General features: G+C 54.7%; 209 protein-coding genes and 16 tRNA genes (2 of these 225 cut by a window edge). 107 read left to right on the forward strand and 118 right to left on the reverse strand.

Features of this window, described 5'->3' with window-relative positions:
* On the reverse strand, window positions 1-943 hold the 5' portion of the coding sequence (locus IPM28_10445; GenBank protein MBK9173409.1) for an FAD-binding protein. 482 nt of this gene lie to the left of the window's left edge; the window shows 943 of its 1,425 coding nt (coding positions 1-943); the start codon lies at window positions 941-943; the stop codon falls past the left edge of the window.
* A 4-nt stretch (window positions 944-947) separates the two neighbouring features.
* Window positions 948-2,222 carry a CHRD domain-containing protein gene (locus IPM28_10450; protein MBK9173410.1) on the reverse strand — a complete coding sequence of 425 codons (1,275 nt, stop codon included), beginning with the start codon at window positions 2,220-2,222 and terminating at the stop codon, window positions 948-950.
* A gap of 98 nt (window positions 2,223-2,320) precedes the next feature.
* On the opposite strand from IPM28_10450, the gene IPM28_10455 reads away from it, so the two are divergent.
* The 3 genes from IPM28_10455 (at window position 2,321) to IPM28_10465 (ending at window position 5,494) form a co-directional block, all read left to right on the forward strand.
* Complete coding sequence (locus IPM28_10455; GenBank protein MBK9173411.1) at window positions 2,321-3,733, forward strand: dicarboxylate/amino acid:cation symporter; 1,413 nt, start codon at window positions 2,321-2,323, stop codon at window positions 3,731-3,733.
* 62 nt (window positions 3,734-3,795) lie between these two features.
* Window positions 3,796-4,503 (forward strand): rhomboid family intramembrane serine protease, encoded by a 708-nt coding sequence (locus tag IPM28_10460; GenBank protein MBK9173412.1) that lies wholly within the window; start codon window positions 3,796-3,798, stop codon window positions 4,501-4,503.
* An 82-nt stretch (window positions 4,504-4,585) separates the two neighbouring features.
* The gene (locus IPM28_10465) at window positions 4,586-5,494 is read left to right on the forward strand and encodes a class I SAM-dependent methyltransferase (GenBank protein ID MBK9173413.1); all 909 of its coding nucleotides are present in this window, start codon (window positions 4,586-4,588) and stop codon (window positions 5,492-5,494) included.
* A gap of 7 nt (window positions 5,495-5,501) precedes the next feature.
* On the opposite strand, the gene IPM28_10470 is transcribed toward IPM28_10465, so the two are convergent.
* Together IPM28_10470 and IPM28_10475 are read right to left on the reverse strand one after the other, a co-directional pair.
* On the reverse strand, window positions 5,502-6,587 hold the full coding sequence (locus tag IPM28_10470) for a serine hydrolase (GenBank protein MBK9173414.1): 1,086 nt from the start codon (window positions 6,585-6,587) through the stop codon (window positions 5,502-5,504).
* A 66-nt stretch (window positions 6,588-6,653) separates the two neighbouring features.
* Entirely contained in the window at window positions 6,654-8,663 is a 2,010-nt protein-coding gene (locus IPM28_10475) for a DUF1800 domain-containing protein (GenBank protein MBK9173415.1), read from the reverse strand.
* A gap of 219 nt (window positions 8,664-8,882) precedes the next feature.
* Here IPM28_10475 and IPM28_10480 point away from each other — a divergent pair, with 219 nt between their 5' ends.
* Window positions 8,883-9,398: a hypothetical protein gene (locus IPM28_10480; protein MBK9173416.1), complete on the forward strand. Its 516-nt coding sequence runs from the start codon at window positions 8,883-8,885 to the stop codon at window positions 9,396-9,398.
* 23 nt (window positions 9,399-9,421) lie between these two features.
* On the opposite strand, the gene larA is transcribed toward IPM28_10480, so the two are convergent.
* The 5 genes from larA to IPM28_10505 form a co-directional block, all read right to left on the reverse strand.
* A complete protein-coding gene (larA, locus tag IPM28_10485) occupies window positions 9,422-10,654 on the reverse strand; it encodes a nickel-dependent lactate racemase (GenBank protein ID MBK9173417.1) in 1,233 nt (410 codons plus the stop codon).
* Window positions 10,655-10,739: 85 nt separating this feature from the next.
* Entirely contained in the window at window positions 10,740-11,642 is a 903-nt protein-coding gene (locus tag IPM28_10490; protein MBK9173418.1) for a cation transporter, read from the reverse strand.
* A gap of 63 nt (window positions 11,643-11,705) precedes the next feature.
* Window positions 11,706-12,938: a FecR domain-containing protein gene (locus IPM28_10495; GenBank protein MBK9173419.1), complete on the reverse strand. Its 1,233-nt coding sequence runs from the start codon at window positions 12,936-12,938 to the stop codon at window positions 11,706-11,708.
* A 13-nt stretch (window positions 12,939-12,951) separates the two neighbouring features.
* On the reverse strand, window positions 12,952-14,025 hold the full coding sequence (locus IPM28_10500; protein MBK9173420.1) for a TerC family protein: 1,074 nt from the start codon (window positions 14,023-14,025) through the stop codon (window positions 12,952-12,954).
* A 221-nt stretch (window positions 14,026-14,246) separates the two neighbouring features.
* A complete protein-coding gene (locus IPM28_10505) occupies window positions 14,247-14,741 on the reverse strand; it encodes a GAF domain-containing protein (protein MBK9173421.1) in 495 nt (164 codons plus the stop codon).
* 63 nt (window positions 14,742-14,804) lie between these two features.
* Here IPM28_10505 and crcB point away from each other — a divergent pair, with 63 nt between their 5' ends.
* Genes crcB through IPM28_10520 form a run of 3 tightly spaced genes read left to right on the forward strand, consistent with a single transcriptional unit; the run spans window position 14,805 to window position 16,254 of the window.
* Window positions 14,805-15,188: a fluoride efflux transporter CrcB gene (gene crcB / locus IPM28_10510; GenBank protein MBK9173422.1), complete on the forward strand. Its 384-nt coding sequence runs from the start codon at window positions 14,805-14,807 to the stop codon at window positions 15,186-15,188.
* Window positions 15,189-15,240: 52 nt separating this feature from the next.
* Complete coding sequence (locus IPM28_10515; protein ID MBK9173423.1) at window positions 15,241-15,648, forward strand: PepSY domain-containing protein; 408 nt, start codon at window positions 15,241-15,243, stop codon at window positions 15,646-15,648.
* A gap of 33 nt (window positions 15,649-15,681) precedes the next feature.
* Window positions 15,682-16,254: a hypothetical protein gene (locus IPM28_10520; GenBank protein ID MBK9173424.1), complete on the forward strand. Its 573-nt coding sequence runs from the start codon at window positions 15,682-15,684 to the stop codon at window positions 16,252-16,254.
* 3 nt (window positions 16,255-16,257) lie between these two features.
* On the opposite strand, the gene IPM28_10525 is transcribed toward IPM28_10520, so the two are convergent.
* From IPM28_10525 to IPM28_10555, 7 genes are all read right to left on the reverse strand, one after another.
* A complete protein-coding gene (locus tag IPM28_10525) occupies window positions 16,258-17,385 on the reverse strand; it encodes a 5-(carboxyamino)imidazole ribonucleotide synthase (GenBank protein ID MBK9173425.1) in 1,128 nt (375 codons plus the stop codon).
* Between the two features lie 20 nt (window positions 17,386-17,405).
* Complete coding sequence (locus IPM28_10530) at window positions 17,406-18,131, reverse strand: DNA alkylation repair protein (protein ID MBK9173426.1); 726 nt, start codon at window positions 18,129-18,131, stop codon at window positions 17,406-17,408.
* On the reverse strand, window positions 18,132-18,590 hold the full coding sequence (gene purE / locus IPM28_10535) for a 5-(carboxyamino)imidazole ribonucleotide mutase (GenBank protein ID MBK9173427.1): 459 nt from the start codon (window positions 18,588-18,590) through the stop codon (window positions 18,132-18,134). It abuts the gene before it with no gap.
* A gap of 45 nt (window positions 18,591-18,635) precedes the next feature.
* A complete protein-coding gene (locus IPM28_10540) occupies window positions 18,636-19,310 on the reverse strand; it encodes a DUF3592 domain-containing protein (GenBank protein MBK9173428.1) in 675 nt (224 codons plus the stop codon).
* 19 nt (window positions 19,311-19,329) lie between these two features.
* Window positions 19,330-20,004: a TlpA family protein disulfide reductase gene (locus IPM28_10545; GenBank protein ID MBK9173429.1), complete on the reverse strand. Its 675-nt coding sequence runs from the start codon at window positions 20,002-20,004 to the stop codon at window positions 19,330-19,332.
* Window positions 20,005-20,051: 47 nt separating this feature from the next.
* Window positions 20,052-22,253, reverse strand: a complete 2,202-nt coding sequence (locus IPM28_10550; GenBank protein MBK9173430.1) for a protein kinase — start codon at window positions 22,251-22,253, stop codon at window positions 20,052-20,054.
* Between the two features lie 154 nt (window positions 22,254-22,407).
* The gene (locus tag IPM28_10555) at window positions 22,408-23,862 is read right to left on the reverse strand and encodes an NADP-dependent isocitrate dehydrogenase (protein MBK9173431.1); all 1,455 of its coding nucleotides are present in this window, start codon (window positions 23,860-23,862) and stop codon (window positions 22,408-22,410) included.
* 241 nt (window positions 23,863-24,103) lie between these two features.
* Here IPM28_10555 and IPM28_10560 point away from each other — a divergent pair, with 241 nt between their 5' ends.
* On the forward strand, window positions 24,104-25,138 hold the full coding sequence (locus IPM28_10560) for a hypothetical protein (GenBank protein MBK9173432.1): 1,035 nt from the start codon (window positions 24,104-24,106) through the stop codon (window positions 25,136-25,138).
* 12 nt (window positions 25,139-25,150) lie between these two features.
* On the opposite strand, the gene IPM28_10565 is transcribed toward IPM28_10560, so the two are convergent.
* Window positions 25,151-25,435 (reverse strand): 4a-hydroxytetrahydrobiopterin dehydratase, encoded by a 285-nt coding sequence (locus IPM28_10565; GenBank protein MBK9173433.1) that lies wholly within the window; start codon window positions 25,433-25,435, stop codon window positions 25,151-25,153.
* Window positions 25,436-25,511: 76 nt separating this feature from the next.
* On the opposite strand from IPM28_10565, the gene IPM28_10570 reads away from it, so the two are divergent.
* Together IPM28_10570 and IPM28_10575 are read left to right on the forward strand one after the other, a co-directional pair.
* The gene (locus tag IPM28_10570; GenBank protein ID MBK9173434.1) at window positions 25,512-26,120 is read left to right on the forward strand and encodes a hypothetical protein; all 609 of its coding nucleotides are present in this window, start codon (window positions 25,512-25,514) and stop codon (window positions 26,118-26,120) included.
* Between the two features lie 18 nt (window positions 26,121-26,138).
* Window positions 26,139-27,353 carry a DUF1015 domain-containing protein gene (locus IPM28_10575; GenBank protein MBK9173435.1) on the forward strand — a complete coding sequence of 405 codons (1,215 nt, stop codon included), beginning with the start codon at window positions 26,139-26,141 and terminating at the stop codon, window positions 27,351-27,353.
* A 5-nt stretch (window positions 27,354-27,358) separates the two neighbouring features.
* Here IPM28_10575 and IPM28_10580 read toward each other — a convergent pair whose 3' ends face one another.
* Window positions 27,359-28,024: a hypothetical protein gene (locus IPM28_10580; protein ID MBK9173436.1), complete on the reverse strand. Its 666-nt coding sequence runs from the start codon at window positions 28,022-28,024 to the stop codon at window positions 27,359-27,361.
* A 362-nt stretch (window positions 28,025-28,386) separates the two neighbouring features.
* Here IPM28_10580 and IPM28_10585 point away from each other — a divergent pair, with 362 nt between their 5' ends.
* Genes IPM28_10585 through IPM28_10605 form a run of 5 tightly spaced genes read left to right on the forward strand, consistent with a single transcriptional unit; the run spans window position 28,387 to window position 31,921 of the window.
* Window positions 28,387-28,905 (forward strand): GNAT family N-acetyltransferase, encoded by a 519-nt coding sequence (locus tag IPM28_10585; protein ID MBK9173437.1) that lies wholly within the window; start codon window positions 28,387-28,389, stop codon window positions 28,903-28,905.
* The gene (locus IPM28_10590; protein MBK9173438.1) at window positions 28,902-29,756 is read left to right on the forward strand and encodes an alpha/beta hydrolase; all 855 of its coding nucleotides are present in this window, start codon (window positions 28,902-28,904) and stop codon (window positions 29,754-29,756) included. Before IPM28_10585 ends, IPM28_10590 begins: the two co-directional genes overlap by 4 nt.
* Window positions 29,757-29,784: 28 nt before the next feature.
* Window positions 29,785-30,309: a hypothetical protein gene (locus IPM28_10595; GenBank protein MBK9173439.1), complete on the forward strand. Its 525-nt coding sequence runs from the start codon at window positions 29,785-29,787 to the stop codon at window positions 30,307-30,309.
* Complete coding sequence (locus IPM28_10600; GenBank protein MBK9173440.1) at window positions 30,306-31,091, forward strand: SDR family oxidoreductase; 786 nt, start codon at window positions 30,306-30,308, stop codon at window positions 31,089-31,091. Before IPM28_10595 ends, IPM28_10600 begins: the two co-directional genes overlap by 4 nt.
* Window positions 31,088-31,921 (forward strand): MBL fold metallo-hydrolase, encoded by an 834-nt coding sequence (locus tag IPM28_10605; protein MBK9173441.1) that lies wholly within the window; start codon window positions 31,088-31,090, stop codon window positions 31,919-31,921. The genes IPM28_10600 and IPM28_10605 overlap by 4 nt, the downstream gene beginning before the upstream one ends.
* 94 nt (window positions 31,922-32,015) lie before the next feature.
* Here the strand turns inward: IPM28_10605 and IPM28_10610 are convergent, their stop codons facing one another.
* Window positions 32,016-32,267: a hypothetical protein gene (locus IPM28_10610; GenBank protein ID MBK9173442.1), complete on the reverse strand. Its 252-nt coding sequence runs from the start codon at window positions 32,265-32,267 to the stop codon at window positions 32,016-32,018.
* A gap of 247 nt (window positions 32,268-32,514) precedes the next feature.
* Between IPM28_10610 and IPM28_10615 the strand changes: the two genes are divergently transcribed.
* Window positions 32,515-35,397 carry a hypothetical protein gene (locus tag IPM28_10615; GenBank protein ID MBK9173443.1) on the forward strand — a complete coding sequence of 961 codons (2,883 nt, stop codon included), beginning with the start codon at window positions 32,515-32,517 and terminating at the stop codon, window positions 35,395-35,397.
* Between the two features lie 24 nt (window positions 35,398-35,421).
* Here the strand turns inward: IPM28_10615 and IPM28_10620 are convergent, their stop codons facing one another.
* Window positions 35,422-36,495, reverse strand: coding sequence for a rod shape-determining protein (locus IPM28_10620; GenBank protein ID MBK9173444.1), 1,074 nt, complete (start codon window positions 36,493-36,495; stop codon window positions 35,422-35,424).
* A 78-nt stretch (window positions 36,496-36,573) separates the two neighbouring features.
* Window positions 36,574-38,298 carry an FHA domain-containing protein gene (locus IPM28_10625; GenBank protein ID MBK9173445.1) on the reverse strand — a complete coding sequence of 575 codons (1,725 nt, stop codon included), beginning with the start codon at window positions 38,296-38,298 and terminating at the stop codon, window positions 36,574-36,576.
* 84 nt (window positions 38,299-38,382) lie between these two features.
* On the opposite strand from IPM28_10625, the gene IPM28_10630 reads away from it, so the two are divergent.
* Window positions 38,383-39,528 carry an aminotransferase class V-fold PLP-dependent enzyme gene (locus tag IPM28_10630; protein MBK9173446.1) on the forward strand — a complete coding sequence of 382 codons (1,146 nt, stop codon included), beginning with the start codon at window positions 38,383-38,385 and terminating at the stop codon, window positions 39,526-39,528.
* Here the strand turns inward: IPM28_10630 and IPM28_10635 are convergent, their stop codons facing one another.
* The gene (locus IPM28_10635) at window positions 39,529-42,630 is read right to left on the reverse strand and encodes a sigma 54-interacting transcriptional regulator (protein MBK9173447.1); all 3,102 of its coding nucleotides are present in this window, start codon (window positions 42,628-42,630) and stop codon (window positions 39,529-39,531) included.
* A gap of 251 nt (window positions 42,631-42,881) precedes the next feature.
* Here IPM28_10635 and IPM28_10640 point away from each other — a divergent pair, with 251 nt between their 5' ends.
* The 7 genes from IPM28_10640 to IPM28_10670 all read left to right on the forward strand — a co-directional run bounded on the left by IPM28_10640 (window position 42,882) and on the right by IPM28_10670 (window position 49,490).
* The gene (locus IPM28_10640; GenBank protein MBK9173448.1) at window positions 42,882-43,193 is read left to right on the forward strand and encodes an ATP-dependent Clp protease adaptor ClpS; all 312 of its coding nucleotides are present in this window, start codon (window positions 42,882-42,884) and stop codon (window positions 43,191-43,193) included.
* A 116-nt stretch (window positions 43,194-43,309) separates the two neighbouring features.
* On the forward strand, window positions 43,310-46,165 hold the full coding sequence (ileS, locus tag IPM28_10645) for an isoleucine--tRNA ligase (protein MBK9173449.1): 2,856 nt from the start codon (window positions 43,310-43,312) through the stop codon (window positions 46,163-46,165).
* A gap of 13 nt (window positions 46,166-46,178) precedes the next feature.
* Window positions 46,179-46,610 (forward strand): hypothetical protein, encoded by a 432-nt coding sequence (locus IPM28_10650; protein MBK9173450.1) that lies wholly within the window; start codon window positions 46,179-46,181, stop codon window positions 46,608-46,610.
* Window positions 46,611-46,708: 98 nt separating this feature from the next.
* Window positions 46,709-47,122, forward strand: a complete 414-nt coding sequence (locus IPM28_10655; protein MBK9173451.1) for a nuclear transport factor 2 family protein — start codon at window positions 46,709-46,711, stop codon at window positions 47,120-47,122.
* Window positions 47,119-47,628 carry a signal peptidase II gene (gene lspA / locus IPM28_10660; GenBank protein ID MBK9173452.1) on the forward strand — a complete coding sequence of 170 codons (510 nt, stop codon included), beginning with the start codon at window positions 47,119-47,121 and terminating at the stop codon, window positions 47,626-47,628. The genes IPM28_10655 and lspA overlap by 4 nt, the downstream gene beginning before the upstream one ends.
* Window positions 47,629-47,689: 61 nt before the next feature.
* Entirely contained in the window at window positions 47,690-48,490 is an 801-nt protein-coding gene (gene lgt, locus IPM28_10665) for a prolipoprotein diacylglyceryl transferase (GenBank protein MBK9173453.1), read from the forward strand.
* A 19-nt stretch (window positions 48,491-48,509) separates the two neighbouring features.
* Entirely contained in the window at window positions 48,510-49,490 is a 981-nt protein-coding gene (locus IPM28_10670) for an RluA family pseudouridine synthase (GenBank protein ID MBK9173454.1), read from the forward strand.
* Window positions 49,491-49,542: 52 nt separating this feature from the next.
* On the opposite strand, the gene IPM28_10675 is transcribed toward IPM28_10670, so the two are convergent.
* Window positions 49,543-50,406 (reverse strand): hypothetical protein, encoded by an 864-nt coding sequence (locus tag IPM28_10675; protein MBK9173455.1) that lies wholly within the window; start codon window positions 50,404-50,406, stop codon window positions 49,543-49,545.
* Window positions 50,407-50,543: 137 nt separating this feature from the next.
* On the opposite strand from IPM28_10675, the gene IPM28_10680 reads away from it, so the two are divergent.
* A complete protein-coding gene (locus tag IPM28_10680; GenBank protein ID MBK9173456.1) occupies window positions 50,544-52,898 on the forward strand; it encodes a family 20 glycosylhydrolase in 2,355 nt (784 codons plus the stop codon).
* Here IPM28_10680 and IPM28_10685 read toward each other — a convergent pair.
* Window positions 52,895-53,095, reverse strand: a complete 201-nt coding sequence (locus tag IPM28_10685) for a helix-turn-helix transcriptional regulator (protein ID MBK9173457.1) — start codon at window positions 53,093-53,095, stop codon at window positions 52,895-52,897. The genes IPM28_10680 and IPM28_10685 overlap by 4 nt on opposite strands.
* A complete protein-coding gene (locus IPM28_10690) occupies window positions 53,092-53,484 on the reverse strand; it encodes a hypothetical protein (protein ID MBK9173458.1) in 393 nt (130 codons plus the stop codon). Before IPM28_10690 ends, IPM28_10685 begins: the two co-directional genes overlap by 4 nt.
* Window positions 53,485-53,632: 148 nt before the next feature.
* Between IPM28_10690 and IPM28_10695 the strand changes: the two genes are divergently transcribed.
* Complete coding sequence (locus IPM28_10695) at window positions 53,633-56,752, forward strand: GH92 family glycosyl hydrolase (protein MBK9173459.1); 3,120 nt, start codon at window positions 53,633-53,635, stop codon at window positions 56,750-56,752.
* Between the two features lie 55 nt (window positions 56,753-56,807).
* Here IPM28_10695 and IPM28_10700 read toward each other — a convergent pair whose 3' ends face one another.
* Complete coding sequence (locus tag IPM28_10700; protein ID MBK9173460.1) at window positions 56,808-57,623, reverse strand: 2OG-Fe(II) oxygenase; 816 nt, start codon at window positions 57,621-57,623, stop codon at window positions 56,808-56,810.
* 168 nt (window positions 57,624-57,791) lie between these two features.
* Here IPM28_10700 and IPM28_10705 point away from each other — a divergent pair, with 168 nt between their 5' ends.
* The gene (locus IPM28_10705) at window positions 57,792-59,051 is read left to right on the forward strand and encodes a DUF1501 domain-containing protein (protein MBK9173461.1); all 1,260 of its coding nucleotides are present in this window, start codon (window positions 57,792-57,794) and stop codon (window positions 59,049-59,051) included.
* 62 nt (window positions 59,052-59,113) lie between these two features.
* Here the strand turns inward: IPM28_10705 and IPM28_10710 are convergent, their stop codons facing one another.
* Window positions 59,114-59,416 (reverse strand): DUF4157 domain-containing protein, encoded by a 303-nt coding sequence (locus IPM28_10710; protein ID MBK9173462.1) that lies wholly within the window; start codon window positions 59,414-59,416, stop codon window positions 59,114-59,116.
* A gap of 84 nt (window positions 59,417-59,500) precedes the next feature.
* Here IPM28_10710 and IPM28_10715 point away from each other — a divergent pair, with 84 nt between their 5' ends.
* Entirely contained in the window at window positions 59,501-60,193 is a 693-nt protein-coding gene (locus tag IPM28_10715; protein MBK9173463.1) for a methyltransferase domain-containing protein, read from the forward strand.
* Window positions 60,194-60,201: 8 nt separating this feature from the next.
* Here IPM28_10715 and IPM28_10720 read toward each other — a convergent pair whose 3' ends face one another.
* The 6 genes from IPM28_10720 to IPM28_10745 all read right to left on the reverse strand — a co-directional run bounded on the left by IPM28_10720 (window position 60,202) and on the right by IPM28_10745 (window position 65,009).
* Window positions 60,202-61,755: a class I SAM-dependent methyltransferase gene (locus IPM28_10720; protein MBK9173464.1), complete on the reverse strand. Its 1,554-nt coding sequence runs from the start codon at window positions 61,753-61,755 to the stop codon at window positions 60,202-60,204.
* 70 nt (window positions 61,756-61,825) lie between these two features.
* Window positions 61,826-62,227, reverse strand: coding sequence for a nuclear transport factor 2 family protein (locus IPM28_10725; GenBank protein ID MBK9173465.1), 402 nt, complete (start codon window positions 62,225-62,227; stop codon window positions 61,826-61,828).
* A 658-nt stretch (window positions 62,228-62,885) separates the two neighbouring features.
* Window positions 62,886-63,167 carry a hypothetical protein gene (locus tag IPM28_10730; GenBank protein ID MBK9173466.1) on the reverse strand — a complete coding sequence of 94 codons (282 nt, stop codon included), beginning with the start codon at window positions 63,165-63,167 and terminating at the stop codon, window positions 62,886-62,888.
* Between the two features lie 26 nt (window positions 63,168-63,193).
* On the reverse strand, window positions 63,194-63,508 hold the full coding sequence (locus IPM28_10735) for a type II toxin-antitoxin system RelE/ParE family toxin (GenBank protein ID MBK9173467.1): 315 nt from the start codon (window positions 63,506-63,508) through the stop codon (window positions 63,194-63,196).
* Entirely contained in the window at window positions 63,505-63,756 is a 252-nt protein-coding gene (locus IPM28_10740) for a type II toxin-antitoxin system ParD family antitoxin (protein MBK9173468.1), read from the reverse strand. Before IPM28_10740 ends, IPM28_10735 begins: the two co-directional genes overlap by 4 nt.
* Window positions 63,757-63,809: 53 nt before the next feature.
* Entirely contained in the window at window positions 63,810-65,009 is a 1,200-nt protein-coding gene (locus IPM28_10745; GenBank protein MBK9173469.1) for an argininosuccinate synthase, read from the reverse strand.
* A gap of 88 nt (window positions 65,010-65,097) precedes the next feature.
* Here IPM28_10745 and argH point away from each other — a divergent pair, with 88 nt between their 5' ends.
* The 5 genes from argH to folP all read left to right on the forward strand — a co-directional run bounded on the left by argH (window position 65,098) and on the right by folP (window position 70,864).
* The gene (argH, locus tag IPM28_10750; protein ID MBK9173470.1) at window positions 65,098-66,483 is read left to right on the forward strand and encodes an argininosuccinate lyase; all 1,386 of its coding nucleotides are present in this window, start codon (window positions 65,098-65,100) and stop codon (window positions 66,481-66,483) included.
* Complete coding sequence (locus tag IPM28_10755; GenBank protein ID MBK9173471.1) at window positions 66,476-66,910, forward strand: PaaI family thioesterase; 435 nt, start codon at window positions 66,476-66,478, stop codon at window positions 66,908-66,910. Before argH ends, IPM28_10755 begins: the two co-directional genes overlap by 8 nt.
* Window positions 66,900-67,871: a tRNA lysidine(34) synthetase TilS gene (tilS, locus tag IPM28_10760; protein MBK9173472.1), complete on the forward strand. Its 972-nt coding sequence runs from the start codon at window positions 66,900-66,902 to the stop codon at window positions 67,869-67,871. The genes IPM28_10755 and tilS overlap by 11 nt, the downstream gene beginning before the upstream one ends.
* Before the next feature lie 174 nt (window positions 67,872-68,045).
* Window positions 68,046-69,941 (forward strand): ATP-dependent zinc metalloprotease FtsH, encoded by a 1,896-nt coding sequence (gene ftsH, locus IPM28_10765; protein MBK9173473.1) that lies wholly within the window; start codon window positions 68,046-68,048, stop codon window positions 69,939-69,941.
* Window positions 69,942-70,015: 74 nt separating this feature from the next.
* On the forward strand, window positions 70,016-70,864 hold the full coding sequence (gene folP / locus IPM28_10770; GenBank protein ID MBK9173474.1) for a dihydropteroate synthase: 849 nt from the start codon (window positions 70,016-70,018) through the stop codon (window positions 70,862-70,864).
* Here the strand turns inward: folP and IPM28_10775 are convergent.
* Entirely contained in the window at window positions 70,861-71,367 is a 507-nt protein-coding gene (locus IPM28_10775; GenBank protein ID MBK9173475.1) for a CHAP domain-containing protein, read from the reverse strand. The two genes, folP and IPM28_10775, sit on opposite strands and share 4 nt — an antisense overlap.
* A 122-nt stretch (window positions 71,368-71,489) precedes the next feature.
* Here IPM28_10775 and IPM28_10780 point away from each other — a divergent pair, with 122 nt between their 5' ends.
* Both IPM28_10780 and holA read left to right on the forward strand, forming a co-directional pair.
* Entirely contained in the window at window positions 71,490-72,065 is a 576-nt protein-coding gene (locus tag IPM28_10780; protein ID MBK9173476.1) for an LptE family protein, read from the forward strand.
* Between the two features lie 18 nt (window positions 72,066-72,083).
* Window positions 72,084-73,139 carry a DNA polymerase III subunit delta gene (holA, locus tag IPM28_10785; GenBank protein ID MBK9173477.1) on the forward strand — a complete coding sequence of 352 codons (1,056 nt, stop codon included), beginning with the start codon at window positions 72,084-72,086 and terminating at the stop codon, window positions 73,137-73,139.
* A gap of 166 nt (window positions 73,140-73,305) precedes the next feature.
* Here the strand turns inward: holA and IPM28_10790 are convergent, their stop codons facing one another.
* From IPM28_10790 to queA, 5 genes are all read right to left on the reverse strand, one after another.
* Window positions 73,306-74,037 carry a zinc-ribbon domain-containing protein gene (locus IPM28_10790; protein ID MBK9173478.1) on the reverse strand — a complete coding sequence of 244 codons (732 nt, stop codon included), beginning with the start codon at window positions 74,035-74,037 and terminating at the stop codon, window positions 73,306-73,308.
* Window positions 74,038-74,083: 46 nt separating this feature from the next.
* A complete protein-coding gene (locus IPM28_10795) occupies window positions 74,084-75,289 on the reverse strand; it encodes a PilT/PilU family type 4a pilus ATPase (protein ID MBK9173479.1) in 1,206 nt (401 codons plus the stop codon).
* A 202-nt stretch (window positions 75,290-75,491) separates the two neighbouring features.
* A complete protein-coding gene (thiE, locus tag IPM28_10800) occupies window positions 75,492-76,142 on the reverse strand; it encodes a thiamine phosphate synthase (protein MBK9173480.1) in 651 nt (216 codons plus the stop codon).
* A gap of 45 nt (window positions 76,143-76,187) precedes the next feature.
* Entirely contained in the window at window positions 76,188-76,721 is a 534-nt protein-coding gene (rimI, locus tag IPM28_10805) for a ribosomal protein S18-alanine N-acetyltransferase (protein MBK9173481.1), read from the reverse strand.
* A gap of 19 nt (window positions 76,722-76,740) precedes the next feature.
* Complete coding sequence (gene queA / locus IPM28_10810) at window positions 76,741-77,772, reverse strand: tRNA preQ1(34) S-adenosylmethionine ribosyltransferase-isomerase QueA (GenBank protein ID MBK9173482.1); 1,032 nt, start codon at window positions 77,770-77,772, stop codon at window positions 76,741-76,743.
* A gap of 281 nt (window positions 77,773-78,053) precedes the next feature.
* Between queA and IPM28_10815 the strand changes: the two genes are divergently transcribed.
* Entirely contained in the window at window positions 78,054-78,983 is a 930-nt protein-coding gene (locus tag IPM28_10815) for a beta/gamma crystallin family protein (protein MBK9173483.1), read from the forward strand.
* Between the two features lie 228 nt (window positions 78,984-79,211).
* On the opposite strand, the gene IPM28_10820 is transcribed toward IPM28_10815, so the two are convergent.
* From IPM28_10820 to IPM28_10830, 3 genes are all read right to left on the reverse strand, one after another.
* Window positions 79,212-79,298: transfer RNA gene (locus tag IPM28_10820), tRNA-Leu, on the reverse strand.
* A 36-nt stretch (window positions 79,299-79,334) separates the two neighbouring features.
* The gene (locus tag IPM28_10825; protein MBK9173484.1) at window positions 79,335-83,081 is read right to left on the reverse strand and encodes a VCBS repeat-containing protein; all 3,747 of its coding nucleotides are present in this window, start codon (window positions 83,079-83,081) and stop codon (window positions 79,335-79,337) included.
* Window positions 83,082-83,127: 46 nt separating this feature from the next.
* Complete coding sequence (locus tag IPM28_10830) at window positions 83,128-83,775, reverse strand: hypothetical protein (GenBank protein MBK9173485.1); 648 nt, start codon at window positions 83,773-83,775, stop codon at window positions 83,128-83,130.
* 237 nt (window positions 83,776-84,012) lie between these two features.
* On the opposite strand from IPM28_10830, the gene IPM28_10835 reads away from it, so the two are divergent.
* Together IPM28_10835 and IPM28_10840 are read left to right on the forward strand one after the other, a co-directional pair.
* A complete protein-coding gene (locus IPM28_10835; GenBank protein MBK9173486.1) occupies window positions 84,013-85,659 on the forward strand; it encodes a PAS domain-containing protein in 1,647 nt (548 codons plus the stop codon).
* 54 nt (window positions 85,660-85,713) lie between these two features.
* On the forward strand, window positions 85,714-87,105 hold the full coding sequence (locus IPM28_10840; protein ID MBK9173487.1) for a sigma-54-dependent Fis family transcriptional regulator: 1,392 nt from the start codon (window positions 85,714-85,716) through the stop codon (window positions 87,103-87,105).
* A gap of 45 nt (window positions 87,106-87,150) precedes the next feature.
* Here the strand turns inward: IPM28_10840 and IPM28_10845 are convergent, their stop codons facing one another.
* The 3 genes from IPM28_10845 to IPM28_10855 form a co-directional block, all read right to left on the reverse strand.
* The gene (locus tag IPM28_10845) at window positions 87,151-87,942 is read right to left on the reverse strand and encodes a ZIP family metal transporter (protein ID MBK9173488.1); all 792 of its coding nucleotides are present in this window, start codon (window positions 87,940-87,942) and stop codon (window positions 87,151-87,153) included.
* Window positions 87,943-87,993: 51 nt separating this feature from the next.
* On the reverse strand, window positions 87,994-89,193 hold the full coding sequence (locus IPM28_10850) for a tetratricopeptide repeat protein (protein MBK9173489.1): 1,200 nt from the start codon (window positions 89,191-89,193) through the stop codon (window positions 87,994-87,996).
* Window positions 89,194-89,274: 81 nt separating this feature from the next.
* On the reverse strand, window positions 89,275-89,889 hold the full coding sequence (locus IPM28_10855) for a class I SAM-dependent methyltransferase (protein MBK9173490.1): 615 nt from the start codon (window positions 89,887-89,889) through the stop codon (window positions 89,275-89,277).
* A 322-nt stretch (window positions 89,890-90,211) separates the two neighbouring features.
* Here IPM28_10855 and IPM28_10860 point away from each other — a divergent pair, with 322 nt between their 5' ends.
* Window positions 90,212-91,432 (forward strand): hypothetical protein, encoded by a 1,221-nt coding sequence (locus IPM28_10860; GenBank protein ID MBK9173491.1) that lies wholly within the window; start codon window positions 90,212-90,214, stop codon window positions 91,430-91,432.
* 101 nt (window positions 91,433-91,533) lie between these two features.
* Here IPM28_10860 and IPM28_10865 read toward each other — a convergent pair whose 3' ends face one another.
* Window positions 91,534-91,791, reverse strand: a complete 258-nt coding sequence (locus IPM28_10865; protein ID MBK9173492.1) for a hypothetical protein — start codon at window positions 91,789-91,791, stop codon at window positions 91,534-91,536.
* Between the two features lie 69 nt (window positions 91,792-91,860).
* Here IPM28_10865 and IPM28_10870 point away from each other — a divergent pair, with 69 nt between their 5' ends.
* Both IPM28_10870 and xrtK read left to right on the forward strand, forming a co-directional pair.
* Window positions 91,861-93,858: a VWA domain-containing protein gene (locus IPM28_10870; protein MBK9173493.1), complete on the forward strand. Its 1,998-nt coding sequence runs from the start codon at window positions 91,861-91,863 to the stop codon at window positions 93,856-93,858.
* Complete coding sequence (xrtK, locus tag IPM28_10875) at window positions 93,855-94,595, forward strand: exosortase K (protein MBK9173494.1); 741 nt, start codon at window positions 93,855-93,857, stop codon at window positions 94,593-94,595. Before IPM28_10870 ends, xrtK begins: the two co-directional genes overlap by 4 nt.
* On the opposite strand, the gene IPM28_10880 is transcribed toward xrtK, so the two are convergent.
* Together IPM28_10880 and IPM28_10885 are read right to left on the reverse strand one after the other, a co-directional pair.
* The gene (locus tag IPM28_10880) at window positions 94,596-97,577 is read right to left on the reverse strand and encodes a hypothetical protein (GenBank protein ID MBK9173495.1); all 2,982 of its coding nucleotides are present in this window, start codon (window positions 97,575-97,577) and stop codon (window positions 94,596-94,598) included.
* A gap of 5 nt (window positions 97,578-97,582) precedes the next feature.
* On the reverse strand, window positions 97,583-98,335 hold the full coding sequence (locus tag IPM28_10885) for a response regulator transcription factor (protein MBK9173496.1): 753 nt from the start codon (window positions 98,333-98,335) through the stop codon (window positions 97,583-97,585).
* Between the two features lie 211 nt (window positions 98,336-98,546).
* Between IPM28_10885 and IPM28_10890 the strand changes: the two genes are divergently transcribed.
* The 18 genes from IPM28_10890 to IPM28_10975 all read left to right on the forward strand — a co-directional run bounded on the left by IPM28_10890 (window position 98,547) and on the right by IPM28_10975 (window position 111,337).
* On the forward strand, window positions 98,547-99,134 hold the full coding sequence (locus IPM28_10890) for a hypothetical protein (GenBank protein MBK9173497.1): 588 nt from the start codon (window positions 98,547-98,549) through the stop codon (window positions 99,132-99,134).
* Window positions 99,135-99,429: 295 nt separating this feature from the next.
* Window positions 99,430-105,309, forward strand: a complete 5,880-nt coding sequence (locus IPM28_10895) for a carboxypeptidase regulatory-like domain-containing protein (protein MBK9173498.1) — start codon at window positions 99,430-99,432, stop codon at window positions 105,307-105,309.
* Window positions 105,310-105,826: 517 nt separating this feature from the next.
* Window positions 105,827-105,911, forward strand: a tRNA-Tyr gene (locus tag IPM28_10900).
* Window positions 105,912-105,932: 21 nt separating this feature from the next.
* Window positions 105,933-106,010, forward strand: a tRNA-Arg gene (locus IPM28_10905).
* A 9-nt stretch (window positions 106,011-106,019) separates the two neighbouring features.
* Window positions 106,020-106,095, forward strand: a tRNA-Glu gene (locus IPM28_10910).
* A 12-nt stretch (window positions 106,096-106,107) separates the two neighbouring features.
* A tRNA-Gln gene (locus IPM28_10915) sits at window positions 106,108-106,182 on the forward strand.
* Window positions 106,183-106,193: 11 nt separating this feature from the next.
* A tRNA-Pro gene (locus IPM28_10920) sits at window positions 106,194-106,271 on the forward strand.
* Window positions 106,272-106,286: 15 nt separating this feature from the next.
* Window positions 106,287-106,363: transfer RNA gene (locus IPM28_10925), tRNA-Leu, on the forward strand.
* Between the two features lie 8 nt (window positions 106,364-106,371).
* Window positions 106,372-106,447, forward strand: a tRNA-Cys gene (locus tag IPM28_10930).
* A 175-nt stretch (window positions 106,448-106,622) separates the two neighbouring features.
* Window positions 106,623-106,698 (forward strand) — tRNA-His (locus IPM28_10935).
* A gap of 10 nt (window positions 106,699-106,708) precedes the next feature.
* Window positions 106,709-106,784: transfer RNA gene (locus tag IPM28_10940), tRNA-Asp, on the forward strand.
* A gap of 7 nt (window positions 106,785-106,791) precedes the next feature.
* Window positions 106,792-106,866: transfer RNA gene (locus tag IPM28_10945), tRNA-Phe, on the forward strand.
* 214 nt (window positions 106,867-107,080) lie between these two features.
* Complete coding sequence (locus tag IPM28_10950) at window positions 107,081-107,434, forward strand: hypothetical protein (protein MBK9173499.1); 354 nt, start codon at window positions 107,081-107,083, stop codon at window positions 107,432-107,434.
* Window positions 107,435-107,658: 224 nt separating this feature from the next.
* A tRNA-Lys gene (locus tag IPM28_10955) sits at window positions 107,659-107,736 on the forward strand.
* Between the two features lie 6 nt (window positions 107,737-107,742).
* Window positions 107,743-107,818, forward strand: a tRNA-Met gene (locus IPM28_10960).
* A gap of 148 nt (window positions 107,819-107,966) precedes the next feature.
* Window positions 107,967-108,043 (forward strand) — tRNA-Asn (locus IPM28_10965).
* A gap of 278 nt (window positions 108,044-108,321) precedes the next feature.
* Complete coding sequence (locus tag IPM28_10970; protein MBK9173500.1) at window positions 108,322-109,896, forward strand: TROVE domain-containing protein; 1,575 nt, start codon at window positions 108,322-108,324, stop codon at window positions 109,894-109,896.
* A 262-nt stretch (window positions 109,897-110,158) separates the two neighbouring features.
* Window positions 110,159-111,337: an RtcB family protein gene (locus tag IPM28_10975; protein ID MBK9173501.1), complete on the forward strand. Its 1,179-nt coding sequence runs from the start codon at window positions 110,159-110,161 to the stop codon at window positions 111,335-111,337.
* 366 nt (window positions 111,338-111,703) lie between these two features.
* On the opposite strand, the gene IPM28_10980 is transcribed toward IPM28_10975, so the two are convergent.
* On the reverse strand, window positions 111,704-112,027 hold the full coding sequence (locus tag IPM28_10980) for a DUF2130 domain-containing protein (protein ID MBK9173502.1): 324 nt from the start codon (window positions 112,025-112,027) through the stop codon (window positions 111,704-111,706).
* Here IPM28_10980 and IPM28_10985 point away from each other — a divergent pair.
* Entirely contained in the window at window positions 111,949-112,308 is a 360-nt protein-coding gene (locus IPM28_10985) for a sigma 54-interacting transcriptional regulator (protein MBK9173503.1), read from the forward strand. The genes IPM28_10980 and IPM28_10985 overlap by 79 nt on opposite strands.
* Window positions 112,309-112,411: 103 nt before the next feature.
* Entirely contained in the window at window positions 112,412-112,555 is a 144-nt protein-coding gene (locus IPM28_10990) for a hypothetical protein (protein ID MBK9173504.1), read from the forward strand.
* Between the two features lie 117 nt (window positions 112,556-112,672).
* Here the strand turns inward: IPM28_10990 and IPM28_10995 are convergent, their stop codons facing one another.
* A complete protein-coding gene (locus tag IPM28_10995; GenBank protein MBK9173505.1) occupies window positions 112,673-114,091 on the reverse strand; it encodes a Fic family protein in 1,419 nt (472 codons plus the stop codon).
* Window positions 114,092-114,775: 684 nt separating this feature from the next.
* Here IPM28_10995 and IPM28_11000 point away from each other — a divergent pair.
* Both IPM28_11000 and IPM28_11005 read left to right on the forward strand, forming a co-directional pair.
* Complete coding sequence (locus IPM28_11000) at window positions 114,776-114,970, forward strand: DUF2997 domain-containing protein (protein ID MBK9173506.1); 195 nt, start codon at window positions 114,776-114,778, stop codon at window positions 114,968-114,970.
* A complete protein-coding gene (locus tag IPM28_11005) occupies window positions 114,963-115,631 on the forward strand; it encodes a radical SAM protein (protein MBK9173507.1) in 669 nt (222 codons plus the stop codon). The genes IPM28_11000 and IPM28_11005 overlap by 8 nt, the downstream gene beginning before the upstream one ends.
* 138 nt (window positions 115,632-115,769) lie before the next feature.
* Here the strand turns inward: IPM28_11005 and IPM28_11010 are convergent, their stop codons facing one another.
* Window positions 115,770-115,982 carry a hypothetical protein gene (locus IPM28_11010; protein ID MBK9173508.1) on the reverse strand — a complete coding sequence of 71 codons (213 nt, stop codon included), beginning with the start codon at window positions 115,980-115,982 and terminating at the stop codon, window positions 115,770-115,772.
* Window positions 115,983-116,336: 354 nt separating this feature from the next.
* Window positions 116,337-116,423: transfer RNA gene (locus IPM28_11015), tRNA-Leu, on the reverse strand.
* Between the two features lie 112 nt (window positions 116,424-116,535).
* Between IPM28_11015 and IPM28_11020 the strand changes: the two genes are divergently transcribed.
* The 4 genes from IPM28_11020 (at window position 116,536) to IPM28_11035 (ending at window position 119,308) form a co-directional block, all read left to right on the forward strand.
* A complete protein-coding gene (locus IPM28_11020; protein MBK9173509.1) occupies window positions 116,536-117,207 on the forward strand; it encodes a YggS family pyridoxal phosphate-dependent enzyme in 672 nt (223 codons plus the stop codon).
* Window positions 117,208-117,293: 86 nt separating this feature from the next.
* Window positions 117,294-117,887, forward strand: a complete 594-nt coding sequence (locus tag IPM28_11025) for a YggT family protein (GenBank protein MBK9173510.1) — start codon at window positions 117,294-117,296, stop codon at window positions 117,885-117,887.
* Window positions 117,884-118,168 carry a DUF167 domain-containing protein gene (locus IPM28_11030; GenBank protein MBK9173511.1) on the forward strand — a complete coding sequence of 95 codons (285 nt, stop codon included), beginning with the start codon at window positions 117,884-117,886 and terminating at the stop codon, window positions 118,166-118,168. The genes IPM28_11025 and IPM28_11030 overlap by 4 nt, the downstream gene beginning before the upstream one ends.
* 399 nt (window positions 118,169-118,567) lie before the next feature.
* A complete protein-coding gene (locus tag IPM28_11035) occupies window positions 118,568-119,308 on the forward strand; it encodes a YebC/PmpR family DNA-binding transcriptional regulator (protein ID MBK9173512.1) in 741 nt (246 codons plus the stop codon).
* Window positions 119,309-119,372: 64 nt separating this feature from the next.
* Here IPM28_11035 and IPM28_11040 read toward each other — a convergent pair whose 3' ends face one another.
* The 23 genes from IPM28_11040 to IPM28_11150 form a co-directional block, all read right to left on the reverse strand.
* Window positions 119,373-120,596, reverse strand: coding sequence for a DUF1624 domain-containing protein (locus IPM28_11040; protein MBK9173513.1), 1,224 nt, complete (start codon window positions 120,594-120,596; stop codon window positions 119,373-119,375).
* 7 nt (window positions 120,597-120,603) lie between these two features.
* On the reverse strand, window positions 120,604-120,978 hold the full coding sequence (locus IPM28_11045) for a VOC family protein (protein ID MBK9173514.1): 375 nt from the start codon (window positions 120,976-120,978) through the stop codon (window positions 120,604-120,606).
* A gap of 20 nt (window positions 120,979-120,998) precedes the next feature.
* Window positions 120,999-122,816, reverse strand: a complete 1,818-nt coding sequence (locus tag IPM28_11050) for a tetratricopeptide repeat protein (protein MBK9173515.1) — start codon at window positions 122,814-122,816, stop codon at window positions 120,999-121,001.
* A 56-nt stretch (window positions 122,817-122,872) separates the two neighbouring features.
* Complete coding sequence (locus tag IPM28_11055; GenBank protein ID MBK9173516.1) at window positions 122,873-123,271, reverse strand: VOC family protein; 399 nt, start codon at window positions 123,269-123,271, stop codon at window positions 122,873-122,875.
* Window positions 123,272-123,283: 12 nt separating this feature from the next.
* Window positions 123,284-124,882 carry a M20/M25/M40 family metallo-hydrolase gene (locus tag IPM28_11060; protein MBK9173517.1) on the reverse strand — a complete coding sequence of 533 codons (1,599 nt, stop codon included), beginning with the start codon at window positions 124,880-124,882 and terminating at the stop codon, window positions 123,284-123,286.
* A 37-nt stretch (window positions 124,883-124,919) separates the two neighbouring features.
* Window positions 124,920-125,663 carry an ankyrin repeat domain-containing protein gene (locus IPM28_11065; GenBank protein MBK9173518.1) on the reverse strand — a complete coding sequence of 248 codons (744 nt, stop codon included), beginning with the start codon at window positions 125,661-125,663 and terminating at the stop codon, window positions 124,920-124,922.
* Window positions 125,664-125,724: 61 nt separating this feature from the next.
* Entirely contained in the window at window positions 125,725-125,997 is a 273-nt protein-coding gene (locus tag IPM28_11070) for a DUF2277 domain-containing protein (protein ID MBK9173519.1), read from the reverse strand.
* 1 nt (window position 125,998) lies between these two features.
* Window positions 125,999-127,531 carry a hypothetical protein gene (locus IPM28_11075; protein ID MBK9173520.1) on the reverse strand — a complete coding sequence of 511 codons (1,533 nt, stop codon included), beginning with the start codon at window positions 127,529-127,531 and terminating at the stop codon, window positions 125,999-126,001.
* Window positions 127,532-127,693: 162 nt separating this feature from the next.
* Window positions 127,694-128,368 carry a dienelactone hydrolase family protein gene (locus IPM28_11080; GenBank protein ID MBK9173521.1) on the reverse strand — a complete coding sequence of 225 codons (675 nt, stop codon included), beginning with the start codon at window positions 128,366-128,368 and terminating at the stop codon, window positions 127,694-127,696.
* A gap of 6 nt (window positions 128,369-128,374) precedes the next feature.
* Window positions 128,375-128,959 (reverse strand): DUF1211 domain-containing protein, encoded by a 585-nt coding sequence (locus IPM28_11085; GenBank protein ID MBK9173522.1) that lies wholly within the window; start codon window positions 128,957-128,959, stop codon window positions 128,375-128,377.
* 30 nt (window positions 128,960-128,989) lie between these two features.
* A complete protein-coding gene (locus IPM28_11090) occupies window positions 128,990-130,279 on the reverse strand; it encodes a homogentisate 1,2-dioxygenase (GenBank protein ID MBK9173523.1) in 1,290 nt (429 codons plus the stop codon).
* Between the two features lie 32 nt (window positions 130,280-130,311).
* Complete coding sequence (locus IPM28_11095; GenBank protein ID MBK9173524.1) at window positions 130,312-131,451, reverse strand: hypothetical protein; 1,140 nt, start codon at window positions 131,449-131,451, stop codon at window positions 130,312-130,314.
* Between the two features lie 136 nt (window positions 131,452-131,587).
* Complete coding sequence (locus IPM28_11100) at window positions 131,588-132,031, reverse strand: GNAT family N-acetyltransferase (protein ID MBK9173525.1); 444 nt, start codon at window positions 132,029-132,031, stop codon at window positions 131,588-131,590.
* Entirely contained in the window at window positions 132,031-132,483 is a 453-nt protein-coding gene (gene aac(3)-I / locus IPM28_11105) for an AAC(3)-I family aminoglycoside N-acetyltransferase (protein MBK9173526.1), read from the reverse strand. The genes IPM28_11100 and aac(3)-I overlap by 1 nt, the downstream gene beginning before the upstream one ends.
* A 12-nt stretch (window positions 132,484-132,495) precedes the next feature.
* A complete protein-coding gene (locus IPM28_11110; GenBank protein MBK9173527.1) occupies window positions 132,496-132,990 on the reverse strand; it encodes a GNAT family N-acetyltransferase in 495 nt (164 codons plus the stop codon).
* 18 nt (window positions 132,991-133,008) lie between these two features.
* Window positions 133,009-134,121 carry a 4-hydroxyphenylpyruvate dioxygenase gene (hppD, locus tag IPM28_11115; protein MBK9173528.1) on the reverse strand — a complete coding sequence of 371 codons (1,113 nt, stop codon included), beginning with the start codon at window positions 134,119-134,121 and terminating at the stop codon, window positions 133,009-133,011.
* Between the two features lie 13 nt (window positions 134,122-134,134).
* Window positions 134,135-134,341, reverse strand: a complete 207-nt coding sequence (locus IPM28_11120; protein ID MBK9173529.1) for a hypothetical protein — start codon at window positions 134,339-134,341, stop codon at window positions 134,135-134,137.
* On the reverse strand, window positions 134,334-134,516 hold the full coding sequence (locus IPM28_11125) for a hypothetical protein (GenBank protein ID MBK9173530.1): 183 nt from the start codon (window positions 134,514-134,516) through the stop codon (window positions 134,334-134,336). The genes IPM28_11120 and IPM28_11125 overlap by 8 nt, the downstream gene beginning before the upstream one ends.
* A 52-nt stretch (window positions 134,517-134,568) precedes the next feature.
* Window positions 134,569-135,642: a WG repeat-containing protein gene (locus IPM28_11130; GenBank protein MBK9173531.1), complete on the reverse strand. Its 1,074-nt coding sequence runs from the start codon at window positions 135,640-135,642 to the stop codon at window positions 134,569-134,571.
* Window positions 135,643-135,929: 287 nt separating this feature from the next.
* On the reverse strand, window positions 135,930-136,097 hold the full coding sequence (locus IPM28_11135; protein ID MBK9173532.1) for a hypothetical protein: 168 nt from the start codon (window positions 136,095-136,097) through the stop codon (window positions 135,930-135,932).
* Between the two features lie 14 nt (window positions 136,098-136,111).
* Window positions 136,112-136,411: a helix-turn-helix transcriptional regulator gene (locus tag IPM28_11140; protein ID MBK9173533.1), complete on the reverse strand. Its 300-nt coding sequence runs from the start codon at window positions 136,409-136,411 to the stop codon at window positions 136,112-136,114.
* A 62-nt stretch (window positions 136,412-136,473) separates the two neighbouring features.
* A complete protein-coding gene (locus IPM28_11145; protein MBK9173534.1) occupies window positions 136,474-136,869 on the reverse strand; it encodes a GNAT family N-acetyltransferase in 396 nt (131 codons plus the stop codon).
* Complete coding sequence (locus tag IPM28_11150; protein MBK9173535.1) at window positions 136,870-137,784, reverse strand: phenylalanine 4-monooxygenase; 915 nt, start codon at window positions 137,782-137,784, stop codon at window positions 136,870-136,872.
* Window positions 137,785-137,994: 210 nt separating this feature from the next.
* On the opposite strand from IPM28_11150, the gene IPM28_11155 reads away from it, so the two are divergent.
* Together IPM28_11155 and IPM28_11160 are read left to right on the forward strand one after the other, a co-directional pair.
* Window positions 137,995-138,432, forward strand: coding sequence for an Lrp/AsnC family transcriptional regulator (locus tag IPM28_11155; protein ID MBK9173536.1), 438 nt, complete (start codon window positions 137,995-137,997; stop codon window positions 138,430-138,432).
* Window positions 138,433-138,449: 17 nt separating this feature from the next.
* Complete coding sequence (locus IPM28_11160; GenBank protein MBK9173537.1) at window positions 138,450-138,950, forward strand: SgcJ/EcaC family oxidoreductase; 501 nt, start codon at window positions 138,450-138,452, stop codon at window positions 138,948-138,950.
* A gap of 18 nt (window positions 138,951-138,968) precedes the next feature.
* On the opposite strand, the gene IPM28_11165 is transcribed toward IPM28_11160, so the two are convergent.
* The 7 genes from IPM28_11165 to IPM28_11195 form a co-directional block, all read right to left on the reverse strand.
* Entirely contained in the window at window positions 138,969-139,370 is a 402-nt protein-coding gene (locus tag IPM28_11165) for a DUF1801 domain-containing protein (protein MBK9173538.1), read from the reverse strand.
* Between the two features lie 3 nt (window positions 139,371-139,373).
* Window positions 139,374-139,790 (reverse strand): cupin domain-containing protein, encoded by a 417-nt coding sequence (locus tag IPM28_11170; protein MBK9173539.1) that lies wholly within the window; start codon window positions 139,788-139,790, stop codon window positions 139,374-139,376.
* Entirely contained in the window at window positions 139,787-140,287 is a 501-nt protein-coding gene (locus tag IPM28_11175) for a hypothetical protein (protein ID MBK9173540.1), read from the reverse strand. The genes IPM28_11170 and IPM28_11175 overlap by 4 nt, the downstream gene beginning before the upstream one ends.
* The gene (locus IPM28_11180; protein MBK9173541.1) at window positions 140,287-141,840 is read right to left on the reverse strand and encodes a glutamate--tRNA ligase; all 1,554 of its coding nucleotides are present in this window, start codon (window positions 141,838-141,840) and stop codon (window positions 140,287-140,289) included. The genes IPM28_11175 and IPM28_11180 overlap by 1 nt, the downstream gene beginning before the upstream one ends.
* 73 nt (window positions 141,841-141,913) lie before the next feature.
* A complete protein-coding gene (locus IPM28_11185; protein MBK9173542.1) occupies window positions 141,914-142,291 on the reverse strand; it encodes a VOC family protein in 378 nt (125 codons plus the stop codon).
* Window positions 142,292-142,307: 16 nt separating this feature from the next.
* Complete coding sequence (locus tag IPM28_11190; GenBank protein MBK9173543.1) at window positions 142,308-142,685, reverse strand: VOC family protein; 378 nt, start codon at window positions 142,683-142,685, stop codon at window positions 142,308-142,310.
* 91 nt (window positions 142,686-142,776) lie between these two features.
* Window positions 142,777-142,867 (reverse strand) — tRNA-Ser (locus IPM28_11195).
* Between the two features lie 235 nt (window positions 142,868-143,102).
* Between IPM28_11195 and IPM28_11200 the strand changes: the two genes are divergently transcribed.
* Window positions 143,103-144,836 carry a carboxypeptidase regulatory-like domain-containing protein gene (locus IPM28_11200; GenBank protein ID MBK9173544.1) on the forward strand — a complete coding sequence of 578 codons (1,734 nt, stop codon included), beginning with the start codon at window positions 143,103-143,105 and terminating at the stop codon, window positions 144,834-144,836.
* A 251-nt stretch (window positions 144,837-145,087) separates the two neighbouring features.
* Window positions 145,088-148,042: a PAS domain S-box protein gene (locus tag IPM28_11205; protein ID MBK9173545.1), complete on the forward strand. Its 2,955-nt coding sequence runs from the start codon at window positions 145,088-145,090 to the stop codon at window positions 148,040-148,042.
* A gap of 5 nt (window positions 148,043-148,047) precedes the next feature.
* On the opposite strand, the gene IPM28_11210 is transcribed toward IPM28_11205, so the two are convergent.
* Window positions 148,048-149,295: an MFS transporter gene (locus tag IPM28_11210; GenBank protein ID MBK9173546.1), complete on the reverse strand. Its 1,248-nt coding sequence runs from the start codon at window positions 149,293-149,295 to the stop codon at window positions 148,048-148,050.
* A 161-nt stretch (window positions 149,296-149,456) separates the two neighbouring features.
* Between IPM28_11210 and IPM28_11215 the strand changes: the two genes are divergently transcribed.
* Genes IPM28_11215 through IPM28_11225 form a run of 3 tightly spaced genes read left to right on the forward strand, consistent with a single transcriptional unit; the run spans window position 149,457 to window position 153,234 of the window.
* A complete protein-coding gene (locus IPM28_11215) occupies window positions 149,457-151,322 on the forward strand; it encodes a M61 family metallopeptidase (protein ID MBK9173547.1) in 1,866 nt (621 codons plus the stop codon).
* A 7-nt stretch (window positions 151,323-151,329) separates the two neighbouring features.
* Window positions 151,330-152,691 carry a hypothetical protein gene (locus tag IPM28_11220; protein MBK9173548.1) on the forward strand — a complete coding sequence of 454 codons (1,362 nt, stop codon included), beginning with the start codon at window positions 151,330-151,332 and terminating at the stop codon, window positions 152,689-152,691.
* A 3-nt stretch (window positions 152,692-152,694) separates the two neighbouring features.
* Window positions 152,695-153,234: a DinB family protein gene (locus IPM28_11225; protein MBK9173549.1), complete on the forward strand. Its 540-nt coding sequence runs from the start codon at window positions 152,695-152,697 to the stop codon at window positions 153,232-153,234.
* Window positions 153,235-153,380: 146 nt separating this feature from the next.
* Here IPM28_11225 and IPM28_11230 read toward each other — a convergent pair whose 3' ends face one another.
* The 5 genes from IPM28_11230 to IPM28_11250 form a co-directional block, all read right to left on the reverse strand.
* A complete protein-coding gene (locus tag IPM28_11230) occupies window positions 153,381-155,546 on the reverse strand; it encodes a VCBS repeat-containing protein (GenBank protein ID MBK9173550.1) in 2,166 nt (721 codons plus the stop codon).
* 163 nt (window positions 155,547-155,709) lie between these two features.
* Window positions 155,710-157,080 carry a S8 family serine peptidase gene (locus tag IPM28_11235; GenBank protein ID MBK9173551.1) on the reverse strand — a complete coding sequence of 457 codons (1,371 nt, stop codon included), beginning with the start codon at window positions 157,078-157,080 and terminating at the stop codon, window positions 155,710-155,712.
* A 105-nt stretch (window positions 157,081-157,185) separates the two neighbouring features.
* Window positions 157,186-159,999: a CHAT domain-containing protein gene (locus tag IPM28_11240; protein MBK9173552.1), complete on the reverse strand. Its 2,814-nt coding sequence runs from the start codon at window positions 159,997-159,999 to the stop codon at window positions 157,186-157,188.
* 119 nt (window positions 160,000-160,118) lie between these two features.
* Window positions 160,119-160,601 (reverse strand): hypothetical protein, encoded by a 483-nt coding sequence (locus tag IPM28_11245; protein MBK9173553.1) that lies wholly within the window; start codon window positions 160,599-160,601, stop codon window positions 160,119-160,121.
* Between the two features lie 68 nt (window positions 160,602-160,669).
* Window positions 160,670-161,278 carry a sigma-70 family RNA polymerase sigma factor gene (locus IPM28_11250; protein ID MBK9173554.1) on the reverse strand — a complete coding sequence of 203 codons (609 nt, stop codon included), beginning with the start codon at window positions 161,276-161,278 and terminating at the stop codon, window positions 160,670-160,672.
* 156 nt (window positions 161,279-161,434) lie between these two features.
* On the opposite strand from IPM28_11250, the gene murA reads away from it, so the two are divergent.
* The 13 genes from murA (at window position 161,435) to IPM28_11315 (ending at window position 176,248) form a co-directional block, all read left to right on the forward strand.
* Window positions 161,435-162,724, forward strand: coding sequence for a UDP-N-acetylglucosamine 1-carboxyvinyltransferase (gene murA, locus IPM28_11255; GenBank protein ID MBK9173555.1), 1,290 nt, complete (start codon window positions 161,435-161,437; stop codon window positions 162,722-162,724).
* A 66-nt stretch (window positions 162,725-162,790) separates the two neighbouring features.
* Complete coding sequence (locus tag IPM28_11260; protein MBK9173556.1) at window positions 162,791-163,141, forward strand: histidine triad nucleotide-binding protein; 351 nt, start codon at window positions 162,791-162,793, stop codon at window positions 163,139-163,141.
* Between the two features lie 35 nt (window positions 163,142-163,176).
* A complete protein-coding gene (locus IPM28_11265) occupies window positions 163,177-164,025 on the forward strand; it encodes a tetratricopeptide repeat protein (protein MBK9173557.1) in 849 nt (282 codons plus the stop codon).
* Between the two features lie 106 nt (window positions 164,026-164,131).
* The gene (locus IPM28_11270) at window positions 164,132-166,270 is read left to right on the forward strand and encodes a sigma 54-interacting transcriptional regulator (protein ID MBK9173558.1); all 2,139 of its coding nucleotides are present in this window, start codon (window positions 164,132-164,134) and stop codon (window positions 166,268-166,270) included.
* A 95-nt stretch (window positions 166,271-166,365) separates the two neighbouring features.
* Window positions 166,366-166,608, forward strand: a complete 243-nt coding sequence (locus tag IPM28_11275; protein ID MBK9173559.1) for a DUF2442 domain-containing protein — start codon at window positions 166,366-166,368, stop codon at window positions 166,606-166,608.
* Between the two features lie 72 nt (window positions 166,609-166,680).
* Window positions 166,681-168,591: a selenocysteine-specific translation elongation factor gene (selB, locus tag IPM28_11280; protein MBK9173560.1), complete on the forward strand. Its 1,911-nt coding sequence runs from the start codon at window positions 166,681-166,683 to the stop codon at window positions 168,589-168,591.
* On the forward strand, window positions 168,588-169,292 hold the full coding sequence (locus tag IPM28_11285; protein ID MBK9173561.1) for a DUF2071 domain-containing protein: 705 nt from the start codon (window positions 168,588-168,590) through the stop codon (window positions 169,290-169,292). The genes selB and IPM28_11285 overlap by 4 nt, the downstream gene beginning before the upstream one ends.
* Window positions 169,289-169,768 (forward strand): dihydrofolate reductase, encoded by a 480-nt coding sequence (locus IPM28_11290; protein MBK9173562.1) that lies wholly within the window; start codon window positions 169,289-169,291, stop codon window positions 169,766-169,768. Before IPM28_11285 ends, IPM28_11290 begins: the two co-directional genes overlap by 4 nt.
* A gap of 42 nt (window positions 169,769-169,810) precedes the next feature.
* The gene (locus tag IPM28_11295) at window positions 169,811-170,113 is read left to right on the forward strand and encodes a DUF962 domain-containing protein (GenBank protein MBK9173563.1); all 303 of its coding nucleotides are present in this window, start codon (window positions 169,811-169,813) and stop codon (window positions 170,111-170,113) included.
* Between the two features lie 82 nt (window positions 170,114-170,195).
* Window positions 170,196-171,680 (forward strand): gluconokinase, encoded by a 1,485-nt coding sequence (locus tag IPM28_11300; protein ID MBK9173564.1) that lies wholly within the window; start codon window positions 170,196-170,198, stop codon window positions 171,678-171,680.
* A complete protein-coding gene (gene tkt / locus IPM28_11305) occupies window positions 171,677-173,710 on the forward strand; it encodes a transketolase (GenBank protein ID MBK9173565.1) in 2,034 nt (677 codons plus the stop codon). Before IPM28_11300 ends, tkt begins: the two co-directional genes overlap by 4 nt.
* Window positions 173,711-173,714: 4 nt before the next feature.
* Window positions 173,715-175,085, forward strand: coding sequence for a hypothetical protein (locus tag IPM28_11310; protein ID MBK9173566.1), 1,371 nt, complete (start codon window positions 173,715-173,717; stop codon window positions 175,083-175,085).
* 35 nt (window positions 175,086-175,120) lie between these two features.
* Window positions 175,121-176,248 carry an alanine racemase gene (locus IPM28_11315; protein MBK9173567.1) on the forward strand — a complete coding sequence of 376 codons (1,128 nt, stop codon included), beginning with the start codon at window positions 175,121-175,123 and terminating at the stop codon, window positions 176,246-176,248.
* Between the two features lie 13 nt (window positions 176,249-176,261).
* Here the strand turns inward: IPM28_11315 and IPM28_11320 are convergent, their stop codons facing one another.
* A complete protein-coding gene (locus tag IPM28_11320; protein ID MBK9173568.1) occupies window positions 176,262-177,434 on the reverse strand; it encodes a beta-lactamase family protein in 1,173 nt (390 codons plus the stop codon).
* 71 nt (window positions 177,435-177,505) lie between these two features.
* Here IPM28_11320 and IPM28_11325 point away from each other — a divergent pair, with 71 nt between their 5' ends.
* From IPM28_11325 to IPM28_11335, 3 genes are all read left to right on the forward strand, one after another.
* Window positions 177,506-177,895, forward strand: coding sequence for a hypothetical protein (locus tag IPM28_11325; GenBank protein ID MBK9173569.1), 390 nt, complete (start codon window positions 177,506-177,508; stop codon window positions 177,893-177,895).
* Between the two features lie 80 nt (window positions 177,896-177,975).
* Window positions 177,976-180,063 (forward strand): hypothetical protein, encoded by a 2,088-nt coding sequence (locus IPM28_11330; protein ID MBK9173570.1) that lies wholly within the window; start codon window positions 177,976-177,978, stop codon window positions 180,061-180,063.
* Window positions 180,064-180,299: 236 nt separating this feature from the next.
* Complete coding sequence (locus tag IPM28_11335; protein ID MBK9173571.1) at window positions 180,300-183,146, forward strand: serine/threonine-protein kinase; 2,847 nt, start codon at window positions 180,300-180,302, stop codon at window positions 183,144-183,146.
* On the opposite strand, the gene IPM28_11340 is transcribed toward IPM28_11335, so the two are convergent.
* Window positions 183,141-184,391, reverse strand: coding sequence for a cysteine desulfurase-like protein (locus IPM28_11340; protein MBK9173572.1), 1,251 nt, complete (start codon window positions 184,389-184,391; stop codon window positions 183,141-183,143). The genes IPM28_11335 and IPM28_11340 overlap by 6 nt on opposite strands.
* A 124-nt stretch (window positions 184,392-184,515) precedes the next feature.
* Between IPM28_11340 and IPM28_11345 the strand changes: the two genes are divergently transcribed.
* From IPM28_11345 to IPM28_11360, 4 genes are all read left to right on the forward strand, one after another.
* Window positions 184,516-186,105 carry an aldehyde dehydrogenase family protein gene (locus tag IPM28_11345; protein ID MBK9173573.1) on the forward strand — a complete coding sequence of 530 codons (1,590 nt, stop codon included), beginning with the start codon at window positions 184,516-184,518 and terminating at the stop codon, window positions 186,103-186,105.
* Window positions 186,106-186,130: 25 nt separating this feature from the next.
* On the forward strand, window positions 186,131-186,913 hold the full coding sequence (locus IPM28_11350) for a hypothetical protein (protein ID MBK9173574.1): 783 nt from the start codon (window positions 186,131-186,133) through the stop codon (window positions 186,911-186,913).
* A gap of 22 nt (window positions 186,914-186,935) precedes the next feature.
* A complete protein-coding gene (ygiD, locus tag IPM28_11355) occupies window positions 186,936-187,709 on the forward strand; it encodes a 4,5-DOPA dioxygenase extradiol (GenBank protein ID MBK9173575.1) in 774 nt (257 codons plus the stop codon).
* A gap of 69 nt (window positions 187,710-187,778) precedes the next feature.
* Window positions 187,779-188,327 (forward strand): NAD(P)H-dependent oxidoreductase, encoded by a 549-nt coding sequence (locus IPM28_11360; protein MBK9173576.1) that lies wholly within the window; start codon window positions 187,779-187,781, stop codon window positions 188,325-188,327.
* Window positions 188,328-188,568: 241 nt separating this feature from the next.
* On the opposite strand, the gene IPM28_11365 is transcribed toward IPM28_11360, so the two are convergent.
* Both IPM28_11365 and IPM28_11370 read right to left on the reverse strand, forming a co-directional pair.
* A complete protein-coding gene (locus IPM28_11365) occupies window positions 188,569-189,222 on the reverse strand; it encodes a hypothetical protein (GenBank protein MBK9173577.1) in 654 nt (217 codons plus the stop codon).
* A 161-nt stretch (window positions 189,223-189,383) separates the two neighbouring features.
* Window positions 189,384-189,758 (reverse strand): hypothetical protein, encoded by a 375-nt coding sequence (locus IPM28_11370; protein MBK9173578.1) that lies wholly within the window; start codon window positions 189,756-189,758, stop codon window positions 189,384-189,386.
* Between the two features lie 253 nt (window positions 189,759-190,011).
* On the opposite strand from IPM28_11370, the gene IPM28_11375 reads away from it, so the two are divergent.
* Complete coding sequence (locus tag IPM28_11375; GenBank protein MBK9173579.1) at window positions 190,012-190,680, forward strand: nitroreductase family protein; 669 nt, start codon at window positions 190,012-190,014, stop codon at window positions 190,678-190,680.
* Between the two features lie 70 nt (window positions 190,681-190,750).
* Here the strand turns inward: IPM28_11375 and IPM28_11380 are convergent, their stop codons facing one another.
* From IPM28_11380 to IPM28_11485, 22 genes are all read right to left on the reverse strand, one after another.
* The gene (locus IPM28_11380; protein MBK9173580.1) at window positions 190,751-191,353 is read right to left on the reverse strand and encodes an alpha/beta hydrolase; all 603 of its coding nucleotides are present in this window, start codon (window positions 191,351-191,353) and stop codon (window positions 190,751-190,753) included.
* The gene (locus IPM28_11385) at window positions 191,322-191,567 is read right to left on the reverse strand and encodes a hypothetical protein (protein MBK9173581.1); all 246 of its coding nucleotides are present in this window, start codon (window positions 191,565-191,567) and stop codon (window positions 191,322-191,324) included. Before IPM28_11385 ends, IPM28_11380 begins: the two co-directional genes overlap by 32 nt.
* Before the next feature lie 87 nt (window positions 191,568-191,654).
* Window positions 191,655-192,242: a VOC family protein gene (locus tag IPM28_11390; GenBank protein ID MBK9173582.1), complete on the reverse strand. Its 588-nt coding sequence runs from the start codon at window positions 192,240-192,242 to the stop codon at window positions 191,655-191,657.
* 50 nt (window positions 192,243-192,292) lie between these two features.
* The gene (locus IPM28_11395) at window positions 192,293-193,054 is read right to left on the reverse strand and encodes a glucose 1-dehydrogenase (GenBank protein MBK9173583.1); all 762 of its coding nucleotides are present in this window, start codon (window positions 193,052-193,054) and stop codon (window positions 192,293-192,295) included.
* A 33-nt stretch (window positions 193,055-193,087) separates the two neighbouring features.
* Window positions 193,088-194,575, reverse strand: a complete 1,488-nt coding sequence (locus tag IPM28_11400) for an amidohydrolase family protein (protein ID MBK9173584.1) — start codon at window positions 194,573-194,575, stop codon at window positions 193,088-193,090.
* Between the two features lie 39 nt (window positions 194,576-194,614).
* On the reverse strand, window positions 194,615-196,414 hold the full coding sequence (locus IPM28_11405) for a hypothetical protein (protein ID MBK9173585.1): 1,800 nt from the start codon (window positions 196,412-196,414) through the stop codon (window positions 194,615-194,617).
* A gap of 6 nt (window positions 196,415-196,420) precedes the next feature.
* Window positions 196,421-198,121 carry a tetratricopeptide repeat protein gene (locus IPM28_11410; protein MBK9173586.1) on the reverse strand — a complete coding sequence of 567 codons (1,701 nt, stop codon included), beginning with the start codon at window positions 198,119-198,121 and terminating at the stop codon, window positions 196,421-196,423.
* 2 nt (window positions 198,122-198,123) lie between these two features.
* Entirely contained in the window at window positions 198,124-200,118 is a 1,995-nt protein-coding gene (locus IPM28_11415) for a PD40 domain-containing protein (GenBank protein MBK9173587.1), read from the reverse strand.
* 51 nt (window positions 200,119-200,169) lie between these two features.
* Window positions 200,170-201,381: an aminotransferase class V-fold PLP-dependent enzyme gene (locus IPM28_11420; GenBank protein MBK9173588.1), complete on the reverse strand. Its 1,212-nt coding sequence runs from the start codon at window positions 201,379-201,381 to the stop codon at window positions 200,170-200,172.
* Between the two features lie 9 nt (window positions 201,382-201,390).
* The gene (locus IPM28_11425) at window positions 201,391-201,771 is read right to left on the reverse strand and encodes a nuclear transport factor 2 family protein (GenBank protein ID MBK9173589.1); all 381 of its coding nucleotides are present in this window, start codon (window positions 201,769-201,771) and stop codon (window positions 201,391-201,393) included.
* A gap of 49 nt (window positions 201,772-201,820) precedes the next feature.
* Window positions 201,821-202,381 carry an MOSC domain-containing protein gene (locus tag IPM28_11430; protein ID MBK9173590.1) on the reverse strand — a complete coding sequence of 187 codons (561 nt, stop codon included), beginning with the start codon at window positions 202,379-202,381 and terminating at the stop codon, window positions 201,821-201,823.
* Window positions 202,382-202,563: 182 nt separating this feature from the next.
* Window positions 202,564-202,911 carry a hypothetical protein gene (locus tag IPM28_11435; GenBank protein ID MBK9173591.1) on the reverse strand — a complete coding sequence of 116 codons (348 nt, stop codon included), beginning with the start codon at window positions 202,909-202,911 and terminating at the stop codon, window positions 202,564-202,566.
* Between the two features lie 19 nt (window positions 202,912-202,930).
* Window positions 202,931-203,482, reverse strand: a complete 552-nt coding sequence (locus IPM28_11440; protein ID MBK9173592.1) for a hypothetical protein — start codon at window positions 203,480-203,482, stop codon at window positions 202,931-202,933.
* Between the two features lie 91 nt (window positions 203,483-203,573).
* The gene (locus IPM28_11445; GenBank protein MBK9173593.1) at window positions 203,574-204,233 is read right to left on the reverse strand and encodes a rubrerythrin; all 660 of its coding nucleotides are present in this window, start codon (window positions 204,231-204,233) and stop codon (window positions 203,574-203,576) included.
* A 186-nt stretch (window positions 204,234-204,419) separates the two neighbouring features.
* On the reverse strand, window positions 204,420-205,805 hold the full coding sequence (locus IPM28_11450; GenBank protein MBK9173594.1) for a sigma-54-dependent Fis family transcriptional regulator: 1,386 nt from the start codon (window positions 205,803-205,805) through the stop codon (window positions 204,420-204,422).
* Complete coding sequence (locus IPM28_11455) at window positions 205,802-207,046, reverse strand: HAMP domain-containing histidine kinase (protein MBK9173595.1); 1,245 nt, start codon at window positions 207,044-207,046, stop codon at window positions 205,802-205,804. The genes IPM28_11450 and IPM28_11455 overlap by 4 nt, the downstream gene beginning before the upstream one ends.
* A gap of 178 nt (window positions 207,047-207,224) precedes the next feature.
* On the reverse strand, window positions 207,225-209,849 hold the full coding sequence (locus IPM28_11460; GenBank protein MBK9173596.1) for a zinc-dependent metalloprotease: 2,625 nt from the start codon (window positions 209,847-209,849) through the stop codon (window positions 207,225-207,227).
* Between the two features lie 211 nt (window positions 209,850-210,060).
* A complete protein-coding gene (locus IPM28_11465; protein MBK9173597.1) occupies window positions 210,061-211,323 on the reverse strand; it encodes a M20/M25/M40 family metallo-hydrolase in 1,263 nt (420 codons plus the stop codon).
* 118 nt (window positions 211,324-211,441) lie between these two features.
* The gene (locus tag IPM28_11470) at window positions 211,442-213,190 is read right to left on the reverse strand and encodes a tetratricopeptide repeat protein (protein ID MBK9173598.1); all 1,749 of its coding nucleotides are present in this window, start codon (window positions 213,188-213,190) and stop codon (window positions 211,442-211,444) included.
* A 6-nt stretch (window positions 213,191-213,196) separates the two neighbouring features.
* Window positions 213,197-214,939 carry a tetratricopeptide repeat protein gene (locus IPM28_11475; GenBank protein ID MBK9173599.1) on the reverse strand — a complete coding sequence of 581 codons (1,743 nt, stop codon included), beginning with the start codon at window positions 214,937-214,939 and terminating at the stop codon, window positions 213,197-213,199.
* Between the two features lie 58 nt (window positions 214,940-214,997).
* Window positions 214,998-215,768: an exodeoxyribonuclease III gene (xth, locus tag IPM28_11480; GenBank protein ID MBK9173600.1), complete on the reverse strand. Its 771-nt coding sequence runs from the start codon at window positions 215,766-215,768 to the stop codon at window positions 214,998-215,000.
* Between the two features lie 40 nt (window positions 215,769-215,808).
* A complete protein-coding gene (locus IPM28_11485) occupies window positions 215,809-216,735 on the reverse strand; it encodes a site-specific DNA-methyltransferase (protein ID MBK9173601.1) in 927 nt (308 codons plus the stop codon).
* Between the two features lie 196 nt (window positions 216,736-216,931).
* Between IPM28_11485 and IPM28_11490 the strand changes: the two genes are divergently transcribed.
* The 12 genes from IPM28_11490 to IPM28_11545 all read left to right on the forward strand — a co-directional run bounded on the left by IPM28_11490 (window position 216,932) and on the right by IPM28_11545 (window position 228,088).
* Window positions 216,932-217,381, forward strand: coding sequence for an ATP synthase F0 subunit B (locus IPM28_11490; protein MBK9173602.1), 450 nt, complete (start codon window positions 216,932-216,934; stop codon window positions 217,379-217,381).
* Window position 217,382: 1 nt separating this feature from the next.
* Window positions 217,383-217,952 carry a hypothetical protein gene (locus tag IPM28_11495; protein MBK9173603.1) on the forward strand — a complete coding sequence of 190 codons (570 nt, stop codon included), beginning with the start codon at window positions 217,383-217,385 and terminating at the stop codon, window positions 217,950-217,952.
* A 1-nt stretch (window position 217,953) separates the two neighbouring features.
* Complete coding sequence (gene atpH, locus IPM28_11500; GenBank protein MBK9173604.1) at window positions 217,954-218,496, forward strand: ATP synthase F1 subunit delta; 543 nt, start codon at window positions 217,954-217,956, stop codon at window positions 218,494-218,496.
* A 39-nt stretch (window positions 218,497-218,535) separates the two neighbouring features.
* Window positions 218,536-220,068, forward strand: a complete 1,533-nt coding sequence (locus IPM28_11505) for a F0F1 ATP synthase subunit alpha (GenBank protein MBK9173605.1) — start codon at window positions 218,536-218,538, stop codon at window positions 220,066-220,068.
* A gap of 81 nt (window positions 220,069-220,149) precedes the next feature.
* Window positions 220,150-221,025, forward strand: a complete 876-nt coding sequence (gene atpG / locus IPM28_11510) for an ATP synthase F1 subunit gamma (GenBank protein MBK9173606.1) — start codon at window positions 220,150-220,152, stop codon at window positions 221,023-221,025.
* Window positions 221,026-221,238: 213 nt separating this feature from the next.
* On the forward strand, window positions 221,239-222,636 hold the full coding sequence (locus IPM28_11515) for a hypothetical protein (GenBank protein MBK9173607.1): 1,398 nt from the start codon (window positions 221,239-221,241) through the stop codon (window positions 222,634-222,636).
* A gap of 99 nt (window positions 222,637-222,735) precedes the next feature.
* On the forward strand, window positions 222,736-224,397 hold the full coding sequence (locus IPM28_11520; GenBank protein ID MBK9173608.1) for a hypothetical protein: 1,662 nt from the start codon (window positions 222,736-222,738) through the stop codon (window positions 224,395-224,397).
* Window positions 224,398-224,751: 354 nt separating this feature from the next.
* A complete protein-coding gene (locus IPM28_11525) occupies window positions 224,752-225,015 on the forward strand; it encodes a hypothetical protein (GenBank protein MBK9173609.1) in 264 nt (87 codons plus the stop codon).
* Window positions 225,015-225,518: a VanZ family protein gene (gene vanZ, locus IPM28_11530; protein MBK9173610.1), complete on the forward strand. Its 504-nt coding sequence runs from the start codon at window positions 225,015-225,017 to the stop codon at window positions 225,516-225,518. Before IPM28_11525 ends, vanZ begins: the two co-directional genes overlap by 1 nt.
* Before the next feature lie 65 nt (window positions 225,519-225,583).
* Window positions 225,584-226,735 (forward strand): SPFH domain-containing protein, encoded by a 1,152-nt coding sequence (locus tag IPM28_11535; protein ID MBK9173611.1) that lies wholly within the window; start codon window positions 225,584-225,586, stop codon window positions 226,733-226,735.
* Window positions 226,736-226,843: 108 nt separating this feature from the next.
* Window positions 226,844-227,020, forward strand: coding sequence for a Trm112 family protein (locus IPM28_11540; protein ID MBK9173612.1), 177 nt, complete (start codon window positions 226,844-226,846; stop codon window positions 227,018-227,020).
* Between the two features lie 18 nt (window positions 227,021-227,038).
* Window positions 227,039-228,088 carry a glycosyltransferase family 9 protein gene (locus tag IPM28_11545; protein MBK9173613.1) on the forward strand — a complete coding sequence of 350 codons (1,050 nt, stop codon included), beginning with the start codon at window positions 227,039-227,041 and terminating at the stop codon, window positions 228,086-228,088.
* Here IPM28_11545 and IPM28_11550 read toward each other — a convergent pair.
* From IPM28_11550 to IPM28_11565, 4 genes are all read right to left on the reverse strand, one after another.
* Window positions 228,085-228,522, reverse strand: a complete 438-nt coding sequence (locus IPM28_11550; protein MBK9173614.1) for a hypothetical protein — start codon at window positions 228,520-228,522, stop codon at window positions 228,085-228,087. The two genes, IPM28_11545 and IPM28_11550, sit on opposite strands and share 4 nt — an antisense overlap.
* Before the next feature lie 282 nt (window positions 228,523-228,804).
* Window positions 228,805-229,248 carry an IS200/IS605 family transposase gene (gene tnpA, locus IPM28_11555; protein MBK9173615.1) on the reverse strand — a complete coding sequence of 148 codons (444 nt, stop codon included), beginning with the start codon at window positions 229,246-229,248 and terminating at the stop codon, window positions 228,805-228,807.
* 153 nt (window positions 229,249-229,401) lie between these two features.
* A complete protein-coding gene (locus tag IPM28_11560; protein MBK9173616.1) occupies window positions 229,402-230,016 on the reverse strand; it encodes a hypothetical protein in 615 nt (204 codons plus the stop codon).
* A gap of 67 nt (window positions 230,017-230,083) precedes the next feature.
* Window positions 230,084-230,686, reverse strand: the 3' portion of a protein-coding gene (locus tag IPM28_11565; protein ID MBK9173617.1) for a macro domain-containing protein. The gene runs 474 nt beyond the window's last position; only the last 603 of its 1,077 coding nucleotides appear in the window; the start codon falls outside the window, past its right edge — the gene reads right to left on this strand; its stop codon occupies window positions 230,084-230,086.

A 230,686-nucleotide genomic window follows, 5' to 3' on the forward strand; every position in this document is an offset into this window, starting at 1 on the left:
CGATGATCTGCTCGATCAACGCTGTCTGCCGCTCGACCTCTTCCGTGGAACCGTCGACCGCAACAAGCAGTATCGCCTCGGCCTCTCTCGAAAGGCCGAACGCAAAATTTGCCTCGACCGCGGCGACGCAAAACTTGTCGAGGACCTCCATCGCCATTGGAAGCAATCCGTAAGGCGTGAATTTCGTCAGCACCTTGCAAGCGGCCTCCATCGACCTGAAATTTGCCCGGACGGTCGAGGTCGCCTCTGGCATTGGCAGGAGCTTGAGTGTCGCCTCGGTGATGATCCCGAGCATCCCTTCGCTGCCGCACATCAGTCCGGTCAGGTCGAAACCGACGACGTTCTTCACCGTCTTGCCCCCGGTGCGGATCACCTCGCCGGTCGCTGTGACGACCTCGAGCCCGAGCACGTGGTGCTTCGTCACGCCGTACTTCGGTGTCCGCATTCCTCCCGCGTTCTCGGCGATGTTCCCTCCGATGAACGAGTCTTTATACGATGCCGGATCGGGCGCAAACATCAGGCCCTGTTCCGCCACCGCCTGCTGAACCTGATAGGTCGTCAGTCCCGGCTGGCAGACGACGTATAGGTCGTTCGCATTGATCTCGATTATCCGCTTCATCCGGTCGGTCCCGATAACGATGCCGCCATCGACCGGAACGGCACCGCCCGTGTAGCCTACGCCGCCGCCGCGGGCAGTCACCGGAAAAACGACCTCGTTCGCGAGCTTCAAGATCTTGACCATCTCAGCCGTCGATTCCGGAAAGACGACTGCCTCGGGCGGGAATTTCTCCTTTACGGCATCGGCACCGTAGGGTTCTACCCGTGTTGGGTCGACAACCACATTTTCCTCGCCGACGATCGCCCGCAGGCGGTCAAGAACCTCTGGGTTCGACGCATTGGTCGTCTTCCGGCCGGTTGATTCGAAATGGATGGACTCGAACATAAATTCAGAAATCGCCCTGCAGGCCGAAGGTCTCGTATCGCGGCTGGCCGGTCGTGCTTTGAAGGATGAAAAAGACGCGCTGGCCGCCGATCGCGCGGGTTACGGCCGGATCTGTTCGGCCGTCGCCATCGTAGTCGCCGAGCTTTACGACATCCGATGATAAGCCCCACGGCACGACCTGCAGGGAGCCGTCAGAACTGCGGAGAACATAAAAGACGCGTTGTCCGCCGGCATTTCTGATGACAAGCAGATCGGCGAGGCTGTCACCGTCGAAATCCGAACGGCCAGTGAAAAAAGCATCGCTGCTAAGTCCCCAAGAAACAGCTCGACTTTGCCCATTCGAGCTAAATCGCGTGTACCAAACGCGTTGGCCGCCTTCGCTACGTGCTATGGTTAGGTCGGCTTTGCCATCGCCATCAAAATCATTCGGCGCCGGAGCGTCGCCGCTCGTGCCCCAGAAATCGTATCGAACGGTGCCGGTTGAGCTTTCAATTATGTACCAAACGCCTGCTCGAAATACGGCAATATCAAACTTTCCATCGCCGTCGTAATCCGCCGCGGCAAAAAAATCGCCGAGAGAAGAACTGCCCCATCGCGTCTCCTGCAAAACGTTGGTGGACGAAGGTAAAATTCGCCACAGAACCTCAGCATTATATCGAGCTGTCGAGAGATCAGAGCGCCCGTCGCCGTCCCAATCGACGGTCAGCGAAACCGAATCACCAGGTTGCCCAAGCTGCCGTTCGATATAGCCGCCGTCAATGCTGCGAAGCGCGAAGAACGTATTGTTAGAATTACGATAGACCTGAAGATCTGTCCTGCCGTCGCCATCGTAATCGTTATACGTCCCGTTCGACAGCTTGACCTGTCCGCGCAACTCCCCGCCCGGAAATGCCGAGTTGGTCACGTTCACATACCAGCGGTTTGCCCGGAGGTTCGCCACCAACTGCGGCGTTACAACAATACCTGGAATGGTTAACGTGCTATTAATTTGATACGAGCGGTAAGGTGTGGTGCCGGTCTGTCCTACCGGCGCGTCAGTATAAATGTGCAAAGTGCTGGTATTACTGAGAAACGCAACGGTGCATTGAAGCAAGATCAGGGTTTCCGACTGAGACAGACTCACGTTGCAGGTTCCGAATGCCGAAGAAGCGACAGGCGGAACTGTCTGCGAGCCCGATAGGACCGCATTAAAACGTTGGCTCCAAGGATCCTGCTGTGCCACTGCCACCGATACGAAAATTAAAAACACCACGGGAAGAAGAACGAGGTTCTTTGTCATAGTTCTTGCAATGATACCCAAATCACAAAACATTTGCTAAACTCTCCGAAATCAAGCTTTCAATCCAAGTCTTTCCGGCAAGGTTAACCGAATAAATTATGGCTGAAAACGAAAAGGATCAGATCCCGCCCGACGATTACGAACGCGAGCTTACAACTGACCTCGATGACGACACACCCGACAAGCCGAAAGGGATGCCGCTGCACACAAAGATCCTGATAGGTCTGCTCGTCGGCGTGCTCGGCGGGCTCGCGATCAACTGGACACTTGGCGGCACGCACCCGAACGTTGTTTGGCTTGTCTCGAACATCACGCAGCCGGTCGGGACCGTTTTCCTCAACCTGCTGTTGATGATCGTCGTCCCGTTGGTTTTCGCCTCGCTCGTGGTCGGCGTTGCCGGCATCGGTGACATCAGAAAGCTCGGGCGTATCGGCCTCAAATCATTCGCGTATTGTCTGATCATCTCTGCTATCTCAGTGGTCATCGGTCTCGGGCTTGCGAATACCATCCGGCCCGGCGAGCGCATCAGCCCCGAGATCGCGACCCAATTAAAGGAAAAGTTCAGCAAGGGCGCGGTAACGGCTACCGAGGCTCAGAAGCAAGCGGCCGAATCGGCAAAGTCCGACTCGCCGCTGATGCAGGCCGTAAAGACGATCGTGCCGAGCAACGTCTTTAACTCGATCTCAGGCGCAAGCCCGAATATGTTGCACATCATGTTCTTTGCGTTGATCGTCGGCATCGCGATCACCCTGCTTCCGTCGCCGGTCTCGGCTCCCTTTGTTGGGTTGATGGAGTCGGTCTTTGCGATCACGTCAAAGATCATCGACATCATCATGAAGTTTGCCCCGTATGCCGTCGCTTGCCTGATCTTCAACAACATCGCGCAATTCGGGCTTGATCTGCTGCAGTCGCTTGCATGGTTCGTGGTAACGGTGCTGCTCGGTTTGGGGCTTCACTTTTTCGGCGTCTATTCTCTTTCGGTTTACTTCCTTTCCAGGATCAATCCGCTCGAGTTCTTCAAACGCATACGGACCGTTATCGTTACGGCTTTTTCGACGAGTTCGTCCAATGCAACGCTGCCGACCGCACTTCGAATTTCGCATGAGAATCTGGGCGTACCGAAAGAGATCAACAGTTTTGTGCTAACGGTCGGAGCAACGGCCAATCAAAATGGCACGGCTCTCTATGAGGGCGTGACGGTGCTGTTTCTTGCCCAACTGGCTGGCGTCGACCTTTCGTTCAGTGTGCAGTTGATGGTCGTATATCTGGCGATCCTCGGCGGCATTGGTACGGCAGGTGTACCCAGCGGTTCGATACCGTTCATCATCGGCATTCTGGCGATGATCGGCATCGATCCGGCGTTGATCGCGATAATTCTGGGCGTCGACCGAATTCTCGATATGTGCCGGACGACGCTCAACGTCGTCGGCGATCTCACCGCCGCGACCTTCGTCGCACGAAGCGAGGGTTTTGAGCTGCTGAAGGTTCGCGAGGATAGCGGCATCGGTTAGTTCGGCAAAGTATAGATTTGCAGGGTCAGGTGAGTTCTTCAGATCGAGGAGGTTGATGCACGATGTTTCCGATCGGCGACGACAATTCAGACTTAAAGATCGTTCCTTACGTCAACTATCTTTTTATCGCGCTCAACGTCCTTGTCTTCGTTTTTCTTCAGCAGATCGGCAGTAACGAGGCGTTCTCTTACGCTTTCTCTCTGGTTCCGAAAGAGATAACTACGGGCGTGGATATTTCCGGTGTACAGGTGATCAGAGACTCGTTCGGAAACACCGGACAGATCCCGCATTACGAAACGCCTCTTCCAGTATATTTCAACTTCCTGAGTTCGATGTTCATGCATGGCGATGTCATGCATATTGTCGGCAACATGCTGTTCCTTTGGATCTTCGGCGACAACCTCGAGAATCTCTTGGGCCATATCCGGTTCGCTGCATTCTACATCGTATGCGGTATTGCCGCCGCATTGGCTCAGATCGTGATGGACGCAGGTTCGGTGATCCCGATGCTTGGAGCCTCTGGTGCGATATCTGGCGTGCTCGGTGGTTATGTCCTTTTGTTTCCGCAGCGGCGGGTCCGTGCCGTGATATTCAATTTCTTGACGACCGTGCCTGCGATCGTCGCCGTCGGTATTTGGATCGGCTATCAGTTACTGCTCGGGTTTCTCACGCCCTCGGGCACAGGCGGCGTGGCATACGCGGCGCATATCGGCGGTTTTTTTGCGGGCCTCCTCCTGATCAAGATCTTCGCCTTAGGAAGGCAGGTCTGATGCAGTTTAATTCCGGATGAGCACAACAGTCTGCCGCATTTGCGAAAACTCAGAGAACAATCGTTTACACCGCGCTCGCGAAATGATGTTTGGAACTCGGGACGAGTTCGACTACGCTGAGTGCGGAAAATGCGGCACGATCCAGATCGTCAATATTCCCGAACTCGGGCCGTATTACCCGCCCGATTACCTTGCGTTTCATGGCGAGGACCCGCTCAGAAAGAACTTTCTGCTCCGCATGGCGGCACGTCGGGCAGGGCGATTTATTGTTTACGGGGATGACCTTATAGGTCGGCTCATCGTCAAGGCCCTCCCGCAGATCGCCGTCGCCTTTGAACCATCTGTCCGTCAGCCTCCGCTTTCTCTCAACTTTGACTCGAGGATCCTCGATTTTGGCGGAGGCTCCGGAAGGCTTCTTTTAGCACTTCGGGCATTCGGTTTTCGGGATCTGACCGGAGCCGATGCGTTCATTTCGGGCGATATTCATTATCCGTCGGGCGTAAGTGTTTATAAGAAAGGGCTGCGCGAATTCGAATCGGAATTCGACCTGATAATGCTCCATCATTCCTTCGAACATCTTCCGGATCCGAATGAAACACTCTCTGAGATCCGCCGGCTGCTCTCACCGGGAGGCTATTGCCTAATTCGGATTCCGGTCGTCAATTTTGCATGGGAGAAGTACGGTGTGGACTGGGTTCAAATGGATCCGCCACGGCATCTCTTCCTCTATACCGAAGAAGCGCTGCGCTCGCTCGTCACAGCGGCTGGTTTCGAGGTAGTTAAGGTCCAATACGATTCGACAAGCTTCCAGTTTTGGGGAAGCGAGCAATATCGGTTGGACATTCCGCTATTCGGCGAAAAGGAATCGAACGGATTTGCGCCGATCGAGCGGTTCACCGCCGCCCGGTTGCGCAGCTGGGACGCCGAAGCCGCCGCTCTGAACAAGACTGGAAGAGGCGATGCGGCATGCTTCTATATTCGTCCTGTATAAGCAGGAACTATTTTGATCCGTTGGCCCCGGGCACGGTATCCTTCCCGAGCATGCGCAACAAAAACTCACGATCATCGAATTGAGTCAGTCTTCCTTGACGAACGATGATAAGATCCAGAGACGGTATGATGTAAAGCCTTTGATTACCGGCGCCGGCGGCCATGTAGGCGTCGGACGGGACGTCCGGCCCAAACCCGCGTCGGCTCATCTCGGTCGTGTTGCTTGGTCTATCACCAAGGATCTGTCTTAGGCGGCCCTCGTTTTCAGCCACATCAGCCCGGCCGCTGTTCGATCGGTTCAGCCAGAATGTCAGACCGTAGTTCGGGTTTGCTTTCGAACCGTTTGTCAGCTCGGCGAGCAATTTTGCGCTGACTACCTGCTTGCCGTTCCAACGGCCTCCGTTTTTCAGAAACTGCCCAAACTTCGCCCATTCCCGAGCTGTCAGAAAAGCACCTGAGGGCATATTCGGCTGACCTTCCTGCATGGTCCAACGTCCGACCTTGAGTCCGATAGGTTCAAAGATCCGACGTTCGAGATAGTCCATTACTGATTCCTTCTTGACGGAGAGCTTTCTCCGCATCGCTTCGCCGAATGCTTGAAACGGTACGGGGCCGTATTGAAACCTATCGCCCGGTTCGAAACGGCTCTTGAACATCACCGCTGCTGAATACGCCGGCGGACGCGCGTTCTGGCCAACATCGATTCCGCTAGTTAGAGTGAGCAGCTGCCTGTAGGTCACCTTTGATAACCGCGCGTCTGATCTCCATTCAGTGAGCGTCTTTGATACCGGTTCATCAAAGTCACTGATCAGTTTGTCTTCGATCGCGGCAGCAAGAATCACTCCGGAAAACGACTTGGTCCCGCTCGCGAGCATCCAAGGCGTATTCTCGCTGTGACCGTTATGATACTCTTCGAAAACGATCTTCTCGCCTTTGATAACAAGAACCGACAGACCACGAGCCTCACGTGAGTAATCGGCGGCATGGCGGTATGCCTTCGAACCTGCGACGATCGTCTTCGTCTGAGCCGAGACCCCGCACCCTGCTATCGCGCTTGCTATGGCCAGGATCGGTACGTAGAAAAAAAGGCGCATAAAACCTCCGGAAAAATTCGGCAGCCGGAGTAATGCATCGGCTGCCGGTTCAGGTTGAAATCGATTCTATTGTCGTTGAAATTCCGGTGTTCCGATGACGAGGCTGACGACCTTAAAGACGTCGGCGTTGCCGCTCGGGGCCAGCAATCGTGCCTGCCGGTTCATATTTCCGCCCTGTTGGCCGGGCTGCCGCATGTTCGTATCCCCGGAGATACTTTCATCGGTCTCGTTCCCTGGCTTTACCTCGGGCAAAGGCTGATCTATCTGCTTAAGCAAAGACGAACGTGTGGCGGCAGATATCTCACCCGAGAGTATCCCATCGATCGCCCTATCAAGGATCTGATGTTTATCGGAGGCTGAATATGCTCTCAGATCGACACGCGTTCCGGGTATCCGGTTGCTCGCGATCGCTACGGCATAATTCAACCTTTCCAAAAGTGCGCCGGTATTTACCCAATCCTCGGCCGTATCTGGGTAGCCTGTAGGAGCCTGGTAACCATAAGGAACCTCACCGAGTTTATTCAGCATTGCAACAAAAGCGGGCCCAGCGTTCGTGTTGCCTCCCAGTGCACGGATCGAGCTGATCGCCAGTTCAAAAGGGGTCTTGATCTTAGCCCTATAGTTCTCGGGTGCAAAAAATTCCTTGTCCGAAAACAATGCTCGAAGAGTTGATCGAATGTCGCCCCTTGTCTTCATAAATTCGTCGGCAACGCGTTTGACCATAGCTTCAGACGGCCTATCATTGACGAACTTGACCGCGAGTTTGCGGGCGATGAACTTTGCAGTTGCCGGGTGGCTGACCAAAATGTCGATCACTTTCAGACCGTCCTCTATCCCGCCTTCGTTGACCCTATTGCCAAGCACGGTCTTTGGTTCCTTGTCATGCCAGCGTTCATTGAAATAGAATTCGCCGCTTTCGACATCGTCCGGAATACCCATTTGTCGCTGGAGGCGATTCAACCGCTGTTCCTCCGTTCCGTCGATCATGGCGGCCGCCGCCCTTCGGTAACCGCGCGGGTCGGCGATGGTCCAGCCAGTAAATGCCCTGGCGACCTCGACGATATCTTTCTGAGTGTAACCGCTATCGACCCCGAGAGTGTGAAGCTCCATCAGCTCACGAGCATAATTTTCATTCAACCCGCGACGCTGCCGCTGCTGAGCTTGCTGCTGCGTCTGCATTTGCTTGATGCGCTGATCTAGCTCGGCATCCGAAAGTCCCTGCCGCTGTTTTATCTGTTCGCGCATCCGCGGTGTAAGGCTCCCGCTGCGGATGGCTTGCTGCAGCCTGTTGTTGCCGCTAACGTTCGTTTGACCGCTGGGTGAAACCGATTCGAAATTGTCGAGGTAAAAGAGCATCGCGGGATGCTGCGCGGTACCGACCAAAAGGTCTTTGAAATTACCTAATGCGTTCTTTCTCAGCACGTCGCGTTCGTAGCTGGGGATATACCATCTGACGGCTGCCTTTCCGGCAAAGACATTAAAGTGATTCTGCCAAAAATCGACCATCACTTCTTGGAGTTGACGATCCGAATAGGCGGCGCGGAGAACGCGGTTCGAGGCGATCTGCGGCATTAGCTGTCCGGCCGGCCTAAGGTCATACTTTCGATAATATTCCTGCAGTTTTGCCCGTCGCTCGCGCTGTTCTGCTTCTGACATCGCTTGATCTTGCTCCGGCGTCTGCATTGCCGTGGTATTCCGGTTCCGGGCGTTTGCCTGCGCCTGACGTCCGCCTTCCAGTTGTCTCAGCAGTGCGCCCGGATTCGGGTACTTTGCAAAGACCTCTGAAGTGGACATATTGAAAACCTCGAGGTGCTTGACACGGTTATCCGCGGCGGCATCATCTATCGCCGCAGGGTTCAACTGCTGTTCGATGAACTTCTGAAGCCCCATAGCCTTGACCCGCTCGACATCGCCCGGGCGCGGACCATAGGTGATCCGATTGAGAACGTGCAGTATCTTCTGCTCTTCGCTCAGCGGTTTCGGTGTCGCCGAATTTCCGAACGAGACCGTCGGCACGACTACTGCAAACAATGAAAGAACAGACAATATCCTGGTCAGAAAATATCGCTTACGCATAAATTACCTCAATGAAATGGTCGCGCCAGACTCGTCCGAGTCGTGGTCTCAACACATTCTTAGACGCCTCGAAAGCAGTCATGGGCGAAAAAGAATCTGCAGGGACGTCTTCATCTATGGCCAAACCCGGACAACAATTAAAGGGTTCCGGACATCATAACAGTCGCTTTTCTGCGATTTTTTGGATAAAATCGACGAGTTCTGCAGGTTAAAAGAAAGATGAAACGGTCTATTTCACTCCTCGTCTTAACGATAGCGGTAATTTCGTTCGCCTTCGGCGCGATATCCGCTCAAAACGGCACTTCATTCAGTGACCCCAGCGTTGACTATACTTTCGAATTGCCCGACGCTAAATGGAAAATGACCGTAAAACCGTCTGCGGCCAATCCGAATGTAGAATTTGTTTATGTAGATCGTCTGGACGGCCATCTCGAAGTCAGGAAACAGGCCGTAAGCCGGAACACGCTGATGTCTGACGTCATAAAGGACGAAGAACAGAAACTTCAGTTTCGACCGGGCTTCGTCGCCGGAAAGGAAGAGAACTTTGTCGGCAAACTGAACGGCTCTATCTTCAATTACGAATTCGTACGGGCGGGACGCCCGATGAGCGGAAGGGTGTATTTTCTTCGCTCGGGCGATTCGGTCTACATCCTTCGTTTCACTGGATTCACTGATAAACTTCGTTCGATCCGTCATCAGACAGATTCGATCGCCCGGACATTTGCCGTCAGATAGAGTTGATCGAACCGCTCGATTTTTCACTCGGCCTGATACAGGTATTTGGCGCCAAACGGCAGCACATATCCGAGCCCGTGGCCTGAGGTCCGCCGCATCTCGCTTTCAAGATCGTCTATCTTCGTCATTCCCATCTTTTTGACTGCCACAGCGTCGAGCGATGTGAGCATCCGAACGTCGAACCTATCGGTCTTCGACTTCAGGCTCCAGGCCGTTTGTCCGTTCACGGCGTAATTCTCACACAGCTTTTTTGCTATTTCGTTAACATCGCCGGCGTCGAACCAGGATAGAAAATCGTCACGTCCCAACCCATCGCGGCAGTCCGCGATCAGCAAGATCGTTCCGCCATCGGCGCATACCGCCGCGGCAGCTTCGAGAGCCTTGTGAGCCTGGATCATATTTATGTCGTGCGGAGTGCCGCCGCAGCTTACGATCACAAGTTCTCGCTTGCGATCAACGGCGATCGTTCGTTCTGCGGCATATCTCTCACACGCCGCAGTGTGTGAGGTGATCCAATCGCCGCAGTAAACGTCTGCGGCCGAGCCGCTATCAGTAACGATCGTATTTACCGCGAAGGAAACGTTGACTTTTGATGCGGCCTCTACGAACGCCTCGTGAACGGCGTTGTCCGTAAGCAGCCCCGGGCCAACGCCGTTTCGTCGGTTCAGGGAAGCGCGATCAAATGCCAGTTGATGAGTCGCCGTTATCGTCCGCTTTGATGCCAGGCCCGGACAGATCAACTTTCGGCCGCCGGTAAACCCAGCAAAATAGTGAAACGTTACGCCGCCGACCAGAACGACATGATCGAACTCGGTAAGAGCCCAATTCAGATCGACCGGGATACCGTTCGCGGTTTGCCCAAAGCTAAAGAGCTTCACCGGATTGTGAGCGTCGTGCTGGATAGACCTGATCCGCTGCGCAATGAATGGCGTTAGTATCTCGCTGATCTCGTTGGCAGAGACAGGGCGATGAATACCGGTCGCAAAGATCGCCGCGATCTCGTTCGGCGCGGTACCGTTGGCTATCAGACGACGGACCAGTAGATTAACGATCTGGCCGGTCGCGGTCTGACGTGTCGCATCCGGAACGACGAGCAGGACCGTCTCACCCGGGCTTACGATATCTTCGATCGGCGGAGAATCGATCGGATGATCAAATCGGCGGCCGATCTCGATATCTGACATCGGCTGCCATTGCGTTCCGGCACCCAAGATCTCAAATCGATCTCCATCAAAAGCGATTTGAACGGTGCCCATACCATATCGAAGGTCAAATCGCGTCATAGATTAACTGGATCAGTTCCGCACACGAGAAATTTAGCCGGGCGTCCTGTCAGGTGGGCTAATGTGCACCCGAACGGATCGCCGGCTCAAAGCACTTTGTCCCCGTCTCGCAGATATATACTGCTTCGGTCTCGCGGCCCGGCGTTTCCATTTGTATCGTTAAATGGTCGATCCCAAAACGCTCGTGCAGCCGTGTCCTGACCTCGACAAGAAGTTCTGAATGAGCGATCGATTCGTCGTGAGTAATGTGCGCTGACAAAGCGTGTATTCCCGATGAAATGGTCCAAACATGGAGATCATGAACGCCGCCAACACCGGGCGTTTCGATGATCGCCCGCTCGACCGACTCTAGATCAATGTGACGGGGCGTTCCCTCAAGCAGAACGTTCACGGATTCGAGGATAAGCCGCCACGCGCCTGCAACGATGATCATGCTGATAACGATGCTCATCGCCGAATCGGCCCAAACCCATCCGAAACCGATGATCAGAAGACCCGCTGCGATCGCGGCTAAAGAACCGAGCATGTCGCCCATTACATGCAGCCACGCGCCCCGCATGTTCAGATCGTGCTTGTGACCGGAGTGAAGAAGGAATGCCGCGGCAACGTTCACGGCTAAACCGCCGACAGCGATCACCGTCATCTCGCCGGCGAGCACGCCTTGCGGCTGCTGCCATCTCTCGATCGCTTCCCAAATTATCCAAATTGAAAGCAAAACGAGAGCGATACCGTTGACGAAAGCGGCAAGTATCTCGAGACGATAATATCCGTAGGTCTTTTTCGAAGTTGCCGGGCGGGCGGCGAACCAGATAGCAAAAAGAGTAAGCGAGAGTGCGGCCACATCCGTCAGCATGTGGCCCGCGTCGGCCATCAAGGCGAGCGAATTGGTCCACCAGCCGCCTACTGCTTCCACGACCATGAAGCCGGCCGTGATCGCGAGAGCGATCTTGAGGCGCGTCAAGCTTTCTGCCGAACGGCGTTGATCAATATGTGGGTGTTCCGAGCCCAAACTTCCTCCGGCGATCTAAAAACGGCGCAACACCTTCGCCGTTCGAAGCGACAGTATAAAACCTGCACGATTGCCCCGCACATCGCCCATCTCGACGGCGATCTCAGACCCCGGCGTCGACACCTGAAGTCGGAACGCACCGTCTCCGCCTGCAAAGATCTCGCGGCCTTGCGCCCTGACCAATAGCCCCGGCAGTGTTCTGCCGGAAATGATATATATGTCGCCGCCAAGCCGCTCGACGTTCAACTCGGTTACTTCGATCGCCGGACTTGAGCCCCCGCGGACCACGTTGAAACGTGCCGGTTCGCTCCATTCGCTGACCTGGCCCGATCGTGCAGCCGATTTCAGCCGCCAATAGTATGTTCCCGGAACGAGGCCTGCAAGGCGAAACTCGCGACCCGTAAGCGACCCGCGATCGACGAGCATGTCGGACGAAAAGCCCGCCGACCTTGCAACCTGAAGATGATATGAAGAAACGCCGGATGCAGTGTCTTGCCAAGTAAACGAAACTGAGAGGCTCCCGACAGATCCGACGACCAATTGGACCGCGTTCCCCGGCTGTAACGGTTTCGGGGGCGTCAGCAGCTTTTCGCGGGCCGAGAGCTTGCCGCTGTCAACTGCTGCGAACTCGTTCTCCGAGATCGTGGCTTTTTCGCCGCCGACGGTCGTCTCGACGCTGCCGCGGCTGATCCGGATCTCTCCGCCGTTCGATCGTGGGTCTGCGTTAAAGCTCGCATCGGTTTCTGATCGAAGCCGTGTCTCTGAATCGAGCATCTCGACAACGTTCTCGGTATTCTCAGGCTGCTGCTCGGTCCTGACGTTCAACTGACCATCGTCAAGCGAGACCCGAACGTTGCGGCTACCGAAGATCGATGTACTGTCACGGATAACGACCGTACTGTTCGGGCGGACCGAATATACCGATCCATCGATCATCTGAACGACGGCCCGGCCATCGCCCTGGGTCTGGATCGTATCGCCGGCAGCGGCGTAGGTCTGGCGTGTCACGACGAACGTCTCACGTGTCGCGGCCCTGATGATACGCACATCGCCTTCGAAAGATATTATCCTGGCCGCGTCCTTTGGAATTTCTGAAACGTCCTTAGGTGCGAACCAGTCGTTCCTGATCGCCCACCAACCGGCGGTAGTAAGCACGGCCGAGATCAATACGAACGCGACGATCCCGTAGATCGTGCTTCGCTGGATCCGCCACCATTCCAAATAAAATTTTCGGATCTTGTTCGGCATCCGTGAGGTCAGGTCAATCTTCCGGTTGTGCGGCCGAGGCCGTTTCAGCATCGGACGGTTTTGTTGGGAAGATAAGCGAAAGGATAATTGACAGCGTTATCGCTGCGACGACAACGCCCAACGAGATATTGATGATCTCTTGCTTGAACTCATTGCGAAGCAGCCTTTCTGCAAAACCAGCAACGATATTGCCGCTGCCCGCACCGGTTATCATTATCAGCCCCTCAGCGATAAGTGGCAAGAGCATTTTTACGCCGATGAATGTAAGAATGAACGCAAGCCCGATCTTGAGATAGTGAAATCGGTCCGCTATATCGGCAAGAAGAAAGAAAAACGTGCGTAGCCCGAGGATCGCAAATATATTGGATGTGTAAATAATGAAGCGGTCGGTCGTGATGCCGAATATTGCAGGGATCGAGTCTACGGCGAAGATAAGATCGGTAAATTCGACAACGATCAGGACAAGAAATAATAGGGTTCCGGTTCGGACGCCGTCCTTGACCACGAAAAACTTATCGCCGTCATACTCTTTTGAAATGCGGATATACCGCGTCGTTAGTTTGACTATACCGCTTTCGGTCGGGTCGAAGTCGTCATCGGTGTCCTTGAACATTTTCAGTCCGGTGTACAAAAGGAACGCGCCGAAAACGTAAATGATCCAATGAAAGCGCTCAACGAGTTCGGCGCCGGCAAAGATCATGATCATTCGCATGATCAATGCGCCCATTATCCCCCAAAAAAGCACTCGGTGCTGAAACTCTTTTGGAACCTTGAAATAGCCGAATATCAGCAGAAACACAAATAGGTTGTCTACCGAAAGCGAAAGCTCGATGAGATAGCCTGTAAGGAACAGCTTTGCCTGGGCCGCCGCCAGATCCCAATCCTGATAGTGATTTCCGACCTGCCAGTAAAGAAAGATGTTGAAACCGATAGCCAGTGATACCCAGACGGTTGCCCAGCCAAAAGTCTCGCGTCGGGTCGGGACATGCGAATGACGATTGACGATGCCGATATCAACAAAAAGCGCCGTCAATACGATCGCAAAGAAAAGTATCCAAACCCAATACGGATGTTCAACTGGTGTCATAAACGCTACTTGAATTAACTTAAGACGATGGACGGTAAATAGATCGGCCCGTTTTCCGATTTTAACCGAATTCGGCCTTCCTTACTATTTCACAACCAATTATTGAACGTGTTGACGATAGGTCAGCACGTAGACAAACACCCTATTACGTTGCGTCCAGTTGTATAGAGGTGGGCTGCGAAGAGCAGTGTTCGGATGCCGCAGCGAGGTCTCGCGAGACGCTACGGATGAAGAAAGCCGGCTCGTTCGATGGCGTTAACTATCGCCCCAAGGCCTTCGGCATCGATCTCGCTGAAATCATTGAGTCGGTCGCTATCGACGTCAAGTACGGCCGCTACCCGATCGCCCGAGAATATGGGAACGACGATCTCTGACCTCGCCGACGAGCTGCAGGCAATGTGGCCCGGAAACGCATCGACGTCCGGCACTATGACGGTCTCGCGGACTGTGTACGCGTGGCCGCAAACACCGCTGTCGAATGCGATCCGAGTACATGCAAGCGGTCCTTGAAATGGCCCTAACACCAGTTGGCTCTCTTTGACCAGGTAGAATCCGACCCAATAGAATCCAAATGCCTCTTTCAACACCGCTGCTACATTTGCAAGGTTTGCTACCAAGTCGCTCTCGCCAGAAATAAGAGCCTCGATCTGCGGCAGCAGTTCGCCGTAGATCGTTTTGCGGTCAGCAGATTTTGAATAAGCGATGCTTTCGGCCATTATTGTCTAGTTTAGACTTGCGAGTAGCGGCCAGGCAATTGCCAGGCAGCAGATCGAGACACAATGGAGTTTACGTCAAAGATCGTATTCATCGCTTTCGGAGGAGCATTCGGCGCCGTTTCGCGTTATCTGCTCAATATTTCGCCGCTTGCCAATATTTTCGATAAATTCCCGTTCCCGACCTTTTTCATCAATGTTTCAGGGTCGTTTCTGATCGGATTCTTGCTTATCGTCCTGACTGACAAGGTCGAGATCAGCGATAATCTCCGGATGGGCGTCATCGTCGGATTTCTCGGGGCATTCACGACATTCTCGACATTTGAGATGGAGATCTACGGGCTCATCAAAGATCGGTTTTTCACTACTGCGTTTCTTTACCTTGTCCTTAGCGTGGTCGTAGGATTCGCGGGCCTTTTGGCGGGCGTTTGGCTTGCAAGGAAATTTTAACGGGATGTCTTTCCTGAAGCTTTCGTGCGACTGTTTTCTTCGGAGAGCAATTATGAAAAAGACAGTCACCCTTTTGGTTTCGTTGTTATTCACATCGTCGATCATTCTGGCCTCAGCGCCGACCGATCGACCTGATTCTAATTCTGCTGCGGCCCAGCATCAGAACGACAACAAGAAGCGTCGCCGGGGGCGCAGCAGCGATGATTCCAATGCGAACAATAACTCGAACTCGAACAGCTCAAACGCAAATGACTCCGGGTCAACCTTATCACGCTCAGACGCACGGCGTGCCGCGCTGAACGCAGTGCCGGGAACGGTTGTAAAAGAAGAATACGAGCGAAAGGACGGCATTGCTGTCTATGAGTTCTATATTCGTAAACAAAGCGGCGAAACCTACGAGGTCTATGTTGACGCAGGGTCGGGCCGCGTATCAAAAGTAGAGCGGCGGGACCGAAACTGACGCTTCCGCTAAGGTGGGTTCGAAGGAGGGCGCATGGAAATTGCTTATTTGCATCTGATCACAAATCACATTCCGATCATCGGAGTTCCGTTCGCGTTGTTCATTTTGGCGATCGGACTTATCCGAAAGAATGACGCTGTCAAGCAGCTTGGTTATCTGATGTTCTCGCTATTGGCGGTTGCAACCATCGCCGTATATTTCCTCGGCCAGGGCGGCGAGGATTTTATCGAGGAGTTGCCGGGAGTTGCGCACGATGCGATCGAAGACCACGAAGAATTTGCGGTATTTGCGCTTGCGTCGGTGGTAATTACAGGCTTGGTAGCTCTTTTTGGTTTTATCAGGTATGGCGGGATCAGTTTCCTTTTTGGCAAGCCGGAATCGGAAAGGCAAAGTGCTCCGGGTTGGCTGGGCGTCGTTGTTCTCTTGCTCGGGCTGTTATCAGCCGCGACACTCGGTTACACCGGCCGTCTTGGCGGTGTGATACGCCATCCGGAATTTCACGGCGGCGTTCAGCCCTCGGCTTCGAAAGAGATCGAGAAGACCGAAAGTGCCGATCGTGATGACGAAGATGAGAAGGGCCGCGGCCGAAACCGCGGAGGCCGATAGATCCTAGAGCTTCGACCGTGCATCGCGCACCGCGTTTCCCGCTTCTGCGACATCGACGGCGACCGCGGTCAGATGGCCCATTTTGCGCCCCGGCCGCGGTTCGATCTTTCCATAAAGGTGCAAGCTAACGTTCGGCACCGCAAGTGCAGCCGGCCAATTCGGTTCGCCATTCGCCCAAATATCCCCCAAGAGGTTTGCCATCGCGGCAGGTCGGAAGAATTCAGTAGAGCCGAGCGGCAGGCCGCAAACGGCTCGAACCTGTTGTTCGAATTGTGAGGTAACGCAAGGGCCAAACGTAAGGTGACCCGAATTATGTGGCCGAGGTGCGATCTCGTTCACGAGTAATCTGCCGTCACGTGCCAGAAAGAATTCGACACACATCGTACCGACGTAGCCAAAGGCCTCTGCGATGCTTCGTGCGATCTCGACCGCGCTCTTATAAACGGCCTCAGAGATGAGAGCCGGGGCAAACGAAATGTCAAGGATGTGGTTGACGTGCTCGTTCTCGATGACGCCATAGTGTGTAAGATCGCCGTTCTGACCGCGCGAACAAACGACAGAGATCTCCTTTTCGAAATCCACGAACGCTTCGACGATCGCGGGTTGACCGGCGATCGCATCGAACGCCTTATCAATGTCGCTTTCCGTTCGGATCTTTGCCTGACCCTTTCCGTCATATCCAAAACCCGCGGTCTTTAGGATAGCCGGCAACCCTATCTCAACTACGGCCCGGCGGAGGTCGAAAATGTCTGTTACGTAACGATAGTCCCCGACCGGAAAGCCGTTGGCTGAGAGAAACGTTTTTTCGCGATGACGGTTTTGAGTCGTGTGAAGTATCTCGCCCTTCGGATGTACATCGACGAACTCGGCCGCGGCATCGACGGTCGCAGACGGCACGTTCTCAAATTCGAAAGTGACGACATCTATCGCCTTTGCAAACCTGCGTACTGCATCAAGATCATCGTAGGCAGCGGTCGTCTCGACATCCGAAATGTGGCCCGTCGGCGTATCCGCGTCCGGCGAAAACGTATGGACACGATATCCCATTTTGCGCGCCTCGATCGCGAACATACGCCCGAGCTGCCCGCTGCCAAAAACGCCTATCGTTGAATTGGGTTGAATGGTCTTCACGACAAAAATGCGATTTTAGATCATTTTGCCGACTTTTGCTTTTCAGCTCTGTCCGATTTTTCTTTGAGGCGGGTTTGAACGCCATTGCTCGTGAGTTCGCGGATCGCGTCAGATGCTATCCAACGAGCAGGTCTCGTGTTCTGTTGTTTGATGCGTTCGGCGGTTTCGATCGCCAGCCCGTTAAGGTTCAGATTTCGTTTCCCGATCTGCCTCAGCGACCAATTCACCGCTTTCTTTACGAAGTTGCGCTCATCACCTGCATGCTGTTCCAATATCGGCAGAAACTCGGCGATCTGTGCGTCTGCGGCTTTCTTATCGTGGACGGCAAGCCAGGCCATGAGTACGATGCCGGCCCGCTTTACAAACTCAGCATCACGGCTGCTCCATTCGACGGCTTTTTTGTATGCGAAGTGTGACCGGCAAAACAGATGTCCGCAGGTTCCGTCGACGATCGCCCAATTGTCGAAATCAGCCGCCCACGATTCCATTTGATCTTCTGTGACCTTCTTCGGATCATCGATCAGGTACGCGACCGCCCGCGCATCATGTATACCCGTCTTCCATAGCCCGAGTGCGAGAGCATGCCGGTCATTTGTGCCTTTCTTTATCTCTTTTGCGATCTGTTTAAGATCAGAGGCAGCGACGCCAAATGCACGTCTCGTGACGATCCCAAAGCGGGCCATCCCGGCAACGTTCTCGGGCGAGCCCATGGCCTCGAGCCGTTTGACTATTTCCTTGATCATCATTCAGATCAGCTTTGTCTTTAGCACGGTCTTTGTTTGCCTTGTCCGAAAAGCATGCAGCTTCTTTCGTAGCTCAGGGCGGGAATTCGAGAGGATCGAGATGGCCAAAAGAGCAGCATTCTTTGCTCCGGGCTGACCGATAGCGAGCGTACCAACTGGGACGCCGGCCGGCATTTGTGCGATCGACAGCAGCGAATCGAGTCCTTTCAAGGCCTTGCTTTCGATAGGAACGCCGAGAACCGGAAGAACGGTTTGCGAAGCACACATTCCGGGCAAATGGGCCGCACCGCCGGCACCGGCAATGATCACCTCGATACCGCGCTCCTCGGCAGTCCGGGCAAATTCGAAAAGCAGGTCGGGCGTTCTGTGCGCTGAAACGATCTTTGTCTCGTGCCTCACGCCAAATTCATCAAGGATATGCGACGCCAATTCCATCGTCGGCCAGTCAGACTTACTGCCCATGATGATCGAAACCAGATTTGTTTGAGGCTTTCCTTTCATCTCAGATCAATTTGGCAGCCGAGAACCTGTCGGCTTTTCATACGTTTTGTTTTTGATATACGCGATCCAAGTTCTGACACTAAAGATCCAAATAATTACGATAAGACAGCATAAAGGAATAAGCAGCAAATTTATCCAGAGTCTATCACTCTTGTAAAATTCTCGCCGCAGCGTGGAGTTTTCAGGCGCCGACGGATCGAAGAAGATGTTCACGGTCCGTTCCGCGGTCTGACGCAGTTTCAACTCTGCGAGGCCGTCTTTTGAAAGTACGGCGTCCAAGATCGCGAGCTTCTGTTCCGCCTTAAGCTCGCCGAACGGCTCCAGGAGTTCGAGGGCTTCCTCCTTCGTCTGAAATCGCGGAGGATCGGCAGAAAAGGCGACCCTTGCGCCTTCGAAAGATATCCCTTCGACCTCGTACGTGTAAGACGCGAGAGGCTGAAAACGACCTGAATCCGGCCGAACCCACGATGATGTGATCTGAGCCGTCGTCGCCGGCCAATGTTGGCTCGATCGCGACTGCAAATAAACTTCGACATCCGAATAGATCATCGTAGCCGAAAACGCACCGCCGAGGACCAACACGACGAGGAACCCAAAATAGACGGCGATCGAACCTGCCAAATAAAGCGGCCAAAGCTTAGCGTGATTCGCTGGCGGTGGGAAAGGAAAAAATCCGGCCATGTGCTTGTCCTTCTATCTCCTATTTGGCCAGCTCGGCCCTGACCACTGCTTCGAACTTATCCCAGGCCGATATCGTACTTCGCCAGTAAACTATCTCGCCGTTCCTACCGATCACGATATTTTTTGGATACCCTGAAAACTTAAACAAATCCAAGACAGATCCCGCCTCGGCGGCCTGCTCATAGTCGAACCGCTCCTTTGCAAGGAATCTCTTGACGTTTGCGGCCGGATCGCGTGTCAAAGCCAGAAAGACCAGATCTTCGGTCTGGCCGAACTTCGCTTTCAGATCGTTCAGCCCTGGTTTGTGCGCAAGACAAACCGGGCATCCGATGAACCAGAAATTCAGCACCACGACCTTGCCTTTCAGATCAGCGGACGAGATCTTCTTGCCGTTGATGGTCAAGACCGTAAACTCGGGGACCATCATCCCCTCCTGTGGTATCTTTTGAAGCCGGAATTCGGTCGAACCGTCGCCGAGCGTTCTCACAACGGTTCCGTCGGGATAGTGGAAATTCGCCATTCTGATATCGACGAACTCGTTGTTGCTTATCACATTACCGTCGGAATCGCGGAAAATGGTCTTGGTTTCTGATCGTACGGTGGATTGCGCCGGAGAATTTTGAGCACCTGCAAAACCAGCCACAAGCATGAATGGAAGCAGGATCGTGCGAAAAACGCGGTGTGAAAAGATCATCGTCACGAGTTTATTGTCGATCGGCCGATAGGTGAACGGCTATCTCCTCAATCGGTCGGCGGGTACAAGCGTTCGAACTCGGGATCGCCGTGGAGTATCGCGAGATCGGGATCTTTGCGCGTCCACGCCGAGTTTCGATTGCCGCCTTCCCACGCTTTCTTAAGAGCCACCATCGCATCGGCCGGTTTGTTCATGGCGCAGAAGACACAAGCCGTATTGTAGAGGATCATCGTATCATCCGGGCGCAAGGCCATCGCCATTTCGGCCTCTCGCTTCGCCTCATCCATCCGGCCCTGCATCGCATAATCGCTGGCAAGCAAGACCCTCGCCCGGGCATCCTCGGGAACCTTTTTCAGATGCTCTTCAAAGACCGCTATCTCGCGGTGAAGAAAATTTGTCAAAGCCTCTTTTTTTCCTAACGCACCCAGCGCGTTGTGTATGGGAATTGTCGTATTATAGTTTTCGCCCGCATGAGCAAGTGCCTCTTCCATCACTTCGGCGATCTCCTGGTATCGCCCGGCCTCAAAAAGCGCTCGGCCTAATAGATAGTATCCGCCGTCGAGATCCGGATCGCGGTTCAGCGCCGCCCGCACCTTGCCGACCGCATCGTCATAACGGCCTTCAGCAAAATCGACCCAGGCCTCAGCAAGCCTGATCTCAGGTGCATCGTTTCCGCCCGAACTTGCCTTCTTGGTCGCGGCTATCGCCCGGTCGATCCATTGCTGCTGGCGGTCAAAATGATAGTAATACTGGGCACAGACGTTGGCCACGGCGGCATGAGCCAAGGCAAAGCCCAGGTCCAGGGCAACCGCGTTCTCGTACATCTGGAGCGCGACCTGAAGGTCCTGCCGGCCGACGCGCCGCGCGTAGTTTCTTCCTCTCAGATATAGGTCGTACGCCTGTAGATTTTCGGTCGGTTTTGCGGCGAGAGCCTCTTGTTCCTGCGGCGACAGCGTGATCCGCAAGGCAGCAGCGATCTTTGACGCGATCTCATCCTGCACCTCGAACACATCCGCCATCTCGCGGTCGTACCGCTCTGACCATAATGGGAAATCAGTTGCCGCATCGACCAATTGCGCGTTGATCCGAAGCCGATTGCCCGCACGCCGCAAACTACCGACAAGAACGTATGACGCACCAAGTTCTTTTCCGACCTGACCCGCAGTCACCGACTTGTCGCGGTAATTGAGGACCATAGCGCGCGAAAACGTCTTCAATCGCCGTATCTTCGAAAGCTCTGTCGTTATGTCTTCTGTAATGCCGTCACGCAGATACTCATCCTCTTTCATACCGCTCAGATTCTCGAAATACAGAACGGCGATCGAGTGTTCGTGAACGGCCTGCGGTGAACGCGTACTGTGGATCGCGGCGGATTCGCCCGAATGACGGCCCGAATCAAGATCGCGTTTTAATCTCTTAAGTGCAGTTTTCAGGTCGGTCGCACTTTGATACCTCAGATCGCGGTCCTTTTCGAGGGCCTGTCCGATTATTCGGCCGAGTTCCGGCGGCAGCGACGGGTTCACCTGTGTCACGGGTGTCGGATCACGGTTAAGTATCGAATCGAATACGACGGCAGATGTATCGCCCTGAAACGGAAGAACTCCGGTCGCCATCTGGTACAAAACGGTTCCGACCGAGAACAGGTCGGTTCGAGCATCGGTGATCTCGCCGCGCGCCTGCTCGGGCGACATATAGGCGATAGTGCCCATTGTTGCTCCGGCCGAGGTTAGTTCGTCGGCGATCGCCGTCGGGATATTGGACGAAGCATCGGGCTTCTGGCGGTCGATCTTGGCCAAACCGAAATCCAGGATCTTTGCCTGGCCGCGCGACGTGACAAACATGTTCGCGGGCTTCAGATCGCGATGGACTATACCCTTGGAATGTGCTGATTCAAGCGCGTCGACGATCTGAACTCCAAGAGTCAAAAGCGAATCGATGTCCAAAGGGCCGCGTCGGATACGCTCAGCAAGCGGCTCGCCGTCGAGCAGTTCCATCACGATGAAGTGATCGTTCTCATGCTGTTCGATACCATGGATAGTACAAATATTCGGATGGTTAAGGGCCGAGGCCGCCCGGGCCTCGCGTTGAAATCGCTGGAGCAGGTTCTCGTCACCAGCCATAGCAGGCGTGAGAAATTTTAGGGCGACCCGGCGGCCTAGATTCGTATCCTCAGCTTCGTAAACCACTCCCATTCCGCCCTCGCCAAGCTGAGAGGTGATCTGATAGTGCGAGATCGTCTTACCGAGCATATAGCCTCCATTTCTCCGAAAACCAAATCGGTCGTCCGCGAATCACCGCCAGTGCAACGCCTCACCGCCAATGCGCGGAAGCGACGCCAACGTTCGAATTTCGGTCGACAAAAGCTCTAAGCCAGAGACATTCGCGCGAACATGGCCGGGCCGATCAGGCAGAGTATCCCTTCGCCCCATCGAAGTTGTATAGATTCTCGGTTTTGATAACATCCAGCCCGGCGTCGTTGAATCGGCCGAGAAGCGAGATGATCTGCTCGTGTGTTACGGCAGAACCTTCGCCGTTCTCAGCAGTAAAGCGGCAACGCCAATGATCGACGGTAAAAGTGTCTGAAAAACCGCCGGGATATACCTTTACCCCGCGATTTGCGATCGACTGCAGAACAAGGCCGTCGCCATTAACGCCCTCGACCAAGCCGCCGAGTTCGTTCGCGACTCCGTAAAACGAACCCTTCCACCAATCTAGAAAGACGTCGACGCCAACAAGGTCTTTTTTCTGCGGTTCCGGGGTCGAATAGATCGGCTTTGGATCGGTATCCACGACATTTGCCGAATACGTGACGGGTTTGAGGGTCTCAGGCTTTTGCCCGATCCGATCGACGACCGCCTGTGCAAACTCCCTGGTCCCGACCTTCTCTTTCGAGATGCCGTCTTTGAACATGTCGTACGTGTGAATACCGTCCTCGATCGTGCGAAGCCACGCATTATGGGCAAGCTCGGCAACATCCGGCTGATTGATGTGTACGAGCATCAATATCGAACCAAGGAACAGTCCCGACGGGTTGGCAAGGTTTTGCCCGGCTCGCCGCGGTGCCGAACCATGTATCGCCTCGAACATTGCCACCTGTTCGCCAATGTTCGACGAACCCGCAAGACCGACCGAGCCGGCGATCTGTGCTGCCACATCCGACAAAACGTCGCCGTAAAGGTTCGGCATTACGATCACGTCGAAATTTTCGGGCGTGTCGGCGAGTTTTGCGGAGCCGATATCGACGATCCAATGGTCGGCCTCAATGCCCGGATATTCAGGTGCGATCTCGTCAAATACGCGGTGAAAGAGACCGTCGGTCCGCTTCATTATGTTGTCCTTAATGAAGCAGGTGACCTTTTTTCGGTTGAATTTTTTTGCGTACTCAAAAGCGTACCGAACTATCTTTTCACTGCCGGGCCGCGAAATAAGCTTGAGACATTCTTCGACCTGCCCGGTCTGCCGGTACTCGATCCCCGCGTACGTATCCTCTTCGTTCTCACGCACAATGACAACATCCATCACCGGGTGTTTCGTCTGCACGAACGGATGATATGAGACGCACGGCCTGACGTTCGCATAAAGTCCTAGCGTTTTACGGACCGCCACGTTCAAAGAGCTGTAACCGCCGCCCTGCGGCGTGGTTATCGGCGCCTTCAGAAAGACCTTGGTTCGGCGAAGGCTTTCCCACGATTCCGGTGCGATCCCGGCCGCATTTCCGCTCAAATACACTTTCTCGCCGATCTCGATGGTCTCGATGTCGATGCGGGCTCCGGCTTCTTTCAGAATGTGAAGCGTCGCCTCCATTATCTCAGGCCCGATGCCGTCGCCATGAGCGACGGTAATAGGAACGTTGGACATATTTATCTCTTAAATCCTCGATTTTGTTTACTGTTAACGAAAACGAGATTTTATAGGATATAGGAACATTAGGCAACGGCCGCCTGGTTTCGGCGCAGTACCAAAGGCATACGGGAGATTATTAGATTGGCGTCGGCGACAACTATCGATATAATTTACAAACGGCATCGTAATAAATTGCATCAGAGTCTAAATGTTGAGCAGGTATACGCGGATCCGGATGGGTCGGGAGCAAGATTTGTTGAAAAGAGCATTACTACTGGTTTCGTTCCTATTTCTGATCAGCGGCGAGATCACGGCCCAATTCCCTCAGATGCGCCGTACTGAAGAGAGGCGTCAGCGGGCGATCGAGGCGGACGAAAAACGTCAACGCGAACTTGAAGAATCGCGATCGTCTACCGCTTTGCCGAAACCAAAGCCGGCGGTCCTTAATCAGGATGTTCGGATCGTTCTCGCAAACCGCGACGTGAGATCGTTTGCTGAAGCGTCAAACAATCAGGTCAAAAAGATAGCCGATGGCGAAGCACTTTGGCTGTATGTGAAATTCAAGACCAAGCTTGGCGATTACGTTCTCACGCTCCCCGATCCTGAGAATCAACCGGGCCTGATGTATCGTCTGTACGCTGAGATCGCTCCTCAGAACGACCCGACGGCGTTAGGCCAGTACGTCCTGCAATTCTCGAAAGAGGATCTCGAAAAGACCGAATTAAAGATCAATCTTTCGCCAGGAATGCCCGGCCGAAACGCAGCGATCCCGATATTTCTCGATGTCGCGGCAACTCGCCGTCCGGGTGTTTGGAGCAACGACTTTCGATTGACGAACACGACCCTCATCCCCAGGGCGGCCACCGAAAATCTGGCAATAGCGAATGTCGTCTTCGAGTTTCCGGGACGAGTGACGAAATACCCCGGGTTGCGCGACGACTTTGAATCGATGGTACTTCGCGGGACGACCGACCTTGCGGCCCTGCCGATCATAGGCTCGTTCTACAGCCTTCCGATCAAGACGACGATAGTGGCGAGACTAAAGGCCGTTGGAATTACGCCGGTTAGATTCTATTTCGCCAGTGACAACTGGTCTGAGCATGGCGCATCGATGCTGTTTCCCGAGAAACGACGTACGGTTTACGCGGCCTACACTTACAGAAAAAGCGAAGATTGCTTTTACGGGGTTGCTGAGTTCAAGCAAAAATTTGACAGTTCGGCGGGACAATTCGTTGATGATTCGATCAAATTCGCGAATGACCTTGCGATTGAATGCTCGAAGCTCGAATAGCATCGGTTCGCATTACGTGATCGCATCGATCTTTGCCGCAAGGTCAAAATCCAAAGGTGTGATGCCGCCTCGATCGTGCGTTGTGATCTCAAATTCGGCATAGCCCCAGCCGAGCCGAATGTCAGGGTGATGATCGGCCGCATCAGCGATCTTTCCGGCCTTGTTGACAAAGTCCAGGCTGGACGAAAAGTCAGGAAACTCAAATCTCCTGAACAACTTGCCGTGCTGGACGCCCCATGCTGGCCGCTCGGCCAACCATTTACCGATCTCTTCTGCCTCTAGTTTTCTGCGTTCCATCAATTTTTCGTTCCGGTGTTTTCGGTTATACTTGCCATTTACACTATCTTACTACATTCATTTTTCATACATCGCAATGAAGGCATTTATCCGAAAAGGATCACTATTCCTGCTTTTTGCATTATTGTCCGCCGCGTGTTCGTCTGAAAAAGAACCGTCATCGCCTAAAGAGACCTTTCGCACCTATTCCCGTGCGGTCAAACAGAAAGACATCACCACAATGAAGCTCCTGCTTTCTGCGGAATCGATAAAAATGCACGAGCAGGAGGCGAAGGCCCAGGGCGTAACTCTTGACGATATCGTTAAGCGTGAAACTCTACTCAACGAGAGCCAGACGGTCGTGAAAGTCCGAAACGAAAAGATCGAAGGCGAAAAAGCAACGCTTGAGGTCGAAAATTCGATGGGTATATGGGAGACGATCCCATTCGTCTTTGAGGGCGGGGAGTGGAAGATCGATAAGAAAGGATACCAAGAACGGCTGATGCGTGACATCGAAGAGATAAATCAGCAGCAGTTGGACGACGTGATCAATAAGGGACGAATAGATCCCTCCAATTCGCAATCGACGGAAGGCGGAAATTCGAACACGCCCATCAACTCGAACACGCCAACCATTACGGACGCGAACTCCGATACGAATACCAATGCCAACACCGGCGCCAAACGACCGTCGCCCGAAGATTGAACCCCTCAAGGAGAATCTGTGTCATTGATCAGACCATTTTGTGCTTTGCGTCCGGTTCCGGCGAAGGCAAAGCAGGTTTCAAGCGTGCCGTACGACGTTGTTCATGAATCGGAAGTTCGCGGCTTCATCGCTGCAAACCCGCTTAGTTTTCTCAGGATCACGCGGCCTGAGGGCGAGGCATTCGACAAGGGCGTATCGCCGGCCGCGATCGCAAAGCAGAACCTCGATGACTTGATCACTGCAGGCGTACTTGTTGCCGACGATGAGCCGGCATATTTCGTTTATCGCCTCGAGACACCGTCGCATGCGCAAACAGGAATCGTCGCTTGCTGTTCGCTTGATGAATACGAGAAAGGCAGGATAAAAAAACACGAAAAGACCCGTCCCGACAAGGTCAACGAACGTACGGAGCACATGCTTGGCCTGCGTGCACAAACAGGGCTTATCTTCCTCGCATATCGCGAGACCGAACGAATAAAGGCGATCGTCGACAAAGAATCGTCGTTAGATCCGCTCTACGATTTCGAGGGCGCGGATACCGTTCGTCAGACCGTCTGGAAAGTGCACGATACGCAGGCTTTGACCGACGCATTTGGCGAGGTCGATGCGCTCTACATTGCCGATGGCCATCATCGTGCCGAGAGTGCGCTGCTGGCCAGAAACGCACTTCGAGACCGCGATCCGGATCACACCGGAAACGAAGACTACAACTTCGTTATGGCCGGCATATTTCCGGCTGACCGGCTGCAAATATTGGCTTATAACCGAGTGGTCAAGGGGATCGACAGCCTCACCGACGACGAGATAATCACCCGGATCAGCGAGAGCTTCATCGTCACGGCCGTTGACGATTGCACGCCCAAGGCACACGGTGAAATATGTATGTACCTGGCCGGCAAATGGTACGACCTTCAGTTTTCGGTGAATTATTTTCGTGCTCCCGATCCCATTGAACGGCTTGATGTGAGTATTCTGCAGCAGTTTGTCCTCGGGCCTGCTCTCGGCATTACCGACCCGCAAACCGATGAACGGATCGGGTTCGTAGGCGGCATTCACGGTACTGAAGAGCTTAAAAGGATCGTCGATTCGGGCGAGGCGCGAATTGCCTTCTCGCTCTTCCCGACGACGATCGACGATCTGCTGGCCGTGTCCGACATGGGCGAGATAATGCCGCCGAAATCGACCTGGTTCGAACCAAAGCTGAAAGACGGCCTATTCGTCCATTTGATCTGACCTGCTCACGTCAGCATTATATCGCGAACTCCGGAAAGCACTCCGTTCCGGTCCTTTGCCAGGCTTAGGATCGGATTAAAACCACCTTTCGTTATAACCCGCTCACGTGCTGTTATGAACCGGTCACCTTCGAACAGGATCGAATCGATCCAATCCTCTTTTCGCTCGACGGTCGTAACCGTCATATGAATGTGTTTTGCGATCGTCGAATTAGGGTACGACGCCGGCAGGATCGTCTCGAAAGAGTACTGTCCGTTCGTGTCCGTGAGCATCCATCCCCGAAATCGCCCGTGTTTGTGTTCGTTTCCTCTGCCGTAAATGCCGTGAATGTCGGTGTGGTAGGCATAGATCAGAGCATTTGCATAGGGAGTCTTGCCGTCTTTGCCGTAGACCGTTCCGCGGATCGCGATCCGCTCACCGGCTTCAGGTTTGGGCGCGATCAACGCTGCCGGTCCTACGGTGGCCGGCATATCCCTCGCACCGCACCAACTGCATGACGGGTCAGTGATCGCATTGCGCAGCAATCCCTGACGAAGATCATGAACGGCACCTTGCGCGAACATATCTGACCTGCAGCCGAACAATAACGGAAGCGAAAGGGCGATCGAGGCTGCACGAACGAATTCCCGCCTACTTGTTTGATCTGACAGTTTTGGTTCATCAAGCATCATTCCGGTTACCTCGCTTTTGAATTCTCTGCATTGAATACACCGCAAAGCGCTGATTTGTAACTAATTTGTCACCAAACGAAAAAAAGCCGTGACCGGGAGTTCCGCTTACGGGACGTTGCCACAGGAAATGCGGGTTTTGAAACCATAACTGAAGCCGACCTGCGCCCGACATAGGCGGACTATGATCGACGCGCCGGTCCAGGTCGGCGATTCCTATTTGAAAGGGCTTGCACTGTCGTGTTGATCCGGTTTCAACTGTTTGATCAGTTCACGGGTGATAATGGCCCGATCAACTGACTTTCGGCCGCTTTGTCTGTGTTAGAATCTCATCATCGCGGAGGCCGTATACACGAGATCGGAACATGATAGAGACAGCAAGGCTTCAATTTCGAAGGTTCACCCTTGACGACTTGCCATTATTGATCGAACAGCGCTCGGACCCCGAGGTGAACAAGTACCTCGGCGGGGTGCGACTTCAAAACCCGACGGCCCTGGCAACGCGGATCAGGTTCTACATCGGTTGTTACGAAAGCCACGGCGTCGGTATGTGTGCGATGATCTGGAAGGAAACGGGCGAGATAATAGGATCGGCAGGCCTACAACCGCTTGAGGGAACCGACGAGATCGAGGTCGGGTACAGTATGGTAAAGCCGTTTTGGGGCCGCGGCATCGGGACCGAGGCGGCACGCGGCTGGCTGGAATACGGTTTCGGTACTATGGGTCTCGACCGGATCGTTGCCGTTGCACAGCTTGAAAATTCTGCTTCGAGACGCATAATGGAAAAGCTGGGAATGCAGCACGAGAAGACCGAAGACCACTACGGAGCGGCGTGCGCTTTCTATGTGATCTCTAAGGCAGATTTTGAAAGGAGTTCCGGATGAAAAAATTTCTCCTCATATCGTTGTTCGCCATTCTTGTGTCCTTTTCATCGGCGCAGGAAAAAATGCCCGAAAGCCGCTGGGCATCAATGGATAAGACCCGCATTCACTATTACGACATCGGAAGCCAGAAGAATAAGAACGCGATCGTCTTCATCCACGGGTGGACCTGCAGTGCCGACTTCTGGCGAGGGAGCTACAACGAATTTCCGCAGAATCGAGTGATCGCGATCGATCTTGTCGGGCATGGTCAAAGCGATCGCCCGAACGCGATATACTCGATGGATCTTTTTGCGAAGTCGGTCGACGCAGTGCTCACCAAAGCAAAGGTCGATAAAGCGGTATTGGTCGGCCATAGCATGGGCACACCGGTCGCCCGCCAATTTTATCGGCTATTTCCTCAGAAGGTCGCCGGCGTCGTGATAGTCGACGGTGCGCTTCGACCCTTCGCGAGCAGCGAGATATTCGAACAGTACTTCGCTCCGGTTCGCTCTAATTACGCAAAGAATGCGCCGGGTTTCATGGACGGAATGCTCAACGACATTAAAGATGTTGAACTGAGAACCTGGATCCGTGAGCGAATGCTGGCCACGCGTGCTCCGGTCGCCTTGAGCGCAATGGACGCCATGCTTGACCCTTCGATCTGGGGTTCAGACAAGATAAACGTCCCGGTTTTGGCCGTGATGGCCGAATCGCAATCGTGGAAACCCGACGAAGAGGAATTTTTCCGCTCGGTCGCCCCGAATCTTGAATTCAGGATGTGGAAGAGCATCAGCCACTTCCTGATGATGGAGAAACCGGCCGAGTTCAATAACGAGATCAAGGCATTCGTCGCAAAGAACAAACTGCTTTGATCCGCTTTGAGCTTTTCTCATTGCCAAAATGAAAGTTAGTTATCCTAAGCTGCTTTTTGCTGTTGTAATGGCGCTCTATTTTTTGTGGATCGCCTACGACCCGATGCAGGGCAGCTTTCTGGATATGGTCGATCTGCCGATACATGAGACCGGCCACCTTTTGTTTACGCCGTTCGGCGAGTTCATGATGATCGCCGGAGGCTCGCTTTTTCAGGTGATATTGCCGGCGGTTTTCGTCGGGTACTTCGTATGGAAAAGGCAGCTCTATTCGGCGTCGATCGTGCTTTTGTGGGTCGGCCAGAGCATTTTGAATGTCTGGATGTACGCGGCCGATGCGGTCGTAATGCAGCTAGTACTGACAAGTGGAATGACAGGCAGCGAAGGAAGCTTTCACGATTGGAACTATATGCTGTCGCGGATGGGCCTTCTCGAATCGACCAAAACCGTCGCCGGCATTATCCGCGCCGCCGGTACATTGGCTATAATCGCTGCAGTCGCCCTCTCGGTCTATTACTCGTTCGTCCCAAGCGACGATACCGGCCATGATCTATGAAAGCTGCCTTGATCACAGGTGCATCCAGCGGCATTGGCGAGGCCTTTGCCCGGCGGCTTGCTGAGGAAGGGAGCAACCTCGTTCTGGTTGCCCGTTCCGAAGACAAGCTGCGTTCACTTTGTGACGAGCTGAAAGCAAAGTTCGCGATCACCGCGCATTACATAGCCATTGATCTTGTCGATTTCGAGGCGGACAGGCGCCTTTTTGAGGAGACCGAACGCCACGGCCTGGAGATAGACCTGCTGATAAACAATGCCGGATTCGGCTCGATGGGCGACTTTGCCGACCTTGATCTCGAACGCGAACTTGAGATGATCAGCCTGAATGTGATGTCTTTGGTTGCTCTCACACATCGATACTTGACAAAGATGCGCGAAAGGAACGATGGAGCGATCGTCAATGTATCGTCTGCGGCCGGCTTTCAACCAATACCGTTCATGGCAACATACGCAGCGACGAAGTCGTTCGTTACATCTTTCTCAGAGGCCATCGCGGAAGAGAACCGGCCGTTTGGGATCCAGGTACTTGCCTTATGTCCCGGTTCAACGAAGACCAATTTCTTTAACGCTTCGAACATCGAACGTGCGATAAAGGTCAAGGGCCAGCAGACGGCTGATGACGTGGTCGAGACGGCATTGAATGCGCTCAATGGACGCAAAGCGAAAGTAGTTTCAGGTTGGGCGAATTTTCTCGTGGCTACAGCGACCAACTTCGTCCCCAACTCGCTGATCATCCGCGCGATCGGCCGCGGTCTGCGTTCGAAGTATCAAGGCAAGAAATGAAATTTACTGTGATCGGCAGCGGCTCGACCGGGAACGCGGTCCTGATCGCCAGCGAAACGACCAAAGTGTTGGTCGATGCGGGCCTCAGCGCCCGCGAAACGCTCAGGCGGCTTGCATCTGTCGGTGTAGATCCGGAGGATCTAGACGCCGTGCTCATCACCCACGAACACAGCGATCATGCCGGCGGTTTACGGGTCCTGATGCGGTCGCTAAGCTGTCCGGTCTTCATTTCGCGGCCAACCGAAGATGCGTTTTATTCGACGCGTCGGGGCGAATCGAACGGCGACAGCGAAGGCCTCAAACGGCACGAAGCGCTCAAGGACAGAACCGTCGAGATCGAATCTGATGCCGAGTTCCGCATTGGTGATATCGACTTCGAACCGTTCACCGTTCCCCATGATGCCGCGGATAATTTCGGCTTCGTCGCCCGTCGCGACGGCGTTCGGGTCGCGACGCTGATGGATTTCGGGCACATCACCGAACTGATAAAGGAAAAGCTGCGCAATTGCGACGCGATCGTCATCGAATCGAACCACAGCCGCGATATGCTTCGCGCCTGCCACGTCTACAACTGGGAACTGAAGCAGCGGATAGCGTCGCAGACCGGCCACCTCTCGAACGAGGACCTGGCCGATTGGCTCACCAACGACTTTGACGGTACGGCCCGCCACATCATCCTCGCCCATCTATCGCAGCGCTCCAACGAGCCCAATCTCGCACGCATCACGGCGGAATCCGCGCTGCAGATGCGTTCGCCGCTTTTCCGCGCCGAAGCAGAGATCACTATCTCGGAACCTAAGCGGCCGACCGATTGGATCGCTATTCAATGAACGAGATGTTTCTGATCATTCGCACGCCATGCAGGATCTTTGGACGATCGTGAGTGAACAATAGCCCTTTTCAGGGTCACGCGTGCATGCCGATCTACTGATCTGGGTTTAGGCCTTCGTCGGCGACGTGGTTCATGCTCGGCTCGACCTCGGGCACGCAGATCATCCCGTTCGGTGCCGCAACAGACCGCCCCATCCCGAATGCGTTCGTCAGATAGCTGGTCGGAAACTGTCGGTCGCGACCGTTGTTCTTTACAAGCAGAAGCGGCGAGGTTCCACGGTCGGACCTGGCCAGCCGCTTTTGCTTTTTTGCTTTTGGCGGCGGGCAAAAGTTTTTCTTTGCCAACTAATCGCCAACTGGGCTACTGTAATTAAGTACTGTCTTTGAGTTGTGCGCGTTCCCTCGCCCTTTCAGGCTTACCGCACCACATATCGCTCAAAATTTGAAAGACCAAATGGCACCTTTCCGCAGCGCTTTCTCCGCGTGTTTGTTGCGGTGCCTTGTGCAGGAGATTTAAATGTTGGATCCCCGACCGTTAATTAATTGCTTTTTGCGATCGTTGTTTGCCGCGGCGTTAGTCCAGATCCTTTTTTTGTCAGGACAAACAGATGGTCAGACGTCAATAGACGAAAGCACTTCACCTTGGAAGCCGGTCTCCGAATCTGCTATCGCGAACCGCGGCCGGCGTTTGTTGTTGCCGGAGAAGTATGTGGTTGCCGGACTTGACCGGAATGCTCTGAAAAAGATCTTCGACGCAGCACCTCTCGAATTTTCAGAACAAGCCCGATCCGAGCAAGTGATTTTCTGGGTTCCGCGTCCCGATGGCACATTTATCCGATTTCGGATAGAAGAATCGCCGATCCTCTCGCCGGAGATCGCGGCCAAACATCCGCAGTGGAAGACATTTCAGGGCTATGCTGTCGACCTTCCCGGAGTTACCGCCCGATTCGATTGGACCGCCGATGGCTTTCACGGCTATGTTCTGGCAGCTGAAGGCACATTTTCGATCGATCCTTATCAAACGAACGACACTGAGAATTATATTGTCTTCTACAAAGGCCGGTTTGGAGCCCGTCAAGGCGTTTTCCACTGCAAACTCGATGAACTGCTCAGTGAAGAACGAGAAATGTTCAAGGCCCGCACGCCCGAACAGATCGACTTTTCGGATTTCGTACACGGTTCACAGATCCGCACTTATCGCCTAGCGGTAGCAACGACCGTCGAATATACCAACTTTTTTCGCCAAGCAGGCGATAACGACGAAGCGGCCAAAACGCGGGCGCTCAGCCGTGTTGTGACCAGCATCAATCGTATCGACGCCGTTTATCGAAAAGAGTTGGCGGTCAGCTTCGTTCTGGTCTCCGGAACAAATCTGATCTATGCCGTCGACCCTGAGATTCCTGCAAACTACAACAATAACGGATCATCCTCTGATCTGAACGCAAATCAGATCAACGTCGACTCGGTGATCGGCAGTGCGAATTACGATGTCGCCCACCTTTTTGAGACCGGCGACGGCGGCATTGCATCGCTTGCGTCGGTCTGCGGTTCGTCAAAGGCCCGCGGGCTGTCGGGGTTGCCGGAACCTCTCGGCGATCCGTTTGACGTAGATTACGTCGCGCACGAACTTGGGCACCAATTCGCCGCAAATCATACCTTCAATGCGACGAGCGATTGCGGTTCTTCGCCGGCCGCGGCGCGCAAAGAACCCGGAAGTGCCGTCACGATCATGGGTTACGCGGGCATTTGTTCGAGCACGGCGAATATTCAACGAAACTCGATCGATACGTTTCATATCCACAACCTGACCGAATCCATCAATTTCATTACCACCGGCAACGGTTCGACTTGCGGCACGCTGAACGGTACAAACGCACCGCCGGTGATAGCATCGCTCCAGAATTACACCATCCCGTTCAATACACCGTTCGCACTCACAGCGTCGGCGACCGACGCTGACGGCGATCCGCTGACCTACTCGTGGGAACAGAACGACGCGGCGGCATCGACATCCAACTATCCCTCGACGACCGACGACGACGATTTGAGCCTCGTGTTTCGCCCCGGATTCCGGTCCTATCTACCGACGACCGATGGTACGCGGACGTTCCCGAGCCTGACCTATGTCCTTAATGATTCGAACGAACCGCCCGTGACCTATTCCGGCCTATCGGCGACCGGATCGATTTGCGAGACGACCTGCATCACCGGCGAAGATCTGCCGTCGGCGGCGCGAACGATGAATTTCAGGGTGTCGGTCCGCGACGGACGCGGCGGCATCAGCGATGCCGGAACAGCGGTCACTGTTGTAAACACGACAACGCCTTTCAGAGTGACGTCGCAGAACACGAACCCTGCCGTTTGGGCCGCCAACTCGCTCCAGACCGTTACGTGGGACGTCAGCGGGACAACGGCGAACGGCATCGATACGGCAAATGTAAAGATCTCGTTCTCGGTCGACGGCGGCCAGACATTTCCATTCGTCGCTGCGGCATCGACGCCAAATGACGGCTCTCAATCGGTGGTCGTGCCGAAGGTGGCGACCGACCAGGCGCGGATCAAGATCGAGGGCGTCGGGAATATCTTCTTCGATGTCAACGATGTCGGCTTTCAGATCGCCGACAGCGTGGGTGGCCGTGCACCCTTTGATTTTGACGGCGACGGCAAGACTGACGTTTCGATCTTCAGGCCGTCGGTCGGGGAATGGTGGTATCGGAGAAGTCTCGATGGCCAGGTCCCGGCATTGCAGTTCGGCTCCGGGACGGATGTCGTTACGGCCGTCGATTTCACCGGCGACGGCAAGACCGATATAGCTTTCTTTCGTCCTGCTACCGGAGAATGGTTCGTGCTGCGGAGCGAGGACGGATCGTTCTACTCGTTCCCGTTCGGCGCCGCAGGCGATATTCCCGTGCCCGCCGATTTCGACGCCGACGGCGAGGCCGACCCGGCCGTTTTCAGGCCGTCATCGAATCTTTGGATCATCCTCCGTTCTTCTGATCAAGGCGTCACGTTCACCCAGTTCGGCATCGCCGGCGACCAGCCAACTGCCGCGGATTACGATGGCGACGGCAAAGCCGACGTCGGCGTATTTCGTCCGAACGGAGCTACCGGAGCCGAATGGTGGATCGCGCGGAGCACCGCGGGCGTTGTTGCGTTTCAGTTCGGTCAGCCAACCGATCGCACAGTTCCCGCAGATTATACGGGTGACGGCAAGGCCGATGTTGCGACCTGGCGGCAGGCGACCGGTGAGTGGTACATACTCCGATCGGAGGATTCATCGTTCTTCTCCTTCCCGTTTGGGACGGGCACTGACGTCCCATCGCCCGGCGATTACGACGGCGACGGAAAGAACGACGCCGGAGTTTTTCGTCCTTCGAACTCGACGTGGTACCTGCTCGGCTCAACGTCGGGAACGCAGATAATACCGTTCGGGACAGCAGGCGATATTCCGCTCCCGAGTGCATTTGTGAGATAAAAACGTCCTGAGGGAAGAAATGGCTTAGGCCTCGAATGGGATCTCGGCGTTTTGGAGGACGCCAAGTTCGTTGCGGGCAACGCGCTCGAGAAGCTTGAGGTCATCGAACATTTTGACCAGTCCGTTAACTGTGGCGTAGCGCGGTTCGTCCGAGACCGTTACGGCAAGATTGATGAACGACCTGAGATATTGATCGATACCATCGAGTAATGCTCCGCCGCCGGTCAAGATCACGCCGCGATCATAAATATCCGCAGCGACCTCGGGCCTCAATTCGGTCAGCGTGTCTTTGATCGTCTGGGCGATCCGACGAACCACCGCTTCAACGACCGGATAGATCTCGCCGCTGGTCAATTCGACCGCTGCAGGGCTGCCGGTCTGGACGTCGCGTCCCCGAACTTCGATCGTTTTTGAGATATCGTCGGGCAAGAAAGCGGACGCGAATGAGGTCTTCAAGAATTCCGTGGTCTCTTCGCCGACCTGCAGCCCGCGATGACGGCGAAGGTGCGTGGCGATCACTTCGTTGATCTCCGCACTGCCGTAACGCTCTGAGGTCGAATGCACGATCGCCCCTTTTGCGACGATCGCAATGTTCGTCGTCCCGGCCCCAAAATCGACTATCGCCGAGGCTCGCTTATCGGTCGGAAGAACACCTGCGCCGAACGCAGCCGCAAGCCCTTCTTCCATCATGAATACTTTCCCGATTCCGGCATCTTCGGCAGCGTTCAAAAGCGCCCGCTGCTCGACATGCGTCACGTCCGAGACCATGCTCATCACGGCCTGCAGCGAGATGTTCGATCCGCCGGTCTTTGCCTTTTTGACAAAGTGAGCCAGCATTTTCTTGGTCCGCTCAAAATCAGCGACCACACCACCGATCAATGGCGCCTTAACGACAACGTCGCGGCCCTCGCGTCCGGACATATCGGCGGCCTCCTGGCCGAAAGCTACGATCTCTTCGGTGATCTCGTTGATGGCGACAAGCGATGGTTCGTCCAAAACGACCCCTCGGCCCTTGACCGCAATGATCGTACTTGCGGTACCTAGGTCGATCGCCATCGAATCTGTCACCAGCTTTTTGAGCGATGAGATCTTGAGCATAAAAGCAGTGGGTAGGTAATTATATGACGATTCGGAGGGCCCTGCCAAGAAAAATCTAACCAGCAGGAACTGCTGCTCTTAGCCCCACCTTATCTCGAGAACCGCGACGGGCTGTACGCGATTCTTGACCGTAAGCGGCTCGAGGACGTTGACCGGAACGCGGTTTCCGCTTGCTTCGGCTGTCGCATCGGTCATCAGGATCTGTCCGCCTGAGGCGTTCGATTCGAGACGCGCCGCAAGATTGACGGTGTCGCCGATCGCCGTGTATTCAGAACGCTTGTCCGAGCCGATGTATCCGATCGTGGCTTCGCCGGTATGAAGTCCGATGCCGATCGATATATGGCTGTATCCTTCGGCGCGAAGTTCTTCATTAAGCTTGACCATACGCTTTTGCATGGTGACCGCAGCTTTGACGGCGTTCAAGGCGTCTTCCTCGGACGCGGTAGGTGCACCAAAGAGAGCCATCAATCCATCGCCGATATATTTGTCGAGCGTCCCGCCGTGTTCGAAGATTATCTCTGACATCGCCGAAAAGTATTTGTTCAGCAGCCCGACGACCTTTTCGGGATTGGCGTTCTCGGAAAGCGCTGTGAATCCCCGGATATCTGCAAACAGGACCGTGATCTTTTGATTCACGCCGCCGAGCCGGAATGACGCCGGATTTTCGAGCAGTTGTTTGACGACGTACTCAGGCATGAAACGGCTGTAATTTGCCCGGGCGACCTCTTCGCGTGCGAGCTTTTTGTGAGCTTTTATCGTTTCGACCGTGACGGCGGTCTGAGCCGCGACGGCGCTGATCAATTCCAGATGGTCGGGCGTAAAGGCCGCGAATGGATCGAGACGATCAGCGTAAAGAACGCCATGAACGTTCGACTCTGTGATCAACGGTGCACAGATCGTTGACCGAACGCCCTGAGAAAAGATCGACTCCGCACCCTGAAACTGCGCGTCGGTCTTGGCGTCCTGCGAAAGAAGCGCCACCTTCTCGCGCATTACCTTTTGCGTGATCGTCCGGCTGATGGTCAGCTTTTCGGTCATTTGCCCGATGTTCTCGTTTCGCGTCCGAACGCCGACGGGGTTAAGGCTGTAATCGAGGATCCGTCCATCGAGTGTTTCATCGGCTATGAGCGCTACCACGCGGTCGGCAGGCGTTCCGCGAAATATTAGATCGGTCGCCTTCTCAAAGATCTCCTTCAGATCAAAGATCGTTCCGAGTGATTTGCTCATCTCGTAAAGCAGTTCGAGTATTTTCGCTTTTCGACGAAGATCCTTGATCTCTTCGGGCGTAGCGATTCCCGACTCCATCGAGAGATGCGTCTGTCTGCCGATTATCTCGTTTGCCGAGATCTGGAGTTGTGTATGCCCAAGAGGCTTGTCGTCGTAATCAACCGATCCCGAAAGGTTCGCGACCGTCGGCGAGGTGCTGACAGATGTCGCGGCCACAACAGGTCGGTATGGGACCGGATCGGCAAGCGTCGGTTCGGCGAGTTCTTCGGCGTACTCCAGCTTGCTCTCGCCTATCACGATCGAATCACCCGGTTCGAGCGATTTCTCGAGCAAAGGTGCTCCATTAATGAAAACGCGATTGACGCTGCGTATCAATTCGCCGTTCTCGATATATCCGTCGATGACCTTAAACCTGTCGCCGATCGACGCGACCTGGGCGTGCTTTCGCGACACGCGGCGGTCGTTCAGGACGATATCGTTATCCTTGGCCCGGCCGATCGTAATGGTCGCACCGGGTTTCAGGTGATATTCGGACACGTTGCCGTTCGGTTCGATGATCTTGAGGATTGCGTTCACGGTATGGGTAATTGTAAAGGGTAATCAGCAAATGGTAAATTGGGGACGCTCGTGATCGGCCTTATTCCGGCATCATCGACCCGCATGATCTATCTCGATAATAACGCAACAACAAGGATCGCCGACGAAGCGGCCGAGGCGATGCTGCCTTATCTGTCCGATCATTTCGGAAATCCTTCTTCGGCGCACGCCGCCGGCCGGACAGCGTTGAATGCGATAAACGATGCCCGAAAGAGCGTTGCGCGGTTGGTCGGAGCATCGAGCGCCGATGAGATCGTTTTCACCTCCGGCGGTACCGAAAGCGACAACTGGGCGATCATCGGGGCTTTGCAGGCAGATCCGTCCCGCTCGCATATCGTTACCACCCAGGTCGAACACGAAGCAGTTCGCAGTCTATGCCTTTTGCTCGAAGGGTCAGGCAACCTTGTGACGTGGCTTGAGGTCAGCGAGACCGGAGAGCTGGATCTCGCTCAACTCGAAGCGTCGCTCACGGACAAAACGGCCGTGGTCTCGGTCATGATGGCAAACAACGAGACCGGCGTGCTCTTTCCGATCGCTGAGATCGGATCGATCGTAAAACAAAGGTCCAACGCATTGTTTCACGTCGATGCTGTAAATGCGGCCGGCAAGGTCGCGATCCGGGCTGCCGACTGGAACGTCGATCTGCTTTCGATCTCGGCTCATAAATTTCACGGGCCAAAAGGGATCGGAGCGCTCTATGTCCGCGAGGGTATCGATCTGCATTCGATGCTCATCGGCGGAGGTCAGGAATCGAATCGCCGGGCAGGCACGGAAGCGGTCCACCAGATCGTCGGAATGGGTGTCGCTGCCGATCTGGCATTCGACCTTTCGGCAATGACGAATGTCTGCTTTTTGCGCGACCGTCTCGAAGATCAGCTTTTGAAAATGTCTTCGATCGCAAGCGTCAACGGAACACGAGATAAGACCCTGCGTTTGCCCAATACGACAAACATTTCGTTCGAAAACCTCAATGGCGAGATGATCCTTGCCTTCTTAGACGATGCCGGGATCTGCGTATCGACGGGCTCTGCGTGTAATTCGCGGTCACATACCGCTTCACCTGTGCTCCAGGCGATGGACGTTCCCTATTCAAAAGCGATGGGATCGATCAGATTTTCTCTTTCACGGTACACGACGGCAGACGAGATCGACGCGGCCCTAAATGTCATGCCTTCGATCTTGAACCGGCTCGCTGCAATGGCCGTCTGATCAGGCAGCTTTCTCAATACCATAACGCGTCAGCTTCAAATACAGTCCGCGGCGGGTTAACCCGAGTTCGTTTGCAACGCGCGAGATGTTCCAGCGATGTCGGGCGAGAGCAGCCTTGATCATCTGCATTTCCAGTTCGGAAACTGCATCCTCAAGCGTCCCGCCCTGTGAAAGATTTGCGAAAGGTGTGATCGGGCTGTCGAAAGAGGCGATCAGTTTGCCGCCTTCGTCGCCGAAAGGGGTCAGCGGGCGAGCGGCGTGTTTGAGTTCGGGTGAAAGGTGGTCGGGAGTGATTATTTCGCCATCGACCGCGCGGGCGACGATCCGTTGGATCTCATTGCACAGCTGTCGCACATTACCCTCCCAGTTGCAGACCATCAGCAGATCGACGGTCTGCGGCGTAAAGGTTATGTCGTGTTTACCGAATCTCGAGGAATAGTGATTTACGTAATAGTTTACTATCGGCGGTATCTCCGACCGTCGTTCCCTCAATGGCGGCACGCGAAGTCGGATGACGTTCAATCGGTAAAAAAGGTCCTCACGAAATGTGCCCTCAGCCACCTTGTCCTCGAGCGGCATGTTAGTGGCCGCGATCACCCTTACGTCGACCTTTATCGGCTTCTTTTCGCCGATCGGCTGGACCTCGCCCTCCTGCAAAAATCGAAGAAGTTTCGGCTGAACATCAAGCGGCAGATCGCCGACCTCGTCAAGGAACAGCGTCCCGCCATCGGCAGCACGGATCATCCCGGGTGAATCAGAGACGGCACCTGTAAATGAGCCTTTTCGGTATCCGAACAGGTGACCTTCGGCAAGCTCTTTTGGCACCGCGGTGCAGTTGAACGGGATGAACGTTCGGTCCTTTCGGTTCGACAGCGTATGTATCGCCCGCGAAACGAGCTCTTTACCCGTTCCCGATTCACCGGTGACCAACACGGTCACGTCGGACGAGCGGATCTTATAGACCTCTTCGACAAGGGCGGTCATGGCCGGCGACGAATGGATGAACCCCGGCATCAGGCTGCTTGAGGTGTGCTGGCTTAATTCTTGTTCGACCGGAGCCGACCTGTCTTTCTCGCGAAGAGCGATGACATCCATCCCCAGTTCGACCACCCGAAGCAAAGGCAACAGGGGCGTACCATCATTCAAAACAGCCCCCGATTGAGGATGAACGAAAAGGATCGCTCTATTCGCACTCGTTGACCTCATCGGGAAAACAGACAGGTTACGGGTCCGAAGAAATGTCTTTTCGTCACCCTTACGCTGAGCTTCTTCATACTTGCGGACCAGGTCGGTACTCTCACTGGGTGAATAACCGTGGGTGATGAAAGCATTCAGCTGTTTCTTTTCATTCAGTTCGGCGATGACGACGCGCTTTGCCTGACTTTCCTGTTGAAGAACGGCGATCAGTTCGCGAAACAGCAATTCTCTCGACGCCGTCGCTTCCGCGAGTCTGACCATCAGCAATTGCGAAACGACCGAATTAACGCGTCGGTTCTCGACCCTCGGTGCTTCGGTCGAAGATGCCTTGGGCAAATTTGCAAGCGCCTCGGCGGCGTCTTTCTTGAGATCTTCGACCCCGAGCCGCTTGAAAATGTCGAGAGCCGCATTCAAGTGCTTTGCGGCACGGACGCTTTGCCTGTGCGGCAAATGCTGGCCCAACAGCAGATGAACAAGGGCCGTGTGGTATACGTCCTCGGCCGCCTCGAATATCGTTAGGGCACGGTTGAAATGATGGACGCCAAGTTCATTGTCGCCCGCCTCGATCGATAGGAGCCCGCGGATTCGCTGGATATTCCCCAAAACAAAAAAATCGGTGCTCGGGTCGTTGTCCTCGACGACAAGCAGCGAATTTTCACATTCTGCAAGGCTTCCCTGTTTAAGGCTGCTCTCGGCCACGACGAGACCTGCCATATTTGCGTAGTGGCCGGCACCGATCTGACGTCCCAGTTCGATCGTCGCACGGGCTTTTTCAGATGCCTTCGCGTACTTGCCCTCTGCTAATAGGCATCGCGACAGATTGCGCATTGCCTGAACTTCATACCATTCGCGTTTGCGCTCCCGTGCCTGTTTGACCGCCTCTTCGAGGAGCTTTTGTGCAGCCGGCAGGTCACCTCTGAGGATCTTGAGTTCGCCGAGGCTGTCGAGAATGCCGGCAACATGAGCGTGATTCGTTTGCTTCGCAAGATCCAAGGCGCGGGTGATTATCTCTTCGGCCTTGGTCCATTCACCGATGTGCAAGAGGTGGATGCCAAGATTATTGTATGCAGTGATCGAATTCAAAACATGTTCGGTCTGTTCGAAAAATTCGATCGATTTTTCGAGACATGCGATGCCGTCCTGCGGGCGGCGAAGGAACCAATATGCTCCCGACATATCGGTATAGAGCTTGCCGAGCATGAACGGCGCCGATCGCTCGCCGATGATCTGTATCCCGAGGTCGAAATACTCCAGGGCCTTTTCGCTGCTTCCTTCCTGATGATGGCTGATCGCGATCTCGCGATATGCTTCGGCCATACCGAGCCAATCACCATTTGCCCGAAGGTCGGTCAGCGAACGCTCGGCGTGATCGCGGCAGATCGGATATTCATTGAGTTTGCGGTATACGCGCGCCAAGCCGATCTCGATGCTTCCGAACAGGTGACTGAGATCGTTCGCTTTTGCCTTTTCGAGATTCGACTTAAGAAGCGTGACGGCCTTTGGATGGTCGCCGAGATTGTTGTACGAGATCGCCAATTGTGTCGTCACGCGCACCTGCGTCTCGGCCCGAAGCCTGCCAAGCATCTCGTCGTCCTCGTACGGCTTGATAACCTCGAGCGATTCTTTGTAGCGGCCGACGGTCTCGAGTGTAAAGGCGAGAAGTCGTTTCAGATTGGCGAGATCATCATCATGATGATTTCCTTTCTCGATCGCTTCGGTAACAAGACGTTCGGCCTCGCTTGATCTGCCTTCGCGCAGCTTTTGTCCGATACCCGTAAAGATCGTGTTCAACATCTCGGCCGACAGGGATCCTCGCCGCTGGGTGTAGAGATCGCGCACACCCGCACCGCCATCGGATCGTGACGAGGCGGAGCGGCCCTTTGACGCGGAGATATTTTCCTTCATTCGAACGTCTCGAAAAGATACGTGTAAGAGGTCAAGTTCCGGATTAGAACCTGACCGCATGAGATCAAATTGAATACTTAGTAAACAGCGCAGAAAAAACTTAACAGAAAAAAGGTCTTGCGTCCATAAGTTTCTGATCGACGGCGATCATTCGCACGATCGACCGCCTCACACCGCGGCCTATATTGCTTCTCCGAAAGCCTGCTGGCTATTGTCGCTGTGATAATCTAAGACCATTGTCGAAGTAGTTTATGCCCAAAATCTCTGATAACGACAGTTCGGTTTTGACCGAACAAAAGACGCGGCTCGAGAAGCCTAAGTTGTTCAAGGTGATCTTGCACAACGACGACTTCACTACGATGGAATTCGTTGTTTTCATACTCGAATACGTCTTCAAACGGTCCGCGGCCGAATCGGTCGTGATCATGCTCAAGGTCCATAATGAGGGCCGCGGGATCGCTGGGGTATATCCGTACGACGTGGCTTATATGAAGTCGCAAAAGGCGATGAACCTTGCAAAAGCGAGGGAATATCCGCTGCTTGTGACGGTTGAGGAAGAATAATGCAATTCGCGTACAAATGAGATTTTTCGCCGATAAGTGCTAATATTTAAGCTTTCGATCGACTATCGGCTGCCGACATTGAAACATGCCGAAGCTTGTTTTTTATGACCGAACCATTGGATCTGAAGAAAACCGTCAACCTACCTAAGACCGATTTTTCGCAAAAGGCGAATCTCGGCCAGGCCGAACCTGCTCGCCTTAAGAAGTGGAAAGAGATCGGGCTTTACAAAAAGATCGAAGAAGCCCGAGAAGGCCGCGAGAAATTCATCCTCCACGACGGCCCGCCTTACGCTAATGCTGATATTCACATCGGTACGGCTTTGAATAAGATCCTGAAGGATTTTGTCGTCAAAACGCGTTCGATGATGGGTTATGACGCCCCGTACGTGCCAGGATACGATTGCCACGGGCTGCCGATAGAAACGCTTGTTGAGAAAAAACTCGCCGAAAAAGGGAAGAACAAGGCTGATATTCCGGTTTCGAGCTTTCGCCGCATCTGCCGTGAACACGCCTCGACGGCAATGAACAATCAGACCCGCGATTTTCAGCGGCTCGGCATCCTCGGCGAGTGGGAGAATCCGTATCTGACGATGTCGCCGGAATATGAATCCTCTACTGCGCGCTTGTTCGGGAAGTTCCTTGAGCGAGGTTACGTGTATAAAGGGCTGCGGCCGGTCTATTGGTGCATCCACGACCAAACGGCTTTAGCTGAAGCAGAGGTCGAGTACAGAGAGCACACGTCGCCGTCGGTCTATGTGAAATTCCCGCTGAGGTCCGATCCGGCTGACATCGACGCGGCTCTTGCCGGGAAAAACGCATTTCTTGTGATCTGGACCACTACGCCATGGACGCTGCCTGCAAACCTTGGCATCGCCGTTCATCCGGATTTCGATTATTCCGCGATCGAGGTTGGCAGCGAGGTCTACATCGTCGCGTCAGAGCTCAAAGGTGCGTTTGTCGAGACCTGTGAATTTGAGGCCTCGGCCGAGATCGCCCGATTCAAAGGCTCGAAGCTCGACCGGCTCGAAGCGAAACACGCGTGGCTGGACCGCACATCGCTGATCATGAACGGCGAGCACGTCACGCTGGGCGAAGCCGATGCCGAGACCGAGCTTGACGTTAGATTTGAAAGCAAGAGCTCGGCAAAATCTGGCACCGGCCTTGTTCATACTGCACCGGGCCACGGAGCGGACGATTTTCACATCGGCAAAAAGTACGGCCTCGATATATATAATCCGGTCGATGCGGCGGGCCGCTTTATTGCCGAGGTCGAGCATTTTGGTGGAATGAACATCTTCGAGGCTAACCCGAAGATCGTCCAGTTTCTCCGCGAGAACGGGATGCTGCTGCATTCCGAGAAATACCAGCACCGATATCCGCACTGCTGGCGCTGCAAGAACCCGGTCGTTTTCCGGGCAACACCGCAATGGTTCATCTCGATGGACGAGATCCAGGGCGACTCGGACGCGAAACCGCTTCGCCAGGCGGCTCTCGACGAGATCGGAAACGTCAAATGGCATCCGTCATGGGGCGAAGGCCGCATGTCCAATATGTTCAAGGGACGGCCTGACTGGTGCGTCTCGCGGCAGCGTTCGTGGGGCGTACCGATCCCGGTTTTCTACTGCAAAGGCTGCGACGAAACGATCGCCGACCCCAAGATCATCGACCACGTCGCTGACATCTTCGCCCACGAGACCGCTGACGCATGGTATTCGCGACCCGAGAACGAACTGCTGCCCGACGGCTTCAAATGTCCAAAGTGCGGCGATTCCGACTTTCGAAAAGAAACCGATATTCTCGACGTCTGGTTCGATTCGGGCTCAAGCTGTGTCGCTGTGCTCGAAACCCGCGGCGATACGCTCCGGTTTCCGGCCGATGTCTATCTCGAAGGCGGCGATCAATACCGGGGCTGGTTCAATTCAAGTTTGAGCTGCGGCATCGCCGCCCACGACCGCGCGCCGTACAAACAGATCGTCACCCACGGTTGGGTCGTCGACGGCGAGGGCAAAAAGCAATCCAAATCGCTCGGCAACGTGACTGCTCCGCAGGAAATTATCGATCGGTCAGGTGCCGAGATCCTGCGTCTCTGGGCAGCGGCCGTTGACTATACCGAGGACGTTCGCTGCTCGGATGAGATCCTATCAAGGGTCATCGACGCCTATCGCAAGTTCCGAAACACGCTTCGATACGCGCTTGGCAACCTTGACGGCTTCGACCCCGCAAAGGATTCTGTTGCAGAAGACGATTTGCTCGAGATCGACCGCTGGGCGCTCGCGAATCTCGATGAGGTGACCGCAAAGGCAATTGCGGGTTACGAAGCATACGATTTTCAGTCGGCATACGGAGCGATCTACAATTTTTGTACGGTCACGCTCTCGGCTCGCTATTTCGACATCATCAAAGATCGGCTCTACATCCTCGCGCCTCGTTCGATCGAACGGCGTTCGGCCCAGACGGCACTCTACCGCATAGCTGCGGACCTTAGCCGTTTGCTTGCACCAATACTCGCCTTTACGGCAGATGAGGCGTGGGAAAATCTTCCGGGCCAGACCGTTGCTTCCATCCATATCGCGGAATTTCCAAAGGTGGCCGGCGAAGCAGACAGCGTCTTGACCAGCAACTGGGAACGGCTCTTTGCCATTCGCGACGAAGTACTGAAGGCCCTTGAAGAAGCTCGAAACGACAAGAGCATTGGTTCGTCGCTCGATGCCAAGGTCGTATTGACGACGGACGCCGAAACCACCCGATTTCTTCTCGATTATTTTACCGACCTTCGATATATCTTCATCGTCTCGCAGGTCGAGGTGCATGAAAGCGATCTATTTGCGGTCCGGATCGAAAAGGCCGACGGGCATAAATGCGAACGCTGCTGGAATTATTCGATAAGGGTCGGCGAATTTGAGAAATATCCGACGGTTTGCGAGCGTTGTATCGAAGCACTTACTGAATTGGAAAAGGCGGCAGCCGCCTAGCAGGAGAAAACAGATGGAAAAGACGATCGGTATTGCGCTGTTTTTGATCTTGTTCAGCTTTTCGGTGTTTGGCCAAGCGGTCTATACGCCCGAGCGCGGTTCGGCAGAAAGAAAGGCGATCCTTGACGCGCTTCGGCTGCCTGTCGAACGCGATCTGAAACAAAAGGTCATTTTTGTTACCGATAATTTCAGAGTGCAGGGTTCGTGGGCCTTCGTCAGCGGGACGCCGCAGAACTCGAACGGCGCATCGCCCGACTATAGCGGCACGAAATATGCGGAGGCTGTCGATTCAGGTGCGTTCGACAACAACTTTTTTGCATTGCTCCGAAAAACGTCGGGTAGATGGAGAGTGACCACTGTCGCGATCGGCTGCACCGACGTCTGCTTTGCGGACTGGTGGCGTCGTTATAAGGCGCCTAAGGCAATTTTCCCTTACACTGAATAGCGTTTTGTGAAACTGCGGCAAACCCGGCATCGTTATTTCCGGTGTCAGACATTCACATACCGGGAGATGATATAAATATGCGAAATATGGTCCTTTTGATGGTGTTGCTTTTTTCAGGATATGCCGGCAGCGCGATCGCGCAGAGCACCGAGATCGATGCGGTCCGGATCCCATTGGAAAATTACCTTAAGGGACATGCGACCGGCGAGGGCGAGTTTTTCAGAAAGGCCTTTCATACCGAGGGCAATATGGTGTGGATCCGCGATGGTAAATTCACGACCCGTTCGTTTGCCGAGTATATTGCCGGCGCTTCGGGAAAGCCGCCGTCGGATGAGGCCAAACGCAAACGGTCGATCGAGGGTATCGACATCGCGGGCAATGCCGCATCGGCGAAGATAATCCTCGATTATCCGAGCGTTCGTTTCGTGGATTTTATGACCCTGCTCAAGATCGACGGCGAATGGAAGATAGTCAGCAAGGTCTTCTACGCAGAACCAAAGAAAACTCAGTGACGAAAAAAGACATACTTTGGAAACTTGGATACCTCGCCATCACCGGCGGGGTCTTTATGGTCGATCAGACCACGAAGGCATGGGCGGTAAGGCGCTTGCGTTTCGGTGATGATATCCCGGTCATTTCGGGGCTTTTGAATTTTGCGTATGCCCAGAATACCGGCGTCGCATTCTCGATGCTCGACGATCATGGCGACGCCGGAAGGTGGGGATTGTCGTTGGTCGCACTGTTGGCGGGTGTGCTGGTGCTCTATTTCTTTTGGAAAACACCGCGGTCGGATGACCGTATCCTTGGGTCGCTGGCTCTGCTGCTTGCCGGTATCGCCGGCAATGTCACGGATCGCCTCCGTCTCGGATTCGTCGTTGATTTTATTGATGTTCAGTTCGGTTCATGGCACTACCCAACCTTCAACGTCGCCGATATGGCGATCGTTACCGGTGCGGGATTGTTGATCATTGATATGTTCCTTTCAAAGAAAAACCTGACCCAGAAGGCCGAAGAGTAAGGGTTTTGCATAAGGCGGGCTTCCTTGAATGTGATCCCGAAGATCTGCATGGTTCTCAGATATGTACCCTGAATTATTCCGCATCGGTGATTTCCCTGTTACGAGCTACGGCATTTGGCTGGCGGCCGGAATGTTGATCGCGCTTTTCGCGGCGTCGCGCCTTGCAGCAAGAGACGGGCTGCCGCGCGAGCGGATATACGACCTTGGTTTGTGGACGCTGATCGGCGGACTTCTTGGCTCAAAGATATTGATGTTCTTCGTCGAAGACAACGTCAATATATTCTCACTCGACTTTTTACGCTCGGGCGGGGTCTATTACGGCGGGCTGATCGGCGGATTCCTGACCGTTGTTTTCCTGATTCGCTTTTACAAGCTGCCCTTCTGGAAGGTCTCTGACGCCCTCGCTGCGGGTCTGGCGCTTGGCCAGGCATTCGGCCGTCAGGGCTGCTTTGCTGCCGGCTGCTGCTGGGGAAAACCGACGACCAATTGGTGGGGCGTCCACTTCAGCGAAAAAGGAAATGAATACACCGGCGTTCCGATCGCCAATAATGTTCATCTGCATCCGACGCAATTGATCGAGAGTTTTACGATGCTTGCCGTCTTTGGTTTTCTCGTATGGCTCCACCGAAACAAGAAGTTTGACGGACAGGTTCTGATAGCCTACGGCATCATCTATTCGATCTTTCGTTTCCTGATCGAGTTCATCCGCGACGATCCGCGCGGAGACCTCTTCGGCCTGACAACGATGACCGGCCTTTCGACATCGCAGCTGGTCAGCCTTGTCGTCGCGGCCTTTGCTATCGCCTTCATGATAATGCGGCTGCGGTCAAACGATCTAAAGGAACCAATTGAGCACACCTAAAGCCCCGTCAGCGGGCGATATATCAACGCTGAACCTCAAGATCGACAGCGACACTGCCGGGCAGCGTCTCGATTCGTTTCTGGCCGAAAAGATCGACGGGTGGTCGCGGTCGCGTCTGCAAAAACTGATCGACGACGGTGACGTCCTGGTCAACGACAAGGCGGTAAGGTCTTCTTATAAACTCCGCGAAAATGACGAGATCGATGTCGATCTGGTCGAGGCACCGGTCGCGATCTTCGAACCCGAGGATATCCCCCTCGAGATCGTCTTCGAGGACGAATACCTCGCGGTCATCAACAAACCGGCCGGCATGGTCGTTCACCCCGGAGCCGGAAACAGCCGCGGCACGTTGGCGAATGCGATCGCATGGCACTTCGGGCAGCGTTTCAGCAGCCCGCAAGCAACGAACAAGTTGTCCGATCCAACCAATCCGTCTGATGGCAGCGAGCGTGTAGGGATCGTTCACCGTCTCGATAAAGAGACATCCGGGCTGATTGTCGTCGCTAAGAATGAGAAGACACACGAGGCGCTCTCAAACCAATTTCGCGACCGAAAGGTCACGAAGCGATACGTGACTCTGGTTCACGGCAGCCCGCGTGAGAACTCGGGTACGATCGACAGGCCGCTCGCCAGAGACCGCTGGCACCGGACGAAAATGACCGTAGCGGCGAATGGCCGCAACGCGCTGACGATCTGGAAGGTCAGGCAGCGGTTCGAGAAATTCACGCTTCTTGAGGTCGAGATCAAGACCGGCCGGACGCATCAGATCCGCGTCCATCTCGCCTCGATAAACCATCCGGTCGTCGGCGACAGCACGTATAACGAAGGCCGCGACAACACCGTCGCCGATATCGAAATAAAAAATGCGATCCGCATCCTCGGCCGATTCTTCCTTCACGCCGAGAAACTGTCAATCTTTCATCCGGAATCCGGCGAAGAGCTTTCGTTCGAATTGCCGATGCCTTCGGAATTGAGCGAATTCCTGAAAGTGATCAAATAAAAGACGCGGCGATGAGGTCCAGCTCATGCCGCATCTGATATTTGGCATAGAGCTAACGCCGGCATCTTTGCTCGCCTGTTTGTAGACAATTGAAATATTCAAGATGCTTCGCTTCGCCTTTCAGCGGTCGGCCGTTAGCTTGCTTCACGTTTAGAATAAACGCGTCAGGCGAAATGGTTCCTCCGGACGGTTCGTCTATGATCCGGGCGACCACGTAGGGTGCGAGAGTTGGGTCATCGGTCCCGCGGACCGTTTGTCTTACGATGCCTAGCCTTGTCAGCATTGATACCTCTCGAGCCGTTTTGATGATCGGTGTGCCATCGAGCGAAATGCCGTTTCGCAGCGCCAATTCCTCAAGCAGCTTTTTCGAACTTTCGGTCTCAGCCTCAGCGGTATATGTGACAAGGATCGCGAGCCCCAGGCCGATGGGGTTCTTTTCGGTGTAATCCGCGTCGGTCTCGACCAGGGCTGCTTGCCGGTCCGAATTCAGATTCAAAGCGCTCGGAAACATATAGATCGGATAGCTTTTAGCGGTCGTCAACGCACGTTCGCCCATTGGATCATTAGAAAATGCATCTCGAAAAAGCTCTCCTCGCGGAACGAGGAATAACAATTGACCGAATGCACCGTAGGCGGGCTTTACCGCCAGGATCCGTACGCTCCGGAAATTTGCATCGTATATGTCTTCAACGACCGACCAGCCGTCGCTTCCGCTCCTTCGATCCGTCATCGCACTCGAGATGATACCGTTGACCGCGTAATAGTCATCGCTATAGTCGAACGGACGCCTTTCGGCAGTAAAGATGCCGGTATCGGGCTTTGACGAATGAGTGCGCTGTGCATGTACCGTTACGATCAGTATACCGATCGCAATGAGGAGGAATGCTACCGGCCTTGTTTGCTGTAATTTTTTCATGAGTATAAACCTTCCTTTTGTTGATCTGAACGCCCTCCCCTGAATGAACAGTGCGTCAGATCAATCAAAAAGACAGGTAAGCCGGAAACATGGTTTCAGGCTTTGCGCTTAGTTAACGTCGGGTTTGGCTTTATACTGTGAAGCGAAAACATTTTTCTCTGATCAACGGGACGCTCCGTTTTCTACAGCTGATCGCATTTTCTGCTTCGATCTATATGAAAGGACTTCTCATTTTTTTGGTGACCATTCTCGCTTTCGCAGCCTCGGTTCCTGCAGCCGATGGCGACATCAACGTGATCCCGAGGCCTATATCACTGGAATACGGCACCGGCTACTTTACGTTTTCGGGTTCCACGGTGATCGTCGCGACCGACAAGCACGGCCGCGAGATGGCCGGTTTGCTGAACGACTTTCTCGACAAGAATTACGGCTACAAGCTGAAGGTCATGAGCAGGCGGCCCGAGCGTAACATGGTCGTCTTTGAGAGTGTGGCGAACAGCGCGCCGGAGAAGGAAGATTACGAGTTACAGATCGACCCGACGGCAGTAAGGATCACGGGAAACAGCCGCGGAATGTTCTACGGGCTGCAGTCGTTCTTACAGATCTTGCCCGTGTCTATGAAAGACAGCGTCGATCTGCCGTATGCAGCGATCGGCGACCGCCCGCGTTTCCGCTACCGCGGAATGCACCTCGATGTAGCCCGTCATTTCATGCCGGTGTCCTTCGTCAAGAAGTTCATTGATCAGATGTCTCGTTACAAGTTCAACTATTTTCACTGGCATTTGACCGAGGATCAGGGCTGGCGGATCGAGATCAAGAAATACCCGCGGCTGACAGAGATCGGGTCGAAACGGCCTGAGACGATGAAGGAGCGTAACTTTGCTCCGTACATCGGCGACGGCATTCCGCATGGCGGTTTCTATACACAGGACGAGATCAAGGAGGTTGTTGCATTTGCAAAGGCCCGGCGTATCACGGTGATACCCGAGATCGAGCTTCCGGGACACGCCTCGGCGGCGTTGGCCGCATATCCGCAATTCGGCTGCAAGACCGACTACCAGTACAAAGTGCAGACGACGTGGGGCATTTTCAAGGAGGTCTTTTGCCCGACCGAAGAGACGTTCAAATTCCTTGAAGACGTTCTCGACGAGACGATAAAGCTCTTCCCCGATTCACCCTACATCCACATTGGCGGCGACGAGGTGTTGAAAGACCACTGGAAGGAATCGGCGTACGTGCAGGAACTCAAGAAACGCGAAAATCTGAAAGACGAACACGAGGTGCAGAGCTATTTCATCCGCCGGATCGAGAAATTCATCAATTCGAAGGGCAAGAAGATCATCGGCTGGGACGAGATACTCGAAGGCGGCCTGGCTCCTAATGCTACTGTCATGTCGTGGCGCGGGATGAAAGGCGGGATCGAGGCGGCCAAGTCAAAACACGATGTGATCATGACGCCGACCGACCATGTCTATTTCGATTACGGACAGGGCGACCCTGCGTACGAACCGCTTAACATCGGAAGTTACGTTCCGCTTGAAAAGGTCTACTCGTTCGAACCGGTTCCACCCGACCTCACCGCTGACGAGGCAAAATACGTCATCGGCGGCCAGGCGAATCTTTGGACCGAATATATGAAGACGCCCTCGCACGTCGAATATATGGCGTTTCCGCGGATGCTTGCCCTTGCCGAAGTTCTTTGGACACCGACGAACGAAAGAAGTTTTACCGATTTCCGGCGGCGGATGTTCTCCGAGCTTCCACGGCTCGACAAATTTCAGGTAAATTACCGCATTCCCGAACCTGACGGATTGCAGAATGTCGTGACGGATGACGATGGCACCTCGATAGTGCTGCGTCCGGCTGAAGGAACGACGGTGCATTACACCACGGACGGCAGCGAACCCGACACCACTTCGCCGGTCTATCGGATCCCCATTACGATGTGGGTCAAGAAGGGTGAGACCGCAACTCTGAAGACGATAGTCGTGAATGCGGCGGGCCGCAAAAGTGTGGTTTATGCGGCGACGATAGTCAACGGCCGTATGCTCGAACCTGTGACGCTGACTGAAAGCAAGCCGGGCGTAAATTACGAAATGGTAGTTCCGAGCACTGATCGTGTCGAAGCCCCGCTCTCGCTTAAAGGTGAGACGCGTTCGGTTCAGCTGAATCAGTTCGCTCAGCGCATAGATCTAAAACGCCCGTTCTCGATACAGTATGATGGCTATTTTCGTGCTCCGGCTGACGGCGTCTATGAGTTTCAAGTCGATTCTACGTGGGATACGACGGTCATGTTCGGCGGCGAGATGTTGATCGACGATGCCGGAACGAAGGACCGAAAGGTCCGCTCGGCCATCGTGCCGCTCAAGGCTGGTCTTCACAAGATATCGCTCCGCTATAACCACCGCGGCGGCGAATCGACGTTTCGCTTCCGATGGGGCATAAAGGGCCGCGGACTGACGCAGGCATGGGGCGGCGAATTCGTTCATTAGGCCTCGACCCCGGGATCGAATATTTCCTCGATCGTCCGGCCGAATAGCCGGGCGATCTTGAATGCGAGCGTAAGGCTCGGCTCGTATTTGCCGGTCTCGATAGCGTTAATGGTCTGCCGCGACACGCCTAGCTGCTCGGCCAGATCGCCCTGCGACCATTCCCGCTCGGCGCGCAGCACGCGTAGGCTCGATCTCATTTGTACTTCCTCCACGCGAGGGCGAGCCCTGCGAAATAGAACAACGGCAAGAACGACCAGACGTGGCGATAACTCCAGTCCTCTGGTGACAGCGGGATGGCGAGCTGAAGTAGGCCGAGGACCATAAGAAGCAGTATCGCCATCGGGAAAGCGAATGCCAACGCCTCCATCTGGATCTTTCGCTCCATCTCATCCAATTGGCCAATATTCGTGATCCATAGCCAAAGGAACGCAGCGAACGGGATCGCAGGGATCAGGGCAACGACAATGCGAGCCGTTGAGCTGAGATCGGCCGTCTCAAGCACCCCACGGGATACGAAATATGTCAGTATCCAAACGACCGCAACCGAGATTACGAACCAGCCTCTATTGATCAATCTGTCTTTCACTTCGTTTTTCCTCCGTAGTTGAATGTAAAGCATGCTTGACATGCTCGACCAACTGTAATGTAAAGTATGCTTTACATTATGTCAAGCATTTTTTACATATGCTTATCTGATCGGGTCAAGTAAGGGATCTTCAGCTTATAATCGAATAATGTTGTATCGAGCGATTTTGTTTTCGATCTTGCTGGGATTGGTTGCGTACACGGAAGCGCAGACAAAACCGACTGACCTCACCCGTTGGGTAAATCCGTTCATCGGCACCGGCGGGCACGGGCATACGTTTCCCGGGGCGACGATGCCGTTTGGCATGGTCCAACTCTCACCCGACACGCGCATCGACAATTGGGACGGCTCCAGCGGCTACCACTACTCCGATGACATCATCTACGGCTTCTCGCACACTCACCTGAGCGGAACGGGCATTCCGGATGGGGCGGACATCTTGTTTATGCCCACTGTCGGTGAACCGCAATTCTTTGCGAAAGAAGGGGAGAAGTCAGTTAATGGTTACGCGTCAAAGTTCTCGCATGCGAACGAGAAAGCTGAGCCAGGCTATTACGCCGTCAAGCTCGATGACGACGGAATTCTCGCTGAGTTGACGGCAACGAAACGGGTCGGGTTTCACCGATACTCATTCTCCACGAAGGGTGAGAAACAGATCGTCTTGGATCTTGGGTGGCGCGATCAAACAGTTCATTCGGATCTATTTTGGGATGGCACTAATCGAATTGAGGGCTCCCGGGAATCAACTTCGTGGGCAAAGAAGCAAAAGGTCTATTTTGTTGCTGAATTCTCTAGGCCGTTCGAAACAATGGTCACGACATCCGATGCGACCGAGAAGCCCGAAAAGGTCGATGTCCGTGAAATCAGGCGCGGAGGTAATATGGGGGTGTCGGGAAATGGCGGTACCGTCGTATCGTTCGGATTCCCGAAGAGCCTAGTCGGACCGGTCCTTCTGAAGGTCGCCATCTCCTACGTCTCCATCGATGGAGCGCGGAAGAATCTCGAAGCCGAGTTGCCGCACTGGGATTTCGACAAGGTCCGGGCGGACGCCAAGTCGGCGTGGAACAAGGAGCTGAGCAAGATCGAGGTCTCCGGCGGGACGGACGAGCAGACGACGAATTTCTACACGGCGCTGTATCACACGATGATCCATCCGAACGTCTTCAACGACGTTGATGGCAAGTATCTCGGTCACGACCGGAAAATTCATCAGCTTCCGGGTTATTCAGTGCAGAAGCCCGCGCGTAAGCAAGGGCGTAACGGTCAAGTTGGAAGTTACGCCCTTCCTAACGGTCGGGCCTCCGCATCTGACCACTACACCGTCTTCTCTCTCTGGGACACGTTCCGTGCGACGCATCCTCTTTATACGATCATCGACCAGAAACGCACGGTCGATTACATCAATTCGTTCATACGCATTTATGAACAAGGCGGGCGGCTGCCGGTGTGGGAGTTGTGGGGCGAAGAGACGGACACGATGATCGGGTATCACTCGGTGAGCGTGATCGCCGATGCGATGGCGAAGGGAATCAAGGGCTTCGATTACGAAAAAGCCTACGCCGCCGCGAAGCACTCCGCCGAGCTCGATCACCACGGCCTCGCCGCGTACAAGAAACGCGGATATGTATCGGGCGAGGACGATAACGAATCGGTCTCGAAGACGCTGGAGTACGCCTATAACGATTGGTGCCTGATGAAGATGGGCAGCCTGCTCTTCAACCTCCGGTCGCTCAACAAAGCCGGTTCAGGGCCAAATGATGCCGAGTATCTTAAAGCATTGAGCGAAGACATCGACAAATACCGACGACGGTCGGGCAATTTCGAAAATTTGTTCGATCACGAAACGAAGTTTTTTCGTCCGAAGCGAAATGGCGGCTTCATCAAGCCGTTCGCACCGCAGGAGGTGACGTTCCACTTCACCGAAGGAAATTCGTGGCAATACTCGTTCTTTGTTCCGCATGATGTTTCGCGGCTAATGCAGCTTATGGGCGGTGAGAAACAGTTCGTTGAAAAACTCGACGAGCTTTTCACGACCGACGCTAAATTATCAGGCCGCGAACAGCCTGACATCACCGGCCTGATGGGCCAGTATGCCCACGGCAACGAGCCGTCGCACCACATCGCCTATCTTTACAATTACGCAGGCGCTCCGTCGAAGACGCAGGAGCGCGTGCGGCGGATAATGGACGAATTTTACAAGCCGACGCCCGACGGGCTGATCGGCAACGAGGATTGCGGGCAGATGTCGGCGTGGTACGTCCTGAGTGCGGCAGGGTTTTACCCGGTGGCACCTGGGCAAGAGACTTACGATCTTGGGAGCCCGATCTTCAAGCAGGTGACATTCGATCTGGAAAACGGCAAGAAATTCATTGTACGTGCGCCGCAGGTTTCGCCCTCGAACTTTTACATCAAGTCGGCCAAGTTGAACGGCAAGCCGCTCGATGCAACCTACATCACCCATTTCGACATAGCCCGCGGAAGCGTGCTCGAGATCGAGATGAGCGATCAGCCGCACGACAAGGCGTTCAGCATTTACTCGCCATCGAGCGTTTACCGCGATCAGGCCGCCGTTCCCGTGATCGACGGCGAACGGGTATTCGCGTCGCGAACTTCGATCACGCTCAAGGCGGATGGCAGCAATTCCCGTATCCATTACACGCTCGACGGCAGTGAACCTTCCGCTTCGTCTCCGGTCTACAACGGCCCGATCGAGATCGACCGAACCACTGCCGTCAAAGCGTTCGTTGTGCGAGCTAATACGCGTTCCCTTGTCGCCGAGGCCGTGTTTGCCAAACGACCGAACGATTGGACCGTCAAGCTCGAGTCCGAATTCAACAGCCAGTATCCGGGCAGCAGTTACGACGCGATCATTGACGGGCTTCGCGGAAATCACAATTTCGCGGCGGGCGAATGGCAGGGTTTCTGGGGCAAGACGTTCGAGGCTGTCATCGACCTGCAGCGTGAAACCGAGATCCGCGAGGTTGGCGGCAGCTTTCTGCAATCGGCCCGATCATGGATCTGGATGCCGGACCGGCTTGTGTTTGAGGTTTCGAACGACGGGACGAACTTCACGTCTATTGCCGATTGGAAGCCGGGATTCCCGCAAACCGAGATGAACGGCACACCAAAGGAATTCCTAAAAGCGGTCACGCCCGTCAAGGCCCGCTACGTCCGCGTCCGCGCCCACAACTTCGGCAAGATCCCGTCCTGGCACCCCGGAGCCGGGGGCGACCCGTGGATATTCATCGATGAAGTATTTATAAAGTGACGTCAGCGTGTCAATGGCTTCTCAAGCGGTCGGGATTCTGACTTGTTGTTATTTGCTATTGTTCCTTGCCTTCGTAGATGTCCTTTTTTGCAAATCCTGACCTTTTCACCTTTCGCAGTACGGTACGGACGTCGCTGTCGACCTTGGTCAGCATCCGGCGAAATTTCTGTTCGGGACGCGCCATGAAATACGTGACGTGGGTCGTCTCGTAGCCATTTGGCGAATTGGGCGAGAAGTAATAGTTTGAAACGCAACGCCGAATTCCGTCGGTTCTGACCTCATTGACCGAATGCCACGACTTATCGTTGGTTGACATTAGAACGAGGCGATTGAACAAGCTCGGTATCTCGACCGAGTGTTTCACGTCCTCGTCCCAGAGTTCGAGATTTCCGCCATTCTCAGTCTTCCAATCCGGAGTAACGTAATACAGAAGATTAAGTACGCGATAGTTCTTCTGCTCGCCGTCGTGCGAATTGTCCAAATGCGGATTGAGGAAGTGTCCCGGAGCCATTGCGCTGATCCCGCCTGCGTAAAGGTGCGGGTCGCCGACAGCGTCCTTGATACCGGTGATCTCGGCGACCTTTGCGACGACCCTTTTGTCCTGAAACGCAAAGGTGATGTCGGTGATGATCGGGTCAAACTTCTCGAGCGATTTCGATGTGTATTTTTTCTCGCGAAAGCTGTCGAGCAGACGCATTGCTGCCGGCGCAGGGAACGCCGCCGCGATCTTGTTCGCCATCTCATCGGGCAGGAGGCCGTCGATCGCACAAAACCGCGTGTTTATGCCCTTATCCGCGGCAAAATCAGCGGCGATCGCCTCGCTATCACGCTCAAGCCTGTCGATTATCAGTTCTACGAATCGTTCCCTCATCTGTATCTAGATTTTCGGCCTAACCGTATAGGAAATCAATACGTCGCAACAAAAAATGACCATTCGCCGACCCGATGCATCTTAGATATTGCCGCGCTGGCCACCGTGTTTGCGGGTGCGGTCACTAACAAATGAATCGAAACGTAGCATTCGGTCTCGTATCTTATTATGAACAGGCGATATTTTATCAAAACTAGCGGCGTCGGTCTGGCAAGCTTCGGCCTGATGGCGGCGGCGCCTGAATTCCTCCATCAATTTGCGGCAGCGCAATCGGCAAGCCAGTCGTACGGCAGAAAGAAAGTGCTTGTGACCATTTTCCAGCGCGGTGCTGTCGATGGCCTCAACATGATCGTCCCGTTCGGCGACGACAACTATTACTCTCTGCGGCGAACTATCGCTGTTCCGGCCCCGGGCAAGGCAGACGGAGCGATCGATCTGGATGGCCATTTCGGACTGCATCCGGCAATGTCGTCGCTGCAGAACCTCTGGCGGTCCGGACAACTTGCGGTGATCAATTCGACCGGCTCGCCCGACAACACGCGCTCGCATTTTGACGCTCAGGACTATATGGAATCAGGAACGCCCGGATACAAAGGCACGCGCGACGGATGGCTGAACAGAGCACTGCAGACGACCGCCGGCAAGGCCGATTCGCCTTTCCGTGCAGTTTCAATGACCCAGCAGCTTCCGCGTTCGCTTTATGGCAAGTCGCCTTCGATCGCGATGACAAATCTTTCGGATTTCACCATCAAGGCCGGATCGTACACTGCCGATCTCAAAAGCGGATTTGAAGGCGTTTATCAGCAGAATCTAAAGGACGGCCTTGGTGAAACAGGCAAAGAGACCTTTGAGGCCGTCAACTATCTTAAGCGTGTCGATCCTGCGAAATTCAAACCCGAGAATGGCGCTGTCTACCCGCAAACGCCGCTCGGCAGATCGCTCATGCAGATCGCTCAACTCATCAAGGCCGGGGTCGGGCTCGAGGTAGCGTTCGCCGAGGCCGGCGGCTGGGATACGCACGTCAATCAGGGCGGGGCCCGCGGTCAGCTAGCTAATCTGCTTCGCGATTTCGCAAATTCGATCTCGGCATTTGCGACCGATCTTGGCAAGCGAATGGACGATGTTGTTCTACTGACGATGTCGGAATTTGGAAGGACGGCGAGGGAAAACGGCTCACGCGGGACCGATCACGGCCATGGCAATGCAATGCTCGTACTTGGCAACTCGGTCAAGGGCAAAAAGGTTTACGGTGACTGGAAAGGGCTGAAGAACGATCAATTGAACGAAGGACGCGATCTGGCGGTAACGACCGATTTCCGTGACGTTTTCGCCGAGATCGCAAAGACCCACCTCGGGACCAAAGATCTAAATGCTCTGTTTCCGCGTTTCGCGGCCGAGCATTCGCGATTCCGCGGTTTCTTGAGTTAGACCGCGTCACGATCGCGTTGCAAAAGGCCGCCCGACTTCGAGCGGCCTTCTTTCTTACCCGTTCATTCGGTTGGCTTCGGATGACCCTGCTGAACCACATGAGTCAGTTCATGCGAGATCATCTGTTCGCCTTCGGGCGTATGCGGTGCATATTTACCCGGAGCGAAGAACAGATCGTTGCCCTTTGTAAACGCATTGACCCCAAGCATCGTCGGCGCATGGCTTTCATGAACCCGCACCGCAGAAAGGTCCGCCCCGAATGACGTCTCCATCCGATGACGCAGGTCCTGCGGCAATTCTTTCGGCTGCGGTTTGCCCACGGCCGCGGCCGACTGCGCCAGGTGCCCTTTTCCGGTATCTTCCATAAATCTCTCCTTCTCGATCGTTTGTTTACTGCTTCAATATAATAATGCGGAATTCTTGCATATAATCGGTCAAACGCAAACACTATGTTTCGCTTTCGCTCGAATAAACTGGAACGTATCGATACAGGCGATTACTCGCCGGACGAATATCGGCGTTTTCTTCGCGAGATCGCCTTCATCAATCGTTACGTCGGCGATCGCAAAGCTTTGAAAAACACTCTCTTTCGCGATATTGACCACAACGACCCGAAGGAGTTTTCGGTACTCGACGTCGGCAGCGGGTCTGGCGAGCTGCTGCGTACGGTCGCTGAATATGCTGACAAAAGCGGCCGTCGGGTATCGCTCACCGGGATCGACCTCAATCCGATCTCGGCATCAACGACAAGATCGATGTCTTCCGATCATCCCTCGATCGCTTCCGTACGGGGTGACGCGTTCGCATTGCCTTTTGACGACGCCGCATTTGAGTACGCGATCTCATCCCTTTTCTTCCATCATCTGACCGATGCCGAAATTCCCTTCGTTTTGAGAGAAATGCGGCGCGTTTCGCGTCTCGGGGTCTTTATCATCGATCTTCATCGTCACCCCGTCGCATATGCCGGTTATAAACTCTTTTGTGCGGCATTCGGCATTTCGCGGCTTGTGAGGCACGACGGATCGCTGTCTGTCCTGCGCGGATTCAAGGCATCGGAACTTCAAGAACTGGGCGGCTCAGAAAATGGCCGGATCGCGGTCGTCACGCGCCATTTCCCATATCGGCTGGTGATGCGCGCCTGAGTGAAGGCTTAAGCCTCGAACATGCCGATACGTGCCAGATCGCCGAGGCTCGCATCAAGCCATTCCGGCAGCGTTCTCAAGATCTCGTGTTTCCCCTCGATATCGTGTGCCGACCTTATGAACTTGCCGAGTTCGTCAAAAACAGCGTTTCGCGATCTTGTCCCGTCCAGGAGCTGAAGCAAGTGCCTTGAAACGCGGTCCTCGATCTTCATATCCAGGCCGAATTGCGTCAGTACATTCGCAGCGTTCTTCATTTGCCAGCGCGCCAGACGGCTGATCCGTGGCATCGAACTCGCAGCGGTTTCAGCTGTCGGCTGATAAACATGCAGTTCGATCATGTTCGAGGCAAGGGCGATCTGAAGTACTATCTTACGGACGATCTCGATCTGCGATTCCCAGTCGTCTGCTGCAAAACCCGCTTCGCTCAACTTCCGTTTGCTGTCTTCGACAAGTTCGCCAAATGGCAATGCACGGCCCCAAACCGTCCCGAGCTTTGCAATGGCCGTTTTTGCCAGTGGCAGGTCCAGCTCGATCCCGGTTCCCTTTGGCCCGACGAACCGTTCGACCTTTGCTGACGCGAGGTCGGGTTCGGCTCCTGCCGGACGCATCGATGAAGCGATCAAAAATCTGTCGACTATCGACGGTTCAAGATCGCGTTCGAGGTCTGCGGAACGATGCACGAACAGGGTCTGGCGAAATGCCCTCCCGCGAAGAAAATCGAGATACTGTTCGCGCTCGACGGCATCATCAAGCGAATCGACGAAATTGCGGGCGGCTGCCGAAAGGTCGTTCGTGCCCATCGCGTGGAGTTCGGCCTCGGCAAGGAACTGCAGCCCATGCTCGCCGAGCATATCGGCAAACTGATGAAAATAGAACGGTGTGTTGAGATCCGAGAGGTCGTCGTGGAAAACATCCGCGGCGGCGTGAACCGCGTGCCGCTTCAGCTCATTCGCAAGCGTCTGCTGGAACGTCCCACGGTTCGGGGTATTTTCTGCAGCAAATTTGAGGAATGAGAGTGCCGTTGCGACCTTTTCGGTGGGTTCACTGATATTGCGGCTTGCGAAACGCATAGCCCGCTGTGCGATCTCGCGTTCGTGCGCTCCGGGATAGGCGCTGTAGCTAAGATAACCGACGCCGTTCGATGCAAGTAGCTCGGCGAATAATCCCAGCGTACGTTCACGAACGACATCAGGTATCCATGAGAACAGACCATGGGCCGTGATGTAATCGAATTTGCCGAAATCGGCCTCAGACATCTCCATCACGTCCATCTGACGGAATTCGACGTTAGTCAATCCAAGTTCCGCGGCCGCGGCTTTTGCATCATCGATATGGCCTATGCCGAGATCGACCCCGACAAAGGTCGCCTTGGGCATAATGTAGGCCTGAGCTATCAGATTACTGCCGTTTCCGCAGCCGAGTTCGAGCACGCGGCAGGTTTCGACCGCGGGCGGGTCCATTCCGAAAAGCGTCGCCTGTGTCGCCAAACGGTCGGGAAAGGTCTGAACGAAGAACTTGCTTGGGTACGGAAGCCGGTCGTATGAGAAATCGTCTGTCATCATTGGAAAACAATATCACAGACGATGCCGTTGATCTGCCGCCTTTAGATACAAGTCGCGGCGAGCCAAAGCTCTATCTGGCGGGTTTGAGCATTGCGCCCATCTTTTCGCGGATCAGGTTGATGGCCCTGAGGGGGCGAACCATTACTTTGAATTCGCTGATCTCCCAGTCGCCGTTCCACTTGATCATATCGACGCCGTTGACGATGATGCCGTCGATCTCGGTCTCGAACTCCAGCACCGCATCGCTCTCGCCGACGATCTCGCGGACGTATCTGAAAGATTCGTTGCCGAACACCTGCACCGCCGCCGACAGATACATCGTCGTGACCGCCTTCCCGACCTGCGGCGTGTGAACGACCGGCGAGTAGAAAACGACATCCTCAGCCAACAATTCGCCAAGCCCGCTCGCATCGCGAGTGCGGACGATATTGTGCCAGGTTTCCAGAACCTTTACCACGGAGTTTCTTGCCATTCTCTAGACCTGTTCCATTGTTCCTCTGAATACCAACGGATATCGCAAAATCGGCCGTCGGCAACGAGCCAGTCATGTATGACGAACGACGTTTCCGAAACAATCAGCCACCGACAAGGTGATGATCCGACGAAGGAGAACATTACCGGATGGAAGTTATCCTGATACCAGGAGAAAGAGAGTCTTGTGGAGATTTCGTCTGATCTAAATTCGCTGAACTTGTATTCAATGTATTCGCTATTCCTCGCGAGGACGTCCCTCTGAAACTTAGTCGCTAGGTCGCGGGGTGAGATAGTCCTGTCGTCCTCGTCAATGGCATCGAATGTTACATGGTTGCGTGAAATGGGCTTGCAGTCAGTAATTTTCGTGTCTGCCAACTGGGCCTTCCCTGACTCAGCAAGCCTTCGAAGAATCTCACTGTCGGATCCTTGATAACGAATGCACTCCAACTCACTACCAATCAGGGCTCGGAGCATCTTGCTAACTTCATTAGCGGTTTCAGGTTGCTTTGAAACGTAGCAGTGATATTCGCTATCGTATGCGAAAAGGTCGGGGGCCTCCATTCGAGGTATATCACATGCGGTGCAACAACCATCGCAAACGTAGAAGGGTCCCGGAGCGTTGTACTTATGCGGTTTTTCTAAAGTAGCCAAGGTCTCTACTCCTTTAACGTTTCTGGCTCCGAGTTTATTCTTTCCAACACCCCGGGCTGTTCGCCTTCGAACTGCTGGTATTGCAGTAGGTCTTTCTCGGTGAAGTCGACGGCGAGTTGGAGGTGACCGCAATGGACGCAGCCGTAGGCTCGTATGCCACGCGTTCCGGCCCCGAACAGGCTTTTCCACATCGGAGTGTCATCCAGCTTGAAAAGGACCTTCGCCCCGTTCGAATCGAATATCGTACCCCCAACGAGCGATTCACTGCCGCATGCTAAACATTTCATATCTAATTTCCTTCGAGAGTTGCGTGCTAAAGATCGCCAATATCGACGATACGATTGTAGTCGAGAGCGCTGTGTATCACATGCAGAATTCTGACGCCCTCGGCAATAGGGGCGTAAAAGATAAGATAATCGTCAAAGCCTTTGACGAGCGACATTCTGATTGAGGTCAATTCTGGGGCTTCGAATCTGCGCGGGCTGCCCAAATCCGGAAATTTCTCCAGCAGTTCAAAACATTCTTCGCAGCTATCGAGAAATTGTTCAGCAGTCGCTTGGTTGTACTGGGCTAAGTACGTTGATATCTCTACAAGTTCAGCAAATAGGCCGGGCGCATATTTGATCATTTCTTGGCTTCAATCCGTCGGCGCATCTCGGCCCGAACGTTTTCCATCGTGAATGTTTCATCATCGCCCGCTTGAAGCCGTTCAAGCAGTAATGTCTCTAACCGCTTCTCGTTCCGTCGTTTCTGATCGGCCCGTATAAGGTCTCGGACGTATTCGCTTGCGCTACCGTATCCATTCTCCGTCAAAGTCTCTTCAACGAAGACCCGCATCGAATCGGGGAGCGAGATATTCATCGTCGTGGTCGCCATACAGAAAATCTAGACCCGATTGTCATCTTTTGTCAATATTTGCCAAGCATTATTTACTCCATATTCCTCAATCTTAGTCTCAACGCCTGGAGCTTGATGAATCCTTCGGCGTCGTGTTGGTCGTAGGCGCCGGCGTCGTCTTCGAAGGTTACGACGCGTTCCCGGTACAAAGAGTTAGGCGATGTGCGGCCGGTGACGATCACGTTGCCTTTGTAGAGCTTCAGTCGGACGTCGCCATTCACGGTTTCCTGTGTCTGGTCGATCATCGAGCGTAGGATCTCGAACTCGGGCGCGAACCAAAAACCGTAATAGACCGATTCGGCAAACTTCGTCCCGAGGCTGTCGCGGAGGCGCATCACTTCGCGGTCCATTGTTATCGATTCGATCGCTCGATGCGCGGCCTGTAAAATGGTCACACCCGGCGTTTCATAAACACCTCGCGACTTCATCCCGACGAAGCGGTTCTCGACCAGATCGACCCGGCCGATACCGTGTTCGCCGCCGAGGTAGTTAAGGTGAGAGAGAAGGTCGACTGCACCGTGTCCGACGCCGTTGATCGCCACGGGCTCGCCTTTTTCGAATGAGAGAACGATCTCTTCGGCCTGGTCCGATGCGTTCTCCGGCGATCGCGTCAGCAGAAACATATCCTCGGGCGGTGCAGCCCAAGGGTCTTCCAGAACGCCGCCCTCGTAAGAGACATGCATTAGGTTGCGGTCCATCGAATATGGTTTTTCGGCGGTCGCCGTGACCGGAATGGCGTGCTTCTCGCAATAGGCGATCAGGTCGGCACGGCCTTTGAATTCCCAATGGCGCCACGGCGCGATCACCTTGATATCAGGCTGAAGTGCGTAGTAGGTCAACTCGAAACGGACCTGGTCGTTGCCCTTGCCAGTGGCTCCGTGGGCAACGGCATCGGCGCCTTCTTTTCGGGCGATCTCGATCTGGCGTTTGGCGATGACAGGACGCGCAAGCGATGTGCCTAGCAGATAAACGCCCTCGTAAAGAGCGTTGGCTTTCACCGCAGTCCAGACGAAGTCCTTTACAAATTCTTCGCGTAGGTCTTCGACGTACAATTTCGATGCACCGGTCGCCTTGGCTTTCTCATCAAGGCCGGTCAGTTCCTCGCCCTGGCCGACGTCGGCGCAATAGCAGACGACCTCACAATCGTAGGTCTCTTTAATCCAAAGCAGCATCGCGGAGGTGTCCAATCCGCCGGAATATGCCAGGACGACCTTGTTGATCTTTTTATCCATAAATAGCGGAAGCTGCTCAACATCCTAACAGTCGAGATAAAGCCTGTTGTAGAATCGAAGTATCGATTATAAGCAAACGGAGATTTGAATGACCAACGCAGATCAGCTTTGGGGCGGCCGGTTCACCGAAAAGCCTCATGAAACATTCGCCGAGTTCAACGATTCGTTCCGGTTCGACCGGCGATTGTTCGCCGCCGACATCCGCGGCAGCGTTGCTCACGCGAACGGTCTGTTGCGCGCCGGGCTGCTTTCACCGGATGAGGCCGACGCGGTTATCGGCGGGCTGACGCAGCTGCTTGCCGATGCTGCGATCGTTCCGGACTTTTTTGCTTCTGACGCGGAGGACGTTCATTCCTTTATCGAGGGCAAACTTGTCGAAGCGATCGGCGACGCCGGACGCAAGCTGCACACAGGGCGAAGCCGAAATGACCAGGTGGCGACGGCCTTGCGGATCTGGATGCGTGAAGAGATCGACCGGATCGATGTGCTGACCCGCGACCTGCAGGCCGCGATCGTCGATATCGCCGAGGGGTTTCGCGATGCGGTGATGCCTGGATACACGCACCTTCAGCGAGCTCAACCCATATTGTTCGCACATTGGTGCCTTGCGTATTTCGAAATGTTCAGGCGTGACCGCGACCGGCTCAAAGATCTGTTCGTGCGTGTCAATGTGCTGCCGCTCGGATCCGGAGCACTTGCCGGAACCGGGTTTCCGATCGATCGGGAAGCTGTAGCGTCAGAGCTCGGTTTCAGCGCCGTCGCGGCAAACAGCCTTGACGCGGTGTCTGACCGCGATTTTGCGATCGAATTCACGTCGGTGTGTTCGCTCATCATGCTTCATTTATCGCGGATCGCCGAGGATATGATCATTTTCTGTTCGAACGAATTTGGCTTTATCAAATTGAGCGACGCCGTTTCGAGCGGTTCGAGTCTCATGCCGCAAAAAAAGAACCCCGACGCCCTTGAACTTCTGCGCGGCAAGGCCGGACGCGTCTTTGGCCACAATTCGGCGTTGCTTACGATGATGAAAGGTTTGCCGCTTGCTTATAACAAGGATATGCAAGAGGACAAAGAGGCGGTCTTCGATACCGCCGACACCGTCAAGATCTCGCTGCGCGCGGCCGCTATAGTGGTCGAGAACGCGATCGTCGACGAGGAACGCTCACGCGAAGCCGCCATCAAAGGCTACCTGAACGCCACCGAACTCGCCGACCACCTGGTAAAGAAAGGCGTGCCGTTCCGCACTGCACATGAGACGGTCGGCAGGATCGTCTTGCTCGGGATCGGCCAGGGCAAGGAGCTCGAGGAGCTGACGCTCGAAGAAATGCGGGCGATCGCGCCCGAGATAGACGACGGTGTATTTCAGGCGCTGACCCTTGACCGAACAATTGGCAGCAAATCGGCGATCGGAGGAACGTCTCCGGTCCGCGTTGCTGCCGCACTTCAGGCTGCAAGAGAGTATTTGAATGGATAGATCTGAACTGATCGCCCGAACGGCTGAGAATGAACTGATGAGGTTCCTCGGCGTAAATATCGTTGAAACGACGCCCGAGCATGTCGTTCTGACAATGGAAGTGACCCCGAAAGTACATCAATATGTCGGGATCATGAACGGCGGCGTTTCGCTCTATCTTGCCGAGACGGCCGCCTCGATCGGCGTCGTTTCGAATGCCGACCTGACGAAGGTCACGCCCGTCGGCATCGAGATCAACGGCAATCACCTCCGCGCCGTCAGCAAGGGCCTGCTGACGGTCGAGGCAAGGCCGATCTACCCGGGCCGGACAATGAGCGTCTGGCAGATCGATATAACGAACGACAGACAAAAACTGATCTTCACCGGCAGGATCACTATCCTGCTCCAAAACCGCCCGGCGTTTCCGGCGATCTCCGATGATGCATAAATTTGTCCGAGGCCTGATCACTGAATGGCGGAGGCTTGGATCGCAGTTCGAGGGCGAAACGGCGATCGTTGCCGTTTCGGGCGGTGCTGATTCGGTCTCGATGCTGCTCGCTCTCGCAGATCTGCTAACTCGAAAAAAGCTGAGCCTGCGGCTTGTGGTCGCGCACTTCGACCACGGCCTCCGCGGAGCTGAGAGTAAGACTGACGCAGAATTTGTCCGCGGCCTTGCGACTTCGCTCGGGCTGGAATTCGTGCTTGGCAAGGGACGGATCGCTAAAACGGGAAACCTCGAGCAAAACGCTCGAAATGCGCGATACGCATATTTGCTGAAGGCCGCGAGCGATCAAAAAGCATTTGCCGTTCTGACCGCTCATACGCTGAACGATCAGGCCGAGACCCTTCTGATGAACCTGATCCGCGGAAGCGGACCCGAAGGGCTCGCGGCAATGCAACCTGTAAGGGAATTTGACGGGTCACAGATCAAACTCATCCGCCCATTGGTCCGCTGGGCGACTCGCCGTGAGACCGAAGCATTCTGCAAACATATGAAGATCGAACCGCGTGTCGACGCAATGAACATCGATCCGGCGTTCACACGTGTTCGCATCCGGAGCGAACTCTTGCCAATGCTTGAGACGTTCAATCCGAAGATCGTCGAGACGCTGGCGCGGACAACGCAGTTGATGCAAGGATCGGCTGAAGCCCCGCGTGACGAGCCTGACATCGAGATGTCGATCCAATATCTGCGGTCATTCGAAAAGGCCCGGCTGTATTCCGTCATCCGGTCATGGCTGCGAGCGAATCGCGGAAACCTGAGGTCTTTGCAACTGAAACATATCGAAGTGATCGATCGTTTGATCCATAGCCCAAAGAGCGGTCGAATGATCGAACTCCCCGGCGGAGGAAGGGTGATGAAACAGAAAGGACGCCTTGTTTACATAAATATTACGGTTGAAAAATGAGCCTCAGCCCTCTACAATCAAAGATTGGCGTTTGGCGCTGAATTGAAAAGGATTAGGAACAACGATGCTGTGTAAAATTTCATCAAACGGCATTGGTAACGATCCGCGGCACGTTGCAGTGGATTTGGAGGCAATAAATTGAATTCGAAAGCAAGACAGATCGTATTGTGGTTGATGATCATTTCCAGCGCGTTGCTGTTTGTTTGGTACCTTCAGGGCAAACAGACCAAACCGCCGCAGGAATTGTCGTTTGATACAGCGCTGACACAGATCAAGAACAAGGATATCAAAGAGGTGACGGTCAAGCAGGACACCCTCGAACTCGTCGATAAGAACGATGCCAAGCTTAGTGCAAAGCTCGACTCAAGCGACTCGACACGTGACCAGATATACAAGGCCGCCGAAGGCACCGATACTAAGATCAACCTCGAACAGGCTTCGAGCGGCCTCGGGTGGCTGATACTCATCAACGCTTTGCCGTTCCTCCTTCTCATCGGCTTTTTGGCATTCACGCTTCGCCAGATGCAAGCGGGCGGCAATAAGGCCTTGAGTTTTGGCAAATCAAAGGCAAAGCTGCTCAATAATCAACAGAAACGCGTCACATTCAAAGACGTTGCCGGTGTCGAAGAGGCGAAGGAAGAACTTCAGGAGATCATCGAATTCCTCAAAGATCCGCAAAAGTTCCAGAAACTCGGCGGCAAGATCCCCAAGGGTGTACTGATGGTGGGGCCTCCCGGAACCGGTAAGACCCTTCTCGCTAAGGCTATCGCGGGCGAGGCCAATGTGCCGTTCTTTTCGATCTCGGGTTCTGATTTTGTCGAGATGTTCGTTGGTGTCGGTGCGAGCCGCGTCCGCGACCTTTTCGAACAGGGAAAGAAGAACGCTCCGTGCATCATTTTCATCGACGAGATCGACGCTGTCGGCCGTCATCGCGGCGCCGGCCTTGGCGGCGGCCATGATGAGCGCGAGCAGACGCTCAATCAGCTTCTGGTCGAAATGGACGGTTTCGAATCGAACGACGGCGTCATCCTGGTCGCCTCGACCAACCGCCCGGACGTTCTCGATCCCGCATTGCTGCGTCCCGGTCGATTTGATCGCAGGGTCGTGGTCGGCAGGCCGGACGTTCGCGGACGCGAAGGTATCTTGAAGGTCCATACGCGCAAAATACCTCTGGACGAAGCCGTTGACATCAGCGTTATCGCACGAGGGACGCCCGGATTCACCGGTGCTGATCTTGCCAATATCGTGAACGAAGCGGCTCTCAATGCGGCCCGATACAACAAAAAGGTCGTGATGATGTCAGACTTCGAGATCGCGAAGGACAAGGTCTTGATGGGCGCTGAACGCAAAAGCATGGTGTTGAGCGACGCTGAAAAGAAGTTGACGGCGTATCACGAGGCCGGACATACGATGGTCGGGTTGAAGGTCCCTTCGGCCGATCCCGTTCACAAGGTCTCGATCATTCCCCGCGGAATGGCCCTTGGCGTCACCCAACAGCTTCCCGAGGCCGACCGTCACAGCTATACACGCGAGTATTTGCTCAGCCAGATCGCGATATTGATGGGTGGACGGCTTGCCGAAGAGATATACTTCGGTGATGACAAGGTAACGACCGGCGCTTCGAATGACATCGAGCGTGCGACCGAACTTGCCAGAGCGATGGTGTGCGAATATGGAATGTCCGATCTCGGCCCGTTGACCTTCGGTAAAAAGGAAGAGCAGATATTCCTCGGACGCGAAATCTCGCAGCATCGCGATTATTCTGAAGAGACGGCGATCAAGATCGATTCTGAAGTGAAGAAGATCATTGCCGCACAATACGACAACGCCCGAGCCATCATCACCAACAACGCTGACGCGATGGTCAGGCTGGCCGAGGCGCTTCTCGAACTCGAAACGCTTGACAGCGTTCAGATCCGGCGTGTTGTCGCCGGGCTGCCGCTGGACGGGACCGAACCGGTTTCGTCTACCACGGACGACGACGGTTCACCCGAGGTCGAGGAAAAAGGCGGACGCTTCAAGAAGCCGATCCTGCCTCCGATAACGCCGAACAATCCGGCAACGGCCTAAGGCCCGTTCAACCTGAACATAAAAAGGCAAAAGTAGTATTCTTACTTTTGCCTTTTTGCTTTTAAATGAAGTCCATGAAGTACTGGCAGACTTCCGGCCGCAGACTTCCGCTTGGCCGGCCGCTCGTAATGGGGATTCTCAACATCACGCCGGACAGCTTTTCTGACGGCGGCAGATACCTCTCGTCTGATGATGCACTTCGGCGTGCCGGCGAAATGATCGAGGAAGGTGCCGACATAATTGATATCGGCGGCGAATCGACCCGGCCCGGAAGCTCACCGGTCGATCCCGAGGACGAGATCGGCCGCGTCGTTCCGGTCATCGAAGCGATCGTCCGACGTTTCGATCGTCCGGTATCGATCGACACGAGCAAAGCTTCGGTGGCCGAAGCTGCGGTCAAAGCCGGGGCAGAGATCATTAACGACATTTCGGGCCTTCGGTTCGATCCGAAGGTTGCAGCGGTCGCGTCGGCGAATGGAACGGGCCTTGTGCTTATGCATTCCCGCGGCGAGTTTGGATCGATGCACAGCCTGGAGCCGGTCGCCGATATTCAAGCCGAGGTCAGGTCAGGTTTTGACCAAAGCATCGAGATCGCCACATCGAACGGCGTCGGAAAAGATCAGATTGTCCTCGACGTCGGTATCGGGTTTGGCAAAACACTGGATCAGAATCTCGCCCTGCTCGGCGATCTGGCCGGACTTATCCGCGATTTCGCCGAGTTCCCTTTTCTGATCGGCACATCGCGAAAGTCATTCATCGCAAAGATCCTCGATGAAGCTCCGTCCGATTCGCGCCTTGCCGGCAGTCTGGCAAGTGCCGTGATCGCCGTCTGGCAAGGAGCCTCGATCGCTCGTGTCCACGATGTCCGACAGACGGCGGAGGCGTTCCGTATAGTCGATGCGGTCCGGCGATCGGTCGATTAAATATCCGACGGCACAAGCTCAAGAAATGTTGCGATCTCGACGATCTTTCTCTTGTTCAGACAGACCATTCCGCCGCCAATGCCGCCGCCTGTTTTTGTCGTCCAATCGGTTCGCGGATCGCGCCAATCGCCAGAGTTGCCGTCGAGGCTTTCGATCTCGTCGCCTTGCACGTCGCTGACCAGGCCGAAATGGTGGGTCGTTTTGCCGCCGACAACGGGCATGTAATAGAGATCGCCCGGCCTCGGGTTCGTGGTCTTGGGAAAGGCCTCGAGCATCCGCCCGGTGGACTTGTTGCCAAGCGGCGCCTTTGCGATCTTCCCCGTCAAACCTGCCCGGTCGACACACCAATGAACGAAGTGGGTGCACCAGCTTACCTGCAGATGTGAGGTGACCGTCTGTGTGCACGAAAAGTCGATATACTCCTTTACCCGTGCAGGATTCGATTTCAGGCTGTTACCGATCTCCTGGTATCCGACAAACAGAACTACATCCCTGAATCCCATAAAACACTCGCTGCTCCTTTGTTGACGACGCCTATTTTCCGTTTAATTTGCTGAATGTCAAAAGCCGCTCGACGCAGCCTGCCGATAAATCGAAAATTCGGGTAGAATAATGTAATTCTGATATGGAAATACTTCGTCCCATGCTTTCACGGACACTCAGATCGCTTGCTGTCGTAACGATCTCATTTGCGGTTTTGGGTTTTACCGACTGCTACAAACCGGTCACAAATTCGGGCCTGCCCAAGAATATTCGAACCGTTGCCGTTCCGGCATTTCAGGCCGAAGCGAAAGGGCTCCGTTATCGGGTCGAATCTAGATTTACCGAAGCCGTATCGCGTGAGATCATCCGACGCGGGAATGGCCTCAGGGTTCAGGGCACGACCCGCGGGGCTGATGCGGTCATCGAGGGCACGATACGCGATTTCAGCTTTACCGGAGTTCTGCTGGACAGCGAAGGACGTGCTCGCGTATACGAGGTGACGATCGTCGCTGCTGTAACGATCCGAGACCTTAAAGAAGAAAAGATCCTGTTCGATAACCAGAATTTTGTGTTCCGTGATTCGTTCGAATTCTCCTCAGATCCGCGATCGTTCTTTAACGAAGAAGACCCGGCGGTCGAGCGGATCGCACGGTCGTTTGCTGAGGCCGCCGTTTCGGCATTTGTGAACGGCATCGGTGTGCGCGACGAAAAGAAATAGGCCGTTCGGGTTTTTGATATGCCGGAAACGTCGAAAGACGCATTGAGAGAACAGCTGAAACGCCGCGAGATCGCGCCGGTGTACGTACTCCATGGTCCGGAATCCGCCCTTCGTGACCTTGCCGCCAAGACGATCGCAGATCTCGCATTTTCTGAAGGCGAGTTTCGTGATTTCAACGAGGACGCCTACAGCCTCAGCAACGCTGAGAATCTGCGTTCGGCCCTCGCCGCAGCCGAACAACTCCCGATGATGGCCCAAAGACGTGTCGTTCAGATCACCGACGCACGGATCGCCGCAACAGCGCAACGCGACACACTGAAAGAAGAGTTTGAACCAGTGCTGGCGGCATACCTTTCGAACCCGTCGCCGCAGACCGTTCTGATAATACTTGCCGATGAGCTTAACGGTAGTCGAAAGATATCGAAGCTCCTGTCAAAGCACGCGGTCGTGGTCGAATTCAGGCGTTTAGAAGGCGCTGAGCTCATTCGATGGGTAAAGGGCAATTTTGAACAACTCGGTGCACGGATCGACGAGAATTCCGTGCGCCATCTTATCTCTTTAACAGGTTCTGATCTCCGCAGGCTGTCGGGCGAGATAGGCAAGCTGGCGACAGCCGCGATAACAAACGGGATGGTCACGGTCGATCTGATCGATGACCTGGTCAGCCATAAAGCCGAACTTTCAAATTTTGACCTCACCGATCACCTCGTTGCGGGCCGAAAAAGCCAGGCGATCGCCGCAATGCGAAAAATACTCAGCGACGGAGCAGAACCGCTCGCCCTGCTCGGGCTGATCTCATACAATTTCCGACGGCTGCTGATGGCAAAATCGATGATGGAGAGCGGGGCAGAGCGTTCGGATATCACCAGAATCGTGAAATTGCGATACAGCGATCAGGAACCGTTCCTGGCCGCGGCACGGCGCGCCGAGACACGACGGCTTGCTTCGATCCTAAAGCGGCTCGCTGCGGTCGATCTGGCAATAAAAACGTCGGTCGGCGGAGGCGGCCCGCAAGGCTCCGCAATGCAGATCGAGATGTTGGTAAGCGAAATTGCTACGTCCGCAGGCCAATGATGGCGTAGCGGACGTCCTGTGAAATGTGAGATGTTGATTGTAGGGGCAGCAATTATGGCTGCCCGATGTCTTTGTACCTGGGAAAGGAAGACGGGCCGGGACTCGCCCTGCCCCTACAATTCTTGCGATAGGCACCCTCGCCCATCAAATGCCGTCTTTCAGACCGTCAGATCGGTTCTACGCCGAGCCCGATATTGAGATAGTGATAGAGATCGTTGAAATCCAAAACAGCGCGATTCAATATTAGCGGCAGCTGCGGAATGTCGCTTGTGTTCACGATCAGATTCAGGTTTCTGAGAAATGCCTCGTGAGCGTTCATCGTTGTACCGCCGTCTTCCAGCGAAACAAGGAAAAGCCGTCGCCGCTCTGACGAGTACATCGCGTTCGCCTTTTGCTGCAATATCGCTGCACCGCCAAACTCGGCCGCGAAATCAGGCGAGAATATCACGATCTCGGTCTTTCCCTCGCGAAGCCTTTCGTTAGCCTGAGCCGGTGTTTCTGCGATATAGACCTTATAACCAGCCTCTGCCAGCTTTTTGGCAACCTCGTCCTTGCGCTCGCCGAGGCAAAGCAAAACCCGCCGGGGCTTTTTGCTTATCTCGTCGTTCGTTTCGAGCGACGCACCGCCTGTCTGCAAAGCTGACAACAGCGATTTGAGCGCATTGTTTATCTCGAACTCCGATTCCTTTGCCGCAAACTCTTTCGAACCCTCTGAAGCCGCGGGTGCAGGCTGGTTGGCTTCGAGCTGTTGCGCGGTGGGCGATATCGGTGCCTTTGAGTCTTTCGTGGCCCGCAGCATGTTCTGACACCGAGGACATCGGACGGTAAAGTTACCGTTCGGTATCTTCGATTCGTCTACTTGCAGCGAAACCGAGCAATTGTCACAGCGAATGATCATAATCGTTTGATTCGAACCGATCTGTAAGGCGGTCGGGATCGGTTGCCTACTCCATCATGTCAAGAACCGAACTCGTGCTCGGGACCGCCGGCGGCGGCGGAGCGAGCGGCTGTACTGCCGGCATCGATCCGTTCTGGTTAACGTAATCTTCGGTCGAGGAAAGACCCTTAAGCTGCAGCAGCAGGTTGTTCTGATTCGTCGCATACGAAAGGCCGTCTTCCAGCGTTATCGTTTTGTCCTCGATATATTTGCGGATGACCGAATCAAAATCCTGCATGCCGTCGATCTCACCGTCGCGGATAGCGTCCAGCAGGGTCTTACCTTCCGTTTCGCCTTTTTCGATGTACTCGCGCGTTCGCGGGTTCGACTTGAGGATCTCGACGGCGGCTACGCGGCCCTTGCCGTCGGCTCTTGGAATAAGCCTCTGCGAAACGATATAGCGAAAGGTCTGTGCCAAGCGAGTTCGGATGATACGTTCCTCGTTTTTCGGATAGAGCCCGATGATGCGGTCGATCGTCTTTGAAGCATCGATCGTGTGAAGCGTAGAAAGGACCAAGTGGCCTGTTTCTGCGGCCTCAAGAGCGATCTCGGCCGTCTCGAGGTCACGCATCTCGCCAACGAGGATGACCTTGGGCGCTTGCCGAAGGGCGGCTCTCAATGCAGAGGCGAAGTCCTTGGTATCGGCCCCGACCTCGCGTTGGTTGATCGTGCTTTTCTTATGATTATGAAGAAACTCGATCGGGTCTTCGATCGTGACGATGTGATAGCTCTTGGTCTCGTTTATCCGGTCGATGATCGCGGCGAGTGTCGAGCTCTTTCCGGATCCGGTCGGGCCGGTCAAAAGAACGACGCCGTTGCGGATATTGCAGATATCTTCCAGCTGAGGCGGTATCTTTAACGTGTCGAAACTCGGAACATCGTGCGGGATAACACGCATTACTATCGAATACGAATTTCGTTGCTGAAAAATGTTCACGCGAAACCGGCATTTTCCGGGCAGTGCATAGCTCAGGTCAGCCGTACGGTATTTTGCGAGATGCAGTGCGGCGTCGGCATTATCACGCAAGATCGACATCGCGATCATCTCGGTCTGAAATGCCGAAAGCTTTCCTAAGCCCATCGGGGTTGACGGGTAGAGCGTGCCGTTGATCTCGACCTGCGGTTTTTGATTGCAAGAAAAGTTTAGGTCGCTGACATTATCGGACACGAGCAACATCTGCTCAATAATGGGTGCTACGTCAAGCAAACTCATTTTTAGGAATACTCCTGAAGAAATTAACAAACAGGCGGGGCAAGGTGAGAAGAGCGGGTCAAGCAAATCCGTACAGGCGATCTGCTGAGACCATTATCGCTCACAGATCACGAGGAACGCAAGTACTTTTTTAATAAACTTTAACACTGTTTTGCATTTTGAGACCTCGGGCGTCCGCGTTCACTTAAGGTCTTAAGGCTACTTAAATCAGCGACGCAAGGCGTGCTTCGGCAGCCGAGGCGAGTTCGGTGAAGCGAGCCGCAATTTTTCCCGGTTCGCCGAGGACTGCACCAATGACAGCGGCTGAGTCAGCTCCGGCATCCAGCACGGCTGAGATGTTCGAAGCGTCGATTCCGCCGATAGCGACCAGCGGGATGTCCCCGATCGCATCGCGTACCTTTGCGATCGCATCAACGCCGACCACGGGATCATGATCGGGCTTTGAACCGGTAGGGAATATCGGCCCGAAAGCAATGTAATCCAAAGGCAGACGGCTGGCCTCGATCGCCTGCTCTACCGTGTGCGTCGAAAAGCCGATGACCGACTTTGGGCCGAGTAATCTGCGGGCCTCTGTGGGGGGAAGGTCGTCCTGGCCCAGATGGACGCCGTCAGCCCCGATCATTATCGCGACATCGACGCGATCATTGACTATCAACCGTCCGCCGGCAGCCCGGACAACTGCGAGGGTCTCGAGCGCCGCTTCAAAGAAACTGCCCGAACTCATTGATTTGTCTCGTATTTGTAAGAAACGGCAGCCGCCGTCGACGAGTGCCCTGGCCTGTTCTCGGTGGGTAAGGCCAGAAAGGCGTGTGTCCGTCAGCGGATAGACTTTTGGAAGGCGAAATTCAGGCACGTGGTCGTTGTAAGGCGTAACAAAGTCCTGGACAAGAAAGATCGGCTATACAAGCGATTTCATCATCAGATATCCATCCTCGCCGTCGCTGTAGTACTTCGAGACGCGCTGAACCGAACTGAAGCCGATCCCGCGATAAAGGCTCTGAGCCGCGGTATTGCTGACCCGGACCTCTAAAACGATCGTCGAGACGCCTTTAGCGGACATCGTCTTTTCAATATGCCTTACCAATTGCTGCCCAAGACCGCGTCGGCGATGCTCCGGGGCGATCCCGATCGTCGTCAGGTGAGCCGCACCGTCCGGATTCATCATCACGAACGCGAAGCCAGCCATCTTACCCTCAGCCGTTACCATGCGATATCCGACGGTACTTGGGTCGTTCAACAGGTATGAGAACGTGTGCTTCGTGTAGTTTTCGCCGTTTCTAAAGCACCTTGCGTTGATGTTCAAGAGCTCGCCCAGATCGCCGATCGACATCGGGCGGATCTCGTAGCTGGTCGGCGGCGCAGGCACGGTGTTCTCAGGCTCGGCGAAGTGCGGCGGCACGAACAAGTTTCGGATCGACTGAAATACGGCCATTGCTTTGAGGCACCAATGTCTAGACTATCAGCATGCAGTCGCCATAACTATAAAATCGATATCGCGATCTAACGGCATACTCGTATGCATTCATTATAAGTTTGTGACCGCCAAAAGCAGAAACCAATGCGAGCAGAGAACTCTTCGGAAGGTGGAAATTGGTGAGCAGACCGTCGATCGCACGGAATTCGTAACCGGGAAGGATCGTGAGATCAGCGTCACCAGATGAGGCTCGGAACTCACCAGTTCTTCCGATGACGGTTTCCAGGGTTCGTGTGGTCGTGGTTCCTACAGCGATGATGCGGCGGCCTTCGGATCTCGCCTTTGCCAGCTTTGCGGCGGCGTCTTCATTAAGCTCGTAGCGTTCCGGCTGGACACGGTGATCATTGAGCTTCTCGACCTTTACCGGTTCAAACGTCCCGTAGCCAACGTGCAGCGTGATCTCGATCACCTGAATTCCCTTTTCTCTTAATTCTTCGAGCACCCGAGGTGTGAAATGGAGTCCCGCGGTCGGAGCCGCGATCGCACCTGATCGACTCGCGTACACGGTCTGGTATCGCTGTCGGTCACGGTCCGGAGCGTCACGTTCACGTTTGATGTAAGGCGGCAGCGGCGTACGGCCAAATCGCTCGATCGCCTCTGTGATCGATCCCCGAGCTTGCAGCGACACGATCACATGTCCTTCGCCATCGCGCTGAATGATCTGCCCCGAAAAACCGTCGCCGAAAACTATCGATCGGCCCGGTGGCAGCCGTCGGGCGGGTCTTGCCAAGGCATCCCAGGTGTTTTCGGCGACCTCCTTAACGAGGAAGATCTCGACCGCGGCACCGGTATCAGAAGTGCCCAGCAGGCGAGCCGGGAAGACCTTGGTGTTATTCAGGACGAGAACATCGGTGCGATCGAGTATCCGGTGAAGATCGCTGAAACGGCGGTCCACGTATGTACCCGCCGTTCTATCGACATATAGCAAGCGAGAATCGTCGCGATGGCCGAGAGGTTCGGTCGCGACCAACTCGGGAGGAAGTTCAAAATCAAGCTCCGAAATGTGCATCGAAACCAAACATTTTCTTGTGAGCAAAGGACTTTTTGATTATACTTGTTGAGACGCCCTTTAAGAAATCGATGGGTCGCGGCTTGGCTGCGCCGGAACCGCGTACATCGAATTGGAGGCGCATGATCGGATCGTCGCTTTTAGCCGTTGGGTCAGCGTCAACGATGTTGCACGATCGGTCGTTCAAGGGGGAATTCTCGAACAGGTGCCGTTTGCCATACTCGGGAGTTTGTCTCTTCACATGATTTGGGGTTTACCGTAACAAGATCAAGGAGATTACCATGCGAGTATTTAGATTTGGGATTTTATGTTCGCTAGCGGTGGTTGCTTTCGTGGCCGCGTTATCGACCGAGATAATGGGTCAGGATGAAAGAATGATGGGCGGCGGGCCGGGGATCACGGTCTTTGAGGATCGTAATTTTCGCGGTGACGCCGCTACATACCAGACCAATGTTTCGAACCTGCCTTCAAGGTTCAATAATCGAATTTCGAGCATTCGCGTCGGCCCTGGCGAACAATGGCAGGTCTGCGATCAATCGAATTATCGTGGCCAGTGTGTGACCATATCTGGCGAAGAGAGTGATCTGCGCCGGAATGATTGGGACAACCGCATATCGTCGCTGCGTCGGTTGAGCGGCGGTGGTGGAGGCGGCTGGGGCGGCGGCGGAAACACGGTTCGTCCCCCAAACTGGGCCCAGGGAGTATTTTACGGTACGGGACCCCGCGGCGAACAGATAACCTTGACCATCGCTGCCAACGGCAGCGTGAATGCGAGCGTCAACGGTGGAATGACCTACGGCAGATTTACGGCGGGCAATTATATCAACCTAGGCGGCGCGGTCGCGCGAGTAACCCGGCAGGGTAACCGTATCCTCACGACCAGAACCGACAATGGCGAACGTATCTACTATACGCGCACCGGCGGTGGCGGCGGCGGATGGGGCGGCAATAGCGGTAATCAGATCTCGCCGCCGAGTTGGGCTCGCGGTACGTTCTTTGGCACTGCACCCAACGGCACACAGATCATTCTTACGATCGCGAGCGACGGCAGCGTTACTGCGGACGCTGGCGGTGGGCTGTCTTATGGGTCTTTCACGAGCGGTAACTATCTCAATATCAACGGAGCCACGTCACGCGTGACCTCGATCAACCGCGGCATTCGAACGACGCGAACCGACAACGGTGAGATCATAAATTATCGTCGTAGGTAACCGCTCAGAATGCGTATTCCGAAGTTTCGAAGCGCGTTGTTCAAAAAGAAAAACAGCATACCGAAAACGGTATGCTGTTTTTTTGTCCGAACCTATCCTGTTGGATCAGTTCGTTATTACCTCGTTTGAATTATTTATCATAATATCACCCCCAGTAGCATCAACTTTACAAGCCGCCGGGCAGCCGTGTCAAGATTTTTCGCCGTAGTTTATCAGGAGGATTTTGAGTGGTGCCGGAGGTCGGACTCGAACCGACATGGGATTGCTCCCGCCAGATTTTGAGTCTGGTGCGTATACCAATTTCGCCACTCCGGCGCGAATTTCTGATATTAAAACTCTTGGCTTTCCAGGTCAAGGCACGTTACCGATTCCGGGTACCGGCAGATCCCCATTAACCCCGAACTGACGGACGCTAACGCCGCCGGTCGAGCTGAAGAGCGAGTACCATGCCGCTGTCGACGGCCGATAGACGGCGATGTCTGCTCGCCCGTCACCGTCAAGATCGCCCTGCAGCGGACGGTCTGATGCAGCACCGAATTGCACTGCGCCGAAACCCTCCGCCGATCGCAGCAGATACCATGTGCCATTCTGTGGACGGAAAACGGCTATGTCATCGATCTCGTCGCCATCGAAATCGCCGGGCGTCGGCAGATCGCCGGATAGGCCAAAGCCTTGGTATGTGATTCCGCCACCCGAGCGGTAAACGTACCACACGCCATTACTTGGCCTGAAAACGGCAACGTCGTCGCGCCCATCGCCATCAAAATCGCCAGCCGCAGGTATGTCCTCAGGCAAGCCGAATGCCTGAATTCTCACGCCGCCGTCCGAACTCTGAAATATATACCAGACACCATCGGCAGGACGATAAACCGCTATATCGGCCTTGCCATCGCCATCGAAATCAGCAGGTGTGACGCGATCGCCTGCTGTTCCAAATCTGAGTGTGCTCACCGTCGCGTCCGAGCTTCGCGTTATCCACCATTCGCCGGACTGCGGCCTAAAGATCGCGACGTCCGCTTTGCCGTCACCGTCGAAATCCGCGATCGCCGGCAGATCGCCGACTGTGCCAAACTGGATCTCGCTGATCGCCTCGCTTGAGCTTGCGACGATCCGGAAATCAGGGTCGGTTCCCGCATTGAGACGGTAAACACCAATGTCGGTTCTTCCGTCGCCGTCAAAATCAAAGCGGGCGCGGCCGGCGGCCGAACTGCATTCGCAGCTGTAGCCATCCGTGACAACGATGTCATCGATATACTGGCCCTCGCGAAATGTTCCGATGTCCGTCCCGATCCGCCAGCGAAGCCGAACACTCTGGCCGGCTGCGGCGGCGGGCAATTTCGCGATCGTATCAATGAACTGCGAGGCTTGAAAGATGCCGCTTCTTCCGGACCACCCAAGCCGTCCGGCAAGCGGGTTCTGACAGCAGGCGTCGATAGCGCCGTCATACCCGCCTGTAATGAATTGACCGCCGGCCGCAACTATGTCCTGCCAATCCGCGTCGCCGATCTTGATCTCAAAGACCGACCCGTCATAGAGCCGGTTGCGAAGAAACGTGGTCTCGAGCTCGTACCAATTCCGGAACCGGATCTCAGCCGATGAACTATCGATCTGCAATGCCGGCGAGATAAGCTCGTTCACGCCGCGTTGAAGCGGAGCGGGCGAGAACATCGAGTTCGGACCCGATTGCGTCCGGTTCGTCGAGGTTCGCCACAGCTGATGATTTTCTGAGGACGTGGTCGTCCATCCGGCTGGCAGAGCGGGCGCGGCGACCGAGTCGAAGTTCTCGCTGAATGCGACCTTACGGCGACCGGCCCGGATCGGTAGCATGAGCTCCTCTATCGGCCGGCCGGGCGATTGCAAACGAAATCGAAGTTCGACCAGTGTTCCGCACTTCACGTCGGCGGCGACCCGGAAACTGAAAGGCCTCGTTGCCGCCCCGCCGACCGGGATCGTTCCGTAGTTCTGCGGCGGCCCTGTATTCGTTATCCCGCCGCCATCGATCAATGTCGCTGTAAGGTCAGGCGCCGGAGCCGCTCCTGTATTGCTTAGGCGCAAATTGATCGTCACCGATTCGCCGGGCTCAGGGGCTTGATCGATACTGCAGCTTTCGGCTCCGAATTCGATGTCGGGCTGATCAAAAACTGGGATCGGTTCGAGCCCTAGAGCGACCGTCAATGGTTCGCCCGTTCCCTGCGGAAGCGTCACATCTGAACTCGAATCCCGAAAACCCGGCGCACTTGCCGTAACACGGTACTGTCCGGGAGGCGCGATCATTGCGGGCGTAAGTCCGTCGGCGCCAGAAAAACGAAGATACGGGTATGCGCTCTGGATGGTCGACGGCGTCACAGCAAAACGCGCGTTCGCTATCGGCGTATTCAAAACAGAGTTGCGGATCGATCCTCGAAGCCTTCCGGTCGGGGCCGCTGCACATTCCGCGAACTTGAAACGTCCGATACGCGTAAGCCAACCGAGGTCGCTCCATTGTTCGCTTTCCTGCGAGTAATAGGCATTCGTCAACCAGAACGTGCAGTCATCCGCCGGATCGGCACTCAAGCCGCTGTATTCGCCCCATCGCCACCCAAAGGCCTTCTGAACGCCGGTTCCGTCGATCAGTGTTGCTTCGGTCCTGAATGCTCCTTGCGGATCATCCGCAAGCCTTCCTGTATAGAGTATCGACGGTTTCTTGTCCTCATTAGCAAGATTGTATTGAACTGCAAGATTACCTTCGTGATCTTGAGCCGCCGACGCGATCCATCGCGAGACACTGGCATCGCCGATCGTCGCATCGACAAATGGCTGGAATCCGGCGGCCGAATTTCGCAGCTCGTAAACCCTCACCCCGGCTCGATAAATGCTCCCGATCGGCGATGTCCGAACGGTTTGGTTCACAACCAGCGACTCATGCGAGCCGAAGTTGCGATAGGCCAGGCGGTGATTCAGCCGATCGCTCTGCGAATCGAGAAACTCGCCCGGCGGCGGCTGAGCAATGTCGGGCCTCCCTTTCGGGCTCGTCGGGTCGAAAGGAGCAACGGCTATCGGGCTTTCGTTTCTTTCGGTAAATGTCGAAGCGACCCCATCGTCGAAATCTGCGTCGAATTCGAACAATCTGATCGTGTCTGCCGGGTCGCCGTATTCGGTCGCCGTATAACTCGCGAAAATGCCCGGTGTTCCCGGTGGAGGCGGTCTGAGGCCGTCGAGGTCGGACGGCAGAAATCCGCGGCGGCGGATCGGGGTGGTCATATTCAATCCGAAATACACGTAACCAGCGGTAGGGTCACCGGCGATCATCTTTTCGCGGTCAAAGGCAAACGCCCCGCTTCCCGTGTAGTCCGAACCGAGATACTCGTCTGTCGTCATGTAGTAGGCATCGGTCCATACGCCAAACTTCGGAAAATCGTTGATCTTCACGTTCGGCATCACAAATTCGTACGCAAAATACTCGCCGGTTGGGTCACCCGACTTTGAAATGGCGACCATCTGCCGAAACGGCGGAAAAGCCGAGCAGACCTGGCTGATCAGCCATCGGTCGGCAAGCTGATCGTACAAGACGACCGGAAGCCCGTCGTTCCGGGTGGAGCAGACCGTACCAAGCGGAGCAAAAAGCGTGCTGATCCTGAACGGCGGCAAGAGCGGCTTGCCGGACTTGTCGTAGATCCGTATTAACGAGTTCACGGCTTGAACGTAATGATCCGGCCCTACGTCGCCATTCATGTCCGGCGGCAGTATCAATAGGTTGAATATGGTGACGTTGTCAAAATTAGCGATGCCGTCGAACGAAAGCGACGGCGCCGGCATCGGTACACCCGCCGGTGTCGAAAATACATTCTCGTCACCTGATCGCTGGTTCGGCTCTTCATTGGTCGAGCGTCGGTCAAAACGGTCAAAACCTATGGCGGCATTCGGGGTTTTCGAAGTGACAAAGCTGCCGGATGTAAGTAAGTTCAGCGATGCGGAAGAGTGGCCAAACGCCACCGCCTGTTTCGTGATCGGCCCGACGACCGTAATGGCCGGGGCCTGTGCCTTGACCTGTGAAATGACGGACGTGAAGATCGACAATATCGCAGCCAGGGTAACGCAAAAAGCAGCCTTATATCGCATCAGATCTTTCTATTTCAGTCAGGCCGAGGGCAAAACTCGTCGGTGCTCAAACCTCGCTCAGAATGACGATCTCGGCGCGGCGCTTTGCATCGTCAAGAAACGCCTCGATGGCTGCGGCTATCCGATCTTCCGTCAGGATCTTGTTTATCTCGCGTCGTTTCTCATCAAGCGTCGGCATCAGCAGGTCAGGGAAACGCCTGCGAAAATCAGGAACAAAGAAATCGCGGTAATAATTCGCCTCATCCTCCGATGTGACTATTATGAACGACCGAAAACGGAAATCAAGATATTTGTCGATCGAAACGCGCTGAGCAATGATCCGTTCGAAATTGTCGTCCCTGATCGATCTGAATCCGACGGCCCGCAGCCGGCTCTCAAATTCGGCAGTGGTCGGAAAATAGGTCAGTATCTCGGCGATCTTGTCGCTGATCTCTTTTTCGGTCGGGGGATTTCTCGGCAACCTTTCGGCCTCTAAAGCAAATAAACGCTGATCTATCAATAGGTTAAGAGCCCGGTTAAGATCGGCCGACGCCGGCGGCGATAGAGAGACGTTCGGCTGAAGGGCCAATTGCCACCTGAGGTCCGAAAGTGTTATCAATTCGGTCCTCAACCCGTCGCTCACGGTCGCAACTGTTTTGTCAACAAGGGTCTGTCCGGGCGCGTTCATTACGGCCGCGACCAACAGTGTAATCATCAGCAGTGAATTGAGCGGGCCTGTCTTCCGGCTTTTGAAACCCATCTGTAATCAGATTCTTACGCGAATTCGGACGCCCGTCAACTTGCAAATAAGTGTTAAAACTATTGACTTTTTGTACAAAAAGTTTTTTAATTGCTATGGAAGTTCGGAAGTTTCCCAAGTCGTAAACCCCGCCGATCAAGCCAACATTCCCACTTCCGTAACCGACAGACAAAAGGCGATTTAGAACCACCGATGTCAATTTCCTCCGCAGCAAAAAGACCGGCAGGAGCTAGTATCCGGTTTGGCCAGGGTACAGAGTCTTCTGCTGAGCTTAAGTTCATTTCCGATCTTGGGCGGAGTCTTTTGTTCACTGTCCATCCCAAAAAGGTCGCTTCACGCGTCGCAGACGCGTTACAAAGCGGCGTCGGCGCCGAGATCTGCGGATTCATAGCCGAGCTGGAGAATATCGGGGTCGTCAGTTGTGCGTTTGATGCAAAGGGCGAGATACTCACTGGTTTCTTTGAACGCGAACGCTTTGAACGCTGGCTCGAACTTCTTCCGCCTCAGATCGGATACTGTGAAGCGGATCCGGAACAATTCTTGCTATCGGGTACGGCCCATCAGGCCGAGTTCGTCTCGCCGCTTCACATAAACGGCGACATTCGCGGAGCGATCGTTGTCGGGTTTGCTGACAAGCAGGAGTTGAACGAATCGAAGGGCAAGCTGATCGAGACAGCAACGCAGATGGCCGCGATGAGCGTCAACCTTTCAGCACATTACGAAGCGGCTATCAACAATTCGATCACGCGGGCACGCGAAGAGCACCGTCGGTTTACCGAGGCAGTACTCGATGCCCTGCCTGTTTCCCTTTATGTGGTCGATCGCGACTTTCGGATCGTCACCTGGAATCGACATCGCGAGATCGGTATACAGGGCATCCCTCGCGACTCAGCGATCGGGCGAAACGTTTTCAATGTACTTGCACGCTATCCCGAGGGTAAGGTCCGTCAGGAATTTGAGCGTGCATTTAGGACCGGCGAGATCGAACGGATCGAGCAGCAGACGGTTGCCGACGATGGTTCGACAAAATACTGGATGGTAAGCAAGGTGCCGATGCGTGACCCCGAAACCGGCGAGGTCACACACGTGATAACGGTCGGCGAGGACATCACCATGCGCGTCGAGGCGATCCATGCCGTTGGCCGGGCTGAAAAGCTCGCTGCGGTCGGCCGGCTCGCCGCCGGTGTCGTGCATGAGATAAACAACCCGCTCGCCACGATCTCGGCCTGCGCCGAGGCACTGGAACATCGCGTCGCTGACGGAGCCTTTGACGGATCTGAAGCGATCGACGATCTCAACGAATATCTTGGGCTGATCAAGAGCGAGGCCTTTCGCTGTAAATCGATCACGATGGGCTTGCTCGATTTCAGCAGAATACGTACCGGCGACCGCAACCCGATAGATATTGCCGACATACTTCGGTCATCGGCAAATCTGATATCTCACCAGAAACGCGGCGACAACATCGAGATCTCGGTAGAGATCGAAGATAACCTGCCCGCCGTCAACGCCGATGCGGGCCAGATCCAACAGGCGGTCATCGCATTGGCCACGAACGCGATCGACGCGATGCCGGACGGCGGCAGACTCTGGATCCGAGCCGCTGCACGCCCCAATCGACTTGCGATCGAGATAGAGGATACAGGTATCGGAATTCCGTCAGAAGACCTTTCGAAGATCTTCGAACCATTTTTCACGACCAAAGAGGTCGGTAAAGGCACTGGCCTCGGCCTGGCTGTCTGCTATGGCATCATCACAGATCACGGCGGCCGCGTGAGCGTCCGTTCGAACGTCGGTAAAGGCACCACCTTTACTATTTACCTCCCGATCACGAGGTGATCGCATCACTCCGGCCCAAAACCTCTCCCCGTCCCGCACCTCACTTGATACGATATGGCTAAGTTACTTGTAGTTGATGACGAAAAGAATCTCCGTTTGGTCGTTCAGAAAGAGATGACCCGCAACGGGCACGAGGCCGAGACCGCGGCCGACGGCGAAGCTGCGTGGGAGATGCTCGAGGCAAGCGATTACGACGTTCTGCTTTGCGATATCAATATGCCGCGTCTGGACGGGATGGGGCTGCTGAAACGTCTTCGTGAGAAAAGCGCCAATGCGCCCGAGGTCATAATGCTTACCGGGCAGGGTACGGTCGAGACCGCGATAACGGCGATGAAGCTTGGCGCTTACGATTACCTCACGAAACCCTACCGGATCGCTGAACTTACGGCATTGGTAAAGCAGGCGGCTGAAAAGAAACAGTTAAGGACCGACAATCAACGTCTGAGGGCACAGATCGAACGCAGCAGCGGATCAATGCCTGAGATAATTGCCGAGTCGCCGCAAATGAAAGAGGTACTGAGGCTTGTTCGCCGGGTCGCACCGTCTGAGACCTCGGTTCTTATAACGGGTGAATCGGGAACCGGCAAGGAACTGATCGCACAGGCCATTCACCGATTGAGCAGCCGAGCTGACAAGCCCTTCATCGATCTTAATTGCGCCGCGCTCCAGGATACGCTTCTCGAATCGGAGCTTTTCGGGTACGAGGCCGGTGCTTTCTCAGGCGCGCGGGCGCGCAAGCTCGGGCTCTTCGAACTTGCTGACGGCGGCACGTTGTTTTTGGACGAGATAATGGAAATGCCGTCGCAGCTGCAATCGAAATTATTGCGGGCCCTCGAAACGCGGACGTTCTTTCGTGTTGGCGGTGTCAAGAAGGTGGAGGTCGACGTTCGCCTCGTCGCGGCTACAAATAGAGACCCTGGCCAGGCCGTCGCCGAGGGCATTTTCAGATCGGACCTGATGTATCGGATAAACAGTTTTGAGGTGAATATCGCTCCATTGCGCGAACGCCGCGAAGACATCGAACCCCTTGCCCAACACCTTCTCCAAAAGGTCGCTGGCGCAACTCCGCCAGTTCTGACACAGCCTGTGATCGAAGCGCTTACTGCATTTTCATGGTCAGGGAATGTTCGGCAGCTTCGCAATTGCCTCGAGCGGGCGGCCCTGCTTGCCGACAACGGGCGTGTGACGGTAAAAGAGCTTCCGCCCGAAGTCATCTACCGGAACGAACCGTCAAACGTCTCGGTAAACTATGCTTCGCAAGGGCATAGCGGAGTCAGTTCGTTTCAGAACACCTCGCCTGTGAACCTTCGCGATTCAGAAAAACAACAGATCATCAATGCTCTCGAGCGGACCGGATGGCACCGCGGTAAGACCGCTGAGCTGCTCGGCATCTCGCCATCGACACTTTATCGCCGCCTCCGCGAATACGATCTCGATGTCCGATAGCTCGCTGATATATTATTTCGTTAGAGGTGTCCGACACATCGCAACCTAGGCTATAACGGCATCGAGCAGCATCATCAATCCGAACCCGATAAATAATGAAACGGTCGCTCCGTTCTCAAAGCCGGGCCTGTGCGTCTCGGGTATGATCTCGTCGCTTACGATGAAGAGCATCGCACCTGCCGCGAACGCAAGGGCCAAGGGCAGGATCGTACCGGAGACCATCAGGATCGAAGCCCCGAATAGACCGCCGACGATCTCGACCAGGCCGGTTAGCCCTGTAACGCCGATAGCAAACAGCATCGAGTAACCCTGCGACCTTAGTGCGACGGCAACCGAAAGGCCTTCCGGGATGTTCTGCAGCCCGATCCCAAGCGTCGCCCCCAAACCCGAACCCGCGATGCCGGATGCGTTCGCGACGCCGACCGCGAGCCCCTCAGGAAAGTTGTGTATCGCGATCGCGATCACGAAGAGCCAGATCTTCTTCAATCTGGGAGCATCTATGATCCCGTCATGTCCTTTCGCGAAATGTTCGTGCGGTACAAGTTCATTGACCGCCCAAAGTACGAATCCGCCGATGAACAGAAAGATGATCGATCGGACAACGGCATTGGTATCGGAATAACCAAGCGCCTTCGAGTTCTCGATACTCGGCAAGAGAAGCGAGAAGACGGTCGCGGCAAGCATCACACCGGCAGCGAAGCTCAACAGATTGTTATTGAGTTTTTCGTTGAGCCGGTCTAGAAATAATGCGGGCGCCGCCCCAAATGCGGTCGCGCCGAATCCGGCGATCGCGGTTGCGAGCAGGGCCGATGCCAATGGATTTGCAGCTTCAGTCATTCGACAATCGAAGTATCAGACTTCGATCTTCCGCATACGATCCGATGCCCTTTAGCGATTACCTTCGATCACGTATTTGACGACGTAGGCCCGCAGTTTCTCTCGATTGTTTCGCAGGTAGGCCGGGTGATCCTGAGCGATCCCGGCGTCAGGAAGCGCGAGCAGAATGAAGGCTTCAAGCAATCCGTCACGATCGAGTTTTTCGATGATCTGTATCTGCGGACTCAGGCTCTTGGCCTTAAGGGTTTTCGCCATTTTCACTACATCACGCAGGGCTTCGGCTTCTTCGGCAAGAGACGACCTGTAAGTACTCTCCGTCGGATAGGCCCTGGCAAACTTTTCCTTTCGCCAGATTTCTTTGGTCGCCAGATATGCCATCCATGCCATCGAGCCGTCGTCGGCCAGCGGATCGATATTTATCGTCGATTTTGATTTTCCGTCAGCTCCGACCTCGGTTTTGGGCGGGTCGACGCGCGGGTGGGCAAGCTTCGTACCGGTCGCTTGTCCCCATTGGAGAAGACCGTTCAATGCGAATCGGCTATAGGGCTCGGTTATCCATGCCTCGATGTACCGCGCTCGTGCCTCGTCGAATTTCCTCTGCCGCATCAGGGGCGTCGCCGAATACCGATATGCCGTTTCCCTGTTCGGATCGATCGCGATCGCCTTCTGATACCAGATCTCGGCATTGAGGTAGTCGTTCTGTTTCAGATACATGTCACCGCTGAAAAGCGCGGCGTGATAGTTCGTCGGGTCGGCTTCGAGCGCCTGTTTGTAAAGATCTAGCGCTTCTTCGATCTTGCCTTGCGTGAATGCCTGCTCACCAGCATATGTTAGAGCGTGTGACTGCGGAACCTGCGAGAACGGGGTGCCGTCGCTGCCGTCCTCCGGGATCGAACCGATCATTGCATCGACGAAGTTCGTGGCCTTACCGAGTTCTTTCGCCTTGATGAATGAGTTGCGGGCTGCGATCCGTACCTTCTTGCGTTCGGCCGTATTCGGTTCGTTTATCGCTTTTCCGAGTAGCGCCGTTCCGAGCTCGATATAAGCTTCAGCGTCTTTCGGATCGAGAGCGATTATCTTCTCAAGTATCGGCACGGCCTCGGTCATTCGGCTTTGCTTCATCAAAGCCTCGGCCTTAAGCCAGAGCGTAGGCGTATCGTCCTGTGCCTGAACTGCCTGTGCCGCGACGGCAAACACGATAGCGATCGTGGCAAACCCGAAGAGGGTCAACCGGAACTTTGTTTTGATCATGATCTCACCCTTTTACGAAGAACTATGCCTATGATGCTCAAATACTAGCAGAAGTGATGCTCTCCGCTCCAGATTTGCTGATCACCGACGAGATTCGATCGCAAAGACGAACCTCCGATCGGAAAGGGGAAGAAGGTCCGCCGTATAGCGGAGTTTCAGCTTTTCGAGGCCTTCGCGAATGTTCTCTCCGGCAAAAAATACCATCTTCCTTTTGCCTGCCCATTTGATGACCTTCGGGAGACGTTCGGCAAATCGATCAAGTGCGCGGCAAGTTACGACATTGGCGTTCCCCGGGTCGCATTCCTGAAACGCCCGGTCGATGACAACGGCGCGATCCTGCAGGCCGAGTTGTGTCAGTGCGTGCGCAAGGTACTCTGCCTTTCGTTTCTTTGATTCGATCAGAACGGCGCTGATCTCGCCGTTAACAAGCATGCACGGGATCGACGGCAGGCCGGCGCCCGCGCCGACATCAGCGATCCGCGGCTTGGCAGGAAGATAGCGCAGAAGAACGAGCGATTCGAGGATATGCCGCGTCGCAAATTCACTCGCCGAACACGGGCCGACGAGGTGGAGCAACGCGTTATGCTGCATGACGACCTCGTAGTGACCTGCGAGGCGATCGATCGCGTCGTCGGCAAGCGTCAAACCAAAGGCCGACTGGTTCTCTTTTATCGATTCTATGAATTTGTCTCGCATTCCCAGCTGATTTCTTTTTCAGATCCGCGATCGGCGAAAGATCGAAATAAAGAAACGGGAGCCGATCTTCTCGACTCCCGACTCTTTACTATAAACGAAAATGTGGTGCGGACGAATGGAATCGAACCATCACGGGATTGCTCCCACAGGCTTCTGAGACCCAAACTTCAACCATTGACTATCAACAACTTAGACGTGTAACATACTGATAGTACGAGGGTTAGCTGGACAACGGCCGACATTTCCGATCTCCTATGCGACACCAGCGGACGGCTTTTCGGGTAGCTTTCTACGCGAAAATCTACCCGAAAGGATCTCGGCGATGAAAATACCCGATAAATACATATCACAAGGTTACTTCGTTCGTGTCAACAAAGAGAAGACTATCCGCAAGGGGAAAGGTTACCACTATAGAGCCATCTTTGCGATTTTGGACGGTCAGAAATGGAATACGCAATCGAGTACGGCAGGGCTAACAACGAGGGACCTTGACGACGAATGGTTGGACGCGAAAGTCAAGGAACTTACGGAGAAAGGCAAAGACATCCTGCTAAATCCCGAAACGGTCAAGGGGTTCGCTGAAGCACATTACAAACCTTTTCTGAGGGATCACAAAAAGATTCAGTACGAGCAAGAATTCCAAAAGCTGGATGCTATCTGCGAATTCTTCGAGGACAAGCTCATCGATGAAGTAAACAAGTTGGACGTATTTGCGTTCAAAACCTGGCTTTTGAAAAGACCTTGTAAAAGGGGCAAAAGCGAGAGGAAGCGTTCAGATGCATCGGCAAATCGTGATCTCTCGAGTTTGCGCGGGCTACTGAACTTCCCAGAAGAGGTCGGCAAACGAAAGAGCCATATTTCATTCAAAAATATCCTCGCCAAAGAAATCCCTAAACGGGCGTATATCCCCTTTGAGGAATTCATGCGCGTGCTGGATAAATGCTATGAGGTTCCTAAGTGCAATCGATGGAAGCGGGATCGTTCGCATATGCGCTTGACGCTAATCGGTGGTTACACGACCGGATTGCGGATAGATGAACTGCGGCACGTATCACGCGGAATGTTAAGAACCGACTATACAAAGCGAATCGGCGTGATCAAGCTCGTGATAAACGATTCTCGAAATAAGATCCATACGAAAACGGTCGATATTTCAACTTGGCTTTACGACGAGATGGAAGCGGCCGGCGTTTTCGAACGCGATGACAACGAAAGAGTATTCGACACAACGAACTATTACAATCTGATCAAAGATCTCTTCCAACGAGCGGGCGTAAGTGATGACGTTTCATTTCACACGTTGCGCGCGGCAAACGCGACGGAACGCGATACGGCTGGTCAGAATCGAGAATCGATCCATGCGGGGCTGGGATGGGCGAAAGATGGCAACGTGCCTGAGAAACACTACCTGAGGTATCAGGACTACCACGTTATCGAAAAGGGATCATCCTACAATGTAAGACTGCAGAGGTTAAGGCAACATCACTCCGAAAGAAATGCAAAGAGGGATATTTTACCAGACGATTCCGTTCACGATAGTTGAGAAATTTTTTGTATCGCTCTGCCGATCCGATTCAGTAATCCGCGTTGATCCCAAGTTTTATCCGAGCAGATAGGAAAACTTTGCGACCGATAGCGAAAGCTCTAAGTTCGGCGTTTGAAAAGGTCGTTCGGAGTTCGTTCAAAGGGCTGGATCGGGTCGTCGTCCTCTCGGCTGATTCCCATAATCTCCAAGCTTTTCTGATTAAGTTGCCAGTACGGTTTGATCGCGATCTTTGATTTCTTGATGCCGCGACCGCAATCGAATTGCGGCTTCGTATGCTCATCAACGAAGAGAGCTAGTAGGATCACGCGAGACTGTGGATACCACGGTTCGGGACTGTGGTGTGGTCCATTCCCCATTCTCTCCAGCCAACGTAGCATTGCCGAGGTGTTTGATCTCGTTGAATTGCACGGAGTCTGGAGTGAGTTATGAATAAATGGAAACGAAGTCTTTGGCAAAAAATAATTTTACTCAGTTGCGTCGGTGGCTTCACCCTCTCAGCCGTTTGCCAAGCAGATCCTAACAAGACGCTTTCGCCTTATTTTTTCGTCAAGGGCGATCCAAAGATCGACCGCCTTCCGCTAAAAGACACGCGCGTCGACATCGCGATCTCCGGCGTGATCGCTGATGTGCGTGTCGTCCAAACGTATCAAAATGAAGGTTCGCGGCCGATCAACGCGACGTATGTTTTTCCGGCATCGACCCGCGCGGCCGTTTACGGAATGCGTATGAAGATCCGCGACGAGATCATCACCGCGAAGATAAAGGAGCGCGAAGCCGCCAAGCAGGAATTCGAGACGGCAAAAAAGGAAGGCAAGAGCGCGTCGCTGCTTGAGGAATCCAGGCCGAATGTCTTCTCAATGAGCCTTGCGAACATAATGCCGCGGGACCAGATTGAGATCGAACTTCGGTATACAGAGCTAATGGTGCCAACCGACGGCACCTACGAGTTTGTCTATCCGACGGTTGTCGGACCCAGGTATCCATCCGGTGACGCAAACAAAGCAGAAAACGGTTTTGTAAAAACGGCTTATTTTCATGAAGGCGACAAACCGTCCAGTACGCTTCATATTTCGTCAAGGATCTCAGCCGGACTTCCGATACAGGAACTAAGCTGTGCGTCCCACCAGATCGCGCCCCAATGGCAAAGCCCGAACATCGCACAGGTTACACTCGACGATGCAGACCCCTTTCAGGGTAACCGCGATTTCGTCTTGAAATACCGCCTGACAGGCGGGCAGATCGCCTCGGGACTTTTGCTTCTGCAGGGTGAAGAGGAGAATTTCTTTCTTTATATGGCGCAGCCGCCGCAACGCGTTGCCAAAGAGGATATTCCGCCTCGCGAGTACATATTCGTGGTTGATGTGTCCGGTTCGATGGAAGGCTTTCCGTTGGACACGTCGAAACAACTGCTTGAGGACCTTATCGGAAAATTGCGGCCTACGGATTATTTCAATGTAGTGCTTTTTGCCGGTGATTCGACCGTCCTTTCGGAAACGCCCCTTGCAGCAAACCAGGAAAATGTCTCTCGCGCACTGGATCTGCTTTCGCAACAACGCGGCAGCGGCGGAACGGAATTGCTCGAAGCGATCAAAAACGCGATGAACCTGCCGAGCGAATCCGGCGTTTCGCGAAGCATTGTCCTGGTAACCGATGGTTATGTCTCAGGTGAAGCCGGCGTTTTCGATTACATACGCGAAAATCTCGGCAATACGAATGTCTTTGCATTCGGTATCGGGTCGTCGGTCAACAGGTTTCTGATCGAAGGCGTAGCCAAGGCTGGAATGGGCGAGCCGTTCATTGTGCTTTCGGAAAAAGAGGCTCCGGATGTGGCGACGAAATTTCGTGAATACATCGAAAGCCCAGTCCTAACGGACGTAAAGGTTCAGGCAAACGGTTTTGACGTTTACGATGTTGAACCTATGAATCAACCCGATCTGTTGGCCCAACGGCCTGTGGTCGTCTTCGGAAAATGGCGCGGACCGCTTTCCGGTAGGTTCGACATCACCGGCAAAACCGGACGCGGCGATTACCGTTCGAGCATCGACGTTTCAACCGTTATGCCGGACGAAGGCAATCGCGCATTGCGGTACCTCTGGGCTCGATCTCGAATCTCCGACCTTTCCGATCTTGCCTACGGCGAACCTGAAGCGGACAAGATCAGGGCGATCACCGACGTCGGTCTCAAGTACAACTTGCTGACGCGATATACGTCGTTCATCGCGGTACGCGAAAAGGTAGTCAACCCAGACGGTTCCGCAAACGACGTTGACCAGCCTCTCCCATTGCCCGTCGGCGTGAGCGATATGGCCGTCGGAAGCGAACCTGAAATGCTATGGCTCCTCGCGGTGATGACGGTGCTCGCGCTCATTTTGATGGTCCGTCGGCGGTTTTATTCAGGTGCCTTTTACGGAGCTCAACAATGAGTACCTTGCGGTCGAGAAAGCTATATCAGTTGGCGTCAGTGATCTCGGCTGCCGCTTTACTGAAACTATTTTACTCGACCGCGAACGTGAACCAACTACGATGGATCCTCGCTCCTACCTCCTTTTGTGTCGAGTTAGTGACAGGCGAGACGTTTCGGTTCGAATCGTACGCGGGCTACATTAACGAGGACAATTCCTTCCTGATTGCGGACTCATGTTCGGGCGTAAATTTTCTGATCGCCGCGTTCCTGATGCTGTCGGTATTGACACTTTGGGGCAAAAAGGAAGTCGCATGGCATGCTTTCCCGATTGCCGTTTGCGCAGCGTTTGTCACGACCATCGCAGCCAACACAGTCCGGATCGCAGTAGCACTGAAGTTGCACCGGATGAATGCGGGTGCACTTTGGATCAACCCGGAACAGATGCACCGTTTACAGGGGATCTTTATTTACTTCGGCTTTTTACTTCTGCTTTATTTTCTTTACGAAAAGCTCAATAGGGGCGATCGGATCGAAACAGCAAAACCAATGTCATTTATCCGCCGGCCTCTTGTCCCGTTGATGATCTACTGGCTCGTTACGCTTGGGATTCCAATCCTAAAGGGGGCGTATCAGAAAGGTTCGACGTTTTGGGAGCACCTCGCCTTTGTCGTCCTTACACCGCTGATCTTGATCATCCCGTTCATTCTGATAGATCAGCTCAAGCGTAGAAGGTCGACGCTCGTAAACGAACAGTGATCATACTTTGATACTCATTGCGAAACGATTTCCGCCGCCTTTTGATTCTTTCCATGCGACCTTTGCATTTACGAGGGAAGCACGAGCTTTGATGTTTGCGATGCCGCGACCCTTTGCCGTCGCTGCGTCCGGATTGAAAGTAGTTCCGTTGTCGTCGATCCTTAACTTCAACTGCCCGTCCGCGTTTATTTCAACCGACATCTCGACGTGGTCTGCGTCTGAGTGGCTTTTGACGTTTGTAAGCACCTCTTGGGCGATACGGTAGATTTGAAGCTGGACATTCATCGGCAGGTTGATCCGGTCCTCGAGATTGCTTTCGGCATTAAATTGTCGGTTTTCGATCGTGCTGTCGAGCAGGAATTCGAGCGACGCGATTAGGCCCACGTTTTCCAGCACGGACGGACTCAGGTCCTCGCAAATTCGCCTGATCTCGCTTGAGACGGCTTCGATCTCCGTGCGGAATTCCGGATTGTCGGGCAAGGTTTTGTCAGTCAGCATCATCAGGTTTCGCAGGTCGGCCAACGTCTGGTCGTGCAGGTCACGGGCAATCCGGCGGCGTTCTCGCTCGGCCTCATTAGCAAGGTCCAACCGGGCGGCGGCAAGTTCCAGGTTTCGCTGCTGAATTCGACGGTGTTCGATTATTGCCCATATCAACCCCAAGACCGCGATCGCAAGCAGCACACCGAGTGCAGAAGCTGTCCAAGGAAAGGGTGCCTTTGCTACCGAGAATCGGATCGCCAGCGGTTCTGACGGGAGCAGGTCACGGTTGAACGCGATCGATTCGATCGTGTATTCGCCCGGAGCGAGTTCAGCGGGAGCATATTGCTCATCGTTCGAAATGCGGCGGTCGATCTCTTTGCCGTTCGCGTCCGTAAGAACAAAGCCATACTGAAACTCTTCGGGAAACGTCCGGCTGCTTTGCCCCGCGACTTCGACCACCAAGGAGTTTTGCGGATAATCGAGGGCGATCGTTGACCGGATTTCGCTAAGTTCGTGCACACGCTGGCTCAAAATGCGCGTCGGAATAAGTTTCGGCGCTACCGTTCCCGGCTTGTAGGTGACCACGCCGCGATTGGTTGCGATCAGTAGGCCGTCACGTGTAGGTAAAATCGCAAATGCTTTTTCCGAAGGCAGACCTTGCTCAAATCCGAGGGAAGAAACTATCCACCCAAAACGTTTATCGCGCCGAGCGTGTAACAATCCGCGGGTCGTGGTTGCTGCCCATACATTCTCGTTTGTATCAGGATCGCTAACCCAAACGTCTCGAACATCTTCCGCATCAATGACCTTCTCGGGGATCTTTTCACGTAAAACGAAGAGACCATGCTGTCCAGCTATCCAGATCGGAGTTTGAAAACCAGCTTGCCATATCTTCCAGATGGCTCCGCTTCCAAGGACCTCCGGAGATATTTCTAGGGTCGCTCCGCCTTTGTCGAAACCGAACAGCCCACTGTTCGCCGTACCGATCCACATCTTATCTGCATTTCCGCCGAGCGATGTTACTGTTTCATTCGCAAATATTAGTTTTGCTGGTTCGGAAATATCGAAAACGCCTCGACCGTAAACAGCGGCATATAGTCGGCCCTGGTAGTAACTAATTGCGCGAGTATCGCCCTTGATCAACGAGCTCCCGACCAGGTCGAATATTCCTTCCGGCGTGCCGACAATGATCGAGTCTGGGTTTTTTGCGGAGGTATCTATCGCGTATATCGACCGCCCGCGAAACTGTTGCATCTCATTCCACTTCTTGCCATTGAAATCAAACAAACCTCGGTTCGTCCCGGCGAGTAGAGTCTTCAGCTCGGCGTTCCCGTTTTTTGTTTGGATATAGAAAAGCGAACGTACAAAATTGCTGTTCGGACTATCCGAAACGGTTTCCTGCGAAGCACCCGAACGATCAAACCGACTCAGGCCACGGTTTGTACCGATCCACAAAACGCCTTCACGATCGGTGAATAACGTAAATATATTGTTCGAACGCAGGCCACCGGATGTGTTTTCAAATGTGTAAGTTTTCTTCAGTTTTGAATCGGCGATATGGAACAGACCGTATCTTTCCGTTCCGGCCCACACGCCACTATCGTTCGCTTCGAGGGAGAGCACGTTGGCAGTCGGCGCCGCAATACGTGTTGCCCGAGTTCCATCCGCCAAAAAGATGCCACTCACGCCCTTGGCTGCGTTGGTACCGAACCAAAGTTCGCCAGTGTCGCTTCGAGCAAGCGAATTCACGAACAATGGTCGCGGCGAAGCGGCAAATTCGGCGACCGCACCGTCTTTTACAACAAACACCCCGCGTCCGGAGGTGCCCAGAAAAAGTTTGCCGTCGATTTCGATAATGCTCGTAATTGCGAGCGGGCTGCCGTTTGCTCCGCGAATTGGTTCCGCGAAAACCTTCTCTGTAAAATATGCTCCGCTTTCTCCGTGGCGAACTCGAAGAACATGCCCATCGTCGGTCCCGACGTAAACTTCTGGTCCAACCAGCATCGCGGTGATGCTGAGGCCGTTAGTGCCTTCAACCGGTTGAAAACTTCCGTCTGAATAGACAAACACGCCTGCACGCGTGCCGACCCAGAGCTCTCCGATCGGTGATGTTTTCAAGGCAAGCACGCGGTCGGCATCGGCTCCGCCGAGCGAAAACTTTTCTATTCGCCGGCCGTCGAAACGGGCCAGACCGTTATCCGTCCCAAACCACATCACGCCGTCCGATGTCTGCCCAATTGCGCGAACGCTGTCTGACGGTAAACCATTGAAGACTGTGATCGACCCCCATTGATGAAAATTTTGAGCTCCCGGCAGTGGTGTTGGCGAGGGTGAACGAGTGGGTGTCGGCGACGGCGATACGGACGGCGAGGCTTCGGGAGAAGGTGACGGAGACGGCGACGTTTGAGGCTCTTGCGCGAAAAAACCTGCGAAAGCGAAGGCGATCAGCAAATGGAAAACGAATAGGGCGGTGAAGATCGTTAGGCGGGTCGACACTCTCATTCAGTTTATTTGGAAGACTGCCGAAAACGCTTCCTGTCACGTTCGATCCAATCCGCCAGTTCCGTTTCGGCCTTCTCGAGTTCGTCGCTGTTTATCAACCCGCGACGTAGCGATTCGAAAAAGGCTCGTGTCCGAATGTTGTATGCGAGCTTGTCATATTCTTCGGCTTCGGTTCCCGAAGAGTGAGTCGGAAACAGCTTTTCATAGAGCGTAGCCAACCGGCTTTCGACGCCGCGAAGGCTCAGGCTGCATTTTCGCGAGATCGCCCAGTTCGAAAAGCCGAGAGCGAGATATCTTAGTGCCTCCGATTCAAATTCTGTCAGTAGCGGCCGCTGGAACGAGTCCTTGAAGGCCGGATCGATCATGTCTGCTCCGTCTTCCAGCACGGCCGAGATAAACCTCAGAAAGCGTTCCTCCGGATTGTTCTTATGAATGAATCCATACGTCGGCTGAGGCTCCGTCGAACGAACGATTTTCCTGATTTCGTTTATATAGATCTCGTGGGGAAACTGCGTCCAGAATATGATACGAGCACCCGGAAATTCCCGCCAGATCGCCTTTGCCGCCTTGACGCCCGAAAGGCTCGGCATCTGAATATCAAAGATCGAAAGTGCGGGACGTACCTCGACAGCCAAACGAACGGCCGATTCACCATCGTTCGCCTCGATCAAAGGCATGTGGCCCGGAAATTTGTCTGCGAGCAGGCCACCCAGGTATTTGCGTTGGGCCTCGTTATCTTCAGCGATCAGAATTGACACAGGTTTTGCGAACGATCTCTTAGATCTTTGACGAATCGGATTATAACAGTATTCGTCAATAGCGATAATACTTGTGCGATAAACCTGGCAAAAGAGTTGTTGCGTCACGGCCAGGTGTGGCTATCCACATTATCCGCCCCGTGCGTTGACGCTGTTTATAGCTTGCAAAAACGCTCACCATAACGCAGAAAACTTTCGATCGGAAGGAACTATGAAAACAATACTTCGATTCTTTTACGCGTCTTCCTTTGTACTGACATTAGTTGTGGGTGTTGCCGCCGTTGCCGGCACTCGCTTTGCACTTTCGTTTTTCTTGCCGTCAAAACCAAAAACTACTGAGAAAATTGTGCCGGCTTCGCTTAACGGCGAATTTCCCTCCGAGCCAAGCCTTGTCGACACACAACCTGAAATATTCGACGCGGCCGGTATGTATGATCTCGCCATGGCAAAAGTGCCGAAGGCATTCAAAGACTTTCAGATGCTCGAGATCGAAACACACAAATATTCAGAGGAAAACGGCGAGTATACTGCCGAGCCGATCAATCCGATCGGGTATTTACAAGCTGACAAGGAATTTAAGTTCAGATCGATCACGCTCAGCGACCGCGAGATCACTTTTGAAACCCGGGAGATCAATGGTGTGAGCTACAAATTCGTCGGGCATTTTCCTAAGAATCCGGAATTCGAATATTGTGAATCATGCGAATATCCGCCCGACCTAAAGGGTAAACTTACCAAGTTCCAAAACGGTAAAGTGGTCGGCGAAACAAACGCGGAATTCTATGCTGGTGGCTGCTAGATCAATGCGTTTTTAAAGGGACACAAATCCCACGTTTCTACAACTATGAGAGTGATTTTGAGCGGTTTGCCGAATGCCCGATTGGACATTCCTTTCGATCACGTTCTTACACCCGACAAGTTTGATATAACCTTGGCGGACACCCGAGCAACCAGCGAAAAACTCGACGCATCAGACAGTTTGACCGATAGACTCTTAAATCCTTGTAAAATTTGAGGCAATGCCCATGCGCGGCTTTCCATTCCTATTGGTATTCGTGTGTCTGGTTCTCGCTTCTCCGGCTTTTGGACAGCGGGTGAATGAATCCGAATCGACCGTAACGATCACTGGGAATGTCGCAATAGCACGCCTTGTTGTTGACGACGAACGTGGTGGCCGGACCGTAAACGCCCAGCTTGAACTGCTAGATGTAGCGGATACTGTTAAGGCATCGGTTGCTAAGCAACTGACACTCCTGCGCGGTAAAAATACTTTTGAATTTCCATTGACTCTTGGCAGGTTGGTTAAGGAAAGCAACGACGAGCTTACATGGCTCCGACTCAGATATTCGATCGGTGACGTTCGCGGCATTGTCTCCCTTTCGCAGCTGATCCGCGACCTTTTTGAATTGCGCGTAATCGCGGCTGACAACATACTCTCGGGCACGATCTATCGAGTTCGCATTCGTGCCTTAAACCCGTTTACCGACCATCCGGCAGCAGATGTTGGTGTCGAAACGAACGTCTCTCTGGAACTTCGCGGTGACGGCGGGAGGAAACTCGAACTAAAGGGCAATGGAGTTACCGACGCCAATGGATTTGCAGTGATCGACCTCACCATCCCACCGGAGGTCGAATTTGACGGTGATGGCGAGATCAAGGTCATCGGCCAAAAGGCCGGCATAGTCCGCGAGGCTCAAGAGGATCTCGAGGCAATGCGTAGCGACGTTCAGATCCTCTCGATGACCGATAAGCCGATCTACCAGCCCGGACAAACGCTTAACATACGCGGCATCGTTCTCAAAGGTGCCGAGACGAAAGTAGTTGTCGCCAACAGCGAGATAGAATTCCGTATCGAAGATGAGGATGATACCTTGCTCTATCGCGAAAAGGTGAGGTCTTCCGAATTCGGCGTGGCGTCGATCGCATGGCGCATACCGTCCAACGCGAGGCTCGGCGACTATTTAATTGAGATACGCGATTCGGCGGGTGACGAAATATCGCACCATCAGGTAAAGGTTTCACGCTACGATCTGCCAAATTTTGTCGTCAACGCCAAACCATCGAAGCCATACTTCCTGCCCGAGGACAAAGAAGCAGAAGTTGAGATTCGCGCTGATTATCTATTCGGGAAACCCGTAACAAGGGGTAAGGTCCGTGTCGTCGAAGAAACCGACCGGACATGGAGTTGGAAGGAACAGAAATACATTATAGACGAAGGTCAAGTTCGTGAAGGCGAAACGGACGCGGAGGGAAAATTCACCGCAAAATTCGACCTAAGCGAAAATCATGACTCGATAAGGGACAGTGACTGGCAAAAATTTAGGGACATAAAGTTTGCAGCCTATTTTACCGATCCGACCACGAACAAAACCGAACAACGCCGCTTTGATATTCGTGTCACCCGAGAACCGATTCACGTTTATCTGATCCGGGGCGAAGATTTCGGGAACTCTCGCCTCCCGCTCGTCGGATATGTCTCTACGTTCTACGCCGACGGCACACCAGCAGAATGCGATGTTGAGATAAAGGCCAGTGAAGAGGGTGCCGACAAGTTCAAGACGTTCGCCAAACTAAAGACGAATTCGCTTGGTGCGGAAAAGTTTACAATGCCGCGCCCGAATATCGGTGACCTCGACGACGACCTCGATTTTCGTGTACTGGCGAAAGACAAACACGGCCGTCGCGGCACCCATGAAGAAAACATTTATTTCGATGACGATGAAGAAGATATTCGCGTCTTCACCAATCGCGCGATCTACAAGCCCGGCGAGACCGTTGATGTGAAATTGCTCTCCACAGTAAGAACCGGAACGGTCTACGTTGATATTGTGAGCGGGTGGTCTGTGATCGATTCGCGGTTCGCGACATTGAAAGACGGCAAGGCGGAGCTAAAGATCCCGTACAAAGACAACTTCAAAGGCGAGCTGAAAATAGCCGCGTTTATCGAAGCCCCGAACGATGACGACGACCTTGTAAAAGGGGGCCGCGGTATCATTTTCCCAGCAAAGGAAGGCATTAAGGTGGATGCCAAATTCGACAAGGCCGTCTATAAACCCAATGAAGAAGCAACCGTAAGGTTCGGTATTCTTGACGTCGTAGGTAAGGCCGTCGAGAGTGCGCTTGGCGTTGTCGTCTTTGACAAGGCGGTTGAAGAACGCGCACGGACCGACTCTGATTTTGGCGGGATGGTGCGCGGCCTTTCGGGTTGGCTCGGCTACGGCAAGGGCTTCGGCGGCATCAACATAAAGGACTTAAACGAGCTGGATCTATCGAAACCCATCTCTGATGAATTGCAGTCAGCGGCCGAGATCATCCTGCACGACAGTTACTACTACCCGAACACGTTCCACAGCAAGCGGTATTACGATGAAGCATCGTCCGCGTTCGGTGTACGAGTCAGTAACCAGTTCAACGAGATCCGCGCATCGCTCAGCCACACCTATTCGAACCAAAAGGGTCTGCACGCGGTGGACGAGGCCGGCCTCACCAAGATCCTCGATTCGTTCGGCCTTGACCTCGCCGCAATGCGCGATCCGTGGGGAACCGCATACCGGCCGGAATTTGCGGTCGATAAGACCCGCGACATCGTCCGAATAAAAACCGCAGGCCCTGACAAGGTTTTCGATACACGGGACGACTTCACCGCTTTTTCTGAAGGCTATGAATATTTCACATCGATTGGCAAGGCCATCGATACGACGGTGCGTGCCTATCATTCCCGTAACGGAAACTTTATTCGTGACGACCGGACCCTATACGCAGAGATGGGTGTCGAACAATTGGTGGACCGGTTTGGCCGTCCTTACAAAGTTCATATGGACGCCGACGGGCGCAATATCCGGATACGCATCATAAGCGCCGGACCGGACGGAAAATTCGAGAACGCCGATTACGATTACGGTTACAGTTATGGCGATGATTTTATCGTCTGGACAAGCAGCCTTGATGTGTTCGCCACTGCGGAAACGAAGATCACCGAAATTCAAAGGGCACTCAGAAAAGCACCGCTGACTGAAGCACAATTCAGGCAAACCCTTAAGGATGGCGGAATGGATTTCGACAAAGTGCGCGATGGCAATGACAATCCGTTGTACATAACCGTAAACCAGCGTTCACGTTATTGGGACAAGGTCACGATAGAGAGCGTTCAGATCTACGGTGACACACGCCGCACCGAGCGGAGTAAGGTAACTCCTGTTACGCAGCAAGTGATAGAATTCACGATCCGTGGGAATGGCCGTGACCGGAAACCGAATACCAACGACGACGTGACCTTCACGCAATACGTCCATGTACTAACGGAACAGTCTAAGGAGGATCCCCAACCTGTTCCCGTGATGAAACCGATCACGTATTCGCCTAATGCTGGCTCGATCTCGGGAACCGTTACAGATGATAACGGAGCGGTGATAGCGGGAGCAACAGTTACGGCAACGAACTCCACCACGGGTTTTTCACGTTCGGCGACGACAAACGACAACGGGAGTTTCCTTATTACGAATTTGGAGGCCGGTACCTACACGGTGATCGCCGAGGCGCCGGCATTTAAGAGATCAATAATTAGTAATGTGCCGGTAAAGGCGGGGAGCGTTGCAAATGTTGACATCGCATTAAACGGTGGCGGCGTGTCTGAGACGGTTAGCGTAACAGCGGAAGCCGCAACGCTTAATTCTACCGATGCCAGCGTTTCCGTGACCTCACGCCAACTACAAAGTCTGCCCATCAGCGGTAGTAGGGCCATATCAAATGCTTTACTGCTTCAGCCGGGCACCGCAAAGGGAACCAAACTCGGAGATTCATCGGTCACTGAACAGGAGACCGCCACACCGCGACTTCGCGAATATTTCCCAGAAACACTACTTTGGCAGCCGCAGATAGTAACAGATGCCAACGGGAAAGCCGAGGTCAAGTTCCGCATGGCGGACAACATAACTACTTGGAAGATGTACACGATCGCCTCTACAAAAAATGGCAAGATCGGGTTTGCTGAGAAAGAGGTAACGGCGTTCCAAGCCTTCTTTGTTGATCTCGATCCACCTAAGTTTCTGACCACCGGTGACGAGATATATTTGCCGACACAGGTGCGCAACTACACCGACAAGAAGCAGAAAGTAAACGTCACGATGGAAGACGGCGACTGGTTTTCGCTGGTTGCCGGAGCAACCAGGCAAGTTGCTGTTGATTCGGGCCAAACCGAAAACGCGGTGTTCGGTTTCAGAGCCGCAACTCCTGTTAAAGATGGCAAGCAGCGGGTCACCGCGGTCGCTCAGACCGACTCCGATGCTATCGAACGCTCCGTCACAGTTCGTCCTGACGGCCGCGAGGTGGTCCATACCGAATCGCGTTATTTCAAGGGAAATGAAAAGTTAAATCTCGATTTTCCTGCCAGAGCCTTGCCCCGGACACAAACGGCCGAACTAAAGATCTATCCCAACCTTATGTCTCACATTGCCGAAGCGGTCGAAGGATTGCTACAACGGCCGTACGGCTGCGGCGAGCAGACGATCTCGTCAACATATCCTAATCTCATGATCCTGAAGTTCGCTAGGCGTGATGAAAAGACGGGAAATTCAGAAGCGATCGAACGCCGGGCTCGTAAGTTTCTTCAGAGTGGATACGAACGCCTCCTTGGGTACCAGGTCGGAGAAGGTGGATTTTCTTATTGGGGTGGAAAGGATGCAGCGGACATTGCGTTGACAGCATACGCCTTGCGATTTTTGGCGGACGCATCCCTATACATTGCCGTCGATCCCGACGTTGTCAAAAAGGCAGAGGGCTGGCTTGTCCGCCAACAGCATACTGATGGGAGCTGGAACCAAAAATATCGCTGGGAAACCGTCCAGGATGAGAGGCGCGCCAAAACGACCACGACTTATGTTGCCCGCACACTAGGGATGTTGGCTTCGTCGAAAAGGGCAAGCATCAACGAACGTGATTCTGATTCTCAACTAAGTCAGGCTGTGACCAAAGCTCTCTCGTATCTAAAGACTCGCAACACCGAGATAGACGACCCCTATTCTCTTGCCCTGTTGGGCCTTGCCGCCTTCGATTCGGGCGACGCACCTCTTGCCGGACAGATTGCGAAACAACTCGCCGGACTTGCTAAAGAAGAGGCCGGTGCGAGTTATTGGAATCTCGAAACGAATACGGTTTTTAACGGTTGGGGTTCCGCCGGCCGGGTCGAAACAACGGCCCTCGTTACCCAGCTTTTCCTCAAAATGAAGGTTGAACGTGAGCTTGTTGGCAAAGCAATGATCTTCCTCCTTCAGAACAAGGATAGGTATGGTGTTTGGTATTCTACACAGACTACGATAAACGTCCTTGATGCCTTCGTTACCTCCCTTGTCGTCGGAGATCAACCGAAGACAAACACCGTAGACGTGATACTGAATGGTCAGCGCGAGCGAGCGATAGAGATTGGTCCGGACAAGCTCGACCAGATCGTAGTCGATCTAGACAGCAGGCTCGCACCCGAAAACAATGTGATCGAACTAAAGACAGGAGACAGTACGCCTTTGATGGCGCAGCTCGTGACGAAACATTATGTCGCTTGGCGCGATGCCGATACCTACGACCGTACTTTGAACCAGTCACGCGCTCTAAGCCTCGGTTATAAGTGCGACCGCATGGACCCGGCCATAATGCAGGAAGTAACCTGCGCGGTCGAGGCGGAAAGGATTGGATACCAGGGGTATGGAATGTTGCTCGCGGAGATCGGCACACCGCCAGGCGCTGATGTCAGTCGTGAATCGCTCGCAGCGGCAATGGAAAATGACACGAGCATTTCGCGTTACGACATTCTGCCTGACCGTATCGTTCTTTACATGTGGTCGAAGCCCGGCGGTACGAAGTTCAGCTTCAAATTTAGACCACGATACGGAATCGACGCCAAAACGCCGGCATCGTCGGTTTACGACTACTACAACCCTGAAGCGCAGGCCACCGTATCCCCTTTGCGGTTCACCGTTCGATAGTTTCCGAGCTTTCGCGAGACAATTTCTATTGTTAATTCCTCAATAGGAAATGCTCCGCAGAGTGCACGAGCTTTTACCTGATTTCATCCAACGTTTTGCTTTTTTCGAAAATACTTCTTGACAAGCAATTTCTTCCCATGTTAAAACTCTCAACTTGCCGCGCGGTTTGCGGCGATTTTTTTGGAGATAAAAAAGTGATTCGAAGATCGATAAATAACACGAACCTGTTTGCAGGCGCTCCGGCAACGCAAGGAATGCGTTCCGATTTAGCCTGGGACGGATTTGTGTCTACGAACCTCGAACAGCGGAATTATCAACCAAAACCGAGCGGCATAGGACGCACGGAACAACTAGATTGACACAGCGGGAGCGGCGTTCCCGCTCCCGAAACATCGAAAGATAAGACGAATAATTTCGTCACGAAGTTTTTTGGAGCGGTTACGCGAGGATTCATTGGGAATCAGGTGTAGCCGCTCCTTTTCTTTTGATGTTTGACAATTGAATCGTCGTAAAACACGCACCGGCCGCCTGTTGGTGAAGGCAGGCAGTCTGTAAAGCTGGCGCTCGCAGGAGCTATGAAGGTTCGAATCCTTCCCGGTGCATTTTTCTAATTTTTCAAATATGGGGACGTAGCTCAATGGAATCAGAGCATCTCGCTACGAACGAGAAGGTTGTAGGTTCGAGTCCTTCCGTCTTCACCACAAATTTAAGGGGATGAATGCAAAGCGTCGAGCGATCAGTTTTTCAAGCTGAGCCTAGCGGGTTCGAGTCCCGCCTTCCCTGCCAAGTCACGAGGATTTCGGGGTCGTCTAATCGGAAGGACGGCTGACTTTGAATCAGCAAATATAGGTTCGACTCCTTTCCCCGAAGCCAGCATTTAACACCAGAGCGTTCCGCAGATGGCCATACGGGCTTGCCTTGGGAGCAAGTATTCGCAGGTTCAAATCCTGCCGCTCTGACCAATTTCCAAAAAAGAAGCACGCGTGGCCAAATCGGCAAAGGCGCCTGTCCTAGAAACAGGATATTGGGAGTTCGAATCTCTCCGCGTGTACCAATCCCAAAGCGGGTATAGCCAAGTGGACAAAGGCGGCGGCCTGCAAAGCCGCAAACATCGGTTCAAATCCGATTGCCCGCTCCACCCTCGGGCGAATGCAGACGCGACTACATGGTGAGAGCACCTGTCGAGAAGGCAGGAGGACGCCGGTCCGATTCCGGCCATCGAAAGATGTAGCTCAGAAAAAACGTCGCTTCACAATTTGTCGCCCATCGCACGGGAGAACGCTGATCGAGCGTTCTCCCTTAGGAAGTTTTTGTGGTTCGTAGCTCAATTGGCAGAGCACCTCACTGTGAATGAGACCGTTATCGGTTCAAATCCGATCGATCCACCCATTTCAATCAAGGGGCCGTGGCAGAAAGGCGTATGCACTTCACTGTCGATGAAGACGATGACGGTTCGAGTCCGTTCGGTCCCGCCATTTTCCTGGACGTTTAGCTGAGACAGATCAGCGTCGGCCTGAAGAGCCGAAGAGCCTGGCGCGATACCAGGAGCGTCCACCAATCTCAAAGCTGTCTGCTTTAGCGGGCGGCAACAGTCAGAACTGCCTGCGTAAGCGGGTGGCCAGTAATCACAACGGAGGCAATTCCTATGTTTGCGCTCAAGAGTCGCAATTATCACGCGGCGTGAATGTTCAGCTTTTCCTAATTCCGCTGAAACACGTCGCATCGCAAAGGCAGCAACAACTTTCAGCATTTAGACACAAAGGAAAAATATATGAGCAAGAAATATCACGTTCAGCGACGCGAGTTCTTGAGCCCGCTTGCCGAATGGGGCGCATACGTTATCGCGACAGTTGAAGACGCCCGCGAACGGCATGTTCGCGTGCCAGATCCCTATGAGTTCGCTGAGTATCAGGAAATCAACCTGCGTATCTCGGACGGTTCCAAAGAGATCTCCCTTTACCTCGACGTGAACACGGTCGAGGAGCGGTTGAACACCCTCGAAATGCTTAGAATGCTCACCGAGGTGATCGATGAATTTAAGAGAGCCGTAGAGACCGAGGTCGAAGTACTCAATGCTCAACAACCGATGCCGAAACACGCTCGGGCCGCATCAGCGGTTCACTGATCTCTCACAGCGCAACCGGCCGCTTCACCTCGGAGGCGGCCGGCAACGGACTGACTTTCAATCGCAAATCGAAAATTTCATAACGGTCTTACCCAAACAAACGCGGGCAGCCGAAATGCAAGGGTGCGGGAATGAATTTCCTGTCTTGGTCCGCAACGGACCTATTTTGTCCTGCACCCAAAGACGCATTTTTAGCGCCGCGTTTGCCTACCGTTTCATCACGGCCGCCGGTGGCCAAGTTGGTTCAAGGCACTCGCCTTTTAAGCGAGGGAGCGTGAGTTCAAATCTCACCCGGCGGACCAAATTTTTGGCGGCGTAGCTCAGCGGTAGAGCAAGGGTCTCATAAACCCTGGGTCGGAAGTTCGAATCTTCCCGCCGCAACCAATCTCACATTCGGCGAATGCTGAAAGGACTACATCATTTACACATGACGTGTCGCCGGTTCGAATCCGGCCGTTCGGAGCCATCCGAACGTAGCTCAGCCCGGTAGAGCACGTACAAGTCTTTTCACTATTTGTCGCCGCTAATTTTTTGACGGGTAACTCAGACGGTCAGCGTGCCGGCCCGTTAAGCCGGAAGCCGCGGGTTCAAACCCCGCTCTGTCAGCCAATCTTTACAGCGAATGCAGATGGAACTACATGACTCATAATCAGCGTGTTGCGGGTTCGAATCCCGTCGTCTCGCCACTCGAGATGTAGCTCAACGGATAGAGCAGCTAATGTTTCATCGAATCTTGTCGCTGTTTCCAATTTCGGGTGAATGCCGAATGGACTACATCCACCGCTCGCGCCTCGCGGAGTCAGGAAACTCCGGTGATCCTAAGGTGTTCACGCGCAAAACGTCTTTTCAATCTTGTCACCCGGATCAATTTTCATAAGGAGGAAATCATGGCAAATAAGAATTTGTTCAAAACTATTGTTGGAATGCTGTCGCCGAAGACCGATACGGTAAACGAAGCGGGCGGGATCGCATACAAGCTGACGCCAAAACAGGCGCTCGCGCAGTACGCTGCGACCGGATGTTTCAACCACACCTTCTATGCAGGTGCGGATGAGCAGCTTGAAGCAGTTCTCGCTCTTGCGAATGAGGTTGACGCTGAATTTGTTGCGAAGACCGCAATCTTCGCTCGCGAGAAAGGTCACATGAAAGACATGCCGGCGATGCTGCTAGCTGTGCTTTCTGTTCGCGATAAGGCCCTGTTCGAACGTGTCTTCCCACGGGTTGCGGATAACGGAAAGATGCTCCGAAACTTTGTCCAGATCATGCGGTCGGGAGCGGTCGGGCGTAAATCGCTCGGGACGCTGCCGAAGCGGATGGTCCGCGAGTGGTTTGAAAAGCGTCAGCCTGAACAGATCTTCAAACAGTCTGTCGGGCAGTCGCCTTCGATTGCCGACATTCTGAAGATGGTCCACCCGAAACCTGCCGACGCCGAGCGTGAGGCGCTGTTCGGTTACTTCATCGGCCGAGAGATCGATGCCGATAAGCTGCCGGAGATCGTCAAGCAGTTCGAGCGGTTCAAGGCCGGAGATTCGGCTGACGTGCCGAACGTTCCGTTCCAGATGCTGACCGCACTGCCGCTCGGAAAATCGGAGTGGACCGCCATCGCAGGGAATGCACCATGGCAGATGACCCGGATGAATCTGAACACGTTTCAGCGTCACGGCGTTTTCGAGGACGGTGAGATGGTGAAGGTTATCGCCGAGCGTCTGCGGAATGCAGAAGCGATCAAGCGTGCACGTGTCTTTCCTTTTCAGCTTATGTCGGCTTTTAAGTCGGCTGACGCTAACAAGGGTATCCCGCGTGAGATCACTGACGCTTTGCAGGATGCGATGGAGATCGCTACTGAGAATGTGCCTAAGATCGACGGGAAGGTTTACGTCTTCCCTGATATTTCGGGTTCGATGCAATCTCCGGCGACCGGTTACCGCAAAGGAGCTACGTCGGCGGTACGTTGCGTTGACATTGCGGCTCTATTTGCGGCGGCGATCCTGCGGAAGAATCCTGACGCAGAGATCATCCCGTTCGAAAGCAAGATCGTTGAGGTCAAACTGAATCCCCGGGATTCGATCATGACCAATGCCGAGAAGCTCTCGAATCTGCCGTTCGGCGGAACCAATTGCTCGGCTCCGCTAGAGGAACTCAACAGCCGCAAGTCGAACGGTGATGTGCTGATCTATGTATCGGATAACGAGTCATGGATCGACACGCCGTTCTATGGACGTTTCGGTGGAAGCGCCACCGAGACGATGAAACAGTGGAACGAGTTCAAATCGCGAAACGGCGATGCGAAGCTCGTTTGTATTGATATTCAACCCTACGGTCACACGCAGGCTCAGGAGCGTCGCGATATTCTGAACGTAGGTGGATTTTCGGACCAGGTGTTTACGCTTGTTTCGGAGTTCGCAAACGGGAATCTCGACAACGGCCACTGGGTCGGTGTGATCGATAAGGTTGAGATCTAACAGACCGGAGATCGATTTCGATCGTTCTCCGATCGATCGTTTTTGTCGAATGCCGGTGGGAGTACATGGCAACTACCTTTCGAGGTAGCGAGTTCGAGTCTCGGCCGCTTCAAATCGAGGCGGATCTCTCACGCAAACTTGTCGCCATTTTCTTTGCGGGGCGAATACCGATGTGATTACATTGTCTGTAAAACAAACCACGATCTCATCGACCTTTGTCGCCCCGCTTTCTACTATTTTCATAAAATAAAAGGAGGAAGTTATGCCATACAACAAACTAAATATTAGCGGGGCAGAGGCTGACGTCCTCTCGTGGGTTACTCATGAGATGTCGGCTGACGAGCACAAAATGCTCCGCAACGTCTCACGTCTGCCGTGCCTTTACAAGCACGTCGCACTTATGCCCGATGCGCATCTTGGTATCGGTTCGATGGTTGGATCCGTAATCGCGACCAAGGACGCCGTTATTCCCGCGACCGTGGGTGTAGACATCGGCTGTGGAATGATGGCGGTGAAAACGCCGTTCAAGAGCGGAATTCTCGACCGCAAACTCGCCGAATTTCGCCACGAGATCGAACGTGCAATCCCGGTCGGCTTCAACGATTACAAAGAGCCGGTCGACGAATCGAACGAGTGGGAAGGCTGGGCCGAATTTGAACAGCTCCACCCGGGAGTTCAGGACCGAAAGCGTAAAGCGATGAAACAGCTCGGCACGCTCGGCGGCGGAAACCACTTTATCGAGGTCTGTCTTGATACGGAGGACCGCGTCTGGCTGATGCTGCACTCGGGTTCGCGAAACATCGGTAACGAGGTCGCGACGCGTCACATCGCTACGGCGAAATCGCTTCACGATCTGAACACGCTTCCTGACCCTGCGCTTGCATACTTTGTTCAGGGAACGGACGAGTTTAAGGCCTACTGGCACGACGTCGATTGGTCGCAGCGTTACGCCATGCGAAACCGTGAAGTGATGATGGATCGCCTGGTCCGTTCATTCAACCGAATGTTCAACGATCAGGAAACGTGGGATGCCGAGATCCGCGTTAACTGTCATCACAACTACGTCGCAAACGAAGAACACTTTGGCGATAAAGTTTTCGTTACCCGAAAGGGTGCGATCAACGCCGAGGAGGGACGTTTTGGAATTATCCCGGGCTCGATGGGAGCGAAATCGTTCATCATTCGAGGGCTGGGAAATCCTGATTCGTTCAACTCTTGCTCGCACGGTGCCGGGCGTAAAATGTCGCGTACCAAAGCGAAACAGAAGTTCACTCGTGAGGACCTTGAAATGCAGACCCGCGGCGTCGAGTGCCGAAAGGACAAAGGCGTCGTTGATGAGATTCCCGGTGCCTACAAAGACATCGAGGAAGTCATGCGTGCTCAGTCCGATCTCGTTGAGATCGTCGCTGAGCTAAAACAGGTCATTTGCGTCAAGGGCTAAGAAACAAACAGCACTCCTCCATAGGGTGGAGTACTGTTTGCCGAGCCCGACTGAACGAAGCGAAATGCCAGTAACCAAACAAAAGCGTTCGTTACTTCAATAGAGCAATAACGCTCTCGCGACTGATTTCGAATATTCGCGCTATTCGCGAATTGTTAAGTCCATCTTGCTTTAGAGGACGGACTATCGACGATGACCTGATGATTACAAATCGTTCCGATTAATTTCCCACCTAGTAGTACGCAGTATTATCTGCTTGTATTTGCAACACTTACTGGATTCCGCGTTCAATGGGTATTACCGGGAAACTGCACAAACCTACTACATTTCCTACTACACTGTACACTTAGGTTCAGCGAGCCAAGGTCATTCCATTAGAGCCAACGCTGACGAGTCGTCAACCACATCGCCGGAATCAAGCATCTTCACCTGGGGCATGGCCGAACCGGCAATCCCTCTTTCTGAACCATTGAAGCCCGAAGCGTTTATAAGGATGCGGTCTAGCTGCTTTTCACGCTCCTTCCGAATTTTGGTCATTTGGAGCTTCTTGCGAGAGTAGCCGTCTTGTATCGATTTAAAGCCTTCGAGAATACCCTCAAACTGCCCTTTGAATTCCTGGCCAGTTAGATAGTCGTAAAGCATCTCGGCTTTCGTTTCCTTCCCCCGTTCGATCTGGAAGCGGGCGTGCACATCCAAAAGGCTGTTCGGAACTAACGTCCTCGATCATTGAGGCGGAGCTATTCGGCGATGAGAAAGGAGCCTTCACCGGAGCCACTTCAGCGAAAGAAGGCAAGTTTGAAGCTGCGGGCGGCGGAACACTGTTTCTTGATGAGATCGGCGAATTGACGGTCAATCTGCAGGCCAAGCTATTAAAAATCGTGGAAGAAAAAGCATCTTTTGAAGAAGAAGCATGTTGGACGCTCTCTTCGCTGCCGATGCCGCAGGCGACCGATCTCGCAAGATCATTCTGACCCGATAGATCGTGGCCAGTCGTCTTGAGAAGAAGGCCTGACCGTAGGCAATTCTCCGTTGTCTCCACTCGGCCCATGGCCGCAATTTATACCTGGCCAAAGAATGGTTGAATATCTTGAAAGGATAGAGACGGATCTCCTGAAATCCGCGCTCGTAACGAAGAACTACAACCAAACCCGTGCCGCCAGGGATCTTGGCATTAGTCGGTCGGGTCTAATCAAGAAACTAAAACGGCGGGTGTGTTGATCGTTGGCGGTATCGGCGGTTTATTTCTGCTTACGTTGGTGCATGAATAAACCGCTTTGGTGCAAAAACGAACCATCGTTTAAGCGGACTTCAGGATATCGCCAGGTATGCGGCGCGTCACCGTTGATCTTTCCATTCCTGAAATTCGCTCGGCCGAACCCTGTATCGGGCCACGTTCCCATCGTGCAGGCTAATGATCTCGGTTTCGATCAGATTGAAGAGAGCAGAACGGTCGGCTTCCGGGATGTTTTGTTTTTCGATAAGGTCGCGAATCTTTTGTACAACCTGTTCGCCTGCCACTTTTTCGAGAATTATCGACCTGACGATTTCCCGTATAGGCTCCCGATATTTAAGTTTCAACAGATTGGGTTCTCCGAGAGACTGCTGAACAGCCGTGTATCTTTGGGAAGACCTTTTGTAAGCCCAAATATAGAGATCGCGGATCAAACTGACATCGTTCTTTTCGTAAACACCCAGAAGGGCGCTTACGTAGGCTGCCTGATCGACATCCATAAAGGAGAGTGGTTTAAGGTTCGCCTTTATTAAGGGAATGTTTGATACAAGCCGCGCCGTTCTCTTATTCACGTCCTCAAACGCCTGCATGTAGGATAAATGAACTATAGAGAATAGGGACTGCTCGAACGGATTTTCTATTGCATTGAGTTTCTCTACAAAGAGATCGAAGCATTCCCGAAGGACCTGAGGATTTTCGAGCGGAAGGTACGTCGATCCCCCGATACCTACGACTAGAGATCGCAAACGACCCGAGGCAGCAGGATCTCCCAGGAGGTTTTCGGACAGCATTGCATGAATACTGTAGATCTCGTGAGAAGTGATTCGATCCTCGTCGGCAGATTCGACTATGTATTCAATAGCCGCCTTGTGATTCAGGATCATTTGGGCTTCGGACACATCTTTTCCATCTGTGGCTTCTCCGAATTCGATCAACCGCTTGGTTTCAAGGAGAGAATATGTATTTCCCTCAAGCCGGCTCGAGTTCCAGGAAAGATCGATCAAAAGTCGGCTCAATATATTTCGAGCGTATGTGCCCGCCGGGCGCTCTATCATTTCCACGCGCCCGACTTCGAGCAAACCCTCGCGCTGATCGGGAGTTAGATAAAAGGATTCGTTCGGTTCGTAAGAGCGGAGAAATTCCCGATCGTATCCGACCGGGGTTCGTTCTGCGACATCCTGATCGATATACCGCAATAGGGCCTTGGACTCCGGGGAGAGGTCCATTTTGGCAAAGGGAACCCCTTTCTCCGTAGCCGCTTCTTCGGGTTTGGCATGTACGACGGGCTGTGTCGTTTCGGTCTTGTGCCTGAAGAGAACGTAACTTCGCGCAGGCCCGCTACCTTGCGAGACTATCAGGTTACGATTCTCCAGTGAGCGCAAGGCCCGGCGGATCGCTCTGCGTTCCGTTTCGTTCAGTTCGGCTATCCCTCTCGCTTTCGCGATCGAGCGGACACTGACCGCTGCGACCTCGTTCAGCAATCTCAAAATGAAATCTGCGATCTCGACTGTTTTCGTCGGCACAATATCTCCTTTTTGTAGATAGTATTCTCTCCCTTCTGCGGATTCTATCCATCTAACTGCCACATTATGCTCCGAATCCCACTCAAAAACAACCCTACTGGGACAACAACTGTCCCTTTAAGGGCGATATAGGTACAGTATCTGTCCCTATAGGGGCTAGTGGGACAAGATTTGTCCCAATACGAATAATAGGACAAGATCTGTCCCACTAAGGACCGGACCCGTTGAAATCCATGTTCTAGGCACCGATTCTCCGATCCGCCTTCAACCGGTTTTTTCACGCAGCCGACCTGCACACAGGCACCAGGCTTGCAGACCTGACGACACCCCCGACTGTTCAAGCGAAACCCTCACCGATTCATGTTGCCGTTTCTTTTTCATGTTCCGCCACGCCTTGAACCGGCGTTGTGGGAACGCGCTGTTTCAACCAGCATTAGAGAACGACCTACTTTTTGGGTTCCGCCACCGATTCTCGCCGGAGGTGTGCCCTTCGCACAGGCCGGAAACCGATGCCGCCGGCACGCCGCGAACCGACAACTACCGCGTGAGAGACCGTTTCGAATCTATATCGACTAACCAGGAGGAGAGGTAGATGCGAAAAAACTCGGCGGAACGCTCATCAAAGAGCGAATCGGAGAGACCATCAAGATACGTGTCAAATTCTAGGAGTCGAAGAGGAAAGACATGGCTGAAATCGAATTCACTATCGATACTGAAAGCGGAAAATGCGATACGCAAATTAACGGTATCCAGGGGCCGGCTTGCGAGCAAACGGCACGCAAGCTAAAACAGGTACTCGGTACTCCCACAACCGACCGGCAGACGGCGGAATATCGCATAAGACTTCAATCAAAACGGCGGGTAGGATCAAATGAATAAGGAAGTCGTATTTGTGCTGGAGCCTGATTTTGGCCGAGTTACGGTTGAGATCTCGCAGTCTACGACCAATGCAGTAGATGATCTTGCGAACGATTTCGGGAGACGCGTGAACGTGAACTGTGCCAAGCCAGCTGAAAACAAAAGACACTTGCCTGTTCTCCAACCTCGCTATGCTCCGCGCGAACAGTCTGGATTCGACAAGTTTTCTATTTGGCTTTATCGACTTTATCACAACTCGGTTGTTGACCGCCCGGGTCGGCGTAGTGTCGTTCAAGTCAGCGGATGTTCGATTCGTTGCGAGCATTGTATCGTACCTCCGACTCACCGAAAGGAAAATGGAAAACTCGTTTCGATCTCGTCAATAGTTGATGAGATCGTCGCTCATCGTGACGAGCACGACGGTGTGACGATCCTCGGTGGCGAACCATTCGGTCAACCGGAGTCCGTTGCCGAACTTGTATCACGATTGAAGAACCACGGCTTCAACGTCACGGTCTATTCCGGATATACGATCGTACAACTGATCCACCTTAGACTTGCGGCTATAGACTACATACTCACCCAAATCGATCTGTTGATAGACGGTCCTTTCATTAGCGAGATGCGTGATGGTGCCGGCGAATATCGGGGATCGAGGAATCAGCAATTAATTGGACGTTAGGAACCGGAGCTTTCCGGATGAACCCGTAAATACTTCAGCTTGGAACCGTGGGGCAAAAATTGGCCGATGGTGCAAAAATGCTCAAGCAGTCAAACCAAGCTAAGCAACCGACCGCCCATCGTTCAACCGTTCAACCGTTCAACGGGATCGCTTGGCGTTTCGATCCTCGTACTCCAATATGTCTGCGAGCCGATAGCGGGCCTGATTTCCGATCTTGAATGCTTTTAAATGCCGCATGCTTGATTTCGGAAGTGCTCTGAGCCGCTGAAATCTCTTGGCTATCGCATCATGCGTTCCGCTCAATTTGCATCTCTCTGCCAACTGAGTGATATCAAGGATATCTTGGTTCATAGTCTCTCCAATTTCATTTGCCAAACAAGACCGAGCAAAACCTATGCCGATATGATTTTCAAAAACAGCCGCCGCCCCCGATGTCCGGGCGGAGTTCAACCCCTTGAACTCTTGACTGCGAAGGCCTGGCCCTCCGACTCTAACCACGCGTGATTAGTGTCGTTTCTAATATCTCCCCCTTCTTGTGCGTAAGACCCACCCTAGTTAAACACCATAGTCAGAACTATAGATTGGGGGAATCTACCAGAAAATCTACCCGAAACCAAAAAACGGGCAAAAAGAAAGGGCTAAATTAGCCCTTAATTCCTTTGCCTAAAAAAGCTGTAAATGTTGTAACTAAGGAGTATAAAGATTTGGTGCGGACGAGAAGAATCGAACTTCCACTGCCTTGCGGCAACAGGCTTCTGAGACCTGCGCGTCTACCAGTTCCGCCACGTCCGCGTTGGGCGAACCTTGAGAATACTAGTTCGTCCGTTGAAATTCAAGATTCGGGCGCGCGTTTGCTATATTTGACGCTGTGGCCACGAACATTGCAGCAAACCTCACCCTGATCATGGAACGTATCGCATCGGCCGCCGCCCGTTCGGGCCGTTCGGCTGAAGACGTTCGTTTGGTGGCTGTCAGCAAAACTCATTCGCCCGATCTGATCCGGGATGCGATCGCCGCCGGCGTACGCTCATTCGGCGAGAATAAGGTTCAGGAAGCAGAGGGCAAAATAGCCGAAGTCGGCCGCGATGCCGCGGAATGGCATCTGATCGGACATCTGCAGTCAAACAAAGTGCGTAAGGCGATCCAGTTATTCGACGTAATACAGTCGGTCGATTCCACCGAACTGGCCGCTCGGCTCGAGAGAATATGCAACGAAGAAGGGCGCTCACAACTCTCTGTCTTTATTCAGGTCGATCTCGCAGGCGAAGCAACGAAGTCAGGTGTCGCGGAAGACGATCTGCCGAAGCTTGTTTCGTATCTTCGAGAATGCGAGCGTCTGAAACTCGACGGGCTGATGATCATTCCGCCGTTTTTCGATGATCCCGAATCATCCCGTCCTTACTTTCAAAGTTTGCGTGTGCTGCGTGACAGGATGGCCGCCGAAGGAGCATTTACCGGCGGCCGAGGCGAACTATCGATGGGAATGAGCCACGATTTCGAGGTCGCGATAGAAGAAGGTGCGACGATCGTCCGGATCGGAACCGCCGTTTTTGGCGAACGTCGGACCGCGCGTTGATCGCCCGCGACAACGCCGGTTCTCACGCTCGTTATCGGCCGGCATATGTCCATCTGTGTCGCATAGGTTAAAATGGTGTCTTACGTATGTTGACTGCTAACGTTTACCCGATAGTTTGGATGGTCATCTGGGGTATTTTTCTTGCCCTTTTGGCAATGATGATCCTTAGACTGATCTTTAATTACGCTGACCCGAACCCTTTCGGCAAGATCGGACGTTTTGGTTTCAGGGTCAGGCGAACTACCGAACGATTCGTCTACCCGGCCGCCCGCTTTCTTGCGAATTTTCGCGTTGACGTCCGCCTTGCTCCCCTGGTCACCAGTTTCATCGCATTGGTGCTTACCTATTTTGCTTCACAGATAATCGGCAATGCGTTTTTCGTCATCGATGGTCTTTCATTCGCCATTTCTTCGGGCAACGTGAAGGCAACGCTGGGATTCATTCTTTACGGGTTGCTCAGCATATTTGTGCTGTTCATTCTTATCCGTTTTATTTCGAGCTGGTTCGTATTCACGCGGAACACGTTTCTCGGTTTCGTTCAACGCGTGACCGATCCGATCATCTTGCCGGTACAAAGGGTGATCCCGCCGATCGGGATGTTCGACTTCTCGCTGCTCGTCATCTTGATCGTCATCTCGCTGCTTCAGGCCGTAGTGATAAATGTGCTGGTAAAAAATTGATCGATGTAATTGAGAAAGATGGGTCGATCGTTTTCACGGCTCGTATAATTCCGCGGGCCTCGCGGTCTGAGATCGGCGGTGAGATGGATGGGGCGGTGAAGGTGAGAGTTTCCTCACCGCCGGTGGATGGAGCGGCGAACACGGAGATCGTAAAGCTTTTCGCTAAGGCCTTGAGGGTTCCGAGGTCGGCAGTCGCGATCGTCGCCGGTGCCGCCTCTAGGACCAAACGGATACGAGTAGACGGCGTAACGGCCGAACAACTTCGAAACGCTCTTGGCTAACGGGCTTTTTCTGCCGGCGGAACTTCTTGCGGTACGCAGCAAAAAAAACACTAACAAACCCGAAGGCAAGCATTGTTTCCGCAGCGACCAGTGAATTCAGTAGGACCGGATCGAGTTCAGATCGCATCGAATACGTCTGCTTTGCGCTGATTATGTCTGCCAGCATCAACAGTCCGCAGACGGTCAGAACGGTCGTGTTTCTGTTCATACTGGTCTGATTAGAGCCGCGCCGCGTGAATTCCCTCTAACGGAAATCTCAACAAATTGTGAATCCTGAACCGTTTTGTCCGCCAAAGCGCGCCGTGATATATTCTCAATTTCGACCATCAGCGGCAGGAAGTTTAGTTAGTAATGTGAACGGTCCTATTGCCGGATATCACCGAGGAAGATTCGAACAACATGTCAGGACACAGCAAGTGGCACACTATCAAGCACAAGAAAGGCGCTCTCGACGCCAAACGTGGCAAGATCTTTACGAAGATGATCAAGGAGATCACGGTCGCGGCTCGCACCGGTAACAGCGGCGACGTTGATGCGAATGCGCGGCTGCGAAAGGCGGTCTCCGATGCCAAGGCGCAGAACATGCCGAACGACACCATTGACCGTGCGATCAAGCGCGGCATGGGCGAACTCGAAGGCGTGAATTATGACGAGATCACTTACGAGGGCTACGGCCCGAATGGCGTTGCTGTCTTGATCGAGACGATGACCGATAACCGCAACCGCACCGTAGCCGAACTTCGTCATATCTTCTCAAAGAATGGCGGCAATCTCGGCGAGGCCGGCTCGGTCGCGTGGATGTTCGACAAGAAGGGTTACATTGTGGTCGACAAGGCGGCGAAGCCTGAGGATGAACTCTTCGAGATAGCTATCGAGGCCGGCGCCGACGATATGCAGGACGACGGCGACGTTTTTGAGATCTTCACCGCGCCCGATAATTTTGAGGCGGTCAGCGAAGCCATCAAGAAAGCCGGTATTGAACCGCAAGCCGCCGAAGTTTCAATGATCCCGCAAAACTACATCAAGCTCGAAGGCGGCGACGCCAAACAGATGATGAAGCTCTACGACGCCCTCGACGACAACGACGACGTCCAAAAGGTCTATGCTAACTTCGACATCGACGAGAGCGAGATTGAGTAACTTGAAATTGCCAAAAAGTTGAATTTAGAGAGCCAGGGTCTCGGATCGTTGCCTTTTCTTTGCTTTATAGATAGCTGAACGCCCAGTGTTTGTTTCGACGTTTGAGATTCCCATACCAATAACAAAGCGGATAGAGGATCAAAAGGCCGCCGATCCACGCGGCGTACACCACCCAAAGCGGAAAGCCGTGGTCGGGCGGGACCGATTGGCCCATGTCCATCATGTTCGCGAAATAATGTCCCACGGCCTTTCCCGCCAGTAGGCTCAACACGATGCCGAGGCCATGTGCTGTGAACCACTGCAGGATATAAAAGAACATCGGCACCCGCCCGAACGTTATACAGATTCGCTGCCAGAGGTTATTGCCGTCGATTCTGTCAGTCAGTGCCAGCACGATCAATCCCGGCCCGAGCGTCATCAGCAGGAACAAAAGCGATGCCGGATACTTTGTCGTATTAAGAAATGATAGCAGCGTGAAGACCGGTGTGTCCTGCACTGACCACGCTGACGGATCGCCGTATACATTCGTAAAACGGACGACGACAAAGAGCATCATCGCGGCCCCGCCAAGGACGAACAGCCATCTCCGCCGCCGTTCCGGTTCCCATCCATAAAAAGTGCCGAAAGCGTATCCAGCGGCCATTACACCGATCCACGGGATCAGCGGGTAGGCAGTGAACGCCCTCGACCCGCTCGTGATCGGAATGACGCCCTGTTGATGTACGATCAGCCAAATTGCCTGGGAAAGATCGGGCGGCGGATCGCCCATGAACGCGATGTTGGGCGGTATCTGTATTCCGTCAAGCAGGTTGTGCAGCACGATCATGGCGATGCCGATAGCGCCAACGAGCTTGACCGGTAGATAGATCAGCGCGGCCATGACGATCATCGACACGCCTATGACCCAGATGACCTGCGCCATTCCAAAGAATGAATAATCGAGATTAAAGGAATAGCCGAACCGCACGACCGTGAATTCCAGAATGATCAGCCACAATCCGCGGGTCCACAAAAACCGCGAAAGCTCAGCGTTGCTCTTGCCGTACATTCGCTGCAGATAGATGCTCGTACCGGCGAGAAAAACAAAGATCGGTGCGCAGAAGTGTGTGATCCATCGGGTGAAAAACACGGCGGTATTCGTATTCGAAAGATCGGTCGGATCGAACTGCAATGCTCCGGCGTGAACAAAATCGCGCGTATGGTCAAGCAGCATGACGATCATCACGATGCCTCGAAGCATATCGATGGAATAGATGCGTTCTTTAATGGTCGCTGCTGTTTCCGACATTGCCGGCCTATTTGCCCATCTCTTGCCCGAAAACGATCCGGTGGCCATCGGGTGTTTTTACACAAAAATCGCGGATACCCCACGGCTGCGTTTTGATAGTAGAAATCATCTCGGCACCACGTTCCCTGAATTCATCATAGACCTCGTCAACATTCTCGACCAGGGCGTGGGCGAACCACGAATGGTCTCCGGTCTCGTGTGCCCAAAGTGCGTCTGTACATTCGCCAAGCATCACCTTGAAAATTCCGAACGACAAGAACTCCCAACCCGGCGCCGTAAAGTCGCGCTCAAAGCCAAGCTTGTCTACGAAATACGCGGCCGAGACAGCAAGGTCTTTGACCGCCAAAACATGCCTGGTGTGGATAACTTTCCGTCTCTCCATTTTCTGCTGCTCCTTTTTCTCTATCTTAACTTTTCCAGCAGCCTTGCCGCCTGCAGCCTGTCGTTTTCGATCGCGCGGTCCTGGTTCGATGCCGTAAGCGAAAGATATTCCCGCAATGCGGCTCGAGCCTCTTCCGATCGTCCAAGTTCCGCGTTTAGCATCCCGAGCCTCAGGAACAACGTCTTCGCCTCGGGCAGCAATTCGACCCGTGCCTGTTGTTTCGCTGATTCCAGTTCGCGAAGGGCTTCATCTTTTCGTCCGCTCTGATATAGGACCGTTGCGAGGTTTACGGTCAGCGACGCGGCATAGATCGGCAGACGGTTTCGGGCATCTCGGAAGGTCTTCTCGGCCGCGGCCTGATCGCCTCGGCCGCTATAAACGATCCCGAGGGCTTCGTAGGCTTGATAGAGCGCATAGGCTTCGACACGATCGTCCGGAAGTCCGACGACGCTCAACAGATCGCGTTCGGCCTCGTCCGGGCGGCCTGTGACGGCAAGCGTTCTTCCGCGCGCCAAATGTGCCCTCGGCGACGGACGCTTTTCGATCGATCGTGTGAAAGCGGCGATCGCTTCTTCGTTTCGGCCCGTTTCGGCAAGTGTGCTGCCGTACTGCATCGAAGTGAATGACGAATCGTCGATCGCCGCCGTCCATGACCAAAGTGCGAATTCGCTATTCCATACGCGATTATATGCCACGGTTTGAATCGAAAGTATCGCAGCAACCGCGATGCCGGCGAGGACAAGATTCTGATCCTCGACATATTTAGCCGCTGAGATCAGCACAAGCAAAACGATCCCTAAAAGCGGCAAATATAGGTAACGGTCATGAACGATCTGATCGGGAATGAACGCCGTAGCATTCATCGCCGGGATCAGAGGCAAAAGGAACAAGGCGGCAGCGAACTGCCCGACCCGCGATCTTTTTGCGAGGAACAGTATCGCAACGAGCACGACAGCGGCGATCGCCAACGGCAGCAAGAATTCCTGTGCTCCGATAGTAGAAACAGGTTCGAGCGGATAATTCGCTCCGAGCCAATACGGAAAGAACACCTGGCGCAAATAGAAAACGAATATCGAGGGGACGCTGAGTATGGCGGAGCTGAAGCCGACAGCATCCTCGGGCGGCCGCGACAAGGCTCCGAGAACGATCCACCGCAATACGAAATAAGCCGCGGCGATCGCTCCGAATGCGATTAGCGGACGCTTGTCCGTTCTCGTCTCACTCTCCTTCGAAAGCACAAGGTAGTAGAGCGGCAAACACAGAACGCCGATCTCCTTCGCGCCGAGAGCAACAGCGTAGAGCAGAAGTGCGGCGATCAAGAAAACCCTGCGACCGTTCGATGAGAATGAACTAGCGAACCAAAGCGAACCGAGAAAGGCGGCAGCGAAAAGCAGGTCGGGCGAGCCCGAGATCCACGCGACCGATTCGACATGGACGGGATGCACGGCAAATATCAAGACCGTCGTGAATGCGATCGCGGCTTTAACCCCCGACTGGCGGAGCAAGCCGAACGCCAGCGAACAAACCAGGGTATGCAGGGCGATATTGGCGGCGTGCCAGCCTTGCGGATCTGAGCCGAATAGGCGGAAATTGACGATATGAAAAAGCGTGAATGTCGGCCGCCAATAGTTACTGGCAACGAGCGAACCGTCGCCCTTGAACGCCCAGACGTCTGACGTCAGAGCTTTCCAGATCAGTGCGTTGTCCTGTATCAGCGGATTGCGGAGTATCTGCCTAAGATCGTCGTATACAAAATCACCGCTCAGCGTGTTCGCGAAGACCAGAAAGCATACGACGACCAAAGGCACGACCCACTTGAGCTCTTCGCGAAAGTTCATGGAGTTTGTCTATTTTTCAACCACACGTTCCGAGCTCGCTTGTCGATCGACCGATTTCAAGCCGTCCATTGAAAGCAAAGGTTGTATCCGTCGGGATCGTTTATGTAAACCTGCCGGGCGCCGTAATCGGTGACGATCGGAGGCCTGGGCTTTAGGCCGCGGGATGTCAGAAATTCATAAGCGCCGTCGACGTCAGGACAATTGAAATAAAGACATGTGTCACCATGCCACTCAGATCGGGCAGCCGGAGGGGCGTCTGGCCCGGTTCCAGGCTCATATTGGTCATTGAGCATCAGATCCGTTTCGCCGAGCCGAAGCCAGACCCAACTCGCATTGTCACCACCGCCCGAATCCGAAATAACCACAAATCCGATCGTGTCGCGATAAAAAGCCAACGCTCGCGGCATGCTGAATACCTGTATCAGCGGTGTCATTCCCTGTATCTCGATCGCCATGAACGATTCTATTTATTTGGCTGCCGACAGGGCGAACAGCATATCAACGTAGAACTTCTCGATCTGGGCAATGCCCGCCACTTTTGAGCCCGATCTCGGCTCAATCACCATGTATTCATTCGGGGCGTGAGCACCCGAACCGTGGCCAAGGCCTCCGGCAACGAGCGGCAGTTTCAATGTGTCGGTAAATACGTAATAGGGTGCGCTGCCGCCCAGCCGCGGTGCGACACTCGGCGTCAAGCCGTATTTATTGTAAGTGCCTATCATCGACCGGACCAAAGGAGCGTCGACCGACGTTTGTGCGGGCGGATAACCGCTCATCTTTCGGATAATGATGTCTGAAAACCCGCTTTTGTCGAGATGTGTGCGAATAAGCCGCAAGGCTTCGTCGGGCGTTTGATCCGGAACCAGGCGGGAATCGACCTTTGCGGTCGCAATATGCGGAAGTATCGTTTTCACACCCGGCCCGGTATAGCCGGTCCACATCCCGTTGATGTTCAGGGTCGTGTCAAAAAGATATCGCATCAGCGAGTCGCGGCCGGAAAGACCGTCGGCCCAACGATCGATCCCGAGGCCCTGACGCATCATCGCCTCGCGCGCTTTCCATGACGTGAGCATCCCGTTCACGAGCCGCTCCTCTTCGCCCGATGGTTTTCGGATCTTATCGTAATAGCCCGGAACGACAATGGTGTTGCCGTCCGGCGACGTCAGCGCGGCGAGAGCCTGCGTAAGCCTCCACGCGGGCGAATCTGAGACGGCTTTCAGCGAACCATGGATCTCTGCCGTCTTCGGACCGCCGGCGGCGTTTCCGCGCGCCTCGAGCTCGAAATAGACAATGCCCTTCACACCAAGGGTCATATTCACCGAGCCGTCGCCGCCCTGTCCGTTCATCGGAAAAAGCACGCCGTCAGCCGTCTTCAACCTGTCTTTATATTTTTCGATCAGCTCGGGATAATGCGGTGAACCGAGCTCTTCCTCACCCTCGGCAAGCACCATTAGGTTGACCGGCATTCGCTCGCCGCTCTTGATTATTGCTTCGACGGCGTTGAGGAATGCTCGCTGCGGGCCCTTCTGATTTGTTGCGCCGCGCGCCATCAGAACGCGGCCGAGCGGATGGTCGACGATCGAACCGTCGAACGCCCCGACCTGCCAGCCGGTCGGTTCGACGGGCTGAACGTCGTACATCATATAGACCGCCAGCGTTTTTGCCGCGCCGGCATCGTAATACCCCCAAACTCCGGGATGGCCGCTTGTCGGGACGACCTCGGCCTCCTTAAAACCAAGGTCTTTCAGATCGTCGCGCAACAACGCCGCCATTTGCTGAACGCCGTCGTTCTGCGCGCTGATCGAACGCTGGCGGACCCACCGCTGCAGATTCTCAATGTGTCTGGCCAGATTCTGGTCGATATACGCGTACGCCTTCGGATGGTCACCACGATAGGACGCAACGGTCGAGGCATCGAAAGCCTCAGTGGTCGTTGCAGGAAAATTCGGGCGTCGCGCTCCGCCATCGCTGGTCTGAGCCCTCACCCCGATCGATGCGTCGAGGATGATAGCGAACGTCAATATCACGATGCCGATCCGGAATGATCCCGGCTGTGTTGATCTCATATTAGGCTTCTCCGATCGAAACGAATATCATCCGATTCTATTTCAGTTCGACAGATTCCGGAAGATAATCACCGAGGAAATTGCGTTCCATGCCGTATCCCCAACCGCTGCCGTGATCGGACGTTATCCTTGTGACGTGTGCGTCGCTGATATTGTGCGGAGGGAATGCCAATAGTTGAAGGATCGCTCCCGGCCGAAGGTGTTCGCTTGCCCATGTCAGCGGCGAATCGCCATTCGCGTCACGAGCCTCCTTTTCGGCTCCATTCTCTAGCAGATACGATATCATCGCTTCGTCGCCGTACGCAGCCGCACGATGAAGCGGGGTCTCGCCTTTTGTTCGGACGTCGCGCATGAAGCCACCGGTCTCTCGTCCGGGAATTGTCCGGGCGTTGACATTCGCGCCGTTTTCGACCAGGACCTTCAGTACGTATAAATACTGCGGCCGGCCGGCCTTGCAGAGCGCGCTGTGTAGCGGCGTCTCGCCCGTCTCCGGCACGTGCCAATTCACATCGGCGCCGTGCTCGATCAGAAAGTCGGCGACCTTCCAATGGCCGAAGAATGCGGCGTTGCCAAGTTCCTGACCGAGATCAAGGCTTTCGAGATCGCCGCCTGCGTTCAATATGGCCTTGAGAGCGGTGACGTCGTTGTAGTAAACGAACCACTGCAAGGGATTTGTGTCGCCCTCGCGGATAATGTCCTTCCAGCCAGGCGAGCCGAGCAGTTCGAAGACAAGGTCGGTCCGGCCGCGGCTGATACGCTCTAGCATCACTTCTATTTCCATTGCATTTGGAATTTCAACGAAAGCGGAAGGAAAAATGTTTCGCGAAAACGGCCTGCGGCCATTATGCCCGCCCGAATCGCTGGTTGCCGCGTTCACGGGCCCGCGCCGCTTCGATCTCGCGATCACGCGGCGGCGAATTCGTGACCAGAGAATTCAACATTTCCTGGGCGGCAGCGGCGACCCGTTCGACGGCGAGTTGAAACGCTTCTTCGTTCGCCTTTGACGGCTTGTTGAATCCGGAGAGCTTTCTGACGAACTGCAACGCCGACGCATTGACCTCATCGGTCGTCGCGGGCGGGTCGAAATTGAAAAGCGTCTTGATGTTTCGACACATATCATTTTCCCAAGGCGTTTCGCAGGCCTTCGTTCGATAGTCTTCGATTTGGATACCGCTTTAGAGCACGACGGAAAGCATCAGCAGCCTCGTTCTTTCTGCCGGCTTCGAGAAGCATTTCACCGGCGGCTTCCCATGCGGGTTTCGGGATCGCCGGCGGGCCGTATTCGAAAACGAGTCTGTCCTCGGCCTCGGCAGCCGCGAGTATTTTGGCGATCGCCGCTTCGCGCTCACCCGAAGCATACCGGATAGCCGCGTCAAGGACCTGTTCCATTACTGCGGTCGTATCAAGATCGCTTTGCGAGACCGTCGAATACCGCGAGACCACGTCAGTGTTGCTCTCTGTCCGTTGCTTGCCCGCACTTCTGTTTCGCAGCGTCGCAAGAGATCGCTTTGCGGCTTCGAGATCTTTTCGCCGCACATACTCAAGCCCGATCGCCAGATCATGCCCGGCGAAAGTACTGAGCATCGTAATGCCGGCTGAGTCGACCGGCTCCAATAACGAGGCAGGACCGCTGCCGCGAGTCTCGACAAGCAATGTCGCCCGGCACATCGCCAGATGAGTTCGGGCATATGGCGTTGCGTTCGTCCTCATGTCGGCTTCGACGACCGCGAGCAGCTTAAAGGCCTCCTCATCCTTGCCGATCTGCGGATATGCATGGACCAGCCAATGCAGCGGATGATAGCCGCCCGTGCCCGCGTCGCGTGCCGTCTTCATCGATGCGGTATTTGCGGCGATCGAATCTTCCCACATGCCCAGAGCAAAGAAGATGTGCGAAGGCATATGCTGTGCATGCGAGGCGCTTCTTGCCACCGTTCCGTAAAGACGAGCCGCTCGAAGCCCGAGCGGGGCGTGGATCGGATCGTCGTAAGCATGGATCAGGTAATGAAGAGCTCCGGGATGACGAGGATTTTTCTCGTATATGCTTTCTGCGATGGCCGCCGCCCGCATATAGTTTTCAGTGTTTCGCGTCGTGCCGGTCAAGCCGAGGATCGAAAGCGAATAAAACGCCTGGGCCTCCAGATCTTCGGGAAAGCGGCGTGTCAGCTCGGCCAGAGCGTTCGAATAATTCTGAGCGATCTCTTTTTCGTCGCCGTCATCGAACAACTGTTCGACCGCATCAAGATAGAGCTTTTCGCGCGTCGTCGGCGCTTTGGCTCGACGTTCTGCGGGCGTTGCGGCGAGTTTGGCAAGCGCATCGAGCGCCGCTTTTTGATCCTGTTCACCCCAGATGCGATGGTCGTGCGTCATCGCTTCGCCCCAATAAGCAAGCGCAAAATCGGGGGCGAGCCGCGATGCTTCCTGAAAAGCTCGTCGAGCTCGGCCGTACTCAAAACTGTGCAGGAGCAGTACGCCTTCGATGAAATGTTTCTGCGCTTCTGCGGGGCCCGACGTCGGAAAATCGATCTTTCCAAGGTCGACCGGACCGTTCGAACGCCCCGATTCGGGCCCGTGATGCTGAGCCGCGGCCGAAAAAACGGTCAACAAACCGAACAGCAAGCCCGGCAGAACATTGCGCGAATGTGCTTTCATATGCTTTTACCTTCTGACTGACCGTCGATAATATACGAGAACCAACCTGTTTGAAAAGGTTCGGTCTTTCTGCCGTAAAAACAATTCCCTGCGGATGAGGACGTCGGTGATCTGATAGATGACGGTTACGAAAAGATCGACGGGCATAACATCGGATGTCTCCTAGATCCCCTGTTTGGCGATCCATTCTTTGAGAACCCTCGCCATCTCAGCGAACACATCTTCGTCCGACGCTCGCATCTTCTTCAATATCTTGTAGCTGTGATTTGCGGTGTCGATCTTGTGTAGCGTTGCGCGCTTTCGAAGCTTCTCGATCGTTGGCTCAAGCAGATCGAGCGTGGCAAGCTCATCCCGCGTTCCGGAAAGAAACAGCATCGGGATCTTTACGCTCGCGAGGTGTTCGGCGCGCTTCGTGTCGGGTCGTCCCGGAAGATGCAATGGGAATGAGAACAGCACAAGGCCCTTCACATTTTCAAGCGGCTCCTCAGACTGCGCGGTCGTCGTCATCCGCCCGCCGAACGAATGGCCGCCGGCAAGCAGGATGAGATCGGGGGCTGCTTCCTTTGCAGCCTTAACCGCGTTTCTTATCGTTTGGACACAAACCGCCTGTGAGTCGCGGCCGCCGCCTTTTTCCGAATAAGGAAAATTATACCGAAACGTGGCGATCTTCTGTTGAGCGAGCGCGTCCGCAATGCTCTGCATCGTGGCGTGACGCATATTCGTACTCGCGCCGTGACCAAGTACCAAAAGGTGCGTCGCTCCGTCGGGCCGCATCCCGATCGCTGAAACTTCCCCTTTATCAGGCGTTGCCGGAAATTGAAGTTCGTATTTTCGCAAATGGGTTCAGTCTCCCGAGTGCCGCAGGATGCGCTCGATCCGCCGGTCCGGTATCAACCAGATAATGGCTACTAGAACATAGATCGCCCACGCGACACGATGCTCGACGAATGTACTTAAGATCGCGACGACATACAGAATGGGCGAGAGCTTTCCTTTTCGATCGCGGCCCACTGCGCTTGCAAGCAGAGAGTCTTCGCCCTGGCCCGCGATAATTCGCTGCTGCAGGACATAGTAAGCGACAGCCGCCATCAGCATTATCAAACCGTAGAGTGCCGTAGGTGCTGCTTCGAAATGATTTTCGCCCATCCATCCGGTGACGAACGGGAACAACGAAAGCCAAAACAGCAGGTGAAGATTCGCCCACAACATGCCGGCAGAAACATGCTTCACGGTGTGCAGCATGTGATGATGATTGTTCCAATATATACCGAGGTAAACAAAGCTAAGAACATAGCTCAGGAAAACGGGGAGGAGGGGCCGCAACGCCTCGAACGATGGGTCGTGCGGGACCTTTAGTTCGAGAACCATGATCGTGATGATTATCGCGAGCACTCCGTCGCTGAACGCCTCTAATCGGTTTCGACCCATTATTCTTATCCTGTTCCGCCTGTTTTGTAGCTATGCCTGAAAATTCTTCGTCAACCTCTGCCAAACATCACTGTAGTTGTGCTGCAGTTCCGAGCATTCCATGGCGAATTTCGTCGGGCGGATGACGTAGCGCGATTCGAACATAAAGGCCATCGTACCGGAAAGCTTCTGTGGCTTCAGCTCGGCATTCGAGGCCTTTTCGAAGGCATCGAGGTCGGGGCCGTGGGCGGACATCTGATTGTGCAGCGATCCGCCGCCCGGCACGAAGCCTTCTTCTTTTGCGTCGTACTTGCCGTAGATGAGGCCCATGTATTCGCTCATCGTGTTGCGGTGATACCAGGGCGGGCGGAACGTGTCTTCGCCGACAAGCCAGCGGTCGGGAAAAATAACAAAGTCACAATTCGCAACGCCCGTTTCGCCCGATGGCGACGTCAGGACGGTGAAGATGCTCGGATCAGGATGATCGAACGAGATCGATCCTATCGTGTTGAACCGGCGCAGGTCGTATTTATAAGGCGCGTAGTTGCCATGCCAGGCAACGACATCGAGCGGCGAATGATCGATCTCGCACCGCCACAAATTGCCGCCGAATTTCGCGACCTGCTCAAATTCTCCCTCGACGTCCTCGTACCACGCCACCGGCGTTTCAAAATCGCGCGGATTCGCCAATCCATTCGCCCCGATCGGCCCAAGATCAGGCAGACGAAACTGCGCGCCGTAATTTTCGCAGATGTATCCGCGGCATTGTTTGTCATCGGGGTGCGGCTCGACCTTGAATCTCACACCACGCGGTATCACGACGACCTCGCCGGGCCCGGCCTGGATCGCGCCAAGCTCGGTCAAGAACCCGAGCCGTCCCATCTCGGGCACGATCAGCATCTCGCCGTCGGCATTGTAGAAATATCGGCCGCCCATGCCTTGATTACAGCGATAGATGTGAATACCGATCCCGGCCTGCGAGAACAGATCGCCGTTCAGGGCAATTGTCGTCATGCCGTCAATAAAATCGGTTGGTTCGGTGGGGATCGGAAGCGGATCCCAACGAAGCTGATTTGGCGTAACGTCGATATCGTCCGGTTTGCTTTGCCAACGGAAATTGTCGATCCGCTCAAACGGCCGATGCATTACGCTGGGCCTGATGCGGTACGTCCACGTACGCTTATTGCCCGACCGCGGAACCGTGAACGCCGTTCCCGAAAGCTGTTCTGCATAAAGCCCAAGCGGTGCCTTCTGCGGCGAATTTCGGCCGACCGGCAACGCACCCGCAACCGCCTCGGTCGCAAACTCATTCCCAAAGCCTGTTTGATACTTAGGGTTCATTCTTTTCTATGCACGCTCCAAGCCCGTTTCGTTTAAGTCCGATAGATCCAAGCTCCATCGCTAATATTGCGTCCATCGCGATAACCACCCGTTATAAGAACTGTTCCGTTTCCTAAAAGGGTTGCTGTTGCGAAAAGCCGGGTGGTGCCCATGTCACCCTCAGTCAATGAAAAACTGTTCGTTTTGGGGTCGAACACTTCCGCACGATTCGCACCGCCCGCTACGAGCACCTTCCCATTTGGAAGCAACACGGCCGTACCCTGCAGCTTATATCGCGAAGCGTTCATATTGTTCTTAACAACTGTGAACTTTCCATCCGCCGGGTTGTAGACTTCGGCGTTGTTGTACGCGCCGTCCCCGTCCTGCTCGTCGGAGCCGCCGAGTATCAAAACGCGTCCGTCGATCAGGCGGATCGCCTCGTGCTTATGCCGCATGATGGTGAGCCCGCTAGCTTCGGTGAAACGGCGTGTTAGCGGATCGTAGATCTCTGTACTGTTGAAGATAACGATCTGCGAACGTCGTCCACTATGCCCGCCGGCGATCAATATGCGTCCGTCATTGAGTAAGGTCGCCGTGTGCGATTCTCTGGGCACCGACATATCGCTCACCGCCGTAAATCGTTTCGTTAACGGATCATAAATTTCTGCACTCTTAAGAAATGTCCAACCAGTTCCAACCCCGCCCGCGAAAAGTACAGTGCCATCTTTGAATGCGGTAGCGATATGCCCGCTTCGCGGCGATGTCATTCGTGGTCCTGTCGAGAATTGTTTTGTCGAGGGGTCGTATATTTCGGTCGTGTCAAGATATTCGCCATTGAACCCGCCAGACACCAGCACTTTTCCGTCAGGCAGCAACGTCGCTGAATGGCTTGACCGGGCCGTGCTCATGCTTCCTACTGCCACAAAGTTGCTGGTCGCCGGGTCGAACAGTTCTGCGCTTGCGATGTTACCATCGCCGCCGATATAGCCTCCCGCGATCAACACCTTTCCATCGAGAAGAAGCGTCGCTGTATGGACAGATCGCCGCACGGTCATGTTCGAAATAGCGTTTACGGAGCCGGTTTGACGTACAACGCGATCCTCACTAACTACCGGGGTCTGAGCACCACAGCCGACCGCAAATAATGAAGCAATAAATGGGATCGATGCGAAATAGGTAGCATATATGATCATCGTTCGCCTCCTTTCGGCGTGCAAATGCGAAAGCTGATTCTAGCTGACGACGTCTGAATAAGGTTCCACCACAGTCTATCGGCATCCCGAAGCTTCGGTCAATGGATATCGGGATGAGTTAGCCGTTCATCATTCGCTATTCCGGAAGCGCCAGCCGCATCTTGCAGATATCTATTCCCGGGCCGAAGCCGTCCGGCGTGTGTTCGACTGTCTCAAAGCCGAGTTTCTTGTAGAACCCTTCGGTATGGTGAGAGGTGCTTGTAACAAAGGGCCGGTCGCCCCATTTCTCGCGGCCTTTCTCCATTCGGAACAGGGTCAGCTTCTTCCCTAGACCGGTTCCGATCAGGTCGGTCCTTACCATTCCCCAACACAGCGAGATGGTCTCGTCCTCGTTTAGTGCGATCCCGCCCGCCGCAACGACCTCATCAATGATCTCGATGACAAAATAATCGTCAGAAAACGCCTCAAGAAATTCACGCAGTTCTTTCTCTTCGGCTTCGACAAAATACTTGCCGATGTTCGACCGAAAGATCGCTACGACGGCTTCGATATCGGACGGCTTATAGCGACGAATTATCATCAGGGTTCGATGTCGAAATGCAGAACATCTTCGCGCGTTCCGAGCGATTCGTACAGCTTGATCGCCGGGTCGTCGCCGTGATCTGCCTGCACATAGATAACGTACGCCCCGATCTCGCGGGCCATCTCGCGCAGCTTGTTTATCAACCCGGTGGCGATGCCTTGCCGGCGATATTCTTCAAGAACAGCAAGATCGTAAATATATATCTCGCTTCGCTCCTGCTCGAACTTCTGCAGCACATACGCGACCAACCCACCGACAACCTTCCCGTCCGCCACAGCCACCAGCGGAATGAAATCCTCACGAGCAAGAAGCTTTTTCAGATACCCATCTGAAGGTACCGCCGATTGATAATGTTCTTGATCCTCGAAGGCCTTCGCAAAAACGGTCAAAAGGTCTCTCAATCGATTCTTTTCCGCCCTATTGACGGCGATACCGATCCGCGTTTTCATTCTCGCTAACATTCACGACGGACCTTGCTCGTCCGAGAGGAGTTGCTTTTCAAAGCGCCAGACATCCAGTTGAAAACTGCCGGCGGGCGTCTTTAACTCGTGCGTAAATACACTTGCGAGATGCCATCCGCACTTTTCGTAGAACCTTGCGGCCCTCGAATTGCCAATGCCGCACGCAAGCCAGGCAATCCGGTTTCCGGCTCTCGATATTCGCCGTTCCGCATCATCGATTAGCGCCTTTGCCACACCGGTGCCGCGAGATTCTTTGTTGACATGAATCTGATTGAGTTCGTCATCCTTTACAATACTAAGTCCGAGCGGTTTCCCAATCGGGCCGACGACGTGAACTTTCGTAATATCAGAACACAGTACCTTTTCAAATGTAGCTAGCGTCCAGAATTGGGCATGGCCCTCCGGCAGGATCTCGGAATGAGCTTCCTGCCAACTGTCATGCCAGAGCCGAGCAATCGCGTCAATCTCCGATCGCAACGCAGGTCGAACATCCATTTCTCATCATCCGAGCCCTTAAAGATTTCCCCGCCTTCGCTGTTCTTCCTCGATCGAAACGAACAACGCTTTGAAATTACCTTTTCCGAAGCCCTTGCAGCCCTTGCGTTGCAGGATCTCGTAGAAGACGGTCGGGCGGTCTTCGACCGGTTTGGTAAAGATCTGCAGCAGGTAGCCTTCATCGTCGCGATCGACGAGGATGCCAAGGCGTTTCAGGTCTTCGATGCTTTCGTCGATCTCGCCGACGCGGGCCGGGATCTCGTCGTAATATGTGTCGGGAACCCTAAGAAACTCGACGCCGTTCTCCTGCAGCTTGGCGACCGTATTAAGAATGTCCTTGCAGAGCAGTGCGACGTGCTGCGCGCCGGCCGAACGGTAAAAATCGATATATTCCTGGATCTGCGACTTACCGCCTTTGCCTTCGGCGGGCTCGTTGATCGGGAATTTGATGTTGTGCCCGCCGTCCGACATCACGATCGACATCAGCGCTGAATATTCGGTCGAGATGTCCTTATCGTCGAATGTGATGTAGCGGAAAAACCCCAAAACATCGCGATAGAAATCGCACCAATAGTTCATCTTGCCGAGTTCGACGTTGCCGACGATGTGATCGACAAGCTGAATGCCGACCTCGTCGCCTGCAACCTCCTGCGAGATGAAACCGGGCAGGAACGGCCCTGAATAGTTGTGGCCGTTATTTGTGTTGTACGAGACGAAAGAGTGGATCGTATCGCCGTAGGTGGCGATCGCTGCGTGGCGAACGCTGCCGCTTTCATCGGTCATGTCACGAGGCTCAGTGACCGGTGTCGCACCGCGTTTCACGGCTTCGTTAAAAGCATGGTCGGCGTCCTCGACCTGGAACGCGATATCGCGGACGCCGTCGCCGTGTTTCTTGATATGCTCGGCCGCCGGATGCTCCGGCCCCATCGGCGTCGTAAGGACGAAATTTACGCGGTTCTGCCGCATCACATAGCTAGTTACGTCGCGGTTCCCCGTCTCAAGCCCGCGATAAGCATGCCGCGAAAACCCGAATGCCTTGCGGTAATAAAACTCCGCCTGCTTCGCATTCCCAACGTAAAACTCAACGTGATATATCTTCTTTAGTCCTAATGGATTTTTCGTTTCTGTCATAAAAACCTTTCAATTAAGGATGCCGTGCCGCATGCCATTTCTTCCATTTTGCAGGAATCGGCTTCCCACCGTTCGCCTCATGGACCGCCAGCATTTCGTAATATTGTTCCTGCAAATTCATAAGCCGGACGATCTTGGCCTCTGGTGATAAGGACCTCAGAAGGGATCGCGATATCTCTATGCGTTTGGTAAGTTCTGCGATCTCGCTATCGCTATCCATTTGTAAACCTCCACTTCTCTGATTCCCATTTTACCAGCAATTCATGTCTCGCCAGAATATTTGCAAGTCTCTCGTTATCGAGAATGCCTGCATCCACGAACATCGCAATCTTCTGGTAGTCCTTTGCCCGCCCGGCGAAAAGCCACATAGCGACGAGATGCTTCAAAAAACTCAACGTGATGTATTTTCTTTAGTCCTAAAGGATTTTTTTGATCTGTCATGGTCGCCTATTTCCTTAACCGCCAAATAATAGTTCCAGATCTATCAATGTATAGATTCGGTGCCTTAAAGTCTGCTGCGGTCTTGCCCTTTTCCACTGCAGCTAGTCCATTTCGGAAACTCGTTCCATAAGAGAATTCGGGCTTGATCACTATCTTTCCGGTTTTATCTATGAAACCTATCTTGTCTTTAACACTTATCAATGCGAGCCCTTCTGAAAAGTCTAGAGCAAATCCGAAGTATTTCGGTTCGATAGCCATCTTCCCGGCCCGATCGATATAGCCATAAAAGGGAAACCCATGTTTCGTTGCTACTGCAACTAATGCAAGACCTTCCGAGAAACTATTTACCCTTTTCACTTCCGTGCCGAGGGTAAAGGCCGCTTTACCAGACATGTCAATAAATGCGAATTGACCTTCCGGGGCTATGTAAGTACCGTAGAACCTGTATGGTTTCTCATTAAACTTGCCGGTTTTCACGGGTGCCAGACCTTCCTTGAATTTGGACGGGAGGAGGTAGCGCGGCTCAATAACAACGTTACCGGATTTGTCAATGAATCCGAATAATCCATTGATCATCACGCAAGCGAGCCCTTCGGAATAACTGAAAGCGTCATCAAAATTATAAGGAATAGCCAATTTGCCGTTCCGGTCTATAAATCCCCATTTGCCGTGCTCATTCATTACGGCCGCTAAGTCCTCTGAGAAGGCCTTAACTTCCTTAAACTTTGGTTCAATGGCAAACCGACCATCCCTGTCAATGAAGCCCCATTTATGATTGCCCTCCCCGTGAATTCCAAAATTTCCTATTCCCACTGCCGCCAACCCCTCAGAGAAATCTCGGGCAGCGTCAAATTGGGCTGGAACAATAAAAGAGCCGGCTTCATCTATATATCCTAGTTTGTATTTGTCCCCACTGACCGCAACGAAAGCTCGCCCTTCAACAAAATCGCCTGCACCTTGGAATTGTGGTGCAATCACCATCTTGCCGTCGGTATCAATGAAACCTACTTTCTCGTTGACTAAAACGCTAAACAGTTTTGAAGGTTGCTTTACCTGCGCAACGGCGAACGTATGAGACAAAACCGTCGAACAAACGGCGATCAATATTGTTCGTTTCAGACAACGCATGAATTTTCAGTCTCGTTCAGTAGGCTTCCCGCGTTACGGGCGCATAGCAACCTGCTTTGGCTAGTAATTAGCTATTGTTATCAATCGATCAAAGGGCGTTTCGACATCCTTCACTTTTCGGCCTAGGCCGTCGCCATCGGTAAGCCCGTTAAACGGGCTGCGATCCATTTCCCGAACCCAAACCATGCCGTGAACGATGTGGCTATGCTCTCTTGACGAGAAACCCAGATTAACAATGCTTACCTATCTAAATCCATTTCCGGCACATTCGCGTTCTCATAGTTCTCGATAAGGGCCGAAAGTAGCGCCATCATCGAGGCGAGCGGATGCGACTCATCTTCGCCGACTTGATCGATCAACTCGTCGAGCATTGTTACCCATTGGTCGTAGACCGCCGCTCCAAACATACTTATACAAGCAACTAAAGCTTGATCGCCAGTTCCAACTCACCGCCAAGGCCCGTTACGATCTTGCGCAGGGTGGAGTATCGAACATCCTTTATATCGTTTTCGACTCGCGAAATGTACGCTTTATTGACGCCGATCCTATCTGCGAGCTGCTGTTGAGTAAGGCCCTTCTCTTTCCGAGCCTCCTGGATCATCACGCCGAGTTTGAACTCTTGATATCCCAGTTCGAATTCTTCTCTTTTAGTCGTGCCTCGCACTCCGTATTCTGTCACTATCAATTCAGGAAGCGGCGTTGGACTGTTCTTTTTCAGCATAAATAGTCAACCGAAATTGCTGCGCGTGTTGTCCAATAAGACAACATTTTTTCCTGAAAGCCTCATCCCTTCCGCCAGATTATGAATGCGTTGTCGAGCCGTTCCATACCGATCTTTGGGTAGTACTCCATCGCGGTCGGGACCGAAAGGAGCAGCACCATCGATTCTTCGCCTGCGGCCTCTTTTGTAAGCTCGACCAGCCGGCGCCCGACACCTGCTTTCTGGTGCGATGTCGCGACGGCAAGGTCGGCGAGATAAGTGCTCCAGGCGCCGTCGGTGATCGAACGTGAAATGCCGACCAATTTGCCGTCTTCCCAGGCGCTGACGACGAGGTTCGAACCCGCCAGCATTTTGGCGATCCTGCCTGCGTCATCTATCGGCCTCTGCAGTCCTGCGTCGCGATAAAGTTCGATCACGTCGGCCGCATCGACCGGCTCGTTCACCTTATACTCGATCATTTATTTCGACCCGAAGCTTTCGATATATTTCCGCGTCACCTCTTTCAGCTCAGCGTACGACGGGATGACATACAACACCGGCTGCATGTCGCTGTAGGTGTACTCGTGATCGATGACCTGTTCGAGGTTGAAAGGACGACGTTCGACCTGGTCACTGAACGCGTGTTCGAGCTCGCCAAAACTCGAGAGCAATCCGGCGCCGTAAGCCTTGATATCGCCTTCGTGCTCGACCATCCCGAATTCGACCGTGAACCAATAAAGCCGGCCGAGTTCTTCCAGCTGCCGGTCGTTCGCAATTCTTGCTCCGTGGCCGATGAACTGTGAAAAATCTGCGAAATTCGGATTGGTGAACATCGGTATGTGTCCGATCGCTTCGTGTACGATATCTGGTTCGGGCGTGTACGCCGGCTGCGAGTGATGGCGGATGTACTGCGTGCATAGCATCACCCTGTACGACAGCCATGAAAGGAAAGCTCGTGTTTCGACCAGTCCCTCGATCGGTGCAAGCCGAAAGCCCGTAAGTTCTTTCAACCGCCGGTTCATTTCCGACAGCTGCGGGATGCGGTCGGTCCTGATGCCGAGATCTTTCTTTGCCCTCAAATAAAATGGCGAAGCGTATTTCTGCTGCAGTTCCTCGAGTTCCTCTGCAACATATCGCCAAACACGCTGTTCACGCGGGCTGTAATCGACATCTGTGATCTCGCCGGTCTCGCGAAAGTTCTTTGCGTACCCGGCAATAACGTCTCGCCGCGCTCGATATTCGGGGTCGTTCGCACCGGGATGATCGAGGTGAAGTTCGTTTATGTTCTCGAACTTCATGTCCCTGAACTCAGGAAGATCGGCATCCGAGACCTGGAAATTCTCGATCGCAAGATCGGCGTCGTTGGTGGGCGGCGTTGCGGTTTCGGTCAGCATTTGAGCGGCTCCTTTCATATGTCCGATGCGGCTTAAGAACGTTGGGTTATCTTCGAATAAACTATTCTAATGGAAAGGATAATTAGTTTGAATAGCGAAACTCAAAATTTATCCGTATCACGCCTTACTTTGTTAGTTAATTTTGGCGGTATGCTTTATATTCTTTGGTGACGCCCGCTCGGTCATCGAAGCCGGGAGTGATCTGAGACGATGATAGTTGACGAGATCGATCGCAAGATCCTAAAGGAATTACAGCAGGATGCACGGACGAGTTACGCCGAACTTGGCCGTCGCGTTGGGCTGACCACGCCGGCCGTTATCGAGCGCGTACGAAAACTCGAGGATGCCGGGATCATTACCGGCTATCGCGCCGAGATCGATACGGCGAAGGTCGGGCTGCCGATCACGGCATTTGTGCGAATGAGCATAACCGGCGTCGATTACAGCCACATCATCGAGGTCGCGCAAGAGTCCAACGAAGTGCTCGAATGCCATCGCGGGACCGGCGGCGACTCGTTCATTATGAAGGTCGCCGTCTCGTCGGTCGAGCACCTCCAACAGATGATCGACCGCCTGACGCCCTACGGGATCACGACAACGACGATCGTTCTGTCATCTCCGGTCAAAAGAAGAATCATCGAAATATAGATAGGTATCCTAAGACAATGAAAAGACCCGCACTTCTTACTGTTCTCATCCTCGCTCTCACGATGACCGCTGCATCGCAGCATAAGGCCGCGTTGAAACTGACGCTCGAAGGGTCCGTAAAGCCGCACGCCGGTATCGACGCTGTTTACGCAACGTTCAGCGATGCGTATGAAAGGCTCGACGCGAAGATGGTCAGCGGCCTATACACCGACGACGCACTTTACCTCACACCCGAGAGCGACATCATGCGTGGCCGCGACGTGATATTCAAGAGCTTTAGCGGCTTTTTTGATGCGATCCGACGCGTCGGCGGAAAGCTTGATATTCGGTTCAATATCGTTGACCGGCGGGTCGATCAGGATATGGGCTATGACGTCGGCATCTTTTCGCTGACAAGCATCGGCAAGAACGGCGAAACACAGACATCAAGAGGCAAATTCGTTGTCGTTGCGGTGAGGTCAAAAGACGGCAGTTGGAAGTTTCAGCTCGATAGTTACAGCAACCTGCCGAAGGAATGAACGACCGATCGGAACGGGTCACTTGCCAGGTGTCGATCGTTCCAGAACACCTTTTCGCTTGATCACATTTTTATAATCCCACTGGATCGCAGCCGATTTTTTCAGCCAGCGTTTCAGGTCTTTGAAGTTGATCTGATCGGCGGATGTGTACGTGATCGAGGCGTCTTTGAACTTACCCGTTCCGGGTTTGAGCAACTCTTCGTCAAAGCTCGCACCGCTCCAGAACATCAGCCTGATGCCCGCCTTTAGTTTGCTGTAACCGACGATCGGATTCCCATCAAGAAACCAGACCGGATGCCGGTGCCAGATCTTGTTCTCGGCCTTTGGCAGGGCGCCCGAGATCGCCTCGGCAAGTGCTGTGCAGATCTCGCGGTCGGCGGTCGTTTGCGAGTCGTTATATGCCCTTACCTCGGGGTTCATGGTCTATTTCTTTACCTTCCGCTTCTCGGTCATTGTGCCGTCAAATTCCTCGTTGTTCGCTTCGGCTTCGTCCTTGGTCTTGCGGACGATCTGGTCCTTGTGATGCGGCGGTGAATAGATCGTATAGATCTTGAGCTTTGTTTTGGCCGATGTATTGATCACGTTGTGCTCGGCACCGGCGGGTATGACAACAGCGTCACCGTCCTTTACGAGGTACTCATTACCGTCGATCAGCACCTTGCCCTTTCCGCCCTCGAACCTTAGGAACTGATCGTTCTCGGGGTGCGTCTCGGCGCCGATCTCCTCTTTGGGCTGCAGGCTCATCAGGACCAACTGGCTATAGGCCGAAGTGTAGAGAACCTTGCGAAAATTCTTGTTCTTAAGCGTGTCTTTCTCGATGTTCGATTTGAATCCTTTCATGATCTATCCATTTTGCCTTTATTCTGACCCTCAGGAACGTTTGCTTCCTGCTTTAATTTCTCGTTCTTTTTAAGCGTCTTCCAAACAACATCGATTATATCACCAACGGTAGTGCCCATTTCGTGGACGTCCGATTCGGACAGTCTTATCTCGAAAACATGTTCGAGCGACAACAGCGTTTCCGGATCTTCCAACTCATCCCGAAGAAAGCTCAGGTTCCCCGAAAAATCATCGTCGGCCGACAGCCGGGCAAGATCAGCTTGAAGTTCGGCTGCAAGCACTTTGCGAACTCCCGCCGAAACAAAAAAAGGAATTCCTTTTGACGCAAAATATCGATAGTGAAATTCCTCTTCTGTAAGCGGTTCGCGTCCGGCAAAGACGACATCGAGTCGCGATCGAGTCCTTTTTGTTTTAACGAACGCTGCCGCGATGCTCGCAACAACGATCAATATAACAATGCCTGTACAGGCCAGGATCGATATCAGTTCGGGAGCCATCAACTATTGACGTTCCAGGCGACCTGGCTCCGGAGGCGCATGGTCGTTCTATCAAGGCCGATGACCTCGAAGACGGATAGCATCGACGGGCCGACTGCAACGCCAGTGAGCAGTGTTCTTGCACCATTCATTATCACGCCGAGCTTGGTGCCTTTTTCTTCGGTAAAGGCTTTCACGACCGTTTCGATGTTCTCTTCATTATAGATCGGCGGCGTTGAGCCCTTACTGATTTGCGGGCTACTGACACCATCCGCTTCGCCAAATTCCGCCTCGAAGCGATCCGCCAGTTCGGGGAGCCAGATCTTGAGATCGGGAAACTTATTGAGGTTCTTCTCGATCGCTGCCGGATCGAAATCGTAATCTTCGCTAAAATACGCGCGGCCTTGTGCAGAAAAATCTTTGAGCGTGAAGAAGCGCTGTCGGATGAGGTCGATCGTGTTTTCAAACCACGTTTTGTCATCGTCTTCGTATTCCTCTCGCCAGAGTTTCGCGGATTTCAGTTCTGCTTTGACGAACGGCAAGAGATCGTCGAGCGGCATCGTGCGGATGTATTCGGCGTTCATCCAGATGGCCTTGTCGTCGGTCCATTTTCGCGGGTCGTCCGGGTGAAAATTGAATACGGCGTTCGAGCGGTGAATGCCCTCGAGTGAGAATTTCTCGATCAATTCTTCAAGAGAATAGATCTCTTTCTCTTCTCCGGCAGACCAACCGAGCAAGGCAAGAAAATTGCGAAACGCCGCTGCAAGAAAGCCTGCATCGCGATACGTCGTCATCGAAACCACCTCGCCGTGTTTGCGTTTCGAGAGCTTGCCCTTGTTCGGCGCCATTATCAGCGGCAAATGTGCGAATATCGGCGGCGTTACACCGAGAGCTTCGTAGATCAGCACCTGCTTGTGCGTGTTTGTCAGGTGGTCCTGGCCACGTATGACGTGGGTTATCTGCATCTCGATGTCGTCGCAGACGACCGCGAGGTTATAGAGCGGATGGCCATCTGAACGCAAAAGCACGAGGTCTTCGGTGTCGGCGTAATCGCGCTCCTGGATTCCGTAAACCTGATCGTCAAAGGCCGTTCGGCCGTCTTCAGCGACCCTCAGACGTATCGCAAACGGCTCACCCGCAGCTGCACGGGCATCAGATTCTTCCTTCCGGAGGTCGCGATACGGGTTGTCCCGCATGTTCTTGTCGGCTCCTTGGGCGCGGGCTCGTTCCTTGATCGCGTCTTTAACGTTCCCGTCCGAAGGCGCTTCTTTCGGGGTGAAATCGCGATAGGCCTTGCCTTCGTCCAGAAGTCGAAGCGCCGCTGCACGATGTTTATCGGCATTGTTCGATTGAAAAACGACCTCTTCGTCCGGTGCGAACCCGAGCCATTCGAGGCCGTCAAGGATCGAGCGGGTCGATTCATCGGTTGAGCGGGCGAGGTCTGTGTCCTCGATGCGCAGCAGAAACTTGCCGCCGGTATGACGAGCGTAAAGATAATTGAAAAGCGCGGTTCGGGCCGAACCGATATGGAGGTAACCCGTCGGCGACGGGGCAAATCGTACTCTTACGGACATAAAGCACGATTATAGGCAGAAACGCCCTTAGTAGCGAATCAGATGGGTCGTAATGGCTCGAGATCGGGTTTGCTTAGGCTTGCGCAGGCCACGATCTGAACCGCAGAGTATTGCCATCGGGGTCGGTCACGTAAAATTCGCGCGAACCCCAGCTCTGATCGATCGGGCCAAGATGCACGGGCGAATTCGCGTGCCCCGACGTATCGAGCCCGCGCGACAGGAACTGCCCGAACAGATCGTCCACTTCCTCGACCTCGACGTTTATCGCCGCGCCGAAACTGCCGTCGCCTGAAAGCACTGAAAGCTGCAAAACGGCATCGCCCTGCGAAACATCAACGACGGCCGCTTTCGATGGTGTCTCCGGATACTCTGAGACGAAACCGAGTATCTCGGTGTAGAACCTGATCGAAGCGTCGATATCCGAACATCTGATCACTGGTACTATCTTCATGGCGCTTGATACGACATCAAGCCTGAAAAAGTTGGATCAAATTTCCGCATGTATCTTCGAACAGCGCCTGTGTTCCCCGCCCGGTCTTGGTCGGCGGCTGACGAAATACGATACCGGCGTCCTTGAGCCTTTCAAATTCGGCGTCGATATCATCGGTGCTAAAAACGATCGCCGGCAGTCCGGAATTGTAAAGCCCGTCGAAATACGCATCCGAGCCTTGACCGCCGCGGGGTTCCAACAGTAAAGCGGTCCCATCTTCGTCTTCCGGCGAAACGACGATCGCCAGCCCGTGTTCGGGCTCAAAGAGCCTTTCCCGAAACCCGAGTTTTTGTGTATAGAACATGAACGCCTCGACCGGATCGTATACCGAAACACTTGTCACCGCGATCTTCATTTTCAGACTCCTGCAGGCCGTTCGCCCATTCGATGAGGCGGAAAAGAAAAACCGTCGGACACATCGGCCGACGGCTTCGCTAAATGAATAATGGCGGAGACGACAGGATTCGAACCTGTGGTACCCTTTTGGAGTACAACGGTTTAGCAAACCGCCGCTTTCAGCCACTCAGCCACGTCTCCGCATGGGTGCCGAAAAGCAAGGTTTAATTCTAGCTGTCGGGCAAACTTTGTCAAGGCAATTCGCATCAAAAGCCACAAAGTATCGAGTGTCGAAAGGCTTGACACATTTGATTTTTGCAACCAAAATAGCAAAGTGCTCGGAATATCGGCTTTCCAGGCAGTTATTCCTTAAGTCAGTTGCGGGTTTCAGCGAACTTTTCAATAGTCCGCCCAGGTGCGGGAGCGCATTCATTCAATGTTTATTTCCGGAAGCAGATCGAGAGTTTTCAGCAGCCTGTTGATCGCAGTCGTTTTGAACGTAACTGCGATCGTTGCGGCGCCGAATTCTCGCGTTGCGGTGAATTCCAACGCCTCGACCAATCTTGGCGTCATTTCCGGTTTTGTTCGAGACGAAGCAGGTAAACCGATCGCCGATGCAACGGTCGCGATCTTTCGCATCGGAACGACCAAATTGCTCCGCCAGGTTCGTTCGGCGGCGGACGGTAGATTTTTGCTTCGGATCTTGCCCGGCACATATACCGTACTTGCGGTAGCTCAAGGGTATAATCCGCAGACGGTCTCTGAGATCGAGGTCGCCCGTGCCACCCAGCTCAACTACGGTTTCAAATTGGAAAAGGCCGGCAGCGGCAACACGCTCCCTGAAAATCGGCTCGACCGCAACAATCCGAAATGGGTTCGCCGAGCGGCATCGATAAGCCGGTCGATCTATCAGAACACCGAGGGAACGGTCGCTTCTGAAACTGAGCCCGAAGTTGTTGTTGACACTCCGACAGACGAAGAGACAACGGCGCGTCCGGGGCAGTCGGTCGTCGAGACCTTTTATGCCTCGACTAATCGGGGCTCGTACGCCGGCGTCAACTACGCGACCCTGCTTCCGCTTGGCAGCGATGCGAGCCTGATGATCGCCGCGCAGGCAGGCATTGGCCGAAATGCTCCGCAGCGATTCGAGACCCAGCTGAAATTTGACCTGAATGACGATCACAAACTGAGACTGCGTGCCTCAGCCGCAAATCTCGGCAGCATCAACCTCGGCAATTCTGAGGGGCGGCTCGGCCAGGTGTCGTTCCAGGCCCTCGATGAATGGCGTGTACGCGAAGGCGTGATCCTGGTCTACGGCGTCGATTATTCTCGCTTCATCGGGGCCGGCGATGATTTCTCGATCTCGCCGCGACTCGGTTTTCAATACGACATCGATCCGAAAACCCGCTTCCGTGCTTCGTACACGTCGCAGGCAGACCCGCGAACCTGGTCACGCGAGATCGAGCTCGAGGACGCTGAGGTCATCTTTCGCGAACCGGTAGCCATCGATGACTTTGTCGTCGAGAACGGACGGCCGGTGATGAATAAAAGCAGCCGATTCGAATTTGGTATCGAGCGTGTTCTGGACAATCGCTCGACGATCGAAGCAAATGCGTTCTTCGACGCGACGGTTGGCCGCGGTGTTGGCATTACGAGCCTGCCCTTCGATTCTGCCGGCGAACAGTTCTCGGAATTTGTCGGTAATCAACAGGGCGGATCGACAGGGCTTCGTGTTGTATACACGCGGCGGCTTTCGGGCCGCATCACTGCCGGCGGCGGGTACAGTTTCGGGACCGGCCAGCAGTTGTCGGCCAACGGCATCTCAGATCCGGCGGACCTATTCAAATCGGGCGTTTTTCACACCCTGTACGGTCAGATCGAGGCTGATTTCAATACCGGAACTAACGTGAAGACGATCTTCAGGCTTTCGCCTCGGGCGACGATCTTTGCGATCGACCCGTTTCAGGGCCGTCTTGCTATCTACGATCCGGGCCTGAGTGTTCTGGTCACGCAGCATTTGCCGACCTTAGGCCTGCCATTCCAGGCAGAAGCCGTCGTTGATGCCCGGAACGTTTTTGATTTCCAGAACGGCCTTTTCGGCGAGGATGGAAGCCTGAGGGTCAACTCGCATCGCCGAGCACTTCGCGGCGGCATATTGGTAAGGTTCTGATCGCGGACGCCTCCGTCCGGACGATTGCTCCGAAAACCGCCGGTTCTGATCACAGGTCCGGCGGTTTTAGTTTTGTCCAAAATAATGGATTGACAAGCAAAAATCTGAATTTTTTTCGGTTTACGGCTCGCGATCCTGAGATAGATCGAGCGTTTATCGCTTAATTATCGTAACGCGGCGATGGTCGGGATTCGACGGTGCGTTGGAACACGGTTTGCCTGTTGAAAACTCGGATTAGTGTCTCTCGATCGATGAAGGGGAAAGTTCTAACAAGTTCGAGCCTGATTTGGCTGGTTTTGACCGTTATGCTTGTCGCTGGCGGGGCACTCAATCTGTCGCAGCGGGCCGGCCACCAACTTCCCCCGACCGACGGCGTCCTATGGGTCCAGAAGGCGGACGGCATCTATGCTGAAAAGGTTGAGCCGGGCCTGGCTGCGTCACGAGCAGGCATCTCGGCCGGCGACAAACTGTTAACCATAAGTCTCGATGGCCGAACGTTCCACGAGGTCGTTTCGGTCGCAGATATACCGATGTATCTGGATGCTGCAGGCGTCGGCGGCAGCCTCACCTATTTCTACCAAAAACCGAAATACGCCTTTACCAATAACTTTTACTACTCTGATCTATCGAACATCGATTCTTTGCCGCGCTGGACGGCGTCGATCGTGTTCCTTGCGCTGGTAGGCGCGGTATGGCTCGCCGTTGGATTGTTCGTCTTGTTCAAGCAGGGGAGCCGATCGCCTTTCGTGCTTCATTTTGCGACGATCTGTCTTACCGCATTTGTATTCCACGTTTACCACCCATTGAGGCTCGAGCAGGATTTCGATCTCGGCGTAAGCCTCATCGACGATCTTGCCTTTGCGTTCTTCGTTCCGTTGTTCTTACATTTCTGCCTGCGTTATCCGGTGAAGAGCGCCGTATTCGACGAAAAGCCTTGGCGGACGCTGATCTTGTACGTTCCCGCGGCGCTGATCTCCTTAGCCAGCTTTTTCTTTACATTGGCACCGCTCCTGATCCCCGAGGCGGCTGGCATATCGCTGGTCTATTTCTCGGCCGCGAATAAGGTCTTTCCGTTGATCAACCAAAGCCTGCTGATCCATTTTGTTGCCGGTGTATCCATCGGATCGAGCATTCTGCTTTGGCGGTTTTTGACAAATCAGCAGCCGTTGGTGCGTCAGCGGTTGAAATGGGCGATGTGGGGAACCATCATCTCGATCGTTCCGATCCTGCTTTTCCGGATCGCGAAGCAATTCGTCTATTTGCCGGAAGACACTCTGACCGTCGCCCTGACGACCTTGCCTCTCGCCTTGATACCGCTTAGTTTCGGACACTCGGTCGTTCGCTATCGTCTGATGGATGTCGATGTGGTCGTCCGGAGGGCGTTGGTCTATGCGGTAACGACCGTCGCGATCGCGATGATGATCGGGGCAGTCGCGCTTGGGCTCGTCTTTCTCGCCGTCGGCAGCAACCTTTCGACGACCGAGATCACGCTCAGGGCGCTTATCGCCGTCATCGCGATGGCAGCGATCGTTTTGCTGAGCGAACCGCTTAAAAACTTTCTGCAGGAACGCGCGAACCGGTTCTTTTACGGCGAGCGCTACGACCTGCGTCAGGGACTGCTTGATTTTGGCAGGACCCTTTCGGCTACGACCGCACTCGAGCCGCTGACAAGCGCGTTGACCGAGAGGTTGATACAGGTGCTCGATGTCGAAAAGGCAGCGATCTTTATCGAGGACAAGAGTTCGCCGAGCGGTTACCGGATCGCCAAATCTGTCGGGCTCGGCGAGGAATACTATATCCCGGTCGATTTCAAGCAGATGATCAGGCAGAAATCTGCCGAAAAAGGCATCGTCCGTGCCGATGAGATCGAACTCCAGGATGCCGACCTGACCGAATCGAACGGCAACGGCAAGATGCCTGTCCGCCAGGAACTGCATTATTTCGTTCCGTGCGTCGTCCGAAGCAAGATGGTCGCGGTCATCGGCCTCGGCCGCGCGAGCGATGGTTCGCTGCTCTCATCTGAGGACCTTGAGATCCTGAGGACCGTTTCCGGATATATCGGCGTCGCTATCGAGAACAGCCGTCTTTATCAGGAACAGCAGCAGCAGACCGAAGAGCTTGCACTTTTGAAGGAATTCAACGAATCGATCGTCGAATCGATCAACGTCGGCCTGCTGGCCGTTGACGAGGACGGCCGGATAACCCGATGTAATTCGACCTTCGAAGAGATGATGGCGCTCTCGCGCGATGAGCTGGTCGGAAACCTTGTCGAGGACATCTTCGATGAGAGCTTTGCTCTCAACCTGTCGAACATTCTCGGTAAATCGCGTTGGCATTTGACCGAGATCCGAAACGCTTACAAGCTTCACGCTTACGATGCGCTTGGCCGGTCGATGATACTCAATGTCGCGGTCGCACCGCTGCGTTCTGTCTCGAACGAGCAGACCGGAGCGATCATCGTGCTCGAAAACGTTTCCTCAAGGGTAAAACTCGAAGAATCGCTGCAGCAGAGCGAAAAACTCTCGAGCATCGGCCTGCTTGCAGCCGGTGTCGCCCACGAGGTGAACACGCCGCTGACCGGCGTTTCGAGCTACACTCAGATGCTTCTTGGGATGATCCCGGAGACCGACCCCAAACATGCCTTGCTCATGAAGATGCAGCGGCAGACCGACCGCGCGACTAACATCGTTGGCAATCTTCTGAATTTCTCACGCACCGGCAACGCGATCGAATGGGTCGAGATAGACATCAACAAACTGCTCGACGACACGCTTCAGCTTCTCGAACCGCAATTACGAAAAACTAACGTCAAGATCATTAAGGAATATTCGGCAGACAAGCCGGCGGTGCTGGGTAATGGCGGAAAGCTCCAGCAGGTTTTCACCAACCTGCTTTTAAATGCACGCGATGCGATGTTCGGCGGCGGTTCGATCACCCTCGTTACCGCTCGTAACGGTAATGAAGTAAGCGTCGAGGTCGCAGATACGGGCGAGGGCATTCCGCAGGAGAATCTAAGCAAGATATTCGATCCCTTTTTCACGACCAAGGGCGTCGGCAACGGTACCGGCCTCGGCCTTGCGGTCACCTATGGCATCGTGCAGGAACACGCCGGAACGATCCAGGCATTAAGCGACGGTAATTCGGGTTCAACGTTCCGTCTGACCTTTCCCGAAGCCTCTGCTCAGCGTCAACGCAAGGTCGGCTGACCGCTTCACGCCGGCGAGAGCTTCATCTTCATCACCCTCATTGCATATATAGCGGTCATGAACGCAACGAACATGATCGCCGAGGCCGTCCAAAAGGTACGGTTCACCGTTACGTCGTCGACGGTGTTCAGCGCATTGTTGAGCAGGACGCCGCCGATCATCGGGCCGATCGCCCTTGCAAGGCTCGCACCTGACTGCATTATCCCGAGAGCGCTTCCCTGCTCATGCTCGGCCGAGATCTTTGAAACGAGGCTGGTCAATGCCGGCGACGCCATAGCATTGCCGATCGAAAGCACCGCACAGCCGACAAGCAGGCCGGCGAGGCCGCCGTTCGCTGGCCCAAGGAAAGGTATCGCAAAAAGGCTCATGCCCATCAGAAAGCAGCCGATCACCGTTAGCTTTGTTTCGCCGAATCGGCCGACCAGTTTGCCGAAAAGAAAGCCCTGGCCGATGATCGCGATCAACCCGACGAAGGCGAAAAGGTAGCCGTTCTGCTCCGCGTTATATCCATAGCGGTAAGCCGTATAGAGCACGAACGCATACGTCATTATCGAGAACGAGGTGACGAGAAGAAAATACAAAAGATTCAACAACCCGAAATCACGTTCGCGAAGCGACGCGAGAAGTTCGACGACGCGGTTTCGCCGCTCGGGGATGACACCGTCCGGATTCGGTTTGATCGATTCGGGCAGCACGAAATAAAGGGCGATCGCGTTTGCGAGCGAGAGCACGGCTGCGAAATAGAAAGGTACGTGGACGCCGTATTTGCTCAGGATACCGGCGATCGCCGGTCCCAATATAAAACCCAGCCCGAACATCGCCCCGAAAAGCCCCATGCCTTTCGCACGGTTTTCCTTCGTCGTCACATCGGCTATGTAGGCTTGCGCCGTCGAAATGTTTGCCCCGGTGATGCCGCCGATTATCCTGCCGACGAATACCAAGAGCAGCGAGCCTGCGAAACCGATCAAAAAATAACCGACGGCCGATCCGAGCAGGCTTACAAAAAGTATCGGCCGCCGCCCGTATCTGTCCGAAAGCCGGCCAAGTATCGGTGAAAAGAAGAACTGCATCCAGGAATAGATGGCGAACAGAAGGCCTATCTCGAAAGGCGTCGCATTGAACGGCTCGGTATTGGCATAAAAAGGCAGTATCGGTATGACCATACCGAAACCGACCAGATCGATAAAGACGGTTACAAATATTATTATTAAGGGCGTTGTGAAAAACTTGTCGTTTACTTTTTCGGGCTCCATTGCTGTCACGGTCCATTCACAAGCCTAACGCACCGGCGGATAGAATGCCATTTCCGACCGTCCGGTCGGCCGAGCCTGAACGGCAAAATTTTAGCAAAAGGGTATACCGTAGTAGAATACTGGAATACGCCTGGATCGCCGGTCCGCTCACGGAATAAGGAATGAATACAACACTTCGGAAAAGCCTGATCGCTCTGCTGATAACACCACTCGTTTTTATTATGACCCTAGAAACTTCGGCCGCCGGGTCGAAAGCATCCGAACCGAAAGGCCGCAAGGCTTTGAAGAGTTCAGCGGTGCCGGACATCCGCTTCACCGTATCGATGTCGAAACCGTGGACGCACCTGCTTGAGGTTGAAATGCGCGTCAAGGCCGCCAAACTTCCCGATCAGACCGAGCTCAAAATGCCGGTTTGGACGCCGGGCAGCTACCTGGTCCGCGAATATTCACGCCACGTCCAGGATTTCAGCGTCAAGGACGGCCGCGGCCGCGATATTGCGTGGCGAAAGATCAGTAAGAACACGTGGCAGGTCGATTCAAAAGGTTCGAGCGAGATCGTCGCTACCTATCGGGTCTATTCGAATGAGCTAACGGTAAGGACGAACGAACTCAATGACGAGCATGCGTTTTGGAACAATGCGGCGCTGCTGATGTTCCCGAAAGGGCATCTGAATGCTCCGTCGACCGTGACCGTCGTACCTTTCGGCAAGTGGAAGGTGGCGACCGGCCTGCCGCGGGTCACCGGTTCGCCAAATACCTTCAGGGCATCCGATTTCGACGTTCTTTACGATGCTCCATTCGAAGTGAGCGATTTCAAGGAGATCGGCTTTGAAGTGGCCGGCAAACCGCATCGGATCGTCGTAACGGGCGATGGAAATTACGACCTCAAGCAGATGGCGGCCGACACGGCCAGGATCGGTGAAGAGGCGGTGAAGATCTTTGGCGAGATACCGGTCGATGATTATTTGATAATCCTTAATCTTCGCGGCAGCGGCGGCCTCGAGCATCTTAATTCCACCGCGCTTCAGTGGAACCGCTTCGGCTTCAAACCGCGTAGTCAGTACGTTGCCTATCTCGGGCTGGTCGCGCACGAGTACTTTCATTTGTGGAATGTAAAGCGGATCCGGCCGGACGTGCTCGGGCCTTTCGATTACGAGAATGAGAATTACACCGGTCTGCTATGGGTCGCCGAAGGCACGACCGCGTATTACGAAGGCCTTCTGCTTCGGCGCGCGGGCATTTCAAGCGACCAGGAGATCCTTGCGGCAAAGGCCGAGATGATCCAACAGCTTCAGAATCGGCCGGGAAGGTTCGAGACAAGCCTCGAGGAAGCAAGTTTCGATGCGTGGATCAAATACTACCGCCAGGATCAGAATTCGATCAACAATCAGATCTCGTATTACGACAAAGGCGAGGTCGTCAGCATGATGCTCGATCTGACGATCAGGACATCGTCCAACGGGTCGCGTTCGCTTGATGATGTCATGCGTTCGCTCTACAACGAGTTTTTCAAGAAAGGAAGAAATTACACATCCGGCGATTTTCAGCGCACCTGCGAGACGATGGCCGGCCGTTCGCTCGACGACTTCTTTGCCAAATACGTCAGGGGCCGCGCCGAGATCGATTACAACTCCATGGTCAGCGGCCTTGGCCTAGAGCTCAAGATCGAGCAGCCGAACGCAGCAAAAGCATATATCGGCGCCGATCTTGCCGAGGAATCAGGCCGTCTGACCGTTCGCAGGGTGGCCGCGGGAACTCCCGCATTCGAACAGGGCCTGAATTTCAATGATCAGATAGTAGCGATCGACGGCCACCGGGCGAGCCTCACGTTCCTTCAGAACTATCTTGATGAAAAGCGGCCGAACGACAAGTTAAAGCTGGCGATCTTTCGTCACGACCGGCTGCGAGAGGTCAATTTCACACTTGGAAGCAATGGCCGATACGAGGCGCGGTTCGTCCCGGTCAAAGATCCGAGCGAACGTCAGCGCGAAACGTACAAGCAGTACTTTGGCGTCGAGCTTAAATAGCACGTCTATGAAACAACTACTCGCCTTACGGCGATCAAGTTCAATTGCGGTATCTGTATTCCTATTCGTGTTGTTAACAGGTGCGTGCCAAAAGGAAGCCCCGCGCGAACCCGGCGGGCCGCCCGCCAGACTCGCCGACGTTCCCTCGGTCAGGCTCAGCTATCGTTACGAGCCTGACGTTCCGCAGCCCGAGACGGCCGGCAGCGCAGCACTCGAAGAGCGCAATCCGGCGGTTCAGGCAGATTTTGACCTCAACCGGCCGGGCGAGGCATTGGACCGCACCTTGACCTCGCCTGACAAAAAGCGTGTGCTTGCCGTTTATCATCAGGCCGACGACCTCTCTGCTGAGTTTCGCCTGGATATGTATTCGCCTGATGGCAAGCTGCTCCAAAAGGTAACGGCCGATCTGATGGCGGTCCATTTTCCGGATACGATCGTCTGGTCGCCCGATTCGGCAAACGTCGCTTTTGTCGCAATGATCCGAGGCGCTCAAGGCGAAAAGCCCGAGCTTCCCGCTGACATTGGAACAAAGGAAGACGAAGCCCCGGCGACGAAGGGATCTCCGTCAAACACCAATACTTCGGCCGTTACTGATACAAACAGCAATACCGGATCCGCCGACGGCGAGACCAATGCTGAAACCGCGCCGGCCGAGCCCGTACGGTCACCGACTCCGACCGCACCTACCGGCATCCTCACATTCAGGACCGAACAGATCTATCTTTGCGACGCAGACGGAGGCAATCTTAAGCCTTTGACCCAGAACGAGGGGCTGATCTATTTCTACTACACGTGGTCGCCCGACAGCTCCGCTCTTGCAGCCCTGGCAGCGACCGCGAGAGAGTGGCAGTATCTGCAGTTTCGGGCGGATAGCGCCGGCGAGATATTCGTACCGGTCGGACGTCCGCGAATGGTCGAGAAGAACGGCCGCGAGCGAAGGCTCGACGACGCGCTTACTGCCGTCCGCCCTGTCTGGTCGCCCGATTCGGCAAAGATCGCAGCTGCATTCGAATCACAGGTGCGTATTTACGACGCCGTCGGGACAAACCCGACGCAGGCGGCAGTTCCGCTTCGCAATAGCCTTCTTCTTTCTTCGCAGGCTTACGACCTTGAACAGCATCGAACGCTTGGCGGAGCAAATACCGATACTAACGTAAATGCCGCGGCTCCGGCTTCGTCAACCCTTCCGGATGAAAAGAGCCTTGTTTCCTTTAATCCGATAGTGACAATGGCGTGGCCCGAAGATCAGATACTCTATTTTCAGACGGCCTTTATCAAGAGAATGAAGAACGAGGCCGATAGCGTAACGAGCTTCCCGCGTTGGCATCGGCTCGTGCTCTCACCGCAGGCAGCGGGCAGAACAAACTGAACAATGAACTACCGATCGATAGACGAAATTTACACTGCAAACAAGGCGATAAGGCAAAAGCTTCTGCTCACGGTTTCGAGCTTACCCGAAGATGTGATCAATACGCGGCCGGCGGATGACAAGTGGAGCATCGCCGAAATTGTCGAACACCTAACGCTCGTCGCTGACGGGATGTCGCGGATCTGCGGCAAATTGCTTAAAGAGGCAGGCGAGGCGGGCCGGGCGTATGACGGAACCGTGAACATTTCGGAAGGATTCTTGAGTAAGGCCGCGGAGTTCGCCGACGTCGCCATCGACGCCCCCGATCGCGTGAAACCATCGGGCTCAAAGTCCATTGCCGAATCGATCGCCGCCTTTGAAGAGATCGACCGGCGTTTTGACGAACTCAAGCCGTTGTTCGAAACGAATGACGGAAATCAAAACAAATTCCCGCATCCTTACTTCGGCGACCTTTCGGCGATCGAATGGCTCGTGCTTATCGGCGGCCACGAAGTTCGCCATCTTCGCCAGATCAAAGGCATGATCGCGAACGCCGGACAATAAAAAGCATCGGCAGCTAGGAGGGCTATGCTGCCGATGCCGTAGATCCAAACACGAGCTTCTTTTCTGTTCCATTTAGCGGTCGGAAGCAGATGCCTGGATGTCTTGCTGCGCGGCACGGATCTCACCGTGCCGCACTACTTTGTCTATCATCTGGCGATGACCGGAACGTCGCCTGCGAGGCCGAAAGGCAAGGCCTGGAACGTGCCGTCCGAGCTCCTGAGGATGTACCAAAATCCGTCCGAAGGCCTGAACACCGCTACGTCCGTTTTGCCGTCCGCATCGTAATTACCCGCGACCGGGATATCGCCGTTGAGTCCGAATTGTGCGATCTGGAATCCGCCGTCCGAACTCCGCATCGTGTACCAGATGCCGGTCGAAGGCCGAAAGACAGTGACATCGGCCTTTCCGTCGCCGTCAAAGTCGCCGCGAACGGGCACATCCTCGCTCAGCCCCCAGCGTACTGCTGAGAAGCCGCCGTCGGAACTTCGAAGCCAATACCAAACGCCCGTCGAAGGCCGGAATACCGCAATGTCGTCACGGCCGTCGCCATCGAGGTCTGCCGGGATCGGTTTATCCTCGGATAAGCCGAAATGCAGTATCGTATAGCCCGAGGTGCTGCTGTTCTGCACGTACCAAACGCCGGTCGATGGCCGGAATACCGCAAGATCCGATCTTCCGTCGCCGTCAAAATCGCCGCGTGTCGGCACATCGCTGGCAAAGCCGAATTGTGCAGACGTTATGCCGCCGTCCGAACTGCGCCTAATGTCCCAGATGCCGGATCCATTCACGTTTCGGAACACCGCCGTATCCGTGCGGCCATCGCCGTCATAATCGCCGGAGACGATCCGATCGCCGGCCGAACCGAAGACCGTTGCATTGAACCCAGACGGATTCTGCGAATACCATGCTCCGGTCGACGGGCGGAATACTGCAAAATCGTTGCTGCCGTCGCCGTCGAAATCGCTGTCGCTCGATCGTGCGGTAAGCTGGCCGCGGATCTCGCCGCCCGGATTATTCACGCTCGTGATCACTGCTGACCATAGTCCGGTGCGAAGCTGTTGAACCAAAGCAGCCGAAACATCGATCGTTACCGGAGCGAAATTGCCGTTCTGCCCGCCCGTCACCGGAAAGTTATGTACGGTGATGACGTTGCCGGTGGTCGTTTCTATCCGAGCGCCTGTCTGGCCGCTGCTTAGGTTGTGAAATTCACCAAAAATGGTCGCCTGGGTCTCTGCCGCATTTAGTGTGACCTTGACCTCACCGTTGGCGGTGGTTTGAACAGGCGGTTCGACGCCGGCACCATTCAGGTGGGCCTCGAAAGAGCGTCCCATCGTCGGGCTGGGGCTCGGTGTCGGCCCGGGTGTTCCGGTCGGCGAAGGGCTCGGGCTAGGTCCCGTAAATCCGGAAAAGACGCCGCTCATTATGGTCGTTCCTGCCTGTTGAACGCTGATCGCCGTTCCGACAACGACCGGCGGCACGGTCTCGCCGCGATCCGTTCTCAATCGAAGACGTGCTTCTCGGTCGCTTTCGACCATCATGTTTCCTGCTGCGGTGCCGTTGACGACCACAGATAGGCTTGTTCCTGCAGGCAGGTTGATCTGACGCAGTCTGACCTCGAGTTCGAGGCGGCTGCTGTGTATCTCAAACTCGGCATAACCTAACGGCAGAACACCGTTGATCGTTCCGCCGGAAAGGCCGGCGAAAAGGCTGCTTTCGTTCGGCGTTCCTGTTGGGCTCGGGCTCGGTGAAGCGGTCGGTGATGCTGTCGGAGACGCAGTTGGCGACGCTGTCGGTGACGCTGTTGGTGAAGCCGTTGGTGAAGCAGTTGGCGATGATGTCGGTGATGCGGTAGGCGTTGGATTCGGTCCGCCGCCGCTCATTACGCCGGCAACGAGTACGGTCGTGCCGTTGAGCACCTGTACGACGGAGCCGTCGTTCGTTACAGGAACGTTCTGGCCGTCCTCGGTACGAAGCTTTAGTCTTCCGCGTTGATCGGCTGCAAGGATCACCTGCCCGATATTGTTTCCGTCGACGATCGCCGAAAGCGACGTACCAGCAGGCAGGTTCACATCCTCGATCTCGACCTCTATTTCGCGATGGCCGTTTGCATAGAGCTGATATTCAGCAAAACCGTGCGGGTTGATGCTGCCGCTGGGCGAGACCAGGTTTGCCGCCCTGACCAGGATCGGCACGCCGCCGGCCTCGACCGAATTGTTCATCAGCGGTATAGATATCCATCCCGCTATCGCCGTCATCACGAGGGCTGCCTTCCATATGCGCCCTTTCATCTTTGAGCTTTCCGAGTTGTTCATTCTAGTGTCCATCCTTTTGCAATTCCCTTTATAGTGAGGGGTCGTCAGATAGACAGTGCTCCGAACAACTCGCAAAAGACACTTTGTCGTGTGATAAAGAACAAAAAGGACCGGGCAACATATGCACGGTCCTTACTTGTCTATTTCACAGCCGAAATGACGACTATTTCGTCTGTTTATAGTCGATACCAAAGTCTGTTGTGACTGAACTGGGGATCGGGCAGTTGATAGTGTTCGTCACCGCACACAATGCGTCTACACGGTTGAGCCTGACCTCACCCCACGGCGGAACGTTCCCAAACCTCTTATCGACCGATGTTTCCTTCACGATGTCGAGCCAGTCATGCGGTATCGTCAGCTGCGGATTCTTGGCTCTGACAAGAGCGGTTATACCGCTGACGATCGGTGCTGCCATCGAGGTACCGGTCCATAGTGCATACCGTCCGCCAGGTATCGCGCTTACGATGTCTTCGCCTGGTGCGGTAACCTCGACCCAACTTCGGTCATAAGATGTGAATGCAGCAAGCAGATCGACACGTGTGCTTGCCCCGACGCCGAGCATACCGTTCAGATCCTCTGCGGCCGGAAATACCGGGATCCTGTTGCCTCCGTTACCCGAAGCGGCAACTACCGCCATTCTGTTGGCCCCGATCGGAAATGTCGTGCCGTTCGGTGTCGTTCCGACATCGGCGCATTCGACAAGATCTTTGATCAGCCTTACGTCATCCGGATAGCCAAAACTGAGATTTGCGACCTCGGCCCCATTGTTAGCGGCCCAGATCAACGCCGCCGTTATTCGCCACAGTTCGCCCTCGCCGTTTTGATCGAGGACACGCAGAGGCATTATCTTCGCCGCCGGTGCCGTGATCGCGACGATCCCGGCTACATGCGTTCCATGACCAAATGCCGGGTCGACCCGAAGCGTTCCGACCTCGCTCGGATCCGAGTCGTTATCGACAAAGTCCCACCGAAGCTTTGGCTCCACGAGACGGCCAGAAAATGCAGGATGGCTGAGGTCGATTCCCGTATCGAGCACTGCGACGGTCACTCCCTCGCCGCGCGTCTGCCCTTGCTCAAACGCCTCATTCAGGCGAATTCGCTGTGTGAACCATTGTCTGCTATAGCCCTTCGAACTTCCGCCGATGGCCCACGACCGCCCGATCGCCCATGACCTTCCTTGTGTCCAATCAAGCCCTGTGCGTTCGACCTGCGAGAGCTTTCGGTTCACCTCGGCAAATATGACCCTCGGATCTCCGGGTGCGGGCGTTGTCATTGCAGCGACGACCTGCTCCGGCGTTTGGCCATTCGTTATCGTCAAAAGAAAGATCGGCGGAGTGGCCACCTGCGAAACGGGTTGGGGATCAAGGCCGTACTGAGCGGCGACGGCAGGCAGGGTTGCCGGATCAAGAAGCTGGACTATCACTTGATCCGGAATGCAATCGCATCCGCCGACGGCTCGTTGAGCCGAACCGGCCGGCGTCCAGAGCATAAGCATCAAGACGAATATGCCTGTATAAATTACCGCAGCCCGCATTCTTAATTTCTCCGCGGAAGTCTCCGCCTATCGCAACAGTGCATCGAATTCTATCAAAAAGACGTTCGCCGTCCGAATTCTTTCAAAACTCGAACCGTTGTGCCCCTATTTGCCGATCAAATAGTAGGGTGCCCAAAAATACGGATGTTCCCCGCGCTTTATCTGTTCGATCTGTGCTTTCCGAAGAGATGCAGCAATTGTATCGCCGCGTTGCATTGCGGCGTAAAAGCTCTGCATCATATGCGATGCAGAGACGTCATTTACGGCCCACAAGCTCAGTAGTATATTTCGTGCTCCGGCCGAAAGAAAGCCCCTTGCGAGCCCGAATATCTCCTCGCCGGCACCGACGGCGTTCAATCCGGTCTCGCATGCACTGAGCGTAACAAGCTCGGCATTCAGTTTCTGTTTTCTGATGTCGTTAACTGTCACCCACCCGTCCGCGAGGTGCAGGCTCGAATACAAGGGGTTGTCTGACCGAAAAGTTCCGTGGCATGCGATATGAATGACCCTTTTTCCCGGAGCCATCCTCATATACGCGGCAAACGTGCTCGATTCGCCCGTGTATGCGTCTGCATCCGGAAATACTCGGGATAGCGTCTCGATCTCGCTATCGACGAGGGGAATGCTTTCATCGGCAAAACCGATCAGAAGGACCCCGCGAGGCCTTCGGCTTCCGGCGTTGGCCAGTGTCTGCCAGATCGCTGCGGAGGGTGATCTCACGATCTCACGCGTTTCGATCAAGTAGGTCGCTTCGCTTCGCAAAGCCTGGAACGGAACGTAATTCAAAACTCCGGACGGAACGATGACCAGATTCCGGTCACCGATCGACGTCTCCAGTCGTGAGAACAGCCGTTGATAGAGCCGTTCCAGGATCGCATCGGCGCGTCGTTTCAGGGCCTGTGCGAGGCCCGCTAGATTTGCAGCTCCATATCGAAGCGAATCGAATTGAAACCGCAAAGCCTCAATGTCGGCAGAAATGACCTTGGTCTCTACTATCTTCTCGACATAGTCGATACCCGAATCGCTCACGGTAAACGCCGAAAACCAGCCGTCGTGTTCGACAAATTCGATCAGGGCTCGCCTCTTGCCCAATTGTTTTTGGAGGTTCTCGATATCGAGATCGCCGGTCACATGACGAAGGTGATCAGAACCTGCACCTTTAACCAACGAGCTTCCGATCCGGCGTGTAAGATCAGAAAGCTGTCTTTCCAGTCGGCGTGACTCCTGTGTCAGTTTCGTGTTGTCCAGGACCTCGCCGCGGTCGAGACGGCTGTAGAGCCAATTCAGCCTTTCGCGAAGGTCCGAGGCCTTTGAAGCAAGAGCGTCCGGCCCGCGAGCCTCTGTCGGATCGTTCGCGATCATCGAATCAGCGATCGACCTCGAACGGGCACGTTCGACCCATTTGAGAGCCTCAGCAAATTTCCTTTCTTTGATAAAGATCCTCGAAAGATTTTCAAAGGGTTCGATGGTCGCGGCGAGCACGGCCATTCTAAATTCTTCGCCGGCCAGAGGCGCACGAAGAGCTTCGGCGATCGCCGCCGCTTTCTTAAATGCCGATTTTGCGGTCGACCGCTTTCCGCGAGAGAGCGCGCTCCTGCCCATTGCATTCAACGCTGACAGCGTATAGCGCCGTTGTTCGAGGCGGCGGGCGCGATTGGCCAGATCGGCCAGCAGCGTATCGGCCTTATCGATCGAACCGCATTCGATCTCGATCTCAGCTTCGAGCAGTATCGCTTCCAGGTGATGCCTTGGGTTCTCGGTCACGCCGAGTGTCGTACGCGCCTGACGGACGAGCTCTCTGGCGGTTTGATCATCGCTTCGGGCGAGCGCGGCTCGTGCAAGTGCGAGCTTGGCACGGCCCGCACCTAAAGCGTTCTCTTCGGCGTCAAATATTCTAACGGCTGCGCGCCATTGTTTTTCGGCCGATCGATGGCTGCCAAGGCGGGCGTTGACATTGCCGTAATGCATTCGTGCCCTTGCTTCTTCGGTCCGGAGTTTCAACTGCCTGAAGGTTGGAACGATGCGCTTATAGATCGATACGGCCTCGGTCAGCAATCCTAGTTCGCCGTAGATATCGGCGATCTCGAGTTCGGCGATTGCGGACTGATGCGGCATGCCGAGCGTGTCGTATTTGGTTCTCGAAAGTTCCAAATAATGAAGGGCATTGCCATAGTTTCCGCGATAGGTCTCAAGATTGCCGAGGTTCGCTTCGATCTCGGCTTCAGTGACGGTCATTGACGCATTTTGCGCGCCTGACAGGGCCGCTTCGAATATACTCTCGGCCCGACGAAATTCGTTCAGATCGGTGTACGTATTGGCAAGATCGTTCATTGCCATGATCTGCCATTTTTTTTCACCGGCCCGTTCGAAACGGCCAAGTGCCGAAAGCCCGTATCTTTCCGCATCGCGATGACGCTCACGCCGCGAAGCGATATTGCTGAGGTTCATTTCGATCTTGCCGGCCGCCAGTTCGTCGCCCCGAACCGCGAAGATCGCAAGAGCGCGATTTCCGTTTTCCTCGGCAACATCGTACCGGCCGGTCATCGCAAGCGGTATCAATTTAGCTACAAGCACCTGTGCCGCTTCGGTCAAACGTCCGAGAGCCGAAAACGCAATATAGGCGCGTTCCAGTATCTCTGCGGCCTCATTGAGTCTGCCTTTCGTTATTTCAGATATGCCGGTTATCCAGAGCGTATGTGCATGAGCCTCGCGGTCACCCGATATCTCTGCGACCAGCCTGGCGGCCGCCGCGGTTCGCCTCGCTCTTGAGGGTTCCGTTGCCCATGCTTCGTAACACAACAGCCTGATCTGGCGGGCAAGCTCGGCATCGGTCAGGCCCGGAAATTTTGCTAGAATGCGCCTCCGCTCGCGGCTGTTCGAGGCGTCAGTGAGTAGTTTTGCGAGTTGCTTTTGTCTCATGCAGGTCACAGACAACGACGATGATAGACCCTCTCGAACGATGAAAAAAGGGCTGAACAGGCGATACACGCCGTTCGGCCCTTTTCCTTCGATCTTCTCATCAAGCGAAATTGCGGCTGTTAGAGTTCGATCTTTTCGATGACCACTTCTTCGTCCCCGACGATCAGGGCAATATCGTACGTACCGCCTGCGATTCTCTCAAATTCGAAAGCCGCATTCTCGTCAGTCGTTGTAACCCGTTCGCCCGAATCGCCGATCAGTCTGACCGGGGCATTCTCACAGTCTTCACCGATAACCTGCCCGCTAAGCTTTTTTGACTTGCCTGTCAGCTTCACCCTGATGTCTACCGCAGCGTTGTCCGTGCGATAGAGCATTTGCCGCTCAGCCGCGGCCGTTGCCGATCTCTCACCGAATACCGGCTTGTTCCCGGCAAGGTCGGCCTGCAGCATCGCGACGATACGCCGCAATACTGATCGCTTCGGCTCGGCAGCACGCGTTCGAAAAATGTTCTTCGCCCATTTTACCGAGTCGGCCGGCGCATCGATCGAATCGTCGGCCTCCATCAGCTTGATGATATGTTGGATTCTCTCTTCGGAGTTCATTTCCTTTTACGGCAGCGGTCTGCCCTCGTCGATACAGTGTGCGGTCTCGAACGAAAAAGACATCGGCTTCAATTCGAGAGCATCTTTTCAAGTTTCTTCAGGCAGCGCGACCTTAGTGGGCTGATGCTCGTCTCTCCGACGCCGATCGCCTCAGCAACCGTCGCGTACGAGGCTGCAGTATCGGCGAGATAGATCATCGACAGTATTTTACGGCACCGTTCGTCAAGATCGTTTACCGCCCGGCGGATCAGATGCTGCTGTTCCAATTCGATAAGGACACTTTCGGCTAGCGGCGAGCTGTCGGCGAGATTCTGGATCTCGGTCTCATATTCTTCTTCGCCGATGGCCGAGTAAATGCCTTTTCTGGTTCGAATGACTCCCCACGTTTTGAATTTTGCGGTCGAAACAAGCCAGGAGCGGATACGTTCCGGCTGTTCGATCTCGTCGATCTTCTGAACAAACGTGAGAAATACCTCCTGGAACACGTCGGCACACTGCTCTTCGCTGAGGCCGGCCCGCCGCGGGATCGCGTAGATCAATCGTTGATAACGATCGACGAGCGAGTCCCAAGCAGCCTCATCACCCTTTTTGCAGGCTTCGAAAAGCGCCGCATCTGCCGCTGCGATATTGCTCGCGATGAGACCGCCGGCTTTCGAATGATCAATTCCGTCCTTCATTCAGTGTCAACGATTCTGCATTCTATTAGGGATTTACGCAAGAAATATCGAAAGTTCGTTGTTATTCGAATTAACGAACCGTATCGCCGTATGATAACATCCCGTTTTCGAATGTATAAGATTTGCTTACTGCGGTAACGCCATCGGTATCAGTTTATGGACAAATTCTTGATCAGAGGCGGAAAGCCTCTCAAAGGCGCGGTCAAGGTCAGCGGAGCCAAAAACTCGGCTCTGCCGTGCCTTGCTGCGGCTCTTTTGACGGGCGAAACGGTCACGCTGAACAACGTGCCGTACGTGAAGGACCTGATAACGCAGCGGCGATTGCTTGAGGATCTCGGAGCAACTGTGCTGACGCCCGAACTCAGGGTCCACAGGGTGACTGCGAACCACATCGAAACTTTCGAAGCACCGTACGAGCTGGTAAAGACCATGAGGGCGAGCGTTTTGGCCCTCGGGCCGCTTCTTGCCCGTTTTGGAAAGGCGAAGGTCAGCTTGCCGGGCGGGTGCGCCATCGGTACACGCCCGATCGATCTTCATCTGAAGGCCTTCGAAAAGCTCGGTGCTGCGGTCTCGCTCGAATCGGGCGACGTCGTCGCGACGGCACCGCGAGGTCGGCTTGTCGGTGCGGCGATCGATTTTGAGAAAGTGACCGTTACGGGTACCGAGAATGTGATGATGGCCGCGGCACTGGCCTCGGGACGGACGACGATACACAATGCGGCGTGCGAGCCCGAGATCGAAGATCTGGCTGAACTTCTGAACAAAATGGGAGCAAAGATCGAAGGCGCCGGCACATCGACGATCGAGATCGAAGGGGTCGAATCGCTTGGCGGTGCCGAACATTCGATAATACCCGACCGTATCGAGACCGGAACGTTCCTCGTTGCCGCCGCTATCACGGGCGGCGAGTTGGAGGTGCAGGATTGTCGGCCCGACCACCTCGTGGCGGTGATCTCAAAACTGCGTGAGACCGGTGTCGAGATCGACGAAGCCGATGCCACGACGCTTCGGGTACGGGTAAGGCCCGAAGGCCTGACGTCGAGCGATGTAACGACCGAACCGCATCCGCATTTCCCGACCGACATGCAGGCACAGTATATGGCCCTTATGACCCAGGCAGAAGGCACATCGCGCATCACCGAAACGATCTTTGAGAATCGGTTCATGCACGCATCCGAGCTTATTCGAATGGGCGCCGATATCCAGGTCTCCGGCAATACGGCCGTGGTCCGAGGCAAGACGAGGCTTACCGGTGCGCCGATAATCGCCTCCGACCTCAGGGCGTCGGCATCGCTGGTGCTGGCCGGACTATGCGCTGACGGCGAAACCCTTATCGACCGCGTATACCATATCGACCGTGGCTATGAGACGATCGTCCGCAAACTTCGGTCGGTCGGCGCTGACATCGAGCGGATCAAGGAAAATATAGAAACAGCCGCGGTTTGAGATGCTATCGGCGGCCGGTCGTTTACCGGTAAGCCGTTGCTGTGATTAAATATTGAGAAACACGATATGAACAGCACCGACTGTATTTTCTGCAAGATAATTGCGGGCGAAATTCCATCCGAGATAGTTCATGCGGACGGCATCTGCGTTGCGTTCAACGACGTCTCGCCCCAGGCACCGACCCACATTCTGGTCGTTCCGCGGGCCCATGTCGATTCGCTCGATAAGACCGAAGACAACCAGAGCGAAATGCTCGGGCATCTTCTGTTAACGGCCGCCCAGATCGCGAGGGAAAAGGATCTTGCCGAAAACGGATATCGCATCGTGATCAACACTAACAGCGATGGCGGCCAAACGGTCTTCCATTTGCACGTGCATTTGCTCGGCGGACGTCCGTTCATTTTCCCGCCGGGATGATGCGTTTGCGGCCTTTGGCAAATTTGTTTCAAGCTATGAGATTTCGGATCCTGATCGTCATTACTATTGCTGCCGCAGTCCTTCAACTCGGATGTTCGGGCACCCAACAGAATGGCGCCGATGTCAACGCTCAACAGAACGACACGGCGAACGCGGCGTTTGCGAACGCCGACGAAGCGCTTGCGGAAGGAAGCCGCCTTCTTGATGCGGGCGAGACCGAGCGGGCGATCGAGGTCCTGAACCAGGCTGTTGCGATGAATGGCGATCTTGCCGAAGCATACTTTCGGTTAGGCATCGCCTATTCGCTTGTCGAGTTTCGCGATCAGGTCGCGGCTGATGAGTCGGTCGAACCGACGCCGACCCCGGTTCCCGGTGAAAAGAAACCGAAAGAGATCAGATCGAACTCCGAGATCGCGTTTGAAAAGGCGGTCGCTGCTTATAAACGGATGATCGCCGCAAATCGTGAAGATCACCTCGCCTATTACAATATGGGCCGTTCGTACAACAAGCTCAACGAAGACGAAGACGCGGCAAAAGCGCTTCGCCAGGCAGTTGAATTGAAACCGGACGATTCTGAATATCACACCGAATTGGGTTCGATCCTGATAAAGCTTGCCAAGTATCCAGAGGCCGTCGGCGCGCTCAAAAAGGCCATAGAGCTCGACCCAAACAATCTCGAAGCTGAAGAATTGCTCGAAAAGGCCGAGGCCGGCAGAAAAAGGATAAGTTTCACGACCCTTCCAAAAGACGATAAGAAGGCTTCGAACTCGAATACAAATTCGAATTCGGCGCCCGATGAACCCGCAAGCAATAAAAAACCCGGCCCTCCCGTTGGCGGCGACAAACCAAAACCACCTGTCGCAAATAGGCCGAAGCAGCCGTAGGGCGTGTCGCTAAACTACACACATGCGCGCCAAGGTGTGTCAACTTGACATTGACCTTCGTTGACCTTCAGATTTACCATACAGTTTGCGGAACCGTGATCAAGGTATGGCTCTCACCAAAATAGAATTCGACAATCCGGAAGGCCTTTCGTTGGAACGTAAAGTGCGAATGCATGAAGCGCGCGAGGCGATCATCGAGCGCCTCGCCCGCGACCTTCCGGAGAGCATCGACATCGAGCGATTTCTGAACGTGGTCGTCTCCGAGATCGGCCGAATGCTCGAAGCCGACCGCTGCGATGTACTCCAGCTCGTCGGTGATAAGGAATTACGGATCAGCCACGAATGGCGTCGCGATGATCGGATCCCGTCGAGCCAGGGCACCGTGATCCCGATCGATCGTAAACGGCTCTCCGAACAGTTCGATATCTCAAAGCCGATCCGGATCAACGACACGGCCAGGACCAAAGATCCAACGCTGAAATTTTTTACCAAGGCCCTTGAGACGCGTTCACTGCTTATCATTCCGATATCGCTAAGCGGAAGCGTTATCGGTCTGCTCGGTCTTCACGATACGACCAAGCCGCGTGAATGGCTCGAAGAAGAGGTTCAGTTTCTCGAATCGATCGCCCGTCAGCTTGCGATCGGCTACCAATATACCCGCCTGTACGTCGCGCAGGAGCAGGAAACAAAACGCACGAACGCGCTGCTCGAGATAGCCAATACGCTCAATTCACACTCGGATTTTAACGAGGTCTCGGCCCGCGCTCTGGAACGCGCGATCAGCTTGGTCGGTGCCGACTATGGAGCGCTCGGCGTGATCGATCAGTCCGGGAAAAAGATCTCGCTCGCTTCGTTTAAGGCGGCCGAGGGCGTCACGCCGGGCCGTCTGCTTCGCATGGTCGAATCCCACGGTAAGTCGCTTAATATCGACACATTCCCCGCGGTCGCTGAACTGATCCGCGACGGCAAAACGATGTCTTTGACCGATACGTCGCTGCCCCTGACGATAAGACTCATCTTCAACAAAACGCTTGGCGGCAAGGCCGCTCTCTTGACGCCGGTTCGCGTCGGCGGCACGACCTTTGGCCTGCTCGGCTTCGTTTGGAGCGATCAGATCACATTCGAGGAACACGATGTCGCATTGGTCGAGGGCATCGCCGACCAAATAGGAACCGCACTCGAACGCGACCAACTCTCGGCCGAGGTGATGAGGCTCAAGAGCGAACTGCACCAACGGCAAAGCGAGATCATCGGCCAGGCACCGGCGATCCGGCGGGCGATCGAATTGGCGATCAACGTCGCCGATGCGAACACGACCGTTCTGATACAAGGCGAATCGGGGACGGGTAAGGAACTGCTGGCGAACCTGATCCATTTCAACTCAGGCCGCGAGGGCAAACCGTACATCAAGATCAATTGCGGAGCGATACCCGAGACTCTGCTCGAATCGGAGCTTTTTGGCCATGAGAAAGGTGCCTTCACCGACGCCCGTTCGCAGCGCAAAGGCCGCTTCGAAGAGGCCGATGGCGGAACGCTTTTTCTCGATGAGATCGGCGAGATGTCGATGCAGGCTCAGGTAAGGCTCCTGCGCGTGCTTCAGGACGGTGAATTTACCCGCGTCGGCGGCAAACAGGTGATCAAGTCCGACGTCCGTGTGATCGCGGCCAGCAATCTCGATCTCGATGCGGCGTCAAAGGACGGGCGTTTCCGCAGCGATCTCTATTACCGCTTGTCGGTCTTCCCGATCACGCTGCCGCCGCTCCGCGACCGGCCAGAAGACGTTCATCCGCTCGTGTTTCACTTTTTGGAGCGTTATAAAGAAAAGACCGGCCGCTTCATTTCAGGAATTTCGAAAGAGGCGTTGCGTGCGCTTGTGAGCTATGAATGGCCGGGCAACGTCCGCGAACTTGAAAATGCCATCGAGCGGGCGGTGATCATCGCCTCGGGTCGGCAGATCGAGCTTGACGACCTCCCTGAATCGATCAGCAAGCGGGCATTCGAGGCCTACGCCATCGTCCGGCAGGAGCGTGCAAAGGCCGCTGCCGACGGACGATCGATCGCGATCGAGCTCGAACTTCCTTCATCTATGGAAGAGATCGAGCAAAAGGTCATCGAAGCAATGCTTGAATATACCGAGGGCGACAAATCGCGGGCGGCGCGCCTGCTTGATATCGGGCGTAAGACCCTTTATCGCAAATTGGAACAGTACGAGACCGGCGAACACGAAAAAGCGGGCAGCCTCTGAAGTTGTCGGTCACGGCAGGTGTCGTTCTCGGCCGTCCCGCTTAGGGGCCTGTAAAGTTTGCGATTCTTACCCGATTTCCTGTATCTTTATTTCAAATGAGCCTTTCAGCAGCAAACGTTCAGCCCTTGGCGATAGATGTGATGTGCAGCGATGACGCGCTGCGCGTTGCGCTTGCTGACGGCCGCGCGATCTCGGTCCCGCTGGACTGGTTTCCGCGGCTGGAAAGCGCATCGCCCCGCGAGCGCAAGAATTGGCGGCTTATCGGCGGCGGGCTCGGCATCCGCTGGGAAGCTATCGACGAGGACGTCTCGGTCGAAAATCTCCTGAGGCTCCGGTAGAGCGATCCAGAATATCAACATCGGCCCGCCCGCTTTGCCGGGCGGTTTTGAGTTTACGGCTCGGGAAAAAAGATGGATATCATCGTCGGAACAGCCGGACACATTGATCATGGTAAGACCGCGCTCGTTCGGGCGCTGACGGGAACCGACACGGATCGCCTGCCCGAAGAAAAAAAACGCGGCATAACCATCGACATCGGGTTTGCCGAGATGGAAACCGAAAATTTCCATTTCGGGTTTGTCGATGTGCCGGGCCACGAGCGTTTCGTCAAGAATATGCTCGCGGGCGCCAGCGGCATCGACCTTGTGCTGCTTGTCATCGCCGCTGACGAGGGCGTGATGCCGCAGACACGCGAGCATTTCGAGATATGCCGCCTGCTCGGGCTGAAGCGCGGTATCGTTGTCCTGACGAAAAGCGATCTGGTCGACGACGAGACTCTTGAGCTTGCCCGTCTGGACGCCGCCGAACTCGTCGCCGGTTCGTTCCTTGAAAGTGCTCCGCTCGTTGCGGTAAGTTCGGTCAGCGGCAAGGGCGTCGACGAATTGAAAGCCGAGCTGATGCATTCGGCAGCGCAATTTTCATCGCGAAGCAGTGCTCATGTTGGGTTACTCCCGATCGACCGGACGTTTACCGTAAAGGGGTTTGGCGCGGTCGTCACCGGCACGCTCGTTACCGGCGAGATCAGCGATGGAGCCGAGATGGAACTGCTGCCGTCTGGCAGGCGTGTTCGCGTACGCGGCCTGCAGACACACGGACGTCCGGTAAAGACCGCGCTTGCCGGACAGCGGACCGCCGTAAATATCGCCGGCATCGATCACAGCGAGGTTTCGCGGGGCATGCTGCTTGCCGAACCGGGTGTGATCTCCGCGACGCAGATCATCGATTCGGCGATCGAGATGCTCGAAAGCTCGCCGCGGCCGCTCCGCACGCGGCAGCGTGTTCGGGTTCACATCGGAACCGCCGAGGTGCTTGCACGCGTTCTTGTATTGAATGAAACGGGCGAGGTCGCCCCGGGCGAGAGCGGTTACGTTCAGCTTCGGCTCGAATCCGCTACTGCCTCTTATGCGGGCGAACGCTTCATAATCCGCAGCTATTCTCCGCAGCGGACCATCGGCGGCGGACAGGTCGTGATCCCGGTTGCGGTAAAACACCGGAAGCGGGATATTACAGAAACACGAGAGTTCCTGCGGAAGCTTTCATTGTCTTTCGATCAGAACGCCGCGTTTGTCCGGTTGATCGTCCTGGCTGCCGGCGCCAAGGGTGTTTCAGTCAGGCACCTTCGTTCGCAGACGGGCTGGACCGAAGCGATCACGAAGGCGTCGATCGCCGCGGCCGCCGATTCTATAGAGCAGATCGGAGATCTCCTGATCGGTTCCGCCATCGTTTCAATGTTGATGTCCAACGCCGGATCGACGCTTGCCAGTTTTCATCAAAGCGAACCTCTCGCCGCCGGTATGCCGCGGGAAACGTTTCGCGAACAGGCGTTCGGCGAGATTCCGAACGAGCTGATCGACGCCGTCGTCGTCCGGCTGAACTCTGAAGGAATGATCGTCGCCGAGAAGGAACTCGTACGTTCGGCAGCGCACCGGACCGACCTTTCGCCCGATGAATCGGCATTCGCGAACCGTTTGCTCGCGACTCTGAAAGAAGCAAAGTTCGAACCGCCGAAGATCGACGAGGCGATCGCGGCTTCGCTCGGGAATCTGCGGCCAGCCGATGCGAAAAAACTCATCGTTTTGAAGCTGCGTTCGGGCGAGATGATCAAGGTGACGGACGACCACTATTTCGCGGCATCGGCGATCGATGAGCTTAAAGCAGCGGTGAGGAGTTTTGCCGATACGAGCAGCGACCGCGTGATAGATGTCGCGAAGTTCAAAGAGATAGCCGGCGTCTCGCGAAAATATGCTATACCTTTGCTGGAGTATTTTGACCGTGAACGCGTAACGGTTCGGGCGGGCGACAAGCGTGTGGTGCTGAAATGAAAAAGTTTCTTACAGCCGAATGGCGCGACCTGATAATGGCGAACTACGAGGTTCCGCCCGAGCTTTTGGCTTCGCGTGTTCCCGCCGGAACCGCGCTCGATCTTCACGAAGGCAGGTGCTTCGTCAGCCTTGTCGGGTTTATGTTCCTCGACACGCGTGTGTTGGATTTCCTCGTGCCTTTTCACGTCAATTTCGAAGAGGTCAATCTCCGTTTTTATGTGCGTCGCGAGACGGAGGAAGAAGTTCGGCGCGGAGTCGTCTTTGTAAAGGAGATCGTGCCGCGGGCAGCGATAGCGATGATCGCCCGGCAGCTCTACGGCGAGCCCTACGAACGCTGGCGGATGTCGCACTTCCGCGACGCTTTGCACGTCCGATACTCTTGGGAAAAAGGCGAATGCCGCAACACGATAAGCGTCGAGAGCGGCGCCAACCTCGGCGTACCGGGCGAGGGCTCGCACGAGGAGTTCATTATCGAACACTACTGGGGCTACACAAAACGCCGCGGCGGCAGGACGGACGAATACAAGGTCGGGCATCCTAAATGGGAGCTCTTCGAGGCGGGCAACCCGCATATCGACGTCGATTTCGGCTGTACGTACGGCGATGAATTCGCGTTTTTGAATGACGAAAGACCGTACTCGGTCGTGCTTGCCAAGGGCTCTGACATCGCGGTCTATAAGGGTGCGAAAATGAATATATGATCATCGGCATCGTAGCCATCGCAAAAAACCACGCTATCGGCAAGGGCGGAAAGCTGCCGTGGCATTATCCCGCCGACCTTAGGTTCTTCAAGCAGGCAACGACTGGCAGCGCCGTCGTGATGGGGATGAACACGTGGGCTTCGATCGGGAAGCCTCTGCCCGACCGGCTCAATATCGTCCTCAGCCGAAGCGGAAATATCGAGGTTCAGCCGAGTGTCGTGCTGCTGAGAAGTAAGGAAGAGGTGATCGCTATTTCGGCCTACTTGAATTGTGACGTTTTCATCATCGGCGGTGCGAAAACATACGAGAGTTTTGCCGACGTGATCGATAAATGGATCGTCACCGAAGTACCGGAGACGATCGAGGACGCCGACGTTTTTATGCCGGCAAGTTTCACCGATGGGTTTGATGTTCAGGGCGAACTCGCGCTTGGCGAAGGCCTGATGGCGCGCATCTTTCAACGCCGGCCGAACTGATGTAGAATCATCGCAATTCATCGATAGGAGGGGAACGCCAATATGATGGGTGGAAGAAGCTGGGACGATTGGATCGAGGAATACGCCGACGGCCATCAGCATCCCGTAAATCGGCTGACGCATAGCTTCGGTATTCCGATGATCGCGGTCTCGATATTGATGATACCGGTTTGCTTTTTCGTCAGCGGGCTTTGGATGTTTGCATTGGGCCTGTTCATAGTTGGGTGGATACTGCAGTTCATCGGGCATTATTTCGAAGGCAAGCCGCCCGAGTTCTTTAAAGATTGGCGTTTTCTTTTCGTCGGCCTTCGATGGTGGTTCAAGAAAGTGGTCGGCGTGAAGTGAGCTTCATAATAAGTGATACCCAGGAATTGACGATCTCTTCTAATAGCTGTTGGCTGATCGCTGACAGCTAATTTTGTTTCCGGTGAAAAAAGAACTCATCTTAGGACTGGATATCGGCTCGTCGAGCGTTCGTGGGGCTTTGTTTGAACCGTCAGGCAAGATCGTGCCGAAGACACTGGTGCGCGACCAACGAATGTTGACCGCAACACGCGATGGCGGTGCCGAGATCGATGCGGACAAGGCGTTTCGCCAGGTTATTGCAACGATCGACGCTGTCTTCTCACGCGCGGCCCACAGCAACGCGACCATCACCACGGTTGCGTCGTGCACATTTTGGCACAGCTTGATGGGCATCGATGATTACGGAAAGCCGACCACGCCCGTCTACGGTTGGGCCGACAACCGCAGCCGCGGTCTGGTTGAACCCCTGCGAAAACGGTTCAACGAATCTGAAACACACAACCGGACCGGTGTCCGCTTTCATTCCAGCTTTTGGCCCGCAAAGCTGCTCTGGATAAGAAAAAGGCAGCCGGAAACCTGGGCACGAACGGCCAGGTGGATGTCTTTCGGCGACTATGTTTCACTCAAGCTATTTGGACAAATTGTTACAGGCGTTTCGATGGCTTCCGGGACCGGGATCTTTGACCTGAGGAAGTGTGAATGGGACGCGGATCTGCTTGAATATCTAAAGATCACTTCCCGAAGACTGCCGCCGGTTGCCTCACCGAGCGACGATCTCACACTCAAACTCACATCGAAATGGCAGAAGCATTGGCCGCGACTTTCAAATGCTGAATGGAAGCTGCCCGTAGCCGACGGCGTGGCCAGCAATATCGGGTCGGGATGCATCAACGAAACGAAAGCGGCGTTGATGATCGGTACATCGGGGGCGTTGCGCGTTGTTTACAGAGGCGATCCGCCAAAGAAGATCCCGAGCGGGCTCTGGTGCTACCGCGTCGACCGCGAGCGTGTGGTCGTAGGCGGAGCTCTCTCGGATGGCGGCGGCCTATACGATCGGCTGAAGCAGATCCTTCGGGTCGATATGTCCGATGCGGCGATCGGCAAGGAAATGGCACGCCGCGGCGCCGATGCTCACGGCCTGACCTTGATGCCTTTCTTCGCGGGCGAACGCAGCACCGGCTATAACGAGAATGGGGCCGGCTCGATCCACGGCCTGACGATGGCTCATGATGCGGTCGACATATTGCAGGCCGCAATGGAATCGGTCGCCTACCGGTTTGCAGGTATTCTCGATCAGCTCAGGTCGGTCTTTCCCAAACTTGACGTCGTGGCATCAGGCGGAGCGTTGAACGCTTCACCGGTCTGGGCTCAGATCATCGCAGACGTTCTTGGCCGCGATATTCTGATAACAAATGAACCGGAAGCATCTTTACGCGGAGCCGTTTTGCTTGCGCTCAAGAACACTGGCAAAATAGACCTTACCGACACGTTTTCAGCAGCAAAGACTAAGACAATTTCGTTTCATCCTGAGTGCCACGCGATCTATAGAACGGCGAGGAAACGTCACCAAGGTGTTTACGAAGCAACCCAAAGATCCGATCCATGACAACCGCGACCAAACCGACCAAAAAGATCAATATCGGCACACTTTGCATCAATACCATCCGCACGCTTTCTTTGGACGCGATCCAGAAGGCGAATTCGGGGCATCCGGGCCTGCCGCTTGGGATGGCACCAGCTGCGTATGTACTGTGGACGAAATTCCTGCGCCACAATCCAAAGAACCCCAAGTGGTTTGGCCGCGACCGGTTTCTGCTTTCCGCCGGCCATGGTTCGATGCTGATCTACTCGCTGCTTCACCTGACGGGCTACGATCTCAGGCTTGATGAGATCAAAAATTTTCGCCAGCTGCATTCGCGTACGCCTGGGCATCCTGAGAATTTCCTTACGCCGGGCGTCGAGATAACGACCGGCCCGCTCGGGCAAGGATTTGCCAACGGCGTCGGCATGGCGATGGCTCAGGCTCATCTCGCTGCCAGGTTCAACAAACCCGGCTACAAGCTGATCGACGGTCACATTTACGGCATCGTTTCAGATGGCGATCTGATGGAAGGCGTAAGCTACGAGGCCGCTTCAATGGCCGGACATTTGAAGCTCGGTAGCTTGATCTACCTTTATGACGACAACCGCATCACGATCGACGGTTCGACCGATCTCGCGTTTTCCGAGGACGTCACGAAACGTTTCGAATCGTGCGGCTGGGCGGTCTCGACGGTCGAGGACGGCAACGATATCAAGGCGATCGAGGCTGCCATCCGCGCCGCAAAGAAAATAAAGGACAAGCCGAAACTCATCCGCGTAAAGACCATCATCGGGTTCGGTATGCCGAAGCAGGGTACTTCGAAAGCACACTCGGACGCGCCCGGCGCCGACGCCGTGAAGGAGACCAAACGCAACCTTGGCTGGCCCGAGAACAAGAGCTTTTTCATTCCAAAAGAAGCCCTCGCACATTTTCGTTTGGCCGTGAAAACTGGTGCCGCACTCGAAAAAGACTGGAATGCGGCGCTCAAAAAATATGAGAAGGCACACCCATCGCTCGCCGCTGAATTTTCGAGCCGTATCGGCCGAAATCTACCGGACGGATGGGAATCGGCCCTGCCGAATTTCGACGGTGTCGAGGCCAAGGCAACGCGTGCCTATAGCGGCGACGTGATAAACGCTATCGCCGCGACGATCCCTGCGATGATCGGCGGCTCGGCCGACCTTTCGCCATCGAACAACACGGTGATCAAGGCGTCTGCCGATTTCCAGGCCGGGCAGTACGGCAGCCGCAACATACACTTTGGCGTCCGCGAACACGCGATGGGTTCGACGATGAACGGCATGGCGCTTTACGGCGGCGTCATCCCGTTCGGCGGTACGTTTCAGACGTTTTCAGATTATATGCGGCCCGCTATCCGGCTTGCCGCTCTTTCGCACATTCAGGTCATTTACGTGTTCACGCACGATTCGATCGGGCTCGGCGAAGACGGCCCGACGCACCAATCTGTCGAGCACATTGCGGCGATGCGCGCGATCCCGAATCTTGCCGTCATTCGTCCCTGCGATGCACACGAGACCCGCGAAGCCTGGCGTGCCGCGCTCAAGCGCACGAATGCGCCGACCGCATTCGCCTATTCGCGGCAAAAGGTCGCCTTGATCGACCGGAGGGAATTTGCCGGGGCCGACGGCCTCCACAAAGGCGCGTATGTTCTCGCCGAGGCCGCGGACAAGGCCGGCAAAAAGGCCGAACCAAAGCTGATCCTCATCGCGACCGGTTCCGAGGTCGGCCTTGCGCTCGAGGCCCGCGAAAAATTGAATGCCGCCGGCACACCGACCCGCGTCGTTTCAATGCCCTGCTGGGAGTTCTTTGATGACCAATCTGCCAAATACAAAGAATCGGTCCTGCCCGCAAAAGTAAAGGCCCGCCTCGCCATCGAAGCCGGCGTCTCACTCGGTTGGTACAAATACATCGGCGACCACGGCGATACGCTGACCGTCGACCGCTTCGGCGCCTCAGCTCCGGCGGAAGATGTTTTTCGAGATTACGGGTTTACTGTCGAGAATGTCGTTAAGCTGGCAAAGAAATTGAAGTAGTTATATGAAACGGTTTTCTCTTCCGCTCATTTTCTATTTGCTGTCATCACTTGCGTACCCTCAGCCACCGCCGCCTGCTGCCGGACCAGGGGCCGGTCAGGTCAAAAAGTTTGCGGGCTGGCCGTCTATGGCTACACTTCCCGCGGCAGAACAATTCGCATCGATAGAAGGCCGTTTCAGGATCGCGTTTCCAAAAGGAATCAACGGCTTCGCCGCACTTTCACCGAAACAAACAAGAAGTAGTGCGACCGGCGAACAATATACCTGGACGTTCGCAGAAGGCGAAGTCACTCTCTTTTTCCTCGATTTTCCCGACTCTACGCTTACCGGATCGGCCTCGGATCTTGCCCGAATAACTGAGAACTCCGGGAAACAGATCATTGAACGAACCCCGAGTGCCAAAATCTTATCGGAAAACCAGACGACCGTGAACGGAGTTCCGGCTTCGTATTTCATATTCGACCTCGGAACGAACGGCTTCAAAATAATTCAGCTTTTCATTGATAGGAAACGTGTTTACCGGATCGATGCGATTTTCAAGGACCGCGCAACAGAAAAGCATCTCATGTCGACGTTCGCAACCTTCAGTTTAATTACCCAGGAGGAGGTTGATGCAGAACTCCGCAGGAGATATGAGGCTATGAAGCCGCCGCCATTGCCGCAATCTCCCGCTGTCACCCGGCTTACGACCGATGCTCAGGACGAACGGTTGAAAGGAAAGGTCAAAAAAGTGATCGAGGAGAGCGAAGACCGTTCCGGAACGTGGGGCGTGCAGGGCCGGAAGATCTCTTCTATCGAATACTACGATCAGAGCGGTGCCCTAACACAGCGAGACTTGTATGATTCGAAAGGCAAGCCATTTCAGGTCACCGTTTACGGTTACCTTGACGGCAAGCGCGTCTCGAACTACAAGACTGACAATGAGGGGAATGTCTTTACCGCGTTGGGAGCACCAAGTGCGGCTGTCGCAGTGGCTCCGAGGAAGAGCGACCCGCGATACAAATACAGCTACGAATACAAATACGAAGAGGGCAAACTCGTCGAGCGTCAAATGGTGCACAACAATGGTCGGAAAGGCATGCGTTATATTTACAAGCATTCGCCGAACCAGGTTGAAGAACTAGTCTATACAGACGAAGGAAAATTGAATCAGCGCTATTTGTCCATACTTGACGCGGACGGCAACGAGATCGAGCGAACCGATTTCGGCGTTGTCAACTTCGAAATATATGGCGACAGAAGGTACAAGCACAGTTACGAATTTGATGCCGTAGGTAACTGGATCAAAAAGGCAACACTGAAAGAGGTGAAAGAGAACGGCGTTACAAGCTGGCAGCCCGCATATATTTCGTACCGAACGATCACCTACTATTAGCCCTTTCGTTTTTGGCTGATCGTTATTCTATACGCATGCATCTGGTTTCTCTCGATATTAAAACGCCTTCACTTCTGCTCGACATCGCTCGTGTTCGCCGCAATGCCGAGCGGATGAGCGGAAAGGCGCGCGAGTTGGGCGTCCGCCTGCGGCCGCATATCAAGACGCATAAGTGTATTGAAGTAGCAAAGATACAGACCGCCGGACACAGCGGGGCGATCACGGTCTCGACGCTTGCCGAGGCAAAGGCGTTCGCGAAACACGGTTTCAGCGACATCACATACGCGGTGCCGGTCGAGCCGGGAAAGTTTGAGCGGGCGATCGGGTTAGTTCGCGGCGGCCTTAAGCTGAACCTGCTGACCGACGATGCCGAGACGGTGAAAGCTTTGGACGCGGCGGCGGGAAAAGCCGGTGTTTCGTTCGATGTTTTCGTAAAGATCGATTGCGGAACGCATCGTGTCGGCGTTGAGCCCGACACGCCGGAGGCAGTCGAGATCCCGCGAATTATCTTCGACGCGAAAAACCTAAATTTCGCCGGAATTCTCACCCACGCCGGACATTCTTACAACGCTCGGACCATCGACGAGATCGTAGCCGTTGCGCGTCACGAACGCGATTCGATGGTCGAACTTGCCGAGCGGCTGCGTACCCAAAGCATTGAGGTTCCGACCGTCAGCATCGGCTCGACGCCGACGATGTCCACGATCGATCATCTCGACGGCATCGACGAGATCCGCCCCGGCAACTATGTCTTCTTTGATAACTTTCAGGCGACGCTCGGCAGCTGCAGATCTGAGGATACTGCACTGACCGTTCTCACCGCGGTCATTCATAAGGACGCCGCCCGCAGAAAACTCGTCGTTGACGCCGGCGCCATCGCACTTTCAAAAGACCGCGGCCCGATCGGGCTCGATCCGCATTGCGGTTATGGCCGCGTCCTTGACCTTGAAGGCAGCGACACCGGAATGCGCGTCGCCGGAATGTCGCAGGAACACGGCGAGATCGAGGCCGGCGAGAGCACTTTGTTCGACCGACTCAGCGTCGGCGACCGCGTTCGCATCCTCGCAAACCACTCATGCCTCACGGCGGCTCAACATTCGCATTACAACGTGATCGAGAACGGGGACGTCGTCGGCCGATGGGAGATCCATCGCGGTTGGTGAACTTAGAAAGCAATTAGAATAGGGTTCTCGCCTGTTTTAGCAACCTCCCTTCCAGACCCTTCTGTATTTCGTTTCCGCCTGATACGTCGGTGTTGCCCACCAAGATCGATGCGGATTCGGATTTCGGATCAAAGTCGATATAGCTAAAGAATCCGTTCTGATGGCCGCTGTGACCAATGAGTGTTTTGCCGTTTGATTCGGTGACGAAAAATATCAGGCCGATCCGCGATTGACCCGGAGGGTTGCCATCCGCTCCGGAACCGGCGTCAAGCCCCGGCGTCCACATCTCTTCGAGTGAAGAGCGTCTTAGCACCCCATCGTAAACCGCACTTTTCTTGACATCACCGATAAGAAAATTTAGATATTTCAACATATCCGACATCGGCGAATTCAATCCGCCGTTAGAAACGGTGATGCCGGTGTTTGCATCAAAGCGTCCTTCCTTTCTCTTACCGTTTTCGATGAAATACGAATGCGAGCGGTGTTTCAGCAAATGCTGCGGCGTCGTGTCGAAATAGCTGCGGTGCATCTCAAGCGGCTTAAAGATATTTTTGTCGATATAGACCTCGTAATCGTCGCCGGTGAGCTTCTCGATAATACGGCCAAGAAAGATGATCCCCGGATTTGAGTAGCTGAACTTACTGCCGGGTTTGAACAAGATCTCTGTGAACGGAAACATCGCGACAAGCTGTGAATACTCTGTCGGCTCAAACGGTTCCCAGTCCTGACCGCGATCCCACGGCCACGTCGAAGCTCGAAATCCGGCCGAGTGAGTCATTAAATGACGGATCGTTATCTCGCCCATCGAGCCGAATTTATTATGTACGTCGCGAAGCTCGGGTAGATACTTCGTCACCGGATCGTCGAGCTTCAAAAGTCCGCGATCGCGCAGCTGCATGATCGCGATGCCGGTAAACGGCTTGGTGTTCGACGCCCAATGATAGATCGTCTCGGCATCGACGCGGCGGTTCGTTTCAATATTAGCAACACCATAGTGATCTTCGGCCACCGTCTTGTTTTCTCTTATGAAAACAAAACTGCCGCCGACGATGCCCGCCTCGGAAAGCTCGCTTCGAAACGTCTCTTTGAACTTCGAGAATTTCGCGTCGGTTGTTATGGTCTGAGCGTTCATCACGTTTGCGAGGGCGAGAAAGAACAAAGCGACGGCGATCCGCGATACGTTCATTTGGCTACCTCATTGGCTTGATTTTATATGACCTGAAGATAATAATTATCGGCTCCGACTTTAACAAATCGATGGCATGGTTTCATCTCGTTTTCGGCATCCTGCTGTTCGTCGTCTTTACACAGACCGGAGCTTGTATGCGCGCCGATTTTCCCGATAAGGAAATGATGTCGCAAGAACTTCGCGTTCTGGTGCGGTCGCGGCATATCTATATACTTTTCTCCGCCTTGATCCACATCTCGCTCGGAGCCTACTTTCGGTTCGCGTCTTCTACGTGGCGAAAAGCGGTCCAGATAGCCGGTTCGGCGGTCTTGCTGGCCTCGAGCGCTCTGCTTTTCCGGGCGTTCGTCGTCGAGACCTACACTCTGCAGAATTATTCAGACCTCAGCCGATTTGGCATCTACGCTTCACTGGCCGGTGTCGCGCTTCACCTGATCGGCGGTGTTCAGCGGAAAAATTGAGCCTCGGATCGCCCACTTCCCGCAGCGCACGGGACGACCCGCTACCGCTGGCGTTTCCACGTGTTATACAATCATCTTGAATGAGTAAGTACGACGAGATGTCAGAAACACAACAGTATGCGAGCCGTGTGATCGCCGATCACGCGCGTTCGACCGCGTTCGCCATCGCCGACGGCATTCTGCCGGGAAACGAAGGCCGCAACTACGTGCTGCGAAAGATAATGCGGCGCGCGATCTATCACGGCCGCGAACATTTGGGCCTGAACGAACCGTTCTTCTACAAGGTCTGCGACCTCGTCGTCGAGAATTTCTCGGGCGCCTTTCCGGAACTCGCCGTCCAGCGCGACTTTATCGGCAAGATGGTCCGCCTCGAAGAGGAGCGCTTCGGGAATACGATGACCGTTGGGCTTAAGCGGCTCGATGAACTGTACAGTTCACTGAGCTTCGAGCAGCAGTCGATGATCAAGTTCGCCGCAGAGCGTAACAGCATCGACTTCGAACGGCTTAGCTCATTCGTGAACGAACAGGTGACCGAGGAAGACAAGGAACGTTCGCAAGCCGCTGCGTTCGCTGCGTCGGCGATGGAAACTTTCATGGCGAACAGCGAGATGCGCGAAAAAGCGATCGCGGAATCGGACGCCGCGGCCGCTGCGTTCTTGAAGCAGCTGGCACAGCTCTACGACACGTACGGCACACCACGCGACCTCATCCGTGTATTTCTGGAGGAAAAACAGATCCGATTCGAAGAGGACGATTTCAACGAGCGTTTCGAAACGGCACTTCAAGAGATACAAAAACAGTCGGGCATCGGGCAGACTCAGCGGCGATCCGAGATCTCGCCGGTCTATACCGAACTTGCCGAGGCGGTCGGAACATCGACCTTTCACGGTTACGAGACGACGCGGCTCGACGACATCGAGGTCATCGCGATCGTCAAAAGCGATCTCCGCGTCGAGGAATTGAAAGAAGGCGACGAAGGCCTGGTCATACTCCGCGAAACGCCGTTCTACGCCGAATCGGGCGGGCAGGTCGGCGATACCGGATCGCTGATCGGCGCTGCGGTTCAGGCACGCGTTCTCGACACTTTCGCACCGCTTTCCGGTCTGATCCTCCACAAATCAAGGATCGAGACCGGCTCGATAAAGGTCGGCGACAGGGTCTCGGCGGTGGTCGACGAATTCAAACGCGACGCAACACGCCGAAATCATACAGCGACCCACCTCGTCCATGCCGCGCTCAAAGAGGTTTTGGGAACGCACGTAAAGCAGGCGGGTTCGGTCGTAGCGCCTAACTATTTACGCTTCGATTTCACTCATTACCAGCCGATGAGCGACGCTGAGATCCGCGAGGTCGAAGACCTTGTGAACCGCTACATTTTGCAGAATGAACCGGTCGCCACGAACCTGATGTCGATCGACGACGCGATGCGAAGCGGCGCGGTCGCGATGTTTGGCGAAAAATACGGCTCCGAGGTTCGGGTCTTGAGCGTCGGCGACGGTAAATTCTCGATGGAGCTTTGCGGCGGGACGCACGTCCGCGCGACCGGCGATATCGGCAGTTTCAAGATCACTGCGGATGAGGCGATCGCGTCGGGCGTTCGCCGCATAAGGGCGATCACCGGCTTTGACGCCTTTGCCCGTTTCCGCGAGGATGAACACCTCATCGACCGTTCGCTCGAGGCGCTGAAGACGCAGCGAGATAATCTGCCGAACGCGATCGAAAGGCTTCAGGAAGAGGTCAAGCGGACACGAAAAGAGATCGAAGAGCTCAAGCTGAAGATCGCCACCGGCGCCGCAGGCAACGGAGCATCTGGATCGGGCGGCGATGAAGCAAAGGACATTTCCGGCGTTTCGGTCGTCGGCAAGATCGTCGACGGTTTGGATGCCAACGGCCAGCGTCAGCTTTCCGATACGCTGCTTGCCAGGCTCAAGTCAGGCGTCGTAGTTCTTGGCCGTAAGGACGAAGGCAAGGCGAGCATCATCGTCCGCGTTTCGTCTGATCTGACCGACAGGATCAAGGCCGGCAACGTCGTCAAAGAGATCGTGCCGATCCTCGGCGGCAAAGGCGGCGGACGTCCGGACATGGCCGAGGGCGGCGGGCCCGAGGTCGACAGCCTGCAGAAGGCGATCGACGCCTCATACGAATCGATCGCCCGGATGCTCGCCTAGCAAATTCAAGAAAATTCGGACGCCGTAAATCGACACAGGGTTCGGTTTACGGCGTTTCTGCATTGTTCGGCCTGCACCGCCCGGACTATTTTTTTGTGCGCCGGGCAACTTTTTTGTTCGCTCAGCCGTTTAATAAACATAAGCTGGTCTTTGAGCACCGTGCCTCACACGTTTTTGTCACAAATGTGAGCAGCACGGTGTTTCTAGTTTACGGAGACGTGTCAGAGCTTGAAAAAATGTTTACGGGAACGCAATTCGGTCGATACGAGATCCGCTCCAAATTAGGCGAGGGCGGAATGGGCGAGGTTTATGCCGCGCTCGACCCAGTCCTCGAACGAAGCGTCGCGATCAAGCTGCTGCCGACCGAATTTACCCTCGATGACGACCGCAGAAGCCGCTTTCGGCAGGAAGCAAGGGTCGTTTCGGCCTTAAATCATCCTAATATCATCACCATTTACGAGATCGGCGAGAACGAGCATGGGAGCTTTCTGGCGACCGAGTTCGTCGAGGGCACGACGCTCCGCGAGTTGATCAAACGCGAGACGCTGAGCTTGCCGCGTGTCCTGAAGATAGTCGAGCAGACGGCCAACGCCCTCGTTGCCGCTCACCACGCAGGAATAGTCCACCGCGACATCAAACCCGAGAACATAATGGTGCGCGATGATTCGATCGTCAAGGTACTCGATTTCGGGCTTGCCAAGCCGAAAGTGCCGATCGGCGACGAAGAGAATAACGAGAACAACCGGACGATTCCGGGAACGGTGATGGGCAGTGCCCGTTACATGTCGCCGGAACAGGCCCGCGGACTCGAGGTTGACGAGCGTACCGACATCTGGAGCCTTGGCGTCGTTCTTTACGAGATGCTGATGGGCAATGCTCCTTTCGACGGTGAGACTACTGCCGACACGATCGCGGCGGTGGTTTACAAAGAACCCGAGCCCTTGGTCGACCATTTGCCGAATATTCCGTCTGAACTAAGCCGGATCGTCCGAAAGGCGCTTCAAAAAGATCGTGAAGAGCGTTATCAGGACGTAAAGGACCTTGCTCTCGACATCAAAGACCTGCTGCACGAACTTGAACACGCCAACAGCGGCAACCGTTCGGGCCACACGTCCTCGTCGCCGAATTTCAGCGAGAATCCGACGATGATCCATCGGACGGTCAGCGGCAACCATCCGACCGAGCAGCATGTCGCCGTGGTTTCCGAAGGTGTTCGGCCGCACGATCGGCGAAAAGTCTCGCGGATCAGAACGGCCGTTGCGGTCAGCCTGGGCATGCTTTTGGCATCGGCGATCGGTTTTGGTTTCTATGCGTGGTTCGACAGCCCTGCCCGGTTGTCCGATACGGCTTTCGTGAAACCCCAGATCTCACGGATCAATACCGACGGCCGCGTGATGCTCCCGGCGATCTCGCCGGACGGCAAGTACGTCGCATACGTCAGCGGCGAGATCGGCAGCCGCAGCCTCGTCGTTCGCCAGATAGCGACCGACAGCACGATAACGGTCGTCCCGACGACCCCGCTTAACCTTCAGTCGATCGGGTTTTCGCCGTCGGGCGACCATATATATTACACACAGACGAATAACGATTTTACGATCAGCACGCTTTATCAGGTGCCGACGCTCGGCGGGCCGTCAAAGCGAATGATCGAGGATGTTGACAGCGCGGTCGCTTTTGCTCCGGATGGCAAGCAGTTCGCCTTTGTCCGGCACATCCCGAAAACGAACGATGACTTGATAGTGGTCGTCAATACTTCGACGCTCGAGCAGCAGGAATTCATCAGCACCGAAGCGACCGAGTACGACTTCTTCGTCCCGAAACTTGCGTGGTCGCCCGACGGGCTTCGCATCCTGACCGGCGCAGGCCTTAGACAAAGCGGTTTCGTCACACGGACCGATATCGTTGAGATAGCGGTCGGCAGCAAAGAGGTCAAAGCAATAAACAGCCGTGAGTTCTTTACCGCCGGGAACTTCGCGTGGCTTGCCGATGGCTCGGGCTATGTCTTTACCGGCCGGATGACGCAGAACGACGCGGTTCAGGTCTGGCTTGCCTCATATCCGGTCGGCCAGCTTCATCAGGTCACGAATGACCTCAACGATTACGTGGATCTCGGCATCGCCGGCGACGGACGCAGCATCGTTACCATCAAGGGCGATGCGACTGGCTCGATCTGGCGATATTCGACCGCCGATAAGACCGCGGCACAGATAACGTCTGACAGCAGAAATGTCGAGGGCAAGGGCGGCCTTTTCCAGCGAACCGACGGTGCGCTGATCTTTACGAGAAACGACGGCAAAGAGGCCGACCTCTGGCTTGCCGACGCCGACGGAAAGAACGGCAGGGCATTGTTTCAGGAGGCCGGTTTTGCGCTCGACCCAGTTGCCTCTCGCGACGGCCGCTTTGTGGTCTTCAATCTGCAGAAGGACAAACGATCGCGGATCTGGCGGATGAACACCGATGGCACGGGAGCCGTTCCTTTGACCGAGGACGACCCCGACATTATCGATCTCAGCCCGCAGATCACGCCCGACGGCAAGACCGTCATCTTTCAGCGGCGGATAGCCAACGAGGATCGGTTCAAGCTGATGAAGGTCGCGATCGATGGTGGAAAACCTGAGGTCTTTTACGAAAATGAAGCACGGGGAGTGTTTCATCCCCGGATCTCGCCCGACGGTAAACGCATCGCTTTTGCCAGTTACGACATGGCGACCTTCGGCAAGACGCTTCACATCGCGACCATCGACGGTGCGAATTTCGGCAAGGTCGAACGCGATGTCGAATACAATCTGATAAATGGTTTCGTCTGGGCGCCGGACAGCAGAGAATTGACCATCCTGACCAATCGCGGAGGTTCGCAGAACCTGTGGCGGCAGCCGATCGACGGTTCGGCGGCAGCACCGATCACCGATTTCAAGTCGGGGCGAATATTCAATTATCAATGGTCGAGCAACGGCAAGGATATTCTGATCGCCCGCGGCTCTGTCAATAACGATCTGATACTTATCCGTGACGGGTTGATCGGAGATGGCACCAGCGACGTTACAAAAAGGCAAACGGGCTCGCGGCGCCGGGCAAACTCATGATCGGCCTTTTGCTATATCGCGAACGCCTTCGAGCAGCCGATCGATCTCATCGCTTGTCGTGTAAAGGCTGATGCCTGCACGCACTAACCCCTGCTCGGCGACACCCAATCGCTCCAATACGGTCGAGGCATAAAAATCTCCGTGCGAGATGAAGATGCCTCGGCCGGTCAGCGCCTTGCTGACCTCGCTCGACGGAATGCCGCCAACGGTGAATGAGACCAGAGAGGTTCTTTTCGCTTCTGGGCCGGGCCCGTAAACCCGGACGCCTTCGATCGACGACAGCCCGTGCCAGAGCATCCGTGTCAACGGAGCGTCCTTTTCATGCATCCGGGCGAACCCATCAGCGAGCCGTTCCCTTCGGGTCGGGCCCTGGCCGAGCGACGCGATGAAATCAACGGCGGCCCCGGCACCGACGATCGACTCATGGCTTTGGGTACCGGTCTCTGCCCGATCGGGCGCGTTGTCCGGAGCCGGACGCAGTTTCGGAAAATCGGCGGTCTCTAAAAGTCTCTTGCGGCCGTACATGATACCGATGTGCGGCCCATAGAATTTGTAGGCCGAGCAGGCAAGAAAGTCGCAGCCTATCGCACTGACGTCGATCAGGTTATGCGGCGCAAAATGAACAGCATCGACGAAGCTCATTGCGCCCGCTTCTCTCGCCATCGCGCATGCGGCTGAAACATCGCTTATCGTTCCGATCGCGTTTGACGCCGCCCCGATCGCAACTACCCTCGTCCGTTCATTAAGCAGGCCGGGCAATTCGTCGAGCAAAAGCTGCCCGCTCTCGATATCCATCGGCAGCACACGGATCACCACGCCGCGATCCGTCTCAAGCGACCGCCACGTATCGACGTTCGCGTGATGGTCAAGCTCGGTCACCACGATCTCGTCGCCGGTGGCAAACTGACGCCCGAGCGCACGTGCCAGATGAAACGTCAGCGTCGTCATGTTCTGGCCGAAGACGACCTCGTCCGGAGTAGCGTTGAAAAGATCGGCAAACGCTTCGCGTGCACCTGCGATCATCGCATCGGTCTCGTCGCTCGTCGGATAACCCCAATGCGTGTTGGCGTTATGATCATAGAGATAATCGGTCATCGCTTCGACGACCGGTCGCGGCACCTGCGTACCGCCCGGCCCGTCGAAATATGCAACGGGCCACCCGGCATGGGTTCGGGACAACGCCGGAAAATCGTCACGGATATCTGAAAGTGATCTTGGTGTTTGCGGTGAGACCTGCATATTCATTCAGTCGGCAGCGAGCATCATTTTCGACACCGAACACTTTAACCGATAGTTCGGGGACGTCAAACTCGTCGGCGAATTTGGGCTTACGAAAGTAGCGGAATTACGTTAATCTTAATGCGAAAGAATGCTGCCTGTACAAACCGCTGAAACGCAACAAATGGAGATCGTCTCGGTCAATCCCGCGACCGGCGACGAGATCGGCCGGCTGCCGGTGACACCGCCCGGTGAAGTTCGGGCCGCGGTCGTTCGTTCGCGCGAGGTCTTCCTTGATTGGAGATCGACGGCCTTTGCCGAACGAAAGCGGTTGGTGATGAAGGCACGCGAGTTGATACTCGCCGAAATGGACGAGATCGCCAGGCTTATATCCGACGAATCGGGCAAGCCGGTGGCCGAGGCACTTTCGATGGAGATCGCACCGGTGCTCGACCTGATGCAGTATTTTGCAAAGAAGACCGAAAAACTGCTTCGTCCCCGAAATGTCGGCATCGGCCTTTATGGCCTGCTCGGCCGGTCGTCAAAGATCATTTACAAACCGCTCGGCGTCGTCGGCATCATTCCGGCGTGGAACTATCCGTTCTCGATACCGCTCGGCGAGGCGGTAATGGCGGTGATGGCTGGCAACACAGTTGTCATCAAGCCTTCAGAACTTACTCCGTTCGTTGGGCTGAGGATCGGCGAGATCTTTGAGAAAGCCGGCTTTCCCGATGGCTGCATACAGATCGTCACGGGCGGCGGCGAGACGGGCGCGGCCCTGGTCGATTCCGCACCGGACAAGATAATGTTCACCGGCTCGGTCGCGACAGGGAAAAAGATCCTCGCGGCCGCGGCAGAGAATATGACCTCGGTAGTTCTCGAACTCGGCGGCAAGGACCCGATGGTCGTTTTTGATGACGCCGATCTCGAACTCGCCGCTGCCGGTGCCGTTTGGGGAGCTTTCTGCAATTCCGGCCAGTCGTGCTCGTCGGTCGAACGGCTTTATGTTCAGGAAGGCGTTGCCGATCGGCTGACAAAGCTCATCGTTGAAAAGACGCGTGAATTGAAACAAGGCCCGGGCAACGCCGAGGATGTATCGATCGGCGCGATGTCCTCAGAACGGCAGATCAAGATCGTCGAAGACCACGTTAACGATCTCAGAGAATGCGGCGCGACGATCGAGATCGGCGGAAAGCGGAATCAGGCCTTCGCGGGAACTGACGCGAACTTGTTTTTTGAACCGACCGTCATCAGCGGCGCCGCAAACGAGATGCGCGCGATGCAGGAAGAGACCTTTGGCCCGACCCTTCCGATCGCGACCTTTAAGACCGAGGAAGAGGCGATCGCGCTTGCCAATGATTCCGAATTCGGATTGACCGCTAGCGTCTGGACGAGCGATCGTTCGAGAGGCCGCCGTGTTGCCGAGCGTATCGAAGCGGGTTCCGTGTGCATCAACGAAGTGTTGTATACGCATGGCATCGGGCAAACGCCCTGGGGCGGCTTTAAGAACAGCGGACGCGGGCGCACGCATGGGCTCGAGGGCCTGATGGAACTCGTCCAGCCGCAGCACATCCACACCAACCGCATCGCACTGCTGCCGGACGCCTGGTGGATGCCCTATTCACCGACCGCCGTCGAGACCTTTCGCGGCTTTGCTGCCAAGTTCGCCTCGGGCTCGCTGCTCAAGACCGCGACCCTGCTGCCGCAGCTGTGGAAGCGCATTCGTGAACTGAAGAAATAGTACCAACCACCGATCTGATCAGACTATGAGAACCCCGACAAGAGCTCTCATCATCGAACAACTGACCGCTCGCCTCTCGATGCCGCGCGTTCAGATATCGATAATGCTCGCGCTGACAGCGTTTGCGGCGTTCATCACCTCGGCGATCCTGCTTCGTCTTGATATGACGTCGATGGCCATTCGATATCCGATCGCTGTGATCGTAGGTTATTGCGTCTTTCTCGTTCTGCTTCGCATTTGGATATGGATGCAGAGCGACGAGCCCGTGGGCGATGTCTCGATCGACGGCGTCGGCGATCTTCTGATACCGAACATCAATATCGGCGGCGGATCGGGCCAGCAGCCGGTCTTCGGCGGCGGCGGCGATTTTGCCGGTGCAGGTGCTGGTTCGGGCTGGTCGGAGGGCGACACACCGGCGGCCGCTCCGGTCGGTCTCATGTCCGGCTCATCGTCGGGCGGTTCGTCGTCGGGCTCGGGCGGCATCGGCGGGATCGACGTCGACCTCGACGACGGCGTCGCCCTGCTTGTCGTGCTGGTCGTTTTGGTTCTCGTTTTCAGCGCGCTGATCTACGTCGTTTGGATCGCGCCCATCCTTTTCGCCGAGCTAATTATTGACGCCGCGGTCGTCGGCAGCCTTTACCGCCCGATCAGGAATATCGAACGCCGACATTGGCTGATGACCGCGCTAAGGAAGACGGCCATTCCGGCGGTGATCATTACGATACTCTTTGCGATCGCGGGTTTTGTGATGCAGGCCGCCGAACCGGACGCCGTCACGATCGGACAGTTTCTCAACGCAGTGCTTTGACTTACGCTCGGAGGGATCGGATATGCGCTTTCCGGCATTTTTTGTAGGCCACGGCAATCCGATGAACGCGCTTGCCGACAACGGATACACACAAGCGTGGTCGGCTATCGGCCGCTCGGTTCCAAAACCGAACGGCGTTCTCTGCATCTCGGCTCATTGGTACATTCCGGCCGTCGCGGTGACGGCGATGGAGCGCCCGCGGACGATCCACGATTTCGGCGGGTTTCCGCGCGAGCTTTTTGAGTTTCAATATCCGGCTCAGGGTTCACCCGATCTGGCCTCGCGTGTAAACGAACTTCTGGGCGGCGCGGCGGCCTTCGATACCGGCCGCTGGGGACTCGACCACGGTACCTGGTCTATCCTTTGCCACATTTTTCCCGATGCCGATGTTCCGGTCGTCCAGCTATCGATAAACGAGACCGAACCGGCGGCATTCCATTACGAACTCGCCGCGAAATTGCGGCCGCTAAGAGATGAAGGCGTCCTTATCGTCGGCAGCGGCAATCTTGTTCACAATCTTCACGCCTATGCATGGGGCGATCAGTCGCGTGAGCCCTTCGATTGGGCTCTGCGGTTCGAACAAAAGGCTCGTGAATTGATGGCGGCCGGCGACCATGCTCCGTTGATCGGGTACGAAACGCTCGGCCAGGACGCTTTGCTTTCCGCACCGACGCCGGACCATTACCTTCCGCTCCTGTACGTGCTCGCGCAACAGCAGGCAGGCGATGATGTCAGTTTTCCGGTCGAGGGATTTGACGGCGGCTCGATCTCGATGACATCGGCCCGGATCGGCTGAACCCCTGGCGAGCAAAGTCAGTGGCAAATTGTATAATCGGACCAGACAGATAATTAAGGAGAACGAACAATGGGAGATACGATCAAAATATTAGGAATTTCGGGGAGCCTTCGCAAGGGTTCATACAACACTAACGCTCTTCGTGCGGCGGCCGGCCTCGCGCCCGAGGGTGTCGAGATAGAAATTTACGACCTCAGCGGCATTCCTGAGTTCGTACAAGATCAGGAACCGTCGGCAAAGGTCATCGAATTCAAGCAGAAGATACGCGAAGCCGACGCGATACTGATCTCGTCGCCGGAATATAATTATTCGGTCCCGGGCGTCCTGAAAAATGCGATCGACTGGGCTTCGCGGCCGTACGGCGACAGCGCCTGGGAAGGCAAACCGGCGGCGATAATGGGAGCCTCGACCGGCGGCATCGGTACCGCCCGCATGCAGTATCACCTTCGGCAGATAATGGTCTTTCTGAATATGTTTCCGCTCAATCGGCCCGAAGTGATGATCAGCACATGCGCCGATAAATTTGATGCTGAAGGCGTTCTGACAGACGAGAAGACAAAAGAGATAATCGGAAAGATGCTTGCCGCATTGGCCGATTGGACCCGAAAGCTCAAATAGCGGAACAGCATGATCGGGCCTGCAAAAAGCCGATCAATTCAAACTCGATCGATAAACGGCCGCAGATGCCGAACAGGCCGCTCGCGGCCGTCAGCCATTGTCGATCCTCGGCCGCCGCCGAACGGCACCTTCGGGGACGATCATGCAACAGAGGTTAATAACGTTACGGATAACCGAGTGCAGATGATCGATGATCCATTTTCAAAACGCGCATCAATCGCTACTTCGGTGCATCCATTTGTTATCCGGCAATGTCACAAGCCAGTTCGAGCACGTGACGATCGTAACTGTTTTTTGAATCCCACAAAGACGCACGCGTTCCTGGCGGGATTGCCATGTTTGCAATCGTTGCCTTCAGGCGGCGCTTCTCGAACTCAATAATCTCTGCGAGTTTTTTGTCCGGAATTGTGAATGCATACGTAATCCAAGCCCGACGAATGTCCGTATCCAATCGACCGACTATCACCGCGCCGGGAACATTCCGCGGAACGTGTAGTTCAATGTCTTTTTCGGTAATGAAAAGGGAAATCGTTCCAACGGAGTCGAGCGGTGGCGTTTCCAGCCACGTTATCTTTTCGTCATCCGTACTCGCAGATATCCGCAATTCGGATTCTGGGATTAGGATTTGGATTGCGCAAACAACCGCATCTTCGGGTAGCCTCCATTTTTCAATATGGCGGTCATTGCGACCGAACCGTTCGTCGGCTTTCTCGGCATATTCTTTAGTGAATCCGAATTGGCATTTTCTATCTTTGTGGAAGCTGGCCTTGTAGATACCACCTAGGCATCGGTTCGCCACATAGATATCGCCTTTCGGAATGCTCCAAATACGCCATATCCCACTTTGACGTTTGCTGGGTGATCCAATCGCAAGCCTAAATTGTTGTTTTGCCATCGGCGAAGCCCCGATTTATATTTGAGCACGATTCAATTCGGACAGGCGAATCTGCGAATTGGTTCGCGACGGGATACCGGTTGAGCAGAGCGGCGCGCACACCGCTGTATGAGCTTGACACATTATCCATCACACATCCCCTCCAGTAATTTATTATGCCGCTACTCAACCACCGACAGACGGATTTGCTGTCCATCCTCGATGCCTTGAATCTGCGCGTGGATTTCACCTGTAACGCGCACGTGCTCAAGGGCGGAGAGGGGAAAGCGATTCGCCGCAGCGTAACTCCCTTCTCTAAAAACCGGAAGGATCGTGAACCCGAAACATTGCCCGGGAGCCAGGCTGCGACCTGAGTTGAGCAGTTCCTCAATCACCGGCGTCAGCAGCAAGTCCTCGGCCTGCTCAGTATTCTCAAGCAATGTCTCAAACTCCGCGATCGTGCCGGCAATTCGGGTCAGGTTGCCGAAGCCCGTATCGAGACGGAATATCTCGCCAGATTCGTGCGCCAAAAAGACATCGCCAGAGGCGCTAACCATTAACGGATTCCATTCGTCGTCGCGAAGCAGCCAAGACCACGAGTCTAACGCCGAGCGTACCTCGCTAAGATCGGCGGAGGATACTACGAGGCGCCTATCGAGTGGCATATCTAACGTTTAACTCCAATGTCGTTGATAATACTCACGGTTCTTCGTATTATCAAGGACTATTCAGGCTGGTCAAAGGAATGGAACAGGCGTAGTTACTCTGCCAAAGACAAGGCTTGACCGGCTCGAGAAAGCACAGCCGCATATGACCGACACGCAGCCGGATTTTATTCCTCTTGATTTTGTCGAGCTCGGTTCGGGCGAGCAGTTGAAACGCGCCGATGAGTTTTTTGAGATATTGAGTCGGCGCCGGACGGTCCGCGAATATTCCGACCGCGATGTGCCTCTCGAATTGATTGAAAAAGCTATCGCGACCGCCGGAACGGCGCCTTCGGGTACGAACATGCAGCCCTGGCGGTTCGTCGTTGTTCGTGACGCGGCGATAAAAAGCAAGATACGCGAGGCGGCCGAAAAAGAAGAGCGCGAAAGCTACCATGGCAGGATGAGCGAGAAATGGCTGCGGCGGCTTGCCTCGCTCGGGACCGACGAAAACAAACCGTTCCTTGAGATCGCACCTTGCCTGATCGTCGTCTTCCGCATCACCTCGGTCGAAGAGAACGGCGAAACCGAGCCGACGTATTACTCACAGGAATCTGTCGGTATCGCTGTCGGGCTGCTGCTCGCCGCTCTCCACAACATGGGCCTCGCGACGCTCACCCATACGCCCTCGCCAATGAAGTTCTTACAGGAGATCCTCGGCCGCCCGCGAAACGAGGTGCCGTTCGTCCTCATCCCGGTCGGCTTTCCCGCCGACGGTGCAACGGTGCCGAACATCGAACGCAAGCCGCTCGACGGGATCATGCAGGTAATATAGTTCTTTTTTCGCGAACGGCGAGGGGGCGGCAGAGGGCGTTTTGAACTGCAGCATTGTCGATACGAGCGGGTTAGTTCGCCGTTCTGACGCGGGCAGAAAAATCGCTGATGAGATGCGCAAGCTGTGCGGGGTCGCCCTCAAGCTGCACCATATGCCCGGCCCTTGGCAAAAAGACCGCCTCGGTCCCGTATGCTTCCGCAGTCGCTCGCACCGACGCAGCGGAGACCATAAAGTCGTCCTCGCCGCCGATGACGAGTACGGGGCAATTCACGGCCTTCGGGTCGGGAAGCAAAGTGTTCATTTGATTTCCGGCACGCCACGATTCCTCTTCAACGCCCGCCATGAAGTTTTGTATAACGCTCTCCGGCGTATGCCGCGAAAATAACAGCGAGCGGCAAACGCCGGCATCGCGATAAAGATGAGCGAAGCTCTGCCGCCGCATAGCCCCAATGAAGCGAAATGGGTGCCGGAAGAACATACGTGTTCCGTCGCGCCGCATTCCGCCGACCGGCGACGATGCGAGCAGAACAAGTCCCTTTAGGTCGTTTCGGCCTGCCGCAAGCTGTACAACGAGCCCGCCCATTGAATGCCCGATAAGAATTTCTGCCGTGGGAAAATGCTTGAGCGCACGCGAAACGTCATCAACGTAATCTTCGATCCCGAAGCTCTGCAGATCTTTCCTGCCGCCGCTCTTGCCGTGGCCCTCGAAGCTCGACCGCGACGCTCGTTATGCCCTTTGACGCAAGCTCGGTCATAACTCCCCGCCAGACGGCGTGCGTCGAATTTGCACCATGGACCAGCAGCAATGTCGGAAGCTCACCGGTCCGCACCGCGTTCAATTCCGGCTGCAGGTCCAACGCAGGTATCTGCTGGCTAAATAACTCCATTTCGCCCAATGCCCGATCCATGATGTTGAGCAAGATGCCAAGTCTGTCACCCGGCCGAAGACATGATCTCGATCATTTAAGGGTCGTCTAAGCAGACACCAACCTGGCGAACTCTCCGCGTATCGGCGATACCTCGCCGCCTTCGTAGAACCGCAGCAGCTCATCGTGCGAGACTCCGGCCCGGTGTCCGGCGAGCATCTGGTCAGGATCGTATTCGACGCCGATCGGATTGGCGTCAAACCGCGTGGCCATAAGTTCGCTTGCGTCTTCGCTTGAGTCCATTAGGTCGACCTGAAACTCCATCTGGTTTCCGTCGGGGTCGGCGTAGTACATTGAGACCGTCACGCCATGGTGAACGCACCAGTAAGGCGAGATGCCCTTTTCCTTGAGCGAAGCGTAGTTCTCCAAAAGAGCATCAACCGAACCAAGCGTGTACCCGACGTGGTCAACGCCGATAGCTCCGCTCTTCTCGGTCTCGCCGCCGTTCGGCTGCAGGACGTTCATATCCGCGAACGCGAAGCGATGATGCTCGTCATCGTAGGTCATGAACGCAAGCGCCGGATTTTTATACTGAATGCGGGCATCGAAAACGGTCGAATACCATTCCAGCATTTCCTGAAAGCGACGGGTCCGGTAAACAATGTGAGCAAATTTTGTAGGTGCTGCCAATGGCATAGGACCTCCTGTTGAGTTAGTGATGAGGGAACGATCGTCCGGTTAATCGATCAAACTGTCATCGCGAATCCGCCATCCGGCGTCAGGGTCGTGCCGGTTATGAAGCTTGCCTCGTCTGAACAAAGGTACAGGATAGAAGACGCGATCTCTTCCGGCTTGCCAACGCGTCGGACGTGCACCTGCGGCACCATCGCATTGTCGAAGATCTCGTCACCGATGATGCCGCGGATCCGGTGATGCATCGGCGTATCGACAAACCCCGGGCAAACGATGTTGACCCTGATGCCGTGCGGCGCAAGTTCGGCCGAGGCGCTTGTCGTCAATCCGACCTGACCGTGCTTTGACGCAACATACGCAGCTCCTCCTCCGAAACCGAGGAAAGAGTTTACCGATCCCACATTGACGATCGCTCCGCCATGTCCGCCAGCGAGCATCGCCCGGGCCTCGTATCGCAGGCAGAGATAATTACCTTTCAGGTTGATGTCGAGAACGCGGTCCCAGTCGTCCTCCTCGAGATCGGCGATGTATGCGATCACCCCTTCGATGCCTGCATTATTGACGGCATAGTCGAGACGCCCAAAGGTATCGATCGCGTGGGCGACCATTCGCTCGACTTCCTCGGCTTTCGACACGTCCGTCTTGATCGCTGTCGCCCTTCCGCCGGCTGCTTCGATCTCGGCCACCAGCGAGTCGAGTTCCTCCTGTCTCCTCGCCGCAAGCACGACGCTCGCTCCCTTTGCCGCAAAGGCCTGGGCGGTCGCCCTCCCGATCCCACTGCTCGCTCCTGTGATGAGTGCTACTTTATCGTTCATTGACATATTAATTCCTCGTTTGCGCTGCTCTAGCTACTTCCGGTCTCCTCGCGAACGCCGGATTGCTTTTCCCGGGTTAACGCCTTCCACGATATTTTCGTCCCGGACGATGAAAACGCCGGCGACCAGCACGTGACGAATACCGGTTGAGTATTGCGCCGGGTTCTCGAATGTAGCGCGGTCGATGACCGTCGACGGGTCGAAAATGGTGATGTCGGCATCCGCCCCGACCTTGATGCGGCCTTTAAGGCGCATCGACGGGACCGCTTTCTCCAAACGCTGCGCAGGCAGCAGCGACATCTTGCGTATCGCGTCCATCAGCGACACGACCTTTTGCTCGCGAACGTAGCGGCCAAGTACGCGGGCAAAGGTTCCAACGCCGCGTGGGTGGCCCTTTCCATTCTCAAGCCGCCCATCGCTGGCGACCATCACACGCGGGTTAGCGGCGGTCAGGCGCGCGACCTCTTCCGGTATCGCATGACCGATCACCGGCCCGCCCTCTATGCGGTAGCGAGCGAAAGATTCCGCCGTTAGTCGTTCGCCGGTTGCCACCCACTGCAGGTCCTTGTATGTGATCCCGAAATTCTCCTGCCAGCCATCGTTGTAGAGGGCCGATTCGATTCGGGTCTGCGTTGCGGTGTAGGGATAGGCCTCGGTCGTTACGTCCATGCCGCGTCCGGCGGCGCCTTCGATCATTTTCACGCAGGTGGCCGTTTGAGCCAGGCACATGCTGTTAATGTGCACGACATGCAGCGAGGCACCTGTTCCCGCGGCGGCCGCTAGTAATTCCTGCAGTCCTGCGATCCCGCTTCCCGGCTCCTTCGCGCCGGCAAAACGCATGTGAACGTAGTTCGCAACACCGCGCTCGGCCGCAAGCGCGAAGAGATCAAAGACCTCGGCCCGCGTCGTCGTCGGCACGTAATTGATGCCAAAGCCGATACCGAGACCGCCTTCGTCGAGGCCCTTTTTGATCAGATCGGTAATCTGACGGACCTCGTCCGGTGTTGAAGCGCGATTGATCGCATTGTCGCGCGGAAGAAAGGCCCCGGTGTCCTTCATCACGGCCATCTTTGCCGGGATGTGCCCAACCGCCGCGCCGAAATTGATGAGCGACTTGCCCTCGCGCGCGGCGTACCACGGCGCCACAGGCGAGACGCCTACCTCCATCTCGAGCGCGGTCGTCACGCCGTCGCGCGCCTGATAACGATGGTTCTCATCATCCATCCCGTGCGCGTGCAGATCGATAAAGCCGGGTGCGATGACCAGGCCTTTTGCGTCGATCACCGTCTTCCCTCGCAAAGGCCGGGTTGAGATCGCCGCGATCTTGCCGTTGCGAATTCCGACGTAGCGAACCGCATCAAGATTCGATTCCGGATCCATCACCCGGCCATTGGCTAGCACGACGTCGAACCCAGCGGCGCTCTGCGCCCTTACGACAGATGCCGGTATCGCAAGCAGCGTGATCAAAAACGTTACGGTGGCGGCGGACAAGACGGTGCGAATACGTGAGCTATGACTCATGGCGCTTTCTCTCCTTTTGAAGTTTTCCATCCTCATTTTCTATTCCGGGATCCCGACTCGTTTGACCAATTCCTTAAATCGCGGGTCGTCTCGCACGAAGTCCCATACATAATTTACTTTGAGGTTAAGCACCGCCATTGAACGCTCATCGTATGCTTTGTTCAAATATTCGATCGTCTTATCTTTGTCTTTGAGATATGCGTAAGCATAGGCATAGTTAATAGCCAAAACGTATTCGTTCTTGTCCTTTTCCTTTTTATCGTTAAGGAACTTGAGCTGTTCGTCACCCCACCGTTTTACCACAGCTTCCCAGCCGCCTTTTTCGTAAATGTTTTTCGTCTCTTGAATTTCTTCGGGTTTGGCCCCGCCTGCCTTTTCAGCAAGCAACAATTCTTCGAATGCTTCCATATATTTGCCTTGAGCCTCAAAAATAGTGGAGTTGGTAAAATGAAGATCCTCCTCATTTGGGAACAGCTCATTGATCTTCTTATTTTGCAGAAATGCTTCGTCAAATCGCTTGGTTTGTTGCAAAACTGATACCATTTGTCGGTTAATGATCATCGAAAACGGGTCGAGTTCCAGGGCTTTTGACATTTCCCTGATCGCTTCGTCCTGCCTTCCGCCGAGAGATAGCAGCTCGCCATACCATTGACGAGCCGTTGCGTATTTTGGATTTAGTTCAATTGCCCGTTTGAACGCTTTTTCCGCACCTGCCCAGTCATAGTCGTAGTAAAATATCGCCTCACCGAGAGAAGCGTGTGCCTCCGCCAAATTCGGGTCAATTTCGAGAGCCTTGAGTGCCGCCTGCTTGGCTTGCGGCATATACTCGTTCGGTCTGAAATTGCCGTAAGCCGGAAACAAGGAATATGTATCGGCTAACCCGCTATAGGCAAGGGCGTAGTTCGTGTCTTTTTCGATGGCTTGTTTGAAAAACTCAAGTGCCTTTTCAAATTCCTTTGCCTCCCGTTTGTTCCAATGGTAACGACCTTGCAGATAAAGTTGATAGGCTTCGTTGTTGTCGGTGTATTTCTTCGCCAACTTTTGCTCGCTTTCGCCCGAGAGTTTTAGCTGCAGTTTGCTGACGATCTCGGCGACCATCTCGCGTTGGGTGGTCAATAGTTCTGAGAGTTTCCGTTCATACTGCTCGCCCCATAGCGATTTGTTGGTGCGGGCATCCACAAGTTCGACCGTGATGTTCAGATTGTCGCCCCGCTTGGTAAGGCGTCCGGTCATCACCGCATCTACGCCAAGTTCGGAGGCGATCTCGGCAACGTCGGTCTCTTTCCCCTTGTAACGCATCACCGAACTCGTCGGGCTGACCCGCAGATCAGGGATCTGCGTCAGCCGAAAGATCACCGATTCCGCCAAACCGTCAGACAAATAATCCGTGTCGGCATCCGAATTCCTATTCTCAAACGGCATCACGGCGATGGAATTGATCTGTTTAGAACCAGAGGCCGAGAAATATCGGTAGCCAAAGAATCCGCCAACCAGAATAGCGATGGCCACCACCACAGCGGCAAGCGGCTTTGTTCGCCGAGCGGAAAAGCTGCGCTTTTCCGTCGAGTCATTTAAGGTCGTCTGAGGCTCCGCCTCCGCTCCTGTGCTTAGAATCGCGGTTTGTTCCGTAGTATGTATCTGCGCGCGAGTCAGAGCCTCGCCCGGCGCAGCGGTCGAGTGCAGGATCGCCGTCGCTGGCTCATCGAACTGGCCGCCAGCTGACACATGCGGTTCCGACCTGCCCCTCGCCGGGCCGAACAGCAATTCCGAGCCATCATCGAGGCAAAAGCTCAGTGAGTCGTCGTTGTAATCCCGTCCGCATTCAGGGCAGCGTTTCATAACGTTCTATTTGGGTGCGTCAAATATTTTCACGATCGCCTGAAAGCGCGGGTCTCCGCGGAGCGGATCGTAGACAGATTCGTATTTGATCATGAAGAGCCAGAAGTCGCCATTTCTTTCGGCGGCGCGTTCGAGAGTTTGAAGTGCCTTTTCCTTGTCACCCAGAAAAAGGTACATCGACGCCCTTTGCGACTGGGCACTCCCGCCCGCTGGAATTCTGGCTTCCATACGGCTAACCAACTCGCGCAAAAAACCATCGCGCCCACCTTTGGCGAAGCTCTCTCGCATAAGTCGTGCCTCCTCGGACCGTCCAGACAGTTCCGCCGCGATGGCACGCTGCTCAACCGAATTGGCCCAGTCGTTCCGCAAACTATATGCGTGCCCGAGGAACGAATGGCCCCAAATATGGCTCGGATCCGCTTTGACCGATTCTTCCATGTAACGAATACCGTCATTCAGTTTTCCAGAAACGATCAGGCAAGCGGCGTAACTTAAACGTGTAGCAGACGAATTGCGATCGATCTCAAGCGCACGGTCGTAAGCGGCGAAGGCCTCATCCCAACGTCCGAGCATCATCAACCGCTGTCCGTTCCAGCGATGAAGTTCCAGGATCTTGTCATCAAGCTCGAGGGCGCGCTTCATATACCGCTCGGCGTTTGCCCAGTCATACTCGAGCATGTACTGATATCCGAGCGTGCCGTTCGCCTCGGCAAGATCAGGGTCGAGCGCGAGCGCGCGGTTAACGTTCTCCCTGGCCTTGTCACGTTTCCGGACGCTGTAATAATCCGCGAGGCCAACGTACCCGAGTGCAAAGTTCGGGTCTTTTTCTATCGCACGACGGAAATAGTCCGCGCATTTTTCGAATTCCTGACCGGCTTGCTTGTACCAATAGAAGCGGCCCTGAAGATAAAGCCTGTACGCCTCGGAATCGGTCGTATAGCTCTTTGCGAGTTTCTGTTCGTCAGAGCCGGTCAGCTTTGGCCTCAGCCTGCTCGAAACATCACGCGCGATCTCTTGCTGGAGATTCACGAGGTCAGCCTGTTTGCGGTCATACTGCTCCGACCAAATGACATCAAGCGTCTTCGCGTCGACGAGTTCAAGATTCAACTTGATGTTCCCGCCCCGCTCCGCGAGCCTGCCCAGCAGAACGGCCTGCACGCCCAATTCCTCTCCGATCTGCCTCGCCGAAACTTCTTTTCCTTTATAAGGAAACACCGCATTGCGCGCCTTTACCGAAAGATTCGCGAGCTTTGAAAGACTATTGATCAGCGTCTCGGTCATCCCGTCGGAAAGGTACTCCATCTCCGCGTTTCCGCTGTCGTTAACAAACGGCATCACGGCGATGGATTCGAGCTGCTTAACTGGTGTGATGTATCGAAAGGCAAAGAACCCGCCCACAACAATGATCGCCAGCAGAAACGGCGCTGCCAGAAGACGCTTGTCGAAACTCCGTTTAGGAGCCTCTTCGATGCCCGAAGGCAGAACGGCAGTCTGCTCAGTCGTGTGAAGCTGAATACGAGTCACCGCCTCTTTCGGCGATTCAGTCTCATGCAGGATCGCCGTCGCCGGCTCGTCACCGAATTGGCCGCCCACTGACGCAGGCCGTTCCGACACCGCCGGCCCGAACAACAGCTCCGACCCGTCATCGAGGCAAAAGCTCAGTGAGTCGTCGTTGTAATCCCGTCCGCATTCAGGGCAGCGTTTCATAGTTATCGATTCAACCCAGCGGACCAATTTAGGATCGCGACGATCGGGAGTGAGACGGCATCGGCGGCGCGGCTGATGAAGAGGAGTCGCTGGCCGTCGTTCGAAACTGCATAGTCGTCGTTTCGGGGGCTCCGAACGGCCGCGAAGTCGACGAGCGGCTGCGGCACGCCTACGCTCAATGGGTCGCCCGGCTTGATCTCGACCGACATCAGCTTTCCGCTCGCAATGTAAAACAGCTCGCGACCGTTTCGCGCCCAAAAGGGAGCGGTCCCGCCGTTGGTCGAGACCGGCAACTTAGTTGCAGACGCTGGGAATGTCTGGATATAGATCTCGTTCCTACCAGACTCGAATGATCTGTACGCGACATATTTGCCGTCCGGCGAAAAAACTGCTGACTGGTCGTCGGACGGTGTCTGGATGTAGGGAAAGGGTTTGCGATCGCCCTCAAGCGGCAGCACCCAAATATCCCGATTCCTGTTATTGAACGAAGTATAGAGCATGAACTTTCCGTCAGAGGACCAATCCGAAGGAACTATCCCGCTTACCTCGGATTCTAGAAGGACCTCGGCCTCACCAGCACCGCTCGCGAGTTTTTTCATCAGCCGGATCTTCGTCCCTGCTCTCTCGTTCCATACGACATATTTGCCGTCGGGGGACCAGATGCTTTCAGGCGTGTCGCCGGGAAATGATGCGAGACGCGAGCTCGCACCGCGAGCAATGTCAGTGACAAGAATGTCGTTGTTCACATTTCCTGTGCCGCGGCTCGACATCGACACCAGTTTTTCGTCCGGCGAGAGCCTGAAACGGAACATGGGTCCCGCCTTGCCAACGGCCTGTAACTCTTTTCCCGAACGGTCATACCAGGTCAACTGGCGCCCTTCGTATTCGTCAGTCCTTGGGTCGTAAACAAGCGTACCGTTGTCGGACACCGAAAAATATCCTCGGTTGTTAAAATTCACCCGAACGCTTTCGGCGACCCGAAATGGCTCTCCCGACACGGATAGGGTTTCCAGATCGAAAGCCTGTGCGAGCAGGGCAGAGCCGCGGGCAAACAGCAGATACCCGCCTTTGCCGTCCGGCTTGGCTGAATAGATCGCATTTGAATCCGCTGCGAATAGGAGTTTTCTTGTCGAGCCATCGATCGAACCGACGTACACCTCGGACTTTGTTCGATCGCTATTCGTAACCAAGAAGAGAAAATGTTTTCCATCGGGAAGGAAACTTGGCCAACGGAAAAGCTCGTCCTCCTTTGAATCATATCCGGGCAGCCTATCCGAAACACCGCCGGACGCGGGGAGACGAACAAAGCCGCCCCGCCCGTTGCATAATACCGTCCCGTCACGGTTCCAGGCGCACCCAGCGCCGCCAGCGCCGGCGGGAGCCTCTCCAAGATCCCTGACGGTTCCGTCCGCGATGTCGACCCTCTTGAGTTTGTTCTCGGCAACCCAAAACCCGATCGAGCGACTGTCGGGCGACCAGAACGGGAATCCAACGACACCATCGGTTCCCGCAAGCGGTCGCCCCTCGAGCGAGTCCATCGGTCTGAGCCAAAGGACTGTTTTACCCTCGACGTCGGACGCGACCACAATGTTCCTTCCGTCGGGGGAGATCGCTATTTGTCCAAAGCCGGACCTTCGTTGAGGCGGTTGGATATAAAATGTTGTTCTGATCAGCTCGTTTGTTACAACGGCCCGCCCATTTCTGACTGCATAAACGACCGCAACCAACAGACCGATCAGCAGGACGCCTGCCAGCATCCACGGCAGCCGCTCACGCGACAAAAACGCGGGTAGCCGCAGCGTCAGCGAATTGTCGCCGGTGAGCGTTGCGGTCTTAAGACTTTCGGTGAGTGCCTCACCCGAACGCCGATCACCCGACAATATCGCAGTCGCGGGCTCATCCGTGACCGTACCCTGCACAAGCGCGGCACCATCGTCGAGACAGTACAGCAAACTGTCGTCGAGATAATCTTTTCTACATTCAGGGCATCGTTTCATCAAGTTTATCGCCCTCGTCCGCATTCAGGGCAGCGTTTAATAAAGTCGTCGTCAAGCGAGTTCAGCCGCGATCGCTTTGAGCGCCGCGTCGATGTCGGCTTCCGTATTAAACACATGCGGTGATATCCGCATGCCGTTTCCCCATCGCTTCTCAGTCTGCTTCAGCATAAGGTTGTATTTTTGCCGCATGGTGTTGCGAAATGCGGAGCTGTCTATCGCGTCCGGAAGCTTGAAGGCAACCAATGCCGTCGCCAGCGGTCCCGGCGGAGCACTGACCACTTGAGCTTTGGCGATTTTCTTCAAACCCTCGTACGCGAGGTTTCGTAATGCCAGGTTGCGGGCTTCGGTTGCCACGATGCCCCGCTTTTGCGCCGCTTCGATCGCCGCTCCAAGGCCGACAATCAACGGCAGCGAACCCATCCCGGCCGAGCCAAGGACGTAGGCCTTACCGTCCGTCCACTCAACCGGCTGTATCTTCGTAGCGGAGTCTTTATTTATATAAAGGAAGCCAGTGCCTTTTGGGGCCAAGAGCCACTTGTGACCCGGCGCAGCGTAGGCGTCGCAGCCGATCGCCTTTACATCGACCTCGATATTTCCAACTGCCTGTGCTCCGTCGACGATGGTCAGGATGTTTTTCGCCTTAGCCAGGGCGACGATCTCGCGGACCGGCATCCTCAGACCCGTCGACGTAATGACATGGCTGACGCTGATCACCTTCGTTTCCTTTCTTATCGCGGCCGCAAAACGCCCCACGATGCCCTTTACATCATGGTCTTCCGAAGGTATTGAAACGCGGTCGATAATGACGCCACGCCGTTTCTCAAGGTGTTTCCAAACAGCACTGCCGCCTTCGTGCTCGACATCCGTTGTCAGAACGCGATCACCGCGATCGAGGTCGATACCAAGGCCGGCCGTTGTCATTGCGTTGGTCGTGCTGCGGGTCAGCAGTATCTCGTCCGCCGTACAGCCGATGATCCCGGCGATGGCCCCACGCGTCTTGTCAGCAAGAGCGTGAACCGCTCCCGCGCCGTACGACATCGCGACCGGATTCGTCTCAAGCTCCGTCCACGCTTTCATGACTGCATCGAGCGTCGAGCGGGGTGTCGGCCCCAGCGAGCCGGTGTTGAGATAGATCAGCCCAGGAGCGAAACCGTACTCGTTCGCCAACTGCTCGGCTGAAGCAGAGGTGCTTTGGTCAAGCGCGACAGCACCTAACGCGGCCCCAGCACCTCTAAGTAAGTCTCGTCGCGAAAGACTAGCCATTTTGCCGCCCTATCCCTCCGGATGCAGGTAAAATACTTTGCTCACGATCTTCCACTCGCCGTCGGTCTTTAGAAGAGTGAACATATCGGTGAACTTGTGGCCTGTCCAGTTGTCGAGTTCGAGCCTTACGGTCGCGATAGTTCCCTCGATATCGACGTTGGCAATGTTCGCCTTCAGATCTGCGGCCGGGCCGTTGCCGTCATTCCAATCGAAAAGGCCCTGAATGGGTCCGCCAAAGAGGTCGGGGCCGATATAGCCGTAGATGGTCGCACCTTCGTGAAAGGCCGGCCTCATATCGTCGCTCCTGCCTGAAATGCCGCCGCTGACATAGGTGTTGATGGTCTGAACGATCGCTTCGCGGTCGCTCGCCTGGGCTGATGCTGTTGTCATTGTTACGAATTCTCCTTTGGTCAAGATCTGATCCCGATCGGGAAACCGTTCAGGCCATTTTTCTTACAGCGTCGCCGACCGAGACGTCGCCGTCCTTTACGACCAACGCATTGATGCCGCGCAGGTTATGGCGACGCCCGAGTTCTGAGTTAGCAAATCTCATCGCGTCAAGCCCGAATCGCTCGACAAATTTTTTGCAGCCCAGATGCGGTATTTCGGTCACCTCGATCGTCGCGCTGCCTACGGTCAGGACCGTCCCCGGTGAGAGGTTCTCTTCACCGAGATATAGGTCGACATAAAGTTGGTCGCCGGCCAGCGGCACCCGCGAAACGTCGCCGGCGATCAGGCATGCGAAACGCCAGTTCATCAAATTGAGCTGCATTTTCGGATGGCCTTTCCCATCGTCCGTCCGCGAACTTCCCCTTTTCAGCCAATTGTCGCCGACCAGGCCTTCTCCGATATCGAGCCGTCCGGTCTCGACCACTTCCCGTGCATTGATCTCCGGCCGCCTGACGATCATCTCAAGCGTCCCCTCGTCGCGCGGCGATCGCAGGACCTCGTCGAGTCCTTGCTCTATCTCGGTGGCCGTCAGATGCAGCCCGAATAACATGCCGTCCATTTTCTTTGCAATATTAGCACCATAATACGAAAAAACGCGCCGGGAATATCATAGTTCCCGACGCGTTTCGATCGTGCCGATTCGGCCTTTACGGTTCGATGACGTAATCCGGCCAGCACGATGTCGGGTTGAGATAGAGCTCCATGAACTCCAAAGCAAACCCGACGCTGACCTTAATGATCGTCATCGTCCTCTTGCTCACCTCGGCGTCCTCGGTCATCGGAGTCTTTCTTGTTGACCGAAGAATTGAAATTGCCCGACGAGGTCTTTCGAATATCGTCTGCATCTACCTTACTTTTCGAACCCGGGCTATTCGGCACACTGTTGTTCGCCGATGCGTTTGTGCTGCGAAGGTCATCCGCATCTGCGGCCTTCACAGCCGCATTGCTGTTCGCCGCTGAGGCGTTCACATTCACCGCCGTGGTTTTTGTCTCGGCTTTCTTGTCTTCCGTATTTCCGCCGCAAGCCGCGATCATCATCCCGCTCGCTGCAAGTGTCACGATCAAAACTAATTTCGTCATTTTGGAACTCCTTTGCTCTTCAATCATCATCGTCGTCATCAGACTTCTTATCCGTGCTGACGCTACCCGTAACTGACTGTCCGCTTGATGCCATCATCGCGTGGACCCCATATTGGTGAACTAGCTTCCCCCCTTCGTGTGCGGTATTGATCAACATCACGACACCCGAGCTGTAAAAAAGGAGAAAAGCGAGATTCAGCGGTATCGTGACCCGCGAGGAAAGCTCCTTTCGAAAGGCCATTGGAGCCAAAACGATGATGCCGAAAACGACAGTCAAGATCGAGAATACCGTTCTTGTTGTTTCGGCAAGCTCTTCGTGACTCTCAAGAACCGCTTCGACGTTGGGCACGCGTTCGGCAAGTTCGCCTGCGGCCTCACCTGTCGAAACGGCGATGAAGGTCGCGGTCGTTCCGATCACCATCAGTATCAGTGCGGATATCAGAAATGCCTTTCCCCGTTTCGCCGTGAATATCCCGATTAGGATCAGCAGCGGTGCAACGATCAATAGCGCGATCGGAAAATGAATAATTAGCGGATGCAAACCATCCCAGCTTGGTAGTGGCGGTAACATAATTCCTCCGTGTTTACTTCTGAAGCGGACGCCGACTGTCGGCCGGCGTCCGAAAACTGCCCCTTGCTCGATCGTCCTGAGACCGGTTCTGTCAATTGATCGCTTCGAACTTTTCTTTCGGGGTAAAATCAACAGGACACTTCTCGATCTTGCCGTCGAGTGTCGTGTACCCGCATGTTGAGCAAACGAAGAACGTGGTCTTTTCACCTTTCCACTTCTCGAGGTTCGCCAGAGCCTCTGCGTAAAGCTTCGCGTGCTCAGCCTCGGCGGTTTTCGCAAAATTGAACGTCCTGACCGCGTCTTTATTCCCAACCGTGCGTGCCTCGTTGAGGAAGTCGACATACATCTTGTCGCGTTCATAGCTTTCGCCTTCGATCGCGCCTTTCAGATTCTCAGCCGTTGTCTTGATCTCCGGAATTTTGACATCAGCCTTAGGGACGCCGCCCATTTTGCCGATCACTTGAGCATGATTGTCTTTATGTATCTCTTCGGCACGGGCCGCTGCCCGAAATAGGCTTGCGACTTTGGCATATCCCTCTTCATCCGCTTTCTTCGCAAAGGCCAGATACTTTGCATTCGCGTTGCTCTCGCCGTCGAATGCTGTCTGAAGATTTTCCAAGGTCTTGGCCCCGCCAGCCGCAGTTCCCGCGGTGCTCGCTGTAGTTGTCTTGTCTACCTGTCCGCAGGCCGCGGCAATCAGTGCGATAGCGAGAACCAATATCATTAAGCTGCTTTGTTTGTTGATCATCATCCTTACTTCTCCTGAAAAAGATCCAGTTTGGTTACTGTCTGCCTTACAACTAGTGCAAAAGCCAGGCCAGTCAACGGATGTGATTTAAATGATGGAATAACTGGAGATACAGCAGTCAGGATGGATCAGGCCTATCGCCGAACGTACAAGTATTTATACGGCCCGAGGAATTGTGTATGAAAATTTCTACATCTCGCCCGATAGTTTGTGCTTCTTTATCTTGTAAGCGATGTCGCTTCTGGAAATACCGAGCTTTCGTGCGGCCTCTGCCTGCACCCCGCCAGAATTTCTCAATGCACGCTGGATCAACTGCGCTTCGATATCGGCCAGCACCGCTGTGAGGTCGATATCCTCCGGCAGTGCGTTGATAGGTCCGGCCCCGATATCCGAAGTCACCTGGTCTGATTGAATATAGATATCGTCCGCGGTCAGTATCCCGCCTTTAGCCAGAATGCACGCACGCTCAAGCAGGTTTCGGAGCTCTCGGACGTTGCCTGGAAAACTGTACCCGCGTAGCTTTTCGAGCGCTGAATCGCGAACCGAAACGTCCTTGATCTTCAGATCCTTGGAAATTTGATTTATCAGCACATCGACAAGAACGGGAATGTCTTCCTTTCGATCCCGAAGCGGCGGTATTTCGATCGGGACCACCGCTAACCGGTAGTATAGGTCCTCCCTGAAACGGCCGTCCTTTACTCGCTCCCTAAGATCACGATGTGTCGCAACGATCACGCGGACATCTGCCGAGCGCGGGACAGATGCTCCAACTCGCAGGAATTGGCCGTCAGTCAGTACGCGCAGCAGTTTTGCCTGGAGGCTCAGTGACATTTCGCCGGCCTCATCAAGAAAGAGCGTTCCGTTGTGGGCCGCCTCAAAGAGCCCTTGCCGCGGCCGGTCGGCTCCGGTAAACGCACCTTTTTCATGCCCGAAAAGTTCCGATTCGAGCAACTGTTCGCTCAAGGCCGCGCAGTTGACCGCGAGAAAGGTCTCTTTCGAACGAATGCTCCCTTTATGGATCGCCCGCGCGACGAGCTCCTTGCCTGTACCCGTTTCGCCGGTGATCAGGACCGTAGCATTGGTCGGAGCGACCTTTGCGATGGTCTCCTTTAAGCGGAGGATCGCCGGGCTCTCCCCGAGGATATCCTCGGCGAATATGTGCCGCTTTGCTTCTTCGCGCAGGATCTCGTTTTCGCGAAGCAGCTTAGTGCGTTCGGTCGCCCGGCGGGCCACAGCCGTCACGACTTCGGGTACGAATGGCTTTGAGATAAAATCGAAGGCTCCAGCCTGCATTGCCTCGACCGCGAGTTCGACCGTAGCAACGGCCGTCAGCATTACCACCGGGAGGTCCGGGTCATTCTCATGGCAGTACCGCAGGAGTTCGAGCCCGTCGCCATCCGGCATCTTCTTGTCCGTTATGACCAGGTCGAATCGTTCCTTTGCGAGAGCCGCGCGCGCCTCGTTAAGCCCGCCGGATGCTGTGACCGAATGTTTGGCATCCGCCAGGATAACCGTCAGGATCCGCAGCATGCTTGGTTCGTCGTCGACGATCAGGATCTTGGCCATATCATTCAAAAGACTATCTCGAACCTTACATCACCTTCCGAATTCTTGACGAGTTCGACCTCACCCCCGTGCGCTCGGGCGATCCTCCGGACGATCGGCAAGCCGAGACCGGTTCCGCGTTCGCTGCGAGAAAAGAATGGCTCGAATATTTGGTCTGCGATGCTGTCCGGGATCGCCGGGCCCTCGTTCGCAACGAACAGGACGGATACGGCACCTCGTTCTTCCGCACCGACAGTGATGGTTTTTCCGCTCGGCGTCGCATTGATCGAATTCGTCACAAGATTCAGCAATGCCTGCTGCATTTGCCCCGGATCCATCGTGAACCTGATGCCCTGGGGGCATTGTATCTCCAGACTGAGGTTCTTCTCTGCTAACTTAGCTCTTGAGAGCCCGCCGATGTACTCGAGGTTTTCTCGCACCGGGACCTCCTTTACGTCCGGTTCCTTTGTACTTGCGAAAGAGAGGAAATCTGTTGTCAATAGTTCAAGCCGGGTTGCCTCCGCAGTAGCAATATCGAACATCTCTTTGCGGACAGACGAGTCCCCGCTTTGCTTTTCCGCCAGCTTCAGCGAACTCGCGATCATCGATACCGGATTGCGTATCTCGTGCGCGATGGCGCTCGACAGTTGGCCGACCGCCGCGAGTTTTTCCTCGGCGACCAATCTACTCTGCAGTTCCCGCAGTTCATCAAGGCTTTGATTCAGTTTTTCCTCTTCGATCCGGAGGTTCCCGACGAGCAGCCAGACGATGATCCCGACAACTAGAAATACAAGCGAGACCGTGGCCGCTTCGAAATACTCACTGATATCGACAGGGGGATGTTCATTGAAATAAAGATAAACTTCGAGGAAGTTGAGTGTGATCGCCGCAGTGACCACCACCATCATCGCAGCAAGCCGGAAACGATACGCGGCTGAGATTATCGGGATGATCATCAGGACCGAATAATGGCTGTCCGCGGTGCCGCCCGAGCGGGCCGCCAGGAACGCAAAGACCATATTCAAGACAAGCGAAAGATAGATGTGCGCGTTTATCAGAACAGGTGGCGTATTCTCATCTGTCTTCTGGATCCAGATCAATTCCAGATTCAGCAAAACGAACCTCACCGCGAGTACCAGCAAGAGCCAGCCTGATGGCCGTCCGAGCAACGCGATGAAGCTGATATGCACGAATACAAGTGCGGCGATCACCGCCATATTCAGCAGTATCAGTAGCGTTTCCTGCTTTCTGTAGATATCCGGACTTATCATCGGGAAGTAATATTACTGAGTGTAATCCTAACTCCTACGACATCCAACCATCTCTGCGAACATCCGGACCTTCGCGTCGAAAAGCATAGAGCAGCTCTTGCATGCTGCTGAACAATATCACCGGCTACAAAAAAAGGGGGTTTCCCCCCTTTTTTTATCGATCGCGAAATGGATGCCGTTACGGTTCGATGACGTAATCCGGCCAACACGATGTCGGGTTGAGATAGAGCTCCATGAACTCCAAAGCAAGCCGGTTCGCCGCCGCATTGGATGACGATGCCGCATTCGGATCGAGGATCTTACCGATCTGATCCTGGACGGCCTGAAGGTGGATCTTCGTCGCACGGTCCGTCGCCCGTCCCATCGCTGCTCCTGCCGCCGCGCTGATCTCGCGAAGCTCGGCCCGATAGAACGCTCGTTCATCGCCGCTTGTTATGAACATCGCCGCAAAACTTGCCGGAAGCCCTTGCGGCAAGGTTGCCGCCGGTGCATTCAGCTTGTTATTGGCGATATCGAGATACGCGCGATGAAGGTTGCGCCGATAGGCATCCACGACCGGCGTCGGTGAGTTCAGTTCCGAAAAGACGCCGTTGCGGACATCGGCGAGAAACTCCGCCGGATCATACGCAGCATTGCCGTCCAGGGCACTTTGCTCGACGAGGCGTGCGAACCGCGAACTCGACAACAGATTGTTTAGGACGCTGTTCTGCGCGTTCCGGACGCGGTTGAGTGCGCCGATCGGTTCGATACGTCTGAGTATCTCTTTATCGATCGCCCACATCGGGGTTGCGAACGCATTATCGTTCAGAAACCTGACGGCTTCTGCCTGCCGGGCCCTCGGGATCAGATCAAATCGAACGCCCGTCTGCCCGATATGCTTTTGCTGCGAATTGTAGCCGCCGACGATCGCCGCCACGTGGTTCATTTCCAGCGTCCACTGGCCGAGCATCCTGCCGTAAAGCTCATTGAGGTCGTTGTAGGGTTGGCCGGCCTGCGTCGTCGTCGCCGGGACGAGCATCTTGGCAACGCGTTTCAGGTTAGCCACGCCGAGGGTCGTTGAACGCACGGCGTCGGCATCGCCGACCGCTTCGGTCAGTTCACCCGGGTCGCTGCCGCTTGAACCGGCGGTCGAAAAACGCAGCCACGGCGTCTTGTCCTGTTCGCGGGCCCATTCGTTCAGGGTTTTCAGTTCGTCATCCGACGACTTTGCGGTCGGTATCGGCTTATACCCCCACATCGTCGCCCATTCGTCATACGGCCCGATCCCCGGTACGAGGTCAGCCGGATCGATCTTGTCTTCGGGCTGCGCGACGTAGTTGAATCGTGAATAGTCCATTAACGTCGGCGTGTGGCCCATTTTTTTGACCCACGCGGCATCGCGTACCTTCTCCTGCGGATAGGTCGAGCTGGCCTTCATGTTGTGCTGGAAGCCGAGCGTATGGCCGACCTCGTGTGCAACGACGTATTCCACCAGCGTTCCCATCAGATCGTCCGGCATCGGAAGTTTCGCAACACGAGGGTCGAGCGGGCCGACCTGAAGGAAATACCACGAACGCTGAAGGTTCATGATGTTGTGATACATCTGGATGTCCGATTCGAGGATCTCGCCCGTTCGCGGGTCATTTACGTGCGGCCCCGAGGCGTTCTCGATCGTCGACGGCAGCCAGCGGATGACCGAGTATCGAGCATCTTCCGGATCGAATTCGGGATCTTCGGCCTTTGATGGCTGCATCTTCGCTATTATCGCGTTCTTGAAGCCGGCGGCCTCAAATGCCTTCTGCCATTTCTCGACGCCGCGTTTCGTGAACGGAACCAGCCATGCCGGCGTCGCCCGGTCGATGTAATAAACGATCGGTTTTACCGGCTCGGACATTGCTGCATTCGGGTCTTTCTTTTCGAGCCGCCAACGCGTGATGAAGCGGCGTTCCTGCGCTCTGTGCTCCGGACGCCCGTAATCGGTGTTGCTGACCGAAAAGTAACCAACGCGCTCATCGAACAGCCGCGGCATCATCGGATTCTCGGGCAGCTTGACCATGCTGTGGTGAAGGACGACCGTCGCGCTTCCCGGATTCATCCCGGCCGCAAACGGTGACGCCGGAGCCGCAGGTGCGCCTGCGGGCGATGCGATACGTGTGTAGGTATGGGTCGCTCGGGCCTCGATGTTGGTCGGGAATGGCGATATCCGTTCGATGTACGTTCGTGACGAATCCATCGTCGTCGCATTCAATCGCTGACGCGCGCTGATCTCGAACATGTCGGTCGTGAAAAGCCGCGTAACGTCGATCACGGCCGCCTCGTCCGGTCCCCAGGCCGCTACCGGAAATGACATCAGGATCGTATCGTGGTTCGAATTGCGGACCGCCTCGGCGATAGGCAATGTCGGATCGGCGACGATGCTGAAATTCACATTTCGGAGATTGATCTTGTTCTCATTGCGCTCCCACCTGACCACCCGCCGGCCAAGGGCCTGGCCTCCGTAGCCGACGCCAACGGTCGTACTCGCGATCTGGGTGACCATGAGAAACTGTTTGTCGATCTCGCTTTTCGGTATTTCGTAATAATATTTGTCCTTTACTTTGTGGACCTTGAAGATGCCGTCGCGGGTCTTGGCGTCCTTGGTGATGACCTTGTCGTAGGGTTGCGGATCCTGCGATGCACCGCCGCCCGGCATACCGGGCAGTGTCGGCCGGCCGCCGGCCGGTGTTTCGGTCGGCACAGGCGGCGGATCCTGGGCGATCGAAATGCTGGTGAGAACAAATGCGATCAAGCCGATCGCGAATAGCCTGTTGAGAAACTTACTCATTTGACCTATCTCCTTTAAACTGCGCATTCGTAGCTATGCGCTCGGGGTATTTTTCTGGAAAATTTGAGGTTGAACCGCGTAGTTTACGGCCAAGAAACAGAAAAGGTTTTATTATTTCGAAAAATGGACACCGAACGGTTCGATACTTATAGCATCGATTCATGCCGGGTGCAATAAGTTCGGGCCTCGCGCTGCGTCCCGGTCTCGCGATTCACATCCTCGGTCCGGCGACAGCTATTATCGCGGCAAGAACTCGCTGAGACCCGCGATAGCTGTCCGTCGTGTCAAAACTTTCGCCGACCGAGTGCATCCCTTTCCATGTGCCGCCGCTGCCGACCGTAACGGATGGTATCCCGAAACGCTGCGGCATCCCTGAATCAGTGCTGCTGACCGTCGGATTTGTCGGAATGCCGAGGGCCTTGTCCATCGCGATTATCGTTTGGATGATCGGTGCATCGGCTGCCTGTTTGCCGACCGGCCGTTCGCCGATCAGTTCGACCTCGACCGAAAGGCGCGCTCCGTCAGGGCGGGCCGCATTCTCCTCGGCGAGCGCCGCCTCAACGGCCTGTCTGAATTTGGCGTCGAGCCTTGAAAGTTCTTCCGCGCTGACCGAACGAAGGTCGACCTCCATCGAGGCGGTCTGGGCGATCGAGTTGACGGTCGTTCCGCCGTCGATCTTCCCTACGTTATAAGTGGTCCGCGGGTCGGCGGGCACCGTAAGTCGCGAGATCTTTTCGATCGCTCGCCCGAGGGCATGAATCGCGCTTGTCCTGCCAAATTCCTTAAAGCTGTGACCGCCAGGGCCGCTGAACGTTACGCGGTATCGATTGCTGCCGATCTCGCGCGTCACCAGGTCGTAGCCCGAGGCATCGAGAGCGATGAAGTTCGTGATCCGTCCCTTCAACTCTTCCGTGACCAGATGGCCGACACCGCGCAGATTCCCGAGCCCTTCTTCACCGACGTCGCCGACGAAGACGATGTTGTCGCGCGTTTCGATCTTCGCTTCATTCAACGCCCGAATGACCGCAAGCATCACAGCCAGACCGCGAGCGTCGTCGCCGATGCCCGGCCCGGTCAACAGATTGCCATTGCGTTTCACCTTTACATCTGTGCCCTCGGGAAAGACCGTATCTAGATGAGCGGCTATCACGAGCGTCTCTCGCGGATCAGAGCCGGGACGCTCGCCGATGACATTTCCGGCCGCATCGATCCTAACCTTCGAAAGCCCAAGCTCGCTGAAACGCCGCTTGTAATACTCGGCCCGCTTTCCTTCCTTGAACGTCGGTGCCGGAATCTCGGCCGTTCGGATCTGTTCCTCGATGGTCTCGGGCTCGATAGCCCTGATGAACTCAAGGGCCTTTCGAACCTTCGGCGAACGGACGATCTCATCAGGCGACTGGGCAGACACTGCCAGTGTTCCGAGCGGTAAAAGCGCGAGCAGAGTCAAAACGATCATCTTCAAACCACGTACCATCTTCTTTTATTCCGGGATCCCGACTCGTTTGACCAATTCCTTAAATCGCGGGTCGTCTCGCACGAAGTCCCAGGTTTTATTGACCCTTAGTTCGAGCAAGGGATCGCTTCATCAGGTTTTATTCCGGCAGATTCATCCGTCTCAGGAGATCCTTAAATCGCGGGTCGTCGCGGAGGTCGTCGAAAAGCGGATCGACCCTCATTCGACCCATGTCCTCTTTTCTGGCAAAGCCTTTCTCTAGTGCGGCGAATGCCTTGTCCTTTTCGCCAAGTGCGCCATAGACGATGGCGGCATTCGCTCCATCGTACGCCCGGTCAGAACTGTACTCTGAAATGACCGCCTCCGCCTCGCTCCGGCGTCCGCTTTTTGCGTAGGCGTATCCACGAAAACGAGATAACAATCGCTGATTAGTTTCATCGCCCGGCCCTTTTTCGATTAACTCGATCGCCTCGACGTATTTCTTATTCGCACAATAAGCGTAAACGAGCCAAAAACGGCCCGAGATAAAAGTAGGGTCGAGGTCGAAAGTCTTCTTGGCTTGGTCGAGTCCCAATTCGCTTTGCCTGTCAAAGAGATAAGCCCCGGCGAGGTTTGCCTGCATTATCAATGACATGGGCTCCAGGTCCACGGCCATCTTGATCTCTCGAACCGCATCACCGGTTCGGCCGGTCGATTGCAGGAAAAGCCCGTAAAAGTAGTGCGCTCTTGCATTGTTGGGATCGATCTCAAGTGCCTTTTTTAAAGCCACCTCAGCTTCCGGCCACTTCCATTCCAATCGAAACGCTGTTCCCATCGCCGTATGGGCTTCGGCGAGATTCGGGTCTATCTCGCCGGCCCTGACAGCCGCATTTTTTGCTCTGGAAATCCCCTCTTCGTAGGAAAAAGGAAGGAATGCGTTCCCGCTTCCGCTGCTATACGCATAGCTCATACCAACGTAGGCGAGGGCAAAGTTGGGGTCGAGCTTTATCGCCTGCTGGTAGAAATCGATGGCTTTCTCAAGGTCTTCTTTTGATCGTCTGGCGAGGTGATGCTGGCCTCTCAGATAAAGTTGATAGGCTTCGTTGTTGTCGGTGTATTTCTTCGCCAGCTTTTGCTCGCTTTCGCCCGAGAGTTTTATCTGTAGTTTGCCCACGATCTCGGTGACGATCTCGCGTTGGGTGGTCAATAGTTCTGAGAGTTTCCGTTCATACTGCTCGCCCCATAGCGATTTGTTGGTGCGGGCATCCACAAGTTCGACCGTGATGTTCAGATTGTCGCCCCGCTTGGTAAGGCGTCCGGTCATCACCGCATCTACGCCAAGTTCGGAGGCGATCTCGGCAACGTCGGTCTCTTTCCCCTTGTAACGCATCACCGAACTCGTCGGGCTGACCCGCAGATCAGGGATCTGCGTCAGCCGAAAGATCACCGATTCCGCCAAACCGTCAGACAAATAATCCGTGTCGGCATCCGAATTCCTATTCTCAAACGGCATCACGGCGATGGAATTGATCTGTTTAGAACCAGAGGCCGAGAAATATCGGTAGCCAAAGAATCCGCCAACCAGAATAGCGATGGCCACCACCACAGCGGCAAGCGGCTTTGTTCGCCGAGCGGAAAAGCTGCGCTTTTCCGTCGAGTCATTTAAGGTCGTCTGAGGCTCCGCCTCCGCTCCTGTGCTTAGAATCGCGGTTTGTTCCGTAGTATGTATCTGCGCTCTCGTCTGCGCCTCCGCCGGAGCCGAAGTCTCGTGCAATATCGCCGTTGCCGGCTCATCCGTGTCACTCACGGGCACGGGTACCGACCCTTGAACGAGCGCAATTCCATCTTCGAGACAATACAGCAGCGTATCGTCGTAATAATCCCGTCTGCATTCAGGGCATCGTTTCATATCATTCTATTCCGGCAGACCCATCCTTTTGAGCAGGTCTTTGAATCGCGGGTCGTCACGGAGCGGTTCGAATTGCAGTTCCCATCGGAACGTGTTCAGTCGGCTGTCGCGGTTTTGGAAGTCTTTCTCCAACCATTCAAAGGCTTTGTCCTTGTCGCCGAGCCCGGAATAGACAGCCGCCACTTCGTGGCCAGCCGCTATTTTTCGGGCGTATTTGTCTTCGAGCTCTTTCGCAACTGCCATCGCCTCGGCCCGCTTTCCGACAGCACCGTAAACAAAGCCGAGTTCGCTAAGTACCACATTTTGTCGATTGGTTAGTTCGACCGCCTTTTCCAAGGCTCTGACGGCCTCATCTTTTCGCCCGACTTTTAAGTACGAGAGTCCAAGATACTCGTATCCCCTACCGTAATTTGGATCCAGTTCTACGACCTTTAGGGACTTCCGGATACTTGCGTCGTGATCCCCCTGAACTTGGTAGATCATCGAAATGTTGACGCCGATCGAAGGCGAAAGTGGATCAAGTTCCCCAGCCCGCATAATGATCTTTGCCGCCTCGTCATATCTTCCCTGGTTCTTCAGGAGGATCGAATACCAGTGATAAGCGGTAGCGTAGTTTGGATTGATCTCGATGGCTCGTTCGTATTCCTTTTCCGCTTCTGCCCATTGCCAGGTTTGGACATAAACAATTCCCAGTGTTGCATGCGGTTCTCCTAACTGGTCATCGATGGCGATCGCTCGTTCGGCGAAAGCCTTAGCCTGCGGCAGCGACTCGCTTGCCGGAGTTCCTGCGTATTCAGGAAGTATGGCGTAGCAGTCGGCTAGACCGGCGTAAGCGAGCGCAAAATTCGGGTCCAGGTCGGTCGCTGATTTGAACTCTGCGATCGCTTTCTTAATGTTCTCGGCCGTCCGCCGATTCCAGAAGGTTCGCCCTTTCAAGTACGCTTGGTAGGCTTCGTTATTTTCGGTGTATTTCTTGGTGATGCCCTTTGTGTCGCTGCCTGCGAGTTTCAGTTCCAGCTTTTGAGTGATCGTCGCTGCGATCTCTCGCTGAGTCGCGAGCAGATCGGCCAACTTGCGGTCGTACTGCTCGGCCCAAAGAACTCTGCCGGCCTTTACGTCGACCAGCTGAACGCTGATGTTCAGATTGTCACCGATCTGAGACAGTCTTCCAGTCATAACCGCATCGACGCCGAGTTCGCTTGCTACCTTTGCTGCGTCGCTCGTCGTACCCTTATATCGCATTACCGAACTCGTCGGGCTTACCTTCAAATTCGGCAACTGCGAAAGACGATATATAAGCGAATCAGCCAAACCATCCGACAGATACTCGGTATCGCCGCTGCCGCTGCGATTCTCAAACGGCATCACGGCGATGGAATTGATCTGCGTGGAACTCGACGCTGAGAAATATCGGTACCCAAAGAAACCGCCGACCAAAACAGCAACAGCAACAACCGCGACCATCAGCGGCTTTGTTCGCCGAGCGGAAAAGCTCTGCTTTTCCGTCGAGCCGCCTAAATTCTCTTGAGGCCCCGCCTCCGCTCCTGTGCTTAGAATCGCGGTTTGTTCCGTAGTATGTATCTGCGCTCTCGTCTGCTCCTCCGCCGGAGCAGCCGTCGAGTGCAGGATCGCCGTCGCTGGCTCATCGGGCGATGGGACCGAGCCCTGAACGAGCGCGTTCCCGTCCTCCAGACAATACAGCAGCGTATCGTCGTAATAATCCCGTCTGCATTCAGGGCATCGTTTCATTGAAACTCCTCGCGGCGTAAAAAATGCCAGGCTCCGTTGTCTCTATTCTGTCGGGCCATCAAACGTCGAATTCTGCCAGGACCGGAGCGTGGTCGCTCGGTTTCTCCAGGCCGCGGGGCGATCGGTCGATGATACAGTTTGTGCATTTTGCGGCAAGCGGCGGCGACGTCCATATATAATCGATCCGAAGGCCGCGGTTGCGCTGCCATGCACCTTCGCGATAGTTCCACCACGAGAATTCTTGCGCGTCGCCGTTGATCTTTCGGAAAAGATCGACAAAGCCCCATTGCTTGACGTTGTACATCGCGGCCCGCTCGGTCTTTGTGAAATGAAGCTTGCCGGTCCATTGCTCTACGCTCCAAACGTCGGCGTCGTCCATAGCGACATTGAAATCGCCGCAGAGCAGCACATCATTGTTAACGTCGCTCGTCGCATCAAAATAGCGCCTTAGCCGCATCAGCCAATCGAGCTTGAACGTAAACTTATCGGTACCGAGCTCGGTGCCGTTCGGGATATATGTATTGACTATCCTGATCCCGTTTATGGTCGCCGCGATCAGACGTTTTGGCGATTCATCGTCGTCGTCGTCAAATCCTTTTTGAACGTCCTCGATCGGCAGTTTCGAAAGGATCGCGACGCCGTTATACGATTTCTGCCCGAAGAATTCGGCCTCGTATCCGGCACTGTTTATTGCGTCGAGCGGAAAATTCTCATCGACGCATTTCGTTTCCTGCAGGCAGACGACGTCCGGAGCTGTGCGTTCGAGCCATTCAAGCAGCTGGGGCATGCGGACGTTGATCGAATTGACGTTCCAGGTGGCGATCTTCATTTGTTGATATCTTAACGGCTTTGCGCAATTGCGGGAAATATTATTTGCCTGTCCGGCCTGCATTTCGCTCCCAAAAAACGCCATCGGCAAAGCCTTGTATGCTCTTGTCGGTTTCGGCGAGTTCGAGACGTTTTGCGGCGAGGAGGCAAAATTCTTCGTCGGATTCGATGGCGGTAAAGTGGCGGCCGAGCTTTCGGGCGACGACCGCGGTCGTGCCGCTGCCGGCAAAGGGGTCGAGGATGTGATCACCCTCATTGCTTGAGGCAAGAATGATCTTGGCGAGCAGCTTCTCGGGTTTCTGCGTCGGATGATCGGTGTTCTCCGGCATCGACCAAAATGGCACGGTGATGTCCGTCCAAATGTTCGAGGGGTGCGTGTCGCGAAATTTTCCTTCCTCGTCCCAGTCTTTAGGCTTGCCGTTTTCGCGATACGGGGCAAGCACCCGGCGACGCTGCTTTACCGCATCGAGGTTGAATGTGTACTCGCCCGAGACGGTAAAGAACCAGATATCCTCGGCCGCGTTCTTCCAGTTCGCCTTCGCCCCGCGACCCTTTTCGCGTTCCCACGTGATGCGGTTTCGCAGCGTGAAGTACCTTGAGCCGATGCGCTGTATTGCCGCCGCCGAACGCCAATCGCCGCAGATATAGATGCTCGCTGTTGCCTTGAGCAGCGGCACGCAGGTCTTTATCCATGAGTCGAGCCAAGATTCGTATTCGTCCGATGTCGATTGTTTGAACGCCTCTTTCCCGAACTTTTTCGTCAGGTTATACGGCGGATCGGCAAACAGCAGGTCGAAGGTATCGGCCGGCATTTTTTTCAGCACGAGAAATGCGTCGCCATTGATGACGATGTCGCGCGCCGCGATCGTCTCTGTGGTCTTTGAAACGCGCCGAACATACCGCATATAGTGCTTCGATTCGGCAGGCCCCAAAGATATTGTACGGTTACGTGCAGCCCTTTTTGTCATCGCTTTTCAAGAGTATACGCGGTCGTTATCAAAGTGAAGCGTGCCGAGTGGCTGATTTTCGCCGAACCCCGATTTTTACAACGCTGTGACGTTCAGGGGTCTCCTTGACCGTCAAAATCGCGCGTGATAGTCTCTAATGTTTTGAGAGTCGAACGATCGAAGCTCTTTATTTAACAGCTTTATTTTATAATCGCGTATGTTTTTGCTGGCCTTTGCCGAATCGATCCAGCTTGTGCCGGACGGCACTCTTTTTATACATATCGCCCTGATCCTTCTGATGATCTGGGTGCTCAACCGTACGTTCTTCAAGCCGATCAACGCGATCCTCGAAAAACGCTCGAAGCAAAAGGTCGGCCGCGGCGGCGAGGCCGAAGAGATCCTGCGCAACGTTGCCGATAAGCAAAAACAATACGAAAAAACGATGCTTGCGGCTCGCAGCGAAAGCTACGAGATGATCGAGAGCGAGCGGACAAAGGCCGTCGAGGAACGGCAGAGTGCGATCAGTGCGGCCCGGGCGGAAACGGCGGGCCTCATCGCGAAGGAGAAAGAACTGCTCCGCGACGGGGTTGCCGAAGCCCGCGTCGAGATCGTCCGCGAGGCTCAGAAAATGGCCGAGAAGATCAGCGCAAACATTTTGAAGGCATAGTATGTTGGCATCTTTTTTCAACCTGATATTCATTCTCGCCGCCGGTGCGTCCGCTGAGGGCGGATTCGCGGGTTTTTGGGAAAAATATCTTAATTACCCCGGATTCGAGATCTGGAAGTTCGTGAATCTCGCGATCTTTGTCTCGGTCATCGTTTATCTTTTGAAACGGCCTTTGAGCGAGGCATTCAAAGCAAAACGCGAATCGATCAGGGCCGAACTCATCCGGGCAGAAGAAGAAAAGAAGGCCGCTCTTGCAAAGCTCACCGAGGCCGAAGCAAGACTTGCCGGCGTTGAGGCCGAGATCGAAGCAATAAAGAAAGAGGCCCGCGAAGAGATCGAGGCCGAAAAGCTGCGGCTCGCCGCTCAGGCCGAGGCAGAAGCCAAAAAGCTGCGTGAGCAGGCCGCCGGCGAGATCGTCCGCATCGGACAGGTCGCCCGCCTTGAACTTCGCCGTTTTGCGGTCGATGAGAGCCTTCGGCTTGCCGAAGAAAAGCTGCGATCGCAAATGACACCGGACGTAGATTCAAAACTCATCAAGTCAGGCATTCAGGCGATCGGAGGTTTGAACTAACATGAGTGTTGAGACCGTATCGCGTCGTTACGCAGCCGCCCTTGCAGACGTTGTCACGAAGTCGGGCGAATCCGAAAGCGTCCGGGCCGAGCTGAAGGGTTGGGAAGAGATGATCGCCTCCAACAACGATCTTTCGACCGCATTCCGCAACCCGGCGATCGCCCACTTGAGAAAAGAAGGCGTGCTCGAGGAATTGCTCAAGAGATCGAAGCCCTCCAGGACAACGGCAAATTTTCTTCGCATCCTGCTTCAGAACAGCCGCCTGACCGAGCTTTCTGAGATCAACGAGCGATTCGTTTCGGAACTCGAGGAGCGTGTCGGGATCGTTCATGCAGAGGTCTCGTCGGCACACGAGCTTTCGGACGAGCACAAGGCCGAGCTGAAATCGAACCTCGAAAAGCTCACCGGCAAGCAGGTCAAATTCGATTTTGAGATCAACAAAGATCTGATCGGCGGTGTCGTCGCACGGATCGGTTCGACCGTTTACGACGGTTCGGTCAGAACGCAGTTAGAACATTTAAGAGAACAATTAATGCAGAAGTAGTCTGAGAACGCCTTCAGGCATTTTCGGACTCATAAATTTATGGAAGCAATCAAAGCTAACGAGATCAACGAGATAATTCGAGCCCAGATAGAGAATTTCGATTCGAGCATGACGGTCGACGAGGTCGGAACGGTCATCAAGGTCGGCGACGGCATCGCCGAGGTTTACGGGCTGGAAAAGGTAATGGCCGGCGAATTGCTCGAGTTTCCTCACGGCGTTCGCGGGCTCGCTCTTAACCTTGAGGAAGATAAGGTCGGGTGCGTGCTCTTCGGCGATTTTCAGAAGATCAAGGAAGGCGACGAAGCAAAGCGGACGAAGCGCATCATGAGCGTTCCTGTGGGCGACGCAATGATCGGCCGCGTCGTCGACGCTCTCGGCAACGCGATCGACGGCAAAGGCGAGATCATCACCGATCTTTATAACCCGGTCGAGCGTATCGCTCCCGGCATTATCGACCGCCAGCCGGTGAAAGAACCCCTGCAGACCGGCCTCAAAGCGATCGACGCAATGGTGCCGATCGGCCGCGGACAGCGTGAGCTGATAATCGGCGACCGCCAGACGGGCAAGACCGCTGTCGCGATCGACACGATCATCAACCAGAAAGGCAAGGACGTTATCTGCGTTTACGTTGCTATCGGGCAAAAGGCCTCGACCGTTGCTCAGGTCGTCAAGAAGCTTGAGGACTACGGCGCGATGGACTATACGATCGTCGTTACCGCGACCGCATCCGATCCGGCAGCGATGCAGTTCCTCGCTCCCTATTCGGGATGTGCGATGGGCGAGTATTTCCGCGATAACGGACGCCACGCTCTGACGATCTACGACGATCTTTCAAAGCAGGCTGCCGCATACCGCGAGATCTCGCTGCTGCTCCGCCGCCCGCCGGGCCGCGAAGCATATCCCGGCGACGTCTTTTATCTTCACTCACGCCTTCTTGAGCGTGCCGCTAAGATGTCTGATGCGCGCGGCGGCGGTTCGCTGACGAGCTTGCCGATCATCGAAACGCAGGCAGGCGACATTTCGGCGTACATCCCGACCAACGTGATCTCGATCACCGACGGTCAGATATTTCTCGAGTCCGACCTTTTCAACTCCGGCGTCCGTCCTGCTATCAACGTCGGCAACTCGGTCTCGCGTGTCGGCGGTTCGGCTCAGATCAAGGCGATGAAATCGGTCGCCGGCACGCTCCGTATCGACCTCGCTCAGTTTCGCGAACTCGCGGCATTCGCCCAGTTTGGCTCGGACCTCGATAAATCGACGCAGGCGCAGCTCGAACGCGGCCGCCGCCTCACCGAGATCCTGAAACAGGGCCAATATCAGCCGATGGAGGTCGAACAGCAGGTGATGATCATCTGGACCGTTACCAACGGCCTCGCCGATGACATCGAGGTCGCCGATCTCAAACGGTTCGAAGAAGAATTGAACGCGTACATGAAGAACGCCCATCCCGGCGTCATGACAACGATGCGCGAGAAGAAGAACATCGACGACGCCCTCAAGGCAGAGATGAAAGAGGCGGTCGAAGATTTCAAAGCGACCCGCTGGGAATCGGCAAGCGCCGCAGCGGCATAAGAAGTGTGTGAATGATCGGTGAAGAATGATGAAAGCGAACGGCCCTCATAATCCTTCATTTGAGATCCACGATTGGTTTATATGGCTAGTTTGCTAGACATGCGCCGGCGCATCAAGTCGGTCAAGAACACGCAGCAGATAACCAAAGCGATGAAGATGGTCGCTGCCGCGAAACTCAAACGCGCTCAGGACCGCGTTACCGCATCGCGTCCTTTCGCGAAGAAAATGTCGGCGGTCCTGGGCGGATTAAGCTCAAAGGTCGCCGACGAATTCTCACATCCGCTGCTGACCCAGCGGGGCGATCAGAGATACCTGGTCGTTCTTGTGACGGCTGACAAGGGCCTCGCCGGCGGTTTCAACGCCAACGTCATCAAGGCAACGCAAGCTTTTTTGGAGACGAATTCCGAGAAGTCGTCCGAGCTGATCGCGGTCGGCCGAAAGGGGCGTGATTTCTTCAAACGACGCGAGATAACCATCGCCGCCGAGTATATCGGCCTGACCGGCGCCGGACAGGTGAAATATACGGATGCCGCCGATATCGCCGAAAAACTGATCGAGACCTTTACCGAAGACGAAACCATCGACAAGGTATTTCTTGTATTTACCGAGTTCAAAACGGTCCTTTCTCAAAAACCGGTGATCGAACAGCTCCTTCCGATCCCGTCGATCGCAAGCGAGGGCGAGGCCGAGGTCTCAGCCGATGCCGAGTACATTTACGAACAGCCTGCGGCCGAGATATTCGGCAAGCTGCTTCCGAAACAGGTCGTCACGCAGGTTTACCGCGCCATGCTCGAATCGGTCGCGTCCGAACAAGGCTCGCGTATGACCGCGATGGATTCCGCCTCGAAGAATGCCGGCGAGTTGATCGATTCGCTGACGCTGAACATGAACCGTATTCGCCAGGCAGCGATCACCAAAGAGATCATCGAGGTCGTTTCAGGAGCGGCAGCCGCCTAATTCACCAAAGTTAAGATTCTCCTCGAGGCCCGAACGTGTATTTTGCGTTTCGGGTCCTTTCTTATTGAATTCCCGAAGTCGCCAAGAACAACTTAGCGAATAATGACCCCTCTCTGGATCGGCTCGCTGGGATCGAAAGAAATTGCTTCGTTTGCCCGGCAATTCGAGCTACAATTCCGAAGATCTACGCGGAGTGTTCGGTGGGATAAATATATGAAATATTCGATCTTAGTTGCTGTCTGCTATTTAGCTTTTTCAGTCAGTGTATCTGCTCAAACTACCGAAACTTTTGACATTGCTACTTTCCAGCCGCCGAAGGGCTGGCAAAGGCAGGCCGCCGCGGATTCGATTCAGTTTTTGACCGAAGACGAAAAGAACGGGACGTTTTGCATAATCACGTTGACGAAGTCCATTCCCGCCCTTGAAAGTCCGAAAGAAAATTTTGAAGCAGCGTGGGAGACGATCGTGAAAGGTGCCGTGAACGTCTCAGCCGCTCCGACGATGTTGCCGGCAAGCAACCCCGAGGATTGGAAAGCGGAAATGGGTACGGCTCCGTTCGAGAAAGACGGCGTAAAGGGAGCAGTCGTACTTATCACAGTCAGTGGTCACGGAAAGATGGTAAACCTAATGATCCTGATGAACACTGAGGCCTACGAGGCTGCGGTGACGGCGTTCATCGAATCGATCAGCTTGAAGAAACCTTTAGTCGAAAAGGGCCAACCGCCCATTGATGCACCGCCACTGAGTCAGGGCATTCGGCCTTCACCGGCCCGTAAAAGCAGTTTTAAATTTTCTACTTCCAATTTTGACGATGGCTGGACGAGCACAGAGCGGGAAGATTGGGTAGAGGTCGTGAAAGGGCAGTTCAAGGTCTTGATCCATTATCCAAAAGCAGGAACGATTTTCCCCGCCGACCCGGAACCACTAACAAACACCGCATGGGACATCTTAGTCGCCCCGCGATACAGCAGCCTCAGAAACTATAAAACGGCCTCTATCACGAATTACAGCCGGCCTTATTTAGGCATGGGGCATGCGGTTGAGAGAACTTCTGGAAAACAAGTATTTGTTCTTCTTTTTCGGCAAGGAAATACTGGCTGGATCGAGTTTGTTGCTCCGGACAAAAATAGTTTCATGCAGCAATTCAAATTCGATCCTGAAACCATAAGGTGGGACAGCGAAAGCGACCTGCTCACGCCCCTTATACAAATGGTGAACTATAACAAATTCGCCATTGCCGAAAGCGACTTTAACGGCACTTGGACCAGTGATTTTGCCGGTGTCCAGCAACTGTACAGCGTTTACACCGGAGACTATGCCGGTATGAACGTCAATCAGTCAAAAGAAGAGTTTGTATTCGGCGCAGGCAACTCTTACAGTTGGCGATTGCTTGTCGTAAGCGGCATGGTTGGCAGCACGAATTATGCCAACGTAAAGTCAGCCGGCAAATTCAGCGTTCTCAATAACTGGCAAATTCAGTTCTCAAAAATAGAGTCTGGCCCCAAAACTTATAACGCATATTGGTCGTGCATCAAAGGCGCCAGACTGTTACATTTGCTCGACGCCAGAACCCCGGGAAGCGGTATTTATACAGTGTATGGAAAAAAGTGAATCGTTGTGCGACGGTTCGTCACTGCGAGGGTAACCGAGTTCTTGTACTCGAAAGCACCGGGCAGTCGTGCAATCTGGTCACGGTGAGGTGAGACGCATATGCGAAGGTCACAACTGGTTTTGGTGGCGTTAGTTTTGGTCGCGGTACTGGGCTGCGGCAAGCTGAACGAGCTCGTAAATAAGAACAGAACTGGCGATCCGGAAATTGTCAAAGCTAAGAAGCTGGCGGAAGATGCCGTCACGAAAGACATTCTCGCCGATCCGCCATCGCCGGGCGCGGCGGTCGTCCGCCAGCTTGCGCGTCTCGATCCCGAAGCCGCATCACTGCAAAAGACCATTGTGGAGCTGGAGCGCTCGGCTATCAAGAAGTTCGCCGAAAAGCTCACGGAGGAATACAATGTCGATCCCGCGAAGCTTCCTGTCGGGGCCCGGCAGAATTCTCAAACCGCCGTTCGCCGCGAGCCTTCAGTCGCGGATGTTACGCCGGCAGATCGTCTCGTGCTGGGTATGCTGCAGGCCAGCCAACCCATGTCGGAGATCGGCGTAAGCTCGAACGATATCAACCTCACGGTTTTAATCACCTCATATTTCAACGACCTGCTCTCGAACGGGATAAAGGACGTCGGTTCGACGACAAGAACGATGCGTCAGGAAAACGGCGAATCCTATTCGGACATGAGCATCGACATCGGTCGCAATGCCGACGGTTCAAGCAAATTTGGCTTTAGGATGAACACGCGCGGTCACGCAGGCAACCGTTCTCTCGATTCCGAGTTCGAAGGAAGTCTCGATGGTCAACGTTGTCCTCAGTTGGATGGCTCAGTCTATTTCACCGCCAAGATCAAACTGTCCGGCAAGTCCGGCGACAACACATACATTCAGGACGTAACCGCGAAGATAATTGCACACGTCAATGATGATGCGGAAATTACAAGCCGCGAAATAAGGATCAACCAGGGAATCCAGGAAACAGCGGGCATCAACCATACCTATGTTGAGACGGAGTTTCAGGTCACTGAGAGCAACGGGGTCATCTCGGCCACTCAACCTCGCGTCGTTAGAGTCGGCGGGGATCAAGGACCTCATTCAGACGATGTTGCGACGGCGGGAAACAGGGCTGGCATGCAAGCTGCGATGTCCGCTCTCAGCTTTACCAAAGTGATGTGGCAGAGGGGAGGCTGTGTCGCAATCGATGCGAAATCGCCAGGCAGCGTCCAGCCAAGCTCGGTCAACGAGATACCCGTATCGGTAAAACACAAACAGGACGGAAGCAGCGTGCCATCGAAAGTAACTGTCCAGCTTGCCGGAGGGACTTCCGTGTCCCCGATGCAGATCGATCAGACGCCGGGCAAGTTGAGCTACACCGCGCCGCCAGAAAAAAACAAATCGGCAACGATCAAGCTCGAGGCTCGATCGAAACGCGGGCGCGCAACGCTCGATCTGAACGCCACTACCGGCGGCAACGCCTACAATATCTCTGGCAATATCGACGAAGCATCGATGCGCGGAACGACGTGTGATTCGAGCGCGCCGTTCACCATCGGCGGAACTTTGACGTTCCAGTTCACGCCGACGAGCGCGACGACGGGAACATACACCTACCGAGGCCCATACAGCGCAACCGGCTCAGGCCCATACGTTATCAACGACAACGGGACGATGAAGCTCGATGGCACCGGCTGCATAATGGGCAGCAACTGCGCAACATACTCGCACATCTGGAAGGCCGAACCGATCGATCCGAGTTCTTGCGGAAAATAGGTACAGCAGACAGTTATGTCATTGTTGTTCTATTGACCGGCGTGCTTTTCCGGATCGCTTCTCGTGAGACAAAGCTCAAATTATCAGCGAAACTTATTCACGTTTACCTAGGGAAAGGCCTTCGACGACCGCGACTAGCATTTATTCATAACGTGAACTTGAATACACGGTTAATGTAAAACTCGGTCTTGGCAGCGGGCGGGTTCGCCGCGGGATGCTGCTCTCAATTCCGCAGGCGGCCTGACGTTTACAAAACCCTGACACGGCAAGCAATGTTTGTTGAAATCGGATCTGATTTCATATAAGCTTTGCTTGCTTTTTCGTTTCTAAAGTTTACGACCGGAGGAAGATCATATGATGTTGGGTGTCGGAGCATTGCTTATGCTCATCTGCGTTGTCTGGTTCGTCGTCTTGAGTTTTCAAACCGGTTCGAGCACCGGCGAAAAGGTCATCTGGGCCATCGTCAACTTTCTCTTTCAACCGCTTGCCGGGATCATCTTCTTTTTCGTTAAGAAGCAAGGCCTGATACCTATGATCCTGGGCATTATCGGTGTCGTCTTTTACGGCTACGGAATGTTCACCTCGATGGGCGACATCATGCAGCAGATGCCCAGGTAATGACATCGGACGCCGTTGCGAACAGCACTTGGCGCGGACGCTTTTGGCGTTACGCGCCTTTGCTTTTTTGGATCGGCGTCATCTTTTATCTTTCCGGCGGCGGCGGCTCGTTCACCGAATCGTCGCGATTCATCAAACCCATTCTCGAATTCCTATTCCCGTCGGCGTCGCCCGAGACCATCGCGCTTTACCACGGCTTTTTGCGAAAGGTCGCTCACCCGACGGTCTACGGCATTCTGGCTCTTTTCGCGGCGAGGGCATTTCTGACGTCTTCGAAGGACGTCCTCCGCCGAATGTGGTTTCCCGCCGCACTTCTGACGGCATTGTTGATCGCATCGCTCGATGAATTCAACCAGAGCATGCTTGCCTCGCGTACCGGAGCGATGGCCGACATCGCGCTCGACCTCGCCGGTGCGGCGGTCGCGGCCCTTTCGCTGCTTATCCTGAAGCGGAACCGCTCATCGGCAGAGCCTGACCGCCCGCCGCCTGCTCAGAACAGCTAAAACTTCCAATTGGCCGAACTTTGTGGCATATTCTATCGTTAGATATTGAACAAGGAGACTGAATAATGAGCATTATTGACAAGGTTAAGGAAGCCGCGATGAATCAGTTCATCGAGGTGATCGAATGGCTTGATAACACTCAGGATACGTTGCTTTATCGCTTTCCGGTCTATCAGCAGGAGATAAAGAACGGGGCTCAGTTGATAGTTCGCGAATCGCAGGCAGCAGTATTCGTTTTCGAAGGCCAGGTCGCCGATGTCTTCACGCCCGGCCGTTACACGGTCGAAGGCGGCAATACGCCGATCTTGTCAAAGCTCGGTGCATGGAAGTACGGATTCAATTCGCCGATCAAAGCCGAGGTCTATTTTGTTAATACCAAACAGTTTACAGACATGAAATGGGGGACCTCGAACCCGATAATGCTTCGCGACGCCGATTTCGGCATCGTCCGTCTTCGTGCATTCGGCGCTTACAGTCTTCGCGTCGCCGATCCGGCGGGTTTTATCAAGGAGATCGCCGGGACCAATGCTCATTTTCAGACCGAGGATATAGACGGACAGCTCAAACGAGCCATCGTCACCGAATTTTCTGACGCCCTCGGCGAGATGAAGATCCCGGCGCTCGACCTTGCCGCTCAGTATAAAGAGCTCGGCGAGGCCATCCGCGCCAAGATCAACGGCGATTTCAACAGCTACGGGCTCGAGGTCACCAAGTTTTACGTCGAGAACATCTCGCTGCCGCCCGAGGTCGAAGCCGCAATGGACAAGCGTGCGTCGATGGGCGCTCTTGGCGACGCTCAGAAGTATATGCAGTTTCAGGCCGCAGATGCTCTTCGCGATGCCGCACAGAACGAGGGCGGAGGTGCCGGCCTCGGCGCGGGCCTCGGCGCCGGGTTTGCGGTCGGCGGCCAAATGGCTAATGTGTTCGGGCAGCAGGCGGCAGGCGGTGGCGGCGGAGCCGCGGCCGGTGTCGCGTGTCCGGCTTGCGGAAAGCAGAACGCTGCCGGTGCCAAGTTCTGCGCCGAATGCGGCGGCAAAATGGAGGTCGCACAGGTCCCGTGCGTTAAGTGCGGTGCAACGCTTCGCGAAGGCGCCAAGTTCTGCTCTGAATGCGGTTCGACCCAGGAAAAGGCAAAATGTACCGGCTGTCAGGCGGAGCTTTCGGCCGGCGCCAAGTTCTGCCCTGAGTGCGGCACCAAAACGCCCGATGCCGCATAGGTCAGGACGCTGATCAGTTACATCCGAAAGATGGAGCGCCGATATTGACCGTTCTTCAATATCCCGGGCGCTCCTCTTTTTTTCTTTTTTGATCTAAGATTTACGAATATGGCAATCAGTCCCGAACTACTTGAGATCCTCCGTTGTCCGAAGTGCAAAGAAGAGGTCGAGCTTAAGCCTGACGGCAGCGGCCTCAAATGCCTTAATGCTGAGTGCTCGCTGGTCTATCCGATCAAGGACGACATCCCGGTGATGCTGATCGACGAAGCGACCGTTGAAAAGTAAGACGGTGTTGAAACAGAAATGCTGATCGATTGGAAAACCGTTGATCGCGTTCTTGTGATCCGATTGCGGTCGATCGGCGACACGGTGCTCGCGACGCCGTCCCTCGTCGCCCTGCGCCGGCATTTGCCCGAAGCTCAGATCGACGTTCTGCTCGAAGATTGGGTCGCGCCGCTGCTTGACGGAGGCGGCGTCGCCGATAACGTCATCGCCGTTGGCAAGGCGGCCGCCGATCGGTTCGCCATCGCCCGCCGGATAAGACGCGCCCGGTACGATGTCGTTTTCAATCTCCACGGCGGTACGACCTCGACGTTTCTGACCCGTGCGACCGGTGCCCGCCACCGGATCGGCTATGCCAACTACCGTTTCCCGCGCCTTTATACCGCATCATTGACGTCTTCGTCCGACTTCTGGAATCGGGAGTTCACGCATTCTGCCGAACAGCAGCTTGCCTTGCTCGGCTTCGCAGGTGTGCCGGTCGACGATCGGCCGCCCAGCCGCTTGCCGATAACGGATGTCGCGCTCTCGTCGATAGACGACAGGCTTCGGAATTCAGCCGTTCCCGATCTGCATTCCGCATTCGCCCTGATCCATCCGGCGGCAGCGTTCGCAACCAAGCAGTGGTCCGCCGCCAATTTCGCACGCGTCGTCGAATTCCTCGCCGAAAAAGGTTTGGCGGCCGTCGCCATCGCCGCACGGCACGAACGCGCGGTGCTGGCAGATCTGGCATCGGCGTCCGGCGTTCCGGTCGTTATGTTCGACGACCTCACGCTGCCCGAGATCACCGCGCTCGCATCCCGCGCAAAGCTCTTCGTCGGCAACGACAGCGGCATCGCCCACATCGCCGCCGCGGTCAATACGCCGTCGGTCGTCATCTTCGGTTCGTCGAACCGCGACCACTGGCGGCCGTGGACCGATTCGCCGTACGAGATCGTCTTTCAGGAATTCGCCTGCCAGCCCTGCCCCGGCTACGAATGCAAAGAGTTCGGCGAGCCGCGCTGCATCCTTTCCGTCACGGTCGATCAGGTGACCTCCGCGATCGAACGCGTCCGCATCGCCGCCGGCGTCTAATAGCTCTGAAGGGATGTGGGTCTTTTGATCCTGCGGGCGAGCGGCTGCGAAAACCTCAGGTCGAGGATCAGCACACCGCGATTGTCCAGCTGGCAGCGGTTGAAAACGCGTGTTTCGAGCAGCGTAATGCCAAATTCGCGGAGCAGACGGTTCGCCCTTATCCGAAGTCCGCCCGCACGCCCGCGATCCCTTATCGGAAATGCCTCGTTGTCCCTTGCCGCCCTCGAGGGCTTTAGCCCGATCGTTTCACGCTCGCGGTCATACAAAAGCTGGCAGGCATCCGGCTTACCGAGCCGCTCGTGCGCCACGCGGTTTATCACGATATCGCCGTATTTGTTGATCGAAGCATACATCGACGCCCAACGCGTCGCCGCCGCTCCCCGCGTGCAAACCTCCCAATTCCGCCGCACATTCACATTCTCAGAATACTCCATAGCAAAACGAATGTATCATCCGCACAACATCTGTGTCAACAATAAGTTTTCCGGTCCCCAAACAACAAAAAGGGCGGCAGCACCGCCGCTCGCCCTCAGCTCCGATTCGCTCAGTGCTGCCCTTGTGTCAGCTTCGTTCATTTCGTCCGTACGAGGCCTTTGGTGACTAACTCCGAAGTTTCCCCAGCGGCGGAGCCGCATTACGAGAATAGCCAGAGGTGAAACTTCTGGACAACGGCATCCAACCGCAGCGTGCGTTGAAGACGCACGACGAACCGTTGTTCACCATAAGTATCTTTCATCAAACTCAAGATCCGCTTTTTTCAACATATCGACATATTCATCTTTGAAATCGATCTTGGCATGGTGTTGCTTTTGATCCTTTATATACCGCCTCACCGGTTCAATGGATGATGGACTAACCGAAAATGCCCCGTAGCCTTTCTGCCATTCGAACTGCTTTGTTATCTCCCGGTGGACCCACTCGGACGAGTCGGCCTTAAGATCGCGCAGGAGATAGTCAAGCCGATGTTTTGACCTCAGGCTGACCAGCAAATGAACATGATCCTCAATACCGCCGATCTCGAGCGGAACCGCTTCCGATCCCTTTACGATACCGCCAAGGTAAGAATGAAGCCGCGATTCCCATTCCGGGCCGATCATCCTTATCCGGTCCTTCGTCGAAAAGACAAGGTGAAAATATGAGGCTATATGGCTCGATGGCATTTTATTTCTGTCGCGGCTTCACCGCGAGGTAATGTCTCTCTCGTTCCCAGAGGTTCCACCTCTGGCTATTCTCTGTCTGCCGCCTTGCGGCACCTCCCCAGCCGCTCACCCTGAGCTGCGGTCCGATCAGATCTGCTCTTCTGGCGGCCTCGTTCATTGCAACAGTTTCTTACTGCCTACCTTCCAAATCAGGAAATCGAGCAGGCGTACATCGTGACATTTCGTCAGAGCAATATCACGCTGTTTCAAACTTTGTAGGATCGTGGCCACATCCTCTTGCTTTGCCCAGCGAACGTAATCGTCGGTTGCGGTGCGAAAGAATTCGAGGCACCAATCTATTCTCAACGCCATTGGCCGCGTTGGGCCGGGCGGCTTTACGCCAAGGAATCGCGAGACGTGGATGTCGTAGATAGGGCTGCTCTCATCGTGCATTCCGACGAGCTTAGAAACAAACGAAAACGGAAGCGTTACAGAACCCTGATGATTCTTGATGCAGCTTAGCTCTTGAAAGATGAATTTAACGTCAATACGCCCGTCGGTTTTCGGTGGGCTAAAGAGTAGCTCGAAATACTTATCATCGAATTCGTCTGTTAGGCCGCCAATACGCAGTTGGTAGAAGTCCGTAAAGAGTTCGCGGAATCGTCCTCTCGAAAAGGAGTCGTTATTAGGTAAAAGCGCCTTGAGGTCCAGATACGGGCAGAAGTCACGGTGGAACAGATTCCTTTCCGCGAAAGCGAGTGCTTCGAAGTGCTCCCGGCTTAATTCCATTATGAAGCTCCCCAGTTGCTCGCCCTGAACTGCGGTTCGATCGGTTCTGTTCTTGTGTCGGCTTCGTTCACTCGGCGGGAGGAATGGAACTAAGGCGTTCTATTGCAAGTTCCAGCAAATTATCACTAAAAAGCTCTTCCTTTCGTTTGGCGTGACTTCGGCCAGCAGGCCAGTTGCTGATTCCTTCACGCACGGCGGACAATGTGGGTTGTACATGCTCGCGGGTAACCAACCAATCCACGGTCGCTAAGACCTCCATGCCCAAAGGCGATTGAAAGCCATCTATCAAACGGTCTGTCGCTTCGACAGCCGGAAGGTAGGCCTGAGCCTCTGTTTTTAGATAAAGTGCGAGCTTTTCGCGTTTCGAATCTTCAAACCAGACCGAGTCGAAAGCGTTCGCGTCGGCGATCCGTTTATCGCAGTGGAGATAGCTTCCGTCTAATTGGTTCAACAAGTGCGAAAGCTGATGAGCGTACGGGCCATATCGATTCGCCGTAAACTGGAGTTTCAGCGGGTCATCCAACCCGAGCCTATTTATATTTCGTCCTAAGAACCAGGCCAACTTTTGAGCCTCGATAAATGTGCATTCAATACCCAAGACCCAGTAACGCCGAATCAATTCGGCGATCATCGCTCTCGCAGGAGTTAGTTTCTCTACACCCTGTTTCTT

It is taken from the genome of Chloracidobacterium sp., from assembly GCA_016716305.1.
Lineage (GTDB): Bacteria > Acidobacteriota > Blastocatellia > Pyrinomonadales > Pyrinomonadaceae > OLB17.

Coding starts and splice junctions, on each gene's coding strand:
- IPM28_10450 (MBK9173410.1), bottom strand. CDS start 2,222: ATGACAAAGAACCTCGTTCTTCTTCCCGTGGTGTTTTTAATTTTCGTA.
- IPM28_10455 (MBK9173411.1), top strand. CDS start 2,321: ATGGCTGAAAACGAAAAGGATCAGATCCCGCCCGACGATTACGAACGC.
- IPM28_10460 (MBK9173412.1), top strand. CDS start 3,796: ATGTTTCCGATCGGCGACGACAATTCAGACTTAAAGATCGTTCCTTAC.
- IPM28_10465 (MBK9173413.1), top strand. CDS start 4,586: ATGATGTTTGGAACTCGGGACGAGTTCGACTACGCTGAGTGCGGAAAA.
- IPM28_10470 (MBK9173414.1), bottom strand. CDS start 6,587: ATGCGCCTTTTTTTCTACGTACCGATCCTGGCCATAGCAAGCGCGATA.
- IPM28_10475 (MBK9173415.1), bottom strand. CDS start 8,663: ATGCGTAAGCGATATTTTCTGACCAGGATATTGTCTGTTCTTTCATTG.
- IPM28_10480 (MBK9173416.1), top strand. CDS start 8,883: ATGAAACGGTCTATTTCACTCCTCGTCTTAACGATAGCGGTAATTTCG.
- larA (MBK9173417.1), bottom strand. CDS start 10,654: ATGGGCACCGTTCAAATCGCTTTTGATGGAGATCGATTTGAGATCTTG.
- IPM28_10495 (MBK9173419.1), bottom strand. CDS start 12,938: ATGCCGAACAAGATCCGAAAATTTTATTTGGAATGGTGGCGGATCCAG.
- IPM28_10500 (MBK9173420.1), bottom strand. CDS start 14,025: ATGACACCAGTTGAACATCCGTATTGGGTTTGGATACTTTTCTTTGCG.
- IPM28_10505 (MBK9173421.1), bottom strand. CDS start 14,741: ATGGCCGAAAGCATCGCTTATTCAAAATCTGCTGACCGCAAAACGATC.
- crcB (MBK9173422.1), top strand. CDS start 14,805: ATGGAGTTTACGTCAAAGATCGTATTCATCGCTTTCGGAGGAGCATTC.
- IPM28_10515 (MBK9173423.1), top strand. CDS start 15,241: ATGAAAAAGACAGTCACCCTTTTGGTTTCGTTGTTATTCACATCGTCG.
- IPM28_10520 (MBK9173424.1), top strand. CDS start 15,682: ATGGAAATTGCTTATTTGCATCTGATCACAAATCACATTCCGATCATC.
- IPM28_10530 (MBK9173426.1), bottom strand. CDS start 18,131: ATGATGATCAAGGAAATAGTCAAACGGCTCGAGGCCATGGGCTCGCCC.
- purE (MBK9173427.1), bottom strand. CDS start 18,590: ATGGGCAGTAAGTCTGACTGGCCGACGATGGAATTGGCGTCGCATATC.
- IPM28_10540 (MBK9173428.1), bottom strand. CDS start 19,310: ATGGCCGGATTTTTTCCTTTCCCACCGCCAGCGAATCACGCTAAGCTT.
- IPM28_10545 (MBK9173429.1), bottom strand. CDS start 20,004: ATGATCTTTTCACACCGCGTTTTTCGCACGATCCTGCTTCCATTCATG.
- IPM28_10550 (MBK9173430.1), bottom strand. CDS start 22,253: ATGCTCGGTAAGACGATCTCGCACTATCAGATCACCTCTCAGCTTGGC.
- IPM28_10555 (MBK9173431.1), bottom strand. CDS start 23,862: ATGTCCAACGTTCCTATTACCGTCGCTCATGGCGACGGCATCGGGCCT.
- IPM28_10565 (MBK9173433.1), bottom strand. CDS start 25,435: ATGGAACGCAGAAAACTAGAGGCAGAAGAGATCGGTAAATGGTTGGCC.
- IPM28_10570 (MBK9173434.1), top strand. CDS start 25,512: ATGAAGGCATTTATCCGAAAAGGATCACTATTCCTGCTTTTTGCATTA.
- IPM28_10580 (MBK9173436.1), bottom strand. CDS start 28,024: ATGATGCTTGATGAACCAAAACTGTCAGATCAAACAAGTAGGCGGGAA.
- IPM28_10585 (MBK9173437.1), top strand. CDS start 28,387: ATGATAGAGACAGCAAGGCTTCAATTTCGAAGGTTCACCCTTGACGAC.
- IPM28_10590 (MBK9173438.1), top strand. CDS start 28,902: ATGAAAAAATTTCTCCTCATATCGTTGTTCGCCATTCTTGTGTCCTTT.
- IPM28_10595 (MBK9173439.1), top strand. CDS start 29,785: ATGAAAGTTAGTTATCCTAAGCTGCTTTTTGCTGTTGTAATGGCGCTC.
- IPM28_10600 (MBK9173440.1), top strand. CDS start 30,306: ATGAAAGCTGCCTTGATCACAGGTGCATCCAGCGGCATTGGCGAGGCC.
- IPM28_10605 (MBK9173441.1), top strand. CDS start 31,088: ATGAAATTTACTGTGATCGGCAGCGGCTCGACCGGGAACGCGGTCCTG.
- IPM28_10620 (MBK9173444.1), bottom strand. CDS start 36,495: ATGCTCAAGATCTCATCGCTCAAAAAGCTGGTGACAGATTCGATGGCG.
- IPM28_10630 (MBK9173446.1), top strand. CDS start 38,383: ATGATCTATCTCGATAATAACGCAACAACAAGGATCGCCGACGAAGCG.
- IPM28_10635 (MBK9173447.1), bottom strand. CDS start 42,630: ATGAAGGAAAATATCTCCGCGTCAAAGGGCCGCTCCGCCTCGTCACGA.
- IPM28_10640 (MBK9173448.1), top strand. CDS start 42,882: ATGCCCAAAATCTCTGATAACGACAGTTCGGTTTTGACCGAACAAAAG.
- IPM28_10650 (MBK9173450.1), top strand. CDS start 46,179: ATGGAAAAGACGATCGGTATTGCGCTGTTTTTGATCTTGTTCAGCTTT.
- IPM28_10655 (MBK9173451.1), top strand. CDS start 46,709: ATGGTGTTGCTTTTTTCAGGATATGCCGGCAGCGCGATCGCGCAGAGC.
- lgt (MBK9173453.1), top strand. CDS start 47,690: ATGTACCCTGAATTATTCCGCATCGGTGATTTCCCTGTTACGAGCTAC.
- IPM28_10675 (MBK9173455.1), bottom strand. CDS start 50,406: ATGAAAAAATTACAGCAAACAAGGCCGGTAGCATTCCTCCTCATTGCG.
- IPM28_10685 (MBK9173457.1), bottom strand. CDS start 53,095: ATGAGATCGAGCCTACGCGTGCTGCGCGCCGAGCGGGAATGGTCGCAG.
- IPM28_10695 (MBK9173459.1), top strand. CDS start 53,633: ATGTTGTATCGAGCGATTTTGTTTTCGATCTTGCTGGGATTGGTTGCG.
- IPM28_10700 (MBK9173460.1), bottom strand. CDS start 57,623: ATGAGGGAACGATTCGTAGAACTGATAATCGACAGGCTTGAGCGTGAT.
- IPM28_10705 (MBK9173461.1), top strand. CDS start 57,792: ATGAACAGGCGATATTTTATCAAAACTAGCGGCGTCGGTCTGGCAAGC.
- IPM28_10710 (MBK9173462.1), bottom strand. CDS start 59,416: ATGGAAGATACCGGAAAAGGGCACCTGGCGCAGTCGGCCGCGGCCGTG.
- IPM28_10715 (MBK9173463.1), top strand. CDS start 59,501: ATGTTTCGCTTTCGCTCGAATAAACTGGAACGTATCGATACAGGCGAT.
- IPM28_10720 (MBK9173464.1), bottom strand. CDS start 61,755: ATGATGACAGACGATTTCTCATACGACCGGCTTCCGTACCCAAGCAAG.
- IPM28_10725 (MBK9173465.1), bottom strand. CDS start 62,227: ATGGCAAGAAACTCCGTGGTAAAGGTTCTGGAAACCTGGCACAATATC.
- IPM28_10730 (MBK9173466.1), bottom strand. CDS start 63,167: ATGAAATGTTTAGCATGCGGCAGTGAATCGCTCGTTGGGGGTACGATA.
- IPM28_10735 (MBK9173467.1), bottom strand. CDS start 63,508: ATGATCAAATATGCGCCCGGCCTATTTGCTGAACTTGTAGAGATATCA.
- IPM28_10740 (MBK9173468.1), bottom strand. CDS start 63,756: ATGGCGACCACGACGATGAATATCTCGCTCCCCGATTCGATGCGGGTC.
- IPM28_10745 (MBK9173469.1), bottom strand. CDS start 65,009: ATGGATAAAAAGATCAACAAGGTCGTCCTGGCATATTCCGGCGGATTG.
- argH (MBK9173470.1), top strand. CDS start 65,098: ATGACCAACGCAGATCAGCTTTGGGGCGGCCGGTTCACCGAAAAGCCT.
- IPM28_10755 (MBK9173471.1), top strand. CDS start 66,476: ATGGATAGATCTGAACTGATCGCCCGAACGGCTGAGAATGAACTGATG.
- tilS (MBK9173472.1), top strand. CDS start 66,900: ATGATGCATAAATTTGTCCGAGGCCTGATCACTGAATGGCGGAGGCTT.
- ftsH (MBK9173473.1), top strand. CDS start 68,046: ATGATCATTTCCAGCGCGTTGCTGTTTGTTTGGTACCTTCAGGGCAAA.
- folP (MBK9173474.1), top strand. CDS start 70,016: ATGAAGTACTGGCAGACTTCCGGCCGCAGACTTCCGCTTGGCCGGCCG.
- IPM28_10775 (MBK9173475.1), bottom strand. CDS start 71,367: ATGGGATTCAGGGATGTAGTTCTGTTTGTCGGATACCAGGAGATCGGT.
- IPM28_10780 (MBK9173476.1), top strand. CDS start 71,490: ATGGAAATACTTCGTCCCATGCTTTCACGGACACTCAGATCGCTTGCT.
- holA (MBK9173477.1), top strand. CDS start 72,084: ATGCCGGAAACGTCGAAAGACGCATTGAGAGAACAGCTGAAACGCCGC.
- IPM28_10790 (MBK9173478.1), bottom strand. CDS start 74,037: ATGATCATTCGCTGTGACAATTGCTCGGTTTCGCTGCAAGTAGACGAA.
- IPM28_10795 (MBK9173479.1), bottom strand. CDS start 75,289: ATGAGTTTGCTTGACGTAGCACCCATTATTGAGCAGATGTTGCTCGTG.
- rimI (MBK9173481.1), bottom strand. CDS start 76,721: ATGGCCGTATTTCAGTCGATCCGAAACTTGTTCGTGCCGCCGCACTTC.
- queA (MBK9173482.1), bottom strand. CDS start 77,772: ATGCACATTTCGGAGCTTGATTTTGAACTTCCTCCCGAGTTGGTCGCG.
- IPM28_10815 (MBK9173483.1), top strand. CDS start 78,054: ATGCGAGTATTTAGATTTGGGATTTTATGTTCGCTAGCGGTGGTTGCT.
- IPM28_10825 (MBK9173484.1), bottom strand. CDS start 83,081: ATGCGATATAAGGCTGCTTTTTGCGTTACCCTGGCTGCGATATTGTCG.
- IPM28_10830 (MBK9173485.1), bottom strand. CDS start 83,775: ATGATTACACTGTTGGTCGCGGCCGTAATGAACGCGCCCGGACAGACC.
- IPM28_10835 (MBK9173486.1), top strand. CDS start 84,013: ATGTCAATTTCCTCCGCAGCAAAAAGACCGGCAGGAGCTAGTATCCGG.
- IPM28_10840 (MBK9173487.1), top strand. CDS start 85,714: ATGGCTAAGTTACTTGTAGTTGATGACGAAAAGAATCTCCGTTTGGTC.
- IPM28_10845 (MBK9173488.1), bottom strand. CDS start 87,942: ATGACTGAAGCTGCAAATCCATTGGCATCGGCCCTGCTCGCAACCGCG.
- IPM28_10850 (MBK9173489.1), bottom strand. CDS start 89,193: ATGATCAAAACAAAGTTCCGGTTGACCCTCTTCGGGTTTGCCACGATC.
- IPM28_10855 (MBK9173490.1), bottom strand. CDS start 89,889: ATGCGAGACAAATTCATAGAATCGATAAAAGAGAACCAGTCGGCCTTT.
- IPM28_10860 (MBK9173491.1), top strand. CDS start 90,212: ATGAAAATACCCGATAAATACATATCACAAGGTTACTTCGTTCGTGTC.
- IPM28_10865 (MBK9173492.1), bottom strand. CDS start 91,791: ATGGGGAATGGACCACACCACAGTCCCGAACCGTGGTATCCACAGTCT.
- IPM28_10870 (MBK9173493.1), top strand. CDS start 91,861: ATGAATAAATGGAAACGAAGTCTTTGGCAAAAAATAATTTTACTCAGT.
- xrtK (MBK9173494.1), top strand. CDS start 93,855: ATGAGTACCTTGCGGTCGAGAAAGCTATATCAGTTGGCGTCAGTGATC.
- IPM28_10880 (MBK9173495.1), bottom strand. CDS start 97,577: ATGAGAGTGTCGACCCGCCTAACGATCTTCACCGCCCTATTCGTTTTC.
- IPM28_10890 (MBK9173497.1), top strand. CDS start 98,547: ATGAAAACAATACTTCGATTCTTTTACGCGTCTTCCTTTGTACTGACA.
- IPM28_10950 (MBK9173499.1), top strand. CDS start 107,081: ATGAGCAAGAAATATCACGTTCAGCGACGCGAGTTCTTGAGCCCGCTT.
- IPM28_10970 (MBK9173500.1), top strand. CDS start 108,322: ATGGCAAATAAGAATTTGTTCAAAACTATTGTTGGAATGCTGTCGCCG.
- IPM28_10975 (MBK9173501.1), top strand. CDS start 110,159: ATGCCATACAACAAACTAAATATTAGCGGGGCAGAGGCTGACGTCCTC.
- IPM28_10990 (MBK9173504.1), top strand. CDS start 112,412: ATGGTTGAATATCTTGAAAGGATAGAGACGGATCTCCTGAAATCCGCG.
- IPM28_11000 (MBK9173506.1), top strand. CDS start 114,776: ATGGCTGAAATCGAATTCACTATCGATACTGAAAGCGGAAAATGCGAT.
- IPM28_11005 (MBK9173507.1), top strand. CDS start 114,963: ATGAATAAGGAAGTCGTATTTGTGCTGGAGCCTGATTTTGGCCGAGTT.
- IPM28_11010 (MBK9173508.1), bottom strand. CDS start 115,982: ATGAACCAAGATATCCTTGATATCACTCAGTTGGCAGAGAGATGCAAA.
- IPM28_11020 (MBK9173509.1), top strand. CDS start 116,536: ATGGAACGTATCGCATCGGCCGCCGCCCGTTCGGGCCGTTCGGCTGAA.
- IPM28_11025 (MBK9173510.1), top strand. CDS start 117,294: ATGTTGACTGCTAACGTTTACCCGATAGTTTGGATGGTCATCTGGGGT.
- IPM28_11035 (MBK9173512.1), top strand. CDS start 118,568: ATGTCAGGACACAGCAAGTGGCACACTATCAAGCACAAGAAAGGCGCT.
- IPM28_11040 (MBK9173513.1), bottom strand. CDS start 120,596: ATGTCGGAAACAGCAGCGACCATTAAAGAACGCATCTATTCCATCGAT.
- IPM28_11045 (MBK9173514.1), bottom strand. CDS start 120,978: ATGGAGAGACGGAAAGTTATCCACACCAGGCATGTTTTGGCGGTCAAA.
- IPM28_11050 (MBK9173515.1), bottom strand. CDS start 122,816: ATGAACTTTCGCGAAGAGCTCAAGTGGGTCGTGCCTTTGGTCGTCGTA.
- IPM28_11055 (MBK9173516.1), bottom strand. CDS start 123,271: ATGGCGATCGAGATACAGGGAATGACACCGCTGATACAGGTATTCAGC.
- IPM28_11060 (MBK9173517.1), bottom strand. CDS start 124,882: ATGAGATCAACACAGCCGGGATCATTCCGGATCGGCATCGTGATATTG.
- IPM28_11065 (MBK9173518.1), bottom strand. CDS start 125,663: ATGGAAATAGAAGTGATGCTAGAGCGTATCAGCCGCGGCCGGACCGAC.
- IPM28_11070 (MBK9173519.1), bottom strand. CDS start 125,997: ATGTGTCGAAACATCAAGACGCTTTTCAATTTCGACCCGCCCGCGACG.
- IPM28_11075 (MBK9173520.1), bottom strand. CDS start 127,531: ATGAAAGCACATTCGCGCAATGTTCTGCCGGGCTTGCTGTTCGGTTTG.
- IPM28_11085 (MBK9173522.1), bottom strand. CDS start 128,959: ATGGGTCGAAACCGATTAGAGGCGTTCAGCGACGGAGTGCTCGCGATA.
- IPM28_11090 (MBK9173523.1), bottom strand. CDS start 130,279: ATGAACCCTAAGTATCAAACAGGCTTTGGGAATGAGTTTGCGACCGAG.
- IPM28_11095 (MBK9173524.1), bottom strand. CDS start 131,451: ATGATCATATATGCTACCTATTTCGCATCGATCCCATTTATTGCTTCA.
- IPM28_11100 (MBK9173525.1), bottom strand. CDS start 132,031: ATGATAATTCGTCGCTATAAGCCGTCCGATATCGAAGCCGTCGTAGCG.
- IPM28_11110 (MBK9173527.1), bottom strand. CDS start 132,990: ATGGATGTTCGACCTGCGTTGCGATCGGAGATTGACGCGATTGCTCGG.
- hppD (MBK9173528.1), bottom strand. CDS start 134,121: ATGACAGAAACGAAAAATCCATTAGGACTAAAGAAGATATATCACGTT.
- IPM28_11120 (MBK9173529.1), bottom strand. CDS start 134,341: ATGGATAGCGATAGCGAGATCGCAGAACTTACCAAACGCATAGAGATA.
- IPM28_11135 (MBK9173532.1), bottom strand. CDS start 136,097: ATGTTTGGAGCGGCGGTCTACGACCAATGGGTAACAATGCTCGACGAG.
- IPM28_11140 (MBK9173533.1), bottom strand. CDS start 136,411: ATGCTGAAAAAGAACAGTCCAACGCCGCTTCCTGAATTGATAGTGACA.
- IPM28_11145 (MBK9173534.1), bottom strand. CDS start 136,869: ATGATCGAGTATAAGGTGAACGAGCCGGTCGATGCGGCCGACGTGATC.
- IPM28_11150 (MBK9173535.1), bottom strand. CDS start 137,784: ATGCTGACCGAAACCGCAACGCCGCCCACCAACGACGCCGATCTTGCG.
- IPM28_11155 (MBK9173536.1), top strand. CDS start 137,995: ATGATAGTTGACGAGATCGATCGCAAGATCCTAAAGGAATTACAGCAG.
- IPM28_11160 (MBK9173537.1), top strand. CDS start 138,450: ATGAAAAGACCCGCACTTCTTACTGTTCTCATCCTCGCTCTCACGATG.
- IPM28_11165 (MBK9173538.1), bottom strand. CDS start 139,370: ATGAACCCCGAGGTAAGGGCATATAACGACTCGCAAACGACCGCCGAC.
- IPM28_11170 (MBK9173539.1), bottom strand. CDS start 139,790: ATGAAAGGATTCAAATCGAACATCGAGAAAGACACGCTTAAGAACAAG.
- IPM28_11175 (MBK9173540.1), bottom strand. CDS start 140,287: ATGGCTCCCGAACTGATATCGATCCTGGCCTGTACAGGCATTGTTATA.
- IPM28_11180 (MBK9173541.1), bottom strand. CDS start 141,840: ATGTCCGTAAGAGTACGATTTGCCCCGTCGCCGACGGGTTACCTCCAT.
- IPM28_11185 (MBK9173542.1), bottom strand. CDS start 142,291: ATGAAGATAGTACCAGTGATCAGATGTTCGGATATCGACGCTTCGATC.
- IPM28_11190 (MBK9173543.1), bottom strand. CDS start 142,685: ATGAAGATCGCGGTGACAAGTGTTTCGGTATACGATCCGGTCGAGGCG.
- IPM28_11200 (MBK9173544.1), top strand. CDS start 143,103: ATGTTTATTTCCGGAAGCAGATCGAGAGTTTTCAGCAGCCTGTTGATC.
- IPM28_11205 (MBK9173545.1), top strand. CDS start 145,088: ATGAAGGGGAAAGTTCTAACAAGTTCGAGCCTGATTTGGCTGGTTTTG.
- IPM28_11210 (MBK9173546.1), bottom strand. CDS start 149,295: ATGGAGCCCGAAAAAGTAAACGACAAGTTTTTCACAACGCCCTTAATA.
- IPM28_11215 (MBK9173547.1), top strand. CDS start 149,457: ATGAATACAACACTTCGGAAAAGCCTGATCGCTCTGCTGATAACACCA.
- IPM28_11220 (MBK9173548.1), top strand. CDS start 151,330: ATGAAACAACTACTCGCCTTACGGCGATCAAGTTCAATTGCGGTATCT.
- IPM28_11225 (MBK9173549.1), top strand. CDS start 152,695: ATGAACTACCGATCGATAGACGAAATTTACACTGCAAACAAGGCGATA.
- IPM28_11230 (MBK9173550.1), bottom strand. CDS start 155,546: ATGAACAACTCGGAAAGCTCAAAGATGAAAGGGCGCATATGGAAGGCA.
- IPM28_11235 (MBK9173551.1), bottom strand. CDS start 157,080: ATGCGGGCTGCGGTAATTTATACAGGCATATTCGTCTTGATGCTTATG.
- IPM28_11240 (MBK9173552.1), bottom strand. CDS start 159,999: ATGAGACAAAAGCAACTCGCAAAACTACTCACTGACGCCTCGAACAGC.
- IPM28_11245 (MBK9173553.1), bottom strand. CDS start 160,601: ATGAACTCCGAAGAGAGAATCCAACATATCATCAAGCTGATGGAGGCC.
- IPM28_11250 (MBK9173554.1), bottom strand. CDS start 161,278: ATGAAGGACGGAATTGATCATTCGAAAGCCGGCGGTCTCATCGCGAGC.
- murA (MBK9173555.1), top strand. CDS start 161,435: ATGGACAAATTCTTGATCAGAGGCGGAAAGCCTCTCAAAGGCGCGGTC.
- IPM28_11260 (MBK9173556.1), top strand. CDS start 162,791: ATGAACAGCACCGACTGTATTTTCTGCAAGATAATTGCGGGCGAAATT.
- IPM28_11265 (MBK9173557.1), top strand. CDS start 163,177: ATGAGATTTCGGATCCTGATCGTCATTACTATTGCTGCCGCAGTCCTT.
- IPM28_11270 (MBK9173558.1), top strand. CDS start 164,132: ATGGCTCTCACCAAAATAGAATTCGACAATCCGGAAGGCCTTTCGTTG.
- IPM28_11275 (MBK9173559.1), top strand. CDS start 166,366: ATGAGCCTTTCAGCAGCAAACGTTCAGCCCTTGGCGATAGATGTGATG.
- selB (MBK9173560.1), top strand. CDS start 166,681: ATGGATATCATCGTCGGAACAGCCGGACACATTGATCATGGTAAGACC.
- IPM28_11285 (MBK9173561.1), top strand. CDS start 168,588: ATGAAAAAGTTTCTTACAGCCGAATGGCGCGACCTGATAATGGCGAAC.
- IPM28_11290 (MBK9173562.1), top strand. CDS start 169,289: ATGATCATCGGCATCGTAGCCATCGCAAAAAACCACGCTATCGGCAAG.
- IPM28_11295 (MBK9173563.1), top strand. CDS start 169,811: ATGATGGGTGGAAGAAGCTGGGACGATTGGATCGAGGAATACGCCGAC.
- tkt (MBK9173565.1), top strand. CDS start 171,677: ATGACAACCGCGACCAAACCGACCAAAAAGATCAATATCGGCACACTT.
- IPM28_11310 (MBK9173566.1), top strand. CDS start 173,715: ATGAAACGGTTTTCTCTTCCGCTCATTTTCTATTTGCTGTCATCACTT.
- IPM28_11315 (MBK9173567.1), top strand. CDS start 175,121: ATGCATCTGGTTTCTCTCGATATTAAAACGCCTTCACTTCTGCTCGAC.
- IPM28_11320 (MBK9173568.1), bottom strand. CDS start 177,434: ATGAACGTATCGCGGATCGCCGTCGCTTTGTTCTTTCTCGCCCTCGCA.
- IPM28_11325 (MBK9173569.1), top strand. CDS start 177,506: ATGGCATGGTTTCATCTCGTTTTCGGCATCCTGCTGTTCGTCGTCTTT.
- IPM28_11330 (MBK9173570.1), top strand. CDS start 177,976: ATGAGTAAGTACGACGAGATGTCAGAAACACAACAGTATGCGAGCCGT.
- IPM28_11335 (MBK9173571.1), top strand. CDS start 180,300: ATGTTTACGGGAACGCAATTCGGTCGATACGAGATCCGCTCCAAATTA.
- IPM28_11340 (MBK9173572.1), bottom strand. CDS start 184,391: ATGAATATGCAGGTCTCACCGCAAACACCAAGATCACTTTCAGATATC.
- IPM28_11345 (MBK9173573.1), top strand. CDS start 184,516: ATGCTGCCTGTACAAACCGCTGAAACGCAACAAATGGAGATCGTCTCG.
- IPM28_11350 (MBK9173574.1), top strand. CDS start 186,131: ATGAGAACCCCGACAAGAGCTCTCATCATCGAACAACTGACCGCTCGC.
- ygiD (MBK9173575.1), top strand. CDS start 186,936: ATGCGCTTTCCGGCATTTTTTGTAGGCCACGGCAATCCGATGAACGCG.
- IPM28_11360 (MBK9173576.1), top strand. CDS start 187,779: ATGGGAGATACGATCAAAATATTAGGAATTTCGGGGAGCCTTCGCAAG.
- IPM28_11365 (MBK9173577.1), bottom strand. CDS start 189,222: ATGGCAAAACAACAATTTAGGCTTGCGATTGGATCACCCAGCAAACGT.
- IPM28_11370 (MBK9173578.1), bottom strand. CDS start 189,758: ATGGTTAGCGCCTCTGGCGATGTCTTTTTGGCGCACGAATCTGGCGAG.
- IPM28_11375 (MBK9173579.1), top strand. CDS start 190,012: ATGACCGACACGCAGCCGGATTTTATTCCTCTTGATTTTGTCGAGCTC.
- IPM28_11385 (MBK9173581.1), bottom strand. CDS start 191,567: ATGGAGTTATTTAGCCAGCAGATACCTGCGTTGGACCTGCAGCCGGAA.
- IPM28_11390 (MBK9173582.1), bottom strand. CDS start 192,242: ATGCCATTGGCAGCACCTACAAAATTTGCTCACATTGTTTACCGGACC.
- IPM28_11395 (MBK9173583.1), bottom strand. CDS start 193,054: ATGAACGATAAAGTAGCACTCATCACAGGAGCGAGCAGTGGGATCGGG.
- IPM28_11400 (MBK9173584.1), bottom strand. CDS start 194,575: ATGAGTCATAGCTCACGTATTCGCACCGTCTTGTCCGCCGCCACCGTA.
- IPM28_11405 (MBK9173585.1), bottom strand. CDS start 196,414: ATGAAACGCTGCCCTGAATGCGGACGGGATTACAACGACGACTCACTG.
- IPM28_11410 (MBK9173586.1), bottom strand. CDS start 198,121: ATGAAACGCTGCCCTGAATGCGGACGGGATTACAACGACGACTCACTG.
- IPM28_11415 (MBK9173587.1), bottom strand. CDS start 200,118: ATGAAACGATGCCCTGAATGTAGAAAAGATTATCTCGACGACAGTTTG.
- IPM28_11420 (MBK9173588.1), bottom strand. CDS start 201,381: ATGGCTAGTCTTTCGCGACGAGACTTACTTAGAGGTGCTGGGGCCGCG.
- IPM28_11425 (MBK9173589.1), bottom strand. CDS start 201,771: ATGACAACAGCATCAGCCCAGGCGAGCGACCGCGAAGCGATCGTTCAG.
- IPM28_11430 (MBK9173590.1), bottom strand. CDS start 202,381: ATGTTATTCGGGCTGCATCTGACGGCCACCGAGATAGAGCAAGGACTC.
- IPM28_11435 (MBK9173591.1), bottom strand. CDS start 202,911: ATGACGAAATTAGTTTTGATCGTGACACTTGCAGCGAGCGGGATGATG.
- IPM28_11440 (MBK9173592.1), bottom strand. CDS start 203,482: ATGTTACCGCCACTACCAAGCTGGGATGGTTTGCATCCGCTAATTATT.
- IPM28_11445 (MBK9173593.1), bottom strand. CDS start 204,233: ATGATGATCAACAAACAAAGCAGCTTAATGATATTGGTTCTCGCTATC.
- IPM28_11455 (MBK9173595.1), bottom strand. CDS start 207,046: ATGATAAGTCCGGATATCTACAGAAAGCAGGAAACGCTACTGATACTG.
- IPM28_11460 (MBK9173596.1), bottom strand. CDS start 209,849: ATGAGTAAGTTTCTCAACAGGCTATTCGCGATCGGCTTGATCGCATTT.
- IPM28_11465 (MBK9173597.1), bottom strand. CDS start 211,323: ATGGTACGTGGTTTGAAGATGATCGTTTTGACTCTGCTCGCGCTTTTA.
- IPM28_11470 (MBK9173598.1), bottom strand. CDS start 213,190: ATGAAACGATGCCCTGAATGCAGACGGGATTATTACGACGATACGCTG.
- IPM28_11475 (MBK9173599.1), bottom strand. CDS start 214,939: ATGAAACGATGCCCTGAATGCAGACGGGATTATTACGACGATACGCTG.
- xth (MBK9173600.1), bottom strand. CDS start 215,768: ATGAAGATCGCCACCTGGAACGTCAATTCGATCAACGTCCGCATGCCC.
- IPM28_11485 (MBK9173601.1), bottom strand. CDS start 216,735: ATGACAAAAAGGGCTGCACGTAACCGTACAATATCTTTGGGGCCTGCC.
- IPM28_11490 (MBK9173602.1), top strand. CDS start 216,932: ATGTTTTTGCTGGCCTTTGCCGAATCGATCCAGCTTGTGCCGGACGGC.
- IPM28_11495 (MBK9173603.1), top strand. CDS start 217,383: ATGTTGGCATCTTTTTTCAACCTGATATTCATTCTCGCCGCCGGTGCG.
- atpH (MBK9173604.1), top strand. CDS start 217,954: ATGAGTGTTGAGACCGTATCGCGTCGTTACGCAGCCGCCCTTGCAGAC.
- IPM28_11505 (MBK9173605.1), top strand. CDS start 218,536: ATGGAAGCAATCAAAGCTAACGAGATCAACGAGATAATTCGAGCCCAG.
- atpG (MBK9173606.1), top strand. CDS start 220,150: ATGGCTAGTTTGCTAGACATGCGCCGGCGCATCAAGTCGGTCAAGAAC.
- IPM28_11515 (MBK9173607.1), top strand. CDS start 221,239: ATGAAATATTCGATCTTAGTTGCTGTCTGCTATTTAGCTTTTTCAGTC.
- IPM28_11520 (MBK9173608.1), top strand. CDS start 222,736: ATGCGAAGGTCACAACTGGTTTTGGTGGCGTTAGTTTTGGTCGCGGTA.
- IPM28_11525 (MBK9173609.1), top strand. CDS start 224,752: ATGATGTTGGGTGTCGGAGCATTGCTTATGCTCATCTGCGTTGTCTGG.
- vanZ (MBK9173610.1), top strand. CDS start 225,015: ATGACATCGGACGCCGTTGCGAACAGCACTTGGCGCGGACGCTTTTGG.
- IPM28_11535 (MBK9173611.1), top strand. CDS start 225,584: ATGAGCATTATTGACAAGGTTAAGGAAGCCGCGATGAATCAGTTCATC.
- IPM28_11540 (MBK9173612.1), top strand. CDS start 226,844: ATGGCAATCAGTCCCGAACTACTTGAGATCCTCCGTTGTCCGAAGTGC.
- IPM28_11545 (MBK9173613.1), top strand. CDS start 227,039: ATGCTGATCGATTGGAAAACCGTTGATCGCGTTCTTGTGATCCGATTG.
- IPM28_11550 (MBK9173614.1), bottom strand. CDS start 228,522: ATGGAGTATTCTGAGAATGTGAATGTGCGGCGGAATTGGGAGGTTTGC.
- tnpA (MBK9173615.1), bottom strand. CDS start 229,248: ATGCCATCGAGCCATATAGCCTCATATTTTCACCTTGTCTTTTCGACG.
- IPM28_11560 (MBK9173616.1), bottom strand. CDS start 230,016: ATGGAATTAAGCCGGGAGCACTTCGAAGCACTCGCTTTCGCGGAAAGG.